Source organism: Erwinia sp. MYb416 (assembly GCF_037479575.1).
GTDB classification, from domain to species: domain Bacteria; phylum Pseudomonadota; class Gammaproteobacteria; order Enterobacterales; family Enterobacteriaceae; genus Erwinia; species Erwinia rhapontici.
On record NZ_JBBGYT010000419.1, the window covers coordinates 1 to 208,323 of the forward strand.

Annotated in this window: 171 protein-coding genes, 8 tRNA genes, 2 rRNA genes, 2 pseudogenes and 1 other annotated feature; of the genes and pseudogenes, 46 read left to right on the forward strand and 137 right to left on the reverse strand. The window is 54.8% G+C overall.

Annotated features, from left to right (window positions below; all coding sequences use genetic code 11):
• The 4 genes from WH277_RS05700 to rluD all read right to left on the reverse strand — a co-directional run.
• A 16S ribosomal RNA gene (locus WH277_RS05700) occupies nt 1-340 on the reverse strand; the annotation flags it as partial.
• A 478-nt stretch (nt 341-818) separates the two neighbouring features.
• Complete coding sequence (gene clpB, locus WH277_RS05705; protein WP_159337970.1) at nt 819-3,392, reverse strand: ATP-dependent chaperone ClpB; 2,574 nt, start codon at nt 3,390-3,392, stop codon at nt 819-821.
• Nucleotides 3,393-3,517: 125 nt separating this feature from the next.
• On the reverse strand, nt 3,518-4,246 hold the full coding sequence (gene yfiH / locus WH277_RS05710) for a purine nucleoside phosphorylase YfiH (RefSeq protein ID WP_339504946.1): 729 nt from the start codon (nt 4,244-4,246) through the stop codon (nt 3,518-3,520).
• A complete protein-coding gene (rluD, locus tag WH277_RS05715; RefSeq protein WP_133845971.1) occupies nt 4,246-5,223 on the reverse strand; it encodes a 23S rRNA pseudouridine(1911/1915/1917) synthase RluD in 978 nt (325 codons plus the stop codon). Before rluD ends, yfiH begins: the two co-directional genes overlap by 1 nt.
• Nucleotides 5,224-5,357: 134 nt before the next feature.
• Between rluD and bamD the strand changes: the two genes are divergently transcribed.
• The 5 genes from bamD (at nt 5,358) to WH277_RS05740 (ending at nt 10,050) form a co-directional block, all read left to right on the forward strand.
• Complete coding sequence (gene bamD, locus WH277_RS05720; RefSeq protein ID WP_133845972.1) at nt 5,358-6,089, forward strand: outer membrane protein assembly factor BamD; 732 nt, start codon at nt 5,358-5,360, stop codon at nt 6,087-6,089.
• A gap of 268 nt (nt 6,090-6,357) precedes the next feature.
• Nucleotides 6,358-6,696 (forward strand): ribosome-associated translation inhibitor RaiA, encoded by a 339-nt coding sequence (raiA, locus tag WH277_RS05725; protein ID WP_133845973.1) that lies wholly within the window; start codon nt 6,358-6,360, stop codon nt 6,694-6,696.
• A gap of 98 nt (nt 6,697-6,794) precedes the next feature.
• Nucleotides 6,795-6,929 (forward strand) — a sequence feature (Phe leader region).
• A 24-nt stretch (nt 6,930-6,953) separates the two neighbouring features.
• A complete protein-coding gene (gene pheA / locus WH277_RS05730; RefSeq protein WP_133845974.1) occupies nt 6,954-8,114 on the forward strand; it encodes a bifunctional chorismate mutase/prephenate dehydratase in 1,161 nt (386 codons plus the stop codon).
• Between the two features lie 122 nt (nt 8,115-8,236).
• A complete protein-coding gene (locus tag WH277_RS05735) occupies nt 8,237-9,292 on the forward strand; it encodes an ABC transporter substrate-binding protein (RefSeq protein WP_339505050.1) in 1,056 nt (351 codons plus the stop codon).
• A complete protein-coding gene (locus WH277_RS05740) occupies nt 9,289-10,050 on the forward strand; it encodes a substrate-binding domain-containing protein (protein ID WP_133845975.1) in 762 nt (253 codons plus the stop codon). Before WH277_RS05735 ends, WH277_RS05740 begins: the two co-directional genes overlap by 4 nt.
• Here WH277_RS05740 and tyrA read toward each other — a convergent pair.
• Both tyrA and WH277_RS05750 read right to left on the reverse strand, forming a co-directional pair.
• Nucleotides 10,047-11,168 carry a bifunctional chorismate mutase/prephenate dehydrogenase gene (tyrA, locus tag WH277_RS05745; protein WP_133845976.1) on the reverse strand — a complete coding sequence of 374 codons (1,122 nt, stop codon included), beginning with the start codon at nt 11,166-11,168 and terminating at the stop codon, nt 10,047-10,049. The genes WH277_RS05740 and tyrA overlap by 4 nt on opposite strands.
• Before the next feature lie 15 nt (nt 11,169-11,183).
• Nucleotides 11,184-12,254, reverse strand: coding sequence for a 3-deoxy-7-phosphoheptulonate synthase (locus tag WH277_RS05750; protein ID WP_133845977.1), 1,071 nt, complete (start codon nt 12,252-12,254; stop codon nt 11,184-11,186).
• Between the two features lie 314 nt (nt 12,255-12,568).
• Here WH277_RS05750 and WH277_RS05755 point away from each other — a divergent pair, with 314 nt between their 5' ends.
• Nucleotides 12,569-13,096: a GNAT family N-acetyltransferase gene (locus tag WH277_RS05755; RefSeq protein ID WP_133845978.1), complete on the forward strand. Its 528-nt coding sequence runs from the start codon at nt 12,569-12,571 to the stop codon at nt 13,094-13,096.
• Here WH277_RS05755 and WH277_RS05760 read toward each other — a convergent pair.
• A complete protein-coding gene (locus tag WH277_RS05760) occupies nt 13,031-13,777 on the reverse strand; it encodes a GNAT family N-acetyltransferase (protein WP_133845979.1) in 747 nt (248 codons plus the stop codon). The genes WH277_RS05755 and WH277_RS05760 overlap by 66 nt on opposite strands.
• Before the next feature lie 108 nt (nt 13,778-13,885).
• Here WH277_RS05760 and WH277_RS05765 point away from each other — a divergent pair, with 108 nt between their 5' ends.
• Complete coding sequence (locus WH277_RS05765; RefSeq protein WP_167863249.1) at nt 13,886-14,566, forward strand: CTP synthase C-terminal region-related (seleno)protein; 681 nt, start codon at nt 13,886-13,888, stop codon at nt 14,564-14,566.
• Between the two features lie 52 nt (nt 14,567-14,618).
• Here the strand turns inward: WH277_RS05765 and WH277_RS05770 are convergent, their stop codons facing one another.
• From WH277_RS05770 to ffh, 9 genes are all read right to left on the reverse strand, one after another.
• Complete coding sequence (locus tag WH277_RS05770) at nt 14,619-15,089, reverse strand: OmpA family protein (protein WP_445235314.1); 471 nt, start codon at nt 15,087-15,089, stop codon at nt 14,619-14,621.
• A 35-nt stretch (nt 15,090-15,124) separates the two neighbouring features.
• Nucleotides 15,125-16,354, reverse strand: a complete 1,230-nt coding sequence (dgcN, locus tag WH277_RS05775; RefSeq protein ID WP_259152520.1) for a diguanylate cyclase DgcN — start codon at nt 16,352-16,354, stop codon at nt 15,125-15,127.
• Complete coding sequence (locus tag WH277_RS05780; protein WP_133845983.1) at nt 16,347-16,892, reverse strand: YfiR family protein; 546 nt, start codon at nt 16,890-16,892, stop codon at nt 16,347-16,349. Before WH277_RS05780 ends, dgcN begins: the two co-directional genes overlap by 8 nt.
• A gap of 171 nt (nt 16,893-17,063) precedes the next feature.
• A complete protein-coding gene (locus WH277_RS05785; RefSeq protein ID WP_133845984.1) occupies nt 17,064-17,996 on the reverse strand; it encodes a DMT family transporter in 933 nt (310 codons plus the stop codon).
• Between the two features lie 217 nt (nt 17,997-18,213).
• Nucleotides 18,214-18,564 (reverse strand): 50S ribosomal protein L19, encoded by a 351-nt coding sequence (gene rplS, locus WH277_RS05790; RefSeq protein ID WP_133845985.1) that lies wholly within the window; start codon nt 18,562-18,564, stop codon nt 18,214-18,216.
• Between the two features lie 68 nt (nt 18,565-18,632).
• On the reverse strand, nt 18,633-19,385 hold the full coding sequence (trmD, locus tag WH277_RS05795; RefSeq protein ID WP_339504957.1) for a tRNA (guanosine(37)-N1)-methyltransferase TrmD: 753 nt from the start codon (nt 19,383-19,385) through the stop codon (nt 18,633-18,635).
• A gap of 35 nt (nt 19,386-19,420) precedes the next feature.
• Nucleotides 19,421-19,969, reverse strand: coding sequence for a ribosome maturation factor RimM (rimM, locus tag WH277_RS05800; protein ID WP_133845987.1), 549 nt, complete (start codon nt 19,967-19,969; stop codon nt 19,421-19,423).
• Nucleotides 19,970-19,987: 18 nt separating this feature from the next.
• A complete protein-coding gene (gene rpsP / locus WH277_RS05805) occupies nt 19,988-20,236 on the reverse strand; it encodes a 30S ribosomal protein S16 (RefSeq protein WP_004155935.1) in 249 nt (82 codons plus the stop codon).
• 136 nt (nt 20,237-20,372) lie between these two features.
• Entirely contained in the window at nt 20,373-21,734 is a 1,362-nt protein-coding gene (gene ffh, locus WH277_RS05810) for a signal recognition particle protein (RefSeq protein WP_133845988.1), read from the reverse strand.
• A 165-nt stretch (nt 21,735-21,899) separates the two neighbouring features.
• Between ffh and WH277_RS05815 the strand changes: the two genes are divergently transcribed.
• Together WH277_RS05815 and WH277_RS05820 are read left to right on the forward strand one after the other, a co-directional pair.
• Entirely contained in the window at nt 21,900-22,691 is a 792-nt protein-coding gene (locus WH277_RS05815) for a cytochrome C assembly family protein (protein WP_133845989.1), read from the forward strand.
• Nucleotides 22,692-22,713: 22 nt separating this feature from the next.
• Nucleotides 22,714-24,003, forward strand: a complete 1,290-nt coding sequence (locus WH277_RS05820; RefSeq protein ID WP_159337964.1) for an HlyC/CorC family transporter — start codon at nt 22,714-22,716, stop codon at nt 24,001-24,003.
• Between the two features lie 47 nt (nt 24,004-24,050).
• On the opposite strand, the gene luxS is transcribed toward WH277_RS05820, so the two are convergent.
• The 23 genes from luxS to WH277_RS05935 form a co-directional block, all read right to left on the reverse strand.
• Complete coding sequence (luxS, locus tag WH277_RS05825) at nt 24,051-24,566, reverse strand: S-ribosylhomocysteine lyase (RefSeq protein WP_133845991.1); 516 nt, start codon at nt 24,564-24,566, stop codon at nt 24,051-24,053.
• Between the two features lie 168 nt (nt 24,567-24,734).
• On the reverse strand, nt 24,735-26,336 hold the full coding sequence (gshA, locus tag WH277_RS05830; RefSeq protein ID WP_192933202.1) for a glutamate--cysteine ligase: 1,602 nt from the start codon (nt 26,334-26,336) through the stop codon (nt 24,735-24,737).
• Nucleotides 26,337-26,367: 31 nt separating this feature from the next.
• On the reverse strand, nt 26,368-26,796 hold the full coding sequence (locus tag WH277_RS05835) for a YqaA family protein (protein WP_133845992.1): 429 nt from the start codon (nt 26,794-26,796) through the stop codon (nt 26,368-26,370).
• Nucleotides 26,793-27,359, reverse strand: a complete 567-nt coding sequence (yqaB, locus tag WH277_RS05840; protein ID WP_133845993.1) for a fructose-1-phosphate/6-phosphogluconate phosphatase — start codon at nt 27,357-27,359, stop codon at nt 26,793-26,795. The genes WH277_RS05835 and yqaB overlap by 4 nt, the downstream gene beginning before the upstream one ends.
• A gap of 374 nt (nt 27,360-27,733) precedes the next feature.
• A tRNA-Arg gene (locus WH277_RS05845) sits at nt 27,734-27,810 on the reverse strand.
• Nucleotides 27,811-28,004: 194 nt separating this feature from the next.
• Nucleotides 28,005-28,081, reverse strand: a tRNA-Arg gene (locus WH277_RS05850).
• A 241-nt stretch (nt 28,082-28,322) separates the two neighbouring features.
• Nucleotides 28,323-28,399: transfer RNA gene (locus WH277_RS05855), tRNA-Arg, on the reverse strand.
• A gap of 113 nt (nt 28,400-28,512) precedes the next feature.
• A tRNA-Arg gene (locus tag WH277_RS05860) sits at nt 28,513-28,589 on the reverse strand.
• Between the two features lie 4 nt (nt 28,590-28,593).
• Nucleotides 28,594-28,686: transfer RNA gene (locus WH277_RS05865), tRNA-Ser, on the reverse strand.
• A gap of 360 nt (nt 28,687-29,046) precedes the next feature.
• A complete protein-coding gene (gene csrA, locus WH277_RS05870) occupies nt 29,047-29,232 on the reverse strand; it encodes a carbon storage regulator CsrA (RefSeq protein WP_004155916.1) in 186 nt (61 codons plus the stop codon).
• A 248-nt stretch (nt 29,233-29,480) separates the two neighbouring features.
• Complete coding sequence (gene alaS / locus WH277_RS05875) at nt 29,481-32,111, reverse strand: alanine--tRNA ligase (protein ID WP_133845994.1); 2,631 nt, start codon at nt 32,109-32,111, stop codon at nt 29,481-29,483.
• A gap of 137 nt (nt 32,112-32,248) precedes the next feature.
• Nucleotides 32,249-32,791 (reverse strand): regulatory protein RecX, encoded by a 543-nt coding sequence (locus WH277_RS05880; RefSeq protein WP_133845995.1) that lies wholly within the window; start codon nt 32,789-32,791, stop codon nt 32,249-32,251.
• Between the two features lie 211 nt (nt 32,792-33,002).
• Nucleotides 33,003-34,064 (reverse strand): recombinase RecA, encoded by a 1,062-nt coding sequence (gene recA / locus WH277_RS05885; RefSeq protein WP_133845996.1) that lies wholly within the window; start codon nt 34,062-34,064, stop codon nt 33,003-33,005.
• 94 nt (nt 34,065-34,158) lie between these two features.
• Nucleotides 34,159-34,653, reverse strand: coding sequence for a nicotinamide-nucleotide amidase (gene pncC / locus WH277_RS05890; protein ID WP_133845997.1), 495 nt, complete (start codon nt 34,651-34,653; stop codon nt 34,159-34,161).
• 103 nt (nt 34,654-34,756) lie between these two features.
• On the reverse strand, nt 34,757-35,530 hold the full coding sequence (gene tam / locus WH277_RS05895) for a trans-aconitate 2-methyltransferase (protein WP_171149916.1): 774 nt from the start codon (nt 35,528-35,530) through the stop codon (nt 34,757-34,759).
• 97 nt (nt 35,531-35,627) lie between these two features.
• Nucleotides 35,628-36,707 carry a lytic murein transglycosylase B gene (mltB, locus tag WH277_RS05900; RefSeq protein WP_133845999.1) on the reverse strand — a complete coding sequence of 360 codons (1,080 nt, stop codon included), beginning with the start codon at nt 36,705-36,707 and terminating at the stop codon, nt 35,628-35,630.
• Nucleotides 36,708-36,848: 141 nt separating this feature from the next.
• The gene (locus tag WH277_RS05905) at nt 36,849-38,516 is read right to left on the reverse strand and encodes an ABC transporter ATP-binding protein/permease (RefSeq protein WP_133846000.1); all 1,668 of its coding nucleotides are present in this window, start codon (nt 38,514-38,516) and stop codon (nt 36,849-36,851) included.
• The gene (locus WH277_RS05910; protein ID WP_339504962.1) at nt 38,513-41,275 is read right to left on the reverse strand and encodes a M16 family metallopeptidase; all 2,763 of its coding nucleotides are present in this window, start codon (nt 41,273-41,275) and stop codon (nt 38,513-38,515) included. Before WH277_RS05910 ends, WH277_RS05905 begins: the two co-directional genes overlap by 4 nt.
• A gap of 88 nt (nt 41,276-41,363) precedes the next feature.
• Nucleotides 41,364-43,949, reverse strand: coding sequence for a TonB-dependent receptor plug domain-containing protein (locus WH277_RS05915; RefSeq protein ID WP_339504964.1), 2,586 nt, complete (start codon nt 43,947-43,949; stop codon nt 41,364-41,366).
• Between the two features lie 96 nt (nt 43,950-44,045).
• The gene (locus tag WH277_RS05920; RefSeq protein WP_339504966.1) at nt 44,046-44,963 is read right to left on the reverse strand and encodes a TonB family protein; all 918 of its coding nucleotides are present in this window, start codon (nt 44,961-44,963) and stop codon (nt 44,046-44,048) included.
• 420 nt (nt 44,964-45,383) lie between these two features.
• Nucleotides 45,384-45,818, reverse strand: a complete 435-nt coding sequence (locus tag WH277_RS05925; RefSeq protein ID WP_159337959.1) for an RcnB family protein — start codon at nt 45,816-45,818, stop codon at nt 45,384-45,386.
• A 257-nt stretch (nt 45,819-46,075) separates the two neighbouring features.
• Nucleotides 46,076-47,461 carry a DUF3999 family protein gene (locus WH277_RS05930; protein WP_339504968.1) on the reverse strand — a complete coding sequence of 462 codons (1,386 nt, stop codon included), beginning with the start codon at nt 47,459-47,461 and terminating at the stop codon, nt 46,076-46,078.
• Complete coding sequence (locus tag WH277_RS05935) at nt 47,451-50,129, reverse strand: DUF2339 domain-containing protein (RefSeq protein WP_339504970.1); 2,679 nt, start codon at nt 50,127-50,129, stop codon at nt 47,451-47,453. Before WH277_RS05935 ends, WH277_RS05930 begins: the two co-directional genes overlap by 11 nt.
• A 297-nt stretch (nt 50,130-50,426) precedes the next feature.
• On the opposite strand from WH277_RS05935, the gene mutS reads away from it, so the two are divergent.
• Complete coding sequence (gene mutS / locus WH277_RS05940) at nt 50,427-52,982, forward strand: DNA mismatch repair protein MutS (protein ID WP_167863260.1); 2,556 nt, start codon at nt 50,427-50,429, stop codon at nt 52,980-52,982.
• A 198-nt stretch (nt 52,983-53,180) separates the two neighbouring features.
• Here the strand turns inward: mutS and narI are convergent, their stop codons facing one another.
• Genes narI through WH277_RS05965 form a run of 5 tightly spaced genes read right to left on the reverse strand, consistent with a single transcriptional unit; the run spans nt 53,181 to nt 61,315 of the window.
• Nucleotides 53,181-53,858, reverse strand: coding sequence for a respiratory nitrate reductase subunit gamma (gene narI / locus WH277_RS05945; protein WP_167863261.1), 678 nt, complete (start codon nt 53,856-53,858; stop codon nt 53,181-53,183).
• 3 nt (nt 53,859-53,861) lie between these two features.
• The gene (gene narJ / locus WH277_RS05950; RefSeq protein WP_339504973.1) at nt 53,862-54,587 is read right to left on the reverse strand and encodes a nitrate reductase molybdenum cofactor assembly chaperone; all 726 of its coding nucleotides are present in this window, start codon (nt 54,585-54,587) and stop codon (nt 53,862-53,864) included.
• Entirely contained in the window at nt 54,584-56,131 is a 1,548-nt protein-coding gene (narH, locus tag WH277_RS05955; protein WP_133846009.1) for a nitrate reductase subunit beta, read from the reverse strand. Before narH ends, narJ begins: the two co-directional genes overlap by 4 nt.
• Complete coding sequence (locus tag WH277_RS05960) at nt 56,128-59,889, reverse strand: nitrate reductase subunit alpha (protein WP_339504975.1); 3,762 nt, start codon at nt 59,887-59,889, stop codon at nt 56,128-56,130. The genes narH and WH277_RS05960 overlap by 4 nt, the downstream gene beginning before the upstream one ends.
• Before the next feature lie 37 nt (nt 59,890-59,926).
• A complete protein-coding gene (locus WH277_RS05965) occupies nt 59,927-61,315 on the reverse strand; it encodes a NarK family nitrate/nitrite MFS transporter (RefSeq protein ID WP_133846011.1) in 1,389 nt (462 codons plus the stop codon).
• A 329-nt stretch (nt 61,316-61,644) separates the two neighbouring features.
• Between WH277_RS05965 and narL the strand changes: the two genes are divergently transcribed.
• Nucleotides 61,645-62,316 (forward strand): two-component system response regulator NarL, encoded by a 672-nt coding sequence (gene narL, locus WH277_RS05970; RefSeq protein WP_133846012.1) that lies wholly within the window; start codon nt 61,645-61,647, stop codon nt 62,314-62,316.
• Between the two features lie 92 nt (nt 62,317-62,408).
• Here narL and rpoS read toward each other — a convergent pair whose 3' ends face one another.
• The 21 genes from rpoS to cysG form a co-directional block, all read right to left on the reverse strand.
• Nucleotides 62,409-63,401: an RNA polymerase sigma factor RpoS gene (rpoS, locus tag WH277_RS05975; RefSeq protein ID WP_133846013.1), complete on the reverse strand. Its 993-nt coding sequence runs from the start codon at nt 63,399-63,401 to the stop codon at nt 62,409-62,411.
• Nucleotides 63,402-63,451: 50 nt separating this feature from the next.
• A complete protein-coding gene (gene nlpD / locus WH277_RS05980) occupies nt 63,452-64,570 on the reverse strand; it encodes a murein hydrolase activator NlpD (RefSeq protein ID WP_133846014.1) in 1,119 nt (372 codons plus the stop codon).
• A 167-nt stretch (nt 64,571-64,737) separates the two neighbouring features.
• On the reverse strand, nt 64,738-65,364 hold the full coding sequence (locus tag WH277_RS05985) for a protein-L-isoaspartate(D-aspartate) O-methyltransferase (RefSeq protein ID WP_133846015.1): 627 nt from the start codon (nt 65,362-65,364) through the stop codon (nt 64,738-64,740).
• Nucleotides 65,358-66,119 carry a 5'/3'-nucleotidase SurE gene (gene surE / locus WH277_RS05990; RefSeq protein ID WP_133846016.1) on the reverse strand — a complete coding sequence of 254 codons (762 nt, stop codon included), beginning with the start codon at nt 66,117-66,119 and terminating at the stop codon, nt 65,358-65,360. Before surE ends, WH277_RS05985 begins: the two co-directional genes overlap by 7 nt.
• Nucleotides 66,120-66,287: 168 nt before the next feature.
• Nucleotides 66,288-67,376, reverse strand: a complete 1,089-nt coding sequence (locus WH277_RS05995) for a fatty acid desaturase family protein (RefSeq protein WP_133846017.1) — start codon at nt 67,374-67,376, stop codon at nt 66,288-66,290.
• Nucleotides 67,373-68,473, reverse strand: coding sequence for an acyl-CoA desaturase (locus tag WH277_RS06000; RefSeq protein WP_339504979.1), 1,101 nt, complete (start codon nt 68,471-68,473; stop codon nt 67,373-67,375). Before WH277_RS06000 ends, WH277_RS05995 begins: the two co-directional genes overlap by 4 nt.
• Nucleotides 68,466-69,587, reverse strand: a complete 1,122-nt coding sequence (locus WH277_RS06005; protein ID WP_159337952.1) for a sterol desaturase family protein — start codon at nt 69,585-69,587, stop codon at nt 68,466-68,468. The genes WH277_RS06000 and WH277_RS06005 overlap by 8 nt, the downstream gene beginning before the upstream one ends.
• Nucleotides 69,584-70,195, reverse strand: coding sequence for a phosphatase PAP2 family protein (locus WH277_RS06010; RefSeq protein ID WP_227534984.1), 612 nt, complete (start codon nt 70,193-70,195; stop codon nt 69,584-69,586). The genes WH277_RS06005 and WH277_RS06010 overlap by 4 nt, the downstream gene beginning before the upstream one ends.
• Nucleotides 70,192-71,481, reverse strand: coding sequence for a F390 synthetase-related protein (locus WH277_RS06015; RefSeq protein WP_212815663.1), 1,290 nt, complete (start codon nt 71,479-71,481; stop codon nt 70,192-70,194). Before WH277_RS06015 ends, WH277_RS06010 begins: the two co-directional genes overlap by 4 nt.
• Nucleotides 71,478-72,284 carry an MBL fold metallo-hydrolase gene (locus tag WH277_RS06020; RefSeq protein ID WP_133846021.1) on the reverse strand — a complete coding sequence of 269 codons (807 nt, stop codon included), beginning with the start codon at nt 72,282-72,284 and terminating at the stop codon, nt 71,478-71,480. The genes WH277_RS06015 and WH277_RS06020 overlap by 4 nt, the downstream gene beginning before the upstream one ends.
• The gene (locus WH277_RS06025) at nt 72,277-73,293 is read right to left on the reverse strand and encodes an NAD-dependent epimerase/dehydratase family protein (protein ID WP_159337951.1); all 1,017 of its coding nucleotides are present in this window, start codon (nt 73,291-73,293) and stop codon (nt 72,277-72,279) included. The genes WH277_RS06020 and WH277_RS06025 overlap by 8 nt, the downstream gene beginning before the upstream one ends.
• The gene (locus WH277_RS06030; protein WP_133846023.1) at nt 73,290-74,309 is read right to left on the reverse strand and encodes a 3-oxoacyl-[acyl-carrier-protein] synthase III C-terminal domain-containing protein; all 1,020 of its coding nucleotides are present in this window, start codon (nt 74,307-74,309) and stop codon (nt 73,290-73,292) included. The genes WH277_RS06025 and WH277_RS06030 overlap by 4 nt, the downstream gene beginning before the upstream one ends.
• 175 nt (nt 74,310-74,484) lie before the next feature.
• Nucleotides 74,485-75,534, reverse strand: coding sequence for a tRNA pseudouridine(13) synthase TruD (truD, locus tag WH277_RS06035; protein WP_133846024.1), 1,050 nt, complete (start codon nt 75,532-75,534; stop codon nt 74,485-74,487).
• 3 nt (nt 75,535-75,537) lie between these two features.
• Nucleotides 75,538-76,011 carry a 2-C-methyl-D-erythritol 2,4-cyclodiphosphate synthase gene (gene ispF / locus WH277_RS06040; protein WP_133846025.1) on the reverse strand — a complete coding sequence of 158 codons (474 nt, stop codon included), beginning with the start codon at nt 76,009-76,011 and terminating at the stop codon, nt 75,538-75,540.
• Between the two features lie 11 nt (nt 76,012-76,022).
• Nucleotides 76,023-76,727, reverse strand: coding sequence for a 2-C-methyl-D-erythritol 4-phosphate cytidylyltransferase (gene ispD, locus WH277_RS06045; protein ID WP_133846026.1), 705 nt, complete (start codon nt 76,725-76,727; stop codon nt 76,023-76,025).
• Between the two features lie 17 nt (nt 76,728-76,744).
• Nucleotides 76,745-77,056, reverse strand: coding sequence for a cell division protein FtsB (gene ftsB / locus WH277_RS06050; RefSeq protein ID WP_133846027.1), 312 nt, complete (start codon nt 77,054-77,056; stop codon nt 76,745-76,747).
• Nucleotides 77,057-77,246: 190 nt separating this feature from the next.
• Nucleotides 77,247-77,567, reverse strand: a complete 321-nt coding sequence (locus WH277_RS06055; protein ID WP_133846028.1) for a DUF3561 family protein — start codon at nt 77,565-77,567, stop codon at nt 77,247-77,249.
• Between the two features lie 82 nt (nt 77,568-77,649).
• Nucleotides 77,650-78,255 carry an adenylyl-sulfate kinase gene (cysC, locus tag WH277_RS06060; RefSeq protein WP_133846029.1) on the reverse strand — a complete coding sequence of 202 codons (606 nt, stop codon included), beginning with the start codon at nt 78,253-78,255 and terminating at the stop codon, nt 77,650-77,652.
• Between the two features lies 1 nt (nt 78,256).
• Complete coding sequence (cysN, locus tag WH277_RS06065; protein ID WP_133846030.1) at nt 78,257-79,684, reverse strand: sulfate adenylyltransferase subunit CysN; 1,428 nt, start codon at nt 79,682-79,684, stop codon at nt 78,257-78,259.
• Nucleotides 79,685-79,693: 9 nt separating this feature from the next.
• Nucleotides 79,694-80,602 carry a sulfate adenylyltransferase subunit CysD gene (cysD, locus tag WH277_RS06070; protein ID WP_133846031.1) on the reverse strand — a complete coding sequence of 303 codons (909 nt, stop codon included), beginning with the start codon at nt 80,600-80,602 and terminating at the stop codon, nt 79,694-79,696.
• A gap of 9 nt (nt 80,603-80,611) precedes the next feature.
• Nucleotides 80,612-82,027, reverse strand: coding sequence for a siroheme synthase CysG (gene cysG / locus WH277_RS06075; RefSeq protein WP_133846032.1), 1,416 nt, complete (start codon nt 82,025-82,027; stop codon nt 80,612-80,614).
• 399 nt (nt 82,028-82,426) lie between these two features.
• Here cysG and WH277_RS06080 point away from each other — a divergent pair, with 399 nt between their 5' ends.
• From WH277_RS06080 to WH277_RS06100, 5 genes and pseudogenes are all read left to right on the forward strand, one after another.
• Nucleotides 82,427-83,410 (forward strand): aminopeptidase, encoded by a 984-nt coding sequence (locus WH277_RS06080; RefSeq protein WP_339504987.1) that lies wholly within the window; start codon nt 82,427-82,429, stop codon nt 83,408-83,410.
• A gap of 16 nt (nt 83,411-83,426) precedes the next feature.
• The gene (locus WH277_RS06085; RefSeq protein WP_159337947.1) at nt 83,427-83,711 is read left to right on the forward strand and encodes a YciI family protein; all 285 of its coding nucleotides are present in this window, start codon (nt 83,427-83,429) and stop codon (nt 83,709-83,711) included.
• 494 nt (nt 83,712-84,205) lie between these two features.
• Nucleotides 84,206-84,687 (forward strand): annotated as a pseudogene (locus WH277_RS06090) (Hcp family type VI secretion system effector).
• A gap of 45 nt (nt 84,688-84,732) precedes the next feature.
• Nucleotides 84,733-85,347, forward strand: a complete 615-nt coding sequence (locus WH277_RS06095; RefSeq protein WP_159337945.1) for a peptidoglycan recognition protein family protein — start codon at nt 84,733-84,735, stop codon at nt 85,345-85,347.
• A gap of 59 nt (nt 85,348-85,406) precedes the next feature.
• On the forward strand, nt 85,407-85,739 hold the full coding sequence (locus WH277_RS06100) for a hypothetical protein (protein WP_159337944.1): 333 nt from the start codon (nt 85,407-85,409) through the stop codon (nt 85,737-85,739).
• Nucleotides 85,740-86,081: 342 nt separating this feature from the next.
• Here the strand turns inward: WH277_RS06100 and WH277_RS06105 are convergent, their stop codons facing one another.
• The 3 genes from WH277_RS06105 to cysJ are packed head-to-tail and all read right to left on the reverse strand — an operon-like array spanning nt 86,082 to nt 90,343.
• Nucleotides 86,082-86,813 carry a phosphoadenylyl-sulfate reductase gene (locus WH277_RS06105; RefSeq protein WP_133846036.1) on the reverse strand — a complete coding sequence of 244 codons (732 nt, stop codon included), beginning with the start codon at nt 86,811-86,813 and terminating at the stop codon, nt 86,082-86,084.
• Between the two features lie 12 nt (nt 86,814-86,825).
• Nucleotides 86,826-88,541 carry an assimilatory sulfite reductase (NADPH) hemoprotein subunit gene (cysI, locus tag WH277_RS06110; protein ID WP_133846037.1) on the reverse strand — a complete coding sequence of 572 codons (1,716 nt, stop codon included), beginning with the start codon at nt 88,539-88,541 and terminating at the stop codon, nt 86,826-86,828.
• The gene (gene cysJ, locus WH277_RS06115) at nt 88,541-90,343 is read right to left on the reverse strand and encodes an NADPH-dependent assimilatory sulfite reductase flavoprotein subunit (protein ID WP_339504992.1); all 1,803 of its coding nucleotides are present in this window, start codon (nt 90,341-90,343) and stop codon (nt 88,541-88,543) included. Before cysJ ends, cysI begins: the two co-directional genes overlap by 1 nt.
• A gap of 287 nt (nt 90,344-90,630) precedes the next feature.
• Here cysJ and queD point away from each other — a divergent pair, with 287 nt between their 5' ends.
• The 5 genes from queD (at nt 90,631) to WH277_RS06140 (ending at nt 94,978) form a co-directional block, all read left to right on the forward strand.
• Entirely contained in the window at nt 90,631-90,990 is a 360-nt protein-coding gene (queD, locus tag WH277_RS06120) for a 6-carboxytetrahydropterin synthase QueD (RefSeq protein WP_133846039.1), read from the forward strand.
• A 238-nt stretch (nt 90,991-91,228) separates the two neighbouring features.
• Nucleotides 91,229-91,927: an amino acid ABC transporter permease gene (locus WH277_RS06125; RefSeq protein ID WP_133846040.1), complete on the forward strand. Its 699-nt coding sequence runs from the start codon at nt 91,229-91,231 to the stop codon at nt 91,925-91,927.
• Nucleotides 91,905-92,672, forward strand: a complete 768-nt coding sequence (locus WH277_RS06130; protein WP_133846041.1) for an amino acid ABC transporter ATP-binding protein — start codon at nt 91,905-91,907, stop codon at nt 92,670-92,672. Before WH277_RS06125 ends, WH277_RS06130 begins: the two co-directional genes overlap by 23 nt.
• Before the next feature lie 38 nt (nt 92,673-92,710).
• A complete protein-coding gene (locus WH277_RS06135; protein ID WP_171149564.1) occupies nt 92,711-93,484 on the forward strand; it encodes an amino acid ABC transporter substrate-binding protein in 774 nt (257 codons plus the stop codon).
• Nucleotides 93,485-93,556: 72 nt separating this feature from the next.
• On the forward strand, nt 93,557-94,978 hold the full coding sequence (locus tag WH277_RS06140; protein ID WP_339504994.1) for an ABC transporter substrate-binding protein: 1,422 nt from the start codon (nt 93,557-93,559) through the stop codon (nt 94,976-94,978).
• 53 nt (nt 94,979-95,031) lie between these two features.
• On the opposite strand, the gene WH277_RS06145 is transcribed toward WH277_RS06140, so the two are convergent.
• Nucleotides 95,032-95,946: a LysR family transcriptional regulator gene (locus WH277_RS06145; protein WP_133846044.1), complete on the reverse strand. Its 915-nt coding sequence runs from the start codon at nt 95,944-95,946 to the stop codon at nt 95,032-95,034.
• A 102-nt stretch (nt 95,947-96,048) separates the two neighbouring features.
• Between WH277_RS06145 and WH277_RS06150 the strand changes: the two genes are divergently transcribed.
• Nucleotides 96,049-96,921 (forward strand): MBL fold metallo-hydrolase, encoded by an 873-nt coding sequence (locus tag WH277_RS06150; protein WP_159337940.1) that lies wholly within the window; start codon nt 96,049-96,051, stop codon nt 96,919-96,921.
• A 96-nt stretch (nt 96,922-97,017) separates the two neighbouring features.
• Here the strand turns inward: WH277_RS06150 and queE are convergent, their stop codons facing one another.
• The 7 genes from queE to relA form a co-directional block, all read right to left on the reverse strand.
• The gene (gene queE / locus WH277_RS06155; RefSeq protein ID WP_133846046.1) at nt 97,018-97,689 is read right to left on the reverse strand and encodes a 7-carboxy-7-deazaguanine synthase QueE; all 672 of its coding nucleotides are present in this window, start codon (nt 97,687-97,689) and stop codon (nt 97,018-97,020) included.
• Nucleotides 97,690-97,827: 138 nt separating this feature from the next.
• Nucleotides 97,828-99,495: a methyl-accepting chemotaxis protein gene (locus WH277_RS06160; protein ID WP_133846047.1), complete on the reverse strand. Its 1,668-nt coding sequence runs from the start codon at nt 99,493-99,495 to the stop codon at nt 97,828-97,830.
• A 121-nt stretch (nt 99,496-99,616) separates the two neighbouring features.
• Entirely contained in the window at nt 99,617-101,503 is a 1,887-nt protein-coding gene (locus WH277_RS06165) for an acyltransferase family protein (protein WP_339504996.1), read from the reverse strand.
• Nucleotides 101,504-101,712: 209 nt separating this feature from the next.
• The gene (gene eno, locus WH277_RS06170) at nt 101,713-103,008 is read right to left on the reverse strand and encodes a phosphopyruvate hydratase (protein ID WP_133846049.1); all 1,296 of its coding nucleotides are present in this window, start codon (nt 103,006-103,008) and stop codon (nt 101,713-101,715) included.
• An 80-nt stretch (nt 103,009-103,088) separates the two neighbouring features.
• Nucleotides 103,089-104,726 (reverse strand): glutamine hydrolyzing CTP synthase, encoded by a 1,638-nt coding sequence (pyrG, locus tag WH277_RS06175; protein ID WP_133846050.1) that lies wholly within the window; start codon nt 104,724-104,726, stop codon nt 103,089-103,091.
• 199 nt (nt 104,727-104,925) lie between these two features.
• Nucleotides 104,926-105,708: a nucleoside triphosphate pyrophosphohydrolase gene (mazG, locus tag WH277_RS06180; RefSeq protein WP_192933201.1), complete on the reverse strand. Its 783-nt coding sequence runs from the start codon at nt 105,706-105,708 to the stop codon at nt 104,926-104,928.
• 88 nt (nt 105,709-105,796) lie between these two features.
• Complete coding sequence (gene relA, locus WH277_RS06185) at nt 105,797-108,031, reverse strand: GTP diphosphokinase (RefSeq protein WP_133846052.1); 2,235 nt, start codon at nt 108,029-108,031, stop codon at nt 105,797-105,799.
• 590 nt (nt 108,032-108,621) lie between these two features.
• Between relA and barA the strand changes: the two genes are divergently transcribed.
• The gene (gene barA / locus WH277_RS06190) at nt 108,622-111,348 is read left to right on the forward strand and encodes a two-component sensor histidine kinase BarA (RefSeq protein WP_133846053.1); all 2,727 of its coding nucleotides are present in this window, start codon (nt 108,622-108,624) and stop codon (nt 111,346-111,348) included.
• A 49-nt stretch (nt 111,349-111,397) separates the two neighbouring features.
• Here barA and WH277_RS06195 read toward each other — a convergent pair whose 3' ends face one another.
• The 4 genes from WH277_RS06195 to syd form a co-directional block, all read right to left on the reverse strand.
• A complete protein-coding gene (locus WH277_RS06195; protein WP_133846054.1) occupies nt 111,398-111,847 on the reverse strand; it encodes a flavodoxin in 450 nt (149 codons plus the stop codon).
• A gap of 22 nt (nt 111,848-111,869) precedes the next feature.
• Nucleotides 111,870-112,649, reverse strand: coding sequence for a tRNA pseudouridine(65) synthase TruC (gene truC / locus WH277_RS06200; RefSeq protein WP_339504999.1), 780 nt, complete (start codon nt 112,647-112,649; stop codon nt 111,870-111,872).
• A complete protein-coding gene (locus WH277_RS06205) occupies nt 112,649-112,975 on the reverse strand; it encodes a YqcC family protein (RefSeq protein ID WP_133846056.1) in 327 nt (108 codons plus the stop codon). The genes truC and WH277_RS06205 overlap by 1 nt, the downstream gene beginning before the upstream one ends.
• A gap of 605 nt (nt 112,976-113,580) precedes the next feature.
• A complete protein-coding gene (gene syd / locus WH277_RS06210) occupies nt 113,581-114,135 on the reverse strand; it encodes a SecY-interacting protein (RefSeq protein ID WP_159337937.1) in 555 nt (184 codons plus the stop codon).
• A 117-nt stretch (nt 114,136-114,252) separates the two neighbouring features.
• Here syd and queF point away from each other — a divergent pair, with 117 nt between their 5' ends.
• The 3 genes from queF (at nt 114,253) to xni (ending at nt 117,393) form a co-directional block, all read left to right on the forward strand.
• Nucleotides 114,253-115,098, forward strand: coding sequence for an NADPH-dependent 7-cyano-7-deazaguanine reductase QueF (queF, locus tag WH277_RS06215; protein ID WP_159337936.1), 846 nt, complete (start codon nt 114,253-114,255; stop codon nt 115,096-115,098).
• A gap of 148 nt (nt 115,099-115,246) precedes the next feature.
• A complete protein-coding gene (gene ppnN, locus WH277_RS06220) occupies nt 115,247-116,611 on the forward strand; it encodes a nucleotide 5'-monophosphate nucleosidase PpnN (RefSeq protein WP_159337935.1) in 1,365 nt (454 codons plus the stop codon).
• 32 nt (nt 116,612-116,643) lie between these two features.
• A complete protein-coding gene (xni, locus tag WH277_RS06225) occupies nt 116,644-117,393 on the forward strand; it encodes a flap endonuclease Xni (protein ID WP_339505003.1) in 750 nt (249 codons plus the stop codon).
• Nucleotides 117,394-117,445: 52 nt separating this feature from the next.
• Here the strand turns inward: xni and rlmM are convergent, their stop codons facing one another.
• The 4 genes from rlmM to WH277_RS06245 form a co-directional block, all read right to left on the reverse strand.
• Complete coding sequence (gene rlmM / locus WH277_RS06230) at nt 117,446-118,546, reverse strand: 23S rRNA (cytidine(2498)-2'-O)-methyltransferase RlmM (protein WP_133846061.1); 1,101 nt, start codon at nt 118,544-118,546, stop codon at nt 117,446-117,448.
• A complete protein-coding gene (locus tag WH277_RS06235; protein ID WP_133846062.1) occupies nt 118,539-118,934 on the reverse strand; it encodes a DUF423 domain-containing protein in 396 nt (131 codons plus the stop codon). The genes rlmM and WH277_RS06235 overlap by 8 nt, the downstream gene beginning before the upstream one ends.
• A gap of 84 nt (nt 118,935-119,018) precedes the next feature.
• A complete protein-coding gene (gene gcvA / locus WH277_RS06240) occupies nt 119,019-119,936 on the reverse strand; it encodes a glycine cleavage system transcriptional regulator GcvA (protein ID WP_133846063.1) in 918 nt (305 codons plus the stop codon).
• Nucleotides 119,937-120,281: 345 nt separating this feature from the next.
• Nucleotides 120,282-120,506 (reverse strand): YgdI/YgdR family lipoprotein, encoded by a 225-nt coding sequence (locus tag WH277_RS06245; protein WP_133846064.1) that lies wholly within the window; start codon nt 120,504-120,506, stop codon nt 120,282-120,284.
• Nucleotides 120,507-120,726: 220 nt separating this feature from the next.
• On the opposite strand from WH277_RS06245, the gene csdA reads away from it, so the two are divergent.
• A complete protein-coding gene (gene csdA / locus WH277_RS06250; RefSeq protein ID WP_339505006.1) occupies nt 120,727-121,932 on the forward strand; it encodes a cysteine desulfurase CsdA in 1,206 nt (401 codons plus the stop codon).
• A gap of 2 nt (nt 121,933-121,934) precedes the next feature.
• Nucleotides 121,935-122,375: a cysteine desulfurase sulfur acceptor subunit CsdE gene (gene csdE / locus WH277_RS06255; protein ID WP_159337932.1), complete on the forward strand. Its 441-nt coding sequence runs from the start codon at nt 121,935-121,937 to the stop codon at nt 122,373-122,375.
• Nucleotides 122,376-122,467: 92 nt separating this feature from the next.
• Here csdE and tcdA read toward each other — a convergent pair whose 3' ends face one another.
• Together tcdA and mltA are read right to left on the reverse strand one after the other, a co-directional pair.
• On the reverse strand, nt 122,468-123,268 hold the full coding sequence (gene tcdA, locus WH277_RS06260; RefSeq protein ID WP_171149576.1) for a tRNA cyclic N6-threonylcarbamoyladenosine(37) synthase TcdA: 801 nt from the start codon (nt 123,266-123,268) through the stop codon (nt 122,468-122,470).
• Nucleotides 123,269-123,330: 62 nt separating this feature from the next.
• Nucleotides 123,331-124,479 carry a murein transglycosylase A gene (mltA, locus tag WH277_RS06265; RefSeq protein ID WP_167863290.1) on the reverse strand — a complete coding sequence of 383 codons (1,149 nt, stop codon included), beginning with the start codon at nt 124,477-124,479 and terminating at the stop codon, nt 123,331-123,333.
• A gap of 206 nt (nt 124,480-124,685) precedes the next feature.
• Here mltA and WH277_RS06270 point away from each other — a divergent pair.
• Both WH277_RS06270 and WH277_RS06275 read left to right on the forward strand, forming a co-directional pair.
• A tRNA-Met gene (locus WH277_RS06270) sits at nt 124,686-124,762 on the forward strand.
• 76 nt (nt 124,763-124,838) lie between these two features.
• Nucleotides 124,839-124,915: transfer RNA gene (locus WH277_RS06275), tRNA-Met, on the forward strand.
• An 85-nt stretch (nt 124,916-125,000) separates the two neighbouring features.
• On the opposite strand, the gene amiC is transcribed toward WH277_RS06275, so the two are convergent.
• Nucleotides 125,001-126,248 (reverse strand): N-acetylmuramoyl-L-alanine amidase AmiC, encoded by a 1,248-nt coding sequence (gene amiC / locus WH277_RS06280; RefSeq protein WP_133846069.1) that lies wholly within the window; start codon nt 126,246-126,248, stop codon nt 125,001-125,003.
• 231 nt (nt 126,249-126,479) lie between these two features.
• Here amiC and argA point away from each other — a divergent pair, with 231 nt between their 5' ends.
• Nucleotides 126,480-127,835: an amino-acid N-acetyltransferase gene (gene argA, locus WH277_RS06285; RefSeq protein ID WP_159337930.1), complete on the forward strand. Its 1,356-nt coding sequence runs from the start codon at nt 126,480-126,482 to the stop codon at nt 127,833-127,835.
• Between the two features lie 76 nt (nt 127,836-127,911).
• Here the strand turns inward: argA and recD are convergent, their stop codons facing one another.
• The 12 genes from recD to rppH all read right to left on the reverse strand — a co-directional run bounded on the left by recD (nt 127,912) and on the right by rppH (nt 146,299).
• Nucleotides 127,912-129,750: an exodeoxyribonuclease V subunit alpha gene (gene recD / locus WH277_RS06290; RefSeq protein WP_159337928.1), complete on the reverse strand. Its 1,839-nt coding sequence runs from the start codon at nt 129,748-129,750 to the stop codon at nt 127,912-127,914.
• A complete protein-coding gene (gene recB / locus WH277_RS06295) occupies nt 129,747-133,283 on the reverse strand; it encodes an exodeoxyribonuclease V subunit beta (protein ID WP_339505010.1) in 3,537 nt (1,178 codons plus the stop codon). The genes recD and recB overlap by 4 nt, the downstream gene beginning before the upstream one ends.
• Complete coding sequence (gene ptrA, locus WH277_RS06300) at nt 133,280-136,165, reverse strand: pitrilysin (RefSeq protein WP_339505012.1); 2,886 nt, start codon at nt 136,163-136,165, stop codon at nt 133,280-133,282. Before ptrA ends, recB begins: the two co-directional genes overlap by 4 nt.
• A gap of 143 nt (nt 136,166-136,308) precedes the next feature.
• The gene (gene recC / locus WH277_RS06305; protein WP_339505013.1) at nt 136,309-139,668 is read right to left on the reverse strand and encodes an exodeoxyribonuclease V subunit gamma; all 3,360 of its coding nucleotides are present in this window, start codon (nt 139,666-139,668) and stop codon (nt 136,309-136,311) included.
• Between the two features lie 72 nt (nt 139,669-139,740).
• Entirely contained in the window at nt 139,741-140,058 is a 318-nt protein-coding gene (locus WH277_RS06310; RefSeq protein WP_167863294.1) for a prepilin-type N-terminal cleavage/methylation domain-containing protein, read from the reverse strand.
• The gene (locus tag WH277_RS06315) at nt 140,048-140,461 is read right to left on the reverse strand and encodes a DUF2509 family protein (RefSeq protein WP_171149557.1); all 414 of its coding nucleotides are present in this window, start codon (nt 140,459-140,461) and stop codon (nt 140,048-140,050) included. The genes WH277_RS06310 and WH277_RS06315 overlap by 11 nt, the downstream gene beginning before the upstream one ends.
• Nucleotides 140,461-141,012 carry a prepilin peptidase-dependent protein gene (locus WH277_RS06320; protein ID WP_133846077.1) on the reverse strand — a complete coding sequence of 184 codons (552 nt, stop codon included), beginning with the start codon at nt 141,010-141,012 and terminating at the stop codon, nt 140,461-140,463. Before WH277_RS06320 ends, WH277_RS06315 begins: the two co-directional genes overlap by 1 nt.
• A complete protein-coding gene (locus WH277_RS06325) occupies nt 141,003-141,464 on the reverse strand; it encodes a prepilin-type N-terminal cleavage/methylation domain-containing protein (protein ID WP_159337924.1) in 462 nt (153 codons plus the stop codon). Before WH277_RS06325 ends, WH277_RS06320 begins: the two co-directional genes overlap by 10 nt.
• Before the next feature lie 237 nt (nt 141,465-141,701).
• Entirely contained in the window at nt 141,702-142,496 is a 795-nt protein-coding gene (gene thyA / locus WH277_RS06330; protein ID WP_133846079.1) for a thymidylate synthase, read from the reverse strand.
• Nucleotides 142,493-143,371, reverse strand: a complete 879-nt coding sequence (gene lgt / locus WH277_RS06335; protein ID WP_339505016.1) for a prolipoprotein diacylglyceryl transferase — start codon at nt 143,369-143,371, stop codon at nt 142,493-142,495. The genes thyA and lgt overlap by 4 nt, the downstream gene beginning before the upstream one ends.
• Before the next feature lie 141 nt (nt 143,372-143,512).
• On the reverse strand, nt 143,513-145,759 hold the full coding sequence (gene ptsP, locus WH277_RS06340) for a phosphoenolpyruvate--protein phosphotransferase (protein ID WP_133846081.1): 2,247 nt from the start codon (nt 145,757-145,759) through the stop codon (nt 143,513-143,515).
• Between the two features lie 12 nt (nt 145,760-145,771).
• Entirely contained in the window at nt 145,772-146,299 is a 528-nt protein-coding gene (gene rppH / locus WH277_RS06345; protein WP_133846082.1) for an RNA pyrophosphohydrolase, read from the reverse strand.
• Between the two features lie 685 nt (nt 146,300-146,984).
• On the opposite strand from rppH, the gene mutH reads away from it, so the two are divergent.
• From mutH to WH277_RS06365, 4 genes are all read left to right on the forward strand, one after another.
• The gene (gene mutH, locus WH277_RS06350; protein ID WP_374760154.1) at nt 146,985-147,671 is read left to right on the forward strand and encodes a DNA mismatch repair endonuclease MutH; all 687 of its coding nucleotides are present in this window, start codon (nt 146,985-146,987) and stop codon (nt 147,669-147,671) included.
• A 99-nt stretch (nt 147,672-147,770) separates the two neighbouring features.
• Nucleotides 147,771-148,481 (forward strand): TerC family protein, encoded by a 711-nt coding sequence (locus WH277_RS06355; RefSeq protein WP_133846084.1) that lies wholly within the window; start codon nt 147,771-147,773, stop codon nt 148,479-148,481.
• A 176-nt stretch (nt 148,482-148,657) separates the two neighbouring features.
• Nucleotides 148,658-148,873, forward strand: coding sequence for a YgdI/YgdR family lipoprotein (locus WH277_RS06360; RefSeq protein WP_159337918.1), 216 nt, complete (start codon nt 148,658-148,660; stop codon nt 148,871-148,873).
• A gap of 247 nt (nt 148,874-149,120) precedes the next feature.
• Nucleotides 149,121-150,161: an NADP(H)-dependent aldo-keto reductase gene (locus WH277_RS06365; protein WP_133846086.1), complete on the forward strand. Its 1,041-nt coding sequence runs from the start codon at nt 149,121-149,123 to the stop codon at nt 150,159-150,161.
• A 48-nt stretch (nt 150,162-150,209) separates the two neighbouring features.
• On the opposite strand, the gene lplT is transcribed toward WH277_RS06365, so the two are convergent.
• From lplT to WH277_RS06430, 13 genes are all read right to left on the reverse strand, one after another.
• Nucleotides 150,210-151,427 carry a lysophospholipid transporter LplT gene (lplT, locus tag WH277_RS06370; RefSeq protein WP_339505018.1) on the reverse strand — a complete coding sequence of 406 codons (1,218 nt, stop codon included), beginning with the start codon at nt 151,425-151,427 and terminating at the stop codon, nt 150,210-150,212.
• Nucleotides 151,424-153,580 carry a bifunctional acyl-ACP--phospholipid O-acyltransferase/long-chain-fatty-acid--ACP ligase gene (aas, locus tag WH277_RS06375; RefSeq protein WP_339505020.1) on the reverse strand — a complete coding sequence of 719 codons (2,157 nt, stop codon included), beginning with the start codon at nt 153,578-153,580 and terminating at the stop codon, nt 151,424-151,426. Before aas ends, lplT begins: the two co-directional genes overlap by 4 nt.
• 128 nt (nt 153,581-153,708) lie before the next feature.
• Nucleotides 153,709-155,262 (reverse strand): methyl-accepting chemotaxis protein, encoded by a 1,554-nt coding sequence (locus WH277_RS06380; protein WP_200643170.1) that lies wholly within the window; start codon nt 155,260-155,262, stop codon nt 153,709-153,711.
• 101 nt (nt 155,263-155,363) lie between these two features.
• A complete protein-coding gene (locus WH277_RS06385; RefSeq protein ID WP_339505021.1) occupies nt 155,364-156,755 on the reverse strand; it encodes an efflux transporter outer membrane subunit in 1,392 nt (463 codons plus the stop codon).
• Nucleotides 156,756-156,771: 16 nt separating this feature from the next.
• Complete coding sequence (locus WH277_RS06390; protein ID WP_339505023.1) at nt 156,772-159,870, reverse strand: efflux RND transporter permease subunit; 3,099 nt, start codon at nt 159,868-159,870, stop codon at nt 156,772-156,774.
• Nucleotides 159,867-163,058: an efflux RND transporter permease subunit gene (locus WH277_RS06395; RefSeq protein ID WP_339505025.1), complete on the reverse strand. Its 3,192-nt coding sequence runs from the start codon at nt 163,056-163,058 to the stop codon at nt 159,867-159,869. The genes WH277_RS06390 and WH277_RS06395 overlap by 4 nt, the downstream gene beginning before the upstream one ends.
• Entirely contained in the window at nt 163,055-164,290 is a 1,236-nt protein-coding gene (locus WH277_RS06400; protein WP_339505027.1) for an MdtA/MuxA family multidrug efflux RND transporter periplasmic adaptor subunit, read from the reverse strand. Before WH277_RS06400 ends, WH277_RS06395 begins: the two co-directional genes overlap by 4 nt.
• A 286-nt stretch (nt 164,291-164,576) precedes the next feature.
• A complete protein-coding gene (locus WH277_RS06405; protein ID WP_277395232.1) occupies nt 164,577-165,983 on the reverse strand; it encodes an efflux transporter outer membrane subunit in 1,407 nt (468 codons plus the stop codon).
• On the reverse strand, nt 165,973-169,101 hold the full coding sequence (locus WH277_RS06410; RefSeq protein WP_339505030.1) for an efflux RND transporter permease subunit: 3,129 nt from the start codon (nt 169,099-169,101) through the stop codon (nt 165,973-165,975). Before WH277_RS06410 ends, WH277_RS06405 begins: the two co-directional genes overlap by 11 nt.
• 13 nt (nt 169,102-169,114) lie before the next feature.
• Nucleotides 169,115-170,245, reverse strand: coding sequence for an efflux RND transporter periplasmic adaptor subunit (locus tag WH277_RS06415; protein WP_159337906.1), 1,131 nt, complete (start codon nt 170,243-170,245; stop codon nt 169,115-169,117).
• 200 nt (nt 170,246-170,445) lie between these two features.
• Nucleotides 170,446-170,634 (reverse strand): toxin-antitoxin system HicB family antitoxin, encoded by a 189-nt coding sequence (locus tag WH277_RS06420; RefSeq protein ID WP_133846096.1) that lies wholly within the window; start codon nt 170,632-170,634, stop codon nt 170,446-170,448.
• A 261-nt stretch (nt 170,635-170,895) separates the two neighbouring features.
• Nucleotides 170,896-172,611 (reverse strand): penicillin-binding transpeptidase domain-containing protein, encoded by a 1,716-nt coding sequence (locus WH277_RS06425; RefSeq protein WP_133846097.1) that lies wholly within the window; start codon nt 172,609-172,611, stop codon nt 170,896-170,898.
• 400 nt (nt 172,612-173,011) lie between these two features.
• Nucleotides 173,012-175,285, reverse strand: coding sequence for a molybdopterin guanine dinucleotide-containing S/N-oxide reductase (locus tag WH277_RS06430; protein WP_159337904.1), 2,274 nt, complete (start codon nt 175,283-175,285; stop codon nt 173,012-173,014).
• Nucleotides 175,286-175,478: 193 nt separating this feature from the next.
• Between WH277_RS06430 and galR the strand changes: the two genes are divergently transcribed.
• Entirely contained in the window at nt 175,479-176,480 is a 1,002-nt protein-coding gene (gene galR / locus WH277_RS06435; protein ID WP_133846100.1) for an HTH-type transcriptional regulator GalR, read from the forward strand.
• A 119-nt stretch (nt 176,481-176,599) separates the two neighbouring features.
• On the opposite strand, the gene WH277_RS06440 is transcribed toward galR, so the two are convergent.
• The 5 genes from WH277_RS06440 to WH277_RS06460 are packed head-to-tail and all read right to left on the reverse strand — an operon-like array spanning nt 176,600 to nt 180,971.
• Nucleotides 176,600-177,055 carry a GNAT family N-acetyltransferase gene (locus WH277_RS06440; protein WP_133846137.1) on the reverse strand — a complete coding sequence of 152 codons (456 nt, stop codon included), beginning with the start codon at nt 177,053-177,055 and terminating at the stop codon, nt 176,600-176,602.
• A gap of 2 nt (nt 177,056-177,057) precedes the next feature.
• Entirely contained in the window at nt 177,058-177,831 is a 774-nt protein-coding gene (locus WH277_RS06445) for an FCD domain-containing protein (protein WP_133846101.1), read from the reverse strand.
• Nucleotides 177,832-177,871: 40 nt separating this feature from the next.
• On the reverse strand, nt 177,872-178,189 hold the full coding sequence (locus WH277_RS06450) for a PTS sugar transporter subunit IIB (protein WP_133846102.1): 318 nt from the start codon (nt 178,187-178,189) through the stop codon (nt 177,872-177,874).
• Nucleotides 178,190-178,199: 10 nt separating this feature from the next.
• Nucleotides 178,200-179,627, reverse strand: coding sequence for a glycoside hydrolase family 1 protein (locus WH277_RS06455; protein ID WP_133846138.1), 1,428 nt, complete (start codon nt 179,625-179,627; stop codon nt 178,200-178,202).
• Nucleotides 179,628-179,636: 9 nt separating this feature from the next.
• The gene (locus WH277_RS06460; RefSeq protein ID WP_133846103.1) at nt 179,637-180,971 is read right to left on the reverse strand and encodes a PTS sugar transporter subunit IIC; all 1,335 of its coding nucleotides are present in this window, start codon (nt 180,969-180,971) and stop codon (nt 179,637-179,639) included.
• A gap of 181 nt (nt 180,972-181,152) precedes the next feature.
• Here WH277_RS06460 and WH277_RS06465 point away from each other — a divergent pair, with 181 nt between their 5' ends.
• Both WH277_RS06465 and WH277_RS06470 read left to right on the forward strand, forming a co-directional pair.
• The gene (locus WH277_RS06465; RefSeq protein ID WP_133846104.1) at nt 181,153-181,464 is read left to right on the forward strand and encodes a PTS lactose/cellobiose transporter subunit IIA; all 312 of its coding nucleotides are present in this window, start codon (nt 181,153-181,155) and stop codon (nt 181,462-181,464) included.
• A gap of 382 nt (nt 181,465-181,846) precedes the next feature.
• Entirely contained in the window at nt 181,847-182,167 is a 321-nt protein-coding gene (locus WH277_RS06470; RefSeq protein WP_167863299.1) for a hypothetical protein, read from the forward strand.
• A 5-nt stretch (nt 182,168-182,172) separates the two neighbouring features.
• Here WH277_RS06470 and WH277_RS06475 read toward each other — a convergent pair whose 3' ends face one another.
• On the reverse strand, nt 182,173-182,739 hold the full coding sequence (locus WH277_RS06475) for a DUF4225 domain-containing protein (RefSeq protein WP_339505053.1): 567 nt from the start codon (nt 182,737-182,739) through the stop codon (nt 182,173-182,175).
• Nucleotides 182,740-183,173: 434 nt separating this feature from the next.
• Nucleotides 183,174-184,427 (reverse strand): diaminopimelate decarboxylase, encoded by a 1,254-nt coding sequence (gene lysA, locus WH277_RS06480; RefSeq protein ID WP_133846107.1) that lies wholly within the window; start codon nt 184,425-184,427, stop codon nt 183,174-183,176.
• A 125-nt stretch (nt 184,428-184,552) separates the two neighbouring features.
• Here lysA and WH277_RS06485 point away from each other — a divergent pair, with 125 nt between their 5' ends.
• Nucleotides 184,553-185,473 carry a LysR family transcriptional regulator gene (locus WH277_RS06485; protein ID WP_339505035.1) on the forward strand — a complete coding sequence of 307 codons (921 nt, stop codon included), beginning with the start codon at nt 184,553-184,555 and terminating at the stop codon, nt 185,471-185,473.
• On the opposite strand, the gene WH277_RS06490 is transcribed toward WH277_RS06485, so the two are convergent.
• On the reverse strand, nt 185,470-186,639 hold the full coding sequence (locus WH277_RS06490) for an MFS transporter (RefSeq protein ID WP_133846109.1): 1,170 nt from the start codon (nt 186,637-186,639) through the stop codon (nt 185,470-185,472). The genes WH277_RS06485 and WH277_RS06490 overlap by 4 nt on opposite strands.
• Nucleotides 186,640-187,060: 421 nt before the next feature.
• Between WH277_RS06490 and WH277_RS06495 the strand changes: the two genes are divergently transcribed.
• Nucleotides 187,061-187,684 (forward strand): serine protease, encoded by a 624-nt coding sequence (locus tag WH277_RS06495; RefSeq protein ID WP_133846110.1) that lies wholly within the window; start codon nt 187,061-187,063, stop codon nt 187,682-187,684.
• A gap of 62 nt (nt 187,685-187,746) precedes the next feature.
• Here WH277_RS06495 and WH277_RS06500 read toward each other — a convergent pair whose 3' ends face one another.
• From WH277_RS06500 to prfB, 3 genes are all read right to left on the reverse strand, one after another.
• The gene (locus WH277_RS06500) at nt 187,747-188,250 is read right to left on the reverse strand and encodes a cupin domain-containing protein (protein WP_339505040.1); all 504 of its coding nucleotides are present in this window, start codon (nt 188,248-188,250) and stop codon (nt 187,747-187,749) included.
• Nucleotides 188,251-188,364: 114 nt separating this feature from the next.
• Nucleotides 188,365-189,885: a lysine--tRNA ligase gene (lysS, locus tag WH277_RS06505; RefSeq protein ID WP_133846112.1), complete on the reverse strand. Its 1,521-nt coding sequence runs from the start codon at nt 189,883-189,885 to the stop codon at nt 188,365-188,367.
• Nucleotides 189,886-189,894: 9 nt separating this feature from the next.
• Nucleotides 189,895-190,993, reverse strand: a protein-coding gene (gene prfB, locus WH277_RS06510) for a peptide chain release factor 2 (protein ID WP_133846113.1) whose coding sequence is annotated in 2 segments (ribosomal slippage) — nt 189,895-190,917 and nt 190,919-190,993 — 1,098 coding nt in all. Because the reading frame shifts where the segments join, the coding sequence is not laid out codon by codon here.
• Nucleotides 190,994-191,095: 102 nt separating this feature from the next.
• On the opposite strand from prfB, the pseudogene WH277_RS06515 reads away from it, so the two are divergent.
• A pseudogene (locus WH277_RS06515) lies at nt 191,096-191,721 on the forward strand (LysE family translocator).
• Between the two features lie 114 nt (nt 191,722-191,835).
• Here WH277_RS06515 and recJ read toward each other — a convergent pair.
• Genes recJ through xerD form a run of 3 tightly spaced genes read right to left on the reverse strand, consistent with a single transcriptional unit; the run spans nt 191,836 to nt 195,206 of the window.
• Nucleotides 191,836-193,554, reverse strand: coding sequence for a single-stranded-DNA-specific exonuclease RecJ (gene recJ, locus WH277_RS06520; protein WP_133846115.1), 1,719 nt, complete (start codon nt 193,552-193,554; stop codon nt 191,836-191,838).
• 5 nt (nt 193,555-193,559) lie between these two features.
• Nucleotides 193,560-194,264, reverse strand: coding sequence for a bifunctional protein-disulfide isomerase/oxidoreductase DsbC (dsbC, locus tag WH277_RS06525; RefSeq protein WP_133846116.1), 705 nt, complete (start codon nt 194,262-194,264; stop codon nt 193,560-193,562).
• Between the two features lie 48 nt (nt 194,265-194,312).
• Nucleotides 194,313-195,206: a site-specific tyrosine recombinase XerD gene (xerD, locus tag WH277_RS06530; protein WP_133846117.1), complete on the reverse strand. Its 894-nt coding sequence runs from the start codon at nt 195,204-195,206 to the stop codon at nt 194,313-194,315.
• Between the two features lie 179 nt (nt 195,207-195,385).
• Here xerD and fldB point away from each other — a divergent pair, with 179 nt between their 5' ends.
• Nucleotides 195,386-195,904 (forward strand): flavodoxin FldB, encoded by a 519-nt coding sequence (gene fldB / locus WH277_RS06535; RefSeq protein WP_133846139.1) that lies wholly within the window; start codon nt 195,386-195,388, stop codon nt 195,902-195,904.
• Nucleotides 195,905-196,000: 96 nt separating this feature from the next.
• Here fldB and creD read toward each other — a convergent pair whose 3' ends face one another.
• From creD to sdhE, 5 genes are all read right to left on the reverse strand, one after another.
• On the reverse strand, nt 196,001-197,362 hold the full coding sequence (gene creD / locus WH277_RS06540) for a cell envelope integrity protein CreD (RefSeq protein ID WP_133846118.1): 1,362 nt from the start codon (nt 197,360-197,362) through the stop codon (nt 196,001-196,003).
• A gap of 89 nt (nt 197,363-197,451) precedes the next feature.
• On the reverse strand, nt 197,452-198,870 hold the full coding sequence (creC, locus tag WH277_RS06545; protein WP_167863302.1) for a two-component system sensor histidine kinase CreC: 1,419 nt from the start codon (nt 198,868-198,870) through the stop codon (nt 197,452-197,454).
• Nucleotides 198,870-199,565 (reverse strand): two-component system response regulator CreB, encoded by a 696-nt coding sequence (gene creB / locus WH277_RS06550; protein ID WP_133846120.1) that lies wholly within the window; start codon nt 199,563-199,565, stop codon nt 198,870-198,872. The genes creC and creB overlap by 1 nt, the downstream gene beginning before the upstream one ends.
• Nucleotides 199,558-199,971, reverse strand: coding sequence for a protein YgfX (locus tag WH277_RS06555; protein WP_159337897.1), 414 nt, complete (start codon nt 199,969-199,971; stop codon nt 199,558-199,560). Before WH277_RS06555 ends, creB begins: the two co-directional genes overlap by 8 nt.
• Nucleotides 199,952-200,218: an FAD assembly factor SdhE gene (gene sdhE, locus WH277_RS06560; RefSeq protein WP_133846122.1), complete on the reverse strand. Its 267-nt coding sequence runs from the start codon at nt 200,216-200,218 to the stop codon at nt 199,952-199,954. The genes WH277_RS06555 and sdhE overlap by 20 nt, the downstream gene beginning before the upstream one ends.
• A gap of 226 nt (nt 200,219-200,444) precedes the next feature.
• Here sdhE and ygfZ point away from each other — a divergent pair, with 226 nt between their 5' ends.
• Entirely contained in the window at nt 200,445-201,431 is a 987-nt protein-coding gene (gene ygfZ, locus WH277_RS06565) for a tRNA-modifying protein YgfZ (RefSeq protein ID WP_133846123.1), read from the forward strand.
• 11 nt (nt 201,432-201,442) lie between these two features.
• Here ygfZ and trhA read toward each other — a convergent pair whose 3' ends face one another.
• Nucleotides 201,443-202,096, reverse strand: a complete 654-nt coding sequence (trhA, locus tag WH277_RS06570; protein ID WP_133846124.1) for a PAQR family membrane homeostasis protein TrhA — start codon at nt 202,094-202,096, stop codon at nt 201,443-201,445.
• Nucleotides 202,097-202,308: 212 nt separating this feature from the next.
• Between trhA and WH277_RS06575 the strand changes: the two genes are divergently transcribed.
• A complete protein-coding gene (locus WH277_RS06575) occupies nt 202,309-202,917 on the forward strand; it encodes an HD domain-containing protein (RefSeq protein WP_133846125.1) in 609 nt (202 codons plus the stop codon).
• Nucleotides 202,918-202,987: 70 nt separating this feature from the next.
• Here the strand turns inward: WH277_RS06575 and WH277_RS06580 are convergent, their stop codons facing one another.
• The gene (locus WH277_RS06580; protein WP_133846126.1) at nt 202,988-203,710 is read right to left on the reverse strand and encodes a class I SAM-dependent methyltransferase; all 723 of its coding nucleotides are present in this window, start codon (nt 203,708-203,710) and stop codon (nt 202,988-202,990) included.
• Between the two features lie 45 nt (nt 203,711-203,755).
• Between WH277_RS06580 and gloB the strand changes: the two genes are divergently transcribed.
• Entirely contained in the window at nt 203,756-204,511 is a 756-nt protein-coding gene (gene gloB, locus WH277_RS06585) for a hydroxyacylglutathione hydrolase (protein WP_339505046.1), read from the forward strand.
• A 71-nt stretch (nt 204,512-204,582) separates the two neighbouring features.
• Nucleotides 204,583-205,962: a murein transglycosylase D gene (mltD, locus tag WH277_RS06590; protein WP_133846128.1), complete on the forward strand. Its 1,380-nt coding sequence runs from the start codon at nt 204,583-204,585 to the stop codon at nt 205,960-205,962.
• 58 nt (nt 205,963-206,020) lie between these two features.
• Here the strand turns inward: mltD and WH277_RS06595 are convergent, their stop codons facing one another.
• From WH277_RS06595 to rrf, 4 genes are all read right to left on the reverse strand, one after another.
• Nucleotides 206,021-206,785 carry a class I SAM-dependent methyltransferase gene (locus WH277_RS06595; RefSeq protein ID WP_133846129.1) on the reverse strand — a complete coding sequence of 255 codons (765 nt, stop codon included), beginning with the start codon at nt 206,783-206,785 and terminating at the stop codon, nt 206,021-206,023.
• An 18-nt stretch (nt 206,786-206,803) separates the two neighbouring features.
• Complete coding sequence (locus tag WH277_RS06600) at nt 206,804-207,607, reverse strand: endonuclease/exonuclease/phosphatase family protein (RefSeq protein ID WP_133846130.1); 804 nt, start codon at nt 207,605-207,607, stop codon at nt 206,804-206,806.
• Nucleotides 207,608-207,786: 179 nt separating this feature from the next.
• Nucleotides 207,787-207,863 (reverse strand) — tRNA-Asp (locus WH277_RS06605).
• 100 nt (nt 207,864-207,963) lie between these two features.
• Nucleotides 207,964-208,079 (reverse strand): 5S ribosomal RNA (rrf, locus tag WH277_RS06610).
• Between the last annotated feature and the right edge of the window lie 244 nt (nt 208,080-208,323).

The following is a 208,323-nucleotide window of genomic DNA, read 5'->3' on the forward strand; positions in this document are numbered from 1 at the left end:
AGTCTGGACCGTGTCTCAGTTCCAGTGTGGCTGGTCATCCTCTCAGACCAGCTAGGGATCGTCGCCTAGGTGAGCCATTACCCCACCTACTAGCTAATCCCACCTGGGCACATCCGATGGTGTGAGGCCCGAAGGTCCCCCACTTTGGTCCGAAGACGTTATGCGGTATTAGCTACCGTTTCCAGTAGTTATCCCCCTCCATCGGGCAGTTTCCCAGGCATTACTCACCCGTCCGCCACTCGTCACCCAAGGAGCAAGCTCCTCTGTGCTACCGTTCGACTTGCATGTGTTAGGCCTGCCGCCAGCGTTCAATCTGAGCCATGATCAAACTCTTCAATTAAAAGTTCGATTTGCTGCAACAAGTGCAGCGATGCTCAAGTGTAAAACGTCATAATGAATTTCATTATGTGTTCACTCTTAAGACTTGATATTTTTTGTCACCCGGAGGTGACTGATATCAATCCTGCGAGTGCCCACACAGATTGTCTGATAAATTGTTAAAGAGCGGTGCAATCAGTGCCGAAGCTTCCTGTTGCGAGGTGGCGTATATTACGCTTTCCTCCTTCGGAGTCAACTTCTTTTTGAGAAGTTTTTCCGGCGTTTCAGATGCTTCCTGAACCTCCTGACACGTTGACTTGTAAGCCGTTGTTCCGTGTCAGTGGAGGCGCAGTATAGGGATTTTCTGGCGACTGACAAGGGCTAATTGCAAAAAACTTTTCACATGCTTATTTTTCATGCAAAAGCCGCTTATGACCTCGATTTATGCTGCTTTAATAAACAGAAATGGGCCAAAGGCCCATTTCTGTTACTTCCCGTGATTACTGATGTGCGACGATTACGCCATCCTGTACATCCATTTCTATGGTTTTCCCCGGAATCAGCGCACCAGAAAGTATCTGCTGTGCCAGCGGGTTCTCAATTTGCTGCTGAATTGCACGTTTCAGCGGCCTTGCCCCATAGACCGGGTCATAACCATTTTCACCCAGCTTCTGCAGCGCCGCTTCAGAGATATGCAGAGCATACCCACGATCGTCCAGACGCTGATACAGGCGTGCAAGCTGGATGCGTGCAATAGAAGCAATATGTTGCTCACCCAGCGGATGGAAGACGACCAGTTCATCGATACGGTTGATGAACTCCGGACGGAAGTTCTGGCTGACAACCGACAACACCAGTTCTTTCATCTCACCGTAGCTCAATGCACCGAAACGTTCCTGGATCAAATCAGACCCCAGGTTCGATGTCATGATGACCACCGTATTACGGAAGTCGACCGTCCTGCCCTGCCCGTCAGTAAGACGGCCATCATCCAGCACCTGCAACAGAATGTTAAACACATCCGGATGCGCCTTTTCTACTTCATCCAGAAGGATGACAGAGTAAGGTCTGCGGCGAACCGCCTCGGTCAGATAGCCCCCTTCTTCATAACCGACATAGCCCGGAGGTGCCCCGACGAGACGAGACACTGAGTGTTTTTCCATAAACTCGGACATATCGATACGCACCATCGCGTCATCGCTGTCGAACATAAAGTTAGCCAGTGCCTTACACAACTCGGTTTTCCCTACCCCAGTTGGCCCAAGGAACAGGAACGAACCAATCGGGCGATTCGGATCGGCCAGGCCAGCACGGCTGCGACGAATCGCATTCGATACCGCTTCCACTGCCTCATTCTGACCAATCACCCGCGTATGCAACTCCTGCTCCATACGCAGTAACTTGTCACGCTCACCTTCCATCATGCGAGCGACAGGAATACCGGTCCAACGTGCCAACACATCAGCAATCTCAACATCGGTAACACGGTTACGCAGCAGCCGCATGGTTTTACCTTCGGTCTGCGTCGCGGCAGCAAGCTGTTTTTCCAGCTCTGGAATTTTCCCGTATTGCAGCTCGGACATCTGCCCGAGGTCTCCCTGACGACGTGCCTGCTCCATGGCCAGCTTCGCCTGTTCTAACTCAGTTTTAATATGCTGAGTACCAGAGAGCTCCGCTTTTTCAGCTTTCCACTCTTCTTCCAGTTCTGAGTATTCACGCTCTTTCTGGTTCAGCTCAGTTTCCAGCATCTCCAGCCGTTTGATACTGGCATCGTCAGACTCTTTCTTCAGCGCCTGCTGCTCCAGTTTCAGCTGAATGATACGTCGCTCAAGGCGGTCAAGAGACTCTGGCTTCGAGTCGATCTGCATACGAATACTCGACGCGGCCTCATCAATCAGGTCAATCGCCTTATCCGGTAACTTACGGTCAGAAATGTAGCGATGCGATAAAGTCGCCGCTGCCACGATAGCCGGGTCAGTAATCTGCACATGGTGATGCAGCTCATAACGCTCTTTCAGCCCACGCAGGATCGCGATGGTATCTTCCACACTCGGTTCAGCAACAAAGACCTTCTGGAAGCGTCGCTCCAGCGCAGCATCTTTTTCTATATACTGGCGATATTCATCCAGGGTGGTGGCGCCCACGCAGTGCAGTTCACCACGCGCCAGTGCAGGTTTCAGCATGTTGCCCGCGTCCATTGCGCCATCAGCCTTACCGGCACCGACCATGGTGTGCAACTCATCAATAAACAGAATGACATTGCCTTCCTGTTTCGACAGGTCGCTGAGCACCGCTTTCAGGCGCTCTTCGAATTCACCACGATATTTGGCACCCGCCACCAGCGCTCCCATATCAAGTGCCAGTACCCGGCGGCCTTTCAGACCTTCTGGCACTTCACCATTAATGATGCGCTGCGCGAGGCCTTCAACGATGGCGGTTTTACCAACACCAGGTTCACCGATCAGTACCGGGTTGTTTTTAGTACGGCGCTGCAAGACCTGAATCGTACGGCGAATTTCTTCGTCACGGCCAATAACCGGGTCAAGTTTACCCAGCTCCGCGCGCTCGGTCAGATCGATGGTGTATTTTTTCAGTGCCTGCCGCTGATCTTCAGCTCCCTGGTCGTTCACGCTATCGCCTCCACGCATCTGGTCGATCGCTTTCGTCAGCTTATCGCTGGTGACCCCCGCAGATTTGAGCAAATCTGCCAGAGAACCACGCGAGTCAAGCGCCGCCAGAACGAATAATTCGGATGAAATAAAGTTGTCGGCACGTTTTTGCGCCAGTTTGTCACACAGGTTAAGCACCCGTACCAGGTCAGCAGAAGGTTGAACATCACCCTCGGTGCCTTCGACCTGCGGTAAACGGCTGAGTGCCTGTTCAATGTTGGTACGCAGTGAAGCGACATCAACACCGGCAGCGGTCAGTAAAGGACGAACGGATCCGCCATCCTGATTGAGCAACGCGCTCATCAGATGCAGAGGTTCGATGAATTGATTGTCACGGCCGAGGGCCAGAGATTGAGCATCAGCCAGAGCCAGCTGAAATTTGTTAGTAAGACGATCCAGACGCATAATTTCCCCCTATCAGGTCAAATTGCTACTGGAGATTAAATGAGGTCATCCCTCAAATTTTTCAAGGTAATGACCTGACATTTTGGAGAAAAAAACATCAATCCGGACCGTCTTATGGCGCTAGGTTATATCAGCCAGATCAAACTTGCCATACGGCCAGTGACGCCATCGCGTCGGAAGGAGAAAAATTGCTCACTTTGATTGAGGGTACATTGGCCGTCACCCCAGACGTGGCGCACGCCGATGGCCTCTAAACGCTGTTTTGCTAAATGTCCGAGATCGGCATAAAACTTTTCACCCTTAGGGAGAAAAGCGGCTGCAGCGGCTGGATTTTGCGCAATAAAAGCCTCACGCACTTCCGGCCCGACCTCAAAAGCATCCGGACCAATCGCCGGGCCAAGCCAGGCGAAAATCTGCGACGGAGGGGCAGAAAAGGCATTAATTGTTGCCTCCAGCACGCCATCACATAATCCACGCCAGCCAGCATGCGCGGCAGCCACTTCCTGGCCATCCTGCGAACAAAAAAGCACCGGCAGACAGTCAGCCGTCATCACAGCACAGACAACGCCAGGGGTTCGGGTATAAGCCGCATCCGCACGCAGTGAAGCCGGCACCTTCCAGTCCAGCGTCAGAACCTCTGTACCATGAACCTGCTCAAGCCATTGTGGCATGGACGGTAAATCGGCCAGTTCCAGCAGGCGCTGACGGTTAGTCTGCACATGCTGCAACTCATCGCCCACATGAGCACCGAGGTTAAGACTGTCCCACGGAGCCTGGCTGACGCCCCCCTGGCGCGTACTACTGCACGCGCGAACGTTAGCGGGGGCCAACCACTTTGGTACAATCAGGCTCATTACCAGTCCAGTTGCTCTTTAAATTCTTCGGTATCCGCTTTCAGTGCATTGATCAAATCGACCATGTCCTGTGGCAGCGGTGCATGCCATTCCATTTCAATCCCGGTAATCGGGTGATAGAGACGGAGCATGGTGGCGTGCAGGGCCTGACGATCGAAACCACGCAGCGTACTGATAAAGGCATCTGATGCCCCTTTCGGTGGACGCGGACGACCACCGTACAGCGGATCACCCACCAGCGGATGGTTAATGTGCGACATATGCACACGGATCTGGTGAGTACGGCCAGTTTCCAGACGCAGGCGCAAACGCGTATGGGCACGGAAATGCTCCATAATGCGGTAATGCGTCGTTGCTGGTTTACCCATCGGATGCACTGCCATGTGGGTACGTTTAGTCGAGTGACGACTGATCGGTTGATCAACCGTACCGCCTGCTGTCATACGACCAATAGCCACGGCTTCATACTCGCGAGTGAACTCGCGCAGTTGCAGTGACTCCACCAGGTGCGTCTGTGCAGGGACTGTTTTCGCCACCACCATCAGACCTGTCGTATCTTTATCCAGACGGTGCACAATGCCAGCACGAGGCACATCAGCAATCGCCGGGAAATGATGCAACAGTGCATTCAGCACCGTGCCATCAGGATTACCGGCTCCCGGATGAACCACCAGATCGCGCGGTTTGTTAATCACCAGAATGTCGTCATCTTCATAGACGATGTTCAGTGGGATATCCTGCGCTTCCCAGCGAGCTTCTTCGTCAATTTCCGCATCGATGATAATTTGCTCACCGCCGAGCACTTTTTCTTTCGGTTTGTCGATAATTGCACCGTTGACGGTGATGCGACGGTCGAGAATCCATTCTTTTATGCGGGAACGTGAATAATCAGGGAACAATTCGGCCAAAGCCTGATCTAAGCGTTGTCCGAGTTGCGATTCGGATACCGTTGCGTTGAGTTTTACTTGTTGTGCCATAAATAAACAGCTTCTTCGTTAACGTTGGGTTTTCACGGCGATGCCGTTTAATATAATGTGCTATCGTACCTGGTCACTATCGGAAGCTTAACGGACAGCTTCCTGAATAACACTCTGAGGATAAGCAAATCGTCATGACGCGTATGAAATATCTGGTGGCTGCAGCCACGTTGAGCCTGGCATTAGCTGGATGTTCCGGCTCCAAGGATGTGGTGCCTGACAGCCCGCCTTCCGAGATTTATGCCACTGCCCAGCAAAAACTGCAGGACGGTAACTTTAAAGGAGCAATAACGCAACTGGAAGCGCTTGATAACCGCTATCCATTCGGCCCTTACTCCCAGCAAGTTCAGCTAGACCTGATCTACGCATACTACAAAAATGCCGATTTGCCGCTGGCGCAAGCCGCCATTGACCGCTTTATGCGCCTGAATCCAACGCATCCGAACATTGATTACGTTATTTATATGCGTGGTCTGACGGACATGGCGCTGGATGACAGTGCATTGCAAGGCTTTTTTGGTATCGACCGCTCAGACCGCGATCCAACCCATGCGCGTGATGCTTTCAAAGACTTCTCGCAGCTGCTGCGTGGCTATCCAAACAGCCAGTATGCAACCGATGCACGCAAGCGCCTGGTGTTCCTGAAAGATCGTCTGGCGAAATATGAGTTATCCGTGGCGGAATTCTACACTAAACGCGAGGCGTATGTCGCTGTGGTTAACCGTGTAGAGCAAATGCTGAAAGATTACCCGGATACAAAGGCTACGCGCACTGCACTGCCGCTGATGGAAAATGCTTACCGTCATCTGCAGCTGAATGCAGAAGCCGATCGTGTGGCAAAAATCATTGCGACCAATCAGGCCTGAGTCTGACCTGACAAAAATGGCAGCCTCTGGGCTGCCATTTTTTTGACTAAAAAACGGCAAAATGCCAAATTTCCAGTCAGGTTAACCTATCAACAATGCCACTGAAAATGCCCCTCGACAACCCCCAGGGCCCTATTTACCCGCCCATCTCACAGTTTTGTTCTTCTTGACAAAAAGCGACAAAATAACGTGATTTTGATCACACATTTTCACACTTTTCGCGGTATGCTGGGTTCACCAAGACGGAAATGACAGAGAGGTAAGCACTATGGTACTGAACATTACCAGCAAGCAAATGGAAATTACTCCGGCTATCCGCCAACATGTCGAAGACCGTCTCGCCAAACTTGAAAAGTGGCAAACTCATCTGATAAATCCACACATTGTTTTGTCAAAAGAGCCGAAAGAGTTTGTTGCCGATGCAACTATCAATACGCCAAACGGCCCGCTGATTGCCAGCGCCAAGCATGAAGATATGTACACAGCCATCAACGATCTGATTAACAAGCTGGAACGTCAGCTGAATAAAGTTCAGCATAAAGGTGAAGCGCGCCGCGCCACCGCCAGTGTTAAAGATCTGAGTGTGGTTGAGACAGACGAAGAGTAATCGGTTTAAACCGTCATAACGCGCCTGCGGGCGCGTTTTTTATTGACAGAATGAAATTGCAGCGGTTACTTTATCCTTCCAGACATCATGGATAGCACAATGAGATCAGCACCGTTTTTCTTCGCATTCTTTTTTACCTTCTTTACCTTCCCCTGATTTGGGAGGCAATTCGTCGTGTAAGAGTGAATGCGAAGACGAACATTAAAGCCTCCCAAACGGGAGGCTTTTTTTTTAGTAACATCTGACAGGTAGCAAATATGAATCCCGAAAATCCTTTGCTGGCTCTGCGCGGTAAGATCAGCGCACTGGACGAACAACTGCTGGCCCTGCTGGCCCAGCGCCGTGCGCTGGCGGTAGAAGTTGCTGAGGCCAAAATGGCCACCCACCGTCCCGTCCGTGATATCGACCGCGAACGCGATCTGCTTGAGCACCTGATCACTCTGGGCAAAGGCCATAAGCTGGATGCGCATTACATCACACGCCTGTTTCAGCAAATCATTGAAGATTCCGTGCTGACTCAGCAGGCGCTGCTGCAAAAACATCTGAACAACACCAACGCTCACTCTGCGCGCATCGCCTTTCTCGGGCCAAAAGGCTCTTACTCGCATCTGGCATCACGCCACTATGCCGCACGTCATTTCGATAACTTCATTGAGAATGGCTGCCTGAAGTTTCACGATATCTTCAATCAGGTTGAAACCGGGCTGGCTGACTACGCCGTGCTGCCGGTTGAGAATACGACTTCAGGGTCAATCACTGATGTCTATGACCTGTTGCAGCAAACCAGCCTGTCTATTGTCGGTGAGATCACTATCCCTATTGATCACTGCGTCCTCGTCTCCGGTAATACTGACCTGCAGCAGATTGAAACAGTCTACAGTCACCCTCAGCCATTCCAGCAGTGCAGCCAGTTCATCAATCGTCATCCGCACTGGAAAATTGAGTACACCGAAAGTACTGCGGCTGCGATGGAGAGAGTCGCTGCCATGAATTCACCGAAAGTTGCCGCGCTGGGCAGTGAAGCCGGCGGTGAGCTTTATGGTTTACAGGTGCTGGAGCGGAATCTGGCTAACCAGCGCCAGAACATTACCCGCTTCATCGTACTGGCCCGTAAGCCGGTCGAGGTTTCACTCCAGGTTCCGGCAAAAACCACGCTGATTATGGCCACTGGCCAGCAGGCAGGCGCCCTGGTGGAAGCTCTGCTGGTGCTGCGAAAACATAATCTGACAATGAGTAAACTGGAGTCGCGCCCGATTAACGGGAATCCATGGCAGGAGATGTTTTACATCGATTTCCAGGGCAACCTGAATACCGATGCTGTACAGCAGGCGCTAAGCGAGCTGACGCCAATCACACGTTCCCTGAAGGTACTGGGCTGCTACCCTAGCGAAAACGTCGTCGCCATCGATCCCCAGTAACGCCGGACACCTCGCCAGCCCAATCGCGGCTGGTGATTTTCCCCTTTTGCCACAGAGAATCATTTACCCTGTGATGTCGATCGCTATATCATAAGATATACAACGATACTCAGGCAGCGATGATGACTTCCCTTTTCCGCTCTTTTTCCGTACTTATTCTTTCTGCTTTATTCGTTTTTTCTGCGCAAGCATCACGCCAGGTAACCGATCAGCTCGGTCGTCAGGTGACATTGCCCGATCGCGTTGATCGGGTCGTCGTCCTTCAGCATCAGACCTTAAATCTACTGGTACAGCTCGATGCCACGGGAAAAATAGTCGGCATTCTCAGCAACTGGAAACAGCAGCTGGGCGACGGCTATGCACGTCTGGTACCCCAGTTGAATACGTTGCCGATGCTGGGCGATCTGACCCATGTTGATCTGGAGAAGCTGGTTGCCCTTCATCCGCAGGTGGTGTTTGTCACGAACTATGCGCCCCAGGAAATGATTGATCAGATTCAGGATCTCGGCATCGCTGTTATTGCCATCTCTCTGCGTACCGACAGCGGCACACAGCAGGCCCAGCTCAACCCACAGTTAGAAAATGAAGAACAGGCCTACAATGATGGCCTTGCACAGGGTATCCGTCTGATTGGCGAGGTGGTCAATCAGCAAAAGCAGGCCGACGCTCTGGTTGCAGAAACCTTTAAACAGCGTCAGCAGGTTGCCGACCGGCTCAAGGACATTCCGGAAAAAGAGCGTATTCGTGTCTACATGGCTAACCCCGATCTGACAACCTATGGTTCGGGGAAATACACTGGGCTGATGATGGCGCATGCCGGAGCAATGAACGTTGCCGCATCAACCGTTAAGGGCTACAAGCAGGTTTCAATGGAGCAAATTCTGGCATGGAATCCGCAGGTCATCTTTGTCCAGGACCGTTATCCAAAAGTACTCGACGAGATTAACCAGCAGCCCGCCTGGCAGGTCGTGGATGCCGTCAAAAATCACCGGGTTTATCTGATGCCAGAGTATGCCAAGGCCTGGGGCTACCCGATGCCGGAAGCGATGGCACTGGGAGAATTGTGGATGGCGAAGAAACTGTACCCGGCCAGATTTACGGATATTGATATGCAGCAGCAGGCAGACGGCTGGTATCAACGTTTTTACCGTACTCACTACCACAGCAACAACGGATGAAGCCTTTACAGGTATTGGCCGCGGGCAGCCTGCGTCACGTCTGGCCAGGCGTGGTAAGTGCATTCCAGCACTATTATCCGGCGGGGATAGAAACGCAGTTCGGTCCAGCCGGAATACTGCGTCAGCGTATAGAGCAAGGTGAGGCCTGCGATTTGTTCGTCTCTGCCAGTATTGCCCATCCGCAGACACTGTTACAGGCAGGGCTGGCACAAAGGACAGGCGTATTCTGCCATAACTTTTTGTGCCTGAACGTTCGCAGCGATAGCGTCGATTCGGCGGCTGAGTGGCTCGATCTGTTGCGCAATCCTGCTCTGCGTCTCGCCACCTCAACACCTGGCTGCGATCCCTGTGGCGATTACGCCTGGCAGCTATTCGAACGTATTGGACAGCATGAGACTGAACTGGGCCAACGGTTAAAGCAGCGTGCGATGCCACTGGTCGGTGGAAAGGATTCCGTACCCGTACCTCCGGGGATGCAGGCTTCAGTCTGGTTGATAAAGTCAGGGCAGGCCGATCTCTTTATTGGCTACCGCAGCTATGCGCATCTTCTACAGGCGAATGAGGGTATTACGACGTTGTTGATACCTGAGGCGTGGCAAACTCGCGCTGACTACGGCTATGCCGTTTGTCAGCCCGCAGGCCACAAGCTCGCTGAGCTGTTGTTAACTTGTGAGGGACAGGAGATTTTCGTCAAGGCGGGGTTTGGTACGATTAAAACGGAGGGGCCAGATATGTCGGCCCCTCCTGTTAAACACTAGGGTCTGCTGTCATTTGCCTGACGCAGTAACGTGCGGCTTTCTGCCTGGAAGCGTTTCGCGTGGTCGCCAAACCAATGCTCTACCCGGCGGAAGCTGTCGATAAACGCCTGCTTATCGCCCTGCTCCAGCAACTTTATTGCCTCTCCAAACCGCTTATAATACCGTTTGATCAGGGCCAGATTGCTTTCTGAAGACATAATAATGTCGGCGTAGAGCTGTGGATCCTGAGCAAACAGGCGTCCGACCATCGCCAGCTCCAGTCGATAGATCGGTGATGAAAGCGCCAGCAGTTGGTCCAGTTGAACATTTTCTTCTGCCAGGTGCAGACCATAAGCAAACGTAGCGAAGTGGCGCAATGCCTGAATAAACGCCATGTTCTGGTCATGCTCCACGGCACTGATACGGTGCAGGCGTGCGCCCCATACCTGAATCTGTTCCAGGAACCACTGATAGGCTTCCGGCTGACGACCATCACACCACACCACCACCTGCTTCGCCAGGCTGCCGCTATCCGGGCCGAACATGGGGTGTAACCCCAGCACCGGTCCTGCATGCGCGGCCAGCATGGCCTGCAACGGTTTATTTTTCACCGAGGCCAGATCCACCAGGATGCAATCCTGCGGCAGCGGAGGCAGCTCACCAATCACCTGCTCGGTCAGATGGATAGGAACACTAATAATCACCATGCCCGCGTTGGCCAGCATCGCTTCTGCGTTATCCCAGTCACCTTTATCGAGGATCTGTACCTGATAACCCGACAGGGTAAGCATCTTCTCAAACAGACGCCCCATCTGCCCCTTACCGCCAACAATCACTACCGGACGCAGTTCGGGACAGAGGGTTTTAAAGCCCTTATCGTTTTCGCTGGTGTAGGATTCACGCATCACGCGGCGCAGAACATCCTCGATCAGATCGGGAGGCACGCCCAGCAACTCCGCTTCATGACGGCGTGAGGCCAGCATCGTGGCCTCACGCTCAGGAACATAAATCGGTAACCCGTAGCGGCTTTTTACCTCGCCGACTTCGGCGACCAGCGTCAGCCGTTTCGCCAGCAGATCCAATAGCGCTTTATCGACTTCATCAATTTGATCGCGTAACGCGGTCAGTTCAGCCACCATAACTCATTAACCCTCTTACGACAGACGCGCCGCCAGTACTCCGGTCAAATCCTGATGAATTTCACGCAGCAGGGTTTCCGTTGTTTCCCAGTTAATGCAGGCATCGGTAACGGAAACGCCGTAGCGCATATCACTGCGCGGCTGCTCAGAAGACTGGTTGCCTTCGTGAATGTTACTTTCCAGCATCAGACCCATAATTGAACGGTTGCCATCTTTAATCTGCGCAACGGCAGACTCGGCCACGCCGGACTGGCGACGAAAATCTTTATTAGAATTGCCATGACTGCAATCTATCATCAAGGAAGGACGGAGTCCCGCCTGCTGCATCTCTTTTTCGCACTGCGCCACATCGGCCGGACCGTAGTTCGGGCTTTTCCCACCGCGCAGGATCACATGCCCGTCAGGATTACCCTGGGTTTGCAGCAAGCACACCTGCCCTGCCTGGTTAATACCCACGAAACGGTGTGGCATCGCGGCTGCACGCATTGCATTAATCGCGGTGCCAAGACTGCCATCGGTACCATTTTTGAAGCCTACCGGCATTGAGAGGCCCGACGCCATTTCGCGGTGTGTCTGCGATTCGGTGGTACGTGCACCGATGGCCGACCAACTGAACAGATCGCCAAGGTATTGCGGGCTGTTTGGATCCAGCGCTTCCGTTGCCAGTGGCAAGCCCATCTCCACCAGATTCAACAGTAGCTGACGTGCAATATGGAGGCCAGCTTCCATATCAAAGGTGTTATCCATATGTGGATCGTTGATCAGACCTTTCCAGCCAACTGTGGTACGTGGCTTTTCAAAGTAGACGCGCATCACAATGTAGAGCTGGTCTTCCACCTGGTCCGCCAGTGCTTTCAAATCGCGGGCATAGGCCAGTGCAGCTTCAGTATCGTGGATAGAACAAGGGCCACAGACCACCAGCAAGCGATGATCTTTTCCGCTGATGATATCGGAAATAGTCTGACGTGAAGCGGCAATCTGCCCTTCCAGTACGCTGTTCAGCGGGAACTGTTTTTTCAGTTCTTCCGGGGTAATCAGAATCTGTTCATCAGCGATGTGAACGTTATTCAGCGCATCTTTTTGCATGATCGTCATCCTGGTCATTCGATTAATAGGGATCCTCAGTGAGGTTGCTGACAACTGTACCAGAATGCGTACATAAAACAATATAGTGATGTACAGATTTATTACCACAGAGAAGAAAGCCACACCAATAAAACAATTTAAATAAATAAATACAATAAGTTAAACAAGAACCCTCAAAATACACCACAACTCAAACTGTAATTATATATTTACAGATGGTATTTCAACATCAAAAAAGCCAATCATTTCCAATACCTGCCCTCCTGAGAGGCGCTATAATTTTTGTCCGTCAGGAAAATAATTCAGAGTGAATCATGAAAATAGTCATACGCCCATTCGAAAACAGTGATGCTGTAGCCTTCGTCGAGGCCGTCAGGGAGTCACTGAAGAGTTTAATACCGTGGATGGCATGGGCGCATGAAGATTACACAGCCGAGGAAGCACTTAAGTGGTTCAGCTACACCCATTTACAGCGCCGTCAGGGCGTAGCGAATGAATGCGGGCTGTTTACAGAAGACGGGCGGCTTCTGGGGGGCGTGGGGCTGCGTTACAGCAGCGGCCCCGATATCCCTGCCGCTCTTGGTTACTGGGTACGACGTAGCGAACAGCGTAAAGGTATTGCCCGTCAGGCTGTGTGCCAGATTGCAGCGCAGGCTTTTGAGCAACCGGATATTGACGTCATCGAAATCCTGGCGGCTGAGAGCAATATCGCCAGCCGCGCTGTTGCCACCCGCGTAGGCGCAGAGCTGATTGCCATACGCTTCGGGCTTATCGTATTAAAGAGTGGGCCAATTAACACTGCCATCTATCGGCTTTACCGCCCGCATCAGGTTGCCGAGTGACTGACGCTGCTGCCCGCTGGCATCAATATTCTCTGCAGAAAGCCACTGAACCAGCGCCTGATTGATCGCAGGCCACTCACTATCAATAATCGAGAACCAGTCTGAATCCCGTGAACGCCCTTTGCGTGCCATCATTTGACGAAAGGTTCCTTCCCAGGTAAACCCCAGGCGCAGTGCCGCCTGACGTGAGGGCTCGTTCAAAGAGTCGCACTTCCATTCACAGCGACGATATCCCAGCGTAAAGGCATTGTTGATCATCAGCCAAAGCGCTTCCGTACCGATCACCGTGCGTTTCATCAGAGGTGACCAGGTGACACCACCAATCTCCAGAACGCCGTTAGACGGATCGATGCGTAAATACGATACCAGGCCGACAGGCTTATCACGCCTTGCACAAAAGAGGGTAAAGGTCACAAAGCCGTTCTCGGCTGCACGCTGACTGAGCCAGATACGAAAGGCCTCCACCGATTCAGGACGTTCTTCCGTTAGCCAGGTCCAGTCCCGACCATCGGGCGCTGAAGCATAGGCCGTATAAAGATCCTCGCAATGAAGCTCAACATTCAGGGGTTCCAGCCGGCAGTAAATGCCGACCATTCGGTTTGCTTCTGGTACCGACACTGATTGCCAATAAGGCAATGCCGGACCGACAGGTTGACCAAATTCATTCATACGCTGCGTCATGTCTCTCTCCTTAATCTGCGTTAATTTTCAGCTTAGAAATAACTTTAGCGGCTTGCCAGCATCATGACTGTGCAGTAGCATCCTTTTTTACCTGCACAGGAAACACTCATGATCCGTTTAGCTCTGGTTGGTGACTATCGCCCCGATGCCGTTGCGCATCAGGCCATTCCAAAAGCAGTTCAACTTGCCTCACACGCCCTTCAGCTCAATGTCAGCCCGCAGTGGCTTCCCACTGAATCCATCACCGACAGCGGTGTTTTACAGGAATATGATGCCCTGTGGCTGACGCCGGGTAGTCCGTATAGTAACGACGAGGGGGCATTCCTCACTCTTCGTTATGCCCGGGAAAACAACGTGCCCTTTCTCGGCTCCTGCGGGGGGTTTCAGTATGCCATTGTTGAGTACGCGCGTAATGTCATGGGTTGGAGCGATGCAGGACATGCCGAAACCGACAGCGGTGGGCGTCTGGTGATCGCGCCATTAAGCTGTTCGCTGGTCGAAAAAACCGGGGATATTGTGATTGAACCTGGCTCGCTTCTGGCACAGGCTTACGGTAAGACAGAAATCAGCGAAGGGTATCACTGTAACTTTGGCGTCAACCCGGATTTTGTTGCCGATCTAAAAACGTATCCGCTGCGACTGACAGCCTGGGATCGTGAGGGGGATGTGCGGGCAATGGAACTTCCGGGACATAAATTCTATGCCGCTACATTATTCCAGTCCGAACGCGCTGCACTGCGTGATGAGCTGTCACCACTGGTCGTCGAACTGCTGCGCGCGGCCAGATAATGATGCTGCCTCGCCCGCGATAGCCGACGAGGCAGAGTCTCTTTAGACTGCTTCAGGGGGCGGTGATAACGACCGCTACACGACGATTTTCTGCCCGGCCCTGTGATGTTTTGTTGCTCTGTACCGGGTCGCTGTCACCCAACCCCCGGGTCGTGATATTTCTGCGTGCTACACCGGCTCCGCTTGCCCAGGCATCGGCTACCGCGTTGGCACGCTTCAGTGACAACGCCTCGTTATATTTCTCATCACCATAGTTATCGGTATGCCCATCAAGGCGCGCGTGATGCAGCCCAGTGCTGGAGAGTAACTTAGCCATGCGCTGAACGGTTGCAACACTCTCCGGCGTCAGCTCTGACTTATTTTTACCAAACAGGATCTTCTCAGAGATCCCCAACATCCATCCTTCCGGGATTTCACTAAACCCCTGTGATCGCATAGCGCTGATCTGTTCAGGCGAGAATTTACCCTGAGGTGCGCTCTGGCAGGCCGCCAGTAACAGCACCAATACGAGTCCAGTCATCATTCTTATTGTTTTCATCATATCTCCCATGATTATCACTAAGAAGCAGCACGCTGATGATGCTGCTGCTTCTCCAGATACATACTGCGATCGGCCGCTTCCATCACGCCTTCGGCAGTCGCAGCCTGGCTGGCTACCGCGCGGCCAATACTTAGTGTCATCACCACGGACTCACCGCCCTGAAGATCAATCGGCTCAGCCATGCGCAGATTAATCGCGTCAATCACCGCCTGGACTTCATTATCATGGCTGACATTTTCAAGGATCATGGCAAATTCATCCCCTCCAAAACGGCAGACAAGATGGGTGTTTGCAGCACAGTCAGATAATCGCTGCGCTATCGCCATCAGGACTTCATCTCCCGCTGCATGCCCCCAGGTATCATTGATACCCTTAAAGTTATCTCCATCCATAAACAGCAGCGCAGTATGGGTTTTACGGGCACTATCACTCAGCACACTGTCCAGTGCACTGCGAAATGCAGCACGATTGGCCAGCCCGGTCAGCGGATCGTGCAGCGCGCGTTTCAGCAGAGAATCTCGCTCCTGTTGTTCACGCAGTTGCCACTTTTCAATTTCGGTCAGCAGGCTGTTAAAATCCTCACCGAACACGTGCAGTTCATTAATTTTTGAGGGAGGAACCCGACGTGAAAAATTACGCGTGGCGCGAATATCATGCACAACGCCGGTCATGCTCCTTAACGCAGCGATCAGCCCACTGAATAAATGACGAGTAAACAGGAGTGCGACCAGCGAGGCCAGCAGCAAACAGATCGTCAGCACACTGAGGGAGCGGTAGACAAAGTCCGTCACGGTGGCATCTTCGCCTGTTAGCGTGATATTGCCGACTTTTACCCCATTATGCAGGATGGGTTGCTGTACCGGTTTGGGGAATAACCAGCCGGAGACCGCACGCGCCAGTGGGTCTGTATTCATTTCATGTTCATTCCCCTCACCCCAATGGGCAAGTTCATTGCCTTTTATGTCGGTCACCACTGCCGAAGAGAACTGTCCCTGTTTTCCCAGCTCATTCAGGGTGTCCATCGCGGCATTACCGTCACGAAACACTACTGCAGCTTCCAGGCTGTGGCTGACGGTATAAGCCAGCAGTTGCAGATTCTTATCTGCATACTGACGGAATGACAGCATTGAGGTGGCGGAAATAAACAGCCACGCCACGGTCATCGTGGTCACTACGCTGATCACACTGATACGTAACAGCGCATTGCGAAAGCTGGCCCTGTTGTAATCTGCCGAGGATTTATCCATGTCGCTTACTCCCTGAAGATGCCAGCATTAATACATCGGGATGCACCCGAACGCCGCTTCGACCCAGCGAGTCGAGGTTCACCGAAAAACTCACCCGGTGATTAATAAATTTAAGGCAAAATGCGCTGCCGGTTGCGCACTCAGGGGTTTGTTCAGCAATGGTGAGCAGCGGGCGCAGCTGATAGCTGTTAATCAGTTCAACCTGCTGCTGCGAAGATTCACGGCCAAAGTAGAGAATATCGCACTGCGAGACCAGCGCCTGTTGTGCATCCTCTACGGGGATTGCCTGCCAGACAGCAGGAGGGTGCTCAACTGAAGCTGCGGTGAGCGCAGGAGCGAAGTACGCAGAACGAAAGATACACAGACGGGGAAGCCCGGTAAGGTGTGGCCATCGGGTATAGCTGATAATACCCGCGACGGTCTGGCGCACGTCTGCCGCTGACACACCCGAAGGTGCATCAGTTAACGTTTCACTCCTGATCGGCAGAGTGACGCTACTCAGCAAGAGTGGCAGTAACAGCACGCATATTTTCGCCATGAAACCTCTATCATCCCGGCCATTAATTTGGCCCCGTCATCACGGGTTTCATCACCCCACCTCTATTCAGAAATATCCTAACATCCTGTGAAACATTCGTCATCATGTGGCAAATGACAAAAAAGGCCAGCCTCACGGCCAGCCCATTATTCATCCCGACTTATTGCTCTCTCAACCGCTCACATTTAGCGGCGTGATCGCCCGGCGATGGCGCCGTTCAAAATACATGGAAATCATCCCACCGGTCACGACCAAACCCGCGCCGAAAATGGTCGCTGACTCTGGCAATGTGTCCCAGAACAGGTAGCCAATAAATACCGACCAGATCAACGTACTGTAATCAAACGGCGCCAGCAAAGAAGCATCTGCATATTTCAAACTCAGGGTCAGCAGGATTTGCGTAATCCCTCCCAGCAGACCGCAACCAAGCAGCAACATCAGTTGCCTGCCATTCGGTATCGTCCAGCCAAACCACAGTGTGAAAAGCGATGTCAGCGTGGTGGTTATCGCAAACCAGAAAGCAATGGCTCCTGGCTTCTCAATACCATTCAGATAACGAATCTGTATCGATGCACCTGCAATACACACTGCTGCCATCAGCGCCAGAATCATGCCAAGCGTAGACAGCCAGCTCACCGAGCTTAATGCCCCTTCCCGGCCAAAAAATAGCTGGCCAGACATCATCACCAGGATGCCAATAAATCCGGCAATCACTGCCACCCATCGATGATATTTCACCTTCTCACGCAGAAAAATTGCCGCCATGATCACGGTAATCAACGGCGCCGCATAGTTGATGGCAGTCACATCGGTCAGGGAGATATAGAGCAGTGCAAGGTAGCTAAAGTACAGGCCCCCCGTTCCGGCCAGTCCACGCAGAAAATGCCCTTTCACATTGCGGGTACGGATGCCATCAAGGATGTTGCCCTGGCACCACAGCCAGATAAACAGAGGGATCAGCGCAACAGAAGAACGAAAGAAGATCACTTCCCCGACCGGAATGGTGCCATCCAGGCCTTTCACGCAGGCCATCATTAACGTAGAGGTCAGGGCACCGGCGATTTTCATCGACACACCGGTCGAGGGACTGGGCGAAGGGCGCATAGCGTGCAGAATTCCTGGCAGTAGATAGGTATCTATCAAACATACGCGGAATTTTTTTTATATCAGCTTAAAAATCAGCATGAAACGACTTTTTATTTTTTTTCGCGGAGGCAAAAGGCAGGAAATTTCGCAAGATGTATGCGATCGTGACAAACTCAAAAAAAAGGGGCCAACCTTTCGGTCAGCCCCTTTATTGCTATTAACTATCAGATGTCGCTTAAGCGCCCAGACGTTCTTTGATACGTGCAGACTTACCAGTACGCTCACGCAGGTAGTACAGTTTGGCTTTACGTACAGCACCACGACGTTTCACAGCAATCGAGTCGATTACTGGGGAGTGAGTCTGGAATACACGCTCAACGCCTTCGCCGTTAGAAATTTTGCGAACAGTGAATGCAGAATGCAGACCGCGGTTACGAATAGCGATAACCACGCCCTCGAATGCCTGCAGACGCTTTTTAGCACCTTCAACGACCCATACTTTCACTTCCACGGAATCACCCGGACGGAATGAAGGTACGTCCTGTTTCATCTGTTCTTGTTCGATCTGCTTAATAATGTTGCTCATAATTAAATCTCTTATCCTGGGTAAACTGATAGTTAAGGCGAACTAAGCGCTATGCCCGTTCAACCGTATCATCGTTTTGTTGCCTGGGTGTGTTCCCGTTGGAACTCAGCCAGCAACTTTGCTTGCTCTTCAGTCAGAGCCAGGTTTTCCAGAAGTTCAGGTCTTCTAAGCCAGGTACGGCCCAGCGACTGTTTCAGGCGCCACCGGCGAATATCAGCATGGTTGCCCGACAGTAAAACTGACGGAACCTCCATCCCTTCTAACACCTCAGGCCGGGTATAGTGTGGGCAATCCAGCAAACCATCGGAAAACGAATCTTCCTCGGCTGACGCCTGTTTTCCCAGTACCCCCGGAATAAACCGGGAAACCGAGTCAATCAGCGTCATTGCTGGCAGCTCGCCACCACTGAGTACGTAATCCCCAATCGACCATTCTTCATCGATTTCGGTTTTAATCACGCGCTCATCAATCCCTTCGTAGCGACCACAGACCAGAATTAATTTCTGGTTGGTCGCCAGCTCGCAAACCCCATCTTGATCGAGTTTACGCCCCTGAGGTGACAGATAAATCACCTTAGCGCCTTCTCCTGCCGCCGCTTTTGCTGCGTGGATGGCATCCCGTAAAGGTTGAACCATCATTAGCATTCCCGGACCGCCGCCGTATGGACGTTCGTCCACGGTGCGATGCCGATCATGAGCGAAGTCACGAGGACTCCAGCTCTGAATGCTGAGCAGGCCATTTTTTACTGCCCGGCCAGTTACTCCGTAATCGGTAATTGCGCGAAACATTTCAGGAAACAGGCTGATTACACCAATCCACATACTTTGCGCCGGAGTATTACCGTTTTGTTCGGAGCTCAAAAACCAGGATCCCAATCTACCGTGATAACACGAGTAGTGAGATCGACATTCTTGATAACCTGTTCATCGAGGAACGGAATTAACCGCTCCTGCGCACCGAATGCATCCTTCAGGTTTGCCTTAACGACGATAACGTCGTTCGAACCGGTTTCCATCATATCGATGACTTTACCCAGCTCGTAGCCTTCAGTCGTGACCACCTGGCAGCCCATAAGGTCTTTCCAGTAGTAGTCGCCGTTATCCAGCTCTGGCAGTTGCTCTGAGTCCACGACAATTTCGCAATTGGTCAGTAGGCCCGCGGCATCACGATCGTCAATGCCTTTGACTTTGATGATCATGTCCTGATTGTGGCGCTTCCAGCCTTCCAGCTCGACAAGCTGCCATTGACCCGCCCGCTGGATAAACCACGGCTGATAGTCAAAAATGCTTTCGGCGTCTTCGGTGGAGGAAAACACTTTGAGCCAACCACGAATACCGTAGGCCGAGCCCATCTTCCCCAGAATTAACGGGTTAGCGGGAGGCTGGGCGGTGAGTTGCTTGCTCATGTTGACCACCGTGACAGATTAAGCTGCTTTCTTAGCTTGTTTGATCAGCGCGTTAACGCGATCAGACAGAGTAGCGCCCTGGCCAACCCAGTGCTCAATGCGGTCCAGATCCAGACGCAGTGGTTCAGCCTGACCTGAAGCGATCGGGTTGAAGAAACCAACGCGCTCAATGAAGCGACCGTTGCGAGCATTACGGCTGTCGGTTACGACTACCTGATAAAACGGACGCTTTTTAGCGCCGTGACGTGCCAAACGAATTGTTACCATAACATCCTCTTTAGTTAATAAAACAGCCGGGCCCCATTGAGGGAACGGGGCCCGGATGCAATATAAAAAGCCCGAAAATTTTACTCATTTTGGCGCAAAAAGCAATCTAATTCGCCTGAGTCATTTTCTGGCTGACTTAGCGGCCAGGGAAGCCCGGCGGCATCATACCTTTCATGCCGCGCATCATCTTCGCCATACCGCCCTTCTTCATCTTCTTCATCATGCGCTGCATGTCGTCGAACTGCTTCAATAAGCGGTTAACGTCCTGCACCTGCATACCTGAACCGGTGGCAATGCGGCGCTTACGGGAGCCTTTGATAATCTCAGGTTTTTCACGCTCTTTGCGTGTCATTGAATTAATCATCGCTTCCATGCGCACCAGCACTTTGTCGTCCATCTGCGATTTAACATTATCTGGCAGTTGGCCCATGCCCGGCAGCTTGCCCATCAGGCTCGCCATACCGCCCATGTTGCGCATCTGCTTCAACTGGTCGAGGAAGTCGTTCAGGTCGAAACCATCCCCCTTCTTCAGCTTACTGGCCAGTTTTTCTGCCTGCGCACGGTCTACTTTGCTTTCAATATCTTCGATCAGCGACAACATGTCGCCCATACCGAGAATACGAGAGGCAATACGATCCGGGTAGAACGGTTCCAGGGCTTCGGTTTTCTCACCGACGCCCATAAATTTAATCGGCTTACCGGTAATATGACGAATCGACAGCGCAGCACCACCGCGGGCATCACCGTCGACTTTCGTTAGTACCACACCCGTCAACGGTAAGGCTTCGTTGAACGCTTTCGCGGTGTTGGCGGCATCCTGGCCGGTCATCGCATCGACCACAAACAGTGTTTCAACCGGATTAATCGCGGCGTGAATCTGTTTGATCTCATCCATCATCGCTTCATCAACGTGCAAGCGACCTGCGGTATCCACCAGCAGCACATCGTAGAATTTCAGCTTCGCCTGTTGCAGCGCGCTGGTAACGATATCGACCGGTTTCTGACTGAGGTCTGACGGGCAGAAATCAACGCCGACCTGCTCTGCCAGTGTTTCCAACTGTTTAATCGCCGCAGGGCGATAAACGTCAGCAGACACCACCAGTACTTTTTTCTTGTGCTTTTCACGCAGGAACTTACCCAGCTTACCGACGCTGGTGGTTTTACCCGCACCCTGCAAGCCCGCCATCAGTACCACAGCAGGTGGCTGAGCAGCCAGGTTCAGAGTGTTGTTCTCTTCCCCCATGGCAGCAACCAGTTCGTTTTTAACGATCTTAACGAACTCCTGGCCCGGGGTCAGGCTTTTGTTCACTTCATGACCGACGGCGCGCTCTTTGACGCGTCCGATAAAGTCACGGACGACCGGCAGCGCGACGTCAGCTTCCAGCAACGCCATGCGCACTTCGCGCAGCGTGTCTTTAATATTATCTTCAGTCAGCCGCCCGCGGCCGCTGATATTGCGCAGGGTCTGCGACAGTCTGTCGGTTAAATTATCAAACATCGTCTCTCGCTCAACGTAATGAGAGGCCGCCTCGGCGACACAATGGCGCGGATTATAACATAGAGGCGCTGGGATCTCAGCCATATGCGATGAGATCGTTTGGAGCCAGCAGCCGCTGGCGCTATACTGACTTTTTTCTTCTCTGGCCGATACCTGACGAATTCTATGTCTGTAATTGCGATTCTGGCGCTACTCGCCTACTCATTCAGCCTTGCACTGATCGTTCCCAGCCTGTTGCGTAAAAACAGCACCTGGCGTCGTCTGGCAGTGCTTTCTGCCATCGCCGCCCTGGTTTGCCATGCCGTGGCGCTGGAGCAGCGTATTTTCGGACCAGATGGCGGGCAGAACCTCAGCCTGCTGAACATTGGTTCGCTGGTGAGCCTGTTGATCTGTGCGATTATGACGATTGTTGCCTCCCGCAACCGTGGCTGGATTTTGCTGCCGATTGTTTACAGCTTTGCGCTGATCAACCTGGCATTTGCCACATTTGTGCCTAACGCCTTTATTACCCACCTGGAAACCACGCCGGGCATGATGGTGCACATCGGGCTGGCACTTTTCGCCTATGCCACACTAATTATTGCCGCACTGTATGCATTACAGCTGGCCTGGATTGACTGGCTACTGAAGAACAAGAAGCTGGCCTTCAGCAACGATATCCCTCCGCTGATGACCATCGAACGTAAAATGTTTCATATCACCCAGATCGGCGTGGTGCTGTTAACGCTGGTACTCTGTACCGGATTGTTCTATCTGCAAGATCTGTTCAGCCGTGAAAATATCGATAAAGCCGTGCTGTCTATCCTGGCCTGGTTCCTCTATATCGTCCTGCTGTGGGGCCATTATCACGAAGGCTGGCGCGGTCGCCGTGTCGTATGGTTCAACTGCGGAGGCGCATTTTTACTGACCATGGCTTATTTCGGTAGCCGCATGCTGCAGCACTTCCTAACCTCCTGATTGACCACCACAAGGATTTCCCTTGGAACACGTTTCAACCACGACCCTGATCATCACGCTGGTTATTATGATTTTGGTGTCGGCGTACTTTTCCGGTTCCGAAACCGGCATGATGACACTCAACCGCTACAAGCTGCGTCATCAGGCTAAAAATGGTAACCGTGCCGCACGTCGTGTCGAAAAATTACTGCGTCGTCCTGACCGACTGATCAGCCTGGTGCTGATCGGCAATAACCTGGTCAACATTCTGGCCTCTGCGCTGGGAACCATTGTCGGCATGCGTTTGTATGGCGATGCGGGTGTGGCGATTGCCACCGGCATTCTGACCTTTCTTGTTCTGGTTTTTGCTGAAATCTTGCCAAAAACCATCGCAGCGCTCTATCCGGAAAAAGTGGCCTTCCCCAGCAGCGTGCTGCTCGGCCCCTTGCAGATTGTTATGATGCCGCTGGTATGGCTGCTGAACACCATTACCCGCATGCTGATGCGTCTGGTGGGAATGAAGAGCGATGGCGCAATCAGTGCGGCTTTGAGCAAAGACGAATTGCGTACCATCGTGTACGAATCGCGTTCACTGATGTCACGCCGCAATCAGGATATGCTGCTGTCCGTCCTCGATCTTGAAAAAGTGAATGTCGATGACATCATGGTGCCGCGTAACGAAATTGTCGGTATCAATATTAACGACGACTGGAAATCGATCGTACGCCAGCTGACTCACTCACCCCACGGCCGTATCGTCCTGTATCGCGACACCCTCGACAATGCCATGAGCATGCTGCGTGTGCGCGAAGCTTATCGTCTGATGACCGAGAAGAAAGAGTTCACCAAAGAGGTGATGCTGCGCGCCGCGGATGAAATTTACTATGTGCCAGAAGGAACACCGCTCAACGTACAGCTGGTAAAGTTCCAGCGGAATAAGAAGAAGGTCGGGCTGGTCGTCGATGAGTACGGCGATATTAAAGGTCTGGTGACCATCGAAGATATTCTGGAAGAGATTGTCGGCGACTTCACCACGTCCATGTCCCCAACGCTGGCCGAAGAAGTGGTACCACAGAATGATGGTTCGGTATTGATTGAGGGCAGCGCAAACATACGCGAGCTCAATAAAGCCTTTAACTGGACACTGCCGGAAGTCGAAGCGCGCACCGTTAACGGCATGATCCTTGAGGCATTGCAGGATATTCCGCTCGCCAATACCACGGTACAAATTGGCCATTATGCCGTCGACATTCTTGATGTGCAGGACAATATGATTAAGCAGGTACGGATTACACCGCAAACGTCGCTAAAGGAGTCGGTGGGATCGTCGTAGGGGTCAGGCATGCCTGACCGGGGCGAAGCATGCTTCGCCCCTACGATTTAGATATGCAGTTCTTTCAGTTTTTCTTTCGGCAGCGCCAGTTCATCGTTACGGTTAACGCGAATGTCGTTGTCGAGGATGTTACGCGCGATGTCCTGCGCTTCATCCAGTGAGTGCATTTCACAGGTCCCGCACTGATAAATATTCAGTTCAGGGATATCACTCTGGTTTTTCACTTTCAGCACATCAGCCATCGCGGCTTTCCATGCTTTTGCTACACGCTGCTCGTCCGGCGTGCCAATCAGGCTCATGTAGAAGCCCGTACGGCAACCCATTGGCGAAATATCAATGATTTCCACACCGTCACCGTTCAGGTGATCGCGCATGAAGCCGGCAAAAAGGTGCTCCAGCGTGTGGATACCGCGTTCGGTCAAAATCTCGATATTCGGTCGGCAGAAACGCAGATCGAAAACCGTGATGGTGTCGCCAGCAGGCGTGTTCATGGTTTTAGCTACGCGTACAGCAGGAGCGGCCATGATGGTGTGATCGACGGTAAAGCTATCCAGCAATGGCATACTTGTTACCTCAACAAATGAATTTATTTTTGAACTGATGAAACTTTCTCGAACGCTGCGCGTCTGAATATATGAAAGACGCGCATTTGTTATCATCCATCTCATCCCTGACAACAACAGAGATGCGAATTTTGGCCACAGTTATGTGGCCTTTTTCTTTTGTATCGCTTAGCTCTTACCTTTCAAAAAGGTTTCAAGGTCAAGCGTATCACTTTCTTCAATGTCCTGCTGACTATCCTGCGATCGTTGCGCTTCATCGCTAAACTGCTGTTCGGTCAGCACTTCCAGTGACTCTTCGCTTAACTGAGCACGATACTGCTCGGCCAGGGCCAGCCCGGCACCCGCGATACCGTTCTCTTTTAAAATATCCAGGAATCGCGCGGAATAGGTCAGCTCGGGATCGTCGAATGATGCCACCAGTCGGTCACAAACTTCCTGGTAATGATGTTCGTCACTCTGACTGTCGAGCGTTTCCGCCACGCGACGGAGATCGCTGAACAATGCCTTGCCCACATCAACCAGCAAATGCTGCGACTCTTCGCATCCCATGCTGATCGTCTGACCGGGTTTGCGCCCTTCAAGGATCACTCGATTCCAGTTTTTACGTGTGCAGGCAAGCTCAGCGCTGTTCATCTCAGGCGCATCGGCCAGCGTACACCAGACCAGGAACAAATCGAGGAACCGCACCTGGTTCGCATCCACACCAATCGGTGAGAAGGGATTAATGTCCAGTGAGCGGACTTCGATATATTCAATCCCACCGCGCTGCAGTGCATCCGAAGGTGCCTCGCCAGAACGTGTCACACGCTTTGGTCGGATCGGCGCGTACAGCTCGTTTTCAATCTGCAATACATTGGTATTCAGCTGTAACCAGTCACCGTTTTCATCTTTCACCCCCATCGCAGCAAACTCTTCCGACGGTGTTTTAATCGCCGCTTTCAGACCAGTAATGTAGTCCGGAAGATTGTTGAAGGTGATGCCAAGATTACTCTGGGATTTATTGGTATAGCCCAGATCGCTCAGACGCAGTGAGGTCGCATACGGCAGTGACAGCATTCCCTTATCACTGCGATCAAACGGCAGTGCGCTCTCCTTGCCTTGCAGGAATGAGGAACAGATCGCCGGTGAAGCACCGAACAGATACGGGATCACCCAGCCAAAGCGATAATAGTTACGGATCAGGCGCAGATAGCCATCAGAGATAGCCTCTTTTCCGCTTTCAGCATCCTTCACCCCAGCCCACTCCTGCCAGAAGGAGAGCGGCAGTGAGAAGTTATAATGCACGCCAGAGATAATCTGCATCAGCGCGCCGTAACGGTTTTTGAGACCCTGGCGATACAGTGTTTTCATCTGGCCAATATTCGAACGACCATACTGCGCCAGCTCGATATCCTGATCGGGAGCGATCATGCATGGCATGCTCATCGGCCACATACGTTCTTCGCCTAACTCACGGGCGACATGGCGATGGATATCCCGCAAGAATGCCAGCAGATGATCAATATCCTGATGGACCGGCGTGATAAATTCTAATAATGCTTCGGCAAAGTCAGTGGTAATCCACTTATGTGTTAAAGCTGAACCAAGAGAAGCTGGGTGTCCGGTAGTGGCAAGATGGCCATCCGGCCTGACGCGCAGCGTTTCGCGCTCAATGCCGCGACCAATACCTTTAAGTGCGTCAGGATGAGCTTCCAGCCAGGAAAGCGCCTGTGATACGTCCGGGATCAAATTGACCTCCCGCTCAGAGAAAAATTTATTATTGTTCAGCATAATGTTAACCGTAGCGCCGCCTTAAAGCGAATCAATGCCACCATTCCATGCCCTGTAGTGTTGCGGCTGCCAGCACCAGATAACGCAGAGTCTTACCGATAGCGAGACATATCACCATCGGCAGCCAGGCGAAACGTAGCCAGCCAGCAAGAACGCATAGCAGATCACCAATCACTGGTAACCAGCTAAAAAGCAGCGCAGCAGGCCCCATTCGGTGCAGCCACGCCGTTGCTGTGTTGTGCCATCGCCCCTGACTTTTTAATGGAAGCAGGCGACCCATAACGATGTTGGTTAAACCACCCAGAGTATTTCCCAGTGCGGCAATCAGGATCAATGCCGTGACAGAAACCTTCCCCGCCAGCAGTAACCCCACCAGTAACGCTTCAGAACTCCCCGGCAATAACGTGGCGCTCAAAAAGCTACTGGCAAACATCGAACCGTAAGCTAACCATTCACTCACAGCAGACGGACATCCACCGCATCCATACCTGCCGCACGTGCCGCCTGTATACCAAAATCAGCGTCTTCAAACACCACACAGCGTGCAGCGGGTACGCCGATCAATTCAGCGCAACGCAGAAATGTATCAGGTTCTGGCTTATGGCGTTTAACATCATCTGCTCCGACAATGGCATCAAAGTGATTCAGTAGCCCCAGATGCTGTAACAGCCCCACCGCCATTGCATGCTCACTGCCGGTGCCTACCGCCATCGGACGGCGCCCTTTATAGGCCTTCACCACATCAATGAGCGGTAATGGCTGTACGCTGTCGAACAGCATCGTTTTCAGTAATGCCGTCTTTTCTTCGGCCAACCGGTAAGGATCAAGATCGCTTTGCTGGCTGGCAATGATCACCTGCGCAATGTGCCAGGTTGGCGAACCGTTCAGGCCAATGATGGCCGTTTCATCGAAGGTCATGCCATATTGCCCCAGCACCTGATGCCAGGCTTTACGGTGTGTTGGCTCGGTATCGAGGATGGTGCCATCCATATCGAATATCAGGCCGTCATAAGCATCGTACATTCTCGCATCCATTCTGATAACGGAACGATTACTTTAGCGTAAAAGCACCCTCGTTGTCGCTGTTGGCATGGATCAGCAAATGCTTTGAAAAATATAGGGATTTTGATTATCAGATAAATGCGTGAGATAAAGCGCAGGTTAATTTGAGTTAAGTGAGTAATTCGTAAGAAGGATTTTGAGAAAAGTGCAGAAAGGAGTAATGGTGTTACCCGTACAAAGGGGCTTTTAATCTTGTAAAAGATGGTGCATCCAGGAGGATGATTCGGCTTCGCCTTACCCTGACGGGCCGTTGCAAGCGACGTTATCCTCCTTTGTGCTGGCGTTCACTGCTCTACAACATGCCAGTACAGAGGTGCTTCTAATCCTACAAAATATGGTGCATCCAGGAGGATTCGAACCTCCGACCGCTCGGTTCGTAGCCGAGTACTCTATCCAGCTGAGCTATGGATGCATTGGTAAAACGTATGACGCTGTGTAGTGAAGAATAGAGTGCTTCCCATTCATACAAAATAGGGTGCATTCAGGAGGATGATTCGGCTTCGCCTCACCCTGACGGGCCGTCGCAAGCGACGTTATCCTCCTTTGTTCTGGCGTTCACTGCTCTACAACATGCCAGTACAGAGGTGCTTCTAATCTTACAAAATATGGTGCATCCAGGAGGATTCGAACCTCCGACCGCTCGGTTCGTAGCCGAGTACTCTATCCAGCTGAGCTATGGATGCATTGGTAAAGCTATGCAGTAGTTTACTCTGCACGGTAACGCTATTGGGGGAGGTAAAGCGACAAACCTGAGGAGATACTGAAGAAAATCACGACCACTCGTTGAGAATGGTGCATCCAGGAGGATTATTCGGCTTCGCCTCACCCTGACGGGCCGTCGCAAGCGACGTTATCCTGCTTTGTGCTGGCGTTTACTGCTCTACAACATGCCAGTACAGAGGTGCTTCCCACTCTTACTAAATATGGTGCATCCAGGAGGATTCGAACCTCCGACCGCTCGGTTCGTAGCCGAGTACTCTATCCAGCTGAGCTATGGATGCATTGCTAATTCTTGTATAACGCAGGGTGCTGACTACTCACCATGACGCAGGGCTGCTAACGCTGCATCGGTACTACCCAAAATTAAAGCCGCACTAAGCAGCCTTAAAGAATATGGTGCATCCAGGAGGATTCGAACCTCCGACCGCTCGGTTCGTAGCCGAGTACTCTATCCAGCTGAGCTATGGATGCAAAATGGCGGTGAGGCGGGGATTCGAACCCCGGATGCAGCTTTTGACCGCATACTCCCTTAGCAGGGGAGCGCCTTCAGCCTCTCGGCCACCTCACCACTAGCACTCTTTCGAGTTGTGCTTCAGAACGTTGTATCTGCTCATCGGCACTGCGTGGCGCACATATTACTTTCTGGGCGTTGTAAGTCAAACAATTTCTCCCCCTTTTTTCATCACTCGCGTCTGATTGCACAAAAGCCACGCAAGTCGACCACTTTGACGACAAAAAGAGTGATTTATCAACAAAGAATACCGCGAATTTCAGGTGAAACAACGACGACGAAAATGAGCACAGCAGAAAAATTCTGGCAAAAGAATGATGCAAATGGGGGATAAATGGGGAAAAAGCTAACAGGGGATAGATAAAGGGGGGCGAAAACCGGTAGCGCCTCGCTACTGGGAGCGAGGCGCTGGATCCGTTAGTAACTTGTTTGCTGAGTCTTTTCGGCCTGGATGCGCTGATAGATCTCTTCACGATGCACCGAAACTTCTTTAGGGGCGTTCACACCAATACGTACCTGGTTACCTTTGACTCCCAGCACAGTTACAGTCACCTCATCACCGATCATGAGGGTTTCACCAACTCGACGAGTTAGAATAAGCATTCTTTGCTCCTTGAAAGATTAAAAGAGTCGGGTTACGTGCTTCCCGGCATTATCCATCGTATAACGCTAAATGTAGATTATGACAAATACACCAATAGCGCACCTGTCTGCCAATACATTCTGCTGATACTTAGTTTAGCCGAAAACCAGATCATCAACCTGACTTTATGATTACAGGGGCGTATCGCTTGAACAAACGCCCATCCCAGAGGGGCCTGAGCGCTTCTCCACGATACATTTTTATAGTGTTACAGTTTTGCAGCCACCCATGCCTCAACGCCAGCCAGAGCCGCAGGCAGCGCCTGCGCATCTGTACCGCCGGCCTGAGCCATATCCGGTCGACCGCCACCCTTACCACCGACCCGCTGAGCCAACTCGCCCACCAGTTCGCCCGCTTTTACGCGATCGGTCAGGTCTTTAGTCACCCCGGCAATCAGGGATACTTTGCCATCAGCGACGGTTGCCAGCACGATAACCGCAGAGCCAAGCTGGTTTTTCAGGTCATCGACCATCGTACGCAGCATCTTAGGCTCAACGTTGCTCAGTTCGCTGACCAGCAGCCTGGTGCCCTTCAACGCAATAGCTTTACTGCTCAGTGAGGCACTTTCTTGCGCAGCTTGTTGATCTTTCAACTGCTGCAACTCTTTTTCCAGCCCGCGTGCATGGTCAATCAGCGCGCGAACTTTTTCATTCAAATTACTGTTATTGGCTTTCACCAGGTGAGCAATATCAAGCAACTGCTCATTCTGGCTGTAAACTTGCGCCAGTGCGCCTTCACCGGTCACGGCTTCAATACGGCGTACGCCTGCAGCAGTGCCCGACTCTGACGTAATACGGAACAGACCGATATCACCGGTACGGCTGGCGTGAACACCACCACACAACTCGGTAGAGAAGTCGCCCATGCCAACCACACGCACATGATCATCATACTTCTCACCAAACAACGCCATCGCACCGTGTGCTTTCGCCGCTTCGAGTTCCATGATGTTGGTATCAATCGGCAGGTTACGACGGATCTGGGCGTTGACGATCTCTTCGACCTGACGAATTTCAACCGGCTTCATCGCTTCGAAATGCGAGAAGTCAAAACGCAGGTACTTATCGTTAACCAGAGAGCCTTTCTGCGCGACATGGTCGCCCAGAACCTGGCGCAACGCAGCATGCAGCAGGTGCGTTGCCGAGTGGTTAAGGCGAATGCGTGCACGACGAGTTTCATTGACCTGAGCCGCAATGCGGTCGCCTACACGCAGTTGGCCGGAAGCCAGTTTACCGATATGACCGATCGCTTGTGCGTATTTCTGTGTGTCGTTAACCGTGAACGTGGCACCCTTTTCGCTTTTCAGCTCACCGGTATCGCCTACCTGACCACCGGATTCACCATAGAATGGTGTTTCGTCAAGAACGATCACCCCTTCCTGACCGGCACGGATTTCATCCGCCGCCTGTCCGTCAACGAAAATGGCGGTCACCGCCGCATTCAGCGCTAACTGCTCGTAGCCTTTAAAAGCTGACGCCTGCTCGATACGGATAACGTTGTTGTAGTCCGTCCCGAAACCACTGCCACTGCGTGCACGTTGACGCTGCTGCTCCATCGCCTGTTCAAAGCCGGCTTCATCAATTTTCAGGTTACGCTCACGGCACACATCGGCAGTGAGGTCAGCCGGGAAACCGAAGGTGTCGTACAGACGGAAGACGGTTTCACCGTCCAGCGTATCACCCTCCAGGTTTTCCAGCTCTTCATCCAGTAAAGCCAGACCGCGTTCCAGCGTTTTCGCAAACTGCTCTTCTTCCGTTTTAAGGATTTTCTCAACCAGCGACTGCTGATTTTTCAACTCTTCGCCAGCCGCACCCATCACGGCGATCAGCGGAGCCACCAGCTTGTAGAAGAATGTCCCTTCTGCACCCAGCATGTTGCCATGACGTACTGCGCGACGAATGATACGACGCAGCACATAACCCCGGTTTTCACTGGACGGGATGACACCATCAGCGATCAGGAACGCACAGGAACGAATATGGTCAGCGATCACGCGCAGGGATTTATTCCCCAGATCGGTGGCTCCAGTCTCTTGTGCAACTGATTGGATCAGCTGTGCAAACAGATCGATTTCATAGTTGGAGTTCACATGTTGCAGGACCGCGCTGATACGTTCCAGGCCCATGCCGGTATCCACGGAAGGTTTCGGCAGTGGCAGCATCGTGCCGTCAGACTGACGGTTGAACTGCATAAAGACGATGTTCCAGATCTCAATGTAACGATCGCCATCTTCTTCCGGGCTACCCGGAGGGCCACCCCAGATGTGATCGCCGTGGTCGAAGAAGATCTCAGAGCACGGGCCGCATGGACCGGTATCGCCCATTTGCCAGAAGTTATCAGAGGCGTAGGCGCCACCTTTGTTGTCACCGATACGGATAATACGCTCACGCGGTACACCGATCTCGTTTTCCCAGATGCCGTAAGCTTCGTCATCGGTTTCGTACACGGTCACCCACAGTTTCTCTTTAGGCAGACCGAACCACTCGGGGCTGGTCAGCAACTCCCATGCAAAGGCAATCGCTTCTTTTTTGAAGTAATCGCCAAAGCTGAAGTTACCCAACATTTCGAAGAAAGTATGGTGACGGGCGGTGTAACCTACGTTTTCAAGGTCGTTGTGTTTACCACCGGCGCGCACGCAGCGCTGCGAGGTTGTCGCCCGGGAGTAGTTGCGCTTATCCTGACCAAGGAAAACGTCTTTAAACTGGTTCATCCCGGCGTTAGTGAATAACAGCGTCGGGTCATTGTTCGGGACGAGGGAGCTACTGGCTACAACCTGATGTCCCTTGCTCTGGAAAAAGTCGAGAAACGCTTGACGAATCTCCGCAGTGCTCTTGCTCATATTTGTCCTGGAATCACGCTAACGAACGTTTCGTGGGTCTTGCTACGCCGGTATTGCTTTCGCCAGCGACGACACACGAACAAAAAGTGGTGAATAAGATAAATTTTCTTCAGGGGGAAGTAAAATCCCATCGACGGTCAATGATCAAAATTCTCGAAAATTGACCGGATATCTTCCATAAAGAAGCCTTTAGCCATCAGATAACGCTGCACTTTCGCTTTTTCCTTCCATTCAGATGGCAGGGGCAGACCAAACTTACGTTCAGCCAGCATAAAAGCCTGAGCTTGCCAGTCAATTTCTGCGGCAAACAGCGTCTCATCGATCAGCGTTTTATCAATCCCCTTCTGCCCCAACTCCATACGAATGCGTTGCGGCCCGTAACCTTTACGGCTTCGCCCTGCCACATAACGCTCAGCGAAGCGGGTATCATCCAGCCAGTTATGCTGGTAGCACCATTCGACAACACGGTCGATCTCTTCCGGGGCCAGCGGCTCTGGGGATGTTTCTTGTTTAGCACCCTGCTGTTTCTCGCCCTGTTGTTTAGCGAATTGGGCAGCGCGCTCGCTTGAAATAACCAGCTTGCGGCGAAATTCTGCTTCACTGTGATCGCGCATTGCGAGAATACGCATTGCCCGCTCCAGCAGTTTCGCGTGCCGGGTTCGTTCAGTGGTCTCTGACATAGTGCCCCACACAGCGTTGAGTCAATGTAACAGGTGATCAAGGGTAACGTCTGATGGCAGTGCTTGCGAGGAAAATGCGCAGAAAGAGGAGGATAAGTCGCGGGTTTATACGTTTCGGGTGGAACCCGTCGTTACACAATGAAAAAAGGGAACCGCTTTTGCGATTCCCTTCTGGTACAGCGGGCCGAATCTCATCGACCCCTACCGATAATCAGAGGTCTTCGTTGACTTCATTTTCTGCTTCATGCGGTGCAGGAACAAAATCAGGCTTGGCATCCGGATTGTTCAGCAGCATTTCACGCAGCTTCGCTTCGATTTCGTTAGCAATAGCCGGGTTTTCTTTCAGGAAGTTACCCGAGTTAGCCTTACCCTGACCAATTTTGTCACCGTTGTAGCTGTACCAGGCACCCGCTTTTTCGATCAGCTTGTGCTTCACGCCGAGGTCAACCAGCTCACCAAAGACGTTGATACCTTCGCCGTACAAGATCTGGAATTCAGCCTGCTTGAATGGCGCTGCGATTTTGTTTTTCACCACTTTAACGCGGGTCTCACTGCCCACCACTTCATCGCCCTCTTTGATCGCGCCGATGCGGCGAATATCCAGACGGACAGAAGCGTAGAATTTAAGAGCGTTACCGCCGGTGGTGGTTTCCGGGTTACCGAACATCACACCAATTTTCATACGAATTTGGTTGATGAAGATCAGCAGCGTACCCGAATTTTTCAGGTTACCGGCCAGCTTACGCATCGCCTGGCTCATCATACGTGCCGCAAGGCCCATGTGAGAGTCGCCAATTTCACCTTCAATTTCCGCTTTCGGCGTCAGTGCCGCCACGGAATCGACAATGATGACATCAACCGCACCAGAACGTGCCAGCGCATCACAGATTTCCAACGCCTGCTCACCGGTATCCGGCTGAGAACACAGCAGGTTGTCGATATCCACGCCCAATTTCTTGGCGTAAACCGGGTCCAGTGCGTGCTCGGCATCGATAAACGCACAGGTTTTACCTTTACGCTGCGCAGAAGCAATCACCTGCAGGGTCAGCGTCGTTTTACCGGAAGATTCTGGACCATAAATTTCGACGATACGGCCCATCGGCAGGCCGCCGGCCCCCAGCGCGATATCCAGTGATAAAGAACCGGTAGAGATGGTTTCCACATCCATAGTGCGGTCTTCACCCAGGCGCATGATGGAGCCTTTACCAAATTGCTTTTCAATCTGGCCCAGCGCTGCTGCCAGTGCTTTTTGCTTGTTTTCGTCGATAGCCATTTTTACTCCTAATCATGCGGGTAAAGCACACGTAGATGCTGCTTCGTCTCTAAAATATGCGCTGATTATACTGTATGGTCATACAGTATCAAGTTTAATTTTTGAGAAAATGATCGTGCAAGGTCTGGAGCGCCCAGGCTGTTGCCTGGCGACGAACGGCCTCACGGTCGCCGCTAAAGCGCTGCACCAGCGTCAGCACTTCACCGCTGGCAGAAGCGAAGCCAAACCAGACGGTACCCACAGGTTTTTCGTCACTGCCGCCATCCGGCCCGGCGACCCCGCTGACCGAGATAGCGTACTGCGCCCTGGCTTCACGCAACGCACCCTGCGCCATTTCCTGCACAACCTGCTCACTGACCGCGCCGAACTGCGTCAGCGAGGCTTCCGTCACACCGATCATCTGTTGCTTGGCGTCATTACTGTAGGTCACAAAACCGCGCTGGAACCAGGCTGAGCTGCCCGCAATATCCGTCAGCACTTTGGCAATCCAGCCCCCGGTGCAGGACTCAGCCGTGGTAACACTGGCATGGCGTGCCAGCAAACGCTCGCCAACACGGGTACTCAATTGGATTAATTCGTTATCGGTCATCGTGCTCTCTGCTCCCTGATAATGAAGAGCCAGAGAGTAGCACTTTTCCCGGGTTCACGCGGCGTCGAAACCCGTTTTTGCGGCGCGGCTTCCAGGCTTTCTATCAGACTTTCTGCGCCACCAGAAACAAACGCGGAAAGGCCAGCAGCAGATTGCCATCCTGCCGGGGCGAATACGCGCGGGCGATCTCAGCATGGTAGTCTGCCAGCCATAACGCCTGCTCCGCGTCGTCCAGCGCGGCGAGATACGGACGTAATCCGGTTGCAAGCAGCCAGTCGATAATCGCCTGTGGCGACGGCATCACGTGATAGTAAGTGGTGCGCCAGAGATCAACACGGCAACCGGCTGTGGTCAGCAGATCATAATAGTCATCGGTCGACAGCAGGCGTTTACGCGCCGCAGCCTGCGGGTCCGTTTTCGCCTGCCAGGCCGGACGTTCTGCCACATGACGCATCAGACGATGGCTTGGCTCGTCAAGATTATCCGGCATCTGTATGGCCAGTACCCCGCCAGGAGCAAGCTGAGTCACCAGATGAGGCAGCAACACCGGATGATCGGTCAGCCACTGAAGTGACGCATTGGCATAAATGACATCCTGCGGCGGCGTTGCCTGCCAGTGGCGAATATCCGCTAGCGTAAACTTACAGTCCGGCAGACGGCGTTGCGCCTGATCGAGCATCGCCTGTGAGCTGTCAAGGCCCGTCACCTGAGCCTCAGGCCAGTTCTGATGCAATAATTCAGTGCTGTTACCCGGGCCGCAGCCGAGGTCAGTGACATAAGCGGGGGATAAGAGGGGAATACGGTTGAGGAGTTCCTGCGCCGGGCGCGTGCGTTCAGCTTCGAACTGACGATAAAGATCGGGGTTCCAGTCTTTCATTATTCCTCGCTCAGGGATGAAGTGGCAGTCAGGTCTACTGTAGACCTGGCTACCACTGCGATAAATAACAAAATTGCGTCAAAATACTAAGCCGTGTTTAGCGCGCCTGTTTCACCGCAAGCCCCAGTTGCCACACCGCCATCGCATAATGGTTGCTGTGGTTATAACGGGTAATGGCATAGAAGTTCGGCAAGCCGTACCAGTACTGGTAACGCGTCCCCATATCGAATTTCAACAGGCTGACCTGCTGGTTATTATCCAGAGGGATAACCGGTGACAACCCGGCTTCTGCCAGTTTAGCCACGGTATAGCGGGTTTTAAACCCGCTTTCCAGACCGGGCGCCTGACCATTGGCCTCCACGGCAACGGTACCGTTAGTCAGCCAGCCGTGCGCCTGGAAGTAGTGCGCCACGCTGCCAATCGCATCAACCGGGTCCCACAGGTTAATATGCCCGTCGCCGTTGAAGTCCACCGCGTACTGCTTAAACGCAGAAGGCATAAACTGGCCGTAGCCCATTGCGCCGGCAAACGAGCCACGCAGATCAAGCGGGTCATCATCCTCTTCACGTGCCATCAGCAGGAAGGTTTCCAGCTCACCGCTGAAGTATTCAGCTCGGCGCGGGTAGTTAAAGGACAACGTTGCCAGAGCATCAAGAATACGTGTTTTCCCCATCACGCGGCCCCAACGGGTTTCCACGCCGATAATGCCAACAATGATTTCCGGTGGCACACCATAGGTCTGCTCTGCACGCTGCAAGGCGTCCTGATACTGATTCCAGAATGCCACGCCGTTCTGCACGTTATCCGGGGTAATAAATTTGCTGCGATAACGCATCCACGCGCCGTTTGGCCCGGTCGGTCCCTGCGCCGTGGGGGTTGGCGCCTGACGATCCATCAGGCGGACAATCCAGTCGAGATTCTTCGCCTGAGCCAGCACGTTGTGCAGCTGCTCGCGTTCAAAACCGTGCTTACGCACCATTTTGTCGATAAATGCATTGGCAGCCTGGTTATTGGCAAAATCGCCACCCAATACGGCCCCACTGTGGGAGGGTTCCAGCAGGAATCCACCGTTGCCTTTAAACGGATTGCCATGAGGTTCAGCCGGGGCCGTCTTCGGCTGGCTGCTACAGGCGGTGAGTAATGCGAGGACAGGGAGAAGCGAAACCAGATAACGCATTAGATATCCATATTGCCGTTTAATAGTGTCAGAAACAGATGGTAAAGCATTGATGAGGAGGAGTTAAGCGGATTTACCAAACCTGATAAGGGATTGGTGTGAAAATCTCCCCTGCCCGGGCAGGCAGAGGAGAAAAGAGGATCACGCCTGGCGGAAGACGCTGAGATCCTGGTGCTGCGAAAACAGATCATCCAGCTCGTTCTGATGGGTGATCGCCACCACCGTTGTCCCCGGCAGTTCAGCGCGGACAAGCGTAAGCAGTTGACGGGCAGCCCCCTGATCGAGACTGCTGGTTGCCTCGTCCAGATACAGAGTATCAGGCCGGGCAATCAGCGCACGGGCAAACGCCAGCCGCTGGCGTTCACCGCCGGAAAATACCCGATCCCAGTTCTGCTGCTCCGCCAGCTTGTCACACCAGGCCGACAACCCGACCTTGTCCAGCACATCCCTCAGGAATGCGCTATCCAGCAACGGTGGCTGCGGATAGCAGAGAATCTCCGCCAGCGTCCCCTGCCCGAGATAGCTCTGCTGCGGCAGCAGCAAACTGCGCCCTTCCTGTGCCTGCCACTCTCCATCGTAATAAGGCCACAAGCCGTTCAGGGTACGCAACAACGTCGACTTGCCCAATCCGCTGCGACCAGAGAGCTTGCTCCAGCTACCGGGTACACACTGCAATACCACATTACGCATCAGCGGCTGCCCCTGCGGCGTAGTCAAAGAGAGATCGCGGACGTTCAGCGCTGGCCCCGTCGGTGGCGGTGCCTGCTGCGTCTGGTGCGCCTGGATTTCCGCCCGAAACTGGGAAAGACGTTGCATACTGGCCGACAACAGCGCCAGCTCATGGTACATACGAATAAACCAGCTCAGGCCACTATGTACCTGACCAAAGGCACTGCGTATTTGCATCAATCCGCCCAGCGTCACCGCTTTACTGAGAAATACAGGCAAAGCAGCAAATACCGGGACAATCAGGCTGATGCGCATATAGCCCGTGGTAAATAAACCGAGGTTACGCTTAGCATTCATCAGTGAGCGCCAGTTCTGCACAATGGCTATAAAATTACGCGTCAGGTGGCGTTTTTCCTGCTGTTCACCACCATACTGTGCAATCTGTTCAGCATGGTCATGCTTACGCAGCAGCGAGGCGCGGAAATCGGCTTCCGCCTTCTGTTTATGGTAGTTCAGACCGTGCAATTTTTTCCCGATCAGATGCGTCACCAGGCTGCCCACCAGCGTATAAATCAGCACCACCCATACCAGATAGCCTTTTATCACCCACTCGCGACCCAACAGCGTGAAATGCTGCACGCCGGAGAGCTGCCAGAGAATGATGACAAACGAGAACAGCTGCGCCACTACGATGAGGAAATTGACCGTAAGACTGACGGTTTTATCGACAAACAGCTCCACATCCTGCGCAATACGCTGATCGGGATTGTCGGTATTTCCGGTGAGCGACATACGATAGAACGCCCGCTTTGCCAGCCAGCTGTCCACCAGCTCTGACGTCAGCGCAGTACGCCAGCGAATAATCAGTAGCTCAGTAAACCAGTCCTGATAGACAAACACCCCGATATAAATCGCGATATAGACAAAGTAATCTTTGATCAGCGACCAGAGCAGGCCGCTGTCATACGCCCCCAGCGCGTCATAAAAGCTTTTCGTCCAGCTATTAAACAGTACGTTAAGCCAGACGATGGTCCCCCCCATCGCCACAATCACGGCAATCAGCAGCCAGCCCTGCCAGCTGCGGCGGTTACCCCAGAAGGGCCGACACAGCGCCCAGAATTGTTCGGCAACCCTCTTCACGGTTTACCCTGCTGCGGCAGAGAAATATGGAGCACCCGGTTATCGGCACTCAACAGGTGACCCGCGGCCTCACGCACGCCCGCCAGGGTAATGCTGTCGGCGAGCTGTGCCACGTCGCTCAGATAACGCGGATCGTCGAAGTGGCGATAACTGAGTTCCAGGCGGCGTTGCAGCGTGGTGATATCCTGCTTACGGGCATTTTCAGCACGGATAAAGAGGTGTTTTTGTTCATCCACCTGTTGCTGAGTGATCTGTTCTGGAAGCTGCGCAAGCACCTGTTCAGCCCGCTGCCACAACTCCTGCGCCCGCTGCGGGGAGCTGGTAAATGTCACTTCCGTTTCGATACGCTGATGCAGGTCCGACAGCTCGCTGTTCATTTGCAGGCGATAAATCCCCAGCGCATCGTCACGCAGGCTGTTTTTCAGCGCCTGATTCGCCAGATTACGCGCAATACTCACCTGCACGGCGGCCTGTGGCGACCAGCTGACGGGCGTAAAGCTCCAGGCTTTGACCTCGGCGCGGGGTTCGATATTCACCGCCACGTGGGCATCAAAACGCCCTGTACGCGGCAACTCAGGCGCGGTGGCGTTCATCGGCGCGCGCGGAATGGAAGCCAGATAACGCTCTGCCAGTGGCAATAGTTGTTCAGATGGCATATCAGCCAGTAAATACCAGGTGACCGGGGCCGATGCCGTGATGTGCCACTGCTGCAGTAAGGTGGTGGACTCCAGTTGCTTTAACGCTTGTGCATCCGGTGCCTGCCACCCTGGCTGACCATAGCGCAACAGACGGATCTGTCGTGCACGGCTATCCTGTACCGTTTGTCTCTGCGTTGTTTGCTGACGGGCCAGACGCATCATATTGTCTTTCATGATGCGGGTATCAATACCCGGTTCAACCTGCAGCGCATGGCTCAGCGCCAGCAGATTTTCCAGCTCACTCCGCGAACTCTGGCCGGAATACTGCAATGCTTCAGCCTGCTGAGAAACGGACAGTGACAGCGATCGCTGCTGTTTCCACGCCTGTAGCTGCTCACTCTGCCAGCCCTGCGGGCCACTTTGACCCACCAACTGTGCCGCCAGCTGCGCCTGCCACGGGTTCAGCCCCTGTGAACGGAAGCCAGCCACACTGCTGCCGGATAACCAGACCTTATCTCCTGCCAGCGGCGTACGCAGCCAGACCAGGCGATCGCCGTTGCTCAGTGTCCACTGCTCCACCTGCTGCGCGGGCCAGGTTTTCACCGCCGTACGTGCCCCCCGCGCCTTAACAGCGTTCAACACCATCACGGTATGATCCACGCTGCGTTCTGGCGCTGCCAGCGGCGCCTTTTTCAACTGCTGCTCCTGGCGTAAAACAGCCTGAACCGTCGGCAGAGTGAAAGGCGTCAGCCCTGGGACGCTGAACTGCACCAGACGGTCCGGGAGACTTAACCAGCGCTGAAACAGTGCATTCACCTGCTGATTATCAATGCTGTCTAACAGCATCAGCGCCTGACGGCCGCGCTGCTGGCTGCCGGTATAAGGCTTGTCCTGTGCCCAGACGGTCGCAATCTGCTGCACCCAGTCGGCAAACTCGCGCTGCTCCTCTTTGCCCGCCATACGCTGAGCGACGTCGCGGATATCCTGCTTCACTGCCGCAATATCCACATCACTCAAGCCATAGCGCCGCATACGCTCCTGCTCACGCAGTAGCACCGTCAGCGCGGCGGCATGACCATCGGGCATCACATCGGCAAACAGGCCCAGCGCCTGGGTCGTTTTACCGATATCGGATTTCCGCACCACCAGACTGCTGACCTCCACCGGCAGATCAGACTTCTGACGGCGCATCTGGCGGCTCCAGGCTGACAGCGCAATCTGGCTGGTCAGCCGCTCACGCAGCGTGGTTTGTCCGGGATTAAAACGCAGCACCAAAGACACCTGGCTGCTGCCGCTCTCGCTGTCTTGCAGACGTACCACTTTTAACTGCGGTTTCAGCGGCGGCTCATAATAATCGCGTGCCGGGACAGTGCCGGCAGGCAGTGTGGCGAAGGTCCGGTGTATTTCTGCTGCCACCTCAGCCGGTGCAAAATCACCGATAATCAGCAGGCGCATATTGCCGGGGTGATACCAGCGCTGATAGAACTGCTGAAGGGTACTGGCAGGCGTTGTCCGAATCGAGGCTTCAGTGCCAATAGTTGGACGTTCCGGGTAGCGCGAACCGTGACGAATAGCCTGCACGCGCTGCTGGTTCATCCGTGTTGCCACACCCAACTTGCCGCGCCACTCTTCCAGAATGATGCGACGTTCGTCATCAAGATCGCGCTGCGTCAGGCGCGCATGGCCTACCATCTGGCTCAATGCCTGAAAGGCGCTGTTCAGATCCTTTGCACCACCCGGCGGGCTCATCATATACAGCGTGCGTTCGTAGTTGGTCATCGCATTATAGTGTTGCGCCCGCACCCAGCCTTGCTGGTGCAGCTGCGTCGCCACGCCCTGCGGGTAAGCCGCGCTGGCACGGAACACCATATGTTCCAGCATATGCGCCACGCCGGACTGATCGTCCTGCTCATCAATCGACCCCACGTCGACGCTCAGGCGCACATCCACCCGCTGTTTCTGGCCACTGAGCGGCACCAGCGTGTAACGCAGGCCGTTATCCAGAACGCCCTGAGTGATCTGAGGCAGCGGGCTGAGTGGCTCTGCCGCCCGCACGCTGCTGAAAGAAAAGAGCAGGCTGAGGAGTGCCACCAGCCCGCTGAATTGACGCGATTGCTTCATTGCATTTTTCCTGTGCCGGAGTACGCAAGCACGCACTCACGGTGTGCTGACAAACAGGGCAGACCGGATGACCTGCCCTGGTGAGGAGTTACCAGTTGTACGCCACGCCCAGCCAGAACTGCCGCCCGGTTTTGTAGGTCACCGTTTTGCTGTTGCCTGAAGCCGTGGTTTGTGAGGTTTCAATCACGTTATCCAGCACGTTGATCACGTCCAGCGTCAGATCCACGCTCTGATCTTTGTACAGCGGCTGGGTGTAGTTAAAGCGCCAGTCGTAAGTGAAGTAATCTTTGTATTTGGTTTTCTGGTATTCAGTGGCACTCCCCTCGTAGCTACCGCAGGCGCTGTTCGCATCCGGGCAACTGACTGTCACGGTGGTGTAACCGTTATAGCCAGCGGTATAGCCAAAATTCTGATTCCAGTTCAGGCGTAGCGCCGGGAAATAGGTGTTGAGGTTAACGAAGGCGTTCCACGGCGTGTTGAAGTCCAGCGCATCCATTTCGCTTCTTTCCATCAGGCGGCCATCAAAGATCACTTTCTTTTCATCATCCTCGCCACTGCCTGAATCGTAGTAAGCCTGGGCACTGGATTTATTGTTCACATAGCTGGCGCCGAGTGACCAGCTCAGGTCGGCCCAGGCAAAGTGGGTCGGGCTGATCGGTTCCGCGGTGAGGGAGAAAGTGCTGCCCTGGGTTTTGGCGTTGTTATCCAGCACGTAGTAACGCTTGCCTTCATCATTGGTAATCGTTTTACGGCCAAACTGGTCCTGCCCGCTGCGCCCGGTCCATTTCACCGTCAGCAGCGTATCCGCCACGCGCTGGGAAACGCCGAGCGACAGCTCATCGCTGTACGGCGTTTTCAAATCGGAGATATCGTAATCAATGGATGCGGTACGCACCTCACCGTCAGTCCAGGCGGCACCAGCATTGTTACGGGTGCGGATAATATTGGAACTGATCCCCGAACGAAGTTTATAGGCCAGCAGGTTCTGCCCGTAGTAGCGGTTCGCCCCACCGAATACGCGGGTGGTACGGTCACCGAACACGTCATAGGAGGCAGCAAAGCGCGGGGCCAGCGTCAGGTTTTTCAGGAAGTCGTCATACTGCGCCCGCACACCCGGCGTCACTTCCAGGTTGCCGAAGTTCATACTGTCCTGCAGATAGACCGCATAGTTGGTGTAGTTGCCTTCCACTTCGCGGGCAGGATAGAGCGTCATGCTTTTAAAATATTGTTCACCATCAATACAATAGGGATCGCCCGACTGACAAACTGTACTGGTACTGATAGTCGCAGTGCCACGGTTCGAACCGACATCGTTAAAACGCTTATAACGTGCACTGTAGATATCGACCTGCCAACCGAGATCAACCTGATGTTGTAAGCCAGCCAGATTAAACGGATTAAGTTCATAGTCCTGTTTCAGCGTTGTGGTCCGTTTTTCCGTAGCATAGGTACCGTAACCACCAATGATGGCATTTTGCCAACGTGTACCAGGGGCCGTACTCACCCAGTCGATAGCATCAGAAACAAAATTCAGAGTCTTATCGGAATAGCGCCATGTCAGCTGGTTATCAGACTCATGTTCAATCTTATTTTCTTCAAATTGGTAGCCCGCCAGACTGGTTACCTTTCCCCAGTCAGCATTATGTTCCCATTCCATATTGGCGCGGTAGCCACCACCGGTGTTGGTATAATCTCCATTTTTCACGTCTTTTTTTAAATATTTAGACTCATGCGGCGCATACATTCCGGTCAGGCGGAACATATCGCCGTTATCGGCCAGATAGGTCCCTTTCAGTAAATAGGTTTCGGCCAGGCGTTCCTGATCGTGCCACTCGTCCAGGTAAGCATGATAATTCGGGATCGTCGACTTCTGACGGTTATAGGCAAAAATAAACCCGGCCTTATCGCTTAATGGCTGATTGGCGCTAAAGGAGTAAAATTCTTTTTTAAACTTCGGCTGCTGCGTCAGCTTGGTTGCCAGTTCAAAGTCCTCGACCTCGCTGGCGTCAATATGGTATCGCGTCCAGCTGTCGCGCGTGGTGCGGTAAGAAATTTTCCCGGAGGCCTTTTCTAAATTGGGGTCTTTTAAACGTGCATCCACCACGCCGCCGGTAAAGTCACCGTATTTTGCCGACACGTTGCTGTCGAACACTTCCAGCTGCTCCACCAGTTCGGAGTTAATCCAGAACGACTGCGTACCGCCTGCAGGCAGGTCGGTGGGGCTGTAACCGTCGGGCGTGTTGCTCAACTCACCGCCGTTCGCACCGGGATTGATGGTGTTATTATTCGATAACCCATCAATCATAAAGTTGTTGTTATAAAACTTCTCACCGTGGAATGAAACATTCTCCGGGGCCAGTTCGCCGGGGGTATTACTGCTGTCCGTGGTATTAGAGAAGCGCACATTGGGATTGTGCTTCAGCAATTCGGTAATACTGCCGTTGGCGGTGGGAAACTGCTTAATCTGCTCTGCCGTCAGAATTTGCGTGCCCATCGACTGGCTGGTTGGCGTGGAGCGCACCAGAATCGTATCTTCTGTCTCTGTTGCGTCCTGTTCCTGCTGTGTCTCTTTTTTGCTGCTGGTTTGCTGCTGCGTCAGGCTATCGCCCTGCTGCGCCCAGGTGGCGGCAGGCAATAACGAAACGGCCATTATCAGGCCAAGTTTTTTATTCACGTATTTCCCCAGAGATAAATAAACCCGTCATACCTCAAGCCTCCATATAATGGCTCGAATTATTTTGGGTACAGGCTACATAATGAAAATGGTTATTTAATTTTCCAGCGCAACCTGGCCGTTTAATTTAAAAAAAATGGTGACCGTTTGATCGTTCACTTCCGCCTGGGTCTGATAACGCCAGCGGGACATATCTTTGGCGATCGCGGCGGCAAATACGCCGGTCGGTGTTTCGGACAATATGCGCACATCGGTAATCGTACCACTGGCGGTAATATTGAATTTCACTCTGACGCGCCCTTCCACGCCCATCGCTTTAGCACGCTGCGGGTAATTCACCCGGCGATGTAAGGCTTTAACATTCTGAGTTGCGCTGCTTCCCGCCCCCACCTGCGCACGGCCGCTGTTGCTGCTGCCGGTTCTCGCTGCGCTGACACTGCTGGCGGCCCCTGCGGCCGTATCCGTCTGCGCCGTCTTCTCGCCGGACGTATCTGTCGCTGTCGCGATCGGTGCCTGAACCGGTTTAACCGTCTGCGGCGGGTTCTGTGGCTGGCTTTCTACGCGCCGCACGGGTGGAGCTTCGCGAACAGACTTCTGCTGCGGCGTTTCCACTTTCCGTGGCGCACTCTCACGTTTTTTCTCATTAGCCGCAGGCAGTTTAATCACTGCGTCAGGCTGGGCTAACGCAGGCATTTTGATCGCCCGGGAAGGCAATTCCGTCTCTGTTTTTTCCTGCGGCGCAGGCTCCGTCAGCGGTTCAGCGGTCGGGGCCACGGGCAATCTGTGGCTGGCCACGGGCAATCTGTGGCTGGCCACGCTAACCATCGTCATTGCCACCACGCCGCCTTCAGCACCAGCCATTAATAACGCAGGCACATTATCGTTACGCAAAAAACCGGCAATCAGCGCCAGATGCAGCAGTAGCGACACCACGACAAACACCGGCATACGCCAGGCATGCCGCGCCGTAAAAGGGGGCATGACGTTTGCGGTAATGGACTGTGGGTGACTCACTGCGCCTTTCTCCTGATCGCCTGCATCCGCCAGACAAATGACCTGGGTCAGGTGAAGCGCGGATCTGATAAACAAATCAGGCGACACCCGAAGCAGACCTGCCTCTGCGCTGACTCATAAGAGTGCAAGTAAGATCAATAAGTTATTAATCGTAATGTTAATGATAATTATTTTACAGATCATAATGATTATCAATTAATATTTACATCTCACTCGAAGTGCATGACAAAAAACACGTTAAAAACGAGAGTAATAATCACACAGGTTATTGAATAAGAAAGGAAAGAAGTAATACTTAAAGATATGTCAATTTACGTCAGCGAGGAGTGAGACAAGAGTGGCACCTTCAGTACCACTCAACGTCAGGGGACGAACAGATGTTATCGTCCCGCCAGGGCTGGCGGGAGTCAGGGGAAACAATTAGCGCTTATAATAAATCTCACCCTGTTTCGCCTGCAGGATTTTTCCTTCCGCGTTGGTGATCAACACGTAGTTGCCGCCCATATAAGTCCAGTGGCTATCGGCTTCCGGTGCTGGCAGGTGGCGCACCTTCCACTGAACGATTTCATATTGTTTAGTGCGGTAGACTTCAGGCACCACATCACCAATAGCAAAACGCTTAAAATCAGCAAAGAAGTATTGCAGATCGTAAGGGTCGTTCGGGTTCGTTTGTGGGGCGGTAGCCGGTGGATCCTGCGACAACGAGTTCTGGCTTTCCGGGGTTTGAACGGCAGGTGCCTGTACTTCAGGGGCCGCTTCTGCACTCTGCTCACCTTCCGCCCAGGCGGCAGGGACGCTGGATAACGCCGCAGCCGAGAACAGCGCAGAACACAGTACCACTTTCAACTTACGCATACTTTCTCCAAAAATTAGGCTATCTGGCAGCGATCAGCTGCGAAATCAACAAATATAAATATGGCGATAATCCATCATCAGCCGGTCCCATCAATGCCCGATAATACTTAGAGATCCCCGCAGCAAGATGGTTCCGACACAGTTACTTGCGATAATAATGTGATGTCGGTCAGACACCGCAGAAATTATTGTTAAGAAACATGACCTGACCTGTTTCCGGGCCCCGTCATGCCGCTGCCCTGATACGCCCCGGCAGACTATTTCGGCTGGCGCTGCACCTCGCGCCAGACCTTCAATGCCAGCATCACCAGGCCACCTGCGCCAATAACTAACAGCGCCCAGAGCAGCCCTTTCTTCCACAGTTCGCTTTTCTCTGCCCCGGCAGTGGCGGTTAATCGTTCCCGTCCCCCAAGGGTTTGTATTGATGACGTGGTTCCGGCATCAGGCAGAACCAGCCAACGATTGGTTTCCGGTGGGATCAGCGTATCCAGACTTATCGCCTGCGCTGCGGCAATCTTATTGCCCCACACCAGCATAAACGGTGGACTGCCCTGAGCATTAAACACCAGCTTTCGCACCTCGCGCTCCCCACTGACCAGCGGTGGCATCCCGCTCCACTGCTGGTTAATGCCTTTAACCCGGATCGCCTGAATCAGCTCCCCCTGCAGCACCAGCGGCACGGAGGCGCTTTCCCCCAGGCTGTAAACCACCTGTTTGCCCAGCGGATGCCAGCTGTCCTGCGCGCTGCTGCGGTAATCAATTTCCAGCGGTAACACCGCATTACTCTGGGCAGGTTTAATACTCACCCGGCTGAACGGCTGCGGCGATGACCAGCTGTATTCGGCTTCACTCTCTGACAGCGTTTTTACTGTCGGCGCCAGGGTCACGTAGTGCGAGCGTGGTAACGGGTTGGTCGACTTCTCAATCCCGGTGATAGCGCTGAGGTCGAGATTCGCGGGCTGCGCATCGTCTTTAAACACCAACATCAGGTAGCGCGCACGCGGGGTACGGCGGTCATAAGGCAGGTCGATGGTATCCAGCAACAGCCGATCGCTGCCAGAGGTGAGATCCATCAACGGCGCATCGTCGTTCAACGTATCCCAGCTTTTCAGATCCTGACTGTAAAGCACGCTGACCCGCGCCTGCCAGTTCTGCGGCAAACGCGTCCAGGTCAGTTTCAACCCACTTAGCCTCGGATAGAAGTCTTCCCCCTCCTGCGGCACTTCCAGCAACAAACTGCGTCCTGAGGATTTTTCGCCCTCTGTGGGCAGCGTCACCTCAATCCCATTGGCTGCTTTCACTGTGATCTGCGACTGACCGCTGGCTCCACGCTGCGGATTATCCAGCGGGAAGACGCGGAGCGGCCAGGTCTGACTCTGCGTCTCATGGGTCTCTGTCGAATAGAGAGCAAACGGCACCGTCACACCCTGGCTGTTAAACACCCGCAGGTCGCGCATATCGGGCCAGGCCGTTTGCTGGTACACATCGCCAGGCAATGCGACTTTGAAGAACGGCTCAGAGCCCTGGGTGGTCAGCGGCAGACCATAAGCATAATCCTTCGGCTCTTCGCCCGTCTTCGCGCTCACGCTGGCTGACAGGCACAGTGCGGCCAACAACAGTCCGTGACTCAACTTACTCTTCATGTTTTCCCTCATTGACTGTCACAGCATCCTCTTTATGTCCGGTTTTCGGTGGCAGGGGTGAAAAATACCCGGCAATCAGCACCAGGATTGCCACACCGATAAAGCCCACTGCACGCGCCAGGCCACCGCCATGCGCACTGTCGACCAGAATTAATTTAATAATTACCACACCCAGCAGACCTGCTCCGCCAAACCAACCCTGGCGATCACGGCATCGCGTTGACCACAGCATGATCATCAGTGCTGTCAGCATCCACAGCAGCGCAAAGGTGGTCTGCACCAGACGCGATGACCATAGTGCTTCTGCCTGCCACGCAATAGCACCGTAGTGAGCCAGCAAACGCATCACCAGACCATTGCCCCACCAGAACAGCAGGGCTACCGCGCACACACGCAAAGCGAAATCACACCACGGAAGCACAGCGGCAAAACGGTCTCGCAGCAGCCCGCCCCACAGTAAAAGTGCGAATATCAGCACCAGTGCGCCCTCTTCCAGTGGGTTGAGCAGGGGCAGATAGTGCCAGTCAATCATAACGCCGTCATGCAGGTTACCCAGCAGCAGCAATAACAGCGCACAGGGTGCCAGCGGCAGCAGCCCCAACGTGCTATATAAACGTTGATGAGCCGCAAACGGCCAGAGCCCCCGGCGTAGCGCCCACAGCATCAGCAGAATAATCCCGGCGATAAATACCATCAGTACAGCAATACGCCATTCATCCATGCCCCACGGCAGCTTATCCGTGATACGCCAGACCTCTATCCCTGTCGTCAGCAGCATCCAGAACAGCGATAAATGCAACCCCTGTTCCAGCATCAGAGGTTTCAGTCTGCCTTCTTCCCGCTTCAACAGTGCGTAAGCCACACTCAGCACTGGCAGCCAGACCAGATTGAGCCAACCTGCCGCCAGCAGGGAGTTATCGATCACCTGTTGATAAAGCACGACCAGCAGCATAGCCAGCCACAATAGCCACGGCATGTAACCCAGTTCAGGCCAGGCAAAACGTCGGCTGGCCAGATGCCAGGCAACGGCGGACAGGGCAATAAGCCCCAGTAGCGGGAACAGGAAGTCATCATCCGGGACAGGTGTGGCTGCCAGCCCACCGATCAGTGCCGCCAGCCACCAGAGAATGCCGCCGCACAGCAGCACGCGCGACACCACGTTGTTAGCGTTACGCCACAGCCAGGCCCCACCGAGCCAGGTCAGAGCCAGTACGGCAAATATCAGACTGAAGGAGAAAGCATAGATGCCATTGAAGCAGGCCATCAGCGCGGAACCCAGAGCCAGCAGCAGCAATCCGGTACCACTGTAGCTGACACGTGACTGGCGCTGCGACTGCCCCAGCCAAAGGATACCCAGCCCTTCCAGCGCCCAGGCCATTGACGTCCATTGTGCAGAGAGTGCCAGCGGGATCGCCAGGGTGGTGAACACGCCTCCTAACGCCAGCCCGGCAACGGCCAGCTGCCGCCCCAGCGCAGGATAGCGGCGCAACGCGACACAGGCCAAAAGCAAATAAGCCAGACCAAAGCCCAGCGCGGAGAAGGCCGGACCAAACGCCCAGTGCTGCGTTATGTGGTACTGCATGCCAAAGCCGACCAGTGGCGGCCCGAACAGCAGTATGCCATCGATCACCTTCTCGCCTTTCACCTGTCCGCGCAGCGATAACCCCAGAGCCAACACGCCGAAAATCACCATATTGGCGATCAGGAACAGCTGGCAGCTCAGGTAAAATTCTGGCTGATAATCCTTCAGGCCCCACAATCCCGCCACGCCAAAGGAGAAGGCAAAGCCCCGCAGATTAAGCGGCCGCCAGGGCTGCCAGACGGTGATCGCCAGAATCCCCAGCGACAGTAGCAGGTAATAGGAGAACAGCGCGATATGACTGCCGCCGCCGGTAGACAGCAGCAGGGGAGAAAGATAACCGCCGATACTGGCCAGCATTGCCAGACTGAGGGCGCGTTGCAGTACGGCCAGGCCCACGCTGGCGGCACAGATCACCAGCATCAGGGCAAAGGCCAGCAAATGGGGTAGCAAGGCATACAACCGGAAGGCACCAAACACCGTAATATAAAGTGCTCCCACCGCCCCGCCCTGCAGGATCAACGCGTAGAGTGACTGTTTTGTCCTGAGCCGCCAACCCAGCCCCAGCATCGCCAGGCTGGCCAGCGCGGCACCCGCCAGGCGCAACTCGATGGGCAGCATATCGCGCTCAACCGAATATTTGAGCAGATAGGCCAAACCGAAGAACATCAACAGCACGCCCAGTTTCGCCAGCGGGTTGCCTTTCATAAACCAGGCCAGCAGGCCGGAAAGCAGGCCCGAGACCCTATCAGGCTGCTTATCATGCGGTTGAGGCTGAACGCGAACCGGAGTGACAGAGGGGGTTTTCGTGTTCTGCACGGCGACAGTAGGGGCTTCTTGCCGGAGGCGTTCCTCGCCCGCCCTGGCCGATGCCTCCGTCGGCACCACCCGTTTCGGTGCCTCATCGACGGAGGTTTCACCCCGCTGCCATTTCGCCAGCTTCTGCTGTAACTGGGTGACCGTCTGTTTGAGTTGCACCAGCTCACGCTCATTACGTTTGCTGCGCGACAGTGAAATCATCACCATTATTGGCAGTACGACTACGGTGAATACAGCAACCAGCCCGGCAAAGAGCAGAAGCTCATCCATGACACCATCCCATGTGTGAAATAATAGTTACATTCTGACATGAAAAAGAAGAAGTCATGCAATAAATCAATGCGCCTTTTCCTGCGCAGTTTGCGGGATGCTTTCAATTTTTACCTGTGACAGCGCGTGACCCGCTGGGATAATATAGTCACATTACATATCCTGATGCCTGTCATGCCGTCATGTGCGCGTAAGACCCGGTTTTCACCCCTATCAGCCATCTCCTTGCCAGGATGCTTCATCATAGTTACTGTTTGATATGGCAAGGATTTTCAATGGATTGGAGCATTCCACCTGATGAACAACACCGAAAATTTATCCTCGCACACGCCGATGATGCAGCAGTATCTTCGCCTCAAGGCTGACCATCCGGAGATTCTGCTGTTCTATCGTATGGGCGACTTCTACGAACTGTTCTATGACGATGCAAAACGCGCCTCTCAGCTGCTGGAAATCTCCCTGACCAAACGAGGTGCCTCGGCCGGTGAACCGATCCCGATGGCGGGCGTGCCTTATCATTCACTGGAAAACTACCTGGCGAAGCTGGTACAGCTGGGCGAATCGGTGGCGATTTGCGAACAGATCGGTGATCCGGCATTAAGCAAAGGTCCGGTTGAGCGTAAAGTGGTGCGCATTGTCACCCCTGGCACCATCAGCGACGAAGCCCTGCTGAATGAACGTCAGGACAACCTGCTCGCGGCGATCTGGCAAAGCCAGCGCGGCTTTGGTTATGCCACACTCGATATCAGCTCCGGCCGTTTCCGCCTGGCTGAACCAACCGATCTTGAAACCATGGCAGCCGAACTGCAACGTACCAACCCGGCAGAGCTGCTGTACCCGGAAGACTTCGCCGCGATGGCGTTGATTGAAAACCGTCGTGGCCTGCGCCGTCGTCCGCTGTGGGAATATGAGCTGGACACCGCGCGCCAGCAGCTGAATCTGCAGTTCGCCACCCGCGATCTCAGCGGCTTTGGCGTCGAACAGGCGTATCATGCCCTGCGCGCCGCGGGCTGCCTGTTGCAGTACGTCAAAGATACTCAGCGCACCTCGCTGCCGCATATCCGCGCGTTGACGATGGAGCGCCAGCAGGATGGCATTATTATGGATGCCGCCACCCGCCGTAATCTGGAGATCACTCAGAACCTCTCGGGGGGCATTGAGAACACCCTCGCCTCGGTGTTGGATAAAACCGTGACGCCGATGGGCAGCCGTATGCTGAAACGCTGGCTGCATATGCCGGTGCGCGATACCCAGATCATTAGCCAACGCCAGCAGAGCATCAGTGCGTTGCAGGATCGCCATGAGGGCCTGACGCCATTGCTGCGTCAGGTCGGCGATCTCGAGCGAATTCTGGCGCGTCTGGCACTGCGCACGGCACGTCCACGCGACCTGGCGCGTATGCGCCACGCTTTCCAGCAATTACCTTTACTGAACCGCGAGTTGGAAAATACCGAGATTGCGCACCTGCAAACCCTGCGTGGTCAAATGGGTGAATTTACCGAACTGCGCGAGCTGCTGGAACGCGCCATTATTGAGGCACCGCCTGTGCTGGTGCGCGATGGCGGTGTGATTGCCCCCGGCTACAATGACGAACTGGACGAATGGCGTGCGCTGGCAGACGGTGCGACCGACTATCTGGATCGTCTGGAGATCCGCGAACGCGAAAAACTGGGGCTGGATACGCTGAAGGTCGGCTTTAATGGCGTTCACGGCTATTACATCCAGGTCAGTCGCGGACAGAGTCATCTGGTACCTATCCACTATGTACGCCGTCAGACGCTGAAAAATGCCGAACGCTACATTATTCCTGAGCTGAAAGAATATGAAGATAAGGTGCTGACCTCCAAAGGGAAGGCGCTGTCGCTGGAGAAAGCGTTATACGACCAGCTGCTCGATATGCTGCTGCCGCATCTGGAAGCCCTGCAGGACAGTGCGGCTGCGCTGGCCGAACTGGATGTGTTAAGTAACCTGGCAGAACGCGCCTGGACGTTGAACTACAGCTGCCCGACTCTGACTGATAAACCGGGGATTAAACTGACTGGCGGCCGTCATCCGGTGGTGGAACAGGTCCTGAAAGAGCCGTTTATCGCCAACCCACTGTCGCTCTCTCCTCAGCGTCGCATGCTGGTGGTAACCGGGCCTAACATGGGCGGTAAAAGTACCTATATGCGTCAGGCCGCGCTGATCACCCTGATGGCATACATCGGCAGCTTTGTGCCTGCAACCCAGGCCGTGATTGGCCCGGTGGACCGTATATTTACCCGCGTCGGTGCAGCCGACGATCTGGCTTCAGGCCGTTCAACCTTTATGGTCGAGATGACGGAAACCGCCAATATCCTGCATAACGCCACCGAATTCAGCCTGGTATTGATGGATGAGATTGGGCGCGGAACCTCAACCTATGATGGTCTGTCACTGGCCTGGGCCTGTGCCGAAAGTCTGGCCAGCCGCATCAAGGCGATGACGTTGTTTGCCACTCACTATTTCGAACTGACCACACTGCCGGAACAGATTGAAGGCGTGGCGAACGTGCATCTGGATGCCGTGGAACATGGCGATACCATCGCCTTTATGCACAGCGTGCAGGAGGGGGCAGCCAGTAAAAGTTACGGGCTCGCCGTCGCTGCACTGGCCGGTGTGCCGAAAGAGGTGATTAAACGTGCGCGCCAGAAACTGAAAGAGCTGGAAGCGTTATCAGGCAGCGCAGCAGCGACGAAAGCGGACGGATCGCAGCTTCCGTTGCTGGTGGAGGAGACTTCACCGGCATTAGAAGCCCTTGAAGCGCTGGACCCGGATTCACTCTCACCGCGCCAGGCGCTGGAGTGGATCTATCGGTTGAAGTCTCTGGTGTAACACAGCCAGGGGGGGGTCCTCCCCCCCCCCTACGCTAATATCAAAGGTATATCGTAGGAGCGGACATGGCCCGCCCCTACGCCAATATCAAAGGTATATCGTTGTAGCGGGTCATGGCCCGCCCCTACGCCAATATCAAAGGTATATCGTAGGGGCCAGGCATGCCTGGCCCTCGGATGGTGAATTGCACTGAGATCATCAGCGACGGTTACGCACCAGTTGGTAGCGGCGCGTAAGGTATTCAACTGGCGCACTCCAGATATGCACCAGACGGCAGAACGGGAACAGTAAGAACAGCGTCATTCCCAGTACCATATGCAGACGGAAAATTACCGCCACACCATCAAGATGGTGTGATGCCCCGCCCTGGAACGTCACGATACTCTGCGCCCAGCTTGTCAGCTTCAGCATCTCGCTGCCGTCCATATGCTGAGCCGAGAAGTGAATGGTGGTCAGCCCCAGAAACGCCTGCAGCACCAGCAGCATCATGATCATAATATCAGCAGCACTACTGGTGGCACGGACCCGCGCATCGGTCAGACGGCGTTTAAGCAACAATCCCCCGCCAATCAGCGTCATCGCACCAAAAATCCCACCCGCAATCATCGCCAGCAACTGTTTATGCGCCGCGGACAGAAAAGGCTCGTAGACCCAGTGTGGGGTCAGCAGGCCCACGAAATGCCCCAGCAGGATCCCGATAATCCCCACGTGAAACAGGTTCGATGCCAGCCTCATTCCTTTCTTACTTAACATCTGGCTGGAGCCTGCGCGCCAGCTGTATTGCCCGTAGTCGTAACGCAGCCAGCTACCCACCAGAAATACGGTCCCGGCGAGATAAGGATAAATATCAAAGAAGAACTGATTTAAAAATGCCATGATTTACTCTCCTCTCGCCGTCTGGCTTGACGCTGAAATATCGAGGTACTGTGGCATCACTGCCGCAGAAGAACGCGGTTGCTGTGCAGGTTCGCAGCCACTACCGCCCGGATTCATCTGAGCGATAAACGCCACCTGCTCCTCTTCCCATACGGCATCCAGCGCAGCGGGCGTATCATCGCGCGCTTCCTGAGCCACCTGCTCCTGGAGCAATGCAGGGTTCGCACTGCTGCCAGACAGCGCCAGCAGTAGCGAAAACAGCGGCGCAAAATCACTCTGTCGCTCCTCCAGTCTTGCCGCCAGCAGCGCCAGAATCGGCGCGACATCCTGAAGGCCTCGCCGGATGCGAGCCCGATCTCCTTGCGCCAGATATTCCAGGTACAGCGGTAAAAAGTCCGGTAACTCTTTCGCATTCAGCTCCAGTCCATCAGCACGGTATTGCGCCAACAGATCCACCATTGCCTGGCCGCGATCGCGCGATTCGCCGTGCACATGTTCAAACAGCAGCAGCGATGTCGCCCGGCCACGATCAAACAGCTCGCAGTACTCTGCCTGCCTGTCCAGCAGTGGCCGGGAGGCTGATTTCTGGATCAGACTGACCAACAACGTCTGCTGCTCAGCATCCAGTTCTTCCGCCTGTGCCAGGGCGGCAAGCACCTCATCCTGGTGGTCGAGAAAGTCCTGCTGTGGGTAATCAAGCAAACGGGCAATAATACGCAGAGCGATCATGATTTGTTCTCCGCGTCATAAGGGGTTTTCTTCGATACATCGATCGCATCAATACGGCGGCTGTTAAACAGGTTAAATTTAACGTCACTGCCGTGGCAGCCATCACCAAAACTAAAACCGCAACCTTTGCTTTCCGGGAACGCCTCACGCGCCATTTCGCGATGACTGCTCGGGATGACAAAGCGGTCTTCGTAGTTGGCAATCGCCAGATAGCGATACATTTCCTGCGCCTGTGCTTCCGTCAGACCCACCTGCTCCAGCGCACGGACATCATGAACGCCGTCAACGGTTTCTGCGCGCTTGTAGTGACGCATCGCCATCAGGCGATTGAGTGCCTGCAGTACCGGTGCAGTGTCTCCGGCCGTCAGCAGATTAGCGAGGTACTGCACCGGAATACGCAGGCTCTCCACGTCCGGCAGTACACCGCTGTGCGCCAGCATTCCGGCATCCGATACCGACTGAATCGGTGACAGCGGCGGGACGTACCACACCATCGGTAACGTGCGATATTCAGGATGCAGCGGCAGCGCCAGCTTCCAGTCCATCGCCATTTTGTACACCGGGGACTGTTGCGCCGCATCGATGACATTTTGGGGAACGCCATCTTTCAGCGCCTGAGCAATCACTGCCGGATCGTGGGGATCGAGGAACACATCCAGCTGACTTTGGTAGAGATCTTTTTCGTTCTCTACCGCAGCAGCCTGCTCAATACGGTCAGCGTCATACAGCAGCACACCGAGATAGCGAATACGGCCGACGCAGGTTTCCGAGCACACGGTCGGCTGGCCGGATTCGATACGCGGATAGCAGAAAATGCATTTTTCCGACTTGCCACTTTTCCAGTTGAAGTAGATCTTTTTGTAAGGGCAGCCGGTAATGCACATGCGCCAGCCGCGACACTTATCCTGGTCGATCAGCACGATGCCATCTTCCTCACGCTTATAGATCGCTCCACTCGGACAGGTTGCCACACAGGTCGGATTCAGACAGTGCTCACACAATCGTGGCAGATACATCATGAAGGTGTTTTCGAACTGTCCGTACATCTCCTTCTGCATGTTGTCGAAGTTTTTATCCTCTGAGCGTTTTGAAAATTCGCCGCCGAGGATCTCCTCCCAGTTCGGGCCATTTTCGATCTTCTTCATGCGTTTGCCGGTGATCAGCGATCGCGGGCGGGCAATCGGCTGATGTTTCCCGGCAGGGGCGTTGTGCAGATGCTGATAATCAAAGTCGAACGGCTCGTAATAATCATCCAGCCCTGGGACATCAGGGTTGGCAAAGATTTTCGCCAGCACGCCCACACGGTTTCCCATACGTGGCACCAGCCTGCCGTTGATCTTACGGATCCACCCCCCCTTCCATTTTTCCTGATCCTCCCAGGCATGAGGGAAGCCCACACCCGGTTTGCTTTCAACGTTATTGAACCAGGCATATTCCATACCTTCACGGCTGGTCCAGACGTTTTTACAGGTCACCGAACAGGTGTGACAGCCAATACATTTGTCGAGATTGAGCACCATCCCGACCTGAGAACGAATTTTCATTGGCCTGCCTCCTGCTGACTACCCTGGCAATCATCGTTGCCTTCACCATCTAACCAGTTAATCTGATTCATTTTTCTCACAATCACGAACTCGTCCCGGTTGGAACCGACGGTGCCGTAATAGTTAAAGCTGTAAGCCAGTTGCGCATAGCCACCAATCATATGAGTCGGTTTAGGGCACACGCGCGTGACGGAGTTATGGATACCACCGCGCTGGCTGGTGATCTCCGACCCGGGAATATTCACGATGCGTTCCTGAGCGTGATACATCATGGTCATGCCCGCCGGGACGCGCTGGCTGACAACCGCACGGGCGGTCAGTGCGCCGTTGGCGTTAAACGCCTCGATCCAGTCGTTATCGACGATCCCCAGCGCCTGCGCATCCTCCTCACTCATCCAGACAATCGGCCCGCCGCGAGACAGCGTCAGCATCAACAGGTTGTCGCTGTACGTGGAGTGAATGCCCCATTTCTGGTGCGGCGTCAGGAAGTTCAGCGCTCTTTCCGGGTTACCGTTCGGCTTTTTGTTCAGCAGCGGCTGCACCGTGCGGGTATCAATCGGCGGACGATAGACCAGCAGGCTTTCACCAAAGTCACGCATCCACTGATGATCCTGATACAGCTGCTGGCGGCCACTTAGGGTACGCCACGGGATCAGTTCATGGACGTTGGTATAGCCAGCGTTATAAGAGACGTGTTCATCTTCCAGGCCTGACCAGGTCGGGCTGGAGATAATTTTGCGCGGCTGCGCCTGAATATCGCGGAAGCGGATCTTTTCATCTTCTTTATTCAGCGCCAGATGGGTGTGATCGCGTCCGGTAAACTCGCCCAGTGCCTGCCAGGCTTTTACCGCAACCTGACCATTGGTTTCCGGTGCCAGCGACAGGATGACCTCGGCAGCATCAATCGCGCTGTTGATGTTCGGACGGCCGGCTGCCGGACCTTCTGCCTTGACGTAGTTGAGTTTTTTCAGGAAATCGACTTCCGTCTGGGTATTCCAACTGATGCCTTTACCGCCATTGCCCAGCGTATCCAACAGCGGGCCCAGCGAGGTAAAGCGTTCCCAGGTCGCCGGATAGTCGCGCTCGACGGTGACAATATGGGGTGCGGTTTTCCCAGGGATCAGATCGCACTCGCCCCGGTGCCAGTCCTGTACCCCCAACGGCTGCGCCAGTTCCGCAGCCGAGTCATGCTGAATCGGTTGGAGCACCACATCGGTTTCTTTACCCAGATGACCGATGCAAAGTTCAGAGAAAGTTTTGGCAATGCCTTTGTAGATCTCCCAGTCACTGCGGGATTCCCAGGCCGGATCGACCGCCGCCGACAGGGGATGAATAAACGGATGCATATCCGAAGTATTCATATCGTCTTTTTCATACCAGGTGGCGGTTGGCAGAACAATATCGGAATAGAGGCAGGTGCTGGACATACGGAAATCGAGGGTCACCACCAGATCGAGTTTACCTGTGCCCGGATTATCCTGCCACTCAACTTCCTGCGGTTTGACGGCCCCCTGCGCACCCAGGTCGCTCCCCTGAATACCATTTTCCGTCCCCAGCAGATATTTCAGCAGGTACTCATGCCCCTTACCGGATGACCCCAGCAGGTTGGATCGCCAGACAAACAGGTTACGCGGGAAATTCTGCTCATTATCTGGCTGTTCAGCGGCAAAGCGCAGGCTACCCTCTTTCAAACCGTCGACGGTGAAATCCAGCAGTGTTTTACCTGCAGCCTGTGCCTGCGCAGCAAGGCGCAGCGGATTGGTATTTAATTGCGGGGCGGAAGGCAGCCAGCCCATGCGTTCGGAACGCACGTTAAAGTCAATCAGGCTGCCGCCGTAGCGCGATTTATCGGCCAGCGGTGACAGCAACTCATCAGTGCGCAATGTTTCATAGCGCCACTGGCTGGAGTGGTTGTAGAAGAATGAGGTGCCGTTCATCTGGCGCGGTGGACGCTGCCAGTCAAGGCCGAAGGCCAGCGGCAACCAGCCCGTTTGCGGACGGAGCTTCTCCTGACCAACATAGTGCGCCCAACCGCCGCCGCTCTGCCCCACGCAGCCACAGAACACCAGCATATTGATCAAACCCCGGTAGTTCATGTCCATGTGATACCAGTGGTTCAGGCCGGCACCAACGATAATCATCGAACGTCCACGGGTTTTTTCGGCGGTTTCTGCAAATTCACGCGCTATACGCACAATATTCTGGCGGGATACGCCAGTGATCTGTTCTGCCCAGGCCGGGGAATATGCTTTCACTTCGTCATAGCTGGCGGCACAGTTAGCATCATCCAGCCCGCGATCTACGCCGTAGTTTGCCAGCGTCAGATCATACACGCTGGTGACAAGGGCACTCGATCCATCGGCCAGTTGCAGCCGTTTTACCGGCAGCCTGTGCAGCAGAATTTCATCCAACTGCACGCGGTTGAAATTCGGGTTATCTATTGCACCAAAGTAAGGGAAGCCGACATCGACCAGCTCGTCATACTGGCCCAGCAGGCTCAGTTGCAGCTCCACTTCCTGCTGGTTTTTACCTTCACGCTGCTCAAGGTTCCATTTGCCTTTCTCACCCCAGCGGAAACCAATTGACCCCTGCGGGGCCACCAGTTCACCGTTTTTCTGGTTAATGGCGATGGTTTTCCACTGCGGGTTATTCTCCTGCCCCAACCCGTCCACCAGATCGCTGGCGCGCAGCATACGTCCGGCTGCGTAAAAGCCGCCTTCGCGCTCCTCCAGCAGCACCAGCATCGGCATATCGCTGTACTGGCGCACATAGTTGCGAAAATACTCCACCTCACGCTGCTGGTGGAACTCGGTCAGGATCACATGACCGAACGCCAGCGCCAGCGCGCTGTCAGTACCCTGCTTCGGGCTCAACCAGTGATCGCACAGCTTGGCAATTTCGGCGTAGTCCGGGGTGATCGCAACGGTTTTGGTGCCTTTATAGCGGACTTCGGTAAAGAAGTGTGCATCCGGGGTTCGCGTCTGCGGCACGTTACTGCCCCAGGCAAGAATATACGCAGAGTTATACCAGTCAGCCGACTCGGGAACATCGGTCTGCTCACCCCACGTCATGGGTGATGCGGGTGGCAGGTCGCAGTACCAGTCATAAAAGCTCAGACAGATGCCGCCAATCAGTGAGAGATAGCGTGAACCGGCCGCATAGGACACCATCGACATCGCCGGAATAGGCGAGAACCCGATAATACGGTCAGGCCCGAACGCTTTAGCCGTATAGATATTGGCGGCGGCAATCAGTTCATTCACTTCTTGCCAGTCGGCACGAACAAAACCGCCGCGCCCACGAGCCTCTTTATAGCTTTTTGCCTGCTCCGTATTTTCCACAATCGACTGCCAGGCGAGGACCGGGTCACTGTGCTGCGCTTTTGCCGCGCGCCAAAGACTGACCAGGCGTTTGCGCACCAGCGGGTATTTCAGGCGGTTGGCGCTGTACAGATACCAGGAGTAACTGGCACCACGCGGACAACCGCGCGGCTCGTGGTTAGGCAGGTCGGGTCGGGTACGCGGGTAGTCCGTTTGCTGGGTTTCCCAGGTCACCAGACCATTTTTGACATAGATCTTCCAGCTGCACGAACCGGTGCAGTTCACACCGTGAGTAGAGCGGACGATTTTGTCATGCTGCCAGCGGCTGCGGTAACCATCCTCCCAGTCACGGTTGGTGTTCAGTGTTTGCCCGTGCTGGCCGGAGAACGGCTCACCCAACTGTTTAAAATAACGTAACCGATCAAGAAACTTGCTCATTCGACATGCTCCAAAAACACTAAAAGGATGCTCGCGTTTATTTCGTTTTTTTACGGCCGTAAACCAGCCAGGTAATCGCGATACAGATCAGATAAAACACCAGGAACACCTTCATCGCTCCGGCGGGTGAACCGCTGAGTGACAGTGACATTCCGAAAGTTTGCGGGATAAAGAACCCACCCAGTGCGCCAATTGCCGAGATAAAACCGAGTGCGGCACTGGTATCGGTAACGGCTTCGTGCTGGGCGGCTTCATCGCTTCCGCCTGCTGCCTTAACCCGATCAATGGTGATTTTGCGGAAGATGACGGCAATCATCTGGAAGGTGGAACCACTCCCCAGGCCCGCCGCGAAGAACAGCACCATAAACACGCCATAAAAGGCGATAAATGAACCTGACTGGCCTTCACCCGGAAGCGTCAGGAACAGCAGTGCGGTAAATACCGCCATCAGAATGAAGGTGAACAGCGATACCCGCACGCCACCAAGGCGATCGGAGACGATGCCACCCGCAGAGCGTGCCAGTGCCCCAATAAAGGGACCAAAGAAGGCGTAATGCATGATGACCACATCGGGGAATTGTGTTTTGGACAGCATGGCAAAACCGGCAGAGAAACCGATAAACGATCCGAACGTTGCAAGGTACAACAGCGACAGAATCCACAGATGCCCGCGTTTCAGCACGGGCAGTTGCTGGCGCAGAGAACTTTTCGCCGCAGCCAGATCGTTCATACCAAACCAGGCGGCGAACGTGGCGATGAGCAAGAACGGCACCCACATCCAGGCCGCATTTTCTAACCACAGCCCATTTTCTGCATGAGAAGACGGGCCGCTAAACCAGCTAAACAAGGCTACCGAGATAGCGATGGGCGCAAACAACTGCATCACGCTGACACCCAGGTTACCTAACCCGCCATTAATGCCCAGCGCGGCACCCTGACGGGCCTTCGGGAAGAAGAAGCTGATGTTGCCCATGCTGGAAGCGAAGTTAGCCCCGGCAAAACCGCACAGCAGAGAGATCACCACAAATACGGCAAAGGGCGTGGCTGGGTTTTGCACGGCAAAACCCAGCCAGATGCAGGGCACCAGCATTAGAGCAGTGCTGAACGCCGTCCAGCGACGGCCACCAAATACCGGGACCACAAACGAATAGGGGACTCGCAGCAGCGCACCGGAAACCGACGGCAGCGCGGTCAGCAGGAACAGTTGATCGGTAGTGAAGTTGAAACCGACTTTATTGAGATTGACTGCAACGGTGCTAAACAGCATCCAGACGCAGAAGGCGAGTAACAGGCAGAACACAGAAATCCACAAATTGCGGCTGGCAATCCGTTTACCAGTTTGTTGCCAGAAAACGACGTTCTCAGGCTGCCAGTCCTGAATAAGCGCACGATTTTCCGTCCCTGGCGATGCGTTAATTTTCGACATAATTTTCTCACTGACTGTGTATTTATCAGCCTATCCTGGGCATCTCAGGCATTGTTTAAATTGACGTGTATCAATCAGGTTGCAGGTGAGAACATGCCCATGCAGAGGGAGTATGTCGTTTAATGTGGAGGGGGTAGGATATTAAGATGAATATAATCAGTTAGTTAATATCATTATGTTGTTTTATTTGCTGAACCACCAAAATACAGATATTTAGTATTACCACAAAATAGGTATGGGAATAGAAGGGCCAATCGGTGACAATCCTCCGCTGCCACTTCATCTGAAGAGATAGCATTCCGCGAATCGGCCACCAGCAGGAAGACAGGATGACAACCCAGCTTACGCAATTGCTCTCCAACAAACCCGCCAGTGTATTATTGATCGACGATCATCCGATGATCCGTAACGGGCTTAAGCAACTTATCGGTCTCGATTCACGTCTGTGCGTAGTAGGGGAAGCCAGTAACGGGGCGGATGGTGTGGCGCTGGCAGAACAGCTTGAAGCGGATTTGATCCTGCTCGATCTGAATATGCCCGGCATGAATGGTCTGGACACACTGGAACAGCTGCGGGCTATTGATGCCTGCGGTCACATTGTGGTTTTCAGCGTGTCAGATTATGAAGATGATGTGATCAATGCATTGAAACGTGGGGCTGATGGCTACCTGTTGAAAGATATGGAGCCTGAAAGCCTGTTGGAGTGCCTGCATCGGGCTGCTGCCGGGGAGCTGGTATTGAGTCATACCCTGCCCTCTTTGCTGGCCGCCAGTCTTCGCCAGCAACGCGCCCCACCACTGGCCGAAAAACCGGACTTCACCACACGCGAGCGCGATGTTCTCCGGTTAATCGCCCAGGGCATGAGTAATAAGCTGATTGCCCGCAGACTGGGGATCAGTGAAAGTACTGTGAAGGTGCATGTCAAACATCTGTTGAAAAAACTGAATATGAAATCCCGCGTCGAGGCCGCCGTCTGGGCACTTCAATGCGGAGAGGTGTGAGATAACCTGCAGGCAAAAAAAAACGGTGACCGAAGTCACCGTTTCTCGCATTACTTTATTCATCAGGTGGTTGCGCAACCTGTCCCGCTTAATTATTCACGAAACAGGGCTTCAATGTTCAGCCCCTGAGCCTGCAGGATCTCACGCAGGCGGCGTAAACCTTCAACCTGAATCTGGCGTACACGCTCGCGGGTCAATCCAATTTCACGACCCACATCTTCCAGTGTTGCCGCTTCATAGCCCAACAGGCCGAAACGACGTGCCAGCACTTCACGCTGCTTGGCGTTCAGTTCGAACAACCATTTAACGATGCTTTGTTTCATATCATCGTCCTGCGTGGTGTCTTCCGGGCCGTTCTCTTTCTCATCGGCCAGGATGTCCAGCAGCGCTTTTTCAGAATCACCGCCCAGAGGCGTATCAACTGAGGTAATGCGTTCGTTGAGACGCAGCATCCGGCTGACATCATCAACAGGTTTATCTAACTTCTCGGCAATCTCTTCCGCACTTGGCTCATGGTCGAGCTTATGGGAAAGTTCACGCGCGGTACGCAGATAAACATTCAATTCTTTCACGATATGAATCGGCAGGCGGATAGTACGGGTTTGATTCATTATCGCCCGTTCAATCGTCTGACGAATCCACCATGTGGCATACGTTGAGAAGCGGAAGCCTCTTTCCGGGTCAAACTTCTCTACGGCGCGGATCAGACCGAGGTTACCTTCTTCAATCAAGTCCAGCAGTGCCAGACCACGATTGCTGTAGCGACGGGCGATCTTCACCACCAGACGCAGGTTACTTTCGATCATGCGACGACGAGAAGGAATGTCACCACGGAGTGCACGACGAGCGAAGAACACTTCTTCCTCTGCCGTAAGCAACGGAGAATAACCAATCTCTCCTAAGTAGAGCTGCGTTGCATCCAGTACGCGCTGGGTTGCGCCCTGTGATAACAGCTCTTCTTCTGCTAAGTCGTTATCACCAGGTTCATTTCCGACAAGTGCCTTCTCGTCAAAAACCTCAGCTCCGTTTTCGTCGAATTCCGCGTCTTCATTTAACTCGTTAACTTTCAGCGTATTCTGGCTCATAAGCGGCTCCTACCCGTGATCTCAGGGCAGAACACCAGGGTTCTGCCGGATTAACGTTGCGGTAAATAGCGCAACGGATTTACGGATTTCCCCTTGTAACGAATTTCAAAGTGCAATCTAACCGAACTCGTGCCGGTACTACCCATTGTGGCGATCTTCTGACCCGCTTTCACTTCTTGTTGTTCACGGACCAGCATGGAATCGTTGTGGGCATACGCACTCAGGTAGTCATCATTATGTTTGATGATAATCAAATTACCGTAGCCACGCAGAGCGTTACCGGCATAAACCACGCGGCCAGAGGCGGTGGAGATGACGGACTGACCGCGCGAACCCGCGATATCGATGCCTTTATTGCCCCCTTCGGAAGCAGAGAAGTTATCGATGATCTTACCGTCTGTCGGCCAACGCCAGCTTCCCACAGGGGTAGCGCTGTCTGTTGTACTACTGACGGTCGGGGCGGTAACCGGAACTGTTGTCGTTGCAGCAGTTTTCCCGGACGAAGGCAACATTTTGCCTTCACTTGGTGTACCTGAATCCTCAGAATACGTAATTACCGGTTGGTGTGCAACCGTTCCGGTGTTCATTTGTGAACCGGAAGAGGCCGTGGTCACGCCACCCGCATTCGCATCTGCTGCCGTGACTGCGTTGCCCCCAGTGATTGGGGTACCAGAGCCGTTAGCTACCTGTAATTGCTGGCCAACGTTGAGCCCATAAGGCGCGGCAACGTTATTGCGCTGGGCAAGATCACGGAAATCGTTACCGGTAATCCAGGCAATATAGAACAGCGTATCACCCCGTTTTACGGTGTAGGTATCGCCGCCATAACTACCTTTAGGAATATTCCCATAACTACGGTTGTACACAATTCGACCGTTTTCGGTAACCACATTCTGATTCTGGCTCGCGCTGGCAGAAGAGGAGGAAATCATTCCCCCACCCGACGCCGGAGGGCGAGCCGGGCGGATAAACCCGCCGTTGCTGCCACCGGAGCTGCTGTTCATGCCCGGGTTGCCAGAATTGCTGCTCATCATGCCGGAGTCATTTCCGCCAACAGAGCTGATGGGGGCCTGCGCGTTATCGCTGCTGGTACAACCTGCCAGCCAAAATCCTACCAATGAAACGGCCGCAAGACGGCGTAACTTAAATACTGGGCTTCCCGTGCTCATTCAATCCCCCATTACGGCAATGCTTTGACGAAAAAAATATAAACAACATAACAGCTGCACGACCGACGGCATTAAGCCCGCATGCGCAAATTTAGTCAGATACTAGCAATATCAATGACTGCGTGCCATGAAACAGTTGTATAGAAATATCCTGGTTGTTGCGGATATCAGGCAAGATCACCTTTTACCAGTGGGACAAAACGGACGGCCTCCACGGTATCGATGATAAATTCGTCACCTTTACGGCGAATGCGCTGCAAAACCTGCTGCTCTTCCCCCACAGGCAACACCATGATACCGCCCTCATCAAGCTGCGACATCAATGCTTCAGGAATTTCGGGCGGTGCTGCCGTGACAATAATTGCATCAAACGGCCCACGCGACGGCCAGCCAAGCCAGCCATCACCATGACGGGTAGAGACATTATGCAGATCCAGCTGCTTCAGGCGGCGCTTGGCCTGCCACTGCAAACCTTTAATCCGCTCGACGGAGAAAACATGTTCCACCAGATTGGCCAGAATGGCGGTCTGATAACCGGAGCCCGTGCCGATTTCCAGCACGCGTGACTCCGGCGTCAGGGCCAGCAGGGACGTCATTTTTGCGACCATGTAAGGCTGGGAAATCGTCTGCCCTGACCCTATCGGCAACGCTGTATTTTCCCAGGCTTTATGTTCAAAAGCCTCATCAACAAAGCGTTCACGCGGCACATCTTCAATGGCTTTCAGCAGCCGTTCATCATCAATACCCTGTTGCCGCAATTGTGCCAACAGTGTATCTATCCGCCCACTCACCATTCGCGATTGACCTCAACATTGGCTAACCAGGAAGAGACGACCTCCTGCGCGGCATGAGCAGTCAGGTCAACATGCAGTGCGGTCACCGAGACATAACCCTCATCAACAGCGGCAAAATCCGTGTCCGGGCCGGCATCAAGCTTTTCACCCGGCGGCCCAATCCAGTACATCGTATTACCGCGCGGGTCCTGCTGTGGGATGGCCTGATCGCTGGGATGGCGGCTGCCACAACGGGTGACGCGAATCCCTTTGATTTGATCGAGCGGCAAATCTGGCACATTAATATTCAAAATACGCCCGGTGCGCAGTGGCTCGCGCAGTAACGCTTTCAGGATTGAACAGGTGACGGCAGCGGCGGTGTCGTAATGCACATGCCCGTCAAGGGAGACCGCCAGCGCAGGCAGGCCCAGATGACGTCCTTCCATCGCAGCGGCTACCGTGCCTGAATAAATCACATCATCGCCCAGATTGGGGCCCGCATTGATTCCTGACACCACGATATCCGGCTTAGGACGCATCAGGGTATTCACCCCGAGGTAGACGCAGTCAGTCGGCGTGCCCATCTGCACCGCAATATCCCCGTTAGGATAGTTAAAGGTACGCAGAGGGGTTTCCAGCGTCAGCGAGTTCGACGCTCCACTACGATTACGATCGGGCGCGACAACCTGCACCTCAGCAAACTCACGCAGCGCTTTTGCCAGCGTCTGTATGCCTGGCGCATGGATACCGTCATCGTTACTCAGTAAAATGCGCATTGAGACCTAACCTGTTGATAAATTTTGTTCACCCTCCCCCGAAAACTGACTCGTGTTCCCGGGGCGTCGGATGCGGCTGAAAACATTTTAGCTGGATGCGCCAGGGAGTGGTAGGTGTAAATATCTGGTAAATAAAGGATGCCAGTGAGCCATCGCAGGGCGGGCCGATCAGCTTTCGGCCTTGTCTTCCCCCAGTTCCTGTAAAAAACGTTGCTGCGAACTCATCAGTTGAGTGAGCGTCAGGCACTGATAATCATAACCATAACGTGCGGCGATCTGCGCAATGATCCCCGCCAGCATCGGGTAGTGACGATGGTTCCAGTGGGGGAACAGATGATGCGTTAAGTGCAGATTCATTCCGCCCAGCCAGTAACCCAGCCAGTGCGGCCGCGTCGTCCAGTCGCAGGTTGTCGCAAACAGGTGACTGTAGCGGCTGTGGGGCAATTTCCCCTGTTCGGTGGGCTGGTAGCTGTTTCCTTTCGCCCAGTGAGTACCGATAATCAGCATGACAAAAACCAGCGATGCCAGCATCTGACAGGAAAGATAAACCAGCACGATTGTGCCGATGCCTAATGAAGGCGGCAACAGCCATAAGGGCAGCGCCAGCACCAGTAAAAAATGTCCCACTTTTACCAGTAAAAAAGCCGCCCAGCCTTTAATACCCTGCAAGCGCATTTTCGCCCCTACGCGTGTCTGCCCGGCGCGATCCAGCCAGTCAAACAGCCAGATATAATAGGGAAACGTCAGAGCAGCCACCAGCGGCCAGTAATAGCGCTGATAGCGCATTAGCGGGCGCAGGCGCTGAAAACGCGACTGGCGAAGAATGCCATTCTCTTCCATATCCGGGTCATACCCGATGACATTATTTCCGGTGTGATGCATCAGCACATGGCGCACACGCCAGCACTCCGGGTCCAGCCCCAGCGGAATGGTAGCCAGCACATTCAGCCAGCGATTGGCCGATTTTGACCTGAAAAAAGCCTGATGCGAGGCATCATGTACCACGTTGATCGTCAGCAGCATGGCAAAGAAACTGACCCCGGCCTGGCAAGCCGCCCAGCCCGTCCAGTGAGTCTGCTGCAGGCCAAGCCAGCCGCAACCGGCAGCCAGTAAGGCCAGCAGCACCGCTTTGGCGATCATCGCCCCGTTGGCAAAACGGTGGTCGCCGTGCTGATCGAGCCACGCCTGAGTGGCTCGCGTCAACTCGCGGTGAAATTGCAGATTTTCACGGGAAAAACGCAGCGGTGGCGGGTTCATGCAACCTCCTCCGGCTGTCCCATCCGGCGTAAAAATGTCTGCTGACGCCGCAGCAGTTCGCGATAACTGATACAGCGGTAATTCATGCCGTGTTCGCTGGCAAGCCGGGCAAGTCTCTCCGCCAGTGCCGGATAATGCCGGTGATGCCATCCGGGAAACAGATGGTGCGTCAGGTGCATATTTAGCCCGCCAGTGAAATGCCCGATCCAGGCAGGCGAAGGCAGCCAGTCGCAGGCGGTGGCGAAGTTATGGCGATACCAGCCTTGCGGCAGCTTCCCGTCAGGCCCGACCTCGAAAAACTCCGCCTCAGCCCAGTGGGTGCCCAGCAACAGGAATACCACCAGCAAAGAAGCCATCATCTGGCTACACAGCCAGGCACCCAGCACCACGGACATCGCGATGCCATTCTGTTCTGCAGCCCACAGCGGTACAGCGAGAACCAGCAGCAGATGCAGCACCTTACAGCCGCAAAACAGTAGCCAGCCGCGGACACCCGGCATCACGTGCCTTCCCGCCAGCGGCGTTTTTCCGCAGCGGTCGGCCCAGTCAAACACCCAGGCCAGATACGGCAGCGACAGTGCGGCCACCAGTGGCCAGTAAAGATGCTGCCAGCGCATCCATGGTCGCCAACGCTGATACGGGGTTTGCCGGAAGAAACCGTTCTCTTCGGTATCGAGATCGTAATGTTCGATATTGGCGTAAACATGATGAAAATGGACATGGCGCACGCGCCAGTAATCCGGGTCCAGCCCCAGCGGCAACGTCACCAGGCGGCTGATAAGACGATTAACACGCGGCGAACGGCTGAAGACACCGTGGCTGGCATCATGGTTAACCACAATATTAAGCAGCATTGCCATCAGCATAAACAGGAGATAGCAGAGAACAAATCCACCGCTGCTGGACTGAAGCAGGCTCAGCCCATAGCAGGAGACACAAAGTATCAGTAACACCCCTGCTTTCAGCCAGTCGCCGCGCCCGGCGAAACGATGATCTTTGGATGCGGAAAGATACTGATGCGCTGCACGCTGCAACGCCTGGTGGAAAGCCTGTTCGCCATCCGGAGGATAACGCAGCGGTGGCAGTGAATTAGCCATTTTCGGCCTCCGGGATCAGCACCTGACGCCCCCACCCCGCCGCCAGCGCGATGCTGTGCACCATCACCAGCAGTGCACCGGCCAGCCAGATCTCAACCGACTCGCGGCACAGGATAAACCACGCCGGATACGCCAGCCCCACCACCAGCCACAGCAGCGGGCTCCAGCGCCGTCCTTCCGACAACCCACCTAATGCCACCGCCCCGAGCGCCAGTAACACAAACAGCGCCACCTGCTCCCGGCCGATATTTTGATAGCCGTAGCCATATATCCAGACATAACTCGCCACCAGCACAAATAACAGCAGCATACCGCTGGTCAGTGCGCGGGCGCGGCAATGAAACGTGGCCGCGCTTTTCGCCGGAGAAAATGGCAGTTTAAGCAGCCGGAAAAATGGCCGGTTACTGGCCCAGAACGGGTTACGGGATGAGCGCTCCCCACCGGTGCCGAAGCGATACTCTGTTTCTGGCAGGCGGGCAAACGTCCCAAACATTTTGTCCCAGAAAATAAAGCTGCCGCCAAAGTTCTTATCGGAATAAGCGCGATCGCAAACGTGATGGACACGGTGATGATTCGGCGTCACCAGAATATATTCCAGCCAGCCCAGCTTCGGCGTCAGCGCGTTGTGGTTAAACAACTGCACGCTGTAGTGGAAAATCGATACGGTGATAAACACCGACAGCGGCACACCGGCTATCGCCAGCAGCAGGAAAAAGGGAATCGAGGTCAGTGAAGAGTACCAGGAGTTACGCACCCCCAGCGACAGATTAAAGTGCTCGCCCTGGTGATGGACGACGTGCACGGCCCACAGCAGACTGAAACGATGATGCAGGCGGTGCAGCCAGTAAAAGGCAAAATCCCAGGCCAGCAGCGCAAACAGCCACAGTCCCCAGGTCGGCAGCACATCCAGCCAGTGCTGGCTGAAGTGCAGCGCCACATAGCCGTAACAGGTCACCTCAAGGCCACGAAACAGCCACAGCATGATATGGCCGGAGTTGAGGTTAAACACCACATCATGCCAGTTGACCCGCTGCTTATCCTGACGGTTCAGCACCAGCGCCTCGGCCATCACCAGCAAGACCATCGCCACAATCGGCACGACCAGATCACTCATTGCCGCTCTCTCCATGAATAAGGAAACGTCTGTGCTGCCCGCAGGCAGATCCAGCCGCAGACCAGCGCCACCAGCGCACCGCTGACCAGGTCAATAAACAGGTGGCGGCGCAGTTGCAGAATCGATACCGCGATCAGCGCCCCCCACAATAACAATAGCCCGCTGCGCCAGCGTTGTTCAGGCTGATACAGCGCCCAGACCGCCAACAGCGACAGCGCCATATGCAGCGAGGGCAAACAGTTCTGTGTTGAGTCGGCGGCCACCAGCTGCGCCAGCAGATGCGAACTCAGCCCCTGACCGTGATCGATGGGATAGACCAGCGTGGTGGGCCACAGCAAATACACCGCACCGCATACCAGCGCGGTGAGGATCATTGAGCCCGTTAACCAGCGCAGTTTCTCCGGACGGCAGAACAGATAACCCGCGGGGATCAGCAGGAAAAAAGAGAGGTAGAGCCAGATGCCATCGGCACTGAACGGAATCATCCGGTCAACGAAACCGGGGTGCATCACCGTGCCGGGCCCCTGCCAGCGATCGCTGAACGTGTAGATCACGCCGACACTGCCCCAGCCCAACAGCATTGCCACTAAGCGACGTAACAGATTCATACGCCTTCTCCTTTTTGGCGAATAATACGCCGCCGCTTGCGGTCAAACTGCGGCATCAGCGGCTGTACACTGAGCTGCCAGCACAGTCTCTCCGTGGCGATCCCCTGCTGTGCGAACAGCGCAATCAGCGCCTGCTGGCAGGCGACCAGCGACGCTTCATCCGCATCGCTAATCAGCTGCACATCGAGCATCCCCGTCTGCACCAGCCGGTAATCACTGGTCAGCGGCAGGGAACGGGCAATCGCGCGGCTGCACACATCGGCAAAGACGGCCTGCACGTCACCCTTCATATCAGGTAGCAGAAGCTGGTCATCGCGACGTCCTTCTATAGCCTCCAACACCCGGGTCGGCTGCCCGCAAGGGCAAGGTTCATTTGCGGCGACCAGCACATCGTCCAGCCGGTAGCGAATCACGGGCTGAGTGCGGCGACTGAAATCCGTAATCACCGGCGTAAAGCGCCGCTCATCAATCCACTCCGGCTCCACATGGATAAATTCTTCATTAAGATGCAGGCGCCCATGAGAACAGCTGGCCGCGAGAAACCCCTCGGTGGCCTGATAGACCTCGGCCACATCGCCGAACACCGTTTCTAGCAGCTGGCGATCCTGCGGTTCCAGCACTTCCGCTACAGAGATCACCCGGCTGACGCTCAGTTTAAGTTGCCCACCCTGCACGGCCAGTGCCAGCGCCCGCAAGACCTGCGCTGGCGCCACAATAATCGTCGGCGCAAACGCTGGCAGCGTACGCAAATGCTCACTGAACGGTGCGAACAGATCAAAGAACGCCAGGCTCAGCCAGCGGGTATTCACGCTGTGATAGAGATGATTATCGGCACGCAGAAACAGCGCCACACGTTCACCGGAGAGCAGCCCGCGTGGCAGCATCTTCGCCAGCATACCGCCTGCCCAGATGCGCTGCTCCCGTGGACTCACCACAAACACGCCGCGCCGCCCGGATGTGCCGGACGATAAGCCCACGCTGAAGCGCCCGACTTTCGGCGCAAAATCGCGGTCTTGTTCACTTTTCAGGGCACACTGGAGCAGCGTATCGACCTGCAGCCCGGCGGTATTCATCTGATCAAAATGGGTCATCATCTGCGCTTTGTCACTCAGCGGCCATGACGACAACGGCAGATGACAGAACGGGGCATAGAACGGACTTTTCGCCATCACCTGACGGGCAAAACGTTGCAACTGCCTGGCCTGCCACCGCTCAAGCGCGGCGCGATCGCGAAACCGCAGCCGCCGCGCACGGAAGTAGTGCCACAGCATACGTACCGGGATCATAAATCCCCCTCGTGACACAGCAGAATACGCACTTTGCCGCCACGCCAGAGCTGGTGCAGCTGGGTGAGCGTGCGGTAATAGGCGGCGCTGTCATCCATAATCAGACTGGCCAGCCGTGAGGGGCCGCGCAATTTCTGGTAGTTATCCGGGCACCAGGCGGCATCGCTGGCCAGCAGCGTCCAGCCATCATCCTGCAGGATAAACGCGCCAAGATGCCCGGCAGCATGGCCCGGCAGCGCGACCAGCACAATTTCGCCGTTGCTGTCCGGCAGTTGCCAGCCGCGCTCAAAAGGATGAAGTTCAGCGGGAAGATCGACAACGTCGAAGCGCTCAACAAAATGCAGGCGTGACTCAAAATCGGCCGGGATCAGTCCCGGCACAAAAGCATTTTTCAGCGCGCGCACACCTTTCAGGCTGCGGGTTTTCTGCCAGCCCTCCCCGGAGGCGATCATTGGAACGCCCGGAAAATCGTGCAGACCGGCAATATGGTCGCCGTGGAAATGGGAAATAATCAGCCCCTGGATATCATCAGGTTGATATCCGGCCTGGCCGAGCTGCGCCACCAGCGCCTGCTCTGGCGAGAAATAGACCGGGGTCAGCTGTGCATAGAGACGGAAAATGCCCTGACGGGTGTGATCAATAAAGTGGCTGGCGTAGCCGGTATCCCATATCCAGCGGCGGTTATTGGCCTCCAGCAACCAGGCTCGGGCAGGAAACTGGCAGACGCGCAGCCCGGCACCGCGCAGTGCCATGCAGCCACGGTGAGTGCAGTAACCCGCTTCGAACGTCGTCAGTTTAGCCACGCTGACCCACTCCCTGCTGCCGCCACCATGCCCCGGTCAGCGCAATCGCCTCATCCATAGAATAATGCGGGCGATAACCCAGTTCATCGATGGCACGCTGCTGGCTGAGGGTCATATCCAGGCTCACCGCGCCGACGCTGTAGCGGGTCAGTAACGGCTCACGCCGCGTCAGTAACGCCGCCCCCTCCATCAATGCCGCCACACCGTAAAGCAGGCTGGCAGGCAGTGAGCGGATCGCGCAGTTCAACCCAAGCTGCTGGTTAAGCAACGGGCGCAACACCTCCGCCAGCGTTACCGGCTGCTGATTGGTCACGTTATACACCGCGCCAGAAGCCAGGTCGGGTACATCGGTCGCCAGCCACATTGCCTGCACCACGTTGAGTACAAAGGTCAGATCGAGCAGCGTATTCCCGCCGTTGGGCAGCCGCAGCACGCCATTATCACGCTGAATCTGTGCCAGCAGGCGCGGCACAATCACCCGATCGTGTGGACCAAACAGCGCACGCGGACGCAGCATGACAAAGGTGGTGGCAGGATGCTGTGCCACCCGCTGCAACACCACCTGCTCGGCGGCATATTTGCTGGCAGCATAGTGATTGGCAAAACGCCGGGCGCGGAAGGTTTCATCAATATCGTGATGAGGGGAATAATCGAAATAGATTGAGGGCGTGGAGATATGAATAAAACGCCGAACGCCCCGCTGCCCGGCGGCAGCCGTCAGACGCTCAGTGGCCGTAACATTGGCCTGCCAGAAATCGTCACGCGGCCCCCAGGGCGAGGACTTGGCAGCGCAGTGCCACACGGCCTCAGCCTCGCCGACCAGGTCAGCGCAATCGGCAGCCGAAGCCCGGGCCAGATCCAGGGCGGTAAACTGCGCCCCGCACTGCCGCAGTATCTCTCCCACCGCATCATCACGCCCGGTTGCCAGCACCTGATGCCCGGCCGCCAGCAGCCACTCAACGGCGTTGCGCCCCAGACCACTGGTGGCTCCGGTGACCAGAACCTTCACGGCAGCAGCACCATGCCACCCAGGGTTAACCCGGCGGCGGTACCAATCAGCATCACCGGGCCTTTTTGGAAACGATCGGTGACCATCGCTTCATGCAGCGCGCTGGGAATCGATGCCGCCACCTGGTTTCCGCGATAACGGTAAATATCCACCAGCGCATCACTGCTGACGTTCAGCCGTTTACGCATATGTTCCAGCGACAGGTGGCTGGCCTGATGCGGCACCACCGTGGCGATCTGTGCCAGAGTCAATCCGGCCATCGCCAGCAGGCGCGCCAGATAATCTTCGATCAGCCCCGAGGCCTGACGGAACAGTTTTTTGCCCTGCATATGGAACAGAAAATCGCTGTCGCGCATGCCCGCACGCGGGTTGCAGCGCGTGCCTCCGGCACGGATCTCACAGAGTTCACTGCCATCCGGCCAGCTCTCCATCAGGCAGGAGAGAATGCCGCTTTGCCCGTCACCGCGTTCCACGATGGCGCAGGCCGCGCCGTCGCCGAAGATCAGCGATGACTCTTCATGCTCCCAGTCAATACCGCGTGACGCCAGCTCAGTCGACACAATAGCAATGCGCCGATAGGCACCGCAGTTCACTAATCCCCCCGCCACCTGCAACGCCGAAATAAAGCTGACGCAGCTGCTGTTAATATCAAACACCGCGGTGCCCGGCGTCAGAGGCGACAGCTTGAGCACCTGTATGGCACTGCATGGCAATGCCTGGACGGCGATGGCCGAGGCGAAGATGAGCAAATCAATGGAAGCCGGGTCGATATGTTGTGCACTTAGTGCAGCGGCCAGCGCATCGGCGCCCAGTTGCGCCTGACTGGCCTGGTGATCGGCATGAAAGCGATGAGCGATACCCGAGCGTTTTTCAACATAGCCGGGTTTCATACCCAGACGTTCGTCGAGCATCGCTGAGGTGACGCAGCCGGGAGGCAGGGCCACACCGCTGGCAATAATCTTCAAAGGCACGAAAGCCGTTGTGCTATCCGGCACTGGCAGATGGGGTTGGTTCATCCGTATTCCCATTAACAAAATTGTTAAATTATTGCGCATTGTAACGGAAGTACGGGTTCTCGCAAAATCGCCAGAAAAGAAGAAGATAGCGGGGAGAAAACAGTGAAAGGAACGACTGACTTAAGCGGATAAATCAGCAGAGCCTGCTGAGAATCAGGCTCTGCTGCAAGGGGAATTACTCGTCAACCTCGGCTGCGCTGCCCTGGGTCAACAGCAGTTCGCGCACCACGCTGGTGGCAAAGCTGCCCGCCGGGAGCCAGAAGTTCATCTCCAGCGTGACGTCATCCAGCCAGTTCCAGCGGAGATCGCGCGGGATCACCAGCATTGCACGACGTGCGGCATCCACACGTTCACGATCCATCAGCGCGAGCAGCGCAGCTTCACCGGCCAGGCTGTTTTGCTCAAAAGCCAGCGCTTCGTCACGCGTACCCCACTCGCCGCTGCCCGGCAGCGGTGCAGTAATGCGCAGTTCACTGGCATCAACGCGCTGTTGCAGGGTATCCAGCTCCGCAGCCTCAGCCACAAACCAACTGCCGCGCCCGGTCAGCTGCAAGGCATCGCCCGGCAGCACCTTACACAGTGAGCCCTGCTGCGCCAGACGGTCACTGACCACCTGATTAAACATGGCGCTGCGGGCAGCCGACAGAATAAAGCTGCGTTTATTGCGCTCACGCACGCGGATTTCATCTGCCGCCCAGCGCTGCGCCATCGTCAGATTGTTACCCTCATGGCCGAAACGCTGGCTGCCAAAGTAGTTGGGTACGCCGTCACGAGCAATCAATTGCAGGCGCTGTTCCACCGCATCACGGTCAGAAATCTGGCGCAGTACCAACGCAAAGGCATTGCCCTGTAACGCCCCGGTACGCAGCTTGCGGCGATGGCGGGCGCTTTCCAGCACCTCAACGCCTGTCAGCTCAAACGCGCTGAGGTCCGGAGTGACTTTGCCCGGTACACGCAGGCAGAACCACTGCTCGGTCACCGCATGGCGATCCTTCATCCCGGCAAAACTGACGTCACGCGGATGAATGCCAACAAACTTTGCCAGCGCTTCGGCAACAAAACGGGTATTGCAGCCATTTTTGCGAATACGCACCAGCAGCTGTTCGCCGTCACCGTCCGGGGCGTAGCCGAGGTCTTCGATCACAACGAAATCTTCCGCGTGAGCCTTCAGCACACCGCTGGCAACCGGCTGACCGTGCAGCCAGCCCTGTTGGGTTAAATCCATCGGTTACACCTTCATCAACAGGGCAACGGCTTCACAAGCGATGCCTTCACCGCGCCCGGTAAAACCGAGTCTTTCGGTGGTGGTCGCTTTCACATTGACCTCATCCATATGGATCCCGAGATCTTCAGCAATATTGATGCGCATCTGCGGCGCATGGGGCAGCATTTTCGGTGCCTGAGCAATAATCGTCACATCGACGTTGCCCACGCGATAGCCTTTTTTGGCGATCTGGCGCATCGCTTCGCGCAGCAGTTCGCGGCTGTCCGCGCCTTTATAAGCCTCATCGGTGTCCGGGAACAGTTTGCCAATATCGCCCAGTGCCGCCGCACCCAGCAGTGCATCTGTCAGCGCATGCAGGGCAACATCACCATCAGAATGCGCCAGTAACCCTTTTTCATAAGGGATTCGTACGCCGCCAATAATCAGCGGGCCTTCGCCACCGAAGGCATGGACATCAAAACCGTGACCGATACGCATTATGTGTTCTCCTAACGTTGTATTTGGGTCAGATAAAATTGCGCCAGCGCCAGGTCTTCCGGCCTTGTCACCTTCAGGTTATCACTGCGCCCGCTCACCAGCTCAGGGTGGTAGCCACAATATTCCAGCGCAGAAGCTTCATCCGTGATCGTGGCGCCTTCATTCAGCGCACGCAGCAGGCAGTCATGCAATAACGCCTGCGGGAAAAGTTGCGGTGTCAGCGCATGCCACAGCGCTTCGCGCTCAACGGTATGATCAATATTGCTGCGGCCCCCGATGGCGCGTTTCATCGTATCGCGCACCGGGGCGGCAAGAATACCGCCCACTTCGCTGGTGGCGGTCAGTGCCAGCAGTCGGGTCAAATCGCTGAGATGCAGGCAGGGCCGAGCCGCATCATGCACCAGCACCCATTGCGCCTCTTTTGCCGCCTGCAAACCTGCCAGTACCGAATCAGCGCGCAGTCCGCCGCCGACCACCGTCGTCACACGCACATCCGCGGCCACCGGCAACTGGCGAAAATGGATATCCTGCGGGCTGAGCGCCACGATCACCCGGCTGACAGCCGGATGAGCCAGCAGCGCATCGATGCTGTGTTCCAGAATGGTTTTTTCACCAATGGTGAGATATTGCTTGGGGCACTCGGAGAGCATACGGCTACCGATCCCCGCAGCGGGGACGATGGCGATGATCTCCGGAGAGGATTCGGCGTTATTCATGATGCTCATGGTGATGGTTACTGACTGGCTGTTCGCTGCTGCGCGTTTCGTTTGTTTTGATCCGGCACAAGGCGATAGAAGGTCTCGCCGGGTTTAATCATCCCCAGCTCATTGCGTGCGCGTTCCTCGATCGCTTCCGAACCGCCGTTTAAATCGTCGATTTCGGCAAAAAGCTGATCGTTACGCGCTTTAAGCTTGGCGTTATTGGCCTGTTGCTGAGCAACATCCTCATTAACGCGTGTATAATCATGAATGCCGTTCTTGCCCAGCCAGAGCGAATACTGCAGCCAGCCGAGAAGTACAAGTAACAGCAACGTAAGTTTGCCCATCCCCGCCCCCTGAAAAACGGCTCAATCATCCCATAACTTTTGGTATGACTCCACTCCGTCGATGAAATAGAACCACTTTCTCAGAATACGGCGTCAATACGCGTTAAAAAACAGCAAAAAAGAGCATTAAAACGCCCTGCACTGATAGATTTTGTAACGTTGCGATGTATTTGCACATCTCACTGACGGGTCACCAGCCGGTGAGAAGCGTAAATAACAGCCAGAAAAGGGCGATCACCAGCAGCACCGTCGCCAGCGCAGCCCAGACAAAATGCTCACGCAGCAGCATAGTCGCGGCGATTCCCACCAGCACCGACACCGGTAACAGTGCCAGGAAGAAAGGCCAGGTGTAGAGGAAAAAAAACAGGGTAGTGGAACCATACAGCAGGAAAGGGATCGCCAGCGCGACCCACCATGAAACAAAGCCCATCGCGCCACCAGGGATGGCCCATGACGGCTCTTCCCGCTCGCGTTCGTCTTTACCTGCCAGCATGGGGGTAACGTTTTGCATAGACTTCCCGTTGATGCTTAGGCGGAGGCCAAACTGCCTCCGCCTGATAACTGCCCGCAAACGGGCGTTAGCCGAAGCTCTCTCAGGGTTTGATAATATCTCGCTGGCGCAGCACGTCTAATAACTGGCGGGTTAAATGTGTTACCAATTGTTCACCATCCAGATGAATATCCGCTCGTTCAGGGGCTTCATACACTGCATCGATACCGGTGAAATTTCGCAGCTCCCCGGCTCGGGCTTTTTTGTATAACCCCTTCGGATCGCGTACTTCACAGATAGCCAGCGGCGTGTCGACAAAGACTTCAATAAAACGCCCTTCCCCGACCATGTCGCGCACCATCTGACGCTCGGCACGATGAGGGGAGATAAAGGCGGTTAATACCACCAGCCCGGCATCCACCATCAGCTTCGCCACCTCACCGACGCGGCGAATATTCTCTTTACGATCGTCATCACTGAAGCCGAGATCGCGGCACAGGCCGTGACGCACATTATCCCCGTCCAGCAGATAGCTGCTGACGTTCAACCGATGCAGTGCCTGCTCCAGCGCGCCAGCGACGGTGGATTTACCGGAACCTGACAGCCCGGTAAACCACAGCACTACGCCCTGATGACCATGCTGCTGCTCACGCTGTTCCCGGCTGACCGGATGCGCGTGCCACACCACATTTTCATCATGCTGCGCCATATTACTTACCGCCCAGCAGGTCGCGTGCATTCCAGTGTGGGAAATGACGACGCACCAGTGCATTCAGTTCCAGTTCAAAGGCGCTGAAATCACCGCTGCTCTGTTGCACATCGTCCAGCGGCTGACGGATCATACCCGCGCCAACGGTCACGTTGCTCAGGCGATCGATAAAGATCATCCCGCCGGTCACCGGGTTTTGCTGGTACGGATCCAGCACCATTGGCTCATCGAAGATCAGATCCACCAGCCCGATACCGTTCAGCGGCAATTCATCGGTGTTGTGCTGCGTCAGGTTGTTGATCTCCACCTGATGCTGAATGCGCTCCACGCGCGCACGGGTTTTCTTCCCGGCAATTTTCACGTCGAAACTCTGGCCCGGCACCAGCGGTTTTTCCGCCATCCAGACCACATCCACTGCCGCAGCCTGCACCGGCGTCAGGTCAGCATCCGCGGCCACCAGCAGGTCGCCACGACTGATATCAATTTCGTCTTTCAGCACCAGAGTAATCGCTTCCCCGGCGGCAGCCTGCTCCAGATCGCCATCGAACGTCACGATGCGCGCAACGGCAGACTCCACGCCAGATGGCAGCACTTTCACCCGCTGTCCGACCTGAATAATGCCGGAGGCCAGCGTCCCGGCGTAGCCGCGGAAGTCGAGGTTCGGGCGGTTAACATACTGTACCGGGAAGCGCATTGGCTGCTGCTCCACCACGCGTTGTACATCCACGGTTTCCAGAACGTCCAGCAGCGTTGGGCCGCTGTACCAGTTCATCGCGTCGCTCGGGGAGGCGACGTTTTCGCCCTCCAGCGCCGACAGCGGCACAAAGCGGATATCAAGATCGCCTGGCAACTGCCCGGCAAAATCCAGGTAATCCTGTTTGATCTGCTCGAAGGTCTCCTGGCTGTACTCCACCAGATCCATCTTGTTGATGGCGACGATCAGATGCTTGATACCCAGCAGAGTGGAGATAAAGCTGTGGCGACGGGTCTGATCGAGCACGCCTTTGCGCGCATCGATCAGCAGGATCGCCAGATCGCAGGTTGAAGCGCCGGTCGCCATGTTGCGCGTGTACTGCTCATGGCCCGGCGTGTCGGCGATAATGAATTTACGCTTCTCGGTGGAGAAGTAGCGATAGGCCACGTCAATGGTAATGCCCTGCTCACGTTCAGCCTGTAAACCATCAACCAGCAGCGCGAGATCCAGTTTTTCGCCCTGGGTGCCATGACGTTTACTGTCGTTGTGCAGTGACGAGAGCTGATCTTCGTAAATCTGACGTGTGTCGTGCAGCAGACGCCCAATCAGCGTACTTTTGCCATCGTCCACGCTGCCGCAGGTAAGAAAGCGCAGCAGGCTTTTATGTTGCTGGGTGTGCAGCCAGGCTTCCACGCCGCCCTGGTCGGCAATCTGTTGTGCAATTACTGTATTCATGACGGTTCCTTAGAAGTAGCCCTGGCGTTTTTTCAGCTCCATTGAGCCGGCCTGATCGCGGTCAATCATGCGCCCCTGGCGCTCACTGGTGGTGGAAACCAGCATCTCTTCGATGATCCCAGGCAGCGTTTGCGCTTCGGACTCGACGGCGCCGGTCAGTGGCCAGCAGCCGAGGGTACGGAAACGCACCATACGTTGCTCGATCACTTCGCCCGGTTGCAGGTCAATGCGATCGTCGTCGATCATCATCAGCATACCGTCACGCTCCAGCACCGGGCGTTCCGCGGCCAGATACAGTGGCACAATCTCGATATTTTCCAGGAAGATGTACTGCCAGATATCCAGCTCTGTCCAGTTGGACAGCGGGAAAACACGGATGCTTTCGCCTTTGTTAATCTGACCGTTATAGTTGTGCCAAAGCTCAGGCCGCTGATTTTTCGGGTCCCAGCGATGAAAGCGGTCACGGAAGGAATAAATGCGCTCTTTCGCACGAGATTTCTCTTCATCACGGCGTGCGCCACCGAAGGCCGCATCAAAACCGTACTTATTCAGCGCCTGCTTCAGCCCTTCAGTTTTCATAATGTCGGTGTGTTTGGCACTGCCGTGAACGAACGGGTTAATGCCCATCGCCACGCCTTCCGGATTGCGGTGGATCAGCAGCTCTGCACCAATATTTTTCACCATGCGATCGCGGAATTCGTACATTTCGCGGAATTTCCAGCCAGTATCAACATGCAGCAGCGGGAACGGCAGTGTTCCCGGATAGAAGGCTTTACGCGCCAGGTGCAGCATCACCGATGAGTCTTTGCCGATAGAGTACATCATCACCGGGTTGCCGAACTCTGCGGCCACTTCGCGGATAATATGGATGCTTTCCGCCTCCAGTTGACGCAGATGAGTGAGTCGTTTCTGATCCATATCTTTTCCTCAAGCCAAATTCACAACAGGGGACTCGCGTCCGTCCTGCTGCGCTGAATGTTGAAACCATGCCAACTCGTCATGCAGTTTGACCACTTCGCCAATCACTAACAGCGCCGGAGTTGGGGCGTTTCGTGCCAGTTCTTCAAGTTGTTGTAAGGTCCCGGTCAGTACCTGCTGATCCTGACGGGTGCCGCGGCTAATCACCGCAGCCGGGGTGGCCGGATCGCGCCCGTGCGCCATCAGTTGGCTGGCAATGTCGCCTGCCGCCATGGCCCCCATATAAATAGCCAGCGTCTGACGTGAACGGGCCAGCGATGGCCAGTCGGTGCCGTTGCCATCCGCACGGCATTGTCCGGTGACGAACAGAACGCTTTGTGCATGGTCACGGTGAGTCAGTGGGATGCCCGCGTAGGCGGTCGCCCCTGCTGCTGCGGTCACGCCCGGCACCACCTGGAAGGGAATGCCAGCGGCCACGGCGGCCTGAAGCTCTTCGCCCCCCCGGCCAAAGATAAACGGGTCACCGCCCTTCAGGCGCACAACGCGTTTGCCCTGCTTCGCCAGTTTTACCAGCAGGCGGTTGGTTTCCTCCTGCGGAACACTGTGGGCGTTAGCGCGCTTACCCACGCAGATGCGGTCAGCATCGCGGCGCACTAAATCCAGAATTTCATCGCTGACCAGATGGTCATACAGCACCACATCAGCCAGTTGCATCACCTGCAAGCCACGCAGGGTCAGCAGGCCACTGTCGCCAGGCCCGGCACCCACCAGAATAATCTCTCCCTGCGGGGCTTCCGGGTCAGTCAACTGCTGGTCCAGCGTGCGTTTAGCCCCTTCAAGATTGCCGGAGGCGACCTGATTGGCGAATAAGCCGTTGAAGGCTTTTTCCCAAAAACGGCGGCGGTCGGACATCTTGTTGAAGCGGGCTTTCACCTTCCCGCGCCACTGGCCGGCAATATGCGCCATCTGTCCCAGGTTCGCAGGCAGCAGCGATTCCAGTTTTTCACGCAGCAGGCGTGCCAGTACGGGCGCAGTGCCGCTGGAGGAGATCGCGACCACCAGCGGGGAACGATCAACAATAGAAGGAAAAATAAAGGAGCATTTTGGCTGGTCATCAACCACGTTGGCCAGCAGACGGCGCGCAGTGGCATCCAGATAGACCTGACCATTGAGTTCGCCATCATCGGTGGCGGCAATCACCAGGAACACCTGATCAAGCTGAGTGGCCTGATAATCCTTTGCCAGCCATTCGATACTGCCGCTGTCATGCAATGCGGCCAGTTCTTCACACAGATGGTGTGACACGACCAGCACATGCGCACCGGCGCGGCGCAGCAGTTCGATTTTGCGTGCAGCGACATCGCCACCGCCAACCACCAGCACCGGCTTGTGTCTGATATCAGCAAAAAGAGGGAGATAATCCACGTGAACCCTGTCTATATCACTATTGTTAAGGGGACTATACGTCCCGCGCTTAAGGCTTATGAAATTACTAATTGGAATGAGTAGTTACCGAATGGAATAACGCCCCGGTAAAGCTGAGAACAAAATGTGCTTAACAGATGATATTTCGCACCTTTCAGAGAGATTAAAATTGTTTAACGGCCGTCACAATTTCATACTAACTGCGCAAAAATTTTCGTACGTATCGTCACTGACGACGTATCAATGCCTAAATGATTAGGCGTAATTGTCGCAGCCAGTTTGGACCCGGACAGCGCTCAATCCCGCAGCGTACACGCAGTACGTGAGGATTTTGAGCACTGCCCAGGTTCAAAATGGCAAGTAAAATAGCCTGATGCGACAGGTTTTAAGGAATGATCCATGGTAACCCTTCTGCGCCAGGGGATGCTGGCAGCACTGCTCATTTGCGGCATCAATTTCAGTACGAATGCCGTCAGTATAAAGACAGGCAGTATCGCCGAACAGCAACTGCGGCATATTGCCACCTATTTTCCCGGCAGAATGGCGGGCAGCCCGGCGGATATGCTGACCGCCGATTATCTGCAGCAGCAGTTCACCCAGCTTGGCTATCACAGCAACCAGCGTCGTTTCACCACGCGTTATGCCTATCAACATCAGAGCGGTGATGTGACATGGCGCAACGTCAATGCAACCTCGGTGATTGCGGCGCGGCAAGGCCAGGTCGCACAGCAGATTGTGATTATCGCCCACAGCGACAGCTGGACGCCGCACAATGATAGCGAGATGCAAAATAACCTCGGTGGTCTCACCAATCAGGGCGTGGATGATAATGCCTCCGGCCTCGGGGTGATGCTGGAACTGGCACAGCGGCTCAGTAGTCAGCCACAGCATTACAGTTTGCGTTTCGTTGCCCTGAGCGGCGAAGAGATTGGTCATCAGGGCAGCGAAGACTACCTTTCGCGTATGACCCCCGAAGAGAAACACAATACGCTGCTGGTAATTAATCTCGACAGCCTGATTATCGGCAGCCATCTGACGTTTACCAGCGGCAGCAAAACCCCCAAAGCCGTGGCCCGGCAGACGCGCGATCGCGCCATGACACTGGCCCGTCATCTGGGCATCAAAAGTTCGGCGCAGACAGCGAGTGAAGAGACCCCCTTCGACCGCGCCGGCTTCCCGCTGCTGTCGGTCAACGCCAGCGATGCGCCATCCGGCAAGCTGCCGCGTAGTATCGCCCAGCACTTCCCTGTTGCGCTGCGCCATCAGGCACAGCGTGATAATCTGACCTATATTGACCGCTGGTTACCGGGGCGTATCACCCACCGTGCACATGATTCGGTGGCGGTGCTGCTGCCCTTGATTCGCGAACTGGCTAATCCTTAATGTTTTGGAGTGATGAATGTATATCGTCTTTCTGACCTACACCCGTCCCATGGAAGAAGTGGAAGCGCTGCTGGAACCTCACGTTGCCTGGATTAATCGTTACTTTACCGCCGGGGCCTTTATCAGCGCCGGGCGTAAAGATCCGCGCACCGGCGGCATGATCATGGTGAAAGAAATGGACAGAAAGCAGCTGGACGTTATCCTGGCGGAAGATCCGTTCCAGAAAGTCGCCAGCTACGAAGTGACAAAAGTGAATATCACCCGCTCTGCGGATAAGTTTGCGGCACTGACCGGGATTTGATGGTCCCGATACCAACAGCTACCCCGCTTTAATACAGAGCACCGGTGACCGCAATGGGCAGAACGCCAGGACGCCGTAAACCCTTCCCTGGGGGCTTCGCTGCGGCATCCATGCCGCAGAGACCTGGCTAACCTGTCCCATCACGTTCACCTCTCTGGCAACAGCATCGCGGCCAGAAAAGGCGAAAATCCCACGGAAGGATACGTCAATTTCAAGTAGTCGCTGTGATCCTCGGCCTGGCAACGACAGCCGTTCAGCCCGCAATGGCCATTTTTGGCTGTGATCATTTTGGTGGTGCTGATTATGGGGATAGTACAATCCTGAATGCGATCGCGCCGAGACTTCTGATAATCCAGGTAAATTCACTACTGATGTTGCAGCAGATAACTGATAGGGTCCCCATTTCTTTTATGGGGCCTTTTAGGCTTCGCTTGCGGCACCATAACAGAGGAAGGCAGCACGTTATCACTGAATGCCCATAACAAGGAGAATGTATGGCTCAGGATATGTTTATAAAAATCAATGGCGTTGAAGGTGAGTCACTGGATTTTTCTCATAAAGGGGAAATCGAAGTCTTGAGGTGGAACTGGTCAGTCGCTCAGCCAGCTAATATGCACTCTGGAAGTGGCGGAGGTGCAGGAAAATCAACCGTACACGATTTATATTTCAAACATTACATTGATAGATCCTCGACAAATCTCATTCAATATTGCCTGACGGGAAAACATATCCCGGAGGCTGTTCTGACCGTCAGAAAAGCCGGTGGTTCTCCATTAGACTTCTTAAAAATAACATTGCAAGAACTGATTATTACTTGTGTCGAGCCGATTGGCATGGTCCATATGCCAATACCAATAGAGAAAGTAGGCCTTTTTTTTCAAGAGTGAAATTCGAATACTTACCACAGAGTGCAGAGGGGAAGATAATGGGCATGGTAGCAATGGGTTATGACATTAAAGCTAACGCGACTATTTAGATCCTAATGGGATAGGCTCTTAGTGCATTTATAAAGGAAGATAATATGTATATAGATGAAGACGGTTATATTTATGATGACCGCATCGAGAGAAAGATATTTAAAACGATTGAGAGAGGGAGTCTCGATAGCGTTAATGGTATTGTCGTGCATCAAACTGATAGTTCGTCAGCTCAAAGTACTTTTAACAGTTATGCCAACAAGGCTGCTAATGGAGCACATTTTCTAATAGATAAAGATGGCAAGGTTTATCAAACAGCGTCGTTATTTAAAACAACCTGGCATGTTGGTTTGATGCAATCTAAATGCTTCTTAAAAAAAACATGTCAACCTACCGAAGTTCGTTTAATAGCATTGCACACTAAAAAATTTTGGGAACGAAAAATATCCAAGGAAATATCTGATATAGAAAGAGAAAAGAACTTCCCGGAGCGTTTTCCAAATAACACCGATAGCATAGGCATTGAAATAGTTGGAAAGGCCGCAGGCCCTAAAGGTAATGAAGTTTACGAGACTGTTACAGATAAGCAGAACGAGTCTCTTAAATGGCTCGTTGCAGAGCTTACTTCAACATTTAACGTTCCTATGACTGAAATCCATAGACATCCCAATGTAGGCAGAAAAAACAACACGGAAGCGAGTACAGCAAAATGGGAATAAAAAAAAATTTATTCTACCCCCTGCTATTTTTAACTTTATACACTCATGCGGGCAGGGAGGTGGATCATATTGAAATATTAGAGGGTGGTCACTATGCTTCTAGTGTTGAAGATACAGAGGGATATTCTAAATGGTGTAAGCTTTTCAACCCCACAAAAAAGGAATTAATCGATTACTTTGCCAAGGCCAGGGAGGACGAATTTGGCGTAGGATGGGTTCACGAATACTACTCTCCTTGTATCGCTTCTGGCACTGTTACATTTAAAGATGGATCTTATGGGGTTTGGGGACTGCACGATAGCGGCCTTGGCTCTGTATATTTTGAGGATAAAGTGAACGCAGGGAAGAAGAGGTTATTCCTTTATCTGAATAACAAATGGGAAGATGAATGAAAACTGTAAGTTTCCTGTCAAAAAATGAGGGGACAAACGGGATCGAATACAAGAAATGGGAATAAGAAAAGTGATTTTTTGGTTTTCATTACTTTTCCCTGTATTTGTTCAGGCGAGTAGAGAATTCACTCCAGTGGGCTTGGATGGGTGGACTTCACCCAAGGGAGTAGAAAATATTTCTACCACATCGATAATGAGTGGGAAGATTAAGCGAACCAGCAAAACAGGAATGGAAAAAATAAATTTTTATAGTCATCTTAACTGGCCGACCGGAAAAGAAGGTCGGCCACTACAGATGCTTAAAGAAACCCGGCCACGACGCTAATTTGGTAACAAGTAACACTACTCGTGCAGGCCGCACTCGCGCTTCAGGCCAAAGAAACGCGTCTCTTCTTCTGCCATCCCCGGTTCCCATTTACGCGTGGTGTGGGTATCCCCCACCGAGAGATAACCCTGCTCCCACAGCGGGTGGTAACTCAGGCCATGCTGTTGCAGATACTGATATACCTGACGATTATCCCAGTCGATGATCGGCAACAGCTTAAAGACGCCTTTCTTGATCGCCAGCACCGGCAAATGCGCCCGGCTCCCGGACTGATCGCGGCGCAGGCCGGCAAACCATGTCTGGGCGTTCAGGGTCTCCAGCGCACGGTTCATGGGTTCAACCTTGTTGATCTGGTTGTAACGCTCAATGCCCTCTACGCCCTGCTCCCACAGCTTGCCATAACGCGCTTCCTGCCACGCCGGGCTGTGCTCTGCGCGGAACACCTGTAAGTTGAGATCCAGCTTCTCCGTCAGTTGATCGATAAACTGATAGGTTTCTGGGAACAGATAGCCGGTATCCGTCAGGATCACCGGAATATCCGGCTTCTGACGCGCAACCAGATGCAGACTGACCGCCGCCTGAATGCCAAAACTGGAGGTCAGCACGGCCTCGCCCGGCAGGTTCTCCAGACCCCAGATCACCCGGTCTTCGGCAGACAGTTTATCCAGCGTGTTGTTGATTTCGGCGAGCGCCATGACGCGCTCCACCTTCGGTAATGCGTTCAGTGTCGTCAGATCGAGAACTGCCATATCACGCCTCCCTCATTCCCAGAAATCACGGGCCGGATCGAGTACCGGCCGGACGATCCCGGCACGGATGGTGAAATCACCGAAACCTTCGTCAGCTTCGCGCTCTTTCGCCCAACGGCCAACCAGCTCATCCAGCGTTGCCAGAATCTGCTCTTCATTGATGTTTTCACTGTGCATACGCGGAATGCGTGTACCCACGCGGTTACCGCCCAGATGCAGGTTGTAACGCCCCGGCGCCTTGCCGACCAGGCCCACCTCAGCCAGCAGCGCACGGCCACAGCCATTCGGGCAACCCGTTACGCGCAGGACAATATGCTCATCACCCACGCCGTGCTTATTCATGATGCCTTCAACACGCGTCACAAACTCTGGCAGGAAACGCTCCGCTTCAGCCATTGCCAGTGGGCAGGTCGGGAAGGCCACGCAGGCCATCGAGTTTTCACGCTGATGACTGACGTTTTCCATCAGACTGTGTGACACCGCAAGCTGTTCAATCTTCTCTTTCTCTGACTCCGGCACCCCGGCAACAATCAGGTTCTGATTCGCCGTCAGGCGGAAGTCGCCCTGATGGATCTTAGCGATCTCGGCCAGACCGGTTTTCAGCGGCCGGCCTGGGTAGTCCAGCAAACGACCATTTTCGATAAACAGCGTCAGGTGCCATTGATTATCAATGCCCTTAACCCAGCCAAAACGATCGCCACGTGTGGTGAATTCGTACGGACGGGTCGGCTCGAAGGTCAGCCCTGCACGGCGCTCCACCTCCGCTTTAAACACATCCGGGCCAACGCGCTCCAGCGTGTATTTAGTTTTTGCGTTCTTACGGTCGGTACGATTACCCCAGTCACGCTGAGTGGTGACGACGGCTTCGGCCACATCGAGAATTTTTTCCAGCGGCAGATAACCGAACTCACTGGCGGTGCGTGCGTAAGTGGCTTTATTCCCGTGGTCGATAGACAATCCGCCGCCCACCAACAGGTTAAAGCCCACCAGCTTGCCGTTCTCGGCAATCGCAATAAAGTTCAGGTCGTTGGCGTGCAAATCGACGTCATTATGCGGCGGCACCACTACGGTCGTTTTGAACTTACGCGGCAGATAGGTTTCACCCAGGATCGGCTCAACGTCAGTGGTGGCCACTTTTTCCTGATCCAGCCAGATTTCGGCGTAAGCGCGGGTCTGTGGCAGCAGATGCTCAGACAGCTTTTTGGCCCACTCGTACGCTTCCTGATGCAGTTCAGACTCAATCGGGTTTGAGCTGCACAGCACATTACGGTTCACGTCATTGGCGGTCGCCAGCGCATCCAGACCCACTTCATGCAGCATCTGATGCGCCGGTTTAACGTTGCCTTTCAGAATGCCGTGAAACTGGAAAGTCTGACGGTTGGTCAGACGAATACTGCCGTAAATCGTGTTATCGGTGGCGAACTTGTCGATCGCCAGCCACTGTTTCGGCGTCATGATACCGCCCGGCAAACGGCAGCGCAGCATCATCGCATGGCGTGCGTCCAGTTTCTGCTCTGTGCGTTCAGCACGGATATCACGGTCATCCTGCTGGTACATACCGTGGAAACGGATCAGCAGGAAGTTATCGCCGTTGAAGCCGCCGGTCAGCCCGTCGTGCAGGTCTTCGGCAATGCCACCACGCAGATAGTTACTCTGTTTTTTCAGGCGTTCAGCGTCGACCAGCTTGCCTTCGACCACCAACGGCCCTGGGTATTTTTCATTGCTCATTAGTACACATCTCGCTGATAACGGCGCTCAATGCGCAGCTCACTTAAAAATTCATCCGCCGTTTCGGTGTCCATTGCACCGAATTCGGCTACCACTTCCAGTAATGCCTGCTCAACGTCTTTAGCCATACGATTTGCATCGCCACAGACGTAAATGTGCGCGCCCTCTTCGATCCAGCGCCACAGTTCCGCACCTTTCGCACGGATTTTATCTTGTACGTACACTTTATGATCCTGGTCGCGGGACCAGGCTAAATCAATGTTTGTCAGCAAACCGTCTTTCACGTAACGCTGCCACTCAACCTGATACAGGAAGTCTTCGGTAAAGTGTGGATTACCGAAGAACAGCCAGTTTTTACCGCCAGCCCCTTCCGTATCACGCTGCTGCATAAAGGCGCGGAACGGTGCAATCCCGGTGCCCGGGCCAATCATAATCACCGGTGCATCCGGATTGGCTGGCAGACGGAAATTATCGTTGTGCTCAATGAAGACACGGATTTCTGCATCCTCCTCCAGACGATCAGCAAGATAGCTGGAAGCCCCGCCAGCACGCGCACGGCCTTCAATCTCAAAGCGCACAGCACCAACGGTGATATGCACTTCGGTTTCATTCTCAGCCTGCGAAGAAGCAATCGAATAGAGGCGCGGCGTCAGCGGACGCAGCAAGCCGAGTAACTGCTCAGCGTTCAGCTCAGTCGGGGCGTAACGCGCCATATCAACAATCGGCGTGTTCTGCGCGTAATGGTGAAGTTTGGCTTTCTCGTCAATCTGCGCCAGTAACGCTTCATTACGGGAAAGCTGGGCATACTGCTCGACGATCTGCGGGGTATTGACCGTCAGTTCATAATGTTTTTGCAGAGCCTCTGCCAGGGGTAACGTCTCGCCGTTCACGGTAACTGTCTCGTCGCCTTTCAGCCACAGCAGTTCAAGCAGCTCTTTGACTAACAGCGGGTCATTTTCGAACCATACGCCGAGTGCATCGCCCGGCTGATAACGCAACCCGGAATCACCCAGATCAATTTCAATATGGCGCACATCTTTATCGGAGTCACGGCCCGTGATTTTCTGATTGACCGCAAAGCTGGCGGTCAGCGGAGTTTCTTTGGTGTAGGGGCTGCTGTGAATTTCATTCACGCTACCTGTTGCCGCTGCGGCAATCTGACCCGCGCTGGTATCCGGCACACGAGCTTTAAGAACATCCACCACCTGCTTACGCCAGGCTTCGGCCTGTTGCGCGTACTCCACGTCAGCATCAACGCGATCGAGCAGACGCTCCCCGCCCAGTTCAGCCAGTTTGTTGTCAAAATCTTTTCCGGCCTGGCTGAAAAATTCGTAAGACGTATCCCCCAGACCAAACACCGCAAAGGCGCTGCCGTCCATTTTTGGCGCTTTCTTCGACATCAGGAATTTATGCAGCGCAACGGCTTCTTCCGGCGGCTCCCCCTCGCCCTGCGTGGAGGTCACCACGACCAATAGCTTCTCCTGCCCGATCTGCTTAAATTTATAGTCACCGGCATTCACCAGGTTAACGTTCAGTTTCACGGCCAGCAGGTCATCACGCAGCTGTTCAGAGAGACGGCGTGCATTCCCGGTTTGTGACGCAGAGAGAATAGTGACGGTTGGCACCTCAACCGCAGCGGGAGCGCTGGCGACTGCCGCACCCGGCGCCTGATTGACCATGCCCCAGAAATAACCGGAAAGCCACGCCATCTGGGTGGGGGAATAATCACCGGTGGCTGCCTGTAAGCGGGCAAGCTGGTCCGGATTTAACGGAAGCATGTTAGAGGGTGCCTGAGTCGTCATTGCGTTGAAAATTCCACAGTCAGAGATCTATTAACAACAGGGTAAGGGCAAGCATAATAACCCTTAAATAAGGGTTGGAAATAATTAATAACCAAAATGACTAAACGGTTTTTATGGTAAGCATTAGCGACAAAACAGGTTAATTATTTTCATATTATTCAATTAGTTAAAAACAACACCTTTAACAGGTATTTCCCTTTATCGCGTTTAGCCGGGAAACGGGTGCGAAAAAAGCTGTTTTCCGGTATCCTGCGGCGGTTTTATTGATAAAGACTGAGACTGTCACTATGGCGACTACGCTGTTTAAAGATTTTCAATTCGAAGCCGCGCACCATTTACCGAATGTGCCAGCAGGGCACAAATGCGGCCGCCTGCACGGGCATTCCTTTATGGTTCGTCTGGAAATTACTGGCGAAGTGGATGCGCATACGGGCTGGGTAATGGATTTTTCAGAGATCAAGGCGGCGTTCAAACCCGTTTATGATCGTCTGGACCATTATTATCTCAACGACATCCCTGGGCTTGAAAACCCGACCAGCGAAGTGCTGGCAGAGTGGATCTGGCAACAGATGAAGCCGGTTCTGCCACTGTTAAGCGCCGTACTGGTGAAAGAGACCTGCACCGCTGGCTGCGTCTATCGCGGTTGATTGCCAGACAGGCCTGTCAATCAGGCCTGCTTTTCTATACCCGTCATACTTCAAGCTGCCTTCATGCACCTCGAATTATTTTCGGTCTATATGCGTTTTTCAGAAAAGCTTATGAATTAAATATATATTCTTAGAGAATATATTATATCATTTCAAGATATAAGCGCTCCTTACACCACCGTGATATTCTCTCGCCACAGAACAAAAATCGATATTTATTTTTCAAGATGGGTGAACAATGCCAGCATGGCTTACGTTAGCAATTGATTCATTCTGGCCGATGCTGTACGCCGGTGTGACATTTACCATCCCTTTAACGCTGGTCTCTTTTGCACTGGGTTTATCGCTGGGTTTTATCGTTGCACTGGCACGATTATATGGGCCTAAGCCCCTGCAATATATTGTGCGATTTTATGTCTGGCTTATTCGTGGCACGCCATTATTGGTACAGCTCTTTCTGATTTTCTATGCACTTCCTGGCGTAGGCATTACGCTTGATGCTTTTCCGGCTGCGGTTATTGGCTTCACGCTGAATATTGGTGCCTATACTTCTGAAGTGATCCGCGCCACGTTGCTTTCTGTGCCAAAAGGTCAGTGGGAAGCGGCGCACTCCATCAGTATGAGCTGGGTTCAGGCACTGCGTCGCATCATTATTCCACAGGCTGCACGCATTGCCGTCCCGCCGTTATCCAATACCTTTATTTCGCTGGTCAAAGATACCTCTCTGGCCTCGGTCATTACCGTCCCTGAGATGTTTCTGGCCGCACAGCGTATTGCGGCCGTCACTTATCAGCCATTAATACTGTATACCGAAGCCGCCATTATTTATTTATTAATCAGTTCTGTTTTATCTGCATTACAGACCAGACTGGAAAATAAGCTCGCCAGCAATAGCACGGTAAAGGAAAGAGATAATGATAAAATTATCCAACATTGAAAAACAATTTGATGGCAATCCGGTTTTAAAGAATATCGACCTGACAATTAATGAAGGTAGCGTGACGGCACTGATCGGCCCTTCCGGTAGCGGCAAGAGCACATTATTACGCTGCATCAACCTGCTGGAAATACCGCAGGCGGGCGAGTTAACCATCGGTAACGAACATATTGTATTTTCCGGCAGCCAACGTGTTGCCCGAAAAGATATCCGTCGTATTTGCCAGCAAACCGGCATGGTATTCCAAAACTTTCAGCTGTTTCCCCATCTGACCGTCATTGAAAACATTATGGAAGGGTTGATTACCGTCCATAAACAGCATCCCGCTCAGGCTCGCGAACGTGCCGAAGCGCTGCTGAAGAAAGTGGGCATGACCCATAAGCGCGATGCCTGGCCTGCCACCCTGTCCGGTGGTCAGCAGCAGCGCGTGGCGATTGCCCGTGCACTGGCGCCGTCACCCAAGGTGCTGCTGTGTGATGAACCCACCTCGGCGCTGGACCCGGAGCTGTCGCTTGAAGTCGTTGCGGTGCTGAAGGATCTGGCAAAAGAAGGAATGACCATGCTGATGGCCACGCATGACCTGCGTCTGGCCGCCAATATTGCTAACCACGTGGTGTTTCTCGAAGCGGGGGAGATCGTGGAAACAGGAACCTCTCGCGATCTGTTTACCCGCGCCGAGAAACCCAGAACGAAAGCCTTTATCTCGACCCTGACCGATACCCTGCCCGATTCCTGGGAAATATAATTTAAGACCCCATCACAGACAGCATTCAGGAGTTTTTAATGAAAAAGATCGCAACGTTGTTATTGGCAGGCCTGGTCCAGCTGAGCTTCTCCTCTGCCGCACTGGCAGAAACTGATCTCGCTAAGATTCAGTCGGCTGGCGTGCTGAAAATCGGTACGGAAGGAACCTATCCACCGTTTACTTACCACGATGCTTCCGGCGCGTTAACCGGTTTTGATGTCGAGATCGGCCGCGAAGTGGCTAAACGCCTGAACGTGAAAGCGGAATTCGTGGAAGGGAAGTGGGATGGTCTGATCGCAGGGCTGGATGCCAGGCGTTATGAAGCAGTGATTAACCAGGTGTCTATCACTCCGGAGCGTCAGCAGAAATATGATTTCTCTGTACCCTACATCGCCTCAAAAGGCGTGCTGATTGTGCGCAGCGATAACACCAGTATCAAATCCTTCGAAGATTTGAAAGGCAAAAAATCAGCGCATACGCTGACCAGCAACTATGCACAGCTGGCACGCAGCTACGGTGCGGAGATTGTCGGCACCGACGGCTTTAACCAGTCGGTCGATCTGGTGGCCAGCGGCCGTGCCGATGCCACCATTAACGATAACCTGTCTTACCTCGACTTTAAAAAACACAAGCCGGACGCCAACGTGAAAATCGCTGCCACCCGTGCCGATGCCGAGCAGGAAGGTATTCTCATCCGTAAAGGTAACCCTGAGCTGAAAGCCGCCATTGATAAAGCCTTAGCTGAGATTAAAAGCGACGGGACTTATCAGCGCATTTCTCAGCACTATTTTGCCGCTGACGTTTCCAAATAACCCCCCTCTGTGACACTCCGCAGGGCTGCCAATGCCCTGCGGAGACGCTTCTCCTGCTGATGAGTGACTTCAATGACGATCTCCTCCACTGACCTGTTTACCGTCGTTCAGCCCACGGTGCCGCTTGCCGATCCGCATGTTCTGTCAGATATCCGTGACCGGCGCAGCATTATTGATGCGATCTTTGATGCGCTCGTCAGACGCAACGATGAGGGCGAGTTTATTCCATGGCTGGCGGAAAGCTGGTCAGTGGAGGACGACTGCCGACGCTGGCGCTTCCAGCTGCGCGCTGGCGTGCGTTGCCACAACGGGGCAATACTCACAGCCTTTGATGCCCAAGCCTCTCTGCTGCGCGCGCTCTCACCGGAGATGCCAGGCGAGCTGGGTACGCAGGGCGTGCTGCGCAGCTATTTACAGCATGCCACCGTGGCGGTGGCCGATAATGGCGCGCTGACGATCGACAACCCGGAACCTTTTGCTGATCTGCTGGATTTACTGGTGGATATTGCCATTGTTCCGGCAGACAGCCTGCACGCGCTGCCACAGCAGCCTATCGGCAGCGGTCCTTACCAGTTCGCAGAGCAGCAGCCAGGGCGTATAATCCTGCACGCCTTTGATGATCACTGGGCGGGTAAACCGCCAGCCGCCACGCTGGTGTGGCTGGCCGAGCCTGATGCCGTGCAACGCCAGGCGCTGTTCGCCCGTGGTGAGGCCGATCTGCTGGTGGACCCGCTGTTTGAGCCAGCTGGCGCGGAACACATCGTCAGCCAGCGTAGTTATCTGTGCATTATTTTTCTGCTGAACCTGTTTGAGGGTGCCACACAGGATGTTCGGGTCAGAAAGGCGCTGAATTATGCCGTTAATCGTCAGGCGATTATCGCGCATCCACAGATCGCTCAGGGCCACGCGTGCCCCTTAGCCGGGCCGTTAACGGCCCGCCACAGCGTTATTCCGCAGGATGTGCAGCCCTATCGCTACGATCCCAACGCAGCACGACAGCTGCTGGCAGACGCGGGCTATGCCTCAGGGCTGAAGCTGTCGCTGGCGCTCCCGGCACGCTTTCCCGATGAATCGATTGTGCTGGCCCGGCATATCGCGGAGGAACTTCAGGCGGTGGGTGTGACCGTCGATTTGACTATCTATGAAGACAGACCGGCCTATGCGCAGCGGGTACGCGATAAGCAGTTTGGCGATATTGCCTGCTTTGACTCCAGCCCGGCCAGCGGCTGGCGCATTTACCGTGAAAAACTGGATTCCCGCCAGCAGGGCCCGTGGTGGCAGGGGTATCACAGCGAGGCGCTCAATGCGCTGCTTGACCGTGCCGCCGCGACGGCTGATGGCGATCAACGTGCGGCAATCATGCGCCAGGCGTTTACTCAGGTTCACGATGACGCACCCTGGCTATTTTTGTATGCCCCGGATCATCGCTGGGCGCTGGGAGAGAAAGCCCGCGGCTGGCACCCCTGCGCAGAAGGTCGGGTCCGCATCCTCTGATACCCTAAGGTAGCTCACAATACCGAGCCACCTCCCCGGCCCCCCATCCGTCTTTACTCTTCCCCTCTCAGCAGTCGCCCGGCGTCCTCTGCGCTAAACCATGCCACCAGAAAATCCAGCAATGTACGCAGGCGTGCAGACTGGTACTGCCGCGACGAATAAATCGCATACAGCCCCAGCTCATCAAGCTGATACTCCGGCAGCAAGGCCACCAGTTCACCGCTGGCCAACAGCGGTCCTGCACTGTAGTTCGGCTGCATGGAAATACCGGCCCCCGCCAGGGTGGCAGAGAGCAGCATCACCGAATCATTGCCGCTCAGATTGCCACTGACCGCCACCGCCTCTTTCTCCTCGCCCCGGGTGAAGTGCCACAGGCTTTTACCGAAATGCGAATAGGCCAGGCAGTTGTGATGGGTGAGGTCCTGTGGGATCTGCGGCGTTCCCGCACGGGCAAGATAAGCGGGAGCCGCACAAATCACCGACTGACAGGTATGCAGGGGGCGGGCAATCAGGTTGGGCTCCAACTGGGCAGTAATGCGCAGCGCCAGATCAATACGTTCTTCCACCAGGTTGACCCGTTGATTGCTGATGTGCAGGTCGATACGCACCCGGGGATAACGCTGCTGAAACGCGGTCAGTGCCACCATCAGCACGCTTTGCCCCAGCGACAGCGAACAGGAGACGCGCAGCAGCCCGGAGAGCCCCTCTCCCTCTGGCTGGTTGCTGTGCTCAATCTCGGCAGACAGCGCCGCCAGTTGCTGGCAACGCGCCAGGGCATGCTCTCCGGCAGGCGTCAGGCTCAGACGGCGGGTGCTGCGATGCAGCAGGCGCGCCCCGGCCCAGCTTTCCATCTGGTTCAGATAGCGGGTGACCATAGCCCGCGACATATCCAGCGTTTCCGCCGCCGCCGACAGGCTGCCGCGTTGAACAATGGTGATAAAAACCGTCGCTGCGGTGACGCGATCCATAATATGCCCGTTTTATGCAACAATCTGTTGCCTGATAGTCGGTTTATCTGCTGTATTTTGCAACCTACACTGGGTTCTTTTCCGACTCACAGGTTATTTACGATGAAAACCCGCCTCACTCTCCTGCTGGCGCTGACGGCCAGCGCTCCACTGTATGCCGCTGAAACCCTAAAACTGGAAGTTTATAATCCAGGCGAAGCCAGTATGTTTGCGGTTTCCAGCGAAATCATTTCCGGCCCGAATGAAGTGGTGCTGATTGATGCCCAGTTCCAGCGCAATGATGCCGAAGCGCTGGTCAAACGCATCAAAGCGACAGGAAAAACGCTCACTACGGTGTTTATCAGCCAGTCGGACCCGGATTTCTACTTCGGCCTCGATACGATTAAGCACGCCTTCCCACAGGTGAAAATTCTCGCTACTGCCGCCACGGTAGATCTCATTAAACAGAGCAAAGAGGGCAAGCTGGCGTTCTGGGGGCCGAAGATGGGCGCTAACGCTCCAGAGTCGCTGATTGTTCCCGAGGTCTTACAGGGCGACAGTTTTAAGGTGGACGGTGAGCGCATCGAGGTAAAAGGCGTGAACGGCCCGCAGCCGCAGAATACCTGGCTGTGGGTGCCCTCCCTGAAAACAGTGATGGGCGGCGTGGTGGTGTATGGCAATAATATTCACGTCTGGATGGCCGATGCGCAGTCAGCCACCGAGCGGTCAGTTTGGCAGCAGAAGCTGGAAGCGATTACAGCGCTGAAACCGGTGCGCGTTGTTCCAGGGCATTTCCTGCCGGGTGCGGCAGAGACAGTGGCGTCGGTGAACTTCACTCACCAGTATCTGAAAACGGCTGAAAGCGTGTTGGCAGAGAGTAAAGATGCCGCCAGTTATACCGCGACGATGAAGACGAAATACCCTGATTTAAAAGATGCGTCGAGCCTGGAATTGAGCGCGAAAGTGCTGAAAGGCGAGATGAAGTGGCCGCAGTAACCCTTCAGGGTCTGAAATCGTAGGGGCGAGGCACGCCTCGCCACATCCGCAACTGGTGAGGCATGCCTCACCCCTACATGGCCCTGTCGATCCGGGTCAGGCAATATTCAAATATTTATGCGTCTGCATCGATAACCGCCAGTTACGCGCAATGCAGGTTTCAATGCACAGCTTCGTCGCATCATCCTTCTGACTGATCGGCTGTAGCGCGATAATCCGCGCCTTATCATCGCTGAGCGTTGCCAGCAGATCATCCAGCGCATCGACGTCGCGCTGACGCGCCACCGGGTGTTTCACTTCATCGGCGCGCACCAGGGCCTGATGCAGCACATCATAGCCGCCGCGCATATTCACCTTCGGCGACACTGTCACCCAGGTTTCCGGCGTACAGCGCACATCGTGCGTGCCGCTGGTTTCAATCTGGCAACCGAAACCATGCTGCTGAAGGGCTGCGGTCAACGGAGTGAGATCGTGAATGCACGGCTCACCGCCGGTGATCACAATATGTTTCGCCGTCCAGCCATGCTGGCGGATCACGCCGATCAAGGCCTCTGCATCGGCGGCACCCCAGGCATCGGTTTCGACGGTTTTCAGCAGAATATCGCCCAGCGATGTCTCCCGATCGGCCAGTTTATCCCAGGTATGTTTGGTATCACACCAACTGCAGCCCACCGGGCATCCCTGCAAGCGGATAAAAATTGCCGGTACGCCGGTATAAAGACCTTCGCCCTGCAACGTCTGGAACATTTCATTTATCGGGTACTGCATTAACATCTCGACTGGTGGCTAAAATACGGGAGCAGATTATGGCAGATTGACAGAATAAGGCCAAACAAAGCGTGCCAATCATTGCGCCGCCGTTGACCCTCCCCCCAATGCAGACGGTCAACGGCCAGGCAGGCGGGGTTAAAACGTCTCCCAATTCCCTTCGTCGGTGGCTGCGGCTTTACGCGGAGCGGCCAGCCGTGGGGTTTTGAGTGCCTGAGCGCTGCGGTTATCGACAACCACAGCACGCTGTGGTCCGATTTTAAACACGGCAACCGCCTGAGACAGCAGGCTGGCCTGCTCTTCCAGTGACGCTGACGCAGCCGCAGATTCCTGCACCAGAGAGGCATTCTGCTGCGTCACCCGATCCATCTCGGTGACGGCAAGGCCAATCTGGTCGATGCCACGGCTCTGTTCATCAGACGCCGAGGAGATCTCACCCATAATATCGGTGACGCGCACCACCGCGCTGACGATATCCGTCATGGTTTCCCCTGCCGTCGCCACCTGCTGTGAACCGGCATCCACGCGGTTGACTGAGTCCTCAATCAGGGATTTAATCTCTTTGGCAGCCTGGGCGCTGCGCTGGGCAAGATTACGCACTTCGCCCGCGACAACGGCAAACCCACGCCCCTGCTCACCGGCTCGTGCCGCTTCAACCGCCGCATTCAGTGCCAGGATATTGGTCTGGAAAGCGATGCCGTCGATCACGCTGGTAATATCAGCAATCTTTTTAGAACTTCCCGCGATCTCATTCATGGTTTTCACCACACCTTCTACCACCCTGCCGCCTTTCGCGGCGGTTTCTGAGGCGTTCTTAGCCAGCTGTGACGCCTGACGCGCGTTTTCGGCGTTCTGCTTCACGGTGGCCGTTAACTCTTCCATGCTGGCCGCAGTTTGCTCCAGCGAGGCCGCCTGCTGTTCAGTACGGGAAGAGAGATCGTTGTTACCCTGAGAAATTTCACTCGCCCCGGTGTAAATGGCATTCGAACTGTCACGCACATTACCCACGGTGCCGATCAGCGACTGCTGCATTTGCGTCAGGTTACTGGCCAGCAGACCCATTTCGCTGCGCCCGTCCACCACCAGGGTTTCGGAAAGGTCACCCGCCGCGATACGCTGAATATGGACCAGCAACTGTTTTAACGGCGTCAGCAGAACACGTTTGATCACCACCCAGACCGAGCCCACCAGCAGCAGCAATATCAACACCACCGCCCCCAGCGTCCAGACCATATGGTTGTAGCCGTTTTGGTTATCGGTGACGCCCACCGCCAGCAGGCTGCCGTTCTGCTCACGCCAGCGGTCATAATTTTTTTCTAAATCATCCTGGGCTTTCTGCGCTTCCAGATTACCGTACGCTTCGTAGTTATTAGCCCCCAGATACTGAATGGACTGTTTCATGGTGTCGTACATCAGCTGATAGCTGCTGACAATGGCGTCATCCAGTGCCGTATTCTGGCCCTCTACCGCCGGATACTGTTTATAACGGGCAAAATGTTGTCCGGCATCGTCCAGCGTTTCAGAGGCCTGGCCCAGCAGTTTTTCAATCGCCGCCATGGAGGCAGGATCGGTCTGCTTTTTCAGGATACGGATAGCCACCCGGTTGATGGTGACCCGCGTTTTGACCAGTGTTTGCCATGCATCACTCAGTTGCCCCTGTTGCTCAGTCAAAATCGTGGCACGGGTGAAGTTGGCTTTGTCCTGGCTTATCGCATTGAACGAGAGCGCGCTGGAGACAAGCAATAGCGCACTAAAAATGATCAGCATGATAACGATGCTGGTGACGACTTTTATATTTTTTAGCATGGTGCGCACTCTGTGATGGGGTTAGCCCGATAACAGCTAATATCGGTTCAGAGTGGCATTTACTTTAATTACTTACAAAAGCCCTGTGGGCGGCCCTTTGACGGCCGCCCGGATTGATAAATTACATAAATCTGTTGTCGCGCATCTGCACCATCGCCTGCTTCGCCACGTCTTTCGCCCCGCTCAGGGTAAAGTGACCGTAGTCGTTCGAGGTCGGATGGCCGTCAGACGCCAGCCCGCGACAAATGTTACCGGGGCAGACAATCGAATAGACCGAGATATAGGGCGTTCCCTGCTCGGCCATCGCTGTACGCATTTGTTCGTCCGTCCCGCGGATCTCTTTCTTAATCGATGAGGCAACCAAATCTTTTCGTCCGTCCGTCTGATAAGCCAGCAGGTCCGGCAGCGCTTCGGTATATTCGACGGTCGGCCCCATGACGATGATATTGCCAGAGCGAGATTTCAGGTGCTCGAGCGTTGCGCGCAGAGGCGCGATATCCTCCGGTGCCCAGCGCGCCGAAATGATAATGCCGTCAATATGATGTTCTGCGATCCACTGGTCGTAGACATAGTCCACCAGTCGGGTGCACGGATTACGCAGTGACTGCTGGTACAACGGCTTACAGCCTGCTGAGGTCGCCTGAATAACGTTCACTCCGTCCCCCGCCGCCAGGCTGATAGCACGCCACAGATGCGCTGCGTGGCTGTCACCGATCATCACATAGTTCTTCGCGGTCGGAGAGGTCTTGAGGCAGAACTCACGATCAAACGGCTTATCTTCCTCACTCTTACCATCAACGAAACACTGCCCACGACGATATTGGTAGTCAAACTCCGGCATCTTGCTGTATTCCGAGTACTGCGCCAGCGCCAACGCCGCCGGAGAAAATTGCCCGGAGCTGTTACTGATATGGCCTTTATACAGCGCTCCGCTGGCCATCACGGCAAGCCATATCACCGAAGCCGCCACAATACGGCCCGGGCTGATGTAAGACAGTTTGTAGCGGAACGGGATTTCGATCAGATAGCGCGATGCCACTGCCAGACCAAAGGTTAAGGCGAGGATCACCAGCTCACGCACACCCGGTTCAAAATTAAAGAACATGCGCGAGTAAACAATGATCGGCCAGTGCCACAGATACAGGCAGTAGGAGATCATACCGATATACACGACCGGCTTCAGTGCCAGCAGACGGGAGACGACAGACTGCTGACCCGCCAGGATAATCAGGAAGCTACCAAGACACGGATAGAGCGCATTCCACGCCGGGAAAGGCAGGGTGGTATCAAGCCAGAGAAAACCAAACAGAATCAACGCCAGCCCGCTGAGGCTCATGGCGTGTTTCACCCCGGTACGGTAATGGGCGGTTTTGGCTTCCAGCCCGGCGATAGCAATAATCCCGCCGAGCGCCATCTCCCAGGCGCGGGTCGGAAGCATGTAGAAGGTAAAGGTAGGTTTGCGCGTAACGCCGTAAATACTCAACAGCAGCGAACCCGCTATCACCAGCAGCATCACCTGAGTGGTACGGTTGCGGAACAGACGGATCACCAGCAACAGGATGATGGGGAAGAGAATATAGAACTGCTCTTCCACCGCCAGCGACCAGGTATGCAGCAGCGGCTTGAGATCGGCCGGGCCATCAAAATAGCCGGTGGTTTTCCAGAAAAAGATATTCGATGCCGACAGCAATGCCGCCAGCGCACTGTTGCTCAGATCGGTAAACTGAGCGGGAAGCAGGTGGTAATAACCAAATATCATCACCGCCAGCAGCACCACAAACAGCGGTGGCAAAATACGCAGGCAGCGACGTTTATAGAAATCGAGATAAGAGAAGTTGCCACTCATGGCACTGTTATAAATAATGCCGCAGATCAGATAGCCGGAAATCACAAAGAAGATATCGACGCCGGTAAAACCGCCGGGTATCCCCCCTATTCCCATGTGGTACGCAATAACCGGCAGTACGGCGAGTGCGCGTAGCCCGTCAACATCAGCACGGTATTTCATATTTTCTGATCCTGGTTACAAATAGTCACCGCGAATTTACACAAAATGACGCATAAAAACGCCCTGCAATCCATGAACCAGGACTTTTCCGCATTCAAGAAATAACCTTAACTCGCTGAAAAATAAAAATAAGCAAAAAAAAGCCCCGTCCGGAGACGGGGCTTTTCAGATAATCCTCAACCGGATAACCGGTTCAGAATATCGGCAGCTTACTGACCTTTAACTTCTTTCAGGCCGTTGAATGGCGCACGGTTGCCCAGCGCTTCTTCGATACGGATCAGCTGGTTGTACTTAGCAACACGGTCAGAACGGCTCATAGAACCGGTTTTGATCTGGCCCGCTGCAGTACCTACCGCCAGGTCAGCGATAGTGGCATCTTCAGTTTCACCTGAACGGTGAGAGATCACCGCAGTGTAGCCCGCGTCTTTAGCCATTTTGATCGCAGCCAGCGTCTCGGTCAGAGAACCGATCTGGTTGAATTTGATCAGGATGGAGTTAGCGATGCCTTTGTCGATGCCTTCTTTCAGGATCTTGGTGTTGGTCACGAACAGGTCGTCGCCCACCAGCTGGATTTTGTCGCCCAGCACTTCGGTCTGGTATTTGAAGCCAGCCCAGTCAGATTCGTCCAGGCCATCTTCGATAGAGACGATTGGGTACTGTTTGGTCAGGTCTTCCAGGAAGTGAGTGAACTCTTCAGAAGTGAAGGCTTTGTTGCCTTCGCCTGCCAGCACATATTTACCGTCTTTGTAGAATTCAGATGCTGCACAGTCCATTGCCAGGGTGATGTCTTTACCCAGAACATAGCCCGCTTCTTTTACCGCTTCAGCGATAACAGCCAGTGCTTCTGCGTTAGAACCCAGGTTTGGCGCATAGCCACCTTCGTCACCAACCGCAGTGCCCATGCCTTTAGATTTCAGCACTTTTGCCAGGGTATGGAACACTTCAGAACCCATACGTACAGCTTCTTTCAGCGTTTTCGCGCCAACAGGCTGGATCATGAATTCCTGGATGTCGACGTTGTTGTCTGCGTGCTCGCCGCCGTTGATGATGTTCATCATTGGCAGTGGCATAGAGAACTTGCCTGGGGTGCCGTTCAGTTCAGCGATGTGCTCGTACAGTGGCATGCCTTTCGCAGCAGCAGCCGCTTTAGCCGCAGCCAGAGAAACAGCCAGAATGGCGTTAGCACCAAACTGTGATTTGTTCTCAGTACCGTCCAGATCGATCATGATCTTGTCGATATTGGCCTGGTCTTTGGCATCTTTGCCGGTAACCGCGTCAGCGATCGGACCATTAACAGCAGCAACAGCTTTAGTGACGCCTTTACCCAGGAAACGAGATTTGTCACCGTCACGCAGTTCCAGCGCTTCGCGAGAACCAGTAGAAGCACCTGATGGCGCCGCTGCCAGACCGACAAAGCCGCCTTCCAGATGCACTTCAGCTTCAACAGTCGGGTTTCCACGAGAGTCGATGATTTCGCGACCGATGACTTTAATGATTTTGGACATTAGTTTTTCCTCAGTACAAGTTAGCTTAAACTTAGACACACGGCTTGAAACCCTAAGATTTCAAGCCGTTATGAAAACACTTATTTTGCCAAACGCTTCTGGTACTCGCTGGCAGCTTTCACAAAGCCACTGAACAGCGGGTGCCCGTCCCGAGGTGTTGAGGTGAATTCCGGATGGAACTGACACGCAACAAACCATGGGTGGTCAGGGATCTCAATGATCTCAACCAGTTGGTCATCCCCAGAGCGACCTGCCACACGTAAACCGGCCGCTTCAATTTGCTTCAATAGCATATTGTTGACTTCATAACGATGACGGTGGCGCTCAACAATGGTGTCTGAACCATAGAGATTACGCACCAGGCTGTTATCCGTCAGCTGGCACTGCTGGCTACCCAGGCGCATGGTGCCGCCCAAATCGCTCTGCTCAGTACGCTGCTCAACGTTGCCTTCTTCATCACGCCATTCGGTAATCAGCGCCACAACCGGGTACTTACAGTCAGGAACGAACTCCGTTGAGTTCGCACCCTCCATATGTGCCACGTTACGGGCAAACTCCATCAATGCGACCTGCATACCGAGGCAAATGCCGAGGTAAGGAATATTGTTTTCGCGGGCATACTGCGCCGTCATCAATTTGCCTTCCACACCACGATAGCCGAAACCGCCAGGGATAAGGATAGCATCCAGATCCTTCAGCACTTCAACACCACGGGTTTCAACATCTTGAGAGTCGATCAGCTTGATATTCACCGTCACACGGTTTTTCAGACCACCGTGCTTCAGGGCTTCGATCACTGATTTGTACGCATCCGGCAGTTCGACATATTTACCGACCATCCCGATGGTCACTTCACCACCTGGATTCGCTTCCTGATAAATCACCTGCTCCCACTCGCCAAGGTTGGCTTCCGGAGCATTCAGATTGAAGCGTTTGCAGATAAAGTCATCCAGGCCCTGCGATTTCAGCATGCCAGGAATTTTGTAGATGGAGTCGACATCTTTCAGTGAGATAACGGCTTTTTCCGGCACATTACAGAACAGCGCAATCTTAGCGCGTTCGTTAGCGGGAACCGCGCGGTCAGAACGGCAGATCAGCACATCGGGCTGAATACCGATAGACAGCAGCTCTTTCACGGAATGCTGGGTTGGCTTCGTTTTCACTTCGCCCGCCGCGGCCATGTACGGCACCAGCGTCAGGTGCATATACATGGTGTGCTCACGGCCCACATCCACCGCCATCTGACGAATGGCTTCCAGGAATGGCAGTGATTCGATATCACCCACGGTGCCACCAATTTCCACCAGCACGACATCATGGCCTTCGCCACCTTCAATGATGCGTTCTTTGATGGCATTGGTAATGTGCGGGATCACCTGAATGGTCGCACCCAGATAGTCGCCACGACGCTCTTTGCGCAGGACTTCTGAATAGATACGGCCTGTGGTGAAGTTGTTACGGCGGCTCATCTTAGTACGGATGAAACGCTCGTAGTGACCGAGATCCAGATCGGTTTCCGCGCCATCATCGGTGACATAAACTTCACCGTGCTGGGTTGGACTCATGGTGCCTGGGTCCACGTTGATGTACGGGTCCAGCTTCATGATGGTCACGTTAAGACCACGCGCTTCAAGGATAGCGGCCAGGGAAGCTGCGGCAATGCCTTTACCCAGAGAGGAAACGACCCCGCCGGTCACAAATATATAGTTCGTTGTCATGCTGAACCTGAGAATGTAGGTTTAAAGACGATGGAATGAATAACCAAGACGGGAAAATAGTATACCCGAAACACCCCGTTGCGACAATTGCTCGTTTCCGGTTGTGTGCTTACCACCGCATTTACCGCCATGAGATTACCTGAATATGCGCATCAGGAGGTTGACGCGCGTCACATTTTTGTTGAATCGTGTCAGCCAATTATTCCTGAGATTTCACAACCTGCCATGCGGCTTCCATCTGTTCGAGGGTCGCCTGCTGCATTTCCATCCCTCCTGCGGCAATAATCTGCTCAACCTGGCGAAAACGACGTTCAAACTTGGTATTGGCCTTCTGCAATGCAGTTTCGGCTTTACTGCCGAGATGCCGTGACAGGTTGACCGTGGCAAACAGCAGATCGCCAATCTCTTCTTCCAGCTTGTCCTGATCGATGACCGCCTGCTGCGCTTCATGCATCACTTCATCAATCTCTTCATGCACTTTATCGAGCACCGGTCCAATCGTGGTCCAGTCGAAGCCCACGTGACTGCAACGCTTCTGGATTTTGTGAGCACGCATCAGAGCAGGCAAGGCATGTGGGATATCATCCAGCGCCGAATGCTGTGCTTTTTCGGCACGCTCATCGCTTTTAATTTTTTCCCAGTTGACCAACACCTCAGCACTGTCGCTGACCTGCGCATCGGCAAAGATATGCGGATGGCGGCGTTCCAGTTTATCGCTGATCGCATTGCAGATATCGTCGAAGTTAAAGCGCCCCTCTTCCTGCGCCATCTGAGCGTAAAACACCACCTGGAACAGGAGATCACCCAGCTCACCGCGCAGATCGTCAAAATCAGCGCGGTTAATCGCATCAATCACTTCGTAGGTTTCTTCGAGGGTATAAGGGGCAATAGAGGCAAAAGTCTGCTGGCGATCCCACGGGCAGCCGTGTTCCGGATCGCGCAGGGTTTTCATGATGCCCAGCAGGCGATCGAGAGAAGTCATAGTGTATTCCATGTTGAATTAGGAGGGCGACGCATGCGTCGCCCCTACGATCGAACCGGGCACCAGGGGCCGGGCATGCCCGGCCCGGTTAATGCAATCTCTTAGCGTCGATGATATCCGGGACCTGGTTAAGCCGTGCTATCACCCGGCTCAACACCTGCTGGTTATAGATCTCAATATCCATATCAATCGTCGCCAGCTGCTTTTTGGTGTCACTGTGGCTGGATACGCCCAGCACGTTCACTTTTTCATTGGCCAGGATGGTGGTGATATCGCGCAACAGGCCGCTGCGATCGTTCGCGGTAACACGCACCACCAAGGAATAACCGCTGGAATAAGTCTCACCCCAGACCGCATCGACGATACGTTCCGGTGCATGAGACATCAGATCCGCCAACTGGTCACAGTCGGCACGGTGAATCGAAATTCCGCGTCCCTGGGTGATAAACCCGGTGATATCGTCACCCGGAATCGGCTGGCAGCAGCGCGCAATGTGGTGCATCAGATTACCGACCCCTTCCACCACCACGCGGCCGCTCTCTTTGCTACGAGGTACGCTGTTAGAGGTTTTCTGCGTCAGTTTTTGCAGCGCTTCACGATCTTCTTCCTCAGCGCTTGGCTTGTTCAGCTTCGACTGCAGGAAGTTGCTCATCTGGTTGAGACGGACATCGCCACCGCCAATCGCGGCCAGCAGCTCATCCAGCGTGTTGAAGTTGTAGCGCGGTAGCAGCAGCTTCTCGGCATCTTTCAGATTGATATCAAGATGGTCCAGTTCGCTGTCGAGGATTTGACGCCCGGCAATAATATTCTTGTCACGATCCTGTTTGCGGAACCAGGCGTGGATCTTCGAGCGCCCCCGGCTGGTGGTGACATAGCCCAGGTTCGGGTTCAGCCAGTCCCGGCTTGGGTTCGGCTGCTTCTGAGTGATGATGTCAATCTGGTCGCCCATCTGCAGCTGATAGGTGAACGGCACAATGCGCCCGCTGATTTTCGCGCCGATGCAACGGTGGCCGATATCGCTGTGGATATGGTAAGCAAAGTCCAGCGGTGTGGACCCGGCCGGCAGATCGACCACATCCCCTTTCGGCGTAAAGACATAAACCCGGTCGTCGAACACCTGGCTGCGTACTTCGTCGAGCAACTCGCCGCTGTCCGCCATCTCTTCCTGCCAGGTAATCAGCTTACGCAGCCAGGCAATACGTTCTTCGTGGCCGGAAGCCCCGCGAGCGCTGCCACTTGCTGCACCCTCTTTATATTTCCAGTGCGCGGCAACGCCCAGCTCGGCATCTTCATGCATCTGGCGGGTACGGATCTGAATCTCGACGGTTTTACCCTTTGGCCCGAGAACCACGGTATGAATAGACTGGTAGCCGTTCGGCTTAGGGTTGGCAACGTAGTCGTCAAATTCGCTCGGTATATGGCGGTACAGAGTATGGACGATACCCAGCGCACCATAACAGTCCTGCAAACGCTCAGCCACGATGCGCACCGCGCGCACATCGAACAACTCATCAAACGACAGCGACTTTTTCTGCATCTTGCGCCAGATGCTGTAGATATGTTTTGGGCGACCATACACCTCGGCCTTCACGCCCTCTTTCACAATCTCCGTGCGCAGCGACTGCACGAAAGTATCAATGTAGTCTTCCCGATCGATACGACGCTCGTGCAGCAGTTTGGCAATACGTTTGTATTCATCAGGATGCAGATAACGGAAGCAGAAGTCCTCCAGCTCCCATTTAAGCTGGCCGATACCCAGGCGGTTTGCCAGCGGAGCATAAATATTGGTGCACTCTTTTGCCGCCAGGACGCGTTCATCTTCCGGCGCGTCTTTCACTTCACGCAGGTGGGCAATACGCTCCGCCAGCTTAATCACCACACAGCGGAAATCTTCCACCATCGCCAGCAGCATGCGGCGCACGTTATCGACCTGCTCTGAGGCCATCGAATCATTGTGGGTCGCTTTTAACTGACGGATGGCATCCATATCGCGCACGCCATGCACCAGCGAGACAATGGCTTTACCGTGCTGCTCTTCCAGAACCTCTTCGCTCACCACGTTGGCATCGGCCAATGGGAACAGCAAAGCGGCACGCAGCGTTTCGTTGTCCATGCTGAGCATTGAGAGGATTTCTACCATCTCGACGCCACGCCACAGTAACAGTGCTGCGTCAGGATGATTTTTGGTCGCTGTTTCACAATAGCGCCAGGTATCGGCCAGTCGTTCACATGACTGCTGGTTGGAGATCCCCAGACTGGTGATCCATTGGTCGAGCGCAAACTCGCCAGCTGTATTCAGATGTGCACTTCTTACCGCAACCATATCCTCTCCTGGAATAGCCTCTGTTCAGGCCTTATTTTCAGCTAAACAGCACCATGGATCTTCGCCGTACACAGTGACGCCGTTGTTTTCAGATTATTGAATCCCGCATTATACGCAGCCTTCACGACTATTGCTGCAACGCCTTCCACACCTGCGACATTTTCAGCCATTTTTCCTGGCGTCTGAGCCCAATTTCTCATTTCAAAAGCACATTTCATCGGTGTGTGGCGATACAGTCAGCTGCTATAGCTTAGGCTTATGCGAAAACTGTTCCAGTTTTTAAAAAAAAATTTATCATTCTGCGTTACTGAGCAGGAAGAACTGATACAAGCCTTTGCCTGCCCCTGTTCGTGACGTTCATGCCAATGTCCTGCCACAAAGCGTGGCGCTGAACGCTATCATCAATCTGAAATGACGCCTTATGTTCACGCTTCACGATGGGGCAACACAATCTTTCAGGGTAGAATTTCATCATTGTTTCTTTGTGATTCACACGTCATCATTATCGGCAGGAAAATCGGGTATTGCCTGCCTCTGAACACAGCGCCAGTTGGACGGCACAGAGCGAAACACCGCGCACAGGGAATATTATGACCAAATACAGCCTGCGGGCTCGAATGATGATTTTGATTCTGGCACCCACGCTGATGATTGGGCTGCTGCTCTCCACGTTTTTCGTCGTGAACCGATATAACGAATTACAGAGCCAGCTCACCGATGCCGGGGTCAATATTATCGAACCGCTGGCGGTCTCAAGTGAATATGGCATGACCTTTCACAGTAAAGAGTCCGTGCGCCAACTGGTCAGCCTGCTGCATCGCCGTCATTCAGATATTGTGCGGGCCATTTCGGTTTTCGACGATCACAATCAGTTGTTTGTCACGTCAAACTACCATCAGACGCCCGACCTGCTGCGCCTGCCGGACAACACGCCGTTAACCACTCGCTATATGAAACAGCGCCACGGAAACTCCGTGATCCTGCGTACCCCCATCCTCTCCGAAAGCTATTATCCGGATGAATCGCCGGGCCAGGATGCGAAACCCAATGGTAATCCCCTCGGTTATGTCGCCATTGAGCTGGATCTGCAATCCGTCAGGCTACAGCAGTATAAAGAGGTGTTTATCTCTACCCTCTTGCTGCTGCTTTGCCTGTGTATTGCCATGCTGTTTGCCTACCGTCTGATGCGCGATGTCACCGGGCCGATCCGCAATATGGTGAGTACCGTTGACCGCATCCGCCGTGGCCAGCTAGACAGCCGCGTAGAAGGGCATATGCTGGGTGAACTCGATGTGCTGAAAAACGGCATCAACTCGATGGCCATGTCTCTTACCGCCTATCACGAAGAGATGCAGCAAAATATCGACCAGGCTACCTCTGACTTGCGTGAAACGCTGGAACAGATGGAGATCCAAAACGTCGAGTTGGATCTGGCTAAAAAACGCGCCCAGGAAGCCGCGCGTATTAAATCAGAGTTCCTCGCCAATATGTCACATGAGCTGCGCACGCCGTTAAACGGCGTGATTGGCTTTACCCGCCAGACGCTCAAAACCACGCTGAATTCCACCCAGCGCGATTATCTTCATACCATTGAACGATCGGCGAATAACCTGTTAAGCATCATTAACGATGTGCTCGACTTCTCAAAACTTGAAGCCGGAAAATTAATACTGGAGACCATCCCCTTCCCGCTGCGTGCCACGCTGGATGAAGTGGTGGTTCTGCTGGCGCAGTCCGCACATGAGAAAGGACTGGAGCTCACGCTTAATATCCAGAGTGACGTGCCGGATAATGCCATTGGCGATCCGCTGCGCATGCAGCAAATCATCGTCAACCTGCTCGGCAACGCAATCAAGTTCACCGAACGTGGCAATATTGATATTCGCGTGGAGAAACGCGCCCTGAGTAATAACCGTATGGAGCTGGAAGTTCAGATTCATGACAGCGGCATCGGGATTTCAGAAAAGCAGCAATCGCAGCTGTTTCAGGCGTTTCGTCAGGCGGATGCCAGTATTTCGCGCCGTCACGGCGGCACCGGGCTGGGTCTGGTGATCACTCAGAAACTGGTTAATGAAATGGGCGGCGAAATCTCGTTCCACAGCCGCCTCAATCACGGTTCCACCTTCTGGTTCCACGTTAATCTGGCCCTGAATCCGAACGCTGCCAGTGATCCACGGGTGATGGATTGCATCGAAGGCCAGCGCATGGCCTATGTCGAACCCAACGCCACGGCCGCGAAAGCGCTGATGGAGATGCTGGCCGCAACGCCAATGAACATCAGCTACAGCCCGTCACTGAGTGAACTTCCGGAAGCACACTATGATGTGCTGCTGATGGGCGTTCCGGTAGCTGACCCGCAAAATCTTGAGATCACCGGAGAACAGCTGACGCCAATACTACAACGTGCTAACAGCGTCATTATGGCTCTGCCATTCCAGATGCAGGTTTATGCGGAAGAGCTCAAAGCACGCGGTGTGACGGCCTGCCTGATTAAACCGATATCCATGACCCGTCTGATCCCCGTTCTGGTCGATCATCATCACCGTGATGCCCTGCCACTGACCGAACGGCACCGTCTGCCGCTGCGTGTGATGGCGGTGGATGATAACCTGGCTAACCTGAAGCTGATTGGAGCACTGCTGGAAGAGCAAGTCGCGCACATTGTGCTGTGTGACAGTGGTGAAGCGGCGATTAATCAGGCGCGTCATCAGCATCTGGATATTATTTTAATGGATATTCAGATGCCGGAGATCGACGGCATTCGTGCCAGTGAAGCCATTCGTACCCTGCCACAGCACGCCAATACACCGATAGTGGCGGTCACGGCGCACGCACTGGATGGCGAAAGGGAACAGCTGATCAAAGCCGGGATGAACGATTACCTCGCCAAACCTATCGATGAGCAGAAACTGAGTCGACTGCTGGCACGCTATTCACCGGGCGGGCAACGCATGTCGCTGCCGGTGATTGAAGTACCGGCGTCCCTCGACTGGGCACTCGCGTTACGTCAGGCGGCGAATAAACCCGATCTGGCACGCGATTTGTTGCAGATGCTGGTGGATTTCTTACCGGAAGTTCAGATGCTGATAGAGCAATATATGACGGAGAATAATACAACTTCACTGCGCGATATCATCCATAAACTGCATGGCAGCGCCAGCTACAGCGGAGTACCACGCATGAAGCAACTCTGCCTGGCACTGGAACAAAGCCTGCGTCAGAGTGAGGATATCACTCAGGTAGAGCCTGAATTGTTTGAGCTGTTGGATGAGATGCAGAACGTGGCACGGCTGGCGAAGGAGCGGCTAAAACTGTAGGTTCGGGATCCGCTGCGAGGCGGGCCTGCATTGCAGACCCGCTCGTCAATTATGCAATGAGCTTAGCCCACTGCTCAACCCACGGAGAGGTGACCTCTTCCGGCTCCGGGTTTTCCGTGGCATCCACCAGCAGCATCTCACCCACGCGGATAGCACTTTGATCCTGTAACAGGTCAGCAAATTTTTTGCCGCCGCCGCAGAACTCATCATAGCTGCTATCGCCCAGCGCGATAATGCCGTAACGCAGCTCAGGCTGGTAACCCAACTTATCTTTGATGCCAGCGTAAAGGGAAGCAATGCTGTCCGGCAGATCGCCTTGTCCAGTGGTTGATGTGATCACCAGCACGGCTTTCTGCGCATAGTGCTGCCAGTCTTCCAACGTGGGATCTTCAAAAATCTTCACCTGATGGCCCGCCGCAACTAGCAGTGGTTCAGCCTCTTCGGCCACCAACAGGGCATTACCGTAAACGGTGCCAACAAAAATGCCTACCTCAGCCATGCTCTTCTCCATTTTGGAATGCTTATCGTTGTTCACTATCCTGCGGGCTTTCCGTCGCGAACTCAACCCGTGGAATATTAGGGAGACAGTGCTGCCAGTCGAACTGCGTCATCGCCGTTTGCCAGACGTCATCCAGCCCGGCACGCAGCACCAATGGCACCTGGGTTACCGGGTGCGCCAGGCATAGTTCGCTGGCGTGCAGCATAAGTCGGTTCATCCCGAAGTTTGTCGCAGCACTGCGATTCTGCTTCAAATCGCCATGGGCGCTATCGCCGATAATCGGGTGGCGCAGATGGGTCATATGACGACGCAACTGATGCTTACGCCCGGATTCCGGTTTCATCTCTACCAGAGAATAGCGCGAGGTTTGATAAGGGCCGACGGGCACGGGCAGTTCGGCAGTGGCCAGCCCACGCCAATGGGTGACGGCCGACTGCGGCGCTTTTTCAGGCTGGCTAAACTTATCCGCAATTTTGTCCAGTTCTTCGGTCAGCGCATAGTCCAGTACCTCATCACCTTCCAGCCAGCCGCGTACCACGGCATGATAGGTTTTCTGCAACTGATGCTGTTCAAATTGTTCTGACAATAAACGCGCCACATCACTCGACAGCGCCATCAGCAGTACGCCGGACGTTGGCCGATCCAACCGGTGCACGGTAAACACGTGCTGGCCAATCTGGTCTCGCACCGTTTGCATCACAAAACGGGTTTCATGACGGTCCAGCCAACTGCGGTGAACCAGCCAGCCGGACGGCTTATTCACCGCCACCAGCCACTGATCCTGATAAATAATTTCCAGCATCAGTTTTGTGACTCAAATAACTGGTCAAAGGCATTTAAAAGGTGCAACAGTTGCGCACGCTCCGGGATCTCACCTTCCAGCCACACTTCATAGTAAGGCGCTATCGCCAACGTTGTCGGCAGCGGCGCACCGGCATCCAGCAGCGCCTGCATGCGCGGCAGGAATATCCATTGCAGCCATTGTAATGGCGTCATGGTATCGACGCAGAAAGGTTCTGTGCTGGCAAACGCCTCACTATTTGGGGCAATAGCCTGCCATAAACCCGCCTGTTTAAGCTGCGTTTCAATGGCCAGCAACCGTTCCTGCACCTGTTGTTCACGGCTCATGAGCAACCTCCTGATTAAGCGTTGGGGATAAAGGTCGCAAAGCATAGCATCCGCACCGTGCCGGGTAAAAATTTCAACGAAAAAAGGGGCACTGTATATACAGTGCCCCTGGTCCGTTTGCAGCGTTCCAGCTACATTTATGCTCCCTGCTCATCCTTGAAAACTATTCCTGACACTCTCCATAGCGTGCACCATCCTGATGCGAATCCTTTGACGTCCATGATCACCGACTACCTTGTTCGGTCCACATTCTCCGTCCTGGAGGTGTCCTTTACCTCTCCCTGAGGTTTCCACGCTTCATCCGGAAGCCTTTCCCTGATACGTCATCCTGACGGGTCCAACTCATTCCATGAGCACATCGTCCTGATGTTCGTTCAACCCTGACTGTCCTTTGCGATGGGTGCTATTTTGCCTGTTCAGCATAAGCAAACAAGACACCCGTGCCAGTTTTTTACGCATCTCACAGGCGTGTTATCACAATCAGTACCCTAACGTGATGATCTACAATATTTTTACAATTAGAACGATTGATATGTCTGCATCAAAGGGATGCGATCTCTCACAGAGTACGTGAGACATCTCGCACAAAATGAACGGGCAAACTCTCAGCAACGTTCGCTAAGGGGTTGTAAAGAAATAAGAAAATTCTCAATTGAAGGGGAGATGACCTGCCGTTTTTGCGTTCCTAACTGCTCAATAATCACTTCGCCATTGAGATTACAAACCGACACCACCTCCAGTTCAGACTCCGTAGTAGCAATAAACAGAGTAGGAGAGTGTTTAAGACGACGCTTCATCACCAGGTGCCCAATCAGATTTTCCTGCACGCGCACAAAATCGTCTTCACTCCACACCTGTACCAAAGACACCTGGTGTCCGGCATAAGTTCCCATCATGTCACCGGCAAATTGTGCGGTATAGAATCCGGTGATCGAGGGCTGCAAGCTGATATCCAGTGCACGTTCAACGGCATCCAAGTTTTTTGCCAGCGTAAAGGGCTGTGGCTGCCACCAGACTTCATCATTATGGGTGGCGGTGACGCAAGGCGAGGGAATGCCGTACAGATCGGCGCTCGCCGGTGCATGACCATGCTGCTGCTGCCAGAGATCGCAATAGCGCTGGCTAAAATCGCGTAGGGCCTGGGAGGTTTCTTCGATCATTATTTTTTCACTCTTTGCTGGCTGGGTTACACTGACAACCTGGTGTGCGCATCGGTACACGACACTCTTCAAGCTGCCTGCCACGGCGGGCACCCTAAAGTAACACAAGGTAACACCATGTCTTCATACGACCATCATCAGGCACTGGAAGGCCTGACTCTGGGGAAACCCACAGAATATCACGACAGCTATCAACCAGAGCTGTTACAGGCTGTCCCGCGTAGCCTGAACCGTGAACCGCTGGGCCTGTATCCCGATAATCTGCCGTTCAGCGGCGCGGATATCTGGACGCTGTACGAACTGTCCTGGCTGAACAGTAAAGGGCTGCCGCAGGTGGCGCTGGGTGAAGTCACTCTGGATGCCGGCAGCGTTAATCTTATTGAATCCAAAAGTTTTAAACTGTATCTGAACAGTTTTAATCAAACGCAATTTGCCGACTGGGGTGACGTCCGTCAGACGCTGGAACGCGATCTCAGTGACTGTGCTGCGGGTAAAGTTAGCGTTGCGCTATTCCGCCTGCAAGAGATTGAAGGCCAGCCCATCGGCCGTTTCAACGGCGAATGCATTGATGAGCAGGACATTGTGATTGATCACTATCAGTTCAATGCCGACTATCTGCGCGATGCCACCAGCAACGAACGCGTTGAGGAGCAACTGGTCAGCCACCTGCTCAAATCTAACTGTCTGATCACTAACCAGCCGGACTGGGGGTCAGTGCAAATCAGTTATCGTGGCCCGCGTATTCAGCGCGAGGCACTGCTCCGTTATCTGGTCTCATTCCGCCATCATAATGAGTTCCACGAACAGTGCGTCGAACGCATCTTTAACGATATTCTTCGTTACTGCCAGCCGGAGAGTCTGACCGTTTATGCCCGCTATACGCGGCGTGGTGGTCTGGATATCAATCCCTGGCGTACCAACGATAAGTTTGTCGCCAGCCGTTCAAGACTGGTCCGTCAGTAAATCGCCGATCGCAACGTTAAGCTATTGTTAAATATCAATGGAAAAGGCTACTCTGACAACGGGCAGCGACAGCGGCCCAAGGACATTTTGCTTTTGTGATCGTCACATCACGGAGTTACTGCACCCCTGCGGGTGTAAAGGAGTTCACTTGATTACACATGTCAGCCCTCTCGGCTCAATGGACCTGCTTTCACAGCTCGAAGTCGATATGCTGAAGCGCACGGCCAGCAGCGACCTCTACCAGTTATTCCGTAACTGCTCACTTGCCGTGCTGAATTCAGGCAGTCAAACCGACAGTAGCCACGAACTGCTTTCCCGCTTCGAAAGCTTTGATATTAACGTGCTGCGCCGTGAGCGCGGCGTCAAACTGGAACTGATCAACCCGCCAGAAGAGGCATTTGTTGACGGGCGAATTATTCGTGCGCTTCAGGCTAACCTGTTTGCCGTTCTGCGCGACATCTTGTTCCTCAACGGCCAGATCGATAACGCCGGGCGCTTCCAGCAGTTGAAAGCGGAAGATCCCGTTCATATCACCAACCTGGTCTTCTCTATCCTGCGTAACGCGCGTGCGCTGCACGTGGGGGAAGAGCCCAATACCGTGGTGTGCTGGGGTGGTCACTCAATCAACGCCGTTGAATACCAATACTGCCGCAATGTTGGCTCCCAGCTTGGCTTACGTGAACTGAATATTTGCACCGGCTGCGGGCCGGGTGTAATGGAAGCACCGATGAAAGGGGCGGCGGTGGGCCATGCCCAGCAGCGCTACAGAGATAGCCGTTTCATCGGTCTGACCGAACCCTCGATCATTGCTGCCGAACCGCCTAACCCACTGGTGAATGAACTGATCATCATGCCCGATATCGAAAAACGCCTGGAAGCGTTTGTGCGTATCGCCCACGGCATTATCATCTTCCCCGGCGGGGTCGGAACAGCCGAAGAGCTGCTTTATCTGCTGGGTATCCTGATGAACCCACACAACCATGACCAGGTTCTGCCGCTGATCCTCACCGGACCAAAAGAGAGTGCCGACTACTTCCGCGTGCTGGATGAGTTTATTGTCAGTACCCTGGGGGATGAAGCACGCAAGCACTACACCATCATTATTGATGATGCGGCCGAAGTGGCACGTCTGATGAAAAAAGCGATGCCGAAAGTGAAAGAGTATCGCCGCGAAACCGGTGATGCTTACAGCTTCAACTGGGCACTACGCATTGCGCCCGACCTGCAAATGCCGTTTATGCCAAGCCATGAAAATATGGCAAACCTCAATCTGTCTCCCGAACAGCCTGCCGAACAGCTGGCAGCTGCACTGCGCCGGGCGTTCTCCGGCATCGTGGCCGGTAACGTGAAAGATGTGGGCATCAAGGCCATCAAAGAGAAAGGGCCGTACAAACTGCACGGTGACCCGGAAATCATGCGTCGCATGGATGATCTGCTGCAAGGATTTGTCGCGCAGCACCGTATGAAGCTGCCGGGCAGCGCGTATATCCCCTGTTACGAAATCATTAAGTAAAGAGCGGCCTGCGGGCCGCTCAGGGTTATCTGATGATACATCTGTTAATTATCGATGCGCTGAATCTGATTCGGCGCATTCATGCGGTTCAGGGCTCCCCTTGCCAGGAAACCTGCCTGAATGCCCTGCAACAATTGTTGCTCCACACACGCCCAACGCACGCCGTGGCCGTTTTTGATGATGATGATCGCAGCGACAGCTGGCGCCATCAGATCCTGCCTGATTACAAAGCGGGACGTTCACCGATGCCGGATTCCCTGCGTGACGAAATGCCGTTGCTCCGGGCTGCCTTTGCCAGTATTGGTGTAACCAGCTGGCACTCAAAAGGCGATGAAGCTGACGATCTGGCCGCAACGCTGGCCAGCAAGGTCGCCTCCGCAGGCCATCAGGCGACGATTGTGTCGACCGACAAAGGCTACTGCCAGTTGCTGGCACCGACTATCCAAATTCGTGATTATTTCCAGAAACGCTGGCTGGATGTGCCCTTTATTGCCGCAGAATTTGGCGTGGCTCCGGCACAGCTGACCGATTACTGGGGGCTGGCGGGGATCAGCAGCAGCAAAATTCCCGGCGTTGCGGGCATTGGGGCCAAAAGTGCCAGCCAGCTACTGCAACAGTTCGGCAGTCTGGCGCAGATTTATCAGCAGTTGGATCGCGTGCCGGAAAAATGGCGCAAAAAACTGGCCGAACATCAGCAGATGGCGGAAATCTGTCAGCAGGTGGCAACGCTTAAAACGGATTTAGTGCTGGAAGGGAATCTGAAGGATCTGCGTTTGCCGTAGGGTCGGGCTCGTTTAACAACGGGCGAGGCATGCCTCGCCCCTACATTCTGGATTATTTTTCGTCGCGGCGGCCCGGCGCAGCGCTCCAGATGCGGCGGATATGTACCGTTACTTCTTCACGATCGTGATAAAGCTGACGCGCCTGAATCTGTGCATTAATGCCATTTTCTTTCAGCTTTTCATCGATCATCGCCAGGTTCTGCGAGACCTCTTCATAGCGTTTTTTCATCGGCAGCTTAAGGTTAAAGATCGCCTCACGACACCAGCCATTCACCAGCCAGTCCGCCATCAGATTTGCCACACGCACCGGTTTTTCTACCATGTCGCAGACCACCCAATAGTTATTGCTACGCGTTGGGCGATATTTGAAGCCGTCTTCACGCTGATGGAACACCTGCCCGGTATCCATCAGGCTCGGTGCCATCGGACCGTTATCTACCGCGTTAACCATCATGCTGCGCTGCACAAGCTGATAGGTCCAGCCGCCAGGACAGGCCCCCAGATCCACTGCCCACATCCCGCTGGCCAGGCGCTCATCCCACTCATCGGCAGGAATAAAGACATGGAAAGCCTCTTCCAGCTTGAGCGTGGAACGGCTTGGTGCATCGGAAGGGAACTTCAGGCGCGGAATGCCCATAAACAGCGCGGAATTATTCTGCGGCAGGGAATACCCTACATAACAGCAGCCAGAAGCGATAAAGAACACGTGAACCACCGGGCGCTTATTGCTTTCGTAGTTAAGCAGAATGCCTTCTTTACGCAGGCTGGCACGCAGCGGGACGGTAAACTTACGGCAGAACTTCAGCAGCTCTTTGCTGGCATTGGTGTCCGGCACTTCAACACGCAGATCGCCGCCCTTCTCTACCACTCCGGTCAGCATCCCCGCGACAGGTGAGATGCGATCCTCGGTGGGCAGGTCACGCAGCAGTTCACCCACCACGATCATCTGGCGGGAGAAAATCAGTTCGCTAAACGGCAGCTCATTGAGCAACTTTTCTGCTTCACCCTGCTGATAGCACTCAAACAGCACGTAGGCAGAGTCATCTTTCACGCGGGCGAAGCCATACACTTCGCGTTCAGCGGCTTTGGCGGTAATTTCGGCCGCACACTCTTTCTCAAAACCCTGACGGCAATACAGCAAAATTTTATTCATGGCGATCTGCCCTTTTTTTCAGACGCAGCGCGCCAACCAACATCAGAACCCACCCGATCAGGAAGCCAGTGCCGCCAATCGGGGTGATATAAACCCATAACTTCAGGTGGGACAGCGCCAGGCAGTAAAGGCTGCCGCTGAACAATACCGTACCCAGCGCTAAAAATGCGCTGCTCCAGTAAAACCAGATATTTGCACGGCGCAGCATCGCTGCTGCCATACCGAGTATCGCCAGGGTGTGAAACGCCTGATACTCCAGCCCGGTTTTAATCCAGGCCATCTCTGCGCTTCCCAGCGACTTGCTTAACACGTGGGCACCAAATGCCCCCAGCATCACGTAGAAGAATCCACTGATGGCGGAGAAAATCAGCATTGCACGACTGGACATGACACCATCCTCTATCCGGACAGGGAGGCCCCTCCCTGTCTCTTTATTCATTACCCCTGCCGCTCGGCGGCGAAGGCATCACGGTCAGTGTTCGTAGCGAAAGCGAAATTTTTCTTGTTCGCTGGCCGCTTTTGCCAGAATCCACTGACGGAAGGCGGCTATTTTACCCAGTTCTGCCTGACTGTCATGACAAACCAGATAAAAAGCATTTTTACTGACTAATACATCATTAAACGGGCACACTAACCTGCCCGCTTCAATCTCGCTCTGCGCCATCACGTTATTAGCCAGTGCAACGCCTTGTCCATGGATTGCCGCCTGGAGCACCATGGCACTGTGGCTGAAAATCGGCCCCTGCTGAACATTAATACTGTTCAGCCCCAGTTGGCGGGTATACGCCTGCCAGTCACGGCGTGATGCATCATGCAGTAAAGTATGGCCTGCCAGTGCCGCAGGCGATGTCAACGGGCGCTCGCCCGTTAACAGCAGCGGTGAACAGACCGGCAGCAGGTATTCCGCATAGAGTTTTTCCACCCGCAATCCCGGCCAGTTACCGCGTCCGTAGAAAATCGCCACGTCCACATCATCGGCCAGTTTCTCTTCATCGCGGTCCACGGCCTGGATACGAACATCGATTCCCGGATAAGCTGAGTTAAAGCTGGTCAGTCTTGGCACCAGCCATTGAATGGCAAAACTCGGCAGCAAACTGACCGTCAGTGCGCCTTTTGCACTGCGGGCCTGTAGCTTGCGCGTGGCATCATTCAGCGCGGTGAAAATTTCTTTAATATCGAGGTAATAGCTTTGCCCTTCTTCCGTCAGCAGCAAAGATCGATTACGTCTACGGAACAGCTTAAGGCCCAGAAAGTCTTCCAGTGACTTGATTTGATGACTGACAGCGGCCTGAGTCACAAACAGTTCTTCTGCCGCTCGGGTAAAACTGAGATGACGCGCAGCAGCGTCAAAAACCCGCAGCGCATTCAAAGGTGGTAAACGTTTAGACATGATAGATGGGTACTTTTCATCAAGGCCGGGCGTTGCTCTGTTACACAGAGTTACGTATTAGTTTTTTTTATCCGAGGCATTATAAATTGTCCGTTGAGGAACTGCCAGCAAATACCTATAGTTGCGCCACTTCCTGAGCCGGAACGAAAAGTGTTTTGAAATTTGGTGCTAACGCGCGGAATTTTGAGGGGCTTTTGGCTTGTGTCGTGATGTTGTGTTTGCATTTGACCTGACGATTTTCAGGTCTGGTAGCCTGGCTACCTTTTATTCCTGTAGATTTACCCTGTCTGTCCATATTGATTGTTAATAGCACCGCCTGTGGCGGTGCTTTTTTTTGCCTGCGTTTTACTGGCCCATCTCAACCATCTCTTTGACATCAGAGCGGTTAATCTGCTGTTTTGACCCATTGGCATCTTTATAGCTGATCATCCCGGTATCATCGTCTACCATAGGTTTGCCCTCGGCAACGATAGTCCGGCCGTCATTGGTATGCATCACATAATTGCTTGAACAACCAGCCAGAGCTAATGTCATGGTGCAGGCTGCGATCACAGCGGCGAGCTTTTTCATTTTTATATCTCCGTGATGAGAAGAAGTACCCGATGAGCTGTCAAAATAACAATAGAAAAGGGTTTAACATCCTACTAAGACAGCGCTTCTATTTGCGGGTAAACACTATAAACAGTCATAATTCAGCATAACGCGCTTTTTCAGCTTTGCCAGAAAACCACATCTCTTTCAGTCTGGTCCTAAAAAGGCACGAACCATCCCAGAGGAACGCGTAAAAAGTATGACGTCATTTAACCCGCGGCACTTTCGCCAGCAGTTCCCCGCACTCAACGATGCCACCTGCTATCTCGACAGCGCAGCCACCGCGCTGAAACCGCAGGCGGTGATTGATGCCACGGAACAGTTTTATCGCCTGAGTGCGGGTACGGTCCATCGTAGCCAGTTTGCTGCCGCACAGCGCCTGACCGAACGTTATGAACAGGCCCGCGCACAGGTGGCACACCTGCTGAATGCCGCCAGCAGCCACAATATTGTCTGGACCAAAGGCACCACTGAAGCGATCAATCTGGTGGCACAAAGTTGGCTGCGCCCGCGCCTGCAAGCGGGGGATGAGATCGTGGTCAGCGAAGCGGAACACCACGCTAATCTGGTGCCCTGGCTGATGGTGGCAGAACAGACGGGTGCCCGCGTCGTCAAATGGTCGATTGGTAAAAACCGCCTGCCAGACCCCGATCTGCTCCCGGCACTGCTGAATGCACGCACACGTCTGGTGGCCGTGGGGCAAATGTCTAACGTCACTGGCGGTTGCCCTGACCTGCAACGGATCATCAGCCTTGCGCATGGCTGTGGTGCAAAAGTGATGGTCGATGGCGCCCAGGGCGTGGTGCACTGCCCTCCGGATGTACAGGCACTGGATATTGATTTTTATGCTTTTTCGGCACATAAGCTGTACGGCCCGATGGGCATTGGTGCGCTGTATGGCAAAGCCGAACGCCTGGCAGAAATGGTGCCCTGGCAGGGGGGCGGCAAGATGATAAGCAGCGTGACCTTCGAGGGATTTACCCCGCAACCCGTCCCGTGGTGCTTTGAAGCCGGCACCCCTAATGTGGCTGGCGTCATTGGCCTGAGTGCTGCGCTGGAGTGGTTAAGCCACATCGATGTAGCTGCCGCCGAGCGCTGGAGTTGTGAACTGGCGACACAGGCCGAACAACGTCTGTCGGCACTGCCCGGTTTCCGCAGCTATCGCGCCAGCCACTCCAGCCTGCTGGCATTTGATATTACGGGTATCCATCACAGTGACGTCGTGATGCTACTGGCCGAAAGCGGCATTGCCGTGCGCGCCGGGCAGCACTGCGCCCAGCCGTTGCTGGCCGCCCTGGGCGTCAGCGGGACATTACGTGCCTCCTTCGCCCCTTATAATACCGTTGAAGATGTGGACGCGCTGGTCGCGGCCATGACCACCGCCCTGACACTACTGGCAGATTAATCATGAGTTTACCGCTTATCGCTTCGCATCCCTTTGGCACACTGATTACTCCGGACACACTGCGGGCGCAGTTTTCCCATTTCAGGCAGTGGGAGGAGCGTTACCGCCAGCTGATCCTGCTGGGCAAACAGTTGCCCGCCCTGCCCGATGAACTGAGAAGTGCTGATATTGAGCTGACCGGATGTGAAAATCGCGTCTGGCTGGGGCATCAGCTGATGGCTGACGGGCGTCTGCATTTCTTTGGCGAGAGCGAGGGACGTATTGTGCGCGGGCTGTTGGCCGTACTGCTGACGGCTGTAGAAGGTAAAACAGCGACACAGTTACAACAGGACGATCCGCTGGCGCTATTTGAGCAGTTGGGATTAAAAGAACAGCTGAGCGCCTCACGCAGCGCCGGATTGCAGGCGATGGCCGATGCCGTGATGCGGGCGGTGAATGAATAATACGGCTGCTTGTAACCGTCGGGTCGATCATTTTTTCGATCGACCCGTGCAATAAAAGGCTGACCGAAACAGAAGATCAGCCTCTACGCTATTTATGCCTGACGCGCTGCTTTTGCCATCATTTTCTTCAGCACATGGGATACCGCGACAAAACCAAAGGTGGCGGTGACCATCGTTGCAGCACCAAACCCTGCCGCACAGTCCATACGCTTCGGGCCTTCTGCGGTGCTGCGCGACGCACATACCGAGCCATCCGGCTGCGGATACATCAACGCCTCGGTGGAAAACACGCAGTCGATTCCCAACTTACCTTTGCTGTTTCTGACGATATTGAAATCACTTTTGAGCCGCTCGCGCAATTTCGCCGCCAGCGGATCCTGAATGGTTTTTGCCAGATCGGCCACCTGGATCTGTGTGGGATCAATCTGCCCACCTGCGCCCCCGGTGGTCACCAGCGGCACTTTATTACGCCGACACCATGACAGCAGCGCTGCTTTGGGTCGCACGCTATCAATGGCATCAACCACATAACTGAAGTCCTTCCCAATCAGCTCCGCCGTATTCTCTGGTGTAATGAAGTCGTCAACACAGGTCACCCGGCATTCCGGATTGATCGCCAGCAGACGTTCAGCCATCACCTCGGTTTTCGCCCGGCCAACATTCTCTTTCAGCGCGTGAACCTGACGATTGGTGTTGGTGACGCAGACGTCGTCCATATCGATCAATGTGATCGCACCGATGCCGGTACGTACCAATGCTTCCGCCGCCCACGAACCAACCCCACCAATGCCCACTACACAGACATGCGCATCCGCAAAGAGCTGAAGCGCAGACTGGCCATAGAGGCGCGCCGTTCCGCCAAAGCGTTGCCGCCAGGCATCTGAAAGAACCATCATCTGTTATTCCTCGAAACCTATCCAAACACAGCGGGCCGCCTTCGCCGCCCGCTGTGGATTTACTGACTGACCAGTAAACCACTCTGAGAAGAACTATTCTGTGCAGAAGAGAATATCGGTGCGCCGGCCCCTGGGGCATTTTTCAGCACCCAGACGCGGCCATAATGGTTAAACCAGCCCGCCATATGCCCGGCATCGGGGCCGATTCCCTGGTATATGTCGAAGTGCTGCCCTTTAATGGCCCCCCCTACATCCAGCGACACCATTATACGCATCTCATATTTGCCGGTAAATTTACCGTTGTTATCCAGCAACGGAATCTCTGCCAGCAGCGCAGTACCCGGTGGGATCAACGCACGGTCAGCCGCGACCGAAGCTTTTGCCACCAGCGGCACCGCGCTGGCACCACGCACGGGCGCAAAGTTCTCAGGTTTAAAGAAGACAAAGGAAGGGTTCTGCTCCAGCAGTTCGCGCACCTCAGCCGGGCTGTGCGTTTCGCCCCACTGACGGATAGCCTGCATCGACATGTCTTCGCGCTTCACTTCACCGCGGTCGATCAGAACTTTACCGATACTGCGATAAGGATGGCCATTCTTACCACCGTAGCCGAAGAACGTCAGCGGACGCCCATCCCCGTAGTCAACATAGCCGCTGCCCTGCACATCCATAATAAAGTTATCCATCAGCGAATTGCTGTAGCCCGCGATAAAGCGTTCATCCAGCGCACCACTGTAGATTTCCGCCCGGCTTGGCAGCTTCCTGCCCTTACTACGCGGTGGCATACGGTATAAAGGATACTGGAATTCACCCTGGCGGGTGTAACGCGCCTGAATCACCGGGGTGTAGTAACCGGTAAACTGAACGTTGCCATAATTGTCGGTGCCTTCCATCTGATATGCATCCAGACCGAACTGGCGCAACTGACGAGTATCGCCCCCGGCCATCAGCCAGCTCTCGATGGCGCTATAGGTGCCGGACTGACGCGAATACATGCCCGCAGAGGAAAAACGGATTTGAGAAACCTGGTCGGCAAAGTCTTTGCCATTCACCGGGCGCCCCTTCGCGTTGGGCTGATTGACCAGCGCCAGCGGTTGATTCAGTGTCCCATCCTTATACTGTTGCCCACGATCGGTGGGTTTCGACGAACACCCCGCCAGCAGCGCCAGCAGCGTGCCGGTCACCAGATATTTTGCCCAACCTGCTTTCATGCCTTCTTTACCTTTATACGGGAACCCTGCGCGAAGATAGCAAAGGCACCGCCATAATTAAATGCGCCTTCTGAAAAAGACCTGAGGCATTTGTGCAACATTCCAGCATCTGAGCGTAAAAATCCATCACAACCACGATTTTAGCCACTTATCTGCAAAAAGGGGTTGCAAGAAAACCCATCAGGCGTATAGTGCGCAACCACGGACGCGGGATGGAGCAGCCTGGTAGCTCGTCGGGCTCATAACCCGAAGGTCGTCGGTTCAAATCCGGCTCCCGCAACCAATTAACTGAAGTCTGTAAGATTGAGTTAAGCAGTAAAGAAGATAGTTGTCGTGATGGAAGCGACAAACCACGCGGACGCGGGATGGAGCAGCCTGGTAGCTCGTCGGGCTCATAACCCGAAGGTCGTCGGTTCAAATCCGGCTCCCGCAACCAATTAAACACCCTTAAGGGTGTTTTTTTGTATCTGTCGTTTGTCCCCCTCTTGCTGAATCACAGCGGAATCCTTTCCGCCCGTTGACTATTTATGCAGTGCCAGCGGCGCACCGTTAGCAAAATACGCTTTAATCCCTGCCAGAATGGAATCCGCCACCTGATGCTGAAAACGTGTGGTGCGTAATTTACGTTCCTCTTCGATATTGCTGATAAAGGCCGTTTCTACCAGAATCGAAGGGATATCCGGTGCTTTCAGTACCGCAAAGCCTGCCTGATCCACCGTCCGCTTATGCAGATGGTTAATTTTCCCCATGCGCGACAACACCTCTTTGCCAAACTTCAGACTGTCGTTAATCGTCAGGCTCTGCACCATATCGAACATGGTGTGGTCAAGGTAACGGTCGCCGCTTCTGCTAACGCCCCCAATCAGATCGGATTCATTCTGCGTCTGTGCCAGAAAACGGGCAGCGGTACTGGTTGCCCCTTTCGTCGACAGCGCAAACACCGATGACCCGCGTGCCGCACGGCTGGTAAATGCATCAGCATGAATCGAGATAAACAGGTCGGCACGCTGCTTGCGCGCTTTCGCCACACGCACTTTCAGGGGAATAAAGACATCCTCATTGCGCGTCATATAGGCACGCATGTTCGGCTGCTTATCGATCAGGGCCTTCAGCCGTCGGCCAATCTTCAGCACCACATCTTTCTCGCGCGTTTTATGCTTACCAACGGCCCCGGAGTCTTCACCGCCGTGGCCGGGATCGATCATGATGACAATGGGACGATCCCGACCCGCCTTACCGGGAAGCGGTGCGGCCGCTGGCTGGCTGCGTTCGAGATCGCCCTTGTTGTAATCTTCCAGCAATGCCAGTAGCGGATCATCATTGTGCTGTTGTGTTTGCACCGGATAGAGATCCAGTACCAGACGATTTTTGATCCCGGCAACCGGATCGAGCGTAAAAATACGCGGCGCAACGTTTTGCTTTAGCTCCAGCACCAGCCGGACGGTGTTTTGGTCGAACTGGCCGACACGCGCATTTTTAATATAGGGATCGTCCTGACGGACCAGATTGCCCACGCTATTCAGCGCCGAATTCAGCCGGATATTATCGATATCCACGACCACGCGATCGGGATTGCTGAGGGCAAACTGCTTATACTTAAGCGGCGTGTTGGACTCAATGGTCAGACGTGAATAAGTAGAAGAAGGCCAGAGGCGGATCGCGACCACATGGCCGCTGGCGGCCATGCCGACACGGCTGATGCTGAGTAACCAGGCTGCGCCTGCCCCTTGTAATAACCGCCGCCGGTTAAGTGAGGTTGAATCGGTCATGCCACTCCTGATGCGTTGCTGTGTTTAATAAAAAGCCAATAACAAAAATTTTGCAAAAACTTTAACGAATCCACCAGGCAGTGTCACCCAAAAAAAGCGAATAAATGCAGGGCATTAGCCACAGAGAAATGCGGTAGCAGGTGATAAGTAAGGATAAATGCCACTTGCACCCGGAGTGATAAAAGAATAAAAATACACTTTTACCGAATAATAATTCAAAGAGGGTTTGCCGTGAAGGAACGTAGTACCGAGCTGGTCCAGGGATTCCGCCATACAGTTCCCTATATCAACGCCCATCGTGGTAAAACGTTTGTCATTATGCTGGGTGGTGAAGCCATCGAGCATGAGAACTTCTCAAGCATCGTCAATGATATCGGCCTGCTGCACAGCCTGGGTATCCGCCTGGTCGTAGTGTATGGCGCCCGCCCGCAAATTGATGCCAGCCTCGCCGAGCGTAACCTCGAACCGCTCTACCATAAACATACCCGCGTTACGGATGCGCAGTCGCTGGAGCTGGTCAAACAGGCCGCAGGCCGTTTACAGCTGGATATCACTGCCCGCCTGTCGATGAGCCTCAATAACACGCCGTTACAGGGCGCACATATTAATGTGGTCAGCGGCAACTTTATTATTGCCCAGCCGCTGGGCGTGGATGACGGCGTGGACTACTGTCACAGCGGCCGTATTCGTCGTATCGATGAAGAAGCCATTCATCGCCAGCTGGACAGCGGTGCCATCGTGCTGATGGGGCCCGTCGCCGTTTCGGTCACCGGAGAGAGCTTCAACCTGACCTCTGAAGAGGTTGCCACCCAGCTGGCGATCAAACTGAAAGCTGAAAAAATGATCGGCTTCTGTTCCGAACAGGGCGTGACGAACAATGAAGGCAATATTGTTTCCGAGCTATTCCCTAATGAAGCGCAGAAGCGTATTGAAGAACTGGAAACCAGCGATGATTATCACTCCGGCACCGTGCGCTTCCTGCGTGGTGCCGTGAAAGCCTGCCGCAGCGGCGTGCGCCGTAGTCACCTGATTAGCTATCAGGAAGATGGCACCCTGTTGCAGGAGCTGTTCTCACGCGACGGTATCGGTACGCAGATTGTAATGGAGAGCGCCGAGCAGATCCGCCGCGCCACGATTAACGATATTGGTGGCATTCTGGAACTGATCCGCCCGCTGGAGCAGCAGGGCATTCTGGTGCGCCGCTCGCGCGAGCAGCTGGAAATGGAAATCGATAAGTTTACGATTGTTGAACGCGATAACCTGACCATCGGCTGCGCTGCACTTTATCCATTCCCCGAAGAGCAGATCGGTGAAATGGCCTGCGTGGCAGTACACCCGGATTACCGCAGTTCGGCACGCGGCGAGGCACTGCTGGAGCGCGTAGCGTTACAGGCACGCCAGATGGGGTTAAAAAAACTGTTTGTGCTGACCACGCGCAGTATTCACTGGTTCCAGGAACGTGGTTTTGTCCCGGTGGATATCGAACTGCTGCCGGAAAGCAAAAAACAGATGTACAACTATCAGCGTCGTTCCAAAGTGCTGATGGTCGACCTGCGGGAAGCCAACGCCCATACGCGGCAAAGTTAATCGCGCACCGCACGATTAACCGACGGGGCGAGGCATGCTCCGTTCGATGTTAACCGGGACGGGCATGCCCGTCCCCCTAAACCTGCGTTAATCGATCCACCAGCCCACTGCGCCTTTGCGTGCGCATCTTCACTGCGGCGTTAAACACGCCTTTATCGGCGTACAGCGTTAGCTGTCGTTTGGCACGCGTGATGGCGGTATACACCAGCTCACGCGTCAGCACCGGCATGATCTGATTTGGTAACACCATCAGCGTATGTTCAAACTCCGATCCCTGCGACTTATGCACCGTCATCGCCCAGGCGCTGTCATGCGGCGGCAGGCGACTCGGTTGCACGGCCTTGATGCTGCCATCGGGCAGTGGGAAAAACACTTTCAGCTGCTGCTCATCGTCCAGCATCGCAATACCGATATCGCCGTTAAACAACCCCAGCGCCCGGTCATTACGGGCAATCATCACAGGCCGCCCGACAAACCACTTGCCGTTCATCGCCACAACGCGGCGAATCAGCCCCGCCTGGCGCAGCGACTGCTCAATGCGTTCATTCAGCCCGGCAACCCCAAATGGCCCCTCGCGCAGGGCGCACAGCAGTTGGAATCGGCCAAACTCCGCCAAAACCTCAGCAGGCGGCGCTCCGGCGGCGAGCAATTTCAGATAGCCGCGATAACCCGCCACACAGTCATTCAACAGCTGCTGGTAATCCTCGCTGCTGCTCAGTGCCTGGCGACGAATATCCGTAAATCCACCGCTGAAGACCTGCTCAACCCGCTTCACCTCACCGGCGTTGACCGCCAGCGCCAGCTGACCAATACCTGATGACGCTGTAAAACGGTAGCTTTTCCGCAGCAGGCAGATCATATCGCGCACCACAGAAGCACTGGCATCCTCACGCCCGGCAACGTCACACCCCGTCAGACGCGTGAGTTCAGCGGCACGCTCCAGGCTGTAACCGAATTCGGCACAGCGGCAGATATCCCCCAATACGGCACCCGCCTCTACCGAGGCAAGCTGGTCGCGGTCACCCAGGAAGATCACTCGTGCCTGTGAAGGCAGCGCCGCGATCAGGTTAGCCAGCATCGGCAGATCGACCATTGAGGCTTCATCCACCACCAGCACGTCCAGATGCAACGGATTACCCCGGTGGTAACGCATGCGTTGGCTGCCTGGCAGTGCGCCCAGCAGGCGGTGCAGCGTGGTCGCCTCCGTCGGAAAACGGCTGCGAATCTCCTCGTCCAGCGTCAGTTCCTGTAGCGTTTTTCCCAGTGACTCCGTGAGTCGGGCTGCCGCTTTCCCGGTTGGAGCTGCCAGTTCAATCCGTGGCGCCGTCACTGATAGCTCAATCAGGCTGGCGAGTAATTTCGCCACCGTTGTGGTCTTCCCGGTGCCCGGCCCGCCTGAAATCACTGCAACCTGACGGGTGAGCGCCACGGCAGCGGCAATTTTCTGCCAGTCGTCAGGCTGCTGGCCGAAATAGCGGTCAAGCGTCTGGCGCACCTGCGCCTCATCCAGTGCGACGGCATGCTGCTGGCGCTGCACAAACTGCGCCACTTCCCCTTCGCTCTGCCACATCCGGTGCAGATACAGCCGCTGTTGATGTAACACCAGCGGCGTCGCTGACTCCCCGTTGCTGACGGCGGTTTGTGCCAGTAATGTATCAGCCCAGTCCTGTGGTGCTCCTGCCGCCTGCCACAGTGCCTGCGCCAGCTCCGGGTGACGGCCGGCAAAAAAAGCCTCAGGATGCAGTTGGTCCAGCGGCAGACAGACGTGCCCTTCCCCCGCATCGCGACTGACCAGTGCGGCCGCCAGCATCAGTGCCGGTTGCTCTGCTGTCGCCACCATCTGCGCAAACTGCACATCAAGGGGTCGCAATAGCCGCAGTCGCTGCGCCTGCTTTAATCCTTCTGTCAGCGTCATGCGCCCTGCTCCGCGTTGTTAGCAAACAGCTGGTCAAGCGCAGTGACAAAGTCTGCCTGGGGCCGCGTGCTGTAAATGCCATTGCTTCCCTCCGTCCCGTCCAGGCCACGCAGGAACAGATAAATCACGCCACCGAAATGACGTTCGTAGTCATAGTCCGCCAGACGGTGCCGCAGATAGCGATGCAGCGCCAGCGTGTAAAGCTGGTACTGCAGGTCGTAGCGATGTGACTGCATCGCCTGCGCCATAGCCGGACGCGTGTAAGCGCTACTGTCCTCACCCAGCCAGTTCGATTTGTAATCCAGCAGGTAATATTTTCCCTGCCAGCAAAAGACCAAATCGATAAAGCCTTTCAGCATGCCCTGCACCTGATAAAAATCGAGCGGCGGGCAGTCAGCCGAAAGCGGGTCCTGGCGCACCACCTGGTCCAGTGCATCAGCCGTCAGAAGACGTGAAATCGGCAGATAAAATTGCAGCTCAACTCGCCGGGCTTCAGGTGCAAGCTGATCCAGGCTCACGCCACTGTCATTGAGCGGCGTATGCAAAATACGCCCGAGCCAGTCATGCATCACCGGATGCCAGGCCTCGTCCAGCCCCTGACGACTAAGCTGAAGCGCCAGCCAGTCATCTTCCAACGGTGCGGTAAATTCGAGGGTTTCGAACAATCCATGCAGGAAGGTGCCCGGTGCCGCTCCGCGCGGGAAAGTGTGCGGCGTAAGCTGTGGTAACAGCTCATCGCTGGCTTCCCCCACCGCATCAACATCCAGCCGGGGCAGCAGGTCCAGCGCGGGCGCATGTCCGTGCTGTTGCAGGCCGGAATAACTGGTCACTCGCCAGTCATCGCGCAGGGTACGTTGTAACTGCTGGCTGCTCAGGCGCTGTGGGTCTTCGTGCTGTGGCTGCCACGGCGTATCGTCCGGTTCCTGCGGAATAACGACCGCGGTCGCATCACTTTGCAGGCTCAGCAGTGCCGTCCTTAATCCTGCGGCATCTGCCGCTTCGCCTTGCTGGATCAAGTAGCCCAACGCGCTGCGGTGCAGGTCGCTGTCGCCCTCTTTTTTACGTGTGCCTTTAATCAGGGGAGCAATACCGACGCTACAGTGGTAAACCGAGCGCGTCAGCGCCACATACAGCAAGCGCAGATCTTCTGCCAGCCTTTCCTGCTCGGCCAGCGCCACGCTCTCTTCCCCTTGTTGTAAGTCGAGCAACGCTTCGAAGGTTTGACGATCGTGATAAACGCCGTTTTCCGCCTCGCGGAAGTTGGCAACAAATGGCAACCACACCAGCGGATACTGTAAACCTTTCGATTTATGGATGGTGACAATCTGCACCAGGTTACGATCGCTCTCCAGGCGCAACTGCTGGTTAGCCACTTGCCCGTCCGGCTGTTCCACCTGCTGAGCGAGCCAACGCACCAGCGCATGTTCACTGTCGAGGGTGGCTGCAGCCTCCTGCAACAGTTCACCCAGATGCAGCAGATCGGTCAGACGGCGTTCCCCGCTGTCGGACGCCAGGAGGTTTTCCGCAATATGCCGTTTCACCATCAGATCGCGCAGCATCGGCAGTACACCGCGCTTTAACCAACGCTGGCGGTAGTCGGCAAATTCATCCACCAGGGCATCCCAGGCCCGTTCGTCCTGGTTCAGCGCATCCAGTGCCCTGGCATCAAGGCCCAGCAGGCTGCTGGCCAGCGCACTGCGCAGAACACGCTCCTGCTCCGGTGCCAGCACCGCCTGCAACAGCCACAGCATTTCGCGGGCTTCCGGTGTGGTAAATACGCTGTCACGGTTGGAGAGATACACCGAGGGGATTGCCAGGCCGTTTAATGCCTCACGCATCACCGAGGCCTCACTACGGCTACGCACCAGAATCGTGATATCCGAGGCACGCACCGGCTGCTGTTTACCGGCCTTACCGATCATCGCGGTGCCCTGCTGCCCGGCACTGAGCCAGCGGCGAATTTCCGCGGCACACTGGCGCGCCATAAACTGCTGGTAATCACTGACCCCAACGCCCTCGCCGGGCTGCAACCAGAACTGCAAAGCCGGCTGTTCTGCTCCCTCCAGGCTAAAGCTCAGGGTGGCGTTCGGCTCTGCCGGGCTGACGGTAATAAACGGGATATCATTGAATAAAAACGGGTTTACCTGGTGCAAAAACAGCTTATTAACGCCATCCACCATCGCCGGTGATGAGCGCCAGTTAGTCTCAAGCGTATAGTGAGCACTAACTTCTGCTCGCGCCTTCATATAGGTAAAGATATCCGCACCACGGAAGGCGTAGATAGCCTGTTTCGGATCGCCGATCAGCAGCAGTGCACTGTCTGGCTGCCGCGCATACAGCGTGTGGAAGATGCGGTATTGCTGGGGATCGGTGTCCTGGAATTCATCAATCAGGGCAACCGGATAACGCTGACGGATTGCCGCTGCCAGCGCGGCCCCCCCCGGCTGCTGCAATGCAGCATCAAAACGCCCCAGCAAGTCATCAAACCCCATCTGCGCATGCAGGCGTTTCTCCTGCTGGGTCACAAAACGCACCTCGTGCAACGCCCGGGCAATCACCAGGTCGCGCAATGACAGAGGCTCTGCGAGGAAGGCATCAATCTGGTCAAACAACGGATGCCGTGGCGGCTCGCCTTTCTTGGTTTTATCCGACAGCACGCGCTGACCAAAACGCTCAAGGTCTTTCGCGACCTCATAGTCTTCCGTTGCTGCCTGCGCCCACTGGGTAATTTTTTCCAGCCAGTTAGGTAAGTGCTTACTACTGTAACTGCGCTTGTCCACACCGGAGGACTCAACCAGCGACTGCAAATCGCCTGCCGCCAGCCATGCCTGTTTCAGTTGGTCGATGTGGGCGATGATTTTCTCATGGCGCTGCTCCAGCGTTTCATCGCGGTCTGGCGCTGATTTGAGCGCTGGCGCTTCTCCCCCCAGCCACGGCGAAAGCGTTTTCAGCAGTTGCTCCGGCCCTTCCCACAGTTGACGCACCACGCGCGCCACTGGCAGCGGCAACGGATAGCAGTGACGACGCCAGAAATCGGCCGTTGCGCGACGGCGCAACGGGGTTTCGTCCTCAATCAACTCCTGTTCAAACAGCATGCCGGATTCAAAAGCATTGAGATTCAGCATGCGCTGGCAGAAACCGTGAATAGTAAAGATACCGGCCTCATCCATCTGCCGTTCGGCGGCCAGCAGCATTGATGCTGCCTGCGATAAATCCGCCACTTCAGACATCAGAGCCGAGAGCATCGGGTTATGACTTTCACCGCGAACGCAGGCAATGCGCAGCTCGTGGATATTGGCACGGATACGCCCGCGCAGCTCCGCCGTTGCCGCCTCGGTAAACGTCACAACCAGAATCTCTTCCACTGACAACGGGCGACTGAACGCCGCTTCACCGCCCACCCCCAATAACAGGCGCAGATAGAGCAGTCCGATGGTGAAGGTTTTCCCGGTTCCGGCGGACGCCTCAATCAGCCGCTCGCCGTGCAGTGGCAGGGTTAACGGCTCAAGCCTTTCAGGCACCCGTTGGTTCATGGCTGATCCTGACTCACTGGTAATGATTGCTGCAAGGTAGAGAGATCCTTCCAGGTCTTCCAGCCTGATGGTGCAGCATAGTCAGCTTTGCCGTGGCGGCTGCCGGACACCTGGGACAACAACGCCAGCCCACTCGGCGCAATGACAGCCTGATGGAAGAAGTCAGCCAGCCCCTGCGGCGTTAACGTCTGGATCTGCGCAATCACCTTCTCGCGGGTATCGAAATGGTAGTTCTCACGATCGAAATCTTTGCTAAAGCGCCCGGCTTCCTCATCCAGCGTTTGCGGGCGCTGCTTCAGTTCGTTGATCATCGCAGCCTGATACTGAGCAAAATCTTCGTGGCTCATTTCACGCAGGCGCTTCTCAGCCGTTGGATAAAACGCCTCAAAGCGCTTCAGCAGATAAGCGGGTTGCTTCACGTTACTTTGCAGCAGGAAGCCGATGCCCCACTGACGGCCCACCGGCATCTGGAAGGAGAAGACCGCATAGCCGAGTTGCTCTTCCGTACGGAGCTGATTGTAGAACCACGGCTGAATAATCTGGCTCAGCATCGCACTGCTGGCCATGCTCTGATACTCAGGGAAGCCCAGCGGAATATAGACGGCGGCCAGTGCAGAGTCGGTGCTGCTACCGGGCTGTTGCAGGTTAGCCAGCACTTTTTTATCCACCGTCACGTGCTCACTGTGCCACCAGTCGCTGCCTTCGCAGTTAAGCTGATTTTTAACGTCAGTGGCCAGCTTACGCACGGCATCCGGCGTCATATTCCCTACCACCATCAGTTCCGGAGTGGATTGTTCCAGCAGCATTTTACGGTAGTCTAGTAGCTGTTGTAGCGTGATGGCAGGCACCAGTTTACGGCGTTCACTGCGTTGCGTGTAAGGCAGCTGTGACAGCAGTTGCGCAGGCTGAATCGCCAGCTCAAACGCTTTGCCTTTTTCGGCCGAATCCAGACGCTCCAGATACCAGGATTTCGCCTGTTCCAGCTGCTGTTCCGTTGGGGTAAAGCTGGCGTAACCGTCCAGCAGTTGGCCCATCAACTTCGGCAAACGCTGCGTGAACCCGCTGGCACTAAAGGAAACGCCGTCATCTTCACTGGTGGAAAAACTGATGCCACCGACAGAAGCCTGGGAACTCAGTTCATCCAGCGCAACCCCCGCCAGATAATCATTAAGCGCAAACAACACCTGATTTTGCGCGGTGCTCATTGACGCCTTGTTACGCAGGGCCAGGGTGATATTAGCTTTAGGCTCATCGGCGTAGTACTGGCTTGGCATGTAGAACACGCGCAGCCCTTTCTGATTCACCAGCTCTTCCGGGCGCTGATACTTTTTATCGGCCTTGATCAGGCTGAAATCATCCGGGATGTAAGGATTCAGAACGGGCAACGACAGACTGATTTTGTCGCCAGCAGCCTGCCAGTCAGTAAAGCGCTGTGCAGAAATACGGTCGACCTGATAAGGCGCATCGACAAAGTAAGCGGTTTTATTGTGTGGCTCTTTCGGGCTGATAAACCAGATACGCGCATTTTGTGGCGTCATGCCATCCAGACGGGCGTTAACCGCCTGCGGATCAAACTGGTCGGCAATATACGGGGCGACCAGCGTATCCTCGACCGGTACGCGCAGCATGGTATCCACCAGCCATTCGATGTAGTCCATGTCGCGGGTAATCGACGGATAACGAAAGTCCAGATCCAACACGTGAGACACTTCATCAAAGTAGCGCTTATCAATGCCCTGAGTACGCAGCGTTTTCAGGTAGCTGAATACGGCGGCAATCACTTCATCCCGGTTAGCCTGGCCTTTATCGGTCAGGGAGATAGCGATGGAGAACACGCCACCGTTGCGGTCGATCATCGGGTCAGCACCCGCACTGATGGAATCCGCCAGGCCCTGATTTTGCAGCCAGTCTGAGAGCGTATTTTTGCTGCGGTTACCAATCAGATACCCGATCAGCGTGTCCGTTTTGCTGCGGAATTTGTCGCTGTTGTTATCGATGCGGAATTCGATTTTCAGCTGCTTACGTGGCTGGGCCGGCACGTAGTGAATGATCACGCCTTTCTGCTGGTCGGTCACCACCGGAACGGTGATATCCGGCACCGTGGCATGGCGGTTTTCCACGCGCCCAAAGGTTGCGGCGGCAATTTTCTCCAGCTCCGGCAGTGGCTGATTACCGTAGATCACTGCCTTCATTAAGTTGGCGGAGTAGTAGCGATGGTAAAAGGCCTTCAGCGCATCGTGCAGTTTGCTGCCCGGTTTATCGCGCAGGGTTTCCAGATTCCCGCCAGAGAAGCGTGAGCTGGGGTGTTCTGGATTGAGAGTTTCAGCACCGACCTGCGCCATGCGCAGACCGTCACGCGAACGGGCCATCGTCAGCTCGGCGTTCACTGCATGGCGCTCGCGGTCAGCATTCACCGGGTCGAGCAGCGGTTCAGCGATAGCATCGGCCAGGCGGTCGACGGCGGGTTGCAGGGCATCGTTTTCCACTTCCAGGTAGAACGCGGTGCGATAAGACGCGGTGCTGGCGTTATGGCTGCCACCGTGTTTTTTGAGGAATTCAGCGAGGTTATCCGGCTGCGGGTAACGTTTTGAGCCCATCAACACCATATGTTCGAGGTAGTGTGCCAGGCCAAGTTGATCGGTTGGGTTTTCCAGTGAGCCGACCGGCAGCGTCAGCGCTGCCAGCGATTTCGTGGCCTGCGCGTCGGACACCAGCAGAACGGTCATGCCATTATCGAGCTTAATGGCCTGATACTGGCGTGGGTCCTTCTCACTTTTACGGATGGTTTCAGTGAGGGGCTGCCAGCCGGTCTGAGCAAGTGTCAGTGGGCTGAACATCGAGACGGAAACAAAACAAGCTAACCAGACTGCATAACGACGCATTCAAACTCCTCAACGGGCTGGTGTTATCCGGCTTCCCGCCAGATGAACATCGGCTTACAAATTTCAGCGTACGGCTGTGTGACGTGACATACGCTAACACAATAAAAACACTACAGGATGTCGCCCTGAATGTCCTGAAAACATCAACTATTATGCACCAGTAACGGCAGCAACCACCGCTCTGCCTGCACGGCCATCTCTTGTTCGCTATTGCTATCCAGGGTACGCAGTAAACGTTGCAGATAAGGGTCTGTGCCCTCGCCGTCAACCTGATAATTTCCCTGCCAGCTCAGCAACAGTTTCCCGCGTGCTTTTTTCAGCGTTGCGTCATCGCGCAGCACCGCGCCCGCTTTCTCATCAAAGCAGGCTTTCAACCAGGCACCGCCGGATGCGGTCAGCAGCAGTGGCGCACACATGCCCTGACGATAACCGTCAACATACCCGGCAAGCTGCTGCTTTGCAGCAGCAGGGGCCAGCGGAGTGAAATGCCATTCGCTCTCTTTGCGTCCCAACATCCTACTGCTGCCGGTGCCCCCCATCGAACAGTACACCAGGTGCTCCAGCCACAGCGTCAGGCCATCATTGAAGTTGAGAATGCCGGGCCGCCAGCGCAGCAATCCGCTGTCCTGTACCTGGGGCAGCCAGCCGTTTAAGGTCACGCCCCCCACTTCCAGTGCGATCTCCCAGCTCTCAGCCGCCGCCCGCAGTTCACGTACGCGCCCCGCCAGCTCGCTCATCTCCTGCTCCTGTTCCTGCCAGAACAGTTCGCCAAAGGCCCCATAGGGTAACGCCCCGGCGGCGCGCTGACGGGCATACAATCGTTCGCTTTCACTGCCCTCAATCAGGCTGTTAAGCAGTTGAGTGTTGACCTGATAGCGGCTCAGACCCTGTAAAGAAAAAGGTTCCGCATCGGGCAGCCCGGTCTCTTCAAGATGGAAGCTGACCCCAAGACGCAGGCTGAAAAAAGCCCTGACCGGATGGCGCCAGAAGCGCGCCAGCTTGTCGAAGCTGAGCTCATCCGTACTTTCATCAGGCAGTACCTGCATAAACGGCGGGTGTGCCGTCCCCTGTGCGCTGGCAGCAGGGAGCCATTCAGCGGCAAAGCTGCGGAACTCCGATTCAGCGCTGAAGTTTTCCGCGGCAAAGGGCATCCGGCTATGCAAATGGTGCAGATGCTCCACGACGGCTTTTGCGCTGCTGTCGACATCCCGATCGCGGTCCTGCTCCAGGCAGAAGCTCTGACTGATGTATTCCACTAATTCACTGACCAGCACAGAGGGGTAACGTTCCGTATTATCCTGAATCGAGCGGCCGATGTAGCTGATATACAGCTGTTGCTGCGCCGAGTTCAGCGCTTCGAGGAACAGATAACGGTCATCGTCACGGCGACTACGGTCCCCCTTCTGCGACTGCTGGCTCATTAAGTCAAAGCCCAGCGGCGGCAGCGTACGCGGATATACGCCGTCGTTCATTCCCAGCAGACAGACGACTTTAAACGGGATCGAACGCATGGGCATCAGAGTACAGAAGTTAACCGGGCCGGCGAGGAAGCGCTGGCTGATGCGCTGCTGGTCGAGGCGTGACGACAGCTCATCACGCAGTAGCGTCAGCGGCACGGCCTGCTGATAACCTGCCTCCACGCCGTAGTTGATCGCCTGCTGCCACTGCTCTTCAATCAGCGTCAGCGCCGCTTCGGTTTCTGCGTCACTGGTAAAGAAATCATCCAGCATTTGGCGGCACAGCGGCAGCCAGTGCTGGAGTTCACGGGGTTCACTCAGCCACTGCCGCCAGCGGTTGAGCTGCATCAGCAGTTCAGCAAGGTTTCCGGCCAGTTCTGCAATCAGCCCGCTGGATTCATCGTAAGGCAGGATACCCTGCCAGTCCCCGGCCTCGCTGTTCATAGCATAGCCCAGCAGCATACGCGTCAGACCAAAATGCCAGGTGTGCTGGCCGGTAGCAGGCAGATCCAAATCGCGCACGCTGTCATCATCAAGCCCCCAGCGAACGCCGGACTCCGCAACCCAGTGGCGCAGCAGACGTAATCCTTCTTCATCCACGGTAAAACGGCTGGCGAGTGCAGGCACTTCCAGCAACGCCAGCACATCCTCGGCGGTAAAGCGGCTTTCCGGCAAACTGAGCAACGAGATAAAAGCCTGCAATGCCGGGTGCGCCTGGCTGGCACGGCGGTCGGAAATAGCAAACGGCAACGCGCGATCGGCCGGAGCATTGCCAAACACCGCCTGAATAAACGGGGTATAAGCGTCAATGTCAGCCACCATGACGATAATATCGCGCGGGGTCAGCGACGGGTCGTCAGCCATCATGGCCAGCAGCCGATCCTGGAGCACCTCCACCTCGCGCTGTGGGCTGTGACAGAGGTGGATCGCCACCGAACGATCTTCAGGGGAGAGCACCCGCTTGCTACGACTCGTAGACCATTCACTTTGCTTCAGGCCAATCGCGGCATGATCTTCCAGCTCCAGCAAATCCCGCTTCAGGGCATGCAGCAGGTTTGTCGGCTCAATATCGACAAAGGCAAAGACTTCATTCGGTTCCATTTGCGCCAGCAGGTACAAATTGTCACGCCCCAACTTGCCCCAGGAGGCCAGCAACGGGTTACTCAGCTGCTGTTCACCGCCTTCATTAAACAGCCCTGGGGCTGCATCGCTGTCACGAAACTGGGGGATCTCGCGGTTATCCTGATAATGGCGACGATGGCGGCTTTGTAATTTTGCCAGGAAACCATAATCCTGAATGTCGCCCCAGTAGTGACGGCAGGGATTCGTGAAAAGCAGATGGATATCAATATGTTTACCCAAAGCCTGGAGGGCTTGCAGGTAAACCGGCGGCAGTGCTGAGATACCACAGATAAACACACGATCGGGGAGGTTAGCCGGGCGTTCACCGCTGTTGTCCAGCCGGGCAATAAAGCGCTGATAGAGGTTGGCACGGTGCCATTCTGGCTGGCCGAGTTTATCCGTGTAGTCAACCAGCGCAGCCCACAGCGGTGCCTGCCAGCATTGGGATTCCCCCAGATCATCCACCAACTGCCCTTTTTCCCAGCTGTTCAGCCAGTGAGGGCGATAGACCAGATACTGGTCAAAGAGATCCGCCACGCGGGACGCCAGCTGGAACAGCTTACGGTCGTCGCCATCGCTGAGATAATGACGCAGCATTTCAAATTCTTCACCGCCCAGCATTCCGGGCAGGATAGCCATCAGCTTCCAGCTCATGCTGGATTTATTAAAGGCACTCTCTTTCGGGATCTCCGGCAGCACGCGGACAAACATGTCCCAGATAAAACTGGCGGGCAGGGGAAAGTCGATATTCGCGGCAATGCCGAACTCTTCGGCCAGCGACATTTGCAGCCACTGCGCCATGCCCGGGCTTTGTACCAGCACCACTTCAGAACGCAGTGGATCGCCCAGCGGCTGGTTTTCTATCTGCCAGCACGCCAGTGTTTTTAGCAAATCCAACTGATTGGAGTGGTACACGGTAAACATACAAATATGCCCTTAAACAATACGCCGGAGGCTACTGTAACCCGATAAGCCCGGCTTGCAAATGTCACTATGTTATCGGTTTCTCTCATCGCACTGGAGGTGCGTCAGTTCGGCACGCCGCCCGGCGGGGCTGATTGCCTGCACGGTGATCAGTTGGCAACCCTGTGGGCCGCTACGTGACTGTTGCTGTATTTGCCAGCCTGCGGTCGCCTTCCCCTCTCGTCGCTGGAAAGCCTGCCACCAGGCATCGCGCTGCTGCCACTGCCAGTGGAAACCCTGCCCCAGCACCTGCTGGTAGTGCAGCAACGCCGTGTAACTCAGGCTGAACAACAGCAGAGAAAACAGGATTTCCACCAGGCTAAATCCCTGCTGCGTGTGACTAGTTGACATCGCAGGCCCCCTCCCCGGTCAAGGGGCAGTAATCCAGCCAGCCGTGCGGCTGTGCCTGTAAAGTCCCGTTCGCTTGCTGACCGACCCAGCGATAAAGTGCCAGCGTATCTGGCCCACTGTCACCGCGCAGTAATTGATCAACGGGCTGAAAACAGGCACGCCAGTGATGCTCCGCTTGCTGCTGGCAATGCCACTCTTCAGCCGCAACCCAGTGCAAACGTTCGCCCCAGGCCAGGGCGGACATCGCCCCGGTAAACTGCTGAAGGTAATGTCGTTCATCGCCCACCTGGCTCATTGAATCATCAAGCTGCCGTCGTGTGGTGTTGAGCATCAGAGTTCCCATCAGCAGGATCATCATCACCATAACGAGTGCCCCGCTACCCCGCTGTGTCGATGTCTGCATCACAGATTCTCCGCCGTCAGCCAGTGTTCCAGATCGCGCACGATACCCGGATCGCGCTGCGCAAAACCACTGAGGCTGACCTTGATCTGGCGCCCTGTCTGGACCAGCTGAAAAACACGGATGCCAACGCGCCGGGGGTCATTCAGCCTTTCCCAACCGCCGCCCTGGCAGTCTGTGACGCCACGCTGCATTTCCAGACTGGTGCCACGCAGACGGTAACCATAAACTTCACTGTCCTCACGCCCCGGCGCTTCCCAGCGGCCATTACTGTTTTCATCCCAGCGCACCAGCAGGCATCCCGCTGAGATGTGTAACCCGGGTTGTGCAGCATCACGGCAGTTGCCGTGGCAGTACCCGGCACGCCGCACGGCTTTTTCCAGGGTGTGCATGATCTGCTGAAGATCCTCATGCAGTTGGGTCTGCATCATGAGACGCAGGTTTTGTGCCTGAAGCTGCGGCAGCGTGCGCGCCGCTGACAGCATTAACATGCTGCCAATCGCCATCGCCATCAGCATTTCCAGCAGCGTGAATCCCTGGGCCTTCATCGACAGTTCTCTTCAGAGGGTGAACAGATGCGTACCCGTCCACGAGACGAGACAACAATCCGCCGCTTACCGGCTGCGTTGCCGATTAAAATACTGCCGGGATGGGCGGTATTTTTCTTGCCATAAAACCCTAAATCGCTGGTGACCAGCTCAACGCTCACGCCGGGGTGCGGTGCACGTAACGTATGTTTTGTGATGCTCAGACAATCTGCCGTCCCCGCCCCCAGGCACCAGCGCCCGGCGGATTTCAGCCACAAGAGATGCACAGTATTGTGCCAGTTGGCATCACTGCGCAGCCGTTGCAGCAGACGCTGGATCTGCTGGGCACTGTCGTTCAGTTGCTGCCGCTGCTGCCAGCTGTGCCAGCCGCTCCATGCGCCCAGGCTCAGCAGACTGACAATCGTCACTACCACCATCATTTCCAGCAGGGTAAACCCGCGCACGTTTTTCGTTTTCATGCACGACAGTGTGCGCTTTCCGTTCGCTCAAACCAGCGGCAGTTGGCAGGGTTGCGCGCCGTCTTCCAGACTGATTGCCCACTTGCATGTGCTTTCATTCAGATGACAAGAAGGCTCTTAATGTTGGGGAAAATACAGGGAGGTGAACAAGCCAGTGAGGAGAGATAAAGCGGTAACATCAACAACAGAGAGGGTTTTGTCGAAAGGTGATGCCCCCGGTTAAGGGGGCATGCAGGTCTAGATTGCGACCGGGGCTTTAATTGCCGGATGCGGATCGTAGCCTTCAATCTCGAAGTCGTCGAAACGATAGTCGAAGAGGGAAGCCGGTTTACGTTTGATCACCAGCTTCGGCAGCGCACGCGGCTCACGCGTTAACTGCAAACGCGTCTGCTCAAGGTGGTTGCTGTACAGATGAGTATCCCCGCCCGTCCAGACAAAATCACCGACTTCCAGGTCACACTGCTGCGCCATCATATGCACCAGCAGCGCATAGCTGGCGATGTTAAACGGCAGGCCGAGGAAGATATCGCAGGAGCGCTGATAAAGCTGGCAAGAGAGCTTGCCATCAGCCACGTAGAACTGGAAAAACGCATGACAGGGTGCCAGCGCCATCTGATCCAGCTCACCGACATTCCAGGCGGAAACAATGATGCGACGGGAGTCCGGGTCGCTTTTCAGCTGTTCGACCACTTTCGTCAGCTGGTCAATCTGAGCACCATCGGGTGCTCCCCAGCTGCGCCACTGTTTGCCGTAAACCGGGCCAAGATCGCCATTTTCATCAGCCCACTCGTCCCAGATCGAGACCTTATTTTCTTTCAGGTACGCGATGTTGGTGTCACCGTTCAGGAACCACAGCAGCTCATGAATAATCGAGCGCAGATGGCACTTTTTGGTGGTAACCAGCGGGAAACCTTCCTGCAAATTGAAACGCATCTGATGACCAAAAATCGACAATGTGCCGGTGCCGGTACGATCATTTTTCGGCGTGCCCTGGTCGAGCACATGCTGCATTAACGCCAGATACTGTTTCATTTTTCCTCACGAAGCTGTGGCTGCGGACGACGACGATACGCCCAAATCATCATAATCACGCCAGCCACAATCATTGGTACAGAGAGGATCTGCCCCATGCTGATGCCGCTGAACAGGCCAAGCTGCTGGTCAGGCTGACGGAAGAATTCAACGATAATACGGAACGCACCGTAGCCAATCAGGAACAGCCCAGATACCGCGCCCATCGGGCGAGATTTACGAATGAAGACGTTGAGGATGATAAACAGCACGATACCTTCAAGGATCAGCTCATAAAGCTGTGAAGGATGACGTGGCAATACACCGTAGGTTGACAACAACTGCTGCCATTCAGGATGGGTTGCGACCAGGGCGATATCTTCGCTACGCGAGCCAGGGAACAACATCGCCCACGGCAGATTGGGGTCAACGCGGCCCCACAGCTCACCGTTAATAAAGTTGCCGAGTCGGCCAGCACCCAACCCAAATGGGATCAGCGGTGCCATAAAATCAGAAACCTGGAAGAAATTGCGTTTGGTGCGCCAGGCGAAGATCAGCATCACCACGATCACCCCAATCAGGCCTCCGTGGAAAGACATGCCGCCATCCCAGACTTTAAACAGGTACAGCGGGTTATCCAGGAACAGCGGCATATTGTAGAACAACACATAGCCGATGCGCCCGCCGAGGAAGACACCCAGGAAACCGGCATACAGCAGATTTTCTACTTCTTCTTTTTTCCATCCGCTACCCGGTTTGTTAGCACGGCGAACTGCCAGCCACATCGCGAAAACGAAACCCACCAGGTACATCAGTCCGTACCAGTGCAGTGAAACCGGTCCGACGGAGAAAATCACCGGATCAAATTGGGGGAAAGCCAGATAGCCGTTATTCATCTTTCACCATTAGTAAAGTCAGTCCTGACAGGCAGCCGCACACTCCGGGGCTGCATAAGGCGCGCATCATAGCATAATGCGAATTATTGCGGCCTGAGCTAACTGTAAACTTTGTTAAGCAAACGCTGCCAAAAAACACGGTTAACGGCCACCACGAATCAGGCCGCCTAAACCTCGCCGCTCCATAAACGAGGCCACCAGATGACGTACCTCTGTCGCGAACTGGGCTTCCATACCCCGTTGCGCCAGGACTTGTGCATCTTCATGCTCAAGATGGCTCAGCAGGTATTTTACGCGTGCCACGTTGCGGCCATTCATACTGAGATGGTGATAACCCATGCCCACTAACAGCGCCACGCACATGGTATCACCGGCCATTTCACCGCACAGACAGAGTTCGATACCGGCACGTTGGGTTTCATCCGCAATACTTTTTAATGCCCGCAGCATCGCCGGATGCAGGCTGTCATACAGACTGGCCACCCGGGTATTGTTACGGTCAACCGCCAGCAGATACTGTGTCAGATCGTTGGTGCCCACAGAGACAAAATCGACGCGCCCCTTAAGCTGCCCGATCATAAAGATCATGGAGGGGACTTCGATCATGATGCCAATGCGCGGCTGTGGAATAACATAGCCGAGCATCTCTTCCACTTCACGCGCAGCACGTGCGATCAGGCGGCGGGCCTCATCGATCTCTTCCAGACTGGTGATCATCGGCAGCAGAATATTCAGATTGCCGCTGGCGACATTGGCACGCAACATGGCGCGCAGTTGCACCAGGAAGATCTCCGGTTGATCCAGCGTCAGACGAATACCGCGCCAGCCAAGACAAGGGTTTTCTTCACTGATGGGCATATAGGGTAGCTGTTTATCCGCCCCCACATCCAGAGTACGCAGGGTCACCGGCTTATCCAGGAACAGTTGCAACATGCCCTGGTACTGCGCCACCTGCTCTTCTTCCGATGGAAAACCGTTTTGCAGCATAAACGGAATTTCGGTGCGATACAGACCCACACCGTCCACCCGGTTCCCTACCATCTTCTCGTGTTCGGCGCTTAGGCCTGCGTTGAGCATCACTTTTACCGGCTCACCGCTTTTCAGCGCGCCGGGCAGGAAGACAAAATCCTCCGCCAGCAGGCTCAGTTCATTCTCTTCGCTGATCAGCCGCTGATATTCCTGCACCAGCACGGGTTCAGGATCGACCAGCAGTTCGCCTCGGTAGCCGTCAACGATCAGCAGATGCCCTTTCATCAGCTCGGGCTGGATGTCAGCACCCATCACCGTTGGGATGCCCATCGCCCGCACCATAATCGCGGCATGCGAGTTGGCGGCACCATCGCGCACCACCACCCCCGCCAGGCGGTCACGCGGCAGCTCGGCCAACGTGGTGGCGGTCAGCTCATCGGCCACCAGTACAAAGCGCTCAGGCCAGGTGTTAGTGCCCTGCATGGTGTCATCGAGGTGAAACAGCAGACGCTGCCCCAGCACGCGCAAATCGCCTGCACGCTCACGCAGATAGCTGTCCTGCAAGCTGGCAAACTGCGCGGCGAATTTTTCAATGACTTTTTTAACCGCCCACTCGGCCACCGATCCGGCATCGATTTCCGCCAGCAGATCTTTTTTCAGCCGGGCATCACTTAAGAGGTGTGAGTAGAGATCGAAGATCGCCGCACTCTCTTTGTGCATGCTGGCAGTAAAACGCTTGCTGTAACGACGAAACTCGTTTGAGGCTTCACTCATGGCGAGCGCAAGGCGTTCGCGTTCTCGCACGGTATCGAGGGTCGATGCCGCGAAGACGTTTTCCAGTGAAGGCTGGCTAGAGTCGACCCAACCCTCCGCTACCGCAACGCCAGGCGCCGCCGCCAGCGCACGAATGCGGGTTTGACGGTACTGGCCAAACAGGGCATTAAGCTGTGACTGTGAGAGGATCGCTGCCATTTGCGTGGCCAGCGTAACCAGAAAAGACTCTTCACTTTCGTCGAACTGACGATGTTCGCGCTGCTGAACCACCAGCACGCCAAGCAACTGGCGACGGCTGATAATCGGCACGCCAAGAAAGGAACGGAAGCGCTCCTCTTTCACCGAAGGAATATATTTGAAGCTGGGGTGACTCTGCGCATCGGCGAGGTTAATGGGCTCTGCAAGCCGCCCTACTAAGCCAACGATACCTTCATCAAATGCCAGGGCAACAGTGCGCCCACGCGGCTTTTTTAGCCCACGGGTAGCCATCAGGTAATAGCAGCGACGATCGTGATCCGCGAGATAGACCGAACAGACTTCGGTTTGCATCGCCACACAGATTTCGTTAACCAGAATATCCAGCGCCTCGGTAAGCCGGGGCGCTGCCGCCACTTTCTCAACTATTTCGCGTAGCTGTGTGAGCATAATCTACGTGGCTTAACCTCTCTTCCGTCGAAAACCTGGCGCATTTCGCTGTACGGTATTCTCCTGCAGGGGCATAACCACACTGGCAAACTCTTTCATCACGCGGCGGTAAACATCGCGTTTAAAAGAGACCACCTGGCGTACCGGATACCAAAAGCTCACCCAACGCCAGCCGTCGAACTCTGGCGTGCTGCTGGTTTGCATATTGATATCCGCGTCATTGCACATCAACTGCAGAAGATACCACTTCTGTTTTTGGCCGATACAAACCGGCTTTGTGTCCCAACGCACCAAACGTTTTGGCAACTTATATCGTAACCAGTTACGGGTGGATGCAAGGATGCGGACATCCTTGCGGTTCAAACCGACTTCCTCGAAAAGTTCGCGGTACATCGCCTGCTCCGCCGTCTCCCCCGCGTTAATACCGCCCTGGGGAAACTGCCAGGAGTGCTGACCAAAACGCCTGGCCCACAACACCTGTCCCTGCCTGTTACAAATTACGATACCAACATTCGGGCGGTAGCCATCATCATCGATCACCGGACTACCTCAAACTAAAACTGGATGTTCTGATTGTTTCATACTCCTTACAGACGGTAAACCACTGCTTTTAGGGGATGTGACTGCATCCGGCTGGGATAACTTGCTCTTTTTTGCAAAGTTATAAACAGATACCCGGATAAAAGTGCGATCTTATTCACGTTTTCTGTGGATAGCTTTGTGCAGAACTCTGTTAACAGGTGGGGAAAACTTTTTGACTGGCACAGAGCGACTTTTTTAAAACTAAGAATAACCCCCTATTAATCATCATCTTTTGCCGTTAACCACAGGCTTTCAACCGCTTGTCATTTAGCTGTCATCATCCGCTGATCGCCAACTGGTGAAAGATCGAACGCCTTGCACGTTATCCACAGAATATGCCGATTAGTTAGGCATGAAAAAGGTAAAACAGCGGAAAAGTACCTACGTCAAGGCTGTAAATGGAAACAGTATTATTATAAAAAGTGAGTTATCCCACTTTTCTGTGGATAACTACCCCGGTGATCCTGTTCATTGTCGGTGGCAAGCCGGGTAAAACTGTAGAGAGAGGCTTTTTTTTACGTACCTGATGCAATAAAAAAACATGATTTATCATGCTATTATTGGTGTTTTCCCCAGACCTGTCCGGGATATTTTCTCTGTGGGCAAATGACGGCTATTTTTTGAACAGATTACGGACGTGATGATGACTGGTGATCTCTACCTCGTTTCTCCGCCAGAAAATGAAGACGAACTGATGGCGCGCGCCGCCGCACTGGCCGGTTATACGCTGGGCGAACTGGCAGCGCGCATCCACCTGCCCATCCCACGCGATTTAAAACGCGACAAAGGCTGGGTTGGCCTGTTGCTTGAACGCTACCTCGGCGCCAGCGCCGGCAGTAAGCCAGAGCAGGATTTTGCCGGGATTGGCATTGAGCTGAAAACGATTCCGGTTGATGCCAGCGGCCGCCCGCTGGAAACCACGTTTGTCTGCGTGGCACCGCTGACCGGCAACAGCGGCGTCACCTGGCATAACAGCCACGTACGCCATAAGCTAACGCGGGTACTCTGGGTGCCCGTGGAGGGTGACCGCGCTATTCCACTGGAACAGCGCCATGTGGGCGCGCCCTTATTATGGAGCCCGGATGCCACAGAGGAGTTGCAGTTGCAGCGCGACTGGGAAGAACTGATGGATATGATCGTGCTGGGCCAGGTTGAGCAGATTACCGCACGTCACGGGGAGTTCCTGCAAATCCGGCCGAAAGCGGCGAACAGTAAAGCGCTGACAGAGGGAATTGGCCGTGACGGGCAGCCGATCATGACGCTGCCACGGGGTTTTTACCTGAAGAAAACCTTTACCGGCCCGCTGCTGGCCCGGCATTTTCTGCTATAAAAAACCCCTGTAAAGATTTTCCCGCTGCTGTAAACCTTAGGTATAATCGTCGTTTAGCTTTCGTTTAACTTTTATTAGAATTTAGGATGCAACATTACCATGTTTGACTGGATTGCCGATCCCAATGCCTGGTTAGCGCTCGGTACGCTAACGATCCTCGAAATTGTCCTCGGGATTGATAATATTATTTTCCTCTCGCTGGTGGTGGCAAAACTGCCTAAGCATCAACAGAATACCGCCCGCCGTATCGGTCTGGCTGGCGCCATGTTGATGCGTCTTGGCCTGCTGGCCTCGATTGCATGGGTTATCCGCCTGACGGACCCGCTGTTTACGCTGATGGATCATGCATTCTCAGCGCGCGATCTGATTCTGCTGTTTGGTGGATTATTCCTGCTGTGGAAGTCGAGCATGGAAATTCATGAAACCATTGAAGGCGGCGGCGGTGAGCACAACACCAATGTGCATTCATTTATCGGCGCTATCGTGCAGATCATGCTGCTGGATATTATCTTCAGCCTTGATTCCGTCATTACTGCCGTGGGCCTCTCCGACCATCTGGTTATTATGATGGCTGCCGTGGTGATCGCGGTACTGGTGATGATGTTTGCCGCGCGTGCTATCGGTGATTTTGTTGACAGACATCCGTCGGTGAAAATGCTGGCGCTGGCGTTCCTGATCCTCGTGGGTTTCACGCTGATGCTGGAAAGCTTCAATATTCACATTCCTAAAGGCTACATCTATTTCGCCATGTTCTTCTCTATGGCGGTGGAATGCCTCAATCTGGCACGCAATAAAAAACGTCCGCTGTAACATCACCTCCTTACCCGGCCTGTCGGGCTGGGTAAGGAAATAGTGGTGATGCAATGTCAATGGTGTGTTGTGCGCACGATCCATTTTCAGACTCATACTATTATCGCTACAGGGAAAATAGTTTATTACTACACTTATGCTGAAGTGTTGAGTAATGAAGAGTAAGGGAGACAACGATGAAGTGGATTTTTAGCGCAGCGGTGCTGGGCATGGTAGTATTAGCGAGTGGTTGCAGCAGTAATTATGTGATGGCAACCAAAGACGGCAAGATGATTATGACCGACGGTAAGCCGCAGATTGATAAAGATACCGGTCTGGTGAAATATACCGACGATTCCGGCCACGAACTGCAAATTAACGGTGATGAAGTCTCGTCCATCGTTGAGCGTTAATTTTTAACGCAACAGTCCCATCATTCATTCGAGTTGCAGAATCAATCGACTTCTGCGACTTGATACAGGATGAGTTTCAAGCGGCCTTTATAGCACTTCCCGATAAATACCCTCTTCCCCCACCCGCGCTGCACGGTTATAGTCGAAAACCGGGTTTTTGGCGTAACCTGCCAGCCCCAGGCAAAAAGCCCCTGTTGCGGACGCCCTGATGTCCCTGACCTTTGACGAATGAAAAAGGAAGCCGGCCATGCATTATCACCGTATCCCTCACAGCACCCTGGAAGTCAGTTCCCTGGGGCTGGGCACCATGACGTTTGGTGAGCAAAACAGCGAAGCCGACGCCCATGCACAACTGGATTTAGCCCTCAGCCGCGGGATCAACCTGATTGATACCGCCGAAATGTACCCTGTGCCACCCCGCCCGGAAACCCAGGGCCTGACCGAGCAATATATCGGCAGTTGGCTGAAGGCCCGTGGCAACCGCGATAAAGTCATTCTCGCCTCTAAAGTCTCCGGCCCGGTACGCGGTGCCGATGCCTCTATCCGGCCAAATCAGGCGCTGGATCGCAAGAATATTCGTACGGCGCTGGATGCCAGCCTGAAACGTTTGAACACCGACTATCTCGACTTATACCAATTGCACTGGCCGCAGCGCCAGACCAACTATTTTGGCAAGCTGAACTATCAGTACACCGATAACGCCGCCACCGTGACGCTGCTGGAGACGCTGGAAGCGCTGACTGAGCAGGTGCGCGCAGGTAAAATTCGCTATATCGGCGTATCCAATGAGACGCCGTGGGGCGTGATGCGCTATCTGCAACTGGCAGAGAAACATGAACTGCCGCGTATTGTCAGCATTCAGAATCCCTACAGCCTGTTAAACCGTAGCTTTGAACTGGGACTGGCAGAGATCAGCCAGCACGAAGGGGTTGAACTGCTGGCTTACTCCAGCCTGGCGTTTGGCACCCTGAGTGGCAAATACCTTAACGGCGCGAAACCTGCCGGGGCGCGTAATACGCTGTTCAGTCGCTTTACCCGTTACAGCAGCGAGCAGTCGAATCAGGCAGTAGCCGAGTATGTCGCGCTGGCGAAGCAACACGGGTTAGATCCGTCACAGATGGCGCTGGCCTTCGTGCGTCAGCAGCCATTTGTTGCCAGCACCCTGTTGGGCGCCACCACGCTGGAACAGCTGAAGATCAATATTGACAGCTATGATGTCACGCTGAATGAAGAGGTGATTGAAGGGCTGGAAGCGATTCACCGTCGCTACACCTACCCGGCACCATAAGAACCGCAGGCAGGGCGATCGTTCGCCCTGCCTGGTCTGACTGCCCCGTCAGAGCTGACGGGTAACTTTGCGTTTCTGCGCCAACTGCCAGCCCCACAGCACCGCAATCGCCAGCGCAAACAGCGCACCAAAGCCAACGCCTGTCGCCACTGGCGGCGCACCAAACTTAATCGCCAGCGTGTAAAGCCCAAGCATCAGCAGCATCGAGGTGTTCTCACCCAGATTCTGTACTGCCACCGCATTCCCCGTGCCTACCGAGTCTTTGCCACGCATCTGCAATAACGCGTTAAGCGGTACGACGAAGAAGCCGCCGAGCATCCCGATAATCACCAGCAGCACATACGCATTGATGGCCTGCTGCTGTAATGAGAAGAACAGCACCGCCACGCCAATCAGTACACCCGCAGGCATACAGCGTCCCACGGTTTTTAACGTCACCAGCTTCGCTGCGGCAATGGCGCCGAAGACGATCCCAATCGCCACCATCGCATTCAGCAGCGTCGGCGTTTTATTGTCGCTGATCCCCAGCGCCACCGGCACCCACAGCACCAGCAGGAAACGCAACGTCACGCCCGCGCCCCAGAACATACTGGTACCCACCAGTGAGAAACGGGTTTCGCCATCACGCCACAGGGTACCACAGGCGCGGAAGAAGCTGGCCGACATGCGGGCCGGATGCCATGACTGACCGCCGCGTGCGACCGCCAGTTTTGGGATCAGCACATTCGCCGCCACCGCCAGCGCATAAGCCAGCACGCAGGCCACCAGCGCCGCCGTCAGATTCCAGTCAGCAAGAAACCCACCCGCCACCGATCCCAGCAGGATAGCGGCAATGGTGGAGGACTCCATCAGACCGTTGGCTTTCACCAGCGTGTCACCGCCGGTCAGCTCCCCGAGAATGCCGTATTTCGCCGGAGAATAGGCCGCCGCACCAATCCCCACCAGGCTGTAGCCGAGGAACGGGTCAAAACCAAAACAGATCACCAATGCGCCCAGTAGCTTGAGAGCATTGGCAAACATCATGACCCGCCCTTTGGCAAAGCTGTCGGCCAGTTGCCCGACAAACGGGGCCAGCAGGATGTAGGTGGCCACAAACATCATTTGCAGCACCGGCTGGCTCCACTCCGGGTAGACCAGTGATTTCATCACCGCCAGCGTGGCAAACAGCAGCGCATTGTCACCAAATGCGGAGAAGAACTGCGCCACAATCACCGCCATCATGCCCCTGGACAATAGCGGCTGACCACTCACCTGGGATGTGCTCATGCCTGTTCCTCCGGCTTTTCCGCCATTTCACGCAGGGTGACGAAGTCCGGTTTACCGCTGCCCAGCAGCGGCAGCTGCGATAACACGCGAATATCACGCGGAACAGCCAGCTCAGGGCTGCCCAGTTCGCGCGCCGCACGGGTCAACTGTTCGCGGGTCAGGCTGGCATCGGTGGTAAACAGCACCAGAGCCTCGCCGCGATTACCGTCCGGTTTGATGGTTGCCGCATGCTGTTTCTCCCCTGAGGCTTTCAGCGCAATCAGTTCAACACTTTCCAGCGAAACCATCTCTCCGGCAATTTTCGCAAAGCGCTTCACGCGCCCCTGAATCTGACAGAAACCGCCCTCATCAAAGCTGACGATATCGCCGGTGTCATACCAGCCAGCGTCCATCTGACCTTCGCCGTTATCCGCCTGAGGCGCTTCCAGCACGCCAGGGCGCTCAACGCGCAGATAGCCTTTCATAATGTTCGGGCCACGCAGCTGTAACAGACCGCCCTGCTCGATCCCCGGTACAGAAACCAGGCGCGAATCCATGCCCGGCAGGATGCGACCCACGGTGTGGGATTTCGCGGCCATCGGCACGTTGATCGCCACCACTGGCGCGCACTCCGTTACACCATACCCCTCAAGAATACGGATGCCGTATTTCTCCATCCACAGTTCACGGGTCTGGTTTTGCAGCTTCTCCGCCCCTGCCACCACGTAACGTAAACGGGCAAAGTCATACGGACTGGCAAAGCGCGCATAGTTCCCCAGGAAAGTGGAGGTGCCAAACAGCACGGTGCAGTTACGGTCATAAACCAGCTCCGGCACAATGCGATAGTGCAGCGGGCTGGGATAGAGAAACACTTCCGCACCGGTCATCAGCGGGGTAAACAGGCCCACCGTCAGGCCAAAGGCGTGGAACAGTGGCAACGCCGACATAAAACGATCGCGCGGCGTAAAGTCAGCCACGGTGCGGATCTGTTCAACGTTCGCCAGCAGGCTTTTATGCGAATGTACCACCCCTTTCGGGTGGCCTTCAGAACCGGAGGTAAACAGCACCATCGCGGCATCTTCCGGCTGCTGCGGCACCTGTGCCCGGGAAGGCATCAGCAGATGGCGCAGGATCCACAGTTTGTCCTGAGTTGTGACGGTATCTTTCAGATCTTCGAGGTAAACCCACTGTACCTGAGGGATGCCTTCCGGCAGATGCCACAGCTTGCCTTTGTCGAGGAACTGACGCGAGGTGAACACCGTTTTCACTTCAGACGCGGTCAGAGCGCTGGTCAGCCCTTTCACGCCTGCGGTGTAGTTCAGCATCGCCGGGATACGCCCGCGCATTGATGCACCGAGGATCGCCGCTGCCGTGACGGTGGCATTCGGCAGTAACAGGCCGATATATTCCCCCGGCTGGCTATAACGCTCCAGAATGCGTCCCACCCCGAGCGATTTTTTCAGCAGCCCGGTGTAGCTGTCAGGTTTAAAATTGACGTCTTCCACACAGGGTTTAAACAATCCATAGCGGGTGCGTGCGGCCAGGAAGGCCTGGTACAGTGTTTCACGCGGACGTACCGCCATGCGGGCTTCCATCATGATGTGATGCAGATGCTCACCCGCCAGGCGACGACGATCGCGCGCACGCGGTGCTTCGGGCATCGGAATAATCGTCGCAGGCAGTACGGTCAGGGTAATTCGCGGGAACAGACGGCGTTTAAACACGCCGGCGAGACGGCCAAACAGGGTGTATTCGGCACCTTCAATGCGCAGCGGCACCACGGTCGCCTGCGATTTTGCCGCGACAAAACCCGCACCATCGTAGATTTTCATCAGCGAGCCGGTCACGGTAATACGCCCTTCCGGGAAGATCACCACCGGGCGTCCCTGGCCAATCAACCGCACAAGATGCTTGATAGACATCGGTTTGGTCGGGTCGAGGGGAACGAAGTCGATCATCGAGCGCAGCGCACGCATATACCACTGTTCGCTGATAGAGGAGTAGACGGCAAATACGGGTTTCACCGGCAGGAAAACCGCCAGCAGGATGCCATCAATGAATGACATATGGTTCGGGGTGATCAAGACCTTCTCTTTATAAAGCCCGGAGAGATCGCCCGTCAGGCGGGCACCAAACAGCACCCGTAGCAGAAAACGCAACACAGAGAACAGCATGCTTTGTCCTTTTTCGCTGTAACAAATTGCGTTAACGATGCAGCAAAGGTGCGGACAACTCAATATCTAATGGTTTTTTCCCTGTCTATTCGGTGACGGGGCGATCGGTTCGCCCCGTGCGTCGCCGATTATATTTTAAATACCGCCATCGCCTGCACCAGCTGCTGGCTCTGATCTTCCAGTGAACGGGTGGCCACGGCAGACTCTTCTACCAGTGCGGCATTCTGCTGCGCCACCTCTTCCATCTGGCTGACGGCAACGTTCACCTGGTCAATGCCCTGGCTCTGTTCACGCGAGGCGTTGGCGATCTCCCCCATCAGCACATTGATGCTGGCGATCTGCCCGGCGATGGTATTCATGGTATCGCTGGCTTTAGCGGTCAACTGCGATCCGGTATCCACGCGGCTGCGTGAGTCGGCAATCAGTGCGTGGATCTCTTTCGAGGCCTGCGCACTGCGTTGAGCCAGGGTACGCACTTCATTCGCCACCACCGCGAAGCCACGCCCCTGCTCGCCGGCACGTGCGGCTTCTACTGAGGCATTCAACGCCAGGATATTGGTCTGGAAAGCGATACCATCGATCACTTCAAGAATGCTGGCAATACGATCGGAGCTGCGGGAAATCTCCTTCATATTATTCATCACATCACTCATCAGATGGTTACCGGCACTGGCCGTACCCGAGACATTTTCCGACAGTTCATGACCATGACGGGCATTTTCAGCATTATGTTTTACTGTTGCCGTTAGCTGTTCCATGCTGGCGGCGGTCTCTTCCAGCGAGGATGCAGAAATTTCGGTACGGCGCGACAGATCGTCATTACCGTTCGCCAGCTCGGCACTGCCCGTTTCAATCGCCAGGCTGGCATCACGCACCCGGCTGACCGAGTTCATCAGTGACTGCTGCATCAGCGCCAGTCCGGCATTCAGGCGGCCCAGTTCATTGCTGCCCGCTTCCGGCAGCGGCCTTGTCAGGTCACCGCTGGCAATAAACTCCAGCTGATTCACCGCCTGATTCAGCGGTTTCAGCAACATCACCCGCAGTACCATCCACCCCATTGCAATCAGCACCAGCGTCAGCACAAAGCAGATAGCGATCAACACCAGCATCCGCGTACGGTCGGCGCTGGCCTGCTCCAGCTGCTGCTGCCCGGTTAACTGGGCATAATCAAAGAAGGCTTTGTTGGCCTGGTCGAAGGCGATGCCCAGCGGGCGCAGACGGGTATCAATCATGGCGTAATAGGTGGTGAGGTCACGCTGTTGCAGAGCCTCAATCATCGGTTTCAGCCCTTCGCTCATATACGTCTGGTAGGCACGGTTAATATCCTCTCCGAGCGCTTCGCCCTTGCCGCTGCCTTTGACGGCGGTAAAGAAGCGCGCAAGGTCATCATGGGCAGCCGCCGCATACTTGCCTGCACGTTCAGCCGCAGCGGCCCCTTCCGGCAATTTACCCAGTTCAATATTCCGCACCGCCAGTGAAGCCACCACGCGGATACGCTGCATGTTGGTGTTACTGCTGGCAAGGTTGCCTAGCTGCACGCCCTGGGTCAGGTTGACCGCATTCAGTGCATCGTAAGATTTACCAATCGCCACCACGCCCAGCACGCTAACCACCAGCAGGATCAGTGCCATAAGCGCGAGCAGGAGAAGCAACCCGGTACGAATCGAGAGATTTTTGATCATGATATTTTCCGCAGGTGAAGTTTTTTTTAGGCTATAGCGGTTATATCGGCAGGAAGAGAGGATAACTGTAGGGGCGGGTCCATGCCCGCCCATGCCCCATACTACGGCGTTTTCCAGCCGCCACCGGTTGCTACAATCAGCTGCACGCTGGTCACCCACTGGGTGCTTTGCAGTGTCAGCAGGCTCTGCTGCTGGGTCAGGCTGGTATTCTCGGTGGTGGCCACGTCGAGATAGTCGATCATCCCGGCCTGATACTGATTGTTAGTGACGCGTGCGGACTCCTGTGCTGAGGCCGCCGCACGCTGCTGCGCCTGCATTTCCGCCTCGAAGGTGCGCAGTGCCACCAGATAGTTTTCGACCTCTTCAAAGCCGGACAACACGGTCTGCCGATAGCTGGCCACATCCGCATCGTACGCGGCGCGTGCCTGATCCACTTTCGCGGAGGTGGCACCGAAATCAAGCAGCGTACCGCTCAGGCTGGGTCCCAGCGACCAGACGCGATTGGGTAACGTCAGCAGATGACTGAAGCTGGAGCCGGAATAGCCCGCGCTGGCGCTGAGCGTCAGATCCGGGTAATAACCGGCAATCGCCACGCCCACGGCGGCATTGGCGGCGGCCACCGTGCGTTCTGCCTGGGCGATATCCGGGCGACGTTGCAGTAAATCTGCGGGCAATGTCACTGGCGCCGCCGGCAGTGTGGCCTGAAGCGGTGCCACCGCGAGGCTGAACTCTGCCGGGGTTTTCCCCATCAGTACCGCAATCGCATGTTCAAGCTGAGCACGTTGCCAGCTGAGATCCAGCGCCGAAGCCCGTGCGCTTTCAAGCTGGGTTTCCGCCTGCGCCAGGGTGCCGCGTGATTCACTGCCTGCCTGGTATTTATTCTGGATAACCGTCAGGTAGCGCTGATAGGCATCCACGCTTTTCTGATACAGCGCGATGCGCTGGTCAAGAATGCGCAGCTGGAAATAGTCCTGTGCCAGTGTTGACTGGGCGCTGAGGGTAATATTCGCCAGTTCGGCCGCGCTGGCCTCTGCGCTGGCCCGGTTCTCCTCCAGCGTGCGACGCAGTTTGCCCCAGAGATCCAGCTCCCAGGACGCGGAAGCCTGCAATGCGTGGCTGTTACTGACCGACTGACCGCTGGTGCTGGTGGTGGCAGATGCCCCGCTGCGCGTCGAACTGCCCGTCCCGGTGACCGTTGGTAGCAGATCGCTGCGCGATTCTGAGGCCAGCGCCAGCGCCTGGCGGTACAGGGCTTCATACTGCGCCACGTTCTGATTCGAAATCTTCACCTGACGCAGCAGGCTATCCAGCGTGCTGTCGTGATACACCGCCCACCAGTCGCCTTTGCTGAGCTGATCCTGTGGCGTGGCCTGCTGCCAGCCTTTGGCCTCTTTATACTGCAACGCGGTCGGGGCTGTCGGGCGCTGGTAATCCGGGCCAACGGCACATCCGCCAATCAGCAATGCCAGTACAAGAGGAGTGAGTTTTTTCATTTTCATCATTATTGAGTTATTCAGCATGACGCAGGCGCAGCCACTGACGTCGTGTGGCACGACTGACGCGGTCAAGATAGAGGTACACCACCGGAGTAGTGAATAAGGTCAGTAACTGGCTCAGGGCCAGGCCACCGGCAATCGCCAGCCCCAGCGGGCTGCGCAGATCGGCATCTCCCCCGCTGCCCAGCGCCAGCGGCAGTGCGCCGAAGAACGCCGCCAGGGTGGTCATCATTATCGGACGGAAGCGCATCAGACAGGCCTGAGTGATCGCCTGTTGTGGTGTCATTCCTTGCTTACGTTCGGCCGCCAGCGCAAAGTCGATCATCATAATGGCGTTCTTTTTCACGATGCCAATCAACAACAGGATGCCGATCAGCGCGATCACCGTCAGCTCCGTGCCGGTTAACAGCATCAGCAGCAGCGCGCCCACCCCGGCGGACGGCAGCGTGGAGAGAATGGTTAACGGATGAATATAACTTTCATACAGCATCCCCAGCACGATATACACCGCAGCCAGCGCCGCGAGGATCAACCACGGCATTGAGGCATTCAGCTCGGCAAAGGCCTGCGCGGTGCCGGCAAAATCGGCCTGAATGGTGTTCGGCAGGCCAATTTTTGCCATCGCCGTTTTCACTGCCGCCTGCGCCGCTTCAAGGGATGCACCGTCCTGGAGGTTAAAGGCAATGGTGCTGGTGGCCGACTGCCCCTGATGGTTAACCGATAACGGTGCATTGCTGCCGCTAATGCTGGCAAAAGCCGAAAGCGGAATGCGATCGCCGCTGTCATTGACCACAAACAGCGTGTTGAGCGTATCCGGGTCGCGCGTCCATTCCGGGCTGAGTGACATCACCACATGATACTGATTCAGCGTTTTGTAAAGCGTGGCAACCTGACGCTGGCTGAAGGCGTTATTCAGCATGTCATCCAGCATCTGCACATCCACGCCCAGCCGGGTGGCGCGGTCACGATCGATAGTGATCATCACTTCCTGCCCGCCGGTCTGCGAGTCAGAGTCAATGCTGGTCAGCAGGGGGATCTGCTCCAGCGCCGCCTTCACTTTCGGTGTCCAGATACGTAGCGTATCCAGATCGTCAGCCTGCAGGCTGTACTGATACGAGGCATTCGCACTGCGCCCGCCGATATGCAGATCCTGCGCCGCCATCAGGAACAGCTCCACGCCAGGCACATTCTGGGTTTTACCGCTGAGGCGGTTGGCCACTTCGCTGGCACTGGCATCACGCTGGTCGAAATCTTTCAGATGGACGAAAAACATGGCGGTATTACGCGAGCCAAATGCCCCGCTGCCCATCGAAGACATCACACCATCCACCGCCGGATCTTTTTCGATCATCGCTGCATAGGCTTTTACTTTCGGTTCCATCGCCTGGAATGAGACGTTCTGATCGGCACGCATCATGCCCATCAGCAGCCCGGTATCCTGGTTCGGGAAGAACCCCTTCTGCACCACCGAATAGAGAAAGACGTTAAGGATTACGGTCAGCAGCAGGCTGAACATCGTCAGGCGCTGATGGCGCATCACCCATGTCAGCGCAGCGGCATAGGCAGCCAGCAGGCGGTTGAGGCCATTTTCAATCCACTGATAGAGCGGATGTGGGCGTTTCGTCACCGCCGGTTTACGCTTCAGCAGACGCGAACAGAGCATCGGGGTCAGGCTGAGTGAGACCAGCATGGAGATAATCAGTGAGGCGGTGAGCGTCACGGCAAACTCGCGGAACAGGCGCCCGACAATACTGCCCATCAGCAGGATCGGGATAAACACCGCCACCAACGACAGCGTCATCGACAGCACGGTGAAACTCACTTCCTGCGCACCTTTGATCGAGGCGCGCACCGGGCTGAGCCCCTCTTCGATGTAGCGGGTGATATTTTCCAGCACCACGATGGCATCATCCACCACAAATCCGGTGGCGATAATCAGCGCCATCAACGACAGGTTATCGAGGCTGTAACCGCACAGATACATCACCGCGCAGGTGCCAATCAGCGATACCGGCAGCGCCAACGCCGGGATCACCAGCGCACGCACATCGCGCAGGAAAACAAACACCACGCCGATGACCAGCAGCATGGCAATCAGTAAAGTCTCTTCGGTTTCATACAGTGATGCGCGCACGTTGGGTGAACGGTCGACCACAATGGTCAGTTTAACGTCAGCGGGCAGATCTTTTTCAATCAGCGGCAGTTGGGCTTTAATGCCATCGATGGTCTCCAGCATGTTAGCCCCGGCGGAACGGGTCACACCGATGGTCACCGACGGTGAACCGTTATAGAAACCAGCGCTGTAGTTATCTTCCACGGAATCAGACACCTTAGCGACATCGCTCAGGTGAATGGCACGCCCGTTGCTGTAGCTGACCACCAAATTACGGTACTGGCTGGCCTGATCGAGCTGGCCGTTGCCGTCCACCATCCATGACTGGCTTTTCCCTTCCAGCCTCCCTTTCGGCAAATTGGTGGTGCTGTTAGCGATGGCTTCACGCACGCTGTCCAGTGACACACCCGCTTGGCTTAACTGCTGAGGTTGCAGGTCAATTCGCACCGCAGGCAGGGCACTCCCGCGCAGGGAAACATCCCCCACGCCCGTCACCTGGGCGATCTTCTGTTTGATTTTACTGTCGGCCAGATCGTACAGCTCAGCGCTGGTGCGCGTGGTGGAGGACAGCGCCATCATCAGTACCGGGGCATCGGACGGGTTGGCTTTCTGGTAGGTCGGTAGCGACGGCATACTGCTCGGCAGCAGGCTGCGCGCTGCGTTGATGGCAGCCTGCACATCGCGCGCCGCACCGTTAATATCGCGATCGAGGGCAAACTGCAGGATGATATTGGTCGAACCTTGAGAACTCTCCGAGGTCATCTCAGTGATACCGGCAATCTGCCCCAGCGCGCGCTCCAGCGGCGTGGCCCCCGTGGCGGCCATCGTTTCCGGGCTGGCCCCCGGCAGATCAGCCGATACCATAATGGTCGGGAAATCCACCGTAGGCAGTGGGGCGACCGGCAGCAGGCGATAGCCCAGCGCCCCCAGCAGCACCAGCGCCAGCGTGAGTAACAGCGTGGCAACCGGGCGGAAAATAAACAGACGCGTCACACTCATTCACGCCCCCGTGCGGCGTCTGAGCGGCGCAGATAACGTTTCATGCGCAGTGACAGTCCATCAAACCACAGGTAGATCACCGGGGTGGAGAACAGTGTCAGCACCTGGCTGAAGATCAGCCCGCCAACAATCACCAGGCCCAGCGGCTGACGCAGCTCTGCACCCGAACCGGAAGCCAGCATCAGCGGCAGCGCACCCAGCAATGCCGCCATGGTGGTCATCAGAATCGGACGGAAGCGCAGCAGGCAGGCCTGGTGGATCGCCTCACGGGGGCTGAGGTGCTGCTTGTGCTCGGCCTCCAGCGCAAAGTCGATCATCATAATGGCGTTCTTTTTCACAATGCCAATCAGCAGGATCACCCCGATCAGTGCGATCAGGCTGAATTCGGTATCCGCCAGCATCAGCGTCAGCAGCGCCCCTACCGCCGCCGACGGCAGCGTGGAGAGAATGGTCACCGGGTGAATAAAGCTCTCGTAAAGAATACCCAGTACCACATACATGGTCAGCAGCGCTGCGAGGATCAGCCACAGCGTATTGCCGGTTGCACTCTGGAATGCCGCCGCTTCGCCCTGATAACGCAGGGTAATCGACGGCGGCACCGCCAGTGAAGTGCTCTCCTCACTGATGGCCTGCTGCGCCTGTTCCAGCGAATAGCCATCATTGAGATTGAAGGAGACAGTCACCGCCGGGAATTGATTCAGCCGCATATGTACCAGCGATCCGGTACGCAGGTGTATGCTGGCGACCGAGGTCAGTTTCACCATGCCACTGGTGGTGGTGCTCGTTGTGCTGTCCGTTGAACTGCTGCTGGTCGTGCTGGTGCTGGTTGTACTGGTTGATGATGACGCACTGCTGCTGGTTGAGGGTTGCAGATAGATATCATCAAACGAGGCCGGAGACTGCTGGAATGCAGGCGCTACTTCCAGCACCACGCGATACTGATTCGACTGGGTGAAAATGGTGGAGATCAGGCGCTGACCAAAGGCGTTATACAGCGCGGTGTCTACGTCTGAGGCAGTAATGCCGTAACGGGCGGCGGCATCGCGGTTCAGCTCAACGTATGCCACCTGCCCCTGATCCTGCAGGTTACTGACCACCGAGCTGAATTCCGGGCGCTGCTGCAATGCGCTGACCAGCTTCGGGGACCACGCCACCAGGTTCTGGCTATCCGCATCATCAAGCGTCAGTTGGTAGCGATCCGGGGTAACCTGATCGTTCACCGTCAGATCCTGCGCGGATTGCAGATACAGTGAGATGCCCGGCACCCCCGCCGTCGCCTGTTGCAGCTCGGCAATTACGCTGTCGGCGCGTTCATCGCGCTCGTCAAACGACTTGAGGTTAATCTGCAAACGGCCGCTGTTCATGCTGGTATTACTGCCGTCGATCCCCACCGTCGAAGAGAGGCTTTCGACCGCCGGGTTTTTCAGGATAATTTCCGCCAGCTGCTGCTGACGCCGTGACATCTCTTTAAATGACACATCCTGAGAGGCGACGGTGACGCCCTGGATCAACCCGGTGTCCTGCGCCGGGAAGAACCCCTTCGGCACCACCAGATAGAGCAACGCCGTCAGGGCCAGGGTGGCTAACGCGACACACAGCGTTAGCCGTTGATGGTTGAGGACGACGGTCAGCAAGCGATCATATCCGGCCACCAGCTTGTCAAAGAACTCGCCGCCCTTGCGGTAGAAGCGCGTCTGGCGGTGTGCAGGAATATGGCGCAACAAATAGGCACACAGCATCGGCGTCAGGGTGAGCGACACCAGCATGGAAACCAGTATTGACACTGCCAGCGTGATGGCAAATTCGCGGAACAATCGCCCCACCACATCCCCCATAAACAGCAGCGGGATCAGTACCGCAATCAGCGAGAACGTCAGGGAAATAATGGTAAAGCCAATCTGCTGCGAGCCTTTCAGTGCGGCTTCCATCGGGCTTTCGCCCTTTTCCAGACGGCGGGAGATGTTCTCCACCACCACAATGGCATCATCAATCACGAAACCGGTGGCTACCGTCAGCGCCATCAGCGACAGGTTATTGAGGCTGAATCCGGCGAGATACATCACGCCAAAGGTGCCCACCAGCGACAGCGGCACGGCAACGCTTGGGATCAGCGTCGCCGCAACGTTGCGCAGGAACAGGAAGGTCACCATCACCACCAGCGCAATCGACAGCATCAGCTCAAACTGCACATCGCTAATCGATGCGCGAATGGTCTGGGTACGATCCGACAGCACGGTGACTTTGACGCCGTCCGGCAGCGCGGCCTGGAGGGTCGGCAGCTGCGCTTTAATGCTGTCCACTACCGAAATCACGTTAGCGCCCGGCTGGCGCTGCACGCTGATGACAATCGCCGGTGCGTTATTGGCCCACGCCGACTGATACGTGTTCTCAGCCGCTTCTTCAATGTGCGCCAGGTCGCGCAGACGCAGCGCCGAACCATTTTTCCAGGTCAGGATCAGGTTGCCGTATTCAGCGGCAGTGCGCAGCTGATCGTTGGCATCGATGGTGACCGAATGGTACTGACCATCAAAGCCCCCTTTCGACCCATTGACGTTGCTGTTGCTGACCAGCGTATTGACGTCCTCCAGCGTCAGGCCATGTGCGGCCAGCGCTTTCGGGTCCATCTGCACGCGGATGGCAGGCTGATGCCCCCCGGCCAGCGTCACCATCCCCACCCCGGAAATCTGTGACAGTTTTAGCGCAATACGGGTGTTCACCAAATCCTGCACTTTGGTCAGCGGCAGCGTGTCTGAACTGGCGGCTAAGGTGATCACCGCGCTGTCCGCCGGGTTGACCTTTTTATAGGTCGGCGGATTGGGTAAGTCGGTTGGCAGCAGACTGTCGGCGGCATTGATCGCCGCCTGCACTTCCTGTTCGGCCACATCCAGTGACAGATCGAGAGAGAACTTCAGGCTGATCACCGACGAACCGCTGGAACTGCTGGAGGCCATCTGGCTGAGGCCTGACATCTGCCCAAGCTGGCGCTCCAGCGGTGCCGTCACGGATGAGGCCATCACATCCGGGCTGGCACCGGGATAGAGTGTGGTGACCTGAATGGTCGGATAATCCACCTGCGGCAACGCCGATGTGGAGAGCATACGGTAGGCAAAAATACCGGAAATCAGCACGCCCACCATCAGCAGGATGGTGGCTACCGGGCGTTCGATAAAGATGCGCGATGGGTTCATTGCGCTTTCTTGCCCCCGATAGCGGCGGCCGTCTCTTCGGCGGTGACCACCGAGACTTTACTGCCGTCAGTCAGACGGTCGATGCCTTCCGTCACCACCTGCTGACCGGCGCTGACGCCTTCAAGGATCGCCTGCTGGTCGCTGCCAAACACCGGCCAGGTTTTCACCGCTTTGCGGGTCACCGTGTTGTCTTTATTGACCACGTACACAAAGCTGCCATCGCTGCTCAGTTGCAGCGCTTGCCCGGGGATCACCGTCGCCTGTTTCAGAGTGCTGGTTTGCAGGCGCAGGTTAACAAACTGATTGGGATAGAGCGACTCGTCGAGGTTGGCAAACTGCGCTTTCAGCGTAACGGTGCCTGTGCTGGTATCAATCTGGTTACTGATGAACTGCACTTCCCCCTGCGCCAGCTCGCTGCTACCCTGCTGGTCGAACGCGGTGGCAGGCAGGCTTTGATCGTTGTGCAGTGCTTTCAGCAACGTGGGAATATTGCTCTGCGGCACGCTGAAGGTGACGGCGGCGGGTTGCGTCTGTGTGATGGTCACCAGCCCGGTCGTTGAGCTGCTCTGCACCATATTACCGGCATCCACCAGACGCAGGCCAACGCGCCCGCTGATCGGGGCGGTGATACGCGCATATTCAATATTGAGTCTGGCGGCGTCAATCTGTGCCTGGTCGGCTTTGACCGCCCCGCTGTACTGCCCGACCGTGGCGATCTGGGTGTCGAGGTCCTGACGCGCCAGCGAGTCCTGAGCATACAGTTTTTGATAACGGGCCAGCGTCAGTTGCGCGCTTTTCAGCAGTGCCTGATTTTGGTTCAGATCGCCCTGATACTGCGCCAGCGTTGCCTGGTAGCTGCGCGGGTCGATCTGCGCCAGCACCTGCCCGGCGGTCACTTTCTGCCCTTCTTTGAACCAGACGTGCGTCAGCTGTCCGTCGACACGGCTGGTCACGGTCACCGTCGCATTGGGGATCACCGTACCCAGCGCCGTCAGATAGACCGGCACATCAGCCAGCACCACGGGGCCAGTGTGCACTGGCGTCGTCATGCCCGCCATCGTCTGTCCTGGCCCACCCGGGCCCCCCGGGCCACGCATACCGCCAGGGCCACCGGCTCCGTTCTGACCGTGCGGCCAGAAACGCCAGGCCAGAGCAGCGGCGAGCAATAGCAAAATAACGCAGAGGATGATTTTACGCCGGGCGTGCGACTTCTTCGGGGAGGTAACGGTCATGAGGCTCTGTTCAATAAGATGCAGCAAGAGGATAAACACGCCGGTAATCACCGCCGCGACAGAAATTTAATGTGGGCCAGGCATGCCTGGCCCCTACGCTAACACCGCAACATGCGTAGGTACGCCTACGTGAACACTGCATCATACGTAGGGGTCAGGCACGCCTGACCCACAAAACCATCAACCGTTGTTGATAGTAATTCCTATTATCATCTATTTAACTGCTGAAATTCTATCCTCACCGCGTAAGAATTTCGTAATAAGTAAAAGATTTCATCTCATTTCTTCACGATTTCCATCCCCCTCCCAGTGCTTTATACAGTGTAATCTGCTGGTTTAGCTGCCCGAGACGGGTGGTAATCAATGATTGCTGCACCGCATACAGCGAGCGTTGTGCCACCAGTACATTCAGATAATTGTCCACGCCTTCCCGGTAGCGCACGTTGGCAAAATCGAAGTTACGCTGGTTCGCGATTTCATCTAACTGACGTGCTTTCAACTCATCCTGGTAGGTTTCCTGCCCGGCCAGGGCATCCCCCACCTCTTTAAATGCCGTCTGAATCGTCTTCTCATAATCCGCAATTTGAATGCGTTTTTGCAGTTTGGCGATATCCAGATTGGCCGAGTTCACCCCGCCATCGAAGATGGGCAAATTGATACTGGGCCCAAATGACCAGGCGGCCGTGCCACCCGACAGCAGATGGCTAAAGGCCGCAGAGGTGGAACCTCCCGCCGCCGTCAGTGAAATGCTGGGGAAGAACGCAGCACGTGCCGCACCGATGTTGGCATTCGCCGCCTTTAACGTGTGTTCAGCGGCGATAATATCCGGGCGATGCGTCAGCAGGTCGGAAGGCAACCCGGCCGGCGTGGCCGGGAAGTTCCATGCTTTCTGCAAACGGGCGCCGGCCAGCAGACTGGCGGGCAGATCGCTGCCCACCAGTAGCCTCAGTGCATTAACATCCTGGCGTACCTGGCGGCTGTAGGTCGCAATATCCGCCTGCGCCGCACGTACCGCCGTTTCGGCCTGTACCAGATCCTGTTCGCTGGCCACGCCGCCGTCATAGCTGCGTTTCGTCAGATCCCAGGAGTCCTGCTGGCTTTTTGCCGTATCCTGCGCCAGTTTCAGCAGATCGTTATCGGAACACAGCGAAAGATAGCCAGAAGCCACTTCAGCAATCAGGGTGATCTGCGTTGCCCTTTGCGTGGCCGCGCTGGCCAGCCACGCTTCCAGTGCCTGATCGCGCAGGCTTTGCAAACGACCAAAGAAGTCCAGTTCCCAGGCGGTGACACCCAGGCTGGTATTCAGTTGGTGATACGTCACCGGTCCGCTGCTCTGCGTGCTATAGAGATTCCCCGGGAGATGCGTGGCGCTATCGCTGGCATTGAAATCAAGCGATGGCATCAGGGCGGCGCGATCAACTTGCACCTGCGAACGCGCCACCTCCACATTCAGCGCCGCCACCCGCAGGTCACGGTTGTTGGACAGCGCACTGGCGATCAGCCTGTGCATAACCGGGTCGGTAAAGAAGTTCTGCCAGCGGATGTCCGCGCCATCTCCACGCACCGCCCCCCCCTGACTCTCGTAATGCGCCGCAACGGGTAAAGCCGGGCGATGATAGTCTGGGGCCATAGTACACCCCGTGAGGATCATCGTCAGAGGCAAGATCCCCTGGGAGAAAGACTTACGCATCATGTTCTTCAACCTCAGTTTTCGGTTTTTTCTTCGCGGTAAAACGCTGGGCAACCACAACGTAAAACATCGGCACGAAGAAGATGGCCAGGAAGGTCGCAGTGATCATCCCGCCGACGACGGCAGTCCCTATCGAGTGCTGGCTTCCCGCACCGGCACCGTGAGACATCGTCAACGGCAGCACGCCGAGCACAAAGGCCATTGAGGTCATAATGATTGGCCGGATACGCAGTTTCGCCGCTTCAATTGCGGCTTCCACCAGTCCTTTTCCCTGATTTTCATGCAGATCTTTGGCAAACTCGACAATCAGAATGGCATTTTTGGCAGCCAGTCCGACAGTCGTCAGCAGCCCCACCTGGAAGAAGACGTCATTTTCCAGGCCACGCATCAACACCGCAAGAATGGTGCCTAACACGCCCATCGGTACCACCATCAGCACCGAGAATGGGATCGACCAGCTCTCATACAGTGCGGCAAGGCAGAGGAAGACCATCAGAATGGAAATGGTATACAGCGCCGGAGTCTGTGAACCGGACATCTGTTCCTCGTAGGACAACCCATGCCAGCCAACACGGAACCCTTTGGGCAGTTTGGCGGCAATCTCGTTGACAGCTTTTACCGCATCACCCGAGCTATACCCAGGCGCAGGCGAGCCCATAATCTCCACCGATGAGGCACCGTTAAAGCGCTCATAGCGCGGTGAACCGTATTCCCATTTGCCACTCCCGAAGGCGGAATAAGGGACCATGTCGCCACTGGCATTACGGAAGTACCATTTGTCGAGGTCTTCCGGTGTCACACGCGACCCCGCGTTACCCTGCACGTAGACCTTCTTAACGCGGGCGTTATAGATAAACTGGTTCACGTAGCTCGAACCCCAGGCCGTGGAGAGCGTATCGTTAACATCTTCCAGGCTGAGGCCCAGCGCCCGCGCACGTTCATCATCAATAATCAGATGATATTGCGGCTCATCTTCCATCCCGTTCGGACGGGTAGCGAACAGGCGCTTATCTTTCGCTGCCATCGACAGGAATTGATTACGCGCGGCCATCAGTGCGGCATGCCCCTGGTTATTGACGTCCTGCAGGAAGAAGTCGAAGCCGGTCGCATTCCCCAGCTCCATAACGGCTGGCGGTACCAGAGCAAACACCTTGGCATCTTTGAGTGTGGCGAAGTGCGCCATCGTGCGGGCGGCCAGTTTCTGCACCGACTGCTCGCTGTTGCGCTGGTCCCAGGGTTTCAACAGCACGAAGGACATGCCGACATTTTCCCCACGCCCGGCAAAACTGAAGCCATTCGGCGAGAAGACCGATTTAACCTCAGGTTCGTTCTTCAGCAACCAGCCACCAATGTCATTCAGCACCTCCTGGGTGCGTCCACTGGAGGCATTGGCGGGCAGCGTCACCTGCACCATCATTACCCCCTGGTCCTCATCCGGCAGGAATGAGGTGGGTACGCGGGTAAACAGATAACCTGTTGCGGCGATAATGGCCACGTAGATCACCAGGAACAGCTTTCGTTTGTAAATAACGCGACTCACGCCGCGGGTGTAATAAAGCGTCCCGGTGTCGAATTTACGGTTAAACCAGCCCGCCATCCCGGTGGTTTTATGCTCGGCAGAGGTCGCTTTCAGCAGCGTGGCGCAGAGTGCAGGGGTGAAAATCATCGCCATCAGCACCGAGAGCGCCATCGCAGAGACAATAGTGATTGAGAACTGGCGATAGATAACCCCGGTGGAACCACTGAAGAAGGCCATCGGCAGCAGCACCGCTGACAGCACCAGCGCAATCCCCAGTAGTGCTCCTTGAATCTGCTGCATGGACTTAATCGTGGCGGCTTTCGGATCCAGCCCTTCGTCGTGCATCACACGTTCGACGTTTTCCACCACCACGATAGCGTCATCCACCAACAGCCCGATGGCCAGCACCATTCCAAACATCGTGAGAATATTGATGGTGTAACCGCAGGCCGCAAGAATACCGAATGTGCCCAGCAGCACCACCGGAACCACCATCGTGGTAATCAGCGTGGCACGCAGGTTTTGCAGGAACAAAAGCATGACCATGAAGACCAGCACAATCGCTTCGATCAGCGTTTTCACCACTTCCTCAATCGAGGCACTGACAACGGGTGCTGTATCGTACGGGAAATTGACTTTCACCCCTTCCGGCAGGAAAGGTTTAATGCCGTCAACGGTATGTCGCACGCTGTTGATCGCATCCAGCACGTTACCGCCACTGGCAAGGCGCAGTGCAATACCGACCGACGGTTCACCGTTAAAGGTGGAGGAAATGCTGTAATCCTGTGGGCCAAGATCGATACCGCCCACGTCACGCAGGCGCACCTGTGAACCATCAGCATTGACCTTTAACAGAATATTTTTGAACTGCTCCACTGACTGCAGACGGGTTTTCCCGACGATAGTCGCACTGAATCTTGCGCCCGACACCGTCGGTAATCCGGCGAGTTTACCGCTGGAAACCTGCACGTTCTGCTGGCTGATCGCCGTAGTGATATCGCTGGGAACCAGCTGGTATTTATACAGTTTTGCCGGGTCGAGCCAGATACGCATTCCGTACTCGGCCCCCATCACCATAAAATCCCCCACGCCGTTGCTGCGTGCAATCGGGTCCTGTAATTTCGACACCATCAGGTCAGCGAGATCGCCATTACTCAGCTTGGGATTACTCGACGTCAGCCCGACCACCAGCATAAAGTTGGCCTGGTACTTACGGATGTTGATCCCCTGATTCACCACTTCGGTCGGTAATTGTGATTCAGCCAGCGACACTTTGTTCTGCACCTGCACCTGGGCAATATCCGGGTCTGTGCCCTGATTAAAGGTGACGATGATTGACGCACTGCCGTCACTGTTACTTTGTGATTCGATATAACGCAGGTTATCCAGCCCGTTCAACTGCTGTTCAATGACCTGCACCACGGTATTTTGCGTCGTTTCTGCGCTCGCACCCGGATAGGCTACCTGCACCGAAATCGCCGGGGGGGCAATATTCGGGTACTGGTTGATGGGCAGACTCAAAATCGACAGTCCCCCCACCAACATCACCACAATAGCGATCACCCAGGCAAAGATGGGACGTTCAATAAAAAATTTAGACATCAGGGTTTCCTTGCTACTGCGCCGATGCGTCGGTGGTAGTCAGATTGACTTTCGAGGCGTTCGATGACCCACTCGTGCTGGCAGTGGTGGTCACTCGCGTTCCGGCCTGCACAGTTTGCAGCCCATTCACGACCACCCGGTCGCCCGATTTCAGTCCGGAATTCACCAACCATTTGTGACCGATCATCTGACCGGTGGTGATCGACTGCTCCTTGATGCGGTTGTCCGCGTCCACCAGGTAGACATAAGGCCGACCTTTGGTGTCATGCATGATCGATTCCTGCGGCACCAGAATGCCCTGTTCGGCGATCCCCTGCGGGAAACTGGCGTGGACAAACATGCCCGGCAGCAGTTCACGTTTCGGATTGGGGAAGATGGCACGCAACGTAACGCTGCCGGTGCTTTCATCCACCGTCACTTCCGAGAACTCCAGCCGCCCCTCTTGCGGATAGAGAGAACCATCTTCCAGCGTCAGTTTTACCGCCGCAGCATGATCTCCCACTTTTTTTAACAGCCCTTCGGCCAGTGCGCGACGCTGCGCGATGAGATCCAGTGACGAGGTACTGACATCGACATAAATGGGGTCGAGCTGCTGGATAAGACTCATATAACTGCTTTGCCCGTTGGTCACCAGCGCCCCTTCGGTCGACAGTGAACGCCCGATATGACCGGAGATGGGCGCCCGTACCTGGGTGTAATTGAGGTTAACGCGCGCCGTTTCGACATCGGCTTTCGCTTCACGCGCAGTGGCTACCGCGTCGTCGTAGGTCTGTTGACTGATGGCATGAGCAGCGGCCAGCGGTTTGTAGCGCGCTGCCACTTTGTCCGCGTTGATCAAGGTCGCCAGTGCTTTGTCGTAGGAGGCTTGATAACTGGCGGGGTCTATCTGATAAAGCGATTGTCCCGCTTTCACTTCGCTCCCCTCCGTGAACAGGCGTTTAAGGACAATACCGCTGACCTGGGGGCGCACTTCTGCCGTACGGATGGCCGTGGTTCGGCCCGGTAACTGTTTAAACAACGTGACCGGCTCACTGTGTAAGGTGCTGATACCGACCTGAACGGACGTGTCTTGAGGCGGGGTCGTGGTCTGGTCGCAGGCGGCCAGCAAAAAAAGCAAACTCGCGGGAAGAATCCTTAAGCGCATGGTGAAGTCTCAATTAGATAGCTTTAAAATTAATAACGAGAGTGATTACTCTCATAAAAGAAGGGCATTATAGAGGGTGCAAAAATCTGGCTGTGTTAAGTTTCCGCTAAGTTCTTTATCGAAACGCGACGAGTAAGCTTCTCGTGCCGCATCGGTTGGCGGATGCTGATAGCTGTTGCCTCCTGCAATTAATGCCCTGGTTAACCCAGTGGCTCAACGCCCCTCCTTCTGAGTTCACGCCGGGCCAGATCCTTCAGCCAGCAGGCGAGCGTCACATTGTCATTGTCGGTGATCATTCTCAACTGATCGTGCAGCTGAGGGTGGATGCGTAGCTGAAAGGCGGCTGAACGACCGCCAGTTTTTGGCGTCCTGTCTTTAAGTTTCGGCATATTATCGGTTCCTGAAGGTCAAAAACGCCCCCCGCAGCGCTACCAACACCTCAGGGGGCTGACACGACACAATGGAATGCGTTACTGCACCGTGGTGTCCCACCTTAGCCCTTTGGCCTGTGCTTATTTTGTCGATTCGTGTACGCACCACAGAAAAGTTGTCAGTAAAAGAAACTAACAGGATAAAATGGTGAAATAGAGATTGAAGGGGTAAAAAAAAACCCACGCAAAGGCGTGGGCTGGCGGTGTGACTCTGAGGGATCAGCCCGGATGGTAAATCGCATCCGGGGCGATATTCATATGCTTCAGTACCGGGCCAATAATGTTGCCGAATACCGGGGCGGCGACCGATCCACCGAAGTGATCGCCTGCCGTCGGATGGTTGATCATAATCACCAACGCCACCTGCGGGTTACTGGCGGGAGCCACTCCGGCGGTGTAGTTGATATAGCCGCCATCATATTTGCCGCTGTCGCCCATCTTTTCTGCCGTACCGGTTTTTATGGCCAGACGATAACCCGGCACAGCAGCACGCACCCCGCTGCCGCCCGGTAAGGCATCACTTTCCATCATATGCACGACGGCACGTACCGTGTCTTCATCCGCCACGCGGCGGCCCGCCACAGGCGGGCTGACCTTCGTGATGGACAGTGGCCGATAAACACCAAAAGACCCCAGAGTGGCGTATTCTCGCGCAATCTGCAGTGGTGTCACGCGCAGGCCGTAGCCAAAGGAGAAGGTCGCACGCTCGATATCGGCCCAGCGCTCACGGTGCAGCGGGAAGTAGCCCACGCTTTCCCCGGTCAAACCTAATCCGGTGGGCTTACCGAGACCAAACGCATGGTAGGTATTTACCAACACCTCTGCCGGCATCGCGAGGGCAATGTGCGACACGCCAATATCACTGGATTTTTGCAGAATACCGGTCATGGTCAGACGCGGCCAGTGGCCAACGTCGCGGATCAAGTGGCCATTGACGCGATAAGGCGTGGTATCCAGTACCGAATCCGGGCGCACCAGTTTACGTGCCAGCCCTTCCATCACCACCAGCGGTTTCACCGTTGATCCGGGTTCAAAACTGTCATTGATGGCCGTGTTGCGCATCTGCGCAGGGGAGACATCGACAAAGTTGTTGGGATTAAAGGACGGATAGGACGCCATTCCGAGGATCTCCCCGGTATCGATTTTCACCAACACCGCCGCACCCGAGTCCGCCTTATTCAGGAGTACCCCATCGCGCAGTTTGCTGTAGAGGGTGTACTGATCAAATTTATCAATGCTGAGCTGCACGGTGGGGGGCTGCTGTGGCGGCTCATAGTTAATCATCGCAACGATATTGCCACTGGCATCCTGACGGTATTTTTCCACGCCGGGTGTGCCCTGTAATAGCTTATCAAAGCCCTTTTCCAGCCCGGTCAGCCCGGCATTATCCGCCCCGACAATACCGAGCAGGGGTGCCGTTGCCTCACTCATCGGGTAGTAACGACTGTCGTCGTAAACCGTGGTGATCCCGGCCAGATGCAACTTGACGATATCTTTGGCAATCCCTAATTCAATTTTACGCCCGAGGTAAAGAAAGCGGCGTTTCGGATTGGCATTAATCTGCGCGGCAAGTTGCTCAGGGCGTTGCTCCAGCGCATTGGCAAGATATTCCCACTTGGGACTGGTAAAATCAGGGTGCCCTTCCAGCACACGTTGCGGGTCGGCAATCACATCGCGTGACGGCACGCTTAACGCCAGCGCTTCGCCGTTACGATCCAGCAGCGTTCCCCGGTTAGTCGGCAGGGTGACGGTACGTAATGAGCGTTCATCGGCCTGTTTTTCCAGCATCGGATGGTTGATCAGCTGTAAATCGGCCACGCTCGCCAGCAGAAAGACCAGGCAAGCCAGAACCCCCAGACAGACCACCCGGAATCGCACAGGGTTGAACGTGGGTGCAGGCTGAGATTTCGCCGAGTTTCGTTTAAACGGGGGCATGTAGGTTCCGGTGCAGGCTGGGAGATAACTTGCTGGCAGTTATACAAAAAATGCTGTGGAGATGACAGGGAAACTGTGTTTCAGATCGTGAGTGACACAGCCGGAGAACAGCCTGAAGCGCATTCAAAAAAGAATAAATAAATCAGATAGTTAACATAAAAAACCCAAATAAATGGCAAAAAAAACCTGCGCATCTGCGCAGGTTGGTGAAACAAAGCGTTAAAAACTTTTTGATGTTCACCCATCAATACCTCTGGGACTTGAACTGTAGCAACCCTGCGCGTTAAGCCGCTACTCAGGAATCGCAACAGTTACCCGCAAAATGTAACCAGCTATGTGATTTATAGGGTTTTATGCAATCTCTCTCGTAAATCGGCACACCTTGCTAATAGTGAAATGCTCAGGCAGTGACATCCGCTTTTCTGATCTCCACCAGGCAGCTCATAGCATTCGGCCCCTGGGTCAGGGACGAGGTGCCAATATCCAACGTCAGCACGTTCGGATTCCCGGCTTGGTCGTAAGGTTTCCAGGCTTTACCGAAGCCCGGATTAAACCATGCCCCGGTGGCAATCAGTACCACCTGCGGGCTCACGCCGTCGCTGATGCGCACACCCGCCTGCATGATGCCACGATCGTTACTGACCTCAATCACATCGCCATCGCTAATACCCCGCGCTGCGGCATCCTGTGGATGCATCAGCAAGGTTTCACGTCCGGCCGTTTTATTCGCCTGTACCGATGGCGTGGCGTCCATCTGGCTGTGCAGACGATCATGCGGCTGAATGGAGATCATATGCAGCGGGAAACGCTGGCCAATCGGCGCACCCAGCCACTCCTGCGGCGGCTGCCACTCCGGGTGTGGGCCAAAGTCTGGCAGCTGATACCCGGCAATGGTTTCTGAGAACAGCTCGATCTTACCGCTGGCGGTTTTAATCGGGTGAGCAACCGGATCGCGGCGGAAATCGTCCATAAATACCCAGTCCTTCTCAGAAGGCGGGATCTCCACATGCCCCTGCTGCCAGAAGGTGTCGAACTCCGGGAAATCAATGCCTTTGCCATGATGCGCCACCGCGCACTGCTGGTAGAGATGCTCTATCCACTGGCGCTCGTTACGGTTTTCCGTAAAGGTATTGCGATAGCCCAGACGCTCGGCGATATCGGCAAAGATATCAAAGTCGTTGCGTGCCTGATGCTGCGGGTTAATCGCCTGGTGCATTGCCAGCACAAAGCGGTCTTTTGACGATCCACCAATATCATTGCGCTCCAGCGAGGTTGTCACCGGCAGGACGATATCGGCCATCTGTGCTGCGGGCGTCCAGACAATATCCTGCACAATCACTGTGTCCGGGCGCTGCCAGCCTTCCACCAGACGATTAAGCTGCTGATGATGATGGAACGGATTTCCGCCTGCCCAGTGAACCAGATGAATATCAGGATAGGTGTGCGTTTCCCCCTGGAAGGTATATTCCGTGCCGGGGTTCAGTAACATATCGCTGATACGCGCCACCGGGATCGCCAGATCGGCAATCGGATTGAATCCGGCAGACATCAGCGGCGATGGCCCTTCCGTTCGCGGGTTGCCTACGCTGTTCATCGAACCGTGGCCAAACGAGAATCCGGCGCCGGGCAGCCCCGGCTGACCCAGCATGGACGAGAGCGCAATCATCATCCAGTAAGGCTGTTCGCCACGATGCGCGCGCTGCACGGAATAAGAGCAGGTAATAAAGCTGCGTTTACCGCACAGCTGTTTTGCCAGCAGAGCAATACGCGCCGCCGGAATGCCGGTGATCTCGCTGGCCCACTGCGGTGTTTTCGCCTGGCCGTCACCCTCACCCAGCAGGTAAGCACGCAGCTGCGGGTACCCCACGCAGTGGGATTGCAGGAAGGCGTTATCGACGGCACCCAGGCGTTCAATTTCATAGCCCAGGGCCAGCATCAGGGCCACGTCCGTATTCGGGCGGATAGGGATCCACTCGGCGTTAACAAACGCCGGGCAGTCATCGCGCATTGGGCTGATATTCACCACCGGGGTGCCTTTCGCCGCCAGTTGAAGCAATGCTGGCTTCAGGCTGTGCTCCCCTGCGCCCCCCGAAGCCACCTGGCTGTTTTTCAGCGCCAGCCCGCCAAAAGCGATAAAAATCTCACAGTGTGAAACCACGCTCGGCCAGTCGGTCACGCGCCCGGTGAGCGGCATGTAGGTGCCAATCACATACGGCAGGAAGAACTGTGCCGCGCCCCAGCTGTAGTTGCCCTGCTGGTCGATGCCGCCACCGCCCAGATTATAGAAACGTCGGACCAGAGTACGCGCATGGTTAACGCGTCCGGCAGAAGACCAGCCGTAAGAACCGTTGAAGATGGCGCTGGCACCGTAACGATCGCGCACGCGGCGATTCTCTTCAGCCACCAGGTCCAGCGCGGTGTCCCAGTCCACTTCAACAAAATCTTCACGTCCGCGCAGGGTGCGGTCACTCTTTTCACGGGATGCCAGCCACGACCGACGTACCATCGGTTTACGGATACGTTTATCGGAGTAGACCAGTTCGGGGATGCTGTTGAGCATCGGTGACGGATCCTGATCCGCGAAAAAAGGCTCACAGCGGAGCAGTTTCCCGTCTTCAACTACGGCGCTAAAGGCACCCCAGTGGGCAAGATGTGGCACTTTTTTAATCGTCATGACAGGATCGACTCAGCAGGTATTTTTCTGGAAACTCAGAATATCATTTTTCATCCTGCAGCGGCACAGGCCGTTTATCGATCGGCTTTGCGATGGCTGCGACATTCTGCGGGGCGATGCAGGCTTGCAGTCACTGGCGCTTTCCGCAACACTAATGGCAATGTAAACGCTTACCCAGGAAGACATTTAACGAATGGCTACGATAAAGGATGTTGCCAGGCTCGCGGGCGTTTCGGTGGCGACCGTGTCGCGTGTGATTAATCACTCCCCTAAAGCCAGTGAAAGTTCGCGCCTGGCCGTAACCAGCGCGATGGAGTCCTTACAGTACCACCCGAACGCCAATGCACGGGCGCTGGCTCAACAGTCGACGGAAACCATCGGTCTGGTGGTCGGGGATGTTTCCGACCCGTTTTTCGGTGCCATGGTCAAAGCTGTCGATTCTGTCGCCTGGGAAACCGGTAATTTTTTGCTGATTGGTAACGGTTACCATAATGAGCAGAAAGAACGTCAGGCGATTGAGCAACTGATGCGTCACCGCTGCGCGGCGCTGGTGGTCCATGCCAAGCAGGTTCCTGATGCCGAGCTGGTGCCGTTGATGAAGCAGATCCCAGGGATGGTGCTGTTGAACCGCGTGTTACCGGGTTTTGAAACCCGCTGTATTGCACTGGATGACCGTTACGGCTCCTGGCTGGCAACGCGCTATCTGATCCAGCAGGGACACACTAACATTGCCTATATTTGCTCAACGCATTCCATTTCTGACGCTACCGACCGCCTGCAAGGCTATTACGATGCGTTGAAAGAGCACAACTTACCCTGTAATGACCGTCTGGTGGCCTTCGGCGAACCGGATGAAGTGGGCGGTGAACAGGCGATGACAGAACTGCTCGGCCAGGGAAAAACCTTCAGTGCCGTAGCCTGTTATAACGATTCGATGGCGGCGGGTGCGCTGGCCGTGCTGAGCGACAATGGCGTGCGGGTGCCGGAAGAGATGTCGCTGATTGGTTTTGATGACGTGCTGGTTTCACGCTATGTGCGGCCGCGTCTGACCACGGTGCGCTATCCGATTGTGACGATGGCACAGCAGGCGGCGGAACTGGCACTGGCGCTGGCGCACAATCAGCCACTGCCGGAGATTACGAATCTTTTCAGCCCGACGCTGGTGCGGCGTCATTCGGTCGGAGCACCGCAGTAAACAGGGACGAGGCATGCCTCGCCCCTACGGGTACGTCCTCCGATGACGTAGGGGTTGGGCATGCCCGACCCGGTGTACATCCACCGATGATGTAGGAGTTGGGCATGCCCGACCCGGTTTTATTTCAGCGCCTTATGATACAACCGCACCGCCGTCGCCGGATAATCCAACGCATCGCCCATATACTGCCAGCCAAAACGCTCGTAATAATCCGCACAGGCTGAATAGAGATACAGATTCGCATCACCGCGTTGATGACAACAGTCGATCACCGTCTGCTGGAGCTGTTCGCTTAAACCCTGCCCCCGGTAACTTTCATCGACGTACAGCGCCGCCAGCCAGGGAAACAGATCCTGGCGACTGATCAGATCGCAGCGCCATAATCCCACGGTACCCACCGGACGATCGCCGTCCAGCGCCACAAAGGTCAGCGGCAGATCGGCACCGTGCAAACTGCTGTCGATCACACTGGCAAAAAAGTCGCGGCTGTTATCGCTGCCAAATGCACGCCACTGCCAGTCGATAATCGTCTCGCGGTGTTCCGGCACGGTAGTTAACGGCACAATGCGCAGCAAACTCACACCAGCTTCCCCTGGAAAATCGGCACGGACTCAAACAGATAGCCGTCAAAGTCGGGTGCATCAGCATCTGACAACTCCAGCAGACTGTGTTTCACATTTTCCAGGTGCTGCCACATCGCCTGCCACGATCCCATCACATCACGACGACGCAGCGCGGCGAGGATGGTCTGATGATCACCCAGCCATTTCAGCCGGTAGCTGCGGGTTTCAATATGGGCGCGCAGCTGCTGCCACAGCGGGCTGCTCTCATGATGACGCCAGATGCTGTTGACGGTATCCAGCAGCATCTGATTCTGAGTGGCCCCGGCCAGCAACAGATGGAACAGCTTGTCATTGTCCTGACTTTTATCGTCGAGGGCGATGGCGCGCTGCTCCTGCTCCAGGGTGCGTTTTAGGTTTTCAATATCGGCTTTAGTCGCCATTTTCGCTGCAAATGCGGCGATATTACTCTCCAGCAGCTGGCGCGCCTGCAACATCTCAAACGGCCCGACGTCGCTGCGGAAAAATGCTTCCTCTTCGTCACTGCTTTCCGACGGGATGCGCATCACATAAACGCCGGAGCTTTGGCGAATATCCACCGTTCCTTCCAGCTCCAGCATCAATAGCGCTTCACGCACAATGGTGCGGCTGACGCCCCAGGTTTCCGCAATATTGCGTTCAGGCGGCAGACGAGAGCCAACAGGGTAGTGGCCATCGATGATTTGCTGCCGCAGATCGTGCCCGATTTCCTGATACTGCTTTTTTTCCTGCGCAGGCGCACCTTTGTCCACAGAGCTTCACCTTTTAAATCATTATGACCATCAATGACGCCTAGCTTACCAAAGCCAGCGCCTGATCGAGTACTTTTGCGCCGTTAAGGGTGCCATAAGCCACCGAATCAATCACCGCAATCGGGATATTGTGGCTGTCGGTAAGTTTGCGGTTCTCTTCAAGCTTAAAGCGCACCTGCGGCCCCAGCAGCACCACCGCCACTTCGCCGGGGTAGTTTTCCAGCTCGTCACGCAGATTCTGTTCCGGGATCGCATAGATTTGGTATGCCAGTCCACGGGCAGCAGCTTCTTTTTCCATTCGCGTCACCACCATTGAGGTGGACATGCCTGCTGCGCAGGCCAGTACGATACGTTGCATGGGTAACTCCTTATTTGGCTTCATCATCCAGGGTGACAGAGAGCTGGCGCTGTTCGCTGACCTGTTGATACCAGTGAGCGGATTTTTTCATCCGGCGTTGGCGCTGGCAATCCAGGTCGATTTCAATCAGTCCGTAGCGGTTCTTGAAGGCATTCATCGGGGAAACATTGTCGGTGAAGGCCCACAGCATATAGCCCAGGCAGTTCATTCCAGCGGCGTTTGCCCGCACGGCCTGGTAAAGGTGTTCGGTGATAAAGGCGATGCGGTAGTCATCCTGTATCTCGCCGTCAGCATTTTTGAAGCGCGCTTCGTTCTCAATCCCCATGCCGTTTTCAGCGATAAACCACGGGAAATTGTCGTAGTCATTCTTCATACGCAAGGCCATATCCCAGACGATGGCGGGCTGAATCTCCCAACCACGCGAGGTGTTCATACGCCGCCCCGGCAGTTCGAAATGCTCGTAGTAAAAGGCCGGATGGAATGGGGTTTCCGGGTGCCAGGCACGCGATGGCGCTTTCACGCGGTGCGGGTAATAGAGGTTGATGCCGACTTCATCCACGCGGTTGGCAGAGATAATCGCCAGCTCCTGCGCGTTGTAATCCCATTTCACCTGATGTTTTTCCAGCAACTGAACCAGCTCCGCCGGGTATTCGCCTTTGATGGCCGGGTCAAGGAAAACGCGGTTGTAGAACAAGTCGTACATTTCCGCCGCTTTCACATCATGCGCCGCACTGGAACGCGGGTACGTCACTTCCGGGTTCAGGATGGTGCCAACCGTGCCCTGATAACCTTTCTCCCGGAACAGCTGCACCACTTTCGCCGTGGCGAGATTTTTATGGTGGTTCCACTGCATCCATTTGTCAGTGTTCTGCTCGTATGGCCAGCGCAGCGCATCCAGATAGACCCGCGTCTGCACCACAATCGGCTCGTTAAAGGTAAACCAGCGCGTCACCTTGTGGGCGTAACGTGCAAACACCTGCTCTGCGTAACGGACAAACAGCTCCACCACATGCTTTGAACCCCAGCCGCCGTGCTGCTCCAGCAGGGCAGCTGGCAGCTCGTAGTGTTCCAGGCACAGCATCGGCTGAATGCCGTTTGCCAGCAGCTCATCGATCAGGTTGTCGTAATACGCGGCGTACTCTTCATCAACGACGGCATTTTCATAATCAGTCAGAAAGCGCGACCAGTTAATCGAGGTGCGGTAGTGCGTCAGCCCCGAGGCTTTCATCAAGGCGACATCTTCTTTATAGCGATTGATAAAGTCGGTGGCGATCGCCGGGCCGTAACCGTTGTGCCAGACATGACGATCGTTCTGATACCAGGCATCGAGGTAAGAGTCCTGCCCCGCTTTCTTGCCACTCCAGCCTTCGGTTTGCCACGCGGAAGCCGCGGCCCCGAGAATAAAATCGGCCGGGATAGTGACGTTGATTGTGCTCATCATAGCTCCTTAGTGTTTCGCGAGTTCAGGCTGTAACGCGCGGGCTTCAGCGGCCTCTGCACGGCGCGCAGCGATTTTGACAAACGGCAGATAGACCAAAATGGAGACGATAATGCAGACGATTTGCGTCACCACAGCCCCCATCGATCCGGCGGTAGAGAGCCAGGCATTGATGATCGGCGGCGTGGTCCAGGGCACCATCACTACCGCTTTCCCGGCAAACCCAGTGACCGTGGCGAAGTAACCAATCGATCCGGTGATCAGCGGCGTAATAATGAACGGGATGGCGAGGATCGGATTAAGCATAATCGGCATGCCGAAGATCACCGGTTCGTTAATGTTAAACAGGCCAGGACCGAATGACAGCTTGGCGATTTCCCGCATCTCTTTGCGTTTGGTTGCCAGCATCACCGCCGTCAGTAAGCCGATCGTCAACCCGGACCCACCGATGCTCATATACACATCCCAGAACGGCATGGTGATGATATTCGGTGCTTCAATGCCCTGCTCAAAGGCGTTCATATTGACCAGGATCGCCCCCAGCAGCAGCGGTTCGCGGATCGGTTTCACCATCTGATTACCGTGAATACCGATCACCCAGAACAGCTGGGCAACAAACATCAATAGCAGAATACCCCACAGGCTCTGCACCACCGATTCCAGCGGTTCCTGCACAATTTTGTACACCGCGTCATACAGATACATGCCGGTGAAACGGTGGAAGATAAAACCAAACGTGGCGATGGCGGAGACGGTAATAATCGATGGGATCAGCGCCGAGAACGAAGCTGCCACATTCGGTGGTACCGTATCCGGCATTTTGATTTTTAGCCGATCGATATTTTCCAGTCGGCAATAGATCTCGACGGAGAGAATGGCAATAAACATGCCGAGGAACAGGCTTTTGGTATCCGAGAACTGTTTCGCCAGCACGTCAGTGACCACCTGTAACTGGCCGTTGACCATCATGCTTAATGTCGTTGGCGTGACGGCGATAAAACAGATAATCGCCAACAGACCCGGGAACAGGGTTTTGATGCCGTTGATTTTCCCCAGTTCAATACCGATCAGGAACACTGCACCGATATTCAGAAAACTGAGCGTCGCATAGTTAATACTGGAAGTAATGGGTTTGAGTTCGGCGAGGAACGACAGCGCCTCAAAGCTCGCCAGCCCGTTCTTGCCATCCAGCACCATATTGGAAATCAGCACCGAAAACGCACCGACAATAATCACCGGCATCAGGGTAATAAACGAGGCCTTGATCGCCATGATGTAGCGGTAGCTGTTGAATTTTGTGGCAAAACTCCCCAGCGAGTCGATTAGCCGATCCTGTAGAGACATGTGTAAATCCTCGAGGTAAGGGGTCAGGCATCCCGGCACTGGTATTTGTTGAACTTCCGCTGTTGTGGCATACCAAAAATAAACAATTACGAGTTATTTACTGTGATATGACTCTCAGAAGTGATCACTGGTATTCCAATAAGATAATTAAACCAATTTTGGCATACCAATGGAGGCAATGATGGATTTCGAGCAGACCATGATGGAATTGTTGATCAATGCAGGCGAAGCACGATCCCACGCCATGAGCGCCATTCAGCACGCCCGTAAGCGCGAATGGCAGCAGGCCGATGCGGCACTGGCGGCTTCACTGGAAGCGTCAAAAGGAGCCCACAAGATACAGACACAGCTGATAGGGGCTGATGAGGGATGTGGCAAAGTGCCGGTCACGCTGATCCTCGTTCATGCCCAGGATCACCTGATGAATGCGATGCTGTGCCGCGATCTGGCGGAAGAGATTGTGCTGTTAAGGAAAGAGATGTTTGCAGAATAGTCGTATCCGCAATGGGCCGATCGGAAGAAATGATCGGCTCCTGCAATAAATCGCGATGTCGTGGTGGTTTTAACGCTACAGCGAGCACACTTACTACGAGGATGGGGCCAGTTTGAGGTAAGCCGGACGTCACGCGCCAGGACGGCGCGTGCCGAGGCCCGCAGGGATGCGTCTTTTGCCGATCCGGTGTGCTCAAACTGGCCTCAGCCCTGTCACATCAGCAGCAGCGAATAAAATGTCTGTAACGGGGTGATTTGAGGCCGATCGGAAAAAGTGATCGGCCCCAGCGGTGCGTAAGGCTTATTTTTATACTCAGCGGTCGTTCTGCGTGATATTCTTTTACGAGGAAAAGGAGAGGTAAATATTAAAAGGAAGGGCAAGGATGAATGATATTGATATGGAAGAAAAACTGCTGAAAAGTGGATTTACGACTAAAGAAATTAGAAAAATAAAATATTTTGTGAAAAAAAACCGCACAACCTATGCGCAAGTTCTGATAAAGTTAAGGCGAGTTTTTTTAGGGATAGCAACTCTCAGATTAATAATGACACTTCTCCTGATTTCGACTTATGAAGAAAACAACATGGATGGTTTTTATGGATTTCTGGTGGGGTATGTTTTTGCCATGATCGTTTCTGAAATCCTCGCCCCAACCAAGTTAGGGGCGAAGATATTTATTCATGGCAGGAAATTAATAACTTGATTAAGTTATTCTTCCAGTGCTGCTTTTATAGTAATAGCATCACCTGTGCCTTCGATTAAAAGAGAAGGCACACTCATTCTCTTCACATTTCTAATATAGTCTGAAGGGAGAAAGTTAAACAATCTTCTGGCATCTGGTTTTAATACAAAACGGGCCATGCCATACGTAGAGAGTGATAAGTCCATTGAACTGTAAGCTAGTGCGCCGACTTTCTCATCAAACCCCATGAACCTTGCTGTATTTATATATCCTTCTTTTATTTTTCCAACATGGCCTTCACTACCATTTTTAATATTTACAATTCCTTCTTCAATACCATTTATCCCATGCAGAAAAAGTGTGGCACCAGCAACCATACCCACAATGTTTAAATGAGCAAGTGAACCGGTAAAAATTGTAATTCCCGCAACTATCTGAAATCCCCCCAACACAACCCCTACTCCATTGATGATATATCCCCAGGAATCCAGTTCTTTAACAATTTTCCCCGATGCCACTATTTTTGCATTATGCCCAAGCAGGCTCCATGTTTGCCTGTCGATAAAAGCCTTCTCCTGACGAAGATTATCCAGGGAGTCCCGGCATACCCTTTCACTTTTTTTTCAGAATACAGACCGATCTTAATTCTTATTCACACTCTGCTGGATTAGCGGCAGGCAGAAGAGATTGTGCTGTTAAGGAAAGAGATGTTTGCAGAATAGTCGTGCGCGGCAACGGGCCGATCGGAAAAAATGATCGACCCCTGCAATAAATCGCAATGTCGTGGTGGTTTTAACGCTACAGCGAGCACACTTACTACGAGGATGGGGCCAGTTTGAGGTAAGCCGGACGTCACGCGACAGGACGTCGCGTGCCGAGGCCCGCAGGGATGCGTCTTTTGCCGATCCGGTGTGCTCAAACTGGCCTCAGCCCTGTCACATCAGCAGTAGCGAATAAAATGTCTGTAATGGGGTGATTTGAGGCCGATCGAAAAAAATGATCGGCCCCTATGGCACGGGGGAATGGATTACAGTTCCAGCGCCAGCAGCTCGGCCACGGTTTGCGCACGGCGGATCTGGCGCGACTGGCCGTTTTCGAACAGCACTTCCGGGATCAACGGACGGCTGTTGTAGTTCGACGACATGGAGGCACCGTAAGCGCCGGTATCGTGGAACACCAGATAATCGCCCACCTTCACCGCTGGCAGTGCACGGGTTTCGACTTTGCCGCCTTCCAGTTGGGTAAAGACATCGCCCGATTCGCACAGCGGCCCCGCCACCACGCTCTCAATCGTGTTTTCCTCGTCCAGTGTGCGACCGTCCCCGGCAATGGCCGAAATATGGTGGTAGCTGCCATACAGTGACGGACGCATCAGATCGTTAAACCCGGCATCCACCAGCACAAAGTGACGGCTGCCCATCGATTTAACCGCCCGCACCTGGCTGACCAGCACACCGGATTCTGCCACCAGGAAACGTCCCGGTTCGATTTCCAGTTTGACCGGATGACCCAGATGCTGTGCCACGCGCTTGCGTGCGGCATCCCAAAGACCGTAATAGTGGTTGGTATCAATCGTCTCTTCACCAAAGTGATAAGGGATCGACAGCCCGCCTCCGGCAGAAATAGCCTCCAGATCCTGGCCAAAGCTCACCACCTGATTCACCATCGCATCGCACACCTGCTCAAGGTGTCCGTAGTCCACGCCGGAACCGATATGCATGTGGATCCCCACCAGCTTCAGCTGATGCTGCTGGATGGCTTCCAGTGCCAGGCCCATATCACCATGCCAGATCCCGTGCTTGCTGTTTTCACCACCGGTATTGGTTTTCTGGCTGTGGCCGTGACCAAAGCCCGGGTTAACGCGCAGCCAGACCGGATGCCCGGCAGACACCTGCCCCAACTGATGCAGCATATCGACGGAACCGGCGTTGACCGGCACTTTCAGCTCGGCAACCCGTGCCAGCGTGGGTTCATCGAGCAAATCAGCCGTAAACACAATTTCATCGCCACCGGCCTGATAACCTGCGGCCAGCGCGCGTTCAATCTCCCCCAGGGAAACAGAATCCACCTTCACGCCCGCGGCACGCATCAGGCGCAGAATGTGAATATTCGAACAGGCCTTCTGCGCGAAGCGGACCACATCAAACTGCTGAAGCTGGCTGATGCGGGCCTGGATGATACTGGCATCATAAGCCCAGAATGGGCCGCCATAGTGGCGTGCCAGCGGTAACAGGTTGTCCTGAGTCAGGGCGGTGGTAGTGTCAGTAAGCAGGCGCGGCATAAGGATTCTCCATAAGTTTATGCCTCTATTACGCCACAGCCTGAGACGGGATAAAAATATCTTTTTTATCGCACTCTATTCATCCATGATATGGCTTTAGCATTGATCATTCACGGGAGCCGAACGTGGCGGGCGTTTCTTTGCGTCATATTGAAATTTTTCATGCGGTGGTCACTACCGGCAACCTGACGGAAGCGGCAACGCTGCTGCATACCTCGCAGCCCACCGTCAGCCGTGAGCTGGCGCGTTTTGAAAAGCTGATTGGTCTGCAACTGTTTGAACGCGTGCGCGGACGCCTGCAACCCACGGTACAGGGCTTGCGTCTTTTTGAAGAGGTGCAGCGATCCTGGTACGGACTGGACCGCATTATCAGCGCCGCCGAAGGATTACGTCAGTTTCGCCAGGGCGAGCTGTCGGTGGCCTGTCTGCCGGTGTTTTCCCAGTCACTGCTGCCGCTGCTGTGTCAGCCCTTTATGGCGCGCTACCCGGACCTCAGCCTGAATATCATTCCCCAGGAGTCACCGCTGCTGGAAGAGTGGTTGTCGGCGCAACGTTATGATCTGGGACTGACCGAAACCACACACACCCCGGCAGGCACCGAACGCAGCGCACTGTTTACCGGCGATGAAGTCTGTGTGCTGCCAGTACAGCATCCGCTGGCCAGTCGCGACTGCCTGACACCACAGGATTTCGCCGGGCAGCGTTATATCAGCCTGTCACGCACGGACAGCTACCGTCAGATTCTTGATGGCGTGTTTGCCGAACAGGGCGTCCAGCGGCACATGGTGATGGAGACACACAGTGCGGCGTCGGTATGTTCGATGGTCAGGGCAGGTGTAGGGGTATCGATTGTGAACCCGCTGACGGCGCTGGATTACGCCGACAGCGGAGTGGTGATACGGCGTTTCAGCATCGCCGTGCCGTTTACCGTCAGTCTGATTAGGCCGCGCCACCGCCCCGCATCGGCACTGGTCGATGCCTTCAGCCAGCATTTGCAACAGCAGGCGGGCCTGTTCAGCCAGCGCCTGCAACAACGACTCATTTAATGCGTTGCCCTGGCAGGCTGCGGCTGGCCGCGTGATCCCCGGAAGGTATAGAGGCAAACCAGCAGCCCAATCACTGCCAGTACGGCTGCCGAGACGGGCACCGCCGTCAGGCCGTAGCCACCGCCAATCACTGCGCCGCCCACCCAGGCACCCAACGCGTTACCGACGTTAAAGGCAGAGATATTCAGCGTCGACACCAGGTTCGGTGCATCTTTACCGTGGCGGACCACGTTGATTTGCAGCGCCGGAACCATTGCAAAGGTCGCCATCGCCCACAGGAACAGGGTAATTTCCGCCAGCCACAGTGAATGGCTGGTCCAGCTAAACAGCAGGGAGAACACCGCGATCAGCGAGAAGCTGAGGATCAGGCTGAACGACACTTTCCAGTCGGCCAGCTTACCACCGAGGATATTACCCACTGTCAGACCCGCGCCGATCAGGAACAGCGTCCAACTGACGCCCCGGTCCGTCATGCCCGTCACCTGCAACAACAGCGGCGCAATATAGCTGAATAAGGCGAACATCGCGGCGGCGAAAAACACTGTCATCAGCAACGACAGCCACAGCTTGCCGTTATTCAGCGCACTGACTTCTGATGCCAGATGTACCGGCTTCTCATTACGGTTAGTGGGCAGGCTGACGATCAGGCCGATAAAGGCCAGTACGCCAATCACCGCCACGCCCCAGAAGGTGGCACGCCAGCCAAACATCTGACCAAACCAGGTGCCCAGCGGCACACCCAGCACGTTGGCAAGCGTTAAGCCGGTAAACATCAGCGCAACGGCAGAAGCCTGTTTACCCGGTGCGACCAGGCTGGCTGCGACTACGGCACCGATACCGAAGAAGGCACCGTGACACAGCGCGGTCACGACGCGCGCCAGCATCAGCAGGTTATAGGTGTAAGCCAGCGCACAGAGAATATTCCCGACGATAAAAATCGCCATCAGCAGGATCAGCGTCCGTTTGCGCGGTAGCCTGGCCGTCAGCAATGCCATAATCGGAGCGCCAATCGCCACCCCCAGCGCGTAACCGCTGATCAGCCAGCCTGCCGATGGAATCGACACGCGCAGGTCATTCGCCACTTCCGGCAACAGCCCCATAATGACAAATTCAGTGGTGCCGATAGCAAAGGCACTCAACGCCAGCGCCAGTAATGAAACAGGCATGTCACACACTCCCAGGATAATTGGTGTAGAAGATAAATTTGATCTGCGTCACAGCAACGCATTAAAGCACAGCTAATGAACGCCTTACAGCCCGCTATCAGCAACTGTCTGTTGCCTGGGCAGCAAGAATCCTCTGGGTAGTGATGAATCGGTGAGAAAAATGCGATCGCACGCTCATTTTGTCGTTTTTCTTCGCTATACTTTCCGTTAACTGGCCATTACATAAACCTTCCTAATCATTCAATTCTACGATTCATCTGAGTTTTGGAAATTTTGCTTCAACGCTGCTGGCACCTCTTCGCCTTGTGACAGATTTGATGGAGCATTGATACATTAAAGTTCTGCGACAGATGGCCGATATGCCAGTAAATGAGGTTAAAAACCCTGCCATTGCTGTATCAACCATTACCAAGGAGACCCGATGCGACTCGTCATTTGCCTGCCAGCCCTGATTCTGGTCGGGTGTTCCGTCGGAAAGTATCAGTACAGCAGTGAAGCGCACGACCGGGTGGATATGACTGTTACGGGTATTCCAACCGTGCTGGGCTTAGGTACGCTGGGTACCACCATCCCGCTGACGGCCGATTACAGCCTGACCGCGGCCCATGTGGCAAAATTCTCCATGTACCGGGTGAAGTCATATCATCCTGAGTGCGACCTGGCCGTGGTCTATCATAAAAATGATAATGTCCCGGCACCGCATTTCCGTAACGGCCTGATCGGTGACAAGATTAATCTCTACGGTTACAGCTTTATTTCGGCGATGCCGGTCGCATCGACGGGCACCAATCTGATCAATACCGGGCTAAAAAACACCTGGAATAAAGTCAGTTGCGTCGTGGTGGCGTCCGATGCAGGCGTGGTACAGGGCATGTCAGGTGGCGCTGTGTATAACGCGTCTGATGATTCGATTGGCGGGGTGATTGTCGGCTACAGCAAACGCATTAACGATATGAAAACGGGTAAGACGCTGTATAAAGACGTCTCGCTGTATGTGCCGTATGCCCGCTTTAAAGACTGGCTGAATGATGCGGTGAAATCCTGAGTTTCACCGCTACGGGCGCACCTCCTGCCGCCTGCACATGTCTCCCTTCCATCCCGGCATTTTCAGGATGTTCCTTTTTTCAATAAGTCCGGCATCCCATCGTGGGGGCCAAATTTCTGCTTTGGCGGATCGTCCCAGCGATCCTCTCGCGTAGAGAGGTAGGCTGGATTTGTCGGATACCAGATGCGGTTCTCTTTCTTATTCGCCTCACCAACGATAATAAAGTGCGCTTCGCGATCGCTGTTATTGATAAAGGTATGGCAAATCCCGGTGCCTGCCGGGAACGCCACCGCATCACCGGGTGTTAAGCGATATAACTCGCCATTGATCCATACCTCCGGCTCCCCTTCCAGCACATAAGCAAACTCTTCTTCTGCACTTTCAGCATGCGGGTAGGACATGCGACGGCCAGGCAACAGACGTTCATGATGTATCCCGAGGCGTGTCAGACCGAGCGCCCTTCCCAGCGGCGCACCTATGGACATCAGCTCCTCGCTGTCGGGATAGTGTTCGTTATCTTCGCCCTCAAGCTCACGCCAGTGGCGGATAAAATCAGGTCGGGTCATGGCAGCCCTCTTTACGGTTGCAGTTTGAAAGTCCTTACTATTTGCTATTTTTCCCGCGGAGGCAAAAAAAAACGGCCAGCGCTAAGGCTGACCGTTGATGTTACAAGCGTGCGTTTACTTGTTGCTTGGACGCAGTGCCGGGAACAGGATCACGTCACGGATGGTGTGGCTGTTGGTAAACAGCATCACCATACGGTCAATACCAATCCCCAGACCCGCCGTTGGCGGCAGGCCGTGTTCCAGCGCGGTGACATAGTCTTCGTCATAGAACATCGCTTCGTCATCACCGGCATCTTTCGCGTTAACCTGTTGCAGGAAACGTTCTGCCTGATCTTCCGCATCGTTCAGCTCTGAGAAACCGTTACCGATTTCGCGGCCGCCGATAAAGAATTCGAAACGGTCAGTGATTTCCGGGTTCTGGTCATTACGGCGCGCCAGCGGTGACACTTCGGCCGGGTATTCCGTGATGAACGTTGGCTGGATCAGATGCGCTTCTGCGGTCTCTTCGAAGATCTCAGTGACCAGACGGCCCAGACCCCAGCTCTTCTCTACTTTGATACCCAGAGACTGAGCAATCGCTACCGATTTATCAAAGTCGTCGAGATCGGCCAGGTCGGTCTGCGGACGGTATTTCAGAATCGCTTCTTTCATCGTCAGCTTCTCGAATGGCTTACCGAAGTCGAACTCCTGGTCGCCGTAAGGCACCACGGTGGAACCCAGAACATCCTGTGCCAGCGTACGGAACAGGCTTTCGGTCAGTTCGATCAGGTCTTTGTAATCCGCATACGCCATATAGAGTTCCATCATGGTGAACTCTGGGTTATGACGTGGCGAAATACCTTCGTTACGGAAGTTACGGTTGATTTCAAACACGCGGTCGAAACCACCCACCACGAGACGCTTCAGATACAGCTCGGGTGCGATACGCAGGTACATATCGATGTCCAGCGCATTGTGATGCGTGATAAACGGGCGGGCAGACGCACCGCCAGGGATCACCTGCATCATCGGGGTTTCCACTTCCATAAACTCACGGCCGACCATAAAGCTGCGGATACCCGCCATGATCTGGGAGCGAATTTTGAAGGTGTTGCGCGAGTCGTCGTTCGAGATCAGGTCAAGATAACGCTGACGGTAACGGGTTTCCTGATCGGCCAGGCCGTGGAACTTGTCCGGCAGCGGGCGCAGTGCTTTGGTCAACAGGCGCAGTTCGCTACAGTGGATAGACAGTTCGCCGGTTTTAGTCTTAAACAACTTGCCGCGTGCGCCGAGGATATCGCCGAGATCCCACTTTTTGAACTGTTCGTTATAGATGCCTTCCGCCAGGTCATCGCGGGATACGTAAAGCTGAATACGGCCGCCCACATCCTGCAACGTCACAAAGGATGCCTTACCCATAATACGACGAGTCATCATACGGCCAGCCACGCTGACTTCGATGCCAAGGTCTTCCAGCTCTTCGTTCTCTTTACCACCAAACTCGGCGTGCAGGGTGTCTGCGGTGCGGTCACGGCGGAAGTCGTTCGGGAATGCCACGCCAGTTTCACGCAGTGCGGCCAGTTTTTCGCGACGCGCTTTGAGTTCGTTATTCAGTTCAATGGCGGCATCAGCGGCCTGCGGTTGTTGTTCAGACATGTGAGTTCCTTATAAACCTGCTTTCAAACTTGCTTCAATGAAACGATCCAGATCGCCGTCCAGAACCGCCTGAGTATTGCGTGTTTCCACGCCTGTACGCAGATCCTTAATGCGGGAATCATCCAGCACGTAAGAGCGGATCTGGCTGCCCCAGCCGATGTCAGACTTGTTGTCTTCCGCCGTCTGTTTGTCAGCATTTTTTTTCTGCATTTCGTATTCGTACAGTTTGGCGCGCAACTGTTTGAAGGCCTGATCTTTGTTTTTATGCTGAGAGCGGTCATTCTGGCACTGCACGACAATGTTGGTCGGTAAGTGGGTAATACGCACCGCCGACTCCGTTTTGTTGACGTGCTGACCACCGGCACCGGAGGCGCGGTAAACGTCGATACGCAGGTCGGCCGGGTTAATGTCGATATCGATGTTGTCGTCCACTTCCGGGTAGATAAACACCGAACTGAAAGAGGTATGACGACGGCCACCGGAGTCAAACGGGCTTTTACGCACCAGGCGATGCACGCCGGTTTCAGTGCGTAACCAGCCAAACGCGTAGTCGCCGATGATTTTAATGGTGGCGGATTTGGTACCGGCCACTTCACCGTCAGACTCTTCGATAATTTCGGTTTTAAAGCCTCTCGCTTCAGCCCAGCGCAGGTACATACGCAGCAGCATGCTGGCCCAGTCCTGAGCTTCTGTCCCGCCGGAGCCTGCCTGGATATCCATGTAGCAGTCGGCGCTGTCGTATTCGCCGGAGAACATACGACGGAATTCTAATTCGCCGAGTTTCTTTTCCAGCACATCCAGTTCAGCAATCGCTTCATTGAAGGTGTCTTCATCATCGGCCTCAACGGCCAGCTCGAGCAGGCCTGAAACATCTTCCAGCCCCTGCTCCATCAGATCCAGTGTTTCCACAACGGCTTCTAATGCGGAGCGTTCTTTACCCAGCGCCTGGGCGCGTTCAGGTTCATTCCAGACATCAGGCTGTTCCAGTTCAGCGTTTACTTCCTGAAGACGTTCTTTCTTGGCATCATAGTCAAAGATACCCCCGAAGAACGCTGCTGCGCTCTGTGAGATCCTGAATACGGTTCTTTACCGGATTAATTTCAAACATGGTTTTAATCTTTTTAGGTGATCGAAATGGACGTAATAGTAACCACGCAGTTTAACCGAAATAGCGCACAGTTTGTAGCACTGAACACAATGGAGAATCGCCATGTCCGTTACCGATGCCCTGATGGCATTCACCTTTGCCGCCGCACTGCTGACATTGACGCCGGGGCTGGATACCGCGTTGATTTTACGCACCGCCACGGTAGAGGGAACCCGGAAGGCCATTCAGGCTCAACTGGGCATTAATGCCGGCTGTCTGGCGTGGGCCGCTGCCGTGGCGTTTGGCCTCGGTGCACTGATTGCCGTGTCTGAGCTGGCTTATAACCTGTTGAAGTGGTGCGGAGCAGGCTACCTCGCCTGGCTTGGCGTGCAAATGTTGCTGAAACCTCGCCAGCAAATGGGCGACGTAACCCTGAGCAGCGGTAGCCAGAACGCGTTTCTACGCGGTTTTTTCGGCAATCTGCTCAATCCTAAAGTCGGGATTTTTTACGTCTCCTTCCTGCCACAGTTTATTCCGACCGGGCATTCGCCGGTGCTCTGGACCTTTGGACTGGTGCTAATCCATGTAGTGCTGGGCACGCTGTGGTCGGCGCTGCTGATTGGCAGCACGCGCAAACTGTCAGGGATATTAAAACAGGAAGGGGTGGTGAAGTGGCTCGACCGCACCACGGGCGCGGGGTGTTTTTTTTGTTTGCTGCAAAACTGGCGTTAAGCCGCCGGCCGGGATGATGTGAAAAAGGGGCGACGGATCAGTAGCGTCATGGTCGCCCCCTACGGGTTAAATTTCCTGTAGGGGCTGACCTTCTGTGTCGGTCAGCCCGCCAGCACAATGGATGAGGTGAATTACAGCGCCCAGAGATGGTCGATGATCAGCTGCACATTACGGTTGCCGCGGAACTCGTTGATGTCCAGCTTGTAAGCCAGCTCAACCTGCTTCACGCTGGGATCGGGCCACAGAGCCGTATCAATGTTAAACGCGATACCGTCCAGCAAAGGGCCACCGCCCAATGGCTCAATCATCACTTTCAGATGACGCTCACCTACCAGCTTCTGCTGTAACAGCTTAAATTTGCCATCAAACGTCGGTTCAGGGAACGCCTGGCCCCAGGGGCCTGCTTCACGCAGCAGTTCCGCGGTGGGCAGCGTCAGCTCCTGCGCCATCAGTTCGCCGTCGGACCAGACCACGCCCTGAAGGGATTCCGCCTCCAGCCAGTCGCCCACCAGATCGGCAAAACACTGACGGAAACGTTCAAAGTTCGCCTCTTCCAGTGACAACCCTGCCGCCATCGCATGTCCACCAAATTTGATGATCAGCCCCGGATTAAGGGTATCCAGCCGCTCCAGCGCATCACGCATATGCAGCCCGGCAATCGAGCGTCCTGAGCCTTTCAGCGTGCCGTCGCCTGCGGGCGCAAAGGCGATCACCGGACGATGGAAACGCTCTTTCAGCCGCGAAGCCAGAATACCGACCACGCCCTGATGCCACTCTGGATGATACATCGCAATACCGAGCGGCAAAGCGTCACTGCTGCTTTCCAGACGATCGCAAAGCGCCAGCGCTTCTGACTGCATGCCCTGCTCTATCTCTTTGCGCGTCTGATTCAGTGCATCCAGCTCACTGGCAAGCATACGCGCCTGGCCCAGGTCTTCACTGAGCAATAGCGCCACCCCGACCGACATATCATCCAGCCGCCCGGCGGCATTGAGACGCGGGCCAAGGGCGAAACCTAAATCACTGGCGGCCAGCTGGCGCGCATCACGGTTGGCAATCTCCAGTAATGCCCGGATGCCGGGACGACATTTGCCCGCACGAATACGGCTCAGCCCCTGCCAGACCAGGATGCGATTGTTGGCATCCAGCGGCACCACATCCGCCACCGTGCCGAGCGCGACCAAATCCAGCAGTTCTGCCAGATTCGGCAGCGTGGTCACGCCACTGTCGCGCAACTGTGCACGCAGTGCCAGCATCAGATAAAACGCTACGCCCACACCCGCCAGCGATTTAGACGGAAATTCGCAGTCGTTAAGATTGGGGTTAACAATGGCATCGGCAGCCGGCAGCGTATCGCCCGGCAAATGGTGATCGGTGACCACAACCGGAATGCCTTTTTCATGGGCCAGCGCCACGCCCGCATGGGAAGAGATGCCGTTATCTACGGTGACGATCAGCTGTGCACCGCGTGCAGCCGCCTGTTCTACCACTTCCGGGCTAAGGCCGTAGCCATCATCAAAACGGTTAGGCACCAGATATTTGATGTTCTGCCCGCCCATGCTGCGTAGCGCCAGTACCGTTAGCGCCGTGCTGGTGGCCCCATCGGCATCGAAATCGCCGACAATCATGATGCAGAGGTTATCGGCCAGTGCCCGTTGCAGGATGTCCACCGCCGCCTGAATACCGCTGAGTGACTGGAAAGGATGCAAATATTTCGCGCCGCGTTCCAGTTCACTGGCCTGGCGGATGCCCCGGCGGGCATACAGGCGACGTAACAATGGGTGAAGATCGGCAGGTAAGGCGGCCGTGTCCGTCGCCTCGCGACGACGGAGTTCAGTTGTGCTGTTCACGAATATCAGCCGCCGTTTTTCTGGCTGTCGAGGAATTTCTTCAGGTCCTGTGGATTCTGATAGCCAGGGATCATGCTGCCATTCTCAAGCAGAATAGCCGGGGTGCCCTGGATACCGTAAAGAATGCCCAATTTGTACTGCTGGCCGATATCGATTTTGCCGTCAATCGGCGATACAGCTTCACCTTTCATCGCGGCATCAAAGGCTTTGCGCGGTTCAGCGGCAGACCAGATAGATTTCATCTCTTTCGCCACATTGCCGTTCATCCCTTCACGCGGGAAAGCCAGATAACGCACGGTAATCCCCAGCGCATTATAGTCAGCCATTTCCTGATGCAGCTTGCGGCAATAGCCGCAGGTAATGTCGGTAAACACCGTCACCACGTACTGCTGTTTTGGCGCTTTATACACGATCATCTCTTTGCTCAACGCTTCAACTTTCTTTTCCAGCAGTTGATTGGTGACGTTGACCGGCTGACCGCCGCTGACATCATAGAGAGGCCCCTGTACGAAATGTTTGCCATCGTCGGTGACGTACAGCACACCGCTTTCGCTCAGCACGGTTTTAAACCCTGGCAGAGGCGAAGGCTGAATCTCGGTCTGCTGTAAGCCCAGCTTACTCAGAGACTGTTTAATCGCTGCATCATCAGCATAGGCCAGTCCGCTGGCCAGCGCGATGAGTCCCGAAAGTAACAGGAAATGTTTCTTCATTTTTTATGTCCTTATAGCCTGACTAAGCGGGCTGTATGTTTTTGTCGATCAGGCACGCGGATGATGCTGCTGATGGAGCTGGCGCAGCCGTTCTGTCGCTACGTGCGTGTAAATCTGGGTGGTTGATAAATCGCTATGACCCAACAACATCTGTACGACACGTAAATCCGCGCCGTGGTTCAGCAAATGGGTGGCAAAAGCATGACGCAGCACGTGCGGTGACAGTTTTGCGCTGTCGATGCCTGCTAGTGTGGCGTAATGTTTGATGCGATGCCAGAAAGTTTGCCGGGTCATTTGTTGCGCGCGGTTACTGGGAAATAGCACATCGAGCGACTGACCATTGAGCAACCAGGGGCGACCGTATTCGATAAACTGTTCGATCCAGTGGACCGCCTCTTCGCCCATCGGCACCAAACGCTCTTTGTTCCCTTTACCAATAACGCGCACCACGCCCTGGCGCAGGCTGATATCGCTGAGCGTCAGCCCGACCAGCTCTGTCACACGTAATCCGGTGGCATAAAGGAGTTCCAGCATCGCCTTATCGCGCAGCTCAATCGGCTGGTCCAGACAGGGCGCCTGCAATAACCTTTCCACCTGTGCCTCAGAGAGATCCTTGGGCAGGCGCTGCGGCAGTTTTGGCGACGAGAGTAAGGCACTGGGATCGTCCTCACGCAGCTTTTCGCGGTAGAGATACTGGAACAGGCGGCGCATGGCACTGAGCAAGCGCGCAGAGCTGGTCGCTTTGTATCCGCCTTCCAGCCGTTCAGCCAGAAAACCCTGCAAGTTGATCGCATCCACCGTCAGCAGAGAAAGTTGCTGGTGCTGCAACCAGCCACAGAGCGATCGAAGGTCAAGGCGGTAAGAAGCAACGGTGTTTTGCGCCAGATTACGCTCGATCCACAGCGCATCAAGAAATTGCTCAATCAGATCGTTATCCTGCACTTCAACCTCTCTAATCTGCGATTCTCATGACGCGGAGTGCGTTATATAAAATCACTTTACGCTTAAAAATCATAACCATGCAACATCACACTGCCGTACAAAGCCGCCCCATTATGCCTTATTCCTGCCCGATTCTGATATAATCGCGCCAGACTTTACGAAAAATGAGTTTCACTACCATGAATATCGGTCTGTTTTATGGATCCAGCACCTGTTACACCGAGATGGCGGCAGAGAAGATTCGTGACTTTATTGGTGACGATCTGGTGACGCTGCATAACCTGAAAGATGACTCTCCCACGCTGATGGAGCAGTATGATTTGCTGATCCTCGGTATTCCAACCTGGGATTTTGGCGAATTGCAGGAAGACTGGGAAGCCATCTGGACCGATCTGCCACAGCTCAATTTACAGGGAAAAGTGGTGGCACTCTATGGCATGGGTGACCAGGGGGAATACAGCGAATGGTTCCTCGATGCGTTAGGGATGCTGCATGAAGTGCTGGCTCCGTCCGGGGTACAGTTTGTCGGTTACTGGCCGCTGGAAGGCTATGAATTTACGAGCAAAAAACCACTGACTGCCGACGGCAAACAGTTTGTCGGCCTGGCGCTGGATGACATCAACCAGTTTGAGCAGACCGACGAACGTATTGCGCAATGGTGTGAACAGATCCTGACTGAGATGGCAGAACTGCTGTAATTCCGTCGCAAAAAATCAAAGGGCCGATCGAAAAAATGATCGGCCCCGACTGTCGGGGCGGAGTTTCTCTTTCGCTCCGCCCATGCCTTCAGAGGTTTATTTCCACAAACCGAAACGGCCTTCTTCCTCCTGCGCACTTTCAGTGCTCAACTCTGGCATTGCGGTCGCCGACAGACGATACCAGTCGATATTTCTCGTCAGCGCCATCACGGCTGCCAGTGCTGCCATCAGTACCCCCGTCCCCAGCAACAGCGCGCTGTCCTCCGATTGCAGTAACTGCCACAGCACCGCATCCAGCACCAGCAAACCCCCGACAAACATCAGACTGCGCCGCCATCCGCGTAGTACCGCCTGCAAATAGAAACCGTTGATCGCCGCACAGGTCAGGCTCGCCGTCAGCCAGGCAAGGTTAAACCCGATATGTTCGGACAGCGCCAGCAGCACCAGGAAGAACATCACCAGCGACAGCCCCACCAGCAAATACTGCATTGGGTGCACCCGCAACGCGGTCAGCGTTTCAAACAGGAAGAAAGCCATATAGGTCAGGCCAATCAGCAGAATGGCGTATTTCACCGCACGTTCAGTTTGCTGATATTGATCCACCGGGTTAACGACCATCGAACTGAAGGCCGGGAGCTTATCGCTGCTCACGGTAAAGTCATCACGCACCAGCGAATTGAGATTGTTAGCAAACCAACTGCTCTGCCAGCGTGCGGTGAAACCTTCAGGCGTAATCTGGTGTTGTTCAGGCAGGAAACTGCCGGTAAAACCCGGGTGCGGCCAGTTGCTCTTCAGATCAAAGGTGCTGTTTTTACCTAATGGCACCACTTCAAGCTGCTGTGTTCCCTGTAGTTTAAGCGTGAAGTTCAGCGCCAGGTTTTTCTCCTCTAACACGCTGTCCGGAAGCGCCACATGCAGGCCTTCACTGCTACCGGGAAGATCGCTGCCCGGCTGGAAATCCAGCTGTTGATCGCCAATATTCAGCGGTGTCACACTGCTGATCCCACGTGAGTCACCCACGCCCATCACCAGCCAGGGATTACCGAGGGTAATACCCGGCTTTTTAATATCGGCCAGTTGCTCGCTGTCGAAAGTGGCATTAATGGAGACGCCTGTACGCCAGACCTGCCCCTGATAAATACCCACCTTACGCTGTTCTACCTGCTGGTCACCCGCCACCCGCAGGTTTTTAGGCAGGTAATAACGCAGATGATTCTGCTGAACGGTGACTTCTTTACCATCGCGGGTTTCCGTAACGATTTCGCTCCATGGAATGGCGATCAACGGCCCGAAGAGACGCTGCGGACCACTGGTGCTCTGGCTGAGCTTATCGGCCACACTATCGCGCCATACGCTGCGCTCGGTAATCAATGAACTGAGCAGACTTAACGGTACCAGCAGCAGAAGCAGGCAGCCGATCAGCGTTAGCATTTTCCAGAATAAAGGGGTTTTCATCATGTTGGACTCTCCTGTGTCGATAACGCAGAAGATAGCCCCCCTGAATGGGGAGAAAATGAAGTTATGTGAAGGGACGGTGAAGTGGGCCGTTATTTTTTCACAGTGAGCTGAGCACAGACACCACCTTCCGGGCGTGACCTCAGGGTAATGTTGCCCTGATGCAAGCGGGCCACCTCCTGCACAAACGCCAGGCCCAGCCCGCTACTCTTCTCACCGTTACTGCGCGGCAGTGAATAGAAACGGTCGAAAATATGCGGCATCGCATAGTCCGGAATACCGCTACCGCTGTCCAGTACGCGGAATATCACCTCATCGGCCGACTGACTGATCTGAATCCTCACCTCGCCCTCCAGAGGCGTAAAGTCGAGTGCATTATCCAGCAGATTTCCCAGCGCCTGCTCCAGCAATAGCACATCGGCCCGCACAGACAGCCCGTCAACGTTGGCGGCGTCGAAGGTCAGATGTTTACCCTGAGCCTGTACCGCCCGGCTGTCACACAGTGAAGTAACCAGAGGCAGCAGGCTAACCGACTGGCGCTGGATTTCAGGGCGGTTTTCCAGCGTTGCCTGGCGAAGCAAATTGTCGATCAACCGCTGCATACGGATATTCTGTTGCAGGATATTGGCAGAGAAACGCTGAACCACCTCAGCCGGAGGGCATTCACGCAGGATTTCCGCCGCGCCGCGTATCGCCGCCAGCGGGCTTTTCAGTTCGTGGGTTAGCGCATGGGCATAATGCTCAATGTAACGCTTCCCTTCCAGCCGCAGACGCATACTCTCCAGCGCCTGCGCCAGCTTGCGTAACTCAGTGCTGTTCATCGCTGGCAGAGGTTGCGCATCGCCTTCTGTTACCGAGTCGGCATAACGTACCAGACGACCAACAGAGCGGTTAATCCACAGGACAAATCCCAGACCGATCAGCAAAGCAATGCCCAGCAGGGCTGCACCCGCCCAGAGAATACGGTGTTCACTGCGGCGGATCACCGGCACCATCGTACTGTTGGCTTTCCCCACGCTGATCACCCCAAGCAGCTTTGCGCCATCGCGCACCGGGGCCGCCACATACATCACCGAGCTGGCATCATCGTCAGGATTGCTGCGGGTACTGCGTGCACCGTACTCACCGCGCAGCGTCAGCAGAACATCATTCCAGCGCGAATAATCCTGCCCTGTCGCCACCCCGGAAGAGTCAAACAGCACAATCCCTTTCGCATCGGTGAGGTAAACACGATATTCATTGCGCCGCTTGGCGATGCCGCTGATATTGGCATGGACCGGGTAACCCCGCAGTTGCGAGAAAGCCTGCGCCAGCTGGCCCTGCTGCGGCTGACCGCTGAGGATATCTGCACGGGCGAACTGCGCCAACAATGTCGCGGTATCGACCAATGTACCTTCGGTGGCACGCCTTACCCCAGGTTTGATCTCCTTGAGGAAAATGCTCAGAACAAACCACGCGGCGACGGCAACAATAAGAAAATAGCCGAGCAGTAGACGCATTCCGATGCGCATCAGCCCGTCACCAGACTGTAACCCAGGCCACGATGGGTCATCAGCACCTGCTCGTGCGGGTTGATGTCGCGCAGTTTGGCACGCAGGGTTTTGATATGGGTGTCAACGGTACGATCAAGGCTCTCTTCCGCCTCTTTCCAGACCAGATTCATCAACTGCTGGCGTGAGAACACCCTGCCTGGCGAGAGCAGCAAGGTTTTCAACAACAGGTATTCATAACGCGTCAGTATCAGAGACTGATTGCACCATTGCACACGTGCAGCAGATTCATCGAGAGTGAACTGGCCAACGTTATAACGCGGAGACTGAGCAATGCGCTGCTGTTTTTGCAGTCGACGCAGCAGTGTGCGCACCCGCGCGCAGACTTCACGTGGGGAGAATGGCTTGGCAACATAATCGTCCGCGCCAATTTCCAGCCCCAGCAGGCGGTCAACTTCTTCGCTGCGGGCAGTAAGAAACAATACCGGCAGGTCAGGTTGCAATGCCAGCAATCGGCGGCACAGTTCAAAACCATTGATATCGGGCAGGCCAACGTCAAGGATCACCAGATCCGGTACCTGCAGCGGCAAGGCTTCCAGCAACGGCACACCGCGCGGGAACCAGCGGGTTTCGAACCCTTCCAGTTGCAGCATATATAACAATGTATCCGCAATGGCGGCTTCATCTTCTACCAGCCAGATGGTGGGGCTACTCATCCCGCGGTTCCTTTTCATTCAGCAGGTGTTGGCGCAGAAGCCGCCATTCGCTGCTGTCCATGCCATCGGCAAATAGCCATAACCGCTCGCGACGGCCTGCCGTGTTCTGTAATGTCAGCCGAATCGCCCGTTGCGTCAGCCACGGGCGGGAGGTCATGCGCCACTGGCACTGCGCCCAGACTATCACACGCCCCTTGTGCAGGGTGATCTCCCCCCGACAATGCCGGATACGATGTCGACTGCACTGGCACTCCAGAAGAACCAGCAGCAGTAACAGGATGCGTGGCAATGAGACGCTGTCCGGCCAGGGTGCCAGCAGCAGCGCCAGGATCAACGTGCCATGCAGTACCAGCGATAACGTTTGTGCGCGCCGGGAGGCCCGCAGATTACATCGCCACCGGACCACGTGCTCGGTTTCTGTCCTGAATTAATGCCACCATCCGTTGCAGCTCAGCATCAGCGGGTTCACCGTGATTCATCAGCCAGTTAAACAAATCGGGGTCATCACTCTCCAGCAGACGTACGAAGAGCTGTTTGTCTTCATCGGTCAGTGAATCAAACTCATACTGGAAGAACGGCATGATGGAGATATCGAGTTCGCGCATGCCACGACGGCATGCCCAGTGAATACGTGATTTATTTGAAATATCCATGTCACTCTGCGTCGGTTAACCAAACAGGGTGCACAGTGTACCGCTTTTTTGCGCTACTGTTGATTCAGCAATTATCACCCTGCGCGTCAGCCCGCAAAACAGTGGCATCAGTTACAGGGTTATCACGCGTTTTGTGCCGCATTTTCCGGAAACAGGTTGCAAAGCCGTGCTGCTCTTTTAACATGAGAAACAGATTTTCATCCCCTGCTTACTTTAGGACTGAATTATGCCGACGATTTCTTTCCCGCCGCGTCAACCCGCCGCATCAGCCCGCTTGCCGTTAACGCTGATCTCACTGGAAGCGTGGGCGCTGGTGAACGCAACAGGTGCCGATCGCATCAGCTATTTGCAGGGGCAAGTGACTCTGGATGTGGCCGCGCTGGGTGCCGAACAACATCGCCCTGCAGCACACTGTGATGCTAAAGGAAAGATGTGGAGCAACCTGCGCCTGTTTCATCGCGGTGAAGGCCTTGCCTTTATTGAGCGCCGCAGCTTGCGCGATAACCAGCTGGTGGAACTAAAAAAATATGCCGTCTTTGCCAAAGTCACGCTGGTAGCCGACGATGAATCGGTGCTGCTCGGTGTTGCCGGTTTTCAGGCCCGTGGCGCGCTAACGGATCTGTTCAGCGTGCTGCCTGATGCAGAGTCTCCGGTGGTTCAGGATGGGGAGAGCACGCTGTTATGGTTTGATCTGCCAGCCGAGCGCTTTCTGCTAGTCACCTCTCAGGCCAAAGCCGAAGAGGTGCGTAAAAAACTGGCTGATTCAGCACAGCTCAACGACAGCTCACAGTGGCTGGCGCTGGAAATTGAAGCCGGTTTCCCGGTGATTGATGCTGAGACCAGCGCACAGCTGATCCCACAGGCCACTAACCTGCAGGCACTGGATGCTATCAGCTTTAAGAAAGGCTGCTATACCGGGCAGGAAATGGTCGCCCGCGCAAAATTTCGTGGGGCCAATAAGCGTGCGCTCTACTGGCTGGCGGGCAAGGCGGGCATCGTGCCTGCAGCAAACGATGCGCTGGAAATGAAGATGGGTGAGAACTGGCGCCGTACCGGCACTATTCTGGCCGCGTGCCAGCTCGACAACGGTGACGTCTGGATTCAGGCCGTGATGAACAACGATCTGGACGCGGATACCGTACTACGTGTGCAAGGGGATGAGGGCGGCGAACTGGCGATCCAGCCGCTGCCCTATGAGATCACCGCCGGTTAATCAGCACGGGGTTACACCACATACAGGTAGATGGCCAGAAAGTGACACAACGATCCACCGAGAACGAAGCCATGCCAGATGGCATGGTTGTAGGGAATGCGCTTCGCCACATAGAAAATCACCCCAAGTGAGTAGATGATCCCGCCTGCAGCCAGTAACCACACGCTGCCCGCAGGCAGGGTCATTACCATCTGATACAGCACAATCACCGACAGCCAGCCCATCAACATGTAGGTGACCAGCGACAGTGCTTCAAATCGGTGGGCAAACACCAGCTTAAACAACACGCCAGTCAACGCCAGCCCCCAGATGACCACCATCAGCCAGTGCGCCAGCGGCGACTTCAATCCTACCAGTAGAAATGGCGTGTAGGTGCCAGCAATCAGCAGATAAATAGCCGAGTGGTCGAGTTTTTTGAGCCAGAATTTCGCCCGTTCACCCGGTATAGAATGATACAGGGTGGAGGCCAAAAACAGCAGAATGATACTGCCGCCATACAGGCTGTAGCTGATGATCGCCAGCGCACCAGCCCGGTTATCAATCGCCTGGTCCAGCATCAGGACCAGACCAATAACACCCAACAGGCAGCCGATGCCGTGGCTGATGCTATTCGCAATCTCTTCCGCCACTGAATACCCGCCCGTCAGTACTTTTTGCTTCACCATATCAACCCTTTTTCCGGTTCTTGCTACTCCGCCATCACTCGTTGTGCTGGCGGAAAAATCATCACCGCTAGCCTAACTGACAATAATTTCAGAGTACACATGTAAGCTAAAATATTGTGTGTAATCATGCAACGCACATTCTTTCGCGAAATACGCAAACGTTTCCCTTACAATACGGGCAAACTTTTTTCAGGGCATAAGTGAGACAGGTGATGTCAGACAGGGTAGCAGCCTTAGATTTCGGCGCGATGACAGAAGTCGTACAGTTTTTAATGGAGCTGGACAAACTAAAAGGCGTGGAGCGCCGTACCCGACTGCTCAGCAATGCACGTCAGGAAAACTCAGCGGAGCACAGCTGGCACCTGGCAATGGCGGCCATGAGTCTGGCCCCCTTCTCTCAGGCTACCATTGATGTTCAGCACGCCACGCAGTTGGCGCTTTTACATGATGTGGTTGAGATCGATGCAGGTGACGTCCTCGTGTACGACATCGCCGCGCGTGATGCCATTCAGGAACAGGAAGTGGCTGCCGCCGGACGTATTTTTGGGTTACTGCCCACCGAGTTGAGCCAACGTTTCCGCGCGCTGTGGGATGAATATGAAGCCGGAGAAACTGCAGAGGCGCGTTTTGCAAATATGCTCGACCGCGCCCTGCCCATCATGCTTAACCTGCACAATCAGGGCCAGAGCTGGAAAGAGAATGGTATCCGCCTGGAGCAGGTGGAAGCACGTAACGTCAAGCTGGCGGAGCAGTGGCCGGAGCTATGGGGCTATTTGAAGCAGCATCTGGACAATGCCCATGCGCAGGGCTGGTTGCTTTAGCCGCTTAGCGAGCGGCCGGGGGGGCTGACGGGAAAGCAAGGTCGGCCCTAAAACAGTTATACTTGCACTGTCAGTTTCTGCGCCCTGCCCGGTACTGGTTTGTCGCGCCCATCGCGTGTAATTGCCGGGTCCCGGCACTTTTCTTCGCCGGATTTTTCGTCAGTGGGAAGGTCCTTTTACGCGCCACAATCACATTCAGACAGCCCAGCGCAGGCAAGTGGGTGCTGATCATCTTGCCTCCCTGTCGATTCCACGGCAGCACCTGAAAACTGATGCTCTGCATCACTTCGTAATTCAGCAGACTCAGCCAGTCCAGCAGTCTCATCTGAGTAAACATTCGACTGTTCCATGGGATCCGTCGGTGCAGACCCGGGATAAGTTTACCTATCCCCAGAACGCTGAAGAGGTTAAAACCGCTGATAATCATCCAGCCGTCATCGATAAGCACCCTGTCGACTTCACGGAGCACCCTGTGTGGATCACTGCTCCACGCCAGCGTATGTGCCAGCAGGCAGGCATCCACTGACTTGGACTCAAACGGTAGACTAAGAGGATCGGCCCTGACCTGAAGCGACTCACCGCTCAACCCTACATTCACCTGGTGTGAGATAGCACAGCTTTCAGTGTCGATTTCAGCACTCAGGTTACCGATTTTCAGCAAATGGAAGCCGTAAAGTTTGCTGAGACAGGGCCGCAGTTGGTGTGACAGAGCATCACGATAAAATTCACCGCAGGGTATCTGCGCCCAGGACTCTGGCACATGACGGATTTGGCGTGTTTTAGCAGGCTTCATGCTTTACCATCTTCTTTCCCTTGCGAGCATCCAGGAGCGATAATAATGAATCTTACCAGTATTCCAGCCCTGCAGGACAACTACATCTGGACCTTACATGATGATACAGGTCATTGCCTGATTGTTGACCCCGGCGAAGCGGCTCCGGTGTTACGCATGATTGAACAAAACCAGTGGCAGCCTGTGGCGATTTTGCTCACACATCATCATCATGATCATGTGGGTGGCGTGGCCGAACTGGTCTCTCATTACCCTGATTTAGCGGTGTATGGCCCAGAAGAAACGCGCGTTAAAGGGGCTAAAACTATCGTCAGTGAAGGTGATATCGTGTCGGTTTTGGGTCGAGATTTTACGATTTATGCCACGCCCGGCCACACTTTAGGACATATCTCATATTTCAGTTTCCCTTACCTTTTTTGCGGGGACACTCTTTTTTCAGGTGGATGCGGTAGGTTATTTGAAGGCACAGCAGAACAGATGTTCTATTCTTTTCAAAAACTTAATGAACTGCCTGATGAAACACTGGTTTGTTGCGCACATGAATATACGTTATCGAATTTAACCTTTGCACACGCTATTTATCCCCAAGAGACCGAAATAGCACGCTATTACCGAGAAATTAAGGAGTTACGCGCAAAAAATGCCATAACATTGCCTACAAAACTGGCATTGGAGCGAAAAATAAATGTTTTTTTACGCTCGCAAGACATTGAATTACAGAAACAAATAGTAATACAAACAACTCCGCAACATGAATGGCAGGTATTTGCGGTTCTACGCGAGAAGAAAGACGCTTTTTAATATTTTTGGTTGTGTTGTCGGGATCGAGCACGTATTATTGCTCGTCTTTTAAGCGAACTATTGACACACACATGAAGGCTAAAGCGATATTACTCGCCTCAGTCTTGCTGGTCGGATGCCAGGCGTCAAGGCACGATGCTAACATCCCCGAACAGCATGCACAGAGTTTGTCTTCGGCAGGTCAAGGTGAAAATGGACAGTACTCAGATGAAATGTTGTCGCCGCGCTGGCAGGACGATGGAACGTCACTTGCGCAAGACAGAGATCTGTGGAATTTCATTAGCGACGAGCTGAAGATGAAGATTCCGGATAATTACCGGATACGCGAACAAAAACAGAAGTACCTGAGTAACAAGAGCTATCTCCACGATGTAACATTACGGGCAGAGCCGTATATGTACTGGATTGTCGAGCAGATTAAGCAACGTAAAATGCCGATGGAACTGGTACTACTACCCATAGTGGAGAGCGCTTTTGATCCCCATGCTACATCATCTGCGAATGCCGCTGGCATCTGGCAGATTGTGCCGCAGACGGGACGAAATTATGGTCTTAAACAGACCCAGTGGTATGACGGACGACGCGACATTGTCGCATCGACCAAAGTTGCTCTGGACATGATGCAGCGCCTTAACGGCATGTTTGACGGTGACTGGTTATTAACCATTGCCGCCTATAACAGCGGTGAAGGTCGTGTACTCAAAGCGATAAAAGCCAATAAGGCTAAAGGTCGACCAACAGATTTCTGGTCACTTGCGCTGCCACGAGAAACTACGGTCTATGTGCCTAAAATGCTGGCTTTAGGGCAGATCCTTAAAAACAGTAAGCGTTATGGCGTACGTCTGCCGGCACCTAATGAAGCACGCGCTCTGGCGCGAGTAGAAGTAGGCCAGCAGATTGAGCTGACACAGGCAGCCGAAATGGCTGGCATGTCATTGAGCAAGCTGAAGAGCTTTAATACCGGCTACAAACGCGGTACGACGGCACCAAATGGTCCTCATTACATTATGGTTCCGAAGTCCAACGTAGCTAAACTGCGTAACTCACTGGCAAGCGGTGACATCTCAGCGGTACAGCCAACTTCTCTTGCCAGGAACAGTGTTTCTCCTGCCTCTTACAAGGTGCGCAGCGGTGATACTCTTTCAGGCATTGCCAAGCGTCTCGGGGTTCCGGTGAAAGATCTGCAACGTGCCAATAATCTGCGCGGTGTCAGTATCAAACCCGGTCAGACATTGAGCCTGGGTAACAGCAGTACGCGACTGGCAGATAACGGCGACAGCATCACCTACCAGGTACGTAAGGGTGATTCTCTGGCCAGTATCGCAAAACGTCACGGCGTAAACATCAAGGATGTTGTTCGCTGGAATAGCGTCGCCAGTAATACGAAAAACATTCAGCCTGGCGATAAGTTAACGCTGTTTGTTAACAATAATGCGACGCCAGACAGTTAACTGTTAGCCACTGCGGATGAAAATCCACACAAAAAAGCCCGTCTATGACGGGCTTTTTTTATGGCCGAATGGCCTCGATAAAGATGATATCGGTACTGAAACTGCCATCAGGCTGCAAAGCATAGTAGCGCTGCACTTCGTCAGGTGCTGAATGCTGATAGGCCCGGATCGCCTTTACCATCACATCAGGTGTACGCATTCTCTCTATCCAGCTACTGAACTCCAGATCGAGACGATCCTGCGAGACAGCCTGTATCACCAGCCCACTCTCTGTCATTAATGCCAGCCACTCACCGGGGCTGTAATCCTGCACATGAGAGGTATCACGCAAGGCTTCCACCGTCTGTAACCAGATATTCAGTACCGGATTGCCCGGTGCACTGACATCCATAAATATCACTTTACCTCCGGGTTTCAATACCCGACGGACTTCACGCAATGCACTTCCGACATCGTGCCAGTGATGCGCTGAATACCGGCTGATCACCACATCAAACTCTGCATCCGCAAAAGGCAGGTTTTCCGCATAGCCCTGCCGGGTTGTCAGGTGATGGTAGCCGCGTTCGAGCGCTGTTGCTCGCACCACTGCCAGCATTTTCTCCGACAGATCGTACGCGACCACTTCTTTAACATGCTGGGCAGCAATGAAACTGGCATGCCCGGCTCCGCAGCCCATATCAAGGACCTTCGCCTCTGATGCGTCACACAGCCGTTCTGCCAATCGTACGAGGTCACGCCCCTCCGCATGGACTACGCTGGTCAGATAAGCGCCTGCCTGTTCACCGAACTGTTTATCGACGTTATCATGGTGCTTTGTTGCCATTCTGAATAGTGTCCTTGTTTATGCGTAATCCGTAGGGTGAGCATCAAACTCAACCAGCAGTGGATTGTGGTCGGATGCACGGGTAACCAGTACCGAAGCCTCTGCGACACTCATCCCGCGATAAAAAACAAAATCCAGGGGTCGACCAAACGCTTTGCGCCGATGATCGTCGGTGAAACGGACTTCACGTAGCCCCATTTCACGAGAAAAACGATATAGCGCATTGATCCGCTGACGGCTCCACGCATTAAAGTCACCCGCCATAATCACCGGGCCCTGGTGATGAAGAATCTGTTCGCCGATCGGTCCGAGCTGTTTACTGTAAACATCAATGCCCAGACTGAAGTTCACCGCATGGATATTAACGACCATTAGCATCTGACCACCGGGCAATGGATAAGCCGTGACCAGTGCCGATTTAGCCAGCCTTAGAAGCGGCTCACGCTCACGTAAAGGACAACAGTAGACAGGGTGAGCGGAGGCCAGAGTCATGACCCCTGACGGGTGCTGAGGCAGTACAAAAGCAGGCACCTGATCGGCAGCAAGATAATGAGTGGTGGCGAAACGCACCAGTTCTGGTGTCGTTTGCGCCTCCTGTAGAAGAACAAGGTGGGCATCTTTACCAAAATTTTGCAAAACCGAGAGCCAGTCTGCGCGCTGTTGCTTGAAAATATTCCACACCAGCACTTTCAGGCGGGCTTCTGTGGTGAGCGGCGCACCGGGCGGCAATGCCTGTCCGACATGCAGCATCGCCACGGGAGGAAAAATACGCTCCGCTGGCTGGCCTGCTACGTATCTCATGGCATAAGTCTTTTTTTGCACGTTACCGCCTGCACTTTTTACAGCTGAATGGGTTTACCATCTATCAGTTATAGGGACTTTGTTGCCTACTTTCAATCGGCGGGAGCCAATTCGCACGGGATTGTACGTAAGGAAATGAAAATAAAAAATACAAATACAAAAAAGCCCTGACTCTTATGAGTCAGGGCTTTCTGTTTAAGTGGCGGAACGGACGGGGCTCGAACCCGCGACCCCCTGCGTGACAGGCAGGTATTCTAACCAACTGAACTACCGCTCCACCGATTCTGTACTGACCTCAGACTACGTCTGAATTCAGGTGTTTCGCCCTTACCTTGTCAGGGGTAAGGTCACAACCCGGTTACGGGTCTTAATTTGATGCCTGGCAGTTCCCTACTCTCGCATGGGGAGACCCCACACTACCATCGGCGCTACGGCGTTTCACTTCTGAGTTCGGCATGGGGTCAGGTGGGACCACCGCGCTAAAGCCGCCAGGCAAATTCTTTGTGCTCTGTCCTGTGTCTTTTGTGCTCTGACTGCGTTGCCTGCGCTCGTAAGCTCAGTCACATACTTATCTATGCTCCTTCCCTCACTTCACTGGCCGCCTTGTCACAGCGCAAAATCCTTCGGACTTAATTCCGGTAACAAGCTGAAAATCTCTTTTGCGTCTCTCGAACGCCACCAGAACGCTTCTGGCGTTGTAAGGTTAAGCCTCACGGGTCATTAGTACCGGTTAGCTC

Coding starts and splice junctions, on each gene's coding strand:
- WH277_RS06395 (WP_339505025.1), bottom strand. CDS start 163,058: ATGAACCCATCGCGCATCTTTATCGAACGCCCGGTAGCCACCATCCTG.
- mutS (WP_167863260.1), top strand. CDS start 50,427: ATGAACAACACCGAAAATTTATCCTCGCACACGCCGATGATGCAGCAG.
- cysI (WP_133846037.1), bottom strand. CDS start 88,541: ATGAGCAATGAAAAATACCCAGGGCCGTTGGTGGTCGAAGGCAAGCTG.
- WH277_RS05965 (WP_133846011.1), bottom strand. CDS start 61,315: ATGTCGAAAATTAACGCATCGCCAGGGACGGAAAATCGTGCGCTTATT.
- WH277_RS06015 (WP_212815663.1), bottom strand. CDS start 71,481: ATGATCCCGGTACGTATGCTGTGGCACTACTTCCGTGCGCGGCGGCTG.
- narH (WP_133846009.1), bottom strand. CDS start 56,131: ATGAAAATTCGTTCTCAGGTCGGGATGGTGCTCAATCTCGACAAATGT.
- WH277_RS06010 (WP_227534984.1), bottom strand. CDS start 70,195: ATGAATCTGTTACGTCGCTTAGTGGCAATGCTGTTGGGCTGGGGCAGT.
- WH277_RS05735 (WP_339505050.1), top strand. CDS start 8,237: ATGACTTCCCTTTTCCGCTCTTTTTCCGTACTTATTCTTTCTGCTTTA.
- narJ (WP_339504973.1), bottom strand. CDS start 54,587: ATGATCGCTCTGCGTATTATTGCCCGTTTGCTTGATTACCCACAGCAG.
- trhA (WP_133846124.1), bottom strand. CDS start 202,096: ATGGTGAAGCAAAAAGTACTGACGGGCGGGTATTCAGTGGCGGAAGAG.
- ispF (WP_133846025.1), bottom strand. CDS start 76,011: ATGCGTATCGGTCACGGTTTTGATGTCCATGCCTTCGGTGGCGAAGGC.
- WH277_RS05740 (WP_133845975.1), top strand. CDS start 9,289: ATGAAGCCTTTACAGGTATTGGCCGCGGGCAGCCTGCGTCACGTCTGG.
- queE (WP_133846046.1), bottom strand. CDS start 97,689: ATGCAGTACCCGATAAATGAAATGTTCCAGACGTTGCAGGGCGAAGGT.
- WH277_RS05910 (WP_339504962.1), bottom strand. CDS start 41,275: ATGAAGCAATCGCGTCAATTCAGCGGGCTGGTGGCACTCCTCAGCCTG.
- WH277_RS05780 (WP_133845983.1), bottom strand. CDS start 16,892: ATGGCGAAAATATGCGTGCTGTTACTGCCACTCTTGCTGAGTAGCGTC.
- WH277_RS05985 (WP_133846015.1), bottom strand. CDS start 65,364: ATGGTGAGTGGGCGGATAGATACACTGTTGGCACAATTGCGGCAACAG.
- WH277_RS05755 (WP_133845978.1), top strand. CDS start 12,569: ATGAAAATAGTCATACGCCCATTCGAAAACAGTGATGCTGTAGCCTTC.
- galR (WP_133846100.1), top strand. CDS start 175,479: ATGGCTACGATAAAGGATGTTGCCAGGCTCGCGGGCGTTTCGGTGGCG.
- WH277_RS06315 (WP_171149557.1), bottom strand. CDS start 140,461: ATGCAGACATCGACACAGCGGGGTAGCGGGGCACTCGTTATGGTGATG.
- dsbC (WP_133846116.1), bottom strand. CDS start 194,264: ATGAAGAAACATTTCCTGTTACTTTCGGGACTCATCGCGCTGGCCAGC.
- WH277_RS06400 (WP_339505027.1), bottom strand. CDS start 164,290: ATGACCGTTACCTCCCCGAAGAAGTCGCACGCCCGGCGTAAAATCATC.
- WH277_RS06105 (WP_133846036.1), bottom strand. CDS start 86,813: ATGGCAGTTCTCGATCTGACGACACTGAACGCATTACCGAAGGTGGAG.
- queD (WP_133846039.1), top strand. CDS start 90,631: ATGGCGACTACGCTGTTTAAAGATTTTCAATTCGAAGCCGCGCACCAT.
- ffh (WP_133845988.1), bottom strand. CDS start 21,734: ATGTTTGATAATTTAACCGACAGACTGTCGCAGACCCTGCGCAATATC.
- pheA (WP_133845974.1), top strand. CDS start 6,954: ATGAATCCCGAAAATCCTTTGCTGGCTCTGCGCGGTAAGATCAGCGCA.
- WH277_RS06425 (WP_133846097.1), bottom strand. CDS start 172,611: ATGCCCCCGTTTAAACGAAACTCGGCGAAATCTCAGCCTGCACCCACG.
- gcvA (WP_133846063.1), bottom strand. CDS start 119,936: ATGTCTAAACGTTTACCACCTTTGAATGCGCTGCGGGTTTTTGACGCT.
- WH277_RS06165 (WP_339504996.1), bottom strand. CDS start 101,503: ATGAAATACCGTGCTGATGTTGACGGGCTACGCGCACTCGCCGTACTG.
- creB (WP_133846120.1), bottom strand. CDS start 199,565: ATGAGTAGCCCCACCATCTGGCTGGTAGAAGATGAAGCCGCCATTGCG.
- WH277_RS06095 (WP_159337945.1), top strand. CDS start 84,733: ATGTATATAGATGAAGACGGTTATATTTATGATGACCGCATCGAGAGA.
- mltB (WP_133845999.1), bottom strand. CDS start 36,707: ATGCGTTATCTGGTTTCGCTTCTCCCTGTCCTCGCATTACTCACCGCC.
- lysA (WP_133846107.1), bottom strand. CDS start 184,427: ATGCCGCGCCTGCTTACTGACACTACCACCGCCCTGACTCAGGACAAC.
- WH277_RS06325 (WP_159337924.1), bottom strand. CDS start 141,464: ATGAAAACGAAAAACGTGCGCGGGTTTACCCTGCTGGAAATGATGGTG.
- cysD (WP_133846031.1), bottom strand. CDS start 80,602: ATGGATCAGAAACGACTCACTCATCTGCGTCAACTGGAGGCGGAAAGC.
- rplS (WP_133845985.1), bottom strand. CDS start 18,564: ATGAGCAACATTATTAAGCAGATCGAACAAGAACAGATGAAACAGGAC.
- WH277_RS06030 (WP_133846023.1), bottom strand. CDS start 74,309: ATGAACCAACCCCATCTGCCAGTGCCGGATAGCACAACGGCTTTCGTG.
- WH277_RS06055 (WP_133846028.1), bottom strand. CDS start 77,567: ATGCAAAACGTTACCCCCATGCTGGCAGGTAAAGACGAACGCGAGCGG.
- WH277_RS05815 (WP_133845989.1), top strand. CDS start 21,900: ATGTCTGTAATTGCGATTCTGGCGCTACTCGCCTACTCATTCAGCCTT.
- csdA (WP_339505006.1), top strand. CDS start 120,727: ATGACGTCATTTAACCCGCGGCACTTTCGCCAGCAGTTCCCCGCACTC.
- WH277_RS06500 (WP_339505040.1), bottom strand. CDS start 188,250: ATGACCCGACCTGATTTTATCCGCCACTGGCGTGAGCTTGAGGGCGAA.
- creC (WP_167863302.1), bottom strand. CDS start 198,870: ATGCGCATCGGAATGCGTCTACTGCTCGGCTATTTTCTTATTGTTGCC.
- WH277_RS06310 (WP_167863294.1), bottom strand. CDS start 140,058: ATGTCAACTAGTCACACGCAGCAGGGATTTAGCCTGGTGGAAATCCTG.
- queF (WP_159337936.1), top strand. CDS start 114,253: ATGTCTTCATACGACCATCATCAGGCACTGGAAGGCCTGACTCTGGGG.
- barA (WP_133846053.1), top strand. CDS start 108,622: ATGACCAAATACAGCCTGCGGGCTCGAATGATGATTTTGATTCTGGCA.
- WH277_RS06580 (WP_133846126.1), bottom strand. CDS start 203,710: ATGAAGCCTGCTAAAACACGCCAAATCCGTCATGTGCCAGAGTCCTGG.
- rpsP (WP_004155935.1), bottom strand. CDS start 20,236: ATGGTAACAATTCGTTTGGCACGTCACGGCGCTAAAAAGCGTCCGTTT.
- WH277_RS06420 (WP_133846096.1), bottom strand. CDS start 170,634: ATGCCGAAACTTAAAGACAGGACGCCAAAAACTGGCGGTCGTTCAGCC.
- tyrA (WP_133845976.1), bottom strand. CDS start 11,168: ATGGTGGCTGAACTGACCGCGTTACGCGATCAAATTGATGAAGTCGAT.
- narI (WP_167863261.1), bottom strand. CDS start 53,858: ATGGCATTTTTAAATCAGTTCTTCTTTGATATTTATCCTTATCTCGCC.
- lysS (WP_133846112.1), bottom strand. CDS start 189,885: ATGTCTGAACAACAACCGCAGGCCGCTGATGCCGCCATTGAACTGAAT.
- WH277_RS06245 (WP_133846064.1), bottom strand. CDS start 120,506: ATGAAAAAGCTCGCCGCTGTGATCGCAGCCTGCACCATGACATTAGCT.
- WH277_RS06235 (WP_133846062.1), bottom strand. CDS start 118,934: ATGTCCAGTCGTGCAATGCTGATTTTCTCCGCCATCAGTGGATTCTTC.
- WH277_RS06430 (WP_159337904.1), bottom strand. CDS start 175,285: ATGACGATTAAAAAAGTGCCACATCTTGCCCACTGGGGTGCCTTTAGC.
- aas (WP_339505020.1), bottom strand. CDS start 153,580: ATGCTGTTCTCTGTGTTGCGTTTTCTGCTACGGGTGCTGTTTGGTGCC.
- fldB (WP_133846139.1), top strand. CDS start 195,386: ATGAATATCGGTCTGTTTTATGGATCCAGCACCTGTTACACCGAGATG.
- lplT (WP_339505018.1), bottom strand. CDS start 151,427: ATGAGCACATCCCAGGTGAGTGGTCAGCCGCTATTGTCCAGGGGCATG.
- WH277_RS06455 (WP_133846138.1), bottom strand. CDS start 179,627: ATGAGCACAATCAACGTCACTATCCCGGCCGATTTTATTCTCGGGGCC.
- syd (WP_159337937.1), bottom strand. CDS start 114,135: ATGATCGAAGAAACCTCCCAGGCCCTACGCGATTTTAGCCAGCGCTAT.
- WH277_RS06405 (WP_277395232.1), bottom strand. CDS start 165,983: ATGATGCGTAAGTCTTTCTCCCAGGGGATCTTGCCTCTGACGATGATC.
- WH277_RS06080 (WP_339504987.1), top strand. CDS start 82,427: ATGGTAACCCTTCTGCGCCAGGGGATGCTGGCAGCACTGCTCATTTGC.
- creD (WP_133846118.1), bottom strand. CDS start 197,362: ATGATGAAAACCCCTTTATTCTGGAAAATGCTAACGCTGATCGGCTGC.
- recA (WP_133845996.1), bottom strand. CDS start 34,064: ATGGCTATCGACGAAAACAAGCAAAAAGCACTGGCAGCAGCGCTGGGC.
- WH277_RS06495 (WP_133846110.1), top strand. CDS start 187,061: ATGCGACTCGTCATTTGCCTGCCAGCCCTGATTCTGGTCGGGTGTTCC.
- WH277_RS06130 (WP_133846041.1), top strand. CDS start 91,905: ATGATAAAATTATCCAACATTGAAAAACAATTTGATGGCAATCCGGTT.
- WH277_RS06135 (WP_171149564.1), top strand. CDS start 92,711: ATGAAAAAGATCGCAACGTTGTTATTGGCAGGCCTGGTCCAGCTGAGC.
- recD (WP_159337928.1), bottom strand. CDS start 129,750: ATGACGCTGACAGAAGGATTAAAGCAGGCGCAGCGACTGCGGCTATTG.
- mltA (WP_167863290.1), bottom strand. CDS start 124,479: ATGAAAGCAGGTTGGGCAAAATATCTGGTGACCGGCACGCTGCTGGCG.
- ygfZ (WP_133846123.1), top strand. CDS start 200,445: ATGCCGACGATTTCTTTCCCGCCGCGTCAACCCGCCGCATCAGCCCGC.
- ftsB (WP_133846027.1), bottom strand. CDS start 77,056: ATGGGCAAACTTACGTTGCTGTTACTTGTACTTCTCGGCTGGCTGCAG.
- ispD (WP_133846026.1), bottom strand. CDS start 76,727: ATGAATAACGCCGAATCCTCTCCGGAGATCATCGCCATCGTCCCCGCT.
- WH277_RS06005 (WP_159337952.1), bottom strand. CDS start 69,587: ATGAGTGATCTGGTCGTGCCGATTGTGGCGATGGTCTTGCTGGTGATG.
- WH277_RS06595 (WP_133846129.1), bottom strand. CDS start 206,785: ATGGCAACAAAGCACCATGATAACGTCGATAAACAGTTCGGTGAACAG.
- dgcN (WP_259152520.1), bottom strand. CDS start 16,354: ATGGATAAATCCTCGGCAGATTACAACAGGGCCAGCTTTCGCAATGCG.
- WH277_RS05930 (WP_339504968.1), bottom strand. CDS start 47,461: ATGAAGAGTAAGTTGAGTCACGGACTGTTGTTGGCCGCACTGTGCCTG.
- tam (WP_171149916.1), bottom strand. CDS start 35,530: ATGAAAGACTGGAACCCCGATCTTTATCGTCAGTTCGAAGCTGAACGC.
- WH277_RS05880 (WP_133845995.1), bottom strand. CDS start 32,791: ATGTCAGAGACCACTGAACGAACCCGGCACGCGAAACTGCTGGAGCGG.
- truD (WP_133846024.1), bottom strand. CDS start 75,534: ATGGATTTAACCCAACAGGGCTGGCTGCACGGTCAGCCGGTTGCCAGC.
- luxS (WP_133845991.1), bottom strand. CDS start 24,566: ATGCCATTGCTGGATAGCTTTACCGTCGATCACACCATCATGGCCGCT.
- WH277_RS06125 (WP_133846040.1), top strand. CDS start 91,229: ATGCCAGCATGGCTTACGTTAGCAATTGATTCATTCTGGCCGATGCTG.
- rimM (WP_133845987.1), bottom strand. CDS start 19,969: ATGAGCAAGCAACTCACCGCCCAGCCTCCCGCTAACCCGTTAATTCTG.
- rluD (WP_133845971.1), bottom strand. CDS start 5,223: ATGGCACAACAAGTAAAACTCAACGCAACGGTATCCGAATCGCAACTC.
- WH277_RS06460 (WP_133846103.1), bottom strand. CDS start 180,971: ATGTCTCTACAGGATCGGCTAATCGACTCGCTGGGGAGTTTTGCCACA.
- WH277_RS05760 (WP_133845979.1), bottom strand. CDS start 13,777: ATGACGCAGCGTATGAATGAATTTGGTCAACCTGTCGGTCCGGCATTG.
- WH277_RS06365 (WP_133846086.1), top strand. CDS start 149,121: ATGCATTATCACCGTATCCCTCACAGCACCCTGGAAGTCAGTTCCCTG.
- bamD (WP_133845972.1), top strand. CDS start 5,358: ATGACGCGTATGAAATATCTGGTGGCTGCAGCCACGTTGAGCCTGGCA.
- surE (WP_133846016.1), bottom strand. CDS start 66,119: ATGCGCATTTTACTGAGTAACGATGACGGTATCCATGCGCCAGGCATA.
- recB (WP_339505010.1), bottom strand. CDS start 133,283: ATGAACCAACGGGTGCCTGAAAGGCTTGAGCCGTTAACCCTGCCACTG.
- tcdA (WP_171149576.1), bottom strand. CDS start 123,268: ATGGTTCTTTCAGATGCCTGGCGGCAACGCTTTGGCGGAACGGCGCGC.
- WH277_RS06000 (WP_339504979.1), bottom strand. CDS start 68,473: ATGGCTAATTCACTGCCACCGCTGCGTTATCCTCCGGATGGCGAACAG.
- csdE (WP_159337932.1), top strand. CDS start 121,935: ATGAGTTTACCGCTTATCGCTTCGCATCCCTTTGGCACACTGATTACT.
- WH277_RS05785 (WP_133845984.1), bottom strand. CDS start 17,996: ATGCGCCCTTCGCCCAGTCCCTCGACCGGTGTGTCGATGAAAATCGCC.
- WH277_RS06355 (WP_133846084.1), top strand. CDS start 147,771: ATGTTTGACTGGATTGCCGATCCCAATGCCTGGTTAGCGCTCGGTACG.
- narL (WP_133846012.1), top strand. CDS start 61,645: ATGACAACCCAGCTTACGCAATTGCTCTCCAACAAACCCGCCAGTGTA.
- WH277_RS06195 (WP_133846054.1), bottom strand. CDS start 111,847: ATGGCTGAGGTAGGCATTTTTGTTGGCACCGTTTACGGTAATGCCCTG.
- WH277_RS05995 (WP_133846017.1), bottom strand. CDS start 67,376: ATGAACCCGCCACCGCTGCGTTTTTCCCGTGAAAATCTGCAATTTCAC.
- alaS (WP_133845994.1), bottom strand. CDS start 32,111: ATGAGCAAGAGCACTGCGGAGATTCGTCAAGCGTTTCTCGACTTTTTC.
- trmD (WP_339504957.1), bottom strand. CDS start 19,385: ATGTGGATTGGTGTAATCAGCCTGTTTCCTGAAATGTTTCGCGCAATT.
- WH277_RS06150 (WP_159337940.1), top strand. CDS start 96,049: ATGAAAACCCGCCTCACTCTCCTGCTGGCGCTGACGGCCAGCGCTCCA.
- pncC (WP_133845997.1), bottom strand. CDS start 34,653: ATGACCGATAACGAATTAATCCAATTGAGTACCCGTGTTGGCGAGCGT.
- WH277_RS05925 (WP_159337959.1), bottom strand. CDS start 45,818: ATGCGTAAGTTGAAAGTGGTACTGTGTTCTGCGCTGTTCTCGGCTGCG.
- cysN (WP_133846030.1), bottom strand. CDS start 79,684: ATGAATACAGTAATTGCACAACAGATTGCCGACCAGGGCGGCGTGGAA.
- recC (WP_339505013.1), bottom strand. CDS start 139,668: ATGTTTACCGTGTACCACTCCAATCAGTTGGATTTGCTAAAAACACTG.
- nlpD (WP_133846014.1), bottom strand. CDS start 64,570: ATGAGCACGGGAAGCCCAGTATTTAAGTTACGCCGTCTTGCGGCCGTT.
- mltD (WP_133846128.1), top strand. CDS start 204,583: ATGAAGGCTAAAGCGATATTACTCGCCTCAGTCTTGCTGGTCGGATGC.
- ptrA (WP_339505012.1), bottom strand. CDS start 136,165: ATGCGTCGTTATGCAGTCTGGTTAGCTTGTTTTGTTTCCGTCTCGATG.
- clpB (WP_159337970.1), bottom strand. CDS start 3,392: ATGCGTCTGGATCGTCTTACTAACAAATTTCAGCTGGCTCTGGCTGAT.
- eno (WP_133846049.1), bottom strand. CDS start 103,008: ATGTCCAAAATCATTAAAGTCATCGGTCGCGAAATCATCGACTCTCGT.
- WH277_RS06360 (WP_159337918.1), top strand. CDS start 148,658: ATGAAGTGGATTTTTAGCGCAGCGGTGCTGGGCATGGTAGTATTAGCG.
- ptsP (WP_133846081.1), bottom strand. CDS start 145,759: ATGCTCACACAGCTACGCGAAATAGTTGAGAAAGTGGCGGCAGCGCCC.
- WH277_RS05960 (WP_339504975.1), bottom strand. CDS start 59,889: ATGAGCAAGTTTCTTGATCGGTTACGTTATTTTAAACAGTTGGGTGAG.
- WH277_RS06410 (WP_339505030.1), bottom strand. CDS start 169,101: ATGTCTAAATTTTTTATTGAACGTCCCATCTTTGCCTGGGTGATCGCT.
- WH277_RS06205 (WP_133846056.1), bottom strand. CDS start 112,975: ATGAGCCGTGAACAACAGGTGCAGGAACGGTTGCTGGCCATTGAAACG.
- yfiH (WP_339504946.1), bottom strand. CDS start 4,246: ATGAGCCTGATTGTACCAAAGTGGTTGGCCCCCGCTAACGTTCGCGCG.
- WH277_RS06160 (WP_133846047.1), bottom strand. CDS start 99,495: ATGCTAAAAAATATAAAAGTCGTCACCAGCATCGTTATCATGCTGATC.
- WH277_RS06085 (WP_159337947.1), top strand. CDS start 83,427: ATGTATATCGTCTTTCTGACCTACACCCGTCCCATGGAAGAAGTGGAA.
- WH277_RS06380 (WP_200643170.1), bottom strand. CDS start 155,262: ATGATCAAAAATCTCTCGATTCGTACCGGGTTGCTTCTCCTGCTCGCG.
- WH277_RS06385 (WP_339505021.1), bottom strand. CDS start 156,755: ATGAAAAAACTCACTCCTCTTGTACTGGCATTGCTGATTGGCGGATGT.
- sdhE (WP_133846122.1), bottom strand. CDS start 200,218: ATGGATATTTCAAATAAATCACGTATTCACTGGGCATGCCGTCGTGGC.
- WH277_RS06470 (WP_167863299.1), top strand. CDS start 181,847: ATGAATGATATTGATATGGAAGAAAAACTGCTGAAAAGTGGATTTACG.
- pyrG (WP_133846050.1), bottom strand. CDS start 104,726: ATGACAACGAACTATATATTTGTGACCGGCGGGGTCGTTTCCTCTCTG.
- amiC (WP_133846069.1), bottom strand. CDS start 126,248: ATGACCGATTCAACCTCACTTAACCGGCGGCGGTTATTACAAGGGGCA.
- gshA (WP_192933202.1), bottom strand. CDS start 26,336: ATGCTGAACAATAATAAATTTTTCTCTGAGCGGGAGGTCAATTTGATC.
- WH277_RS05765 (WP_167863249.1), top strand. CDS start 13,886: ATGATCCGTTTAGCTCTGGTTGGTGACTATCGCCCCGATGCCGTTGCG.
- WH277_RS06390 (WP_339505023.1), bottom strand. CDS start 159,870: ATGAGTGTGACGCGTCTGTTTATTTTCCGCCCGGTTGCCACGCTGTTA.
- WH277_RS06465 (WP_133846104.1), top strand. CDS start 181,153: ATGGATTTCGAGCAGACCATGATGGAATTGTTGATCAATGCAGGCGAA.
- xni (WP_339505003.1), top strand. CDS start 116,644: ATGATACATCTGTTAATTATCGATGCGCTGAATCTGATTCGGCGCATT.
- raiA (WP_133845973.1), top strand. CDS start 6,358: ATGGTACTGAACATTACCAGCAAGCAAATGGAAATTACTCCGGCTATC.
- yqaB (WP_133845993.1), bottom strand. CDS start 27,359: ATGTACGATGCTTATGACGGCCTGATATTCGATATGGATGGCACCATC.
- cysJ (WP_339504992.1), bottom strand. CDS start 90,343: ATGACGACTCAGGCACCCTCTAACATGCTTCCGTTAAATCCGGACCAG.
- mutH (WP_374760154.1), top strand. CDS start 146,985: ATGACTGGTGATCTCTACCTCGTTTCTCCGCCAGAAAATGAAGACGAA.
- WH277_RS06575 (WP_133846125.1), top strand. CDS start 202,309: ATGTCAGACAGGGTAGCAGCCTTAGATTTCGGCGCGATGACAGAAGTC.
- thyA (WP_133846079.1), bottom strand. CDS start 142,496: ATGAAACAGTATCTGGCGTTAATGCAGCATGTGCTCGACCAGGGCACG.
- lgt (WP_339505016.1), bottom strand. CDS start 143,371: ATGAATAACGGCTATCTGGCTTTCCCCCAATTTGATCCGGTGATTTTC.
- WH277_RS05935 (WP_339504970.1), bottom strand. CDS start 50,129: ATGGATGAGCTTCTGCTCTTTGCCGGGCTGGTTGCTGTATTCACCGTA.
- mazG (WP_192933201.1), bottom strand. CDS start 105,708: ATGACTTCTCTCGATCGCCTGCTGGGCATCATGAAAACCCTGCGCGAT.
- WH277_RS06490 (WP_133846109.1), bottom strand. CDS start 186,639: ATGCCTGTTTCATTACTGGCGCTGGCGTTGAGTGCCTTTGCTATCGGC.
- WH277_RS05750 (WP_133845977.1), bottom strand. CDS start 12,254: ATGCAAAAAGATGCGCTGAATAACGTTCACATCGCTGATGAACAGATT.
- WH277_RS06415 (WP_159337906.1), bottom strand. CDS start 170,245: ATGCGCTTAAGGATTCTTCCCGCGAGTTTGCTTTTTTTGCTGGCCGCC.
- rpoS (WP_133846013.1), bottom strand. CDS start 63,401: ATGAGCCAGAATACGCTGAAAGTTAACGAGTTAAATGAAGACGCGGAA.
- csrA (WP_004155916.1), bottom strand. CDS start 29,232: ATGCTTATTCTAACTCGTCGAGTTGGTGAAACCCTCATGATCGGTGAT.
- relA (WP_133846052.1), bottom strand. CDS start 108,031: ATGGTTGCGGTAAGAAGTGCACATCTGAATACAGCTGGCGAGTTTGCG.
- WH277_RS06140 (WP_339504994.1), top strand. CDS start 93,557: ATGACGATCTCCTCCACTGACCTGTTTACCGTCGTTCAGCCCACGGTG.
- truC (WP_339504999.1), bottom strand. CDS start 112,649: ATGCTGGAAATTATTTATCAGGATCAGTGGCTGGTGGCGGTGAATAAG.
- WH277_RS06450 (WP_133846102.1), bottom strand. CDS start 178,189: ATGCAACGTATCGTACTGGCCTGCGCAGCAGGCATGTCCACCTCAATG.
- gloB (WP_339505046.1), top strand. CDS start 203,756: ATGAATCTTACCAGTATTCCAGCCCTGCAGGACAACTACATCTGGACC.
- cysC (WP_133846029.1), bottom strand. CDS start 78,255: ATGGCGCAGCATGATGAAAATGTGGTGTGGCACGCGCATCCGGTCAGC.
- rlmM (WP_133846061.1), bottom strand. CDS start 118,546: ATGAATAAAATTTTGCTGTATTGCCGTCAGGGTTTTGAGAAAGAGTGT.
- WH277_RS05770 (WP_445235314.1), bottom strand. CDS start 15,089: ATGATGACTGGACTCGTATTGGTGCTGTTACTGGCGGCCTGCCAGAGC.
- WH277_RS06145 (WP_133846044.1), bottom strand. CDS start 95,946: ATGGATCGCGTCACCGCAGCGACGGTTTTTATCACCATTGTTCAACGC.